This window comes from Kitasatospora xanthocidica (genome assembly GCF_014656195.1).
Lineage (GTDB): Bacteria > Actinomycetota > Actinomycetes > Streptomycetales > Streptomycetaceae > Kitasatospora > Kitasatospora xanthocidica.
The window spans coordinates 1-230,686 of sequence record NZ_BNBY01000001.1; the positions used below are offsets into that span (position 1 = coordinate 1).

Annotated in this window: 186 protein-coding genes, 3 tRNA genes, 1 other RNA gene and 2 pseudogenes (1 of these 192 cut by a window edge); 75 read left to right on the forward strand and 117 right to left on the reverse strand. The window is 73.4% G+C overall.

What is annotated here, in order from left to right; all coding sequences use genetic code 11:
- Nucleotides 1-200 precede the first annotated feature (200 nt).
- Nucleotides 201-1,181 carry a LysR family transcriptional regulator gene (locus tag IE332_RS00005; protein WP_189912945.1) on the reverse strand — a complete coding sequence of 327 codons (981 nt, stop codon included), beginning with the start codon at nt 1,179-1,181 and terminating at the stop codon, nt 201-203.
- Between the two features lie 114 nt (nt 1,182-1,295).
- Between IE332_RS00005 and IE332_RS00010 the strand changes: the two genes are divergently transcribed.
- Both IE332_RS00010 and IE332_RS00015 read left to right on the forward strand, forming a co-directional pair.
- On the forward strand, nt 1,296-2,588 hold the full coding sequence (locus tag IE332_RS00010) for an MFS transporter (protein WP_229928175.1): 1,293 nt from the start codon (nt 1,296-1,298) through the stop codon (nt 2,586-2,588).
- A gap of 9 nt (nt 2,589-2,597) precedes the next feature.
- A complete protein-coding gene (locus IE332_RS00015) occupies nt 2,598-3,077 on the forward strand; it encodes a macro domain-containing protein (protein ID WP_189912946.1) in 480 nt (159 codons plus the stop codon).
- Between the two features lie 87 nt (nt 3,078-3,164).
- On the opposite strand, the gene IE332_RS00020 is transcribed toward IE332_RS00015, so the two are convergent.
- On the reverse strand, nt 3,165-3,737 hold the full coding sequence (locus IE332_RS00020) for a GNAT family N-acetyltransferase (RefSeq protein ID WP_189912947.1): 573 nt from the start codon (nt 3,735-3,737) through the stop codon (nt 3,165-3,167).
- Nucleotides 3,738-3,919: 182 nt separating this feature from the next.
- On the opposite strand from IE332_RS00020, the gene IE332_RS00025 reads away from it, so the two are divergent.
- Nucleotides 3,920-4,720 (forward strand): TetR/AcrR family transcriptional regulator, encoded by an 801-nt coding sequence (locus IE332_RS00025; RefSeq protein ID WP_229928176.1) that lies wholly within the window; start codon nt 3,920-3,922, stop codon nt 4,718-4,720.
- Nucleotides 4,721-4,803: 83 nt separating this feature from the next.
- Here the strand turns inward: IE332_RS00025 and IE332_RS00030 are convergent, their stop codons facing one another.
- The gene (locus tag IE332_RS00030) at nt 4,804-6,084 is read right to left on the reverse strand and encodes a GNAT family N-acetyltransferase (RefSeq protein WP_189912948.1); all 1,281 of its coding nucleotides are present in this window, start codon (nt 6,082-6,084) and stop codon (nt 4,804-4,806) included.
- Between the two features lie 40 nt (nt 6,085-6,124).
- Nucleotides 6,125-6,646 carry a GNAT family N-acetyltransferase gene (locus tag IE332_RS00035; RefSeq protein WP_189912949.1) on the reverse strand — a complete coding sequence of 174 codons (522 nt, stop codon included), beginning with the start codon at nt 6,644-6,646 and terminating at the stop codon, nt 6,125-6,127.
- Nucleotides 6,647-6,841: 195 nt separating this feature from the next.
- Between IE332_RS00035 and IE332_RS00040 the strand changes: the two genes are divergently transcribed.
- The gene (locus IE332_RS00040) at nt 6,842-7,165 is read left to right on the forward strand and encodes a hypothetical protein (protein ID WP_189912950.1); all 324 of its coding nucleotides are present in this window, start codon (nt 6,842-6,844) and stop codon (nt 7,163-7,165) included.
- A 48-nt stretch (nt 7,166-7,213) separates the two neighbouring features.
- Here the strand turns inward: IE332_RS00040 and IE332_RS00045 are convergent, their stop codons facing one another.
- The 6 genes from IE332_RS00045 to IE332_RS00070 all read right to left on the reverse strand — a co-directional run bounded on the left by IE332_RS00045 (nt 7,214) and on the right by IE332_RS00070 (nt 17,315).
- A complete protein-coding gene (locus tag IE332_RS00045) occupies nt 7,214-8,581 on the reverse strand; it encodes a C40 family peptidase (RefSeq protein WP_189912951.1) in 1,368 nt (455 codons plus the stop codon).
- A 240-nt stretch (nt 8,582-8,821) separates the two neighbouring features.
- The gene (locus IE332_RS00050) at nt 8,822-9,904 is read right to left on the reverse strand and encodes a hypothetical protein (RefSeq protein ID WP_189912952.1); all 1,083 of its coding nucleotides are present in this window, start codon (nt 9,902-9,904) and stop codon (nt 8,822-8,824) included.
- A gap of 88 nt (nt 9,905-9,992) precedes the next feature.
- On the reverse strand, nt 9,993-11,816 hold the full coding sequence (locus tag IE332_RS00055) for a threonine/serine exporter family protein (RefSeq protein WP_229928177.1): 1,824 nt from the start codon (nt 11,814-11,816) through the stop codon (nt 9,993-9,995).
- A gap of 206 nt (nt 11,817-12,022) precedes the next feature.
- Complete coding sequence (locus IE332_RS00060; RefSeq protein WP_189912953.1) at nt 12,023-12,676, reverse strand: DedA family protein; 654 nt, start codon at nt 12,674-12,676, stop codon at nt 12,023-12,025.
- 222 nt (nt 12,677-12,898) lie between these two features.
- Entirely contained in the window at nt 12,899-15,259 is a 2,361-nt protein-coding gene (locus IE332_RS00065; protein ID WP_189912954.1) for a tetratricopeptide repeat protein, read from the reverse strand.
- Between the two features lie 151 nt (nt 15,260-15,410).
- Nucleotides 15,411-17,315, reverse strand: a complete 1,905-nt coding sequence (locus IE332_RS00070; RefSeq protein WP_189912955.1) for an ATP-binding protein — start codon at nt 17,313-17,315, stop codon at nt 15,411-15,413.
- Between the two features lie 236 nt (nt 17,316-17,551).
- On the opposite strand from IE332_RS00070, the gene IE332_RS00075 reads away from it, so the two are divergent.
- On the forward strand, nt 17,552-17,875 hold the full coding sequence (locus IE332_RS00075; protein WP_189912956.1) for a hypothetical protein: 324 nt from the start codon (nt 17,552-17,554) through the stop codon (nt 17,873-17,875).
- 84 nt (nt 17,876-17,959) lie between these two features.
- Here IE332_RS00075 and IE332_RS00080 read toward each other — a convergent pair whose 3' ends face one another.
- Entirely contained in the window at nt 17,960-19,147 is a 1,188-nt protein-coding gene (locus IE332_RS00080; RefSeq protein ID WP_189912957.1) for a TetR/AcrR family transcriptional regulator, read from the reverse strand.
- Nucleotides 19,148-19,430: 283 nt separating this feature from the next.
- On the opposite strand from IE332_RS00080, the gene IE332_RS00085 reads away from it, so the two are divergent.
- Nucleotides 19,431-20,588 (forward strand): acyl-CoA dehydrogenase family protein, encoded by a 1,158-nt coding sequence (locus tag IE332_RS00085; RefSeq protein ID WP_189912958.1) that lies wholly within the window; start codon nt 19,431-19,433, stop codon nt 20,586-20,588.
- A 163-nt stretch (nt 20,589-20,751) separates the two neighbouring features.
- Here the strand turns inward: IE332_RS00085 and IE332_RS00090 are convergent, their stop codons facing one another.
- A complete protein-coding gene (locus tag IE332_RS00090) occupies nt 20,752-21,018 on the reverse strand; it encodes a hypothetical protein (RefSeq protein ID WP_189912959.1) in 267 nt (88 codons plus the stop codon).
- 114 nt (nt 21,019-21,132) lie between these two features.
- Between IE332_RS00090 and IE332_RS00095 the strand changes: the two genes are divergently transcribed.
- Nucleotides 21,133-21,450, forward strand: coding sequence for a cupin domain-containing protein (locus IE332_RS00095; protein WP_189912960.1), 318 nt, complete (start codon nt 21,133-21,135; stop codon nt 21,448-21,450).
- Between the two features lie 36 nt (nt 21,451-21,486).
- On the opposite strand, the gene IE332_RS00100 is transcribed toward IE332_RS00095, so the two are convergent.
- Nucleotides 21,487-22,071 (reverse strand): TetR/AcrR family transcriptional regulator, encoded by a 585-nt coding sequence (locus tag IE332_RS00100; protein ID WP_189912961.1) that lies wholly within the window; start codon nt 22,069-22,071, stop codon nt 21,487-21,489.
- Nucleotides 22,072-22,181: 110 nt separating this feature from the next.
- Here IE332_RS00100 and IE332_RS00105 point away from each other — a divergent pair, with 110 nt between their 5' ends.
- From IE332_RS00105 to IE332_RS00125, 5 genes are all read left to right on the forward strand, one after another.
- Nucleotides 22,182-23,738: an MFS transporter gene (locus IE332_RS00105; RefSeq protein ID WP_189912962.1), complete on the forward strand. Its 1,557-nt coding sequence runs from the start codon at nt 22,182-22,184 to the stop codon at nt 23,736-23,738.
- Between the two features lie 219 nt (nt 23,739-23,957).
- The gene (locus tag IE332_RS00110) at nt 23,958-24,221 is read left to right on the forward strand and encodes a class I SAM-dependent methyltransferase (RefSeq protein ID WP_189912963.1); all 264 of its coding nucleotides are present in this window, start codon (nt 23,958-23,960) and stop codon (nt 24,219-24,221) included.
- Between the two features lie 184 nt (nt 24,222-24,405).
- Nucleotides 24,406-24,687 carry a Sec-independent protein translocase subunit TatA gene (gene tatA, locus IE332_RS00115; RefSeq protein WP_189912964.1) on the forward strand — a complete coding sequence of 94 codons (282 nt, stop codon included), beginning with the start codon at nt 24,406-24,408 and terminating at the stop codon, nt 24,685-24,687.
- Nucleotides 24,688-24,833: 146 nt separating this feature from the next.
- A complete protein-coding gene (locus tag IE332_RS00120) occupies nt 24,834-26,213 on the forward strand; it encodes a hypothetical protein (protein WP_229928178.1) in 1,380 nt (459 codons plus the stop codon).
- Between the two features lie 109 nt (nt 26,214-26,322).
- Nucleotides 26,323-26,844, forward strand: a complete 522-nt coding sequence (locus IE332_RS00125) for a potassium channel family protein (RefSeq protein ID WP_189912965.1) — start codon at nt 26,323-26,325, stop codon at nt 26,842-26,844.
- A gap of 115 nt (nt 26,845-26,959) precedes the next feature.
- Here IE332_RS00125 and IE332_RS00130 read toward each other — a convergent pair whose 3' ends face one another.
- From IE332_RS00130 to IE332_RS00140, 3 genes are all read right to left on the reverse strand, one after another.
- Entirely contained in the window at nt 26,960-28,546 is a 1,587-nt protein-coding gene (locus IE332_RS00130) for a protein kinase domain-containing protein (RefSeq protein WP_189912966.1), read from the reverse strand.
- Between the two features lie 430 nt (nt 28,547-28,976).
- Nucleotides 28,977-30,026 carry a TrbL/VirB6 family protein gene (locus tag IE332_RS00135; protein ID WP_189912967.1) on the reverse strand — a complete coding sequence of 350 codons (1,050 nt, stop codon included), beginning with the start codon at nt 30,024-30,026 and terminating at the stop codon, nt 28,977-28,979.
- Nucleotides 30,023-30,910: an RNA polymerase sigma factor gene (locus IE332_RS00140; protein ID WP_373313657.1), complete on the reverse strand. Its 888-nt coding sequence runs from the start codon at nt 30,908-30,910 to the stop codon at nt 30,023-30,025. The genes IE332_RS00135 and IE332_RS00140 overlap by 4 nt, the downstream gene beginning before the upstream one ends.
- A 366-nt stretch (nt 30,911-31,276) precedes the next feature.
- Here IE332_RS00140 and IE332_RS00145 point away from each other — a divergent pair, with 366 nt between their 5' ends.
- The 4 genes from IE332_RS00145 (at nt 31,277) to IE332_RS00160 (ending at nt 34,676) form a co-directional block, all read left to right on the forward strand.
- A complete protein-coding gene (locus IE332_RS00145) occupies nt 31,277-31,969 on the forward strand; it encodes a hypothetical protein (RefSeq protein WP_189912969.1) in 693 nt (230 codons plus the stop codon).
- Nucleotides 31,970-32,127: 158 nt separating this feature from the next.
- Nucleotides 32,128-32,880: a VC0807 family protein gene (locus IE332_RS00150; protein WP_229928179.1), complete on the forward strand. Its 753-nt coding sequence runs from the start codon at nt 32,128-32,130 to the stop codon at nt 32,878-32,880.
- A gap of 193 nt (nt 32,881-33,073) precedes the next feature.
- A complete protein-coding gene (locus tag IE332_RS00155; RefSeq protein ID WP_189912970.1) occupies nt 33,074-33,817 on the forward strand; it encodes a tyrosine-protein phosphatase in 744 nt (247 codons plus the stop codon).
- A gap of 100 nt (nt 33,818-33,917) precedes the next feature.
- A complete protein-coding gene (locus IE332_RS00160) occupies nt 33,918-34,676 on the forward strand; it encodes a Clp protease N-terminal domain-containing protein (protein ID WP_189912971.1) in 759 nt (252 codons plus the stop codon).
- A 79-nt stretch (nt 34,677-34,755) separates the two neighbouring features.
- Here IE332_RS00160 and IE332_RS00165 read toward each other — a convergent pair whose 3' ends face one another.
- Nucleotides 34,756-35,247, reverse strand: a complete 492-nt coding sequence (locus IE332_RS00165; RefSeq protein WP_189912972.1) for an NUDIX domain-containing protein — start codon at nt 35,245-35,247, stop codon at nt 34,756-34,758.
- 98 nt (nt 35,248-35,345) lie between these two features.
- Between IE332_RS00165 and IE332_RS00170 the strand changes: the two genes are divergently transcribed.
- Entirely contained in the window at nt 35,346-35,768 is a 423-nt protein-coding gene (locus tag IE332_RS00170; RefSeq protein WP_189912973.1) for an STAS domain-containing protein, read from the forward strand.
- On the opposite strand, the gene IE332_RS00175 is transcribed toward IE332_RS00170, so the two are convergent.
- The 5 genes from IE332_RS00175 to IE332_RS00195 form a co-directional block, all read right to left on the reverse strand.
- Nucleotides 35,667-36,653 carry a sigma-70 family RNA polymerase sigma factor gene (locus tag IE332_RS00175; RefSeq protein WP_189912974.1) on the reverse strand — a complete coding sequence of 329 codons (987 nt, stop codon included), beginning with the start codon at nt 36,651-36,653 and terminating at the stop codon, nt 35,667-35,669. The genes IE332_RS00170 and IE332_RS00175 overlap by 102 nt on opposite strands.
- Before the next feature lie 137 nt (nt 36,654-36,790).
- Complete coding sequence (locus IE332_RS00180; RefSeq protein ID WP_189912975.1) at nt 36,791-38,029, reverse strand: serine hydrolase domain-containing protein; 1,239 nt, start codon at nt 38,027-38,029, stop codon at nt 36,791-36,793.
- A 206-nt stretch (nt 38,030-38,235) separates the two neighbouring features.
- Complete coding sequence (locus IE332_RS00185; protein ID WP_189912976.1) at nt 38,236-38,505, reverse strand: hypothetical protein; 270 nt, start codon at nt 38,503-38,505, stop codon at nt 38,236-38,238.
- A 184-nt stretch (nt 38,506-38,689) separates the two neighbouring features.
- Nucleotides 38,690-38,956, reverse strand: a complete 267-nt coding sequence (locus IE332_RS00190; protein WP_189912977.1) for a UBP-type zinc finger domain-containing protein — start codon at nt 38,954-38,956, stop codon at nt 38,690-38,692.
- A gap of 116 nt (nt 38,957-39,072) precedes the next feature.
- Nucleotides 39,073-39,978, reverse strand: a complete 906-nt coding sequence (locus tag IE332_RS00195; RefSeq protein ID WP_189912978.1) for a helix-turn-helix transcriptional regulator — start codon at nt 39,976-39,978, stop codon at nt 39,073-39,075.
- Between the two features lie 185 nt (nt 39,979-40,163).
- Here IE332_RS00195 and IE332_RS00200 point away from each other — a divergent pair, with 185 nt between their 5' ends.
- Nucleotides 40,164-40,925: an SDR family oxidoreductase gene (locus IE332_RS00200; RefSeq protein WP_189912979.1), complete on the forward strand. Its 762-nt coding sequence runs from the start codon at nt 40,164-40,166 to the stop codon at nt 40,923-40,925.
- Between the two features lie 67 nt (nt 40,926-40,992).
- Entirely contained in the window at nt 40,993-43,770 is a 2,778-nt protein-coding gene (locus IE332_RS00205) for a lysylphosphatidylglycerol synthase transmembrane domain-containing protein (protein ID WP_189912980.1), read from the forward strand.
- Nucleotides 43,771-43,800: 30 nt separating this feature from the next.
- Here the strand turns inward: IE332_RS00205 and IE332_RS00210 are convergent, their stop codons facing one another.
- Nucleotides 43,801-44,007: a hypothetical protein gene (locus IE332_RS00210; protein ID WP_189912981.1), complete on the reverse strand. Its 207-nt coding sequence runs from the start codon at nt 44,005-44,007 to the stop codon at nt 43,801-43,803.
- Between the two features lie 214 nt (nt 44,008-44,221).
- On the opposite strand from IE332_RS00210, the gene IE332_RS00215 reads away from it, so the two are divergent.
- The 13 genes and pseudogenes from IE332_RS00215 to IE332_RS00275 all read left to right on the forward strand — a co-directional run bounded on the left by IE332_RS00215 (nt 44,222) and on the right by IE332_RS00275 (nt 58,806).
- Nucleotides 44,222-44,692, forward strand: a complete 471-nt coding sequence (locus IE332_RS00215) for a carboxymuconolactone decarboxylase family protein (protein WP_189912982.1) — start codon at nt 44,222-44,224, stop codon at nt 44,690-44,692.
- Between the two features lie 104 nt (nt 44,693-44,796).
- Nucleotides 44,797-45,441: a class I SAM-dependent methyltransferase gene (locus IE332_RS00220; RefSeq protein ID WP_189912983.1), complete on the forward strand. Its 645-nt coding sequence runs from the start codon at nt 44,797-44,799 to the stop codon at nt 45,439-45,441.
- Nucleotides 45,438-46,037 carry a TrmH family RNA methyltransferase gene (locus tag IE332_RS00225; protein WP_189912984.1) on the forward strand — a complete coding sequence of 200 codons (600 nt, stop codon included), beginning with the start codon at nt 45,438-45,440 and terminating at the stop codon, nt 46,035-46,037. The genes IE332_RS00220 and IE332_RS00225 overlap by 4 nt, the downstream gene beginning before the upstream one ends.
- Nucleotides 46,038-46,163: 126 nt before the next feature.
- Nucleotides 46,164-47,060 (forward strand): ABC transporter ATP-binding protein, encoded by an 897-nt coding sequence (locus IE332_RS00230; RefSeq protein WP_373313658.1) that lies wholly within the window; start codon nt 46,164-46,166, stop codon nt 47,058-47,060.
- Nucleotides 47,054-48,739 (forward strand): ABC transporter permease, encoded by a 1,686-nt coding sequence (locus IE332_RS00235; protein WP_189912986.1) that lies wholly within the window; start codon nt 47,054-47,056, stop codon nt 48,737-48,739. Before IE332_RS00230 ends, IE332_RS00235 begins: the two co-directional genes overlap by 7 nt.
- A gap of 511 nt (nt 48,740-49,250) precedes the next feature.
- Complete coding sequence (locus tag IE332_RS00240; protein WP_189912987.1) at nt 49,251-49,901, forward strand: YbaK/EbsC family protein; 651 nt, start codon at nt 49,251-49,253, stop codon at nt 49,899-49,901.
- 158 nt (nt 49,902-50,059) lie between these two features.
- Nucleotides 50,060-50,863 carry an ABC transporter ATP-binding protein gene (locus IE332_RS00245; protein WP_189912988.1) on the forward strand — a complete coding sequence of 268 codons (804 nt, stop codon included), beginning with the start codon at nt 50,060-50,062 and terminating at the stop codon, nt 50,861-50,863.
- Nucleotides 50,860-52,842: an FtsX-like permease family protein gene (locus IE332_RS00250; protein ID WP_189912989.1), complete on the forward strand. Its 1,983-nt coding sequence runs from the start codon at nt 50,860-50,862 to the stop codon at nt 52,840-52,842. The genes IE332_RS00245 and IE332_RS00250 overlap by 4 nt, the downstream gene beginning before the upstream one ends.
- 427 nt (nt 52,843-53,269) lie before the next feature.
- Nucleotides 53,270-53,404: a hypothetical protein gene (locus IE332_RS41705; RefSeq protein WP_268256509.1), complete on the forward strand. Its 135-nt coding sequence runs from the start codon at nt 53,270-53,272 to the stop codon at nt 53,402-53,404.
- Nucleotides 53,405-53,649: 245 nt separating this feature from the next.
- A pseudogene (locus IE332_RS00260) lies at nt 53,650-54,607 on the forward strand (IS5 family transposase).
- A 299-nt stretch (nt 54,608-54,906) separates the two neighbouring features.
- Nucleotides 54,907-55,290 (forward strand): hypothetical protein, encoded by a 384-nt coding sequence (locus IE332_RS00265; protein WP_189912990.1) that lies wholly within the window; start codon nt 54,907-54,909, stop codon nt 55,288-55,290.
- An 88-nt stretch (nt 55,291-55,378) separates the two neighbouring features.
- Entirely contained in the window at nt 55,379-56,836 is a 1,458-nt protein-coding gene (locus IE332_RS00270; RefSeq protein WP_189912991.1) for an ATP-binding protein, read from the forward strand.
- Nucleotides 56,833-58,806: a Druantia anti-phage system protein DruA gene (locus IE332_RS00275; protein WP_189912992.1), complete on the forward strand. Its 1,974-nt coding sequence runs from the start codon at nt 56,833-56,835 to the stop codon at nt 58,804-58,806. The genes IE332_RS00270 and IE332_RS00275 overlap by 4 nt, the downstream gene beginning before the upstream one ends.
- A gap of 143 nt (nt 58,807-58,949) precedes the next feature.
- Here IE332_RS00275 and IE332_RS00280 read toward each other — a convergent pair whose 3' ends face one another.
- From IE332_RS00280 to IE332_RS00300, 5 genes are all read right to left on the reverse strand, one after another.
- On the reverse strand, nt 58,950-60,122 hold the full coding sequence (locus IE332_RS00280) for a hypothetical protein (RefSeq protein ID WP_189912993.1): 1,173 nt from the start codon (nt 60,120-60,122) through the stop codon (nt 58,950-58,952).
- Nucleotides 60,119-60,685 carry a DUF4365 domain-containing protein gene (locus tag IE332_RS00285; RefSeq protein WP_189912994.1) on the reverse strand — a complete coding sequence of 189 codons (567 nt, stop codon included), beginning with the start codon at nt 60,683-60,685 and terminating at the stop codon, nt 60,119-60,121. The genes IE332_RS00280 and IE332_RS00285 overlap by 4 nt, the downstream gene beginning before the upstream one ends.
- Before the next feature lie 133 nt (nt 60,686-60,818).
- Nucleotides 60,819-66,386 carry a DEAD/DEAH box helicase family protein gene (locus IE332_RS00290; protein WP_189912995.1) on the reverse strand — a complete coding sequence of 1,856 codons (5,568 nt, stop codon included), beginning with the start codon at nt 66,384-66,386 and terminating at the stop codon, nt 60,819-60,821.
- Nucleotides 66,383-67,474 (reverse strand): hypothetical protein, encoded by a 1,092-nt coding sequence (locus IE332_RS00295; RefSeq protein ID WP_189912996.1) that lies wholly within the window; start codon nt 67,472-67,474, stop codon nt 66,383-66,385. The genes IE332_RS00290 and IE332_RS00295 overlap by 4 nt, the downstream gene beginning before the upstream one ends.
- The gene (locus IE332_RS00300) at nt 67,471-70,365 is read right to left on the reverse strand and encodes a hypothetical protein (protein ID WP_189912997.1); all 2,895 of its coding nucleotides are present in this window, start codon (nt 70,363-70,365) and stop codon (nt 67,471-67,473) included. Before IE332_RS00300 ends, IE332_RS00295 begins: the two co-directional genes overlap by 4 nt.
- Nucleotides 70,366-70,942: 577 nt before the next feature.
- On the opposite strand from IE332_RS00300, the gene IE332_RS41710 reads away from it, so the two are divergent.
- Together IE332_RS41710 and IE332_RS00310 are read left to right on the forward strand one after the other, a co-directional pair.
- A complete protein-coding gene (locus tag IE332_RS41710; protein ID WP_268256519.1) occupies nt 70,943-71,164 on the forward strand; it encodes a hypothetical protein in 222 nt (73 codons plus the stop codon).
- Complete coding sequence (locus tag IE332_RS00310; protein ID WP_189912999.1) at nt 71,137-71,499, forward strand: transposase; 363 nt, start codon at nt 71,137-71,139, stop codon at nt 71,497-71,499. Before IE332_RS41710 ends, IE332_RS00310 begins: the two co-directional genes overlap by 28 nt.
- A gap of 385 nt (nt 71,500-71,884) precedes the next feature.
- Here IE332_RS00310 and IE332_RS00315 read toward each other — a convergent pair.
- From IE332_RS00315 to bldG, 13 genes are all read right to left on the reverse strand, one after another.
- Nucleotides 71,885-71,961 (reverse strand) — tRNA-Thr (locus IE332_RS00315).
- A gap of 81 nt (nt 71,962-72,042) precedes the next feature.
- Nucleotides 72,043-72,690: a leucine efflux protein LeuE gene (gene leuE / locus IE332_RS00320; RefSeq protein ID WP_189913000.1), complete on the reverse strand. Its 648-nt coding sequence runs from the start codon at nt 72,688-72,690 to the stop codon at nt 72,043-72,045.
- A gap of 113 nt (nt 72,691-72,803) precedes the next feature.
- Nucleotides 72,804-74,480: an alpha/beta hydrolase gene (locus IE332_RS00325; RefSeq protein ID WP_189913001.1), complete on the reverse strand. Its 1,677-nt coding sequence runs from the start codon at nt 74,478-74,480 to the stop codon at nt 72,804-72,806.
- Between the two features lie 131 nt (nt 74,481-74,611).
- Nucleotides 74,612-75,766, reverse strand: coding sequence for a hypothetical protein (locus IE332_RS00330; RefSeq protein ID WP_189913002.1), 1,155 nt, complete (start codon nt 75,764-75,766; stop codon nt 74,612-74,614).
- 331 nt (nt 75,767-76,097) lie between these two features.
- A complete protein-coding gene (locus IE332_RS00335) occupies nt 76,098-77,309 on the reverse strand; it encodes a DNA polymerase III subunit delta' (protein WP_189913513.1) in 1,212 nt (403 codons plus the stop codon).
- A 258-nt stretch (nt 77,310-77,567) separates the two neighbouring features.
- Nucleotides 77,568-81,122: a dTMP kinase gene (tmk, locus tag IE332_RS41715; protein WP_189913003.1), complete on the reverse strand. Its 3,555-nt coding sequence runs from the start codon at nt 81,120-81,122 to the stop codon at nt 77,568-77,570.
- A 206-nt stretch (nt 81,123-81,328) separates the two neighbouring features.
- Nucleotides 81,329-84,187 (reverse strand): type I DNA topoisomerase, encoded by a 2,859-nt coding sequence (gene topA / locus IE332_RS00345; RefSeq protein ID WP_189913004.1) that lies wholly within the window; start codon nt 84,185-84,187, stop codon nt 81,329-81,331.
- Between the two features lie 438 nt (nt 84,188-84,625).
- Nucleotides 84,626-85,102 carry a DUF3592 domain-containing protein gene (locus tag IE332_RS00350; RefSeq protein ID WP_189913005.1) on the reverse strand — a complete coding sequence of 159 codons (477 nt, stop codon included), beginning with the start codon at nt 85,100-85,102 and terminating at the stop codon, nt 84,626-84,628.
- Between the two features lie 211 nt (nt 85,103-85,313).
- The gene (locus IE332_RS00355; protein WP_189913006.1) at nt 85,314-86,846 is read right to left on the reverse strand and encodes a DUF7059 domain-containing protein; all 1,533 of its coding nucleotides are present in this window, start codon (nt 86,844-86,846) and stop codon (nt 85,314-85,316) included.
- Nucleotides 86,847-87,183: 337 nt separating this feature from the next.
- Nucleotides 87,184-87,957 (reverse strand): small secreted protein, encoded by a 774-nt coding sequence (locus IE332_RS00360; protein ID WP_189913007.1) that lies wholly within the window; start codon nt 87,955-87,957, stop codon nt 87,184-87,186.
- 133 nt (nt 87,958-88,090) lie between these two features.
- On the reverse strand, nt 88,091-88,459 hold the full coding sequence (locus IE332_RS00365; protein ID WP_189913008.1) for a cyclophilin-like fold protein: 369 nt from the start codon (nt 88,457-88,459) through the stop codon (nt 88,091-88,093).
- Nucleotides 88,460-88,669: 210 nt separating this feature from the next.
- Nucleotides 88,670-89,089: an ATP-binding protein gene (locus IE332_RS00370; protein WP_189913009.1), complete on the reverse strand. Its 420-nt coding sequence runs from the start codon at nt 89,087-89,089 to the stop codon at nt 88,670-88,672.
- 159 nt (nt 89,090-89,248) lie between these two features.
- Nucleotides 89,249-89,590, reverse strand: coding sequence for an anti-sigma factor antagonist BldG (gene bldG, locus IE332_RS00375; protein ID WP_049659132.1), 342 nt, complete (start codon nt 89,588-89,590; stop codon nt 89,249-89,251).
- Nucleotides 89,591-89,812: 222 nt separating this feature from the next.
- Between bldG and sftH the strand changes: the two genes are divergently transcribed.
- A complete protein-coding gene (gene sftH / locus IE332_RS00380; protein ID WP_189913010.1) occupies nt 89,813-92,281 on the forward strand; it encodes a DEAD/DEAH box helicase in 2,469 nt (822 codons plus the stop codon).
- On the opposite strand, the gene IE332_RS00385 is transcribed toward sftH, so the two are convergent.
- The 8 genes from IE332_RS00385 to ssd form a co-directional block, all read right to left on the reverse strand.
- Nucleotides 92,276-92,812, reverse strand: a complete 537-nt coding sequence (locus tag IE332_RS00385) for an Rv3654c family TadE-like protein (RefSeq protein ID WP_189913011.1) — start codon at nt 92,810-92,812, stop codon at nt 92,276-92,278. The genes sftH and IE332_RS00385 overlap by 6 nt on opposite strands.
- Nucleotides 92,782-93,330: a TadE family type IV pilus minor pilin gene (locus IE332_RS00390; RefSeq protein ID WP_373313659.1), complete on the reverse strand. Its 549-nt coding sequence runs from the start codon at nt 93,328-93,330 to the stop codon at nt 92,782-92,784. Before IE332_RS00390 ends, IE332_RS00385 begins: the two co-directional genes overlap by 31 nt.
- Nucleotides 93,320-93,592 (reverse strand): DUF4244 domain-containing protein, encoded by a 273-nt coding sequence (locus IE332_RS00395; RefSeq protein ID WP_189913012.1) that lies wholly within the window; start codon nt 93,590-93,592, stop codon nt 93,320-93,322. Before IE332_RS00395 ends, IE332_RS00390 begins: the two co-directional genes overlap by 11 nt.
- Before the next feature lie 85 nt (nt 93,593-93,677).
- Entirely contained in the window at nt 93,678-94,451 is a 774-nt protein-coding gene (locus IE332_RS00400) for a type II secretion system F family protein (protein ID WP_189913013.1), read from the reverse strand.
- Entirely contained in the window at nt 94,451-95,503 is a 1,053-nt protein-coding gene (locus tag IE332_RS00405) for a type II secretion system F family protein (RefSeq protein WP_189913014.1), read from the reverse strand. Before IE332_RS00405 ends, IE332_RS00400 begins: the two co-directional genes overlap by 1 nt.
- Nucleotides 95,504-95,528: 25 nt before the next feature.
- A complete protein-coding gene (locus IE332_RS41720) occupies nt 95,529-95,660 on the reverse strand; it encodes a hypothetical protein (RefSeq protein ID WP_268256510.1) in 132 nt (43 codons plus the stop codon).
- Nucleotides 95,657-96,847, reverse strand: coding sequence for a TadA family conjugal transfer-associated ATPase (locus IE332_RS00410; RefSeq protein WP_229928250.1), 1,191 nt, complete (start codon nt 96,845-96,847; stop codon nt 95,657-95,659). The genes IE332_RS41720 and IE332_RS00410 overlap by 4 nt, the downstream gene beginning before the upstream one ends.
- A gap of 167 nt (nt 96,848-97,014) precedes the next feature.
- The gene (gene ssd, locus IE332_RS00415) at nt 97,015-98,139 is read right to left on the reverse strand and encodes a septum site-determining protein Ssd (RefSeq protein WP_189913016.1); all 1,125 of its coding nucleotides are present in this window, start codon (nt 98,137-98,139) and stop codon (nt 97,015-97,017) included.
- Nucleotides 98,140-98,977: 838 nt separating this feature from the next.
- Between ssd and IE332_RS00420 the strand changes: the two genes are divergently transcribed.
- On the forward strand, nt 98,978-99,775 hold the full coding sequence (locus IE332_RS00420; RefSeq protein ID WP_189913514.1) for an HAD family hydrolase: 798 nt from the start codon (nt 98,978-98,980) through the stop codon (nt 99,773-99,775).
- A gap of 436 nt (nt 99,776-100,211) precedes the next feature.
- Here the strand turns inward: IE332_RS00420 and IE332_RS00425 are convergent, their stop codons facing one another.
- The gene (locus IE332_RS00425) at nt 100,212-101,102 is read right to left on the reverse strand and encodes a Fic family protein (protein WP_189913017.1); all 891 of its coding nucleotides are present in this window, start codon (nt 101,100-101,102) and stop codon (nt 100,212-100,214) included.
- A 220-nt stretch (nt 101,103-101,322) separates the two neighbouring features.
- Between IE332_RS00425 and IE332_RS00430 the strand changes: the two genes are divergently transcribed.
- The 3 genes from IE332_RS00430 to acs all read left to right on the forward strand — a co-directional run bounded on the left by IE332_RS00430 (nt 101,323) and on the right by acs (nt 107,341).
- The gene (locus tag IE332_RS00430; protein WP_189913018.1) at nt 101,323-102,330 is read left to right on the forward strand and encodes an ATP-binding protein; all 1,008 of its coding nucleotides are present in this window, start codon (nt 101,323-101,325) and stop codon (nt 102,328-102,330) included.
- A gap of 423 nt (nt 102,331-102,753) precedes the next feature.
- The gene (locus IE332_RS00435) at nt 102,754-105,141 is read left to right on the forward strand and encodes a SulP family inorganic anion transporter (protein WP_189913019.1); all 2,388 of its coding nucleotides are present in this window, start codon (nt 102,754-102,756) and stop codon (nt 105,139-105,141) included.
- A gap of 241 nt (nt 105,142-105,382) precedes the next feature.
- Nucleotides 105,383-107,341 (forward strand): acetate--CoA ligase, encoded by a 1,959-nt coding sequence (gene acs / locus IE332_RS00440; protein ID WP_189913020.1) that lies wholly within the window; start codon nt 105,383-105,385, stop codon nt 107,339-107,341.
- 133 nt (nt 107,342-107,474) lie between these two features.
- Here the strand turns inward: acs and IE332_RS00445 are convergent, their stop codons facing one another.
- Nucleotides 107,475-108,857, reverse strand: a complete 1,383-nt coding sequence (locus IE332_RS00445; protein ID WP_189913021.1) for a serine hydrolase domain-containing protein — start codon at nt 108,855-108,857, stop codon at nt 107,475-107,477.
- Between the two features lie 376 nt (nt 108,858-109,233).
- On the opposite strand from IE332_RS00445, the gene nhaA reads away from it, so the two are divergent.
- The 4 genes from nhaA (at nt 109,234) to IE332_RS00465 (ending at nt 113,209) form a co-directional block, all read left to right on the forward strand.
- The gene (gene nhaA, locus IE332_RS00450) at nt 109,234-110,646 is read left to right on the forward strand and encodes a Na+/H+ antiporter NhaA (protein WP_189913022.1); all 1,413 of its coding nucleotides are present in this window, start codon (nt 109,234-109,236) and stop codon (nt 110,644-110,646) included.
- A 443-nt stretch (nt 110,647-111,089) separates the two neighbouring features.
- The gene (locus IE332_RS00455; RefSeq protein ID WP_189913023.1) at nt 111,090-111,566 is read left to right on the forward strand and encodes a phage holin family protein; all 477 of its coding nucleotides are present in this window, start codon (nt 111,090-111,092) and stop codon (nt 111,564-111,566) included.
- 202 nt (nt 111,567-111,768) lie between these two features.
- A complete protein-coding gene (locus IE332_RS00460; RefSeq protein ID WP_229928181.1) occupies nt 111,769-112,836 on the forward strand; it encodes an alpha/beta fold hydrolase in 1,068 nt (355 codons plus the stop codon).
- 172 nt (nt 112,837-113,008) lie between these two features.
- Nucleotides 113,009-113,209: a hypothetical protein gene (locus IE332_RS00465; RefSeq protein WP_189913024.1), complete on the forward strand. Its 201-nt coding sequence runs from the start codon at nt 113,009-113,011 to the stop codon at nt 113,207-113,209.
- A gap of 103 nt (nt 113,210-113,312) precedes the next feature.
- Here IE332_RS00465 and IE332_RS00470 read toward each other — a convergent pair whose 3' ends face one another.
- From IE332_RS00470 to nth, 4 genes are all read right to left on the reverse strand, one after another.
- Nucleotides 113,313-114,011, reverse strand: coding sequence for a metal-dependent hydrolase (locus tag IE332_RS00470; protein WP_189913025.1), 699 nt, complete (start codon nt 114,009-114,011; stop codon nt 113,313-113,315).
- A gap of 210 nt (nt 114,012-114,221) precedes the next feature.
- Nucleotides 114,222-115,406, reverse strand: coding sequence for a MarP family serine protease (locus tag IE332_RS00475; protein ID WP_189913026.1), 1,185 nt, complete (start codon nt 115,404-115,406; stop codon nt 114,222-114,224).
- Nucleotides 115,407-115,452: 46 nt separating this feature from the next.
- Nucleotides 115,453-116,187, reverse strand: coding sequence for an NUDIX hydrolase (locus tag IE332_RS00480; protein ID WP_189913027.1), 735 nt, complete (start codon nt 116,185-116,187; stop codon nt 115,453-115,455).
- Nucleotides 116,184-117,197, reverse strand: a complete 1,014-nt coding sequence (nth, locus tag IE332_RS00485; RefSeq protein WP_189913028.1) for an endonuclease III — start codon at nt 117,195-117,197, stop codon at nt 116,184-116,186. The genes IE332_RS00480 and nth overlap by 4 nt, the downstream gene beginning before the upstream one ends.
- A 119-nt stretch (nt 117,198-117,316) precedes the next feature.
- Between nth and IE332_RS00490 the strand changes: the two genes are divergently transcribed.
- Nucleotides 117,317-117,943 carry a response regulator transcription factor gene (locus tag IE332_RS00490; protein WP_189913029.1) on the forward strand — a complete coding sequence of 209 codons (627 nt, stop codon included), beginning with the start codon at nt 117,317-117,319 and terminating at the stop codon, nt 117,941-117,943.
- A gap of 25 nt (nt 117,944-117,968) precedes the next feature.
- Here IE332_RS00490 and IE332_RS00495 read toward each other — a convergent pair whose 3' ends face one another.
- The 6 genes from IE332_RS00495 to lanKC all read right to left on the reverse strand — a co-directional run bounded on the left by IE332_RS00495 (nt 117,969) and on the right by lanKC (nt 124,998).
- Complete coding sequence (locus IE332_RS00495; protein WP_189913030.1) at nt 117,969-119,699, reverse strand: ATP-binding cassette domain-containing protein; 1,731 nt, start codon at nt 119,697-119,699, stop codon at nt 117,969-117,971.
- On the reverse strand, nt 119,696-121,576 hold the full coding sequence (locus tag IE332_RS00500; protein WP_189913031.1) for an ABC transporter ATP-binding protein: 1,881 nt from the start codon (nt 121,574-121,576) through the stop codon (nt 119,696-119,698). Before IE332_RS00500 ends, IE332_RS00495 begins: the two co-directional genes overlap by 4 nt.
- A 191-nt stretch (nt 121,577-121,767) precedes the next feature.
- Nucleotides 121,768-121,881: a SapB/AmfS family lanthipeptide gene (locus IE332_RS00505; protein ID WP_189913032.1), complete on the reverse strand. Its 114-nt coding sequence runs from the start codon at nt 121,879-121,881 to the stop codon at nt 121,768-121,770.
- Nucleotides 121,882-121,961: 80 nt separating this feature from the next.
- Nucleotides 121,962-122,078, reverse strand: coding sequence for a SapB/AmfS family lanthipeptide (locus tag IE332_RS00510; RefSeq protein WP_189913033.1), 117 nt, complete (start codon nt 122,076-122,078; stop codon nt 121,962-121,964).
- A 78-nt stretch (nt 122,079-122,156) separates the two neighbouring features.
- Nucleotides 122,157-122,273 carry a SapB/AmfS family lanthipeptide gene (locus tag IE332_RS00515; protein WP_189913034.1) on the reverse strand — a complete coding sequence of 39 codons (117 nt, stop codon included), beginning with the start codon at nt 122,271-122,273 and terminating at the stop codon, nt 122,157-122,159.
- Between the two features lie 139 nt (nt 122,274-122,412).
- Nucleotides 122,413-124,998, reverse strand: a complete 2,586-nt coding sequence (gene lanKC / locus IE332_RS00520) for a class III lanthionine synthetase LanKC (RefSeq protein WP_229928182.1) — start codon at nt 124,996-124,998, stop codon at nt 122,413-122,415.
- A 511-nt stretch (nt 124,999-125,509) separates the two neighbouring features.
- Between lanKC and IE332_RS40500 the strand changes: the two genes are divergently transcribed.
- Both IE332_RS40500 and IE332_RS00530 read left to right on the forward strand, forming a co-directional pair.
- Nucleotides 125,510-126,211 carry an ABC transporter ATP-binding protein gene (locus tag IE332_RS40500; protein WP_229928183.1) on the forward strand — a complete coding sequence of 234 codons (702 nt, stop codon included), beginning with the start codon at nt 125,510-125,512 and terminating at the stop codon, nt 126,209-126,211.
- Between the two features lie 4 nt (nt 126,212-126,215).
- Nucleotides 126,216-128,750, forward strand: coding sequence for an ABC transporter permease (locus IE332_RS00530; RefSeq protein WP_189913036.1), 2,535 nt, complete (start codon nt 126,216-126,218; stop codon nt 128,748-128,750).
- Between the two features lie 30 nt (nt 128,751-128,780).
- Here the strand turns inward: IE332_RS00530 and IE332_RS00535 are convergent, their stop codons facing one another.
- Together IE332_RS00535 and IE332_RS00540 are read right to left on the reverse strand one after the other, a co-directional pair.
- Nucleotides 128,781-129,944: a sensor histidine kinase gene (locus IE332_RS00535; protein WP_189913037.1), complete on the reverse strand. Its 1,164-nt coding sequence runs from the start codon at nt 129,942-129,944 to the stop codon at nt 128,781-128,783.
- A 356-nt stretch (nt 129,945-130,300) separates the two neighbouring features.
- The gene (locus IE332_RS00540) at nt 130,301-131,344 is read right to left on the reverse strand and encodes a S53 family peptidase (RefSeq protein ID WP_229928184.1); all 1,044 of its coding nucleotides are present in this window, start codon (nt 131,342-131,344) and stop codon (nt 130,301-130,303) included.
- 542 nt (nt 131,345-131,886) lie between these two features.
- Between IE332_RS00540 and IE332_RS00545 the strand changes: the two genes are divergently transcribed.
- Both IE332_RS00545 and IE332_RS00550 read left to right on the forward strand, forming a co-directional pair.
- On the forward strand, nt 131,887-132,675 hold the full coding sequence (locus IE332_RS00545; RefSeq protein WP_189913039.1) for an alpha/beta fold hydrolase: 789 nt from the start codon (nt 131,887-131,889) through the stop codon (nt 132,673-132,675).
- Nucleotides 132,676-132,759: 84 nt separating this feature from the next.
- The gene (locus IE332_RS00550; protein ID WP_189913040.1) at nt 132,760-133,377 is read left to right on the forward strand and encodes an RraA family protein; all 618 of its coding nucleotides are present in this window, start codon (nt 132,760-132,762) and stop codon (nt 133,375-133,377) included.
- A gap of 85 nt (nt 133,378-133,462) precedes the next feature.
- Here the strand turns inward: IE332_RS00550 and IE332_RS00555 are convergent, their stop codons facing one another.
- Entirely contained in the window at nt 133,463-134,287 is an 825-nt protein-coding gene (locus tag IE332_RS00555; RefSeq protein WP_189913041.1) for an isocitrate lyase/PEP mutase family protein, read from the reverse strand.
- A 112-nt stretch (nt 134,288-134,399) separates the two neighbouring features.
- On the opposite strand from IE332_RS00555, the gene IE332_RS00560 reads away from it, so the two are divergent.
- On the forward strand, nt 134,400-135,407 hold the full coding sequence (locus IE332_RS00560; protein ID WP_189913042.1) for an ArsR/SmtB family transcription factor: 1,008 nt from the start codon (nt 134,400-134,402) through the stop codon (nt 135,405-135,407).
- Between the two features lie 192 nt (nt 135,408-135,599).
- Nucleotides 135,600-136,274, forward strand: a complete 675-nt coding sequence (locus IE332_RS00565; protein ID WP_030288117.1) for a Crp/Fnr family transcriptional regulator — start codon at nt 135,600-135,602, stop codon at nt 136,272-136,274.
- A gap of 119 nt (nt 136,275-136,393) precedes the next feature.
- On the opposite strand, the gene IE332_RS00570 is transcribed toward IE332_RS00565, so the two are convergent.
- The 5 genes from IE332_RS00570 to sp36 all read right to left on the reverse strand — a co-directional run bounded on the left by IE332_RS00570 (nt 136,394) and on the right by sp36 (nt 139,074).
- Nucleotides 136,394-137,227, reverse strand: coding sequence for an MBL fold metallo-hydrolase (locus IE332_RS00570; RefSeq protein ID WP_189913043.1), 834 nt, complete (start codon nt 137,225-137,227; stop codon nt 136,394-136,396).
- A 43-nt stretch (nt 137,228-137,270) separates the two neighbouring features.
- Complete coding sequence (locus IE332_RS00575; protein ID WP_189913044.1) at nt 137,271-137,444, reverse strand: hypothetical protein; 174 nt, start codon at nt 137,442-137,444, stop codon at nt 137,271-137,273.
- 77 nt (nt 137,445-137,521) lie between these two features.
- A complete protein-coding gene (locus IE332_RS00580; protein ID WP_189913045.1) occupies nt 137,522-138,388 on the reverse strand; it encodes an NUDIX hydrolase in 867 nt (288 codons plus the stop codon).
- 63 nt (nt 138,389-138,451) lie between these two features.
- Nucleotides 138,452-138,919, reverse strand: coding sequence for a RidA family protein (locus tag IE332_RS00585; protein WP_189913046.1), 468 nt, complete (start codon nt 138,917-138,919; stop codon nt 138,452-138,454).
- A complete protein-coding gene (gene sp36, locus IE332_RS00590; RefSeq protein ID WP_094743074.1) occupies nt 138,916-139,074 on the reverse strand; it encodes a Sp36 family protein in 159 nt (52 codons plus the stop codon). The genes IE332_RS00585 and sp36 overlap by 4 nt, the downstream gene beginning before the upstream one ends.
- Nucleotides 139,075-139,286: 212 nt before the next feature.
- Between sp36 and bagA the strand changes: the two genes are divergently transcribed.
- Complete coding sequence (gene bagA / locus IE332_RS00595; protein WP_189913047.1) at nt 139,287-140,360, forward strand: ATPase BagA; 1,074 nt, start codon at nt 139,287-139,289, stop codon at nt 140,358-140,360.
- A complete protein-coding gene (gene bagB, locus IE332_RS00600) occupies nt 140,357-141,544 on the forward strand; it encodes an ATPase BagB (protein WP_189913048.1) in 1,188 nt (395 codons plus the stop codon). Before bagA ends, bagB begins: the two co-directional genes overlap by 4 nt.
- Before the next feature lie 239 nt (nt 141,545-141,783).
- Here bagB and IE332_RS00605 read toward each other — a convergent pair whose 3' ends face one another.
- On the reverse strand, nt 141,784-142,107 hold the full coding sequence (locus tag IE332_RS00605) for a WhiB family transcriptional regulator (protein ID WP_033333275.1): 324 nt from the start codon (nt 142,105-142,107) through the stop codon (nt 141,784-141,786).
- 501 nt (nt 142,108-142,608) lie between these two features.
- Between IE332_RS00605 and IE332_RS00610 the strand changes: the two genes are divergently transcribed.
- A complete protein-coding gene (locus tag IE332_RS00610) occupies nt 142,609-144,885 on the forward strand; it encodes a transglycosylase domain-containing protein (RefSeq protein WP_308437504.1) in 2,277 nt (758 codons plus the stop codon).
- A gap of 196 nt (nt 144,886-145,081) precedes the next feature.
- On the opposite strand, the gene IE332_RS00615 is transcribed toward IE332_RS00610, so the two are convergent.
- On the reverse strand, nt 145,082-145,534 hold the full coding sequence (locus IE332_RS00615) for a GatB/YqeY domain-containing protein (RefSeq protein ID WP_189913050.1): 453 nt from the start codon (nt 145,532-145,534) through the stop codon (nt 145,082-145,084).
- 621 nt (nt 145,535-146,155) lie between these two features.
- Between IE332_RS00615 and IE332_RS00620 the strand changes: the two genes are divergently transcribed.
- The 3 genes from IE332_RS00620 (at nt 146,156) to IE332_RS00630 (ending at nt 149,875) form a co-directional block, all read left to right on the forward strand.
- The gene (locus IE332_RS00620; protein WP_268256521.1) at nt 146,156-147,415 is read left to right on the forward strand and encodes a helix-turn-helix domain-containing protein; all 1,260 of its coding nucleotides are present in this window, start codon (nt 146,156-146,158) and stop codon (nt 147,413-147,415) included.
- Between the two features lie 209 nt (nt 147,416-147,624).
- Nucleotides 147,625-148,794 carry a class I SAM-dependent methyltransferase gene (locus tag IE332_RS00625; protein WP_189913052.1) on the forward strand — a complete coding sequence of 390 codons (1,170 nt, stop codon included), beginning with the start codon at nt 147,625-147,627 and terminating at the stop codon, nt 148,792-148,794.
- Nucleotides 148,795-148,861: 67 nt separating this feature from the next.
- Nucleotides 148,862-149,875, forward strand: coding sequence for a methyltransferase domain-containing protein (locus IE332_RS00630; protein WP_189913053.1), 1,014 nt, complete (start codon nt 148,862-148,864; stop codon nt 149,873-149,875).
- Nucleotides 149,876-149,957: 82 nt separating this feature from the next.
- On the opposite strand, the gene IE332_RS00635 is transcribed toward IE332_RS00630, so the two are convergent.
- Nucleotides 149,958-150,533 carry a hypothetical protein gene (locus IE332_RS00635; protein WP_189913054.1) on the reverse strand — a complete coding sequence of 192 codons (576 nt, stop codon included), beginning with the start codon at nt 150,531-150,533 and terminating at the stop codon, nt 149,958-149,960.
- A gap of 18 nt (nt 150,534-150,551) precedes the next feature.
- Nucleotides 150,552-151,337 carry a thioesterase II family protein gene (locus tag IE332_RS00640; RefSeq protein ID WP_189913055.1) on the reverse strand — a complete coding sequence of 262 codons (786 nt, stop codon included), beginning with the start codon at nt 151,335-151,337 and terminating at the stop codon, nt 150,552-150,554.
- A gap of 159 nt (nt 151,338-151,496) precedes the next feature.
- On the opposite strand from IE332_RS00640, the gene IE332_RS00645 reads away from it, so the two are divergent.
- Nucleotides 151,497-151,832 (forward strand): acyl carrier protein, encoded by a 336-nt coding sequence (locus IE332_RS00645; RefSeq protein WP_189913056.1) that lies wholly within the window; start codon nt 151,497-151,499, stop codon nt 151,830-151,832.
- A 110-nt stretch (nt 151,833-151,942) separates the two neighbouring features.
- Here IE332_RS00645 and IE332_RS00650 read toward each other — a convergent pair whose 3' ends face one another.
- Together IE332_RS00650 and IE332_RS00655 are read right to left on the reverse strand one after the other, a co-directional pair.
- Nucleotides 151,943-153,202: a beta-ketoacyl-[acyl-carrier-protein] synthase family protein gene (locus IE332_RS00650; RefSeq protein ID WP_189913057.1), complete on the reverse strand. Its 1,260-nt coding sequence runs from the start codon at nt 153,200-153,202 to the stop codon at nt 151,943-151,945.
- A 100-nt stretch (nt 153,203-153,302) separates the two neighbouring features.
- Nucleotides 153,303-154,319, reverse strand: a complete 1,017-nt coding sequence (locus IE332_RS00655; RefSeq protein WP_189913058.1) for a ferritin-like domain-containing protein — start codon at nt 154,317-154,319, stop codon at nt 153,303-153,305.
- 203 nt (nt 154,320-154,522) lie between these two features.
- On the opposite strand from IE332_RS00655, the gene IE332_RS00660 reads away from it, so the two are divergent.
- Nucleotides 154,523-156,259 (forward strand): acyl-CoA dehydrogenase family protein, encoded by a 1,737-nt coding sequence (locus IE332_RS00660; RefSeq protein WP_189913059.1) that lies wholly within the window; start codon nt 154,523-154,525, stop codon nt 156,257-156,259.
- 75 nt (nt 156,260-156,334) lie between these two features.
- Here IE332_RS00660 and IE332_RS00665 read toward each other — a convergent pair whose 3' ends face one another.
- The 5 genes from IE332_RS00665 to IE332_RS00685 form a co-directional block, all read right to left on the reverse strand.
- Nucleotides 156,335-157,564 carry a cytochrome P450 gene (locus IE332_RS00665; protein WP_189913060.1) on the reverse strand — a complete coding sequence of 410 codons (1,230 nt, stop codon included), beginning with the start codon at nt 157,562-157,564 and terminating at the stop codon, nt 156,335-156,337.
- 2 nt (nt 157,565-157,566) lie between these two features.
- On the reverse strand, nt 157,567-158,367 hold the full coding sequence (locus IE332_RS00670; RefSeq protein WP_189913061.1) for an SDR family NAD(P)-dependent oxidoreductase: 801 nt from the start codon (nt 158,365-158,367) through the stop codon (nt 157,567-157,569).
- Nucleotides 158,368-158,501: 134 nt separating this feature from the next.
- Nucleotides 158,502-159,560 carry a guanitoxin biosynthesis L-enduracididine beta-hydroxylase GntD gene (gntD, locus tag IE332_RS00675; RefSeq protein WP_189913062.1) on the reverse strand — a complete coding sequence of 353 codons (1,059 nt, stop codon included), beginning with the start codon at nt 159,558-159,560 and terminating at the stop codon, nt 158,502-158,504.
- 148 nt (nt 159,561-159,708) lie between these two features.
- Nucleotides 159,709-166,152: a non-ribosomal peptide synthetase gene (locus tag IE332_RS00680; protein WP_189913063.1), complete on the reverse strand. Its 6,444-nt coding sequence runs from the start codon at nt 166,150-166,152 to the stop codon at nt 159,709-159,711.
- The gene (locus tag IE332_RS00685; protein ID WP_189913064.1) at nt 166,149-172,469 is read right to left on the reverse strand and encodes a non-ribosomal peptide synthetase; all 6,321 of its coding nucleotides are present in this window, start codon (nt 172,467-172,469) and stop codon (nt 166,149-166,151) included. The genes IE332_RS00680 and IE332_RS00685 overlap by 4 nt, the downstream gene beginning before the upstream one ends.
- Before the next feature lie 276 nt (nt 172,470-172,745).
- Here IE332_RS00685 and IE332_RS00690 point away from each other — a divergent pair, with 276 nt between their 5' ends.
- The gene (locus IE332_RS00690; protein WP_189913065.1) at nt 172,746-174,365 is read left to right on the forward strand and encodes an AMP-binding protein; all 1,620 of its coding nucleotides are present in this window, start codon (nt 172,746-172,748) and stop codon (nt 174,363-174,365) included.
- A gap of 31 nt (nt 174,366-174,396) precedes the next feature.
- Here IE332_RS00690 and IE332_RS00695 read toward each other — a convergent pair whose 3' ends face one another.
- Nucleotides 174,397-174,855 (reverse strand): hypothetical protein, encoded by a 459-nt coding sequence (locus IE332_RS00695; RefSeq protein ID WP_189913066.1) that lies wholly within the window; start codon nt 174,853-174,855, stop codon nt 174,397-174,399.
- A gap of 465 nt (nt 174,856-175,320) precedes the next feature.
- Here IE332_RS00695 and IE332_RS00700 point away from each other — a divergent pair, with 465 nt between their 5' ends.
- The 7 genes from IE332_RS00700 (at nt 175,321) to IE332_RS00730 (ending at nt 185,624) form a co-directional block, all read left to right on the forward strand.
- Nucleotides 175,321-181,629: a non-ribosomal peptide synthetase gene (locus IE332_RS00700; RefSeq protein ID WP_189913067.1), complete on the forward strand. Its 6,309-nt coding sequence runs from the start codon at nt 175,321-175,323 to the stop codon at nt 181,627-181,629.
- 66 nt (nt 181,630-181,695) lie between these two features.
- Nucleotides 181,696-181,914: an MbtH family protein gene (locus IE332_RS00705; RefSeq protein ID WP_189913068.1), complete on the forward strand. Its 219-nt coding sequence runs from the start codon at nt 181,696-181,698 to the stop codon at nt 181,912-181,914.
- Nucleotides 181,911-183,170, forward strand: coding sequence for a beta-ketoacyl-[acyl-carrier-protein] synthase family protein (locus IE332_RS00710; RefSeq protein WP_189913069.1), 1,260 nt, complete (start codon nt 181,911-181,913; stop codon nt 183,168-183,170). Before IE332_RS00705 ends, IE332_RS00710 begins: the two co-directional genes overlap by 4 nt.
- A 138-nt stretch (nt 183,171-183,308) precedes the next feature.
- Entirely contained in the window at nt 183,309-183,680 is a 372-nt protein-coding gene (gene panD / locus IE332_RS00715; RefSeq protein ID WP_189913070.1) for an aspartate 1-decarboxylase, read from the forward strand.
- A 121-nt stretch (nt 183,681-183,801) separates the two neighbouring features.
- Nucleotides 183,802-184,506, forward strand: coding sequence for a CGNR zinc finger domain-containing protein (locus tag IE332_RS00720; protein WP_189913071.1), 705 nt, complete (start codon nt 183,802-183,804; stop codon nt 184,504-184,506).
- The gene (locus tag IE332_RS00725) at nt 184,506-185,450 is read left to right on the forward strand and encodes a metallophosphoesterase (RefSeq protein WP_189913072.1); all 945 of its coding nucleotides are present in this window, start codon (nt 184,506-184,508) and stop codon (nt 185,448-185,450) included. The genes IE332_RS00720 and IE332_RS00725 overlap by 1 nt, the downstream gene beginning before the upstream one ends.
- A 100-nt stretch (nt 185,451-185,550) precedes the next feature.
- A tRNA-Pro gene (locus IE332_RS00730) sits at nt 185,551-185,624 on the forward strand.
- Nucleotides 185,625-185,741: 117 nt separating this feature from the next.
- On the opposite strand, the gene IE332_RS00735 is transcribed toward IE332_RS00730, so the two are convergent.
- The 19 genes from IE332_RS00735 to IE332_RS00825 all read right to left on the reverse strand — a co-directional run bounded on the left by IE332_RS00735 (nt 185,742) and on the right by IE332_RS00825 (nt 200,611).
- Nucleotides 185,742-187,265, reverse strand: a complete 1,524-nt coding sequence (locus IE332_RS00735; RefSeq protein WP_189913073.1) for a LacI family DNA-binding transcriptional regulator — start codon at nt 187,263-187,265, stop codon at nt 185,742-185,744.
- Between the two features lie 62 nt (nt 187,266-187,327).
- Nucleotides 187,328-187,666, reverse strand: a complete 339-nt coding sequence (locus IE332_RS00740) for a helix-turn-helix domain-containing protein (RefSeq protein ID WP_189913074.1) — start codon at nt 187,664-187,666, stop codon at nt 187,328-187,330.
- A 137-nt stretch (nt 187,667-187,803) separates the two neighbouring features.
- Nucleotides 187,804-189,069 carry a DUF3631 domain-containing protein gene (locus IE332_RS00745; RefSeq protein WP_189913075.1) on the reverse strand — a complete coding sequence of 422 codons (1,266 nt, stop codon included), beginning with the start codon at nt 189,067-189,069 and terminating at the stop codon, nt 187,804-187,806.
- A gap of 148 nt (nt 189,070-189,217) precedes the next feature.
- The gene (locus IE332_RS00750) at nt 189,218-190,165 is read right to left on the reverse strand and encodes a bifunctional DNA primase/polymerase (protein ID WP_189913076.1); all 948 of its coding nucleotides are present in this window, start codon (nt 190,163-190,165) and stop codon (nt 189,218-189,220) included.
- Between the two features lie 64 nt (nt 190,166-190,229).
- On the reverse strand, nt 190,230-190,499 hold the full coding sequence (locus tag IE332_RS00755) for a hypothetical protein (RefSeq protein ID WP_189913077.1): 270 nt from the start codon (nt 190,497-190,499) through the stop codon (nt 190,230-190,232).
- A gap of 16 nt (nt 190,500-190,515) precedes the next feature.
- Nucleotides 190,516-190,878, reverse strand: coding sequence for a hypothetical protein (locus tag IE332_RS00760; protein ID WP_229928186.1), 363 nt, complete (start codon nt 190,876-190,878; stop codon nt 190,516-190,518).
- A complete protein-coding gene (locus IE332_RS00765; protein WP_189913078.1) occupies nt 190,875-191,465 on the reverse strand; it encodes a hypothetical protein in 591 nt (196 codons plus the stop codon). Before IE332_RS00765 ends, IE332_RS00760 begins: the two co-directional genes overlap by 4 nt.
- Before the next feature lie 130 nt (nt 191,466-191,595).
- Nucleotides 191,596-191,949 (reverse strand): hypothetical protein, encoded by a 354-nt coding sequence (locus IE332_RS00770; protein ID WP_189913079.1) that lies wholly within the window; start codon nt 191,947-191,949, stop codon nt 191,596-191,598.
- Nucleotides 191,950-192,072: 123 nt separating this feature from the next.
- Entirely contained in the window at nt 192,073-192,351 is a 279-nt protein-coding gene (locus IE332_RS00775; protein ID WP_189913080.1) for a hypothetical protein, read from the reverse strand.
- Between the two features lie 76 nt (nt 192,352-192,427).
- Entirely contained in the window at nt 192,428-194,683 is a 2,256-nt protein-coding gene (locus tag IE332_RS00780) for an FtsK/SpoIIIE domain-containing protein (RefSeq protein ID WP_189913081.1), read from the reverse strand.
- Between the two features lie 5 nt (nt 194,684-194,688).
- Nucleotides 194,689-195,063, reverse strand: a complete 375-nt coding sequence (locus tag IE332_RS00785; protein ID WP_189913082.1) for a hypothetical protein — start codon at nt 195,061-195,063, stop codon at nt 194,689-194,691.
- Nucleotide 195,064: 1 nt separating this feature from the next.
- Complete coding sequence (locus IE332_RS00790; protein WP_189913083.1) at nt 195,065-197,149, reverse strand: hypothetical protein; 2,085 nt, start codon at nt 197,147-197,149, stop codon at nt 195,065-195,067.
- A gap of 129 nt (nt 197,150-197,278) precedes the next feature.
- On the reverse strand, nt 197,279-197,836 hold the full coding sequence (locus IE332_RS00795; protein WP_189913084.1) for a hypothetical protein: 558 nt from the start codon (nt 197,834-197,836) through the stop codon (nt 197,279-197,281).
- Between the two features lie 54 nt (nt 197,837-197,890).
- On the reverse strand, nt 197,891-198,127 hold the full coding sequence (locus IE332_RS00800) for a hypothetical protein (RefSeq protein WP_189913085.1): 237 nt from the start codon (nt 198,125-198,127) through the stop codon (nt 197,891-197,893).
- An 11-nt stretch (nt 198,128-198,138) separates the two neighbouring features.
- Nucleotides 198,139-198,513, reverse strand: a complete 375-nt coding sequence (locus tag IE332_RS00805) for an RRQRL motif-containing zinc-binding protein (RefSeq protein WP_189913086.1) — start codon at nt 198,511-198,513, stop codon at nt 198,139-198,141.
- Entirely contained in the window at nt 198,510-198,881 is a 372-nt protein-coding gene (locus tag IE332_RS00810) for a hypothetical protein (protein ID WP_189913087.1), read from the reverse strand. The genes IE332_RS00805 and IE332_RS00810 overlap by 4 nt, the downstream gene beginning before the upstream one ends.
- The gene (locus tag IE332_RS00815; protein WP_229928188.1) at nt 198,878-199,891 is read right to left on the reverse strand and encodes a DUF2637 domain-containing protein; all 1,014 of its coding nucleotides are present in this window, start codon (nt 199,889-199,891) and stop codon (nt 198,878-198,880) included. The genes IE332_RS00810 and IE332_RS00815 overlap by 4 nt, the downstream gene beginning before the upstream one ends.
- 73 nt (nt 199,892-199,964) lie before the next feature.
- On the reverse strand, nt 199,965-200,345 hold the full coding sequence (locus IE332_RS00820; RefSeq protein ID WP_229928189.1) for a WhiB family transcriptional regulator: 381 nt from the start codon (nt 200,343-200,345) through the stop codon (nt 199,965-199,967).
- Nucleotides 200,345-200,611 (reverse strand): hypothetical protein, encoded by a 267-nt coding sequence (locus tag IE332_RS00825; protein ID WP_189913088.1) that lies wholly within the window; start codon nt 200,609-200,611, stop codon nt 200,345-200,347. Before IE332_RS00825 ends, IE332_RS00820 begins: the two co-directional genes overlap by 1 nt.
- 949 nt (nt 200,612-201,560) lie before the next feature.
- Here IE332_RS00825 and IE332_RS00830 point away from each other — a divergent pair.
- A complete protein-coding gene (locus IE332_RS00830; RefSeq protein ID WP_229928190.1) occupies nt 201,561-201,983 on the forward strand; it encodes a winged helix-turn-helix domain-containing protein in 423 nt (140 codons plus the stop codon).
- Nucleotide 201,984: 1 nt separating this feature from the next.
- On the opposite strand, the gene IE332_RS00835 is transcribed toward IE332_RS00830, so the two are convergent.
- Together IE332_RS00835 and IE332_RS00840 are read right to left on the reverse strand one after the other, a co-directional pair.
- Nucleotides 201,985-202,923 carry an NAD-dependent epimerase/dehydratase family protein gene (locus IE332_RS00835; protein WP_189913089.1) on the reverse strand — a complete coding sequence of 313 codons (939 nt, stop codon included), beginning with the start codon at nt 202,921-202,923 and terminating at the stop codon, nt 201,985-201,987.
- Between the two features lie 11 nt (nt 202,924-202,934).
- Nucleotides 202,935-204,536, reverse strand: a complete 1,602-nt coding sequence (locus tag IE332_RS00840; RefSeq protein WP_189913090.1) for a helix-turn-helix domain-containing protein — start codon at nt 204,534-204,536, stop codon at nt 202,935-202,937.
- Between the two features lie 580 nt (nt 204,537-205,116).
- On the opposite strand from IE332_RS00840, the gene IE332_RS00845 reads away from it, so the two are divergent.
- On the forward strand, nt 205,117-205,359 hold the full coding sequence (locus tag IE332_RS00845; RefSeq protein WP_189913091.1) for a DUF2188 domain-containing protein: 243 nt from the start codon (nt 205,117-205,119) through the stop codon (nt 205,357-205,359).
- A gap of 5 nt (nt 205,360-205,364) precedes the next feature.
- Complete coding sequence (locus IE332_RS00850; protein WP_189913092.1) at nt 205,365-205,523, forward strand: hypothetical protein; 159 nt, start codon at nt 205,365-205,367, stop codon at nt 205,521-205,523.
- Between the two features lie 405 nt (nt 205,524-205,928).
- Here IE332_RS00850 and IE332_RS41725 read toward each other — a convergent pair whose 3' ends face one another.
- The gene (locus IE332_RS41725; RefSeq protein ID WP_189913093.1) at nt 205,929-208,700 is read right to left on the reverse strand and encodes an ATP-binding protein; all 2,772 of its coding nucleotides are present in this window, start codon (nt 208,698-208,700) and stop codon (nt 205,929-205,931) included.
- A 214-nt stretch (nt 208,701-208,914) separates the two neighbouring features.
- Here IE332_RS41725 and IE332_RS00860 point away from each other — a divergent pair, with 214 nt between their 5' ends.
- The 4 genes from IE332_RS00860 to IE332_RS00875 all read left to right on the forward strand — a co-directional run bounded on the left by IE332_RS00860 (nt 208,915) and on the right by IE332_RS00875 (nt 213,690).
- The gene (locus IE332_RS00860) at nt 208,915-209,292 is read left to right on the forward strand and encodes a nuclear transport factor 2 family protein (RefSeq protein ID WP_189913094.1); all 378 of its coding nucleotides are present in this window, start codon (nt 208,915-208,917) and stop codon (nt 209,290-209,292) included.
- 122 nt (nt 209,293-209,414) lie between these two features.
- Entirely contained in the window at nt 209,415-210,899 is a 1,485-nt protein-coding gene (locus tag IE332_RS00865) for an MFS transporter (RefSeq protein ID WP_189913095.1), read from the forward strand.
- Between the two features lie 212 nt (nt 210,900-211,111).
- Nucleotides 211,112-213,049 (forward strand): S9 family peptidase, encoded by a 1,938-nt coding sequence (locus IE332_RS00870; RefSeq protein WP_189913096.1) that lies wholly within the window; start codon nt 211,112-211,114, stop codon nt 213,047-213,049.
- Nucleotides 213,046-213,690: a hypothetical protein gene (locus IE332_RS00875; protein ID WP_189913097.1), complete on the forward strand. Its 645-nt coding sequence runs from the start codon at nt 213,046-213,048 to the stop codon at nt 213,688-213,690. The genes IE332_RS00870 and IE332_RS00875 overlap by 4 nt, the downstream gene beginning before the upstream one ends.
- A gap of 31 nt (nt 213,691-213,721) precedes the next feature.
- Here the strand turns inward: IE332_RS00875 and IE332_RS00880 are convergent, their stop codons facing one another.
- The 10 genes from IE332_RS00880 to ffs form a co-directional block, all read right to left on the reverse strand.
- On the reverse strand, nt 213,722-214,522 hold the full coding sequence (locus IE332_RS00880; RefSeq protein WP_189913098.1) for an SURF1 family protein: 801 nt from the start codon (nt 214,520-214,522) through the stop codon (nt 213,722-213,724).
- 103 nt (nt 214,523-214,625) lie between these two features.
- Nucleotides 214,626-215,900 (reverse strand): hypothetical protein, encoded by a 1,275-nt coding sequence (locus tag IE332_RS00885; protein WP_189913099.1) that lies wholly within the window; start codon nt 215,898-215,900, stop codon nt 214,626-214,628.
- The gene (locus IE332_RS00890) at nt 215,893-216,438 is read right to left on the reverse strand and encodes a SigE family RNA polymerase sigma factor (RefSeq protein ID WP_229928191.1); all 546 of its coding nucleotides are present in this window, start codon (nt 216,436-216,438) and stop codon (nt 215,893-215,895) included. The genes IE332_RS00885 and IE332_RS00890 overlap by 8 nt, the downstream gene beginning before the upstream one ends.
- A gap of 350 nt (nt 216,439-216,788) precedes the next feature.
- Nucleotides 216,789-217,844 carry an aspartate-semialdehyde dehydrogenase gene (locus tag IE332_RS00895; RefSeq protein WP_189913101.1) on the reverse strand — a complete coding sequence of 352 codons (1,056 nt, stop codon included), beginning with the start codon at nt 217,842-217,844 and terminating at the stop codon, nt 216,789-216,791.
- 69 nt (nt 217,845-217,913) lie between these two features.
- Nucleotides 217,914-219,194 (reverse strand): aspartate kinase, encoded by a 1,281-nt coding sequence (locus IE332_RS00900; RefSeq protein ID WP_189913102.1) that lies wholly within the window; start codon nt 219,192-219,194, stop codon nt 217,914-217,916.
- A gap of 355 nt (nt 219,195-219,549) precedes the next feature.
- Nucleotides 219,550-220,212, reverse strand: coding sequence for a DUF5063 domain-containing protein (locus IE332_RS00905; protein WP_189913103.1), 663 nt, complete (start codon nt 220,210-220,212; stop codon nt 219,550-219,552).
- The gene (gene recR, locus IE332_RS00910) at nt 220,205-220,804 is read right to left on the reverse strand and encodes a recombination mediator RecR (RefSeq protein ID WP_189913104.1); all 600 of its coding nucleotides are present in this window, start codon (nt 220,802-220,804) and stop codon (nt 220,205-220,207) included. The genes IE332_RS00905 and recR overlap by 8 nt, the downstream gene beginning before the upstream one ends.
- Before the next feature lie 268 nt (nt 220,805-221,072).
- The gene (locus IE332_RS00915; RefSeq protein ID WP_189913105.1) at nt 221,073-221,411 is read right to left on the reverse strand and encodes a YbaB/EbfC family nucleoid-associated protein; all 339 of its coding nucleotides are present in this window, start codon (nt 221,409-221,411) and stop codon (nt 221,073-221,075) included.
- A gap of 73 nt (nt 221,412-221,484) precedes the next feature.
- Nucleotides 221,485-223,692: a DNA polymerase III subunit gamma and tau gene (locus IE332_RS00920; protein ID WP_189913106.1), complete on the reverse strand. Its 2,208-nt coding sequence runs from the start codon at nt 223,690-223,692 to the stop codon at nt 221,485-221,487.
- Between the two features lie 67 nt (nt 223,693-223,759).
- An RNA gene (ffs, locus tag IE332_RS00925) (signal recognition particle sRNA small type) lies at nt 223,760-223,856 on the reverse strand.
- A gap of 107 nt (nt 223,857-223,963) precedes the next feature.
- Between ffs and IE332_RS00930 the strand changes: the two genes are divergently transcribed.
- Nucleotides 223,964-224,048 (forward strand) — tRNA-Ser (locus IE332_RS00930).
- A 150-nt stretch (nt 224,049-224,198) separates the two neighbouring features.
- Nucleotides 224,199-224,378 (forward strand): annotated as a pseudogene (locus IE332_RS40520) (FCD domain-containing protein); the annotation flags it as partial.
- A gap of 77 nt (nt 224,379-224,455) precedes the next feature.
- On the opposite strand, the gene IE332_RS00940 reads toward IE332_RS40520, so the two are convergent.
- The 4 genes in view from IE332_RS00940 to IE332_RS00955 are tightly spaced (each overlapping or abutting the next) and all read right to left on the reverse strand, a layout consistent with a single transcriptional unit that may run on beyond the window.
- Nucleotides 224,456-227,044, reverse strand: coding sequence for a M16 family metallopeptidase (locus IE332_RS00940; RefSeq protein WP_189913107.1), 2,589 nt, complete (start codon nt 227,042-227,044; stop codon nt 224,456-224,458).
- Complete coding sequence (locus IE332_RS40525) at nt 227,041-228,660, reverse strand: flavoprotein (RefSeq protein ID WP_229928192.1); 1,620 nt, start codon at nt 228,658-228,660, stop codon at nt 227,041-227,043. The genes IE332_RS00940 and IE332_RS40525 overlap by 4 nt, the downstream gene beginning before the upstream one ends.
- Nucleotides 228,657-229,619: an LLM class flavin-dependent oxidoreductase gene (locus IE332_RS00950; protein ID WP_189913108.1), complete on the reverse strand. Its 963-nt coding sequence runs from the start codon at nt 229,617-229,619 to the stop codon at nt 228,657-228,659. Before IE332_RS00950 ends, IE332_RS40525 begins: the two co-directional genes overlap by 4 nt.
- On the reverse strand, nt 229,616-230,686 hold the 3' portion of the coding sequence (locus tag IE332_RS00955; protein WP_189913109.1) for an ABC transporter ATP-binding protein. It continues 822 nt past the right edge of the window; 1,071 of the gene's 1,893 nt are visible here — the last part of the coding sequence; its start codon lies off the right edge, out of view; its stop codon occupies nt 229,616-229,618. Before IE332_RS00955 ends, IE332_RS00950 begins: the two co-directional genes overlap by 4 nt.

Genomic DNA, 230,686 nt, shown 5'->3' on the forward strand with positions numbered 1-230,686 from the left:
CCTGGTCCCACCACGCAGACCTCCATGCCGCTTGACCTCAAACGTCATGGGGTGTCTGACCCGGTCACCTCGCGCGGCGGGCCCGAGCCCGCCCCCACGAGCACCGCCCCTGCCCATCCCCCCTGGGCAGGGGCGGCCTCCTTTTCCGGGCGCCCCGGGCCGTCCTTCCTTCACCCGACGCGCCGGCGGTCCGTCCGCCCTCAGCGCGCCGGCAGCAGCGCCGCGTCCGCGTCCGGCAGCCAGCTGCCCGGCGGGCGGCGCAGCCAGCCCCCGGCCGCGCCCAGTGCGCCCGCCGCGTCGGCCAGCGCGCGCAGCCCCGGGTGGTGCTCGCCGGGCCGGTGCACCAGGCTGACCAGGCTCAGCGGCACCGGGTCCACCAGCGGCACGTTCACCGTCCCGGGGATCCTCGGCCCGCCGACCGTGGTCAGCATCGGATCGCCGTGCCGGGCGAGGTAGCGGGCGGTCTCGTCCACGCCCACCGGTGGGACGTACGGGTCTGCCGCCGTCAGGCCGTGCTCGCGCAGCAGCCGGGCGCCGAGGTCGGCCCACTCGGTGGTGGCCGGGTTGCCCGCGCAGATGTCGACGGGGTGTCCGGCCAGCTCGGCGAGGCGCAGCGCCGGGCGGCCCGCCAGCGGGTGGGTGTCCGCCATCATCACCGAGACCCGTTCCAACCGGACCGGCCGCTGGACGAGTCGGCCGCGCACCGGGGCGGGCAGTCCGGCGAACCGGCCGAAGGACGCGTCCAGCCGGTGGGCCAGCAGTTCGGCGGCGGCCGCCGCCAGGCCGCCGTGGAAGCGGGCCAGCAGCTCGCCTTCGGGCCAGGCCGCGCGGGCCCGTTCGAGGACCCGGTCGGCGGTGAGGTCCGGGCCGGTGACGTCGCTGTTGAGGTCCAGCAGCAGCGGACGGGCGGCGGCCCCGGCGCCGGCCTCGGCGAGGATCTCGTCGTGCAGGGCGAGGAGCCGGCGGACCCCGGGCAGCAGCCGCCGTCCGGCCGGGGTGAGCTCGACGCTGCGGGTGGTGCGGGTGAACAGCTCCGTGCCGAGCAGCCCCTCCAGGGTGCGGACGTCCCGGCTGAGCGCCTGCTGGGCGATGTGCAGCCGCTCGGCGGCCCGGCCGAAGTGCAGGGTCTCGGCGGTCGCGACGAAGCCGCGGAGCAAGCGGGGGTGCAGGTCACGGGGCATGGGCGGCAGATTAACAACACCGTGTTGTCAGTGCGGCGGAACAGGTGTTGGACGGCGGCCCGCGAGCGCGGCCAGGCTGTGGGGCATCCCCCTTCGTCCTGTTCAGGAGCCCGCTTGCCCCCGCGCGCCGTCCTCGCCTCCTACCGCCGCCTGTTCGCCGCCCCCGGCGCCGCCGCCTTCACCCTGGCCGGGCTGCTCGGCCGGCTCGCGCTGTCGATGACCGGCGTCTCGCTGGTGGTGCTGCTCTCCGAGCGGCGCGGCTCGTACGGGCTGGCCGGGACGGTCTCGGCGGCCGGCCTGGCCACCGGCGCGATCGGGATGCCGCTGATCGGACGGCTGGTGGACCGGTACGGGCAGTCGCGGGTGACGGTGCCGGCCGCGCTGTACAACGCCGTCCCGCTCACCGGCCTGCTGCTCTGCGTCCGGTTCGGCGCGCCGGACTGGACGCTGTACCTGTGCGCCGCGGCCGGCGCCGCCGCACCCAACCTCGGCGGCATGGCCCGGTCCCGCTGGGCGCACCTCTACCGGGACGACCCGGGCGCCCGCCACCTGGCCAACTCCTTCGAGCAGGCGCTGGACGAACTCTGCTTCATGGCCGGGCCGGTGCTCGCGATGCTGCTCTGCACCACGCTCGCCCCGGAGGCCGGCCTGGCCACCGCCACCGCCGTCGGCACCGCCGGCGCCCTGCTGTTCGCCGCCCAGCGGCGCACCGAACCGCCGCTGCCGCCCGCGCCCCCAGCTGCGGAGCGGCACGGGTCGCCGCTGCGGGTGCCCGGGTTGCGGGTGCTGGTGCTGACCTTCCTGGCGACCGGCGTGGTCTTCGGTACGACCGAGATCACCACCGTGGCGTACGCCGACGCGCTCGGGCACAAGGCGGCGGCCGGGCTGCTGCTGGCCCTGTTCGCGGCCGGATCCTGCGTGGCCGGGCTGCTGTTCGGACTGCTGACGCCGCGCCGGGCACCGGGCACGCGGTTCCTGCTCGGCGCGTCGGCGATGGCCGGGGTGCTGCTGCTGCCGCTCGCCGCCGGACTGGGCGGGGCCGGGCTCGGGGTGCTCGGGGCGCTGCTGTTCGCGGCCGGCACCGCCACCGCGCCGACCATGGTGACCGGCATGACGCTCGTCCAGGAGCTCCTGCCGCGGCGGCAGTTCAACGAGGGGATGGCGATGGCGGTGTCCGGCATCGTGGTCGGCATCTCGGCCGGTGCGGCGCTCGCCGGGACGGTCGCCGAGCGCACCGCGCCCGGCACCGGCTACGCGCTGCCCGCCTCGGCGGCCGCGCTGGCGCTGCTGATCGCGCTGGCCGGACGGCGGCACCTGCGGACGGCCGGGCCGCGCGCCACGGCGGGTGCCGCGGCCGCCTCCGGTGCGGCGGAAAATGCCGAGCGGGTTGTCAGTGCCTCCGTCTAACGTCGAGTCATGGCAGAAATCACCTACGTCCGAGGCGATGCCACCGCGCCCCGCGGCAAGGGCGTGAAGGTGATCGCGCACGTCTGCAACGATCTCGGCGGCTGGGGCAAGGGCTTCGTGCTCGCGCTCTCCAGACGCTGGCCCGAGCCCGAGGCCGCGTACCGACGCTGGCACCGGGAGCGGGCGAAGAACGACTTCGGGCTCGGCGCCCTGCAGCTGGTGCAGGTCGAGCAGTACGTCTGGGTGGCCAACCTGGTCGGCCAGCGCGGCATCCGGACGGGTCGCTCCAGCGGGGTGCCGGTCCGGTACGAGGCGATCGACGCCGGGCTGGCCGCACTGGGCGGCCGGGCGCTCGAACTCGGCGCCTCCGTCCACATGCCGCGGATCGGCTGCGGACTGGCGGGCGGGCGCTGGGAGAGGGTCGAGCCGCTGGTCACCGACCGGCTGACGGCACACGAGGTGCCGGTGACGGTCTACGACGTCGACTGACCCGCCCCGGCTCCCCGGCCACCACCGCGCCCGGAGCCAGCACCACTCGGCCCACCACCACTCGGCCCACCCGTGCCCGGGCCGCCCCTACTCGGACCCGCCCTCCACCGACCCACGACCCGACGACGCCGGCCGGCCCGGCCAGGCGTACACGTACTCGGGCAGCAGGAACCCGCCCGGGAAGACACCCTCCTGCGCCCGGACCCGCACAGCGCCCTCACGCTCGTAGAAGGCGATAGCCCGGGTGTTGTCGCGCAGCACCTCCAGGAAGAGCTCGGCCCCGGAGTGCTGCTCGGCGACATGGGCGCGGGCCGCGGTCAGCAGCGCGCGGCCGATGCCGCCGCCGGTCAGGCCGGGGCGTACGTGCAGGTTGTCGATCAGCACCCGGCCGTCCGGTTGCGGGACGAGGTAGACGAAACCGGCCGTCCGCCCGTCCAGTTCGGCGACCAGCAGCTCGGGCGTGTTCCCCGGCTCGCCGTAGTCCGCGTCCAGGCGCAGCTCCCACAGCTCGCGCCGCTGGGCGGCCATCCCGTCACCGAGCCCCTCCTCCGGGACGATCCCCCGGTAGGTGGTGCGCCAGCTGAGCGCGTGCAGCTCGGCGATGGCCCCGGCATCCCGTACATCGCCGCGCCGGATCGTGACCTGCCCTGAACCGATCATGTGACCAGCCTCCCACAGAGATGGAGTTGAACATGTTCAACCGAAGCGTCTACAGTTCTGCCAGGATTTTGAACGTGTTCGAATCACGGGGGGTGGTGTTCGTGGCACCGGGTGTGGAGGGGGCATCCGGTGCCACGAACACCGACACCGGATGGAACCTCGTCTCCGGCTAGGCTCGTGGCGTGGACGACCTGGCAGCGACGAACCGAACGGACGGCGAGAACGGTACGGCCGAGGACCCGGCCGCACCCGGCACGGAGGGCGGGCCCATGCCCGGCGGCCGGGCGCAGCCGAAGACCGACAAGAGTGAGGCGACCCGGGCCCTGATCCTGGAGACGGCCATGCGGCTGTTCCAGGAACGAGGCTACGAGAAGACCACCATGCGCGCGATCGCCACCGAGGCGGGCGTCTCGGTGGGCAACGCCTACTACTACTTCTCGGCGAAGGAATTCCTGATCCAGGGGTTCTACGACCGGATGACCTACGACCACGCGGCCGACGCCAAACGCCGCATGGCCGGCACCCGGGACTTCTCGGAGCGGCTGCAGATCGCGCTGGAGTCCTGGCTCGACACCGCCGCGCCGTACCACGAGTTCGCCGCGCAGTTCTTCCGGACGGCCGCCGACCCGACCAGCTCGCTGAGCCCGTTCTCCAACGAGTCGCACCCGGCGCGGGCGACCGCCGTGGAGCTGTTCCGCGAGGTCCTGCAGGGCTCGGAGCTGGCGCCCAAGCTGGACGCCGAGCTGGTCGAGCTGCTGCCCGACGTGCTCTGGCTGCACCTGATGGTCGTGGTCCTCTACTGGGTCTTCGACCGGACCGAGGACACCGAGCGGACCCGGGAGTTCGTCCGCCGGTCCACCCCGATGGCGGCCCGGGTGATCAACCTGTCGCGCTACCGGGTGTTCCGGCCGATCGTCCGGGACGCCAAGGGCCTCATCCAGGACTTCATCCTGCCCACCATCGGCAAGACGGCGATCAAGTAGCGCCCGCCGACGACGAATCGGAGACGGGAGGCCGGCCCCTTCGCGGGGCCGGCCTCCCGTCGTGCCGGGCGGATGCGGGCGGCTCAGAACATGTCCGGGTTCCAGGCCTGCAGCGGCGTGCGCAGCAGCAGGTCGACGGCGGCCGCCGCCCCCGGGCGCAGCTCGGTGACCAGTGCGGCCGCGGCCAGCCTCGGGGCCGTCTCCGCGCCGAGGTAGAGCGAGCCCAACTCCGAGGCGCCGAGGGCGAGGTCGGCGTCGTCCGTGGTGCGGGTGCAGCGGCCGGTGCCGTCCGCGGCGACCTCCAGCGCCCAACGCCCGGACGCGAAGCCGAGCTTGTCGTCCACCTCCAGCACCACCCGGCCGGCGGTGCCGTACGTCCGGGCGCCGAACGCGGCCTCGACGTCCAGCACGCGCAGCCACATGAAGTCGGAGCTGTCCTCGTGCGGGGTGGCCGCGCGCCGGTCCTGGAGCAGCAGCGGCAGCGGGTCGTCCGGGGAGGCGTTGTCGATCGCGACCCGGGCCACCCAGTCGACGGACAGCAGGAAGCGCCAGAGCTCGACCGTGGTCGGCAGGTCGAGGGCGGTGAACTCCTCGACGGTGAGCGTGCAGTCGGGGTAGGCGCCGTCCCACTTGTCGTCGATCCGGTAGGCCACCAGACCGGTGACCGTGCCGTCGGCGTCCCGGTGGACGGCTGCGAAGGGCTCCTTGAAGTCGGAGCCCGGCATCCGGACCTCGCCGGTGGCGCGCTGCCACCACAGTTCGTCGCGGTCGATCGCGCCCGGCCGGGTGCGCCGCCAGCGCTCGTGCAGGCCGGGCCCCAGCTCGCGCACCTCGGCCATCGTCACGAAGTCGATCCGGCCGCCGGGCACGCCCGGCAGGCCCTCGCGCAGGCCCCGGGTGCGGCGCAGGTCGACGCGCCAGCCGGCGCCCCGGGTGGCCGGGCCGAAGCCGAACCGGCCGTAGATGTTGTACTCGGCGGCGATCAGGATGGCGACCGCCGTACCGCGCTCGGCGGCGGCCGCGAGGTCCTGGCGCATCATCGTGCTGAGCACGCCCCGGCGGCGGTGGGTGGCGCTGACCGTGACGTTGGTGACGGCGTCGGCCGTGATGACGGCCCCGCCGGGGACGGTCAGTTCGGCGTCGTAGCTGCGGAAGGTGGCGATCTGGCGGCCGCCGTCGAAGCCGGCGAGCATCCGGCCGGACTCCCACTGCCGGCGGCGCACGTCCTCAGCGGAGCCCACGTGCGGGCGCAGGAAGCCGAGGGCCAGGGCGCGGTCCCAGGCCGCCACCTCGTCCTCGGTGACCGCCCGCACCACGAGCCCGTTCACGGTGTCGACGGACGTGTGATCGCTGCTGTTGCCCATGGGGCCACGGTACGGCGGCCCCCCGGCGGCGGCACCTGATTTATTCCGTGCCCGACCCGATGTGCTCGCCCGGCACCACCACCCAGTGGTTGGTGCGCAGGACCCGGTCCGCGAAGTCCACGTCCCGCTCGCCGAGCAGCCGGAAGCCGAGCGCCCGGCAGATCCCGTTGGACGGACCGTTGGTCACACCCGGATTGGCGTGCACCTCGCCCCAGCGGCCGTCGGCGGCGGCGAGGTCCAGCACCCGGCGGACGGCCGCCTTGGCCAGGCCGCGGCCCTGGTACCCGGGCAGCACCATCCAGCCGATCTCGGAGACCCGCTCGCCGTCCTCCTCGTCGGACCAGAGGTTGACCGAGCCCGCGACCGCGCCGTCCTCGGTGCCGTCCGGGACGATCAGCTTGACCCAGAAGCGGTCCTCCGCCACCGCGGCGACGTCCTTGCGCAGCCTGGCCTCCACCAGCTCCCGGGGCAGCGGACCGCCCAGCTCGGTCATCATCACCGGGTCGCAGCGCATCCGGACGTACGCCTCGACATCCCCCACCCGCACATCCCGCAGCAGCACGACGCCTCCTCAGATCCTCGGAACGGTACGCGCGGCCACGCTAGCGCCGACCCCTGACAACCGGCCCCTGACAACCGGCCCCCGACAGTCGACCCCGACCGCCGCCCCCGGCAGCCGACCCCCGGCATCGGCGTGCGGGTGCCCTGCTGGCATCCTCGGTGCCGGTTCAGGTACGGACGATCTCCCGGGGGCACGATGGACGACGAATACCTGCGCAAGCTGAAGGAGTACGAGGGCCGGAGCGGCCTCGTGAAGGCGCTGGGCGCGCTGACCGTGCTCGGCTGGGCCTGGGCGGCCTGGCTGGTCCTCTCCCCGGTCGGCGGGGACTGCGGCTCGCCGGCCTTCTACGAACCGCTCGGCTTCCACCTGCGGGAGCTGTGCGACGCCCAGGTGATCGGCCGGATCGGCGGGGCGGTCGCGGTGGCCCTGCCGACGCTCCCGCTCGGCGCCGCCTGGGTCTGGACCGGCCTGGGCCTGCGCGCCCGCCGGGAGGAACTGGGCACCCTGCTCGGCCGGTAGCCCGGGCGGCGCTGCCACTGGGGCCCGGCCCCGGCGGCCGTCTCCGGGTCAGGGCCGGGCGTAGAAGTCCGGGGTGCCCATGATCCAGAGGCTGGCCTGCTTGATCGGCATGCCCGCGCGCGGGGCCTCGATCATCTGGTCGTCGCCGATGTAGAGCCCCACGTGGAAGATGTCCGCGGCGCGGCCGGTGTCCGTCCAGAACACCAGGTCCCCGGGGCGCAGCTGGCGGTAGCCGATCCGGGTGCTCTGCGCGTACTGGTCGGCGGCGAAGTGGTTGAGCTGCCGGCCGCCCTCGCGCCAGGCCATCATCGTCAGCCCCGAGCAGTCGTAGCCGGCCGGGCCCTCGCCGCCCCAGACGTAGGGCAGGCCGATCTTGGACTTGGCGAAGGCGACCGCGGCGGCCGCGCCCTCGGCGGACCACGGACGCTCGGCGGGTGGCACGGCGGGCGGGGCGGCGGCGGCCTTGGCGGCGGCCGCCGCGGCTTCGGCGGCCTCGGCCTCCCGCGCGGCCTGCTCGGCGGCGGCCCGGGCGGCGGCCTCGGCCTCGCGGGCGGCGATCGCCTCCAGGGCCTCGCGGCGCTCGCGCTCCAGCGCGACGGTGGTGTTCCGGGCCGCGGCCAGCTCGGTGAGCAGCTGCTCGCGGCGCCGGCCGACGGCCGCCAGCTCGCCCTGCTGGGCGGCCAGCCGCTGCTCCGCCCGCGCCCTGGCCGTGCCGACCTCGACGGCGGCCTTCTCGGCGGCCTCGGTGGCGGTCCGGGCGGCGGCGGAGGCGCTCCTGGCGGTGGCGGCCGTGGAGGTGGCGGCGTCCAGGATCTGCCGGGTGCGTTGGCTGACCACGCCGACCACGGCGGCGCGGTCGCCCGCCTCGCGCGGGCCGTGGGCGCCGAGCAGCGCGTTGAAGGCGGACAGTTCGGCGCCCGCGCCCTGCCGGTACGTCTCGGCGGCGAGCCGGGCCGCGTCCTCGGCCGCGGCCGACCGCTCGGCCTCGGCGGCGGCGGCCCGCTGCGCGGCGGCGCTCTCCTCGGCGCGGGCCCGGGTGAGGGCGAGCCGGGCGCCGTTGTAGGCCTCGACGGCCTGCTCGGCGCCGCGCCCGGCCCGGTCCAGCTCGGTCCGGGCGGCGGTGAGGGCGGTTTCCAGGGCGGCGGCCGAGGCGGCCTTGCCCTCGGCCGCGGCCCGGGCGCGGTCGATCTCCTCGGTGCTCGGGTAGGGCTCCTCGCCCCGGGCCGGCCCGACCACCGGGCCGCCGGTGGCCGGATCGCCGACCGTCGGTCCGCCGGACGCCTGATCACCCGCCGCCGGATCGCCGGCCACCGGTTCGCCGGTCGCCGGGGCCAACGGGGCGGCCTGGGCGGCGGGGAGCAGCCCGAGCAGGGCGGTGAGCGTCAACAGGAGGGTCGGCAGGAGCCTGCGCGCCACGCGACATCCCTTCGAACGGGTCCGGAGGGGACGGCGGCGGACGGTGCGCGGCGCACGGGCGGACGGCGGCCGGGCGACAGGGAATCCGACGAATCATCCCATCACGTGACAGAGCGGTCACATGACGCTCATGTTCTCAATTCCGGCGGCCTTCACACCCGGAAAAGCCTCCGCCGATCGAGTGACCATCGGATGATCTGACCAGGGCTCAACTCCAGGCGGACGCCCAGGGTATACGAACTACCGGCGGATCCGGCGGGTGTGCGTCCGCAGCCGGGGGTGTCGCTCGGGCCGGCGCTCCAGCCCGGTCGGGCCGACCGCGTAGGTCCGGCTCCGCCCGGCCCGGACCGCACGGCGACGCTGCTGCGCCCGGTGGGTGCGGACCGGACCCGCCGCACCTGCCCCGTACGCCTGGCCGTCCCCGGCCGGGGCCTTCGCCGTCGCCCCGGCGGCGGCCGCCGAGCGCCGGTCGGTCAGCCGGGCCTGGCGGCGGGCCAGCGCCCGGGCGGCGTGCGCGTCGAGGTGGGCGCTGGCCCGGGCCGCCATCCGCTCGGCCACCCGGTGGGCGGCGGGATGGCTGGCGGGCACCTTGTCGGGAGCGCCGGCGATCAGGTCGAAGAGCCAGGTGCGGGCCCGGTCCGCACGCCGGTGCAGCAGGCGCTCACGCCGCAGCGCACGCGCCCGGCGCCGGGGGCGCGTGGTGTACAGCCAGCGGGCCCAGGGGCTGCTCGGCCGGGCCAGCCGGATCGCGCCGATCCAGGACAGGCCGGGCACCATGATCCCGAGCAGGCCGGTCCACACCTTGCCCTTGAGCAGGGTGATCACCGAGGCCAGCGCGTTCACCGAGATCACCGTGATCACGCCCCACTTGGTGTCCTCCCCGGGCAGCGCGCCGAACGGCACGTACCCGATCAGCAGCAGGGCGGTGAACAGGATCCCGAAGATCACCGCGTCCACCGACTTGCGGCCCTGCTCGCTCCAGTACACGTCGTCCAGGTGCAGGATCAGCGCGAACTCGTCCAGCACCAGGCCGCAGCCGATGCCGAAGGCCAGCCCGAACCAGTCCATCCAGGGCTGCCCGCCGTAGGTGGCGAACACCCCGATGCCGCCGAGCAGCAGGAAGCCCAGACCGAACACCATGTGGTGGATGTGCAGGCCGCCGGGGGTCACGTTGCCGGGCCACCAGCGCACCTTCGCCCGGATCATCCGGACGCTGAACCGGATGAAGACGAAGGACGTGATGAAGCCGACCAGCAGCAGGAACAGCGGTTGCTTGTGCGCGTTGACGATGTGCTCGCGGTAGCCGTCCAGCAGTGTGGTCATGGGTCTTACCTTCGTTCCTGGTCCTGCGTCCTGCCTGCGGTGACATGGCCCGGGGCCCGACGGGGCCCCGACACCGGTCAACGCGCGGTCAGAACCCTCGGGTGCGCTTGGCCGCGCGGCGCGGCACCGCCGGGTAGAGCGACGGGAGCTCGGCGCCGACCGGCAGCTTCAGGAAGAGCCGGGCGATCTCCCCGCCCAGGTTCACCCCGACGGCCAGCGCCATCGCGATCGCCGCCGCCCGGAAGACCGACACCAGACCGGCGCTGGAGTGCCCCTGGGCGAAGGCGAGCATGCCGAGGTACAGCGCCGAACCCGGCATCAGCGGGCCGATCGCGGCGGTCACGTACGGCAGCGCCGAGTCGTTGCGGTAGCGGGCCATCAGCTGCCCGAAGAGGCCGACCAGGCCGGCCGCCACCCCGGTCGCCGCGATCGGGTTGACGCCCGCGTTGTAGACCAGCGCGCCGTAGCTGGCCCAGCCGATGCCGCTGTTGACCGTGACCAGCGCGAGCGTACGGCGGTCGGTCTGCAGCAGCGTCGCGAAGGCCAGGGTCAGCAGCATCGCGGCGACCATCTGGACCGGCGGGTAGTTGATGCCCACCAGGCTCTCGTCCGGCCTCAGCTTCGCCTCGAAGCCGACGCCCAGGTAGAGGATCACCATGACGCCTATCACGATGCCCGCGACCAGGTAGATCACTTCCAGCAGCCGGGCCGCGGCGGTGATGTAGAAGCCGGTCAGGCCGTCCTGCACGGCGGCCACCAGGGCGCGCCCGGGCAGCAGGGCGAACAGGCCACCGGTGATCACGACCGAACCGCGCAGGCCCCAGTCGTTGAAGGACAGGATGATCCCGGAGGCGGCCGCCGGCATCGCCGCCGCCACGAACTGGTAGAACTCCGGCAGCCGGCGCCGGGCCAGCGCGGACGCCAGCCGGTCGCCGAGGACGGCCGCCACGAAGGCGCTGGCGAAGACCAGCCAGGCCTTGTCGTCGATCCGCCCGCCGACCAGGAAGGTCGCCGCGCCGGCCAGCAGACCGGTGGTCAGGGCGAGGAACCAGGCCGGGTACGGGTGCCGGTTGCGGCGGATCAGGGCGAGCCGGCGGTAGGCGTCGTTGACCGTCACCTTCTCCGCGGTGATGTCCGCGACCAGCACGTACACCGCGTTCAGCCGGGTGTAGTCGGAGGTGCGTCGGCGCACCACCCGGTCGGCGGTGACCGGCGGCTCGACCAGCGACGGCTGGTGCGAGATGCCGATCAGGGTGAAGGTCACCTGCGGCTCGCAGCGGTCCAGCCGGTAGGCGTGGGCGATGCCGAGCATCGCCGCCTCGACGTCCTCGGCGGCCTCGCCGCTGGCCAGCAGCAGCTCGCCGATGCGCAGGGTCAGGTCGAGGATGCGGGGGACGTTGCGGGCCGCGGCGGCGGAGGGGTGCATCTCCCGGGCGGTCCGCTCGAAGGCCGGGCGCTCGGACATCGGGGTGCGCAGCAGCGTGCGCATCCGGTCCGGCCACGGCGCCTCGCCCGGGCCGCCGGCGGTCAGCTCGGGGATCGGGATGCCGGTGGGCGGGGTGTAGCCGGCCGCCCGCCACTCCTCGGGGGTGAGGGTGTCCTCGGCGACCGAGCGGCGGCGGGCCGGGCGGGCGTTCCCGGGGTGCGCGCCCTCGGGGCGGGTGTCCCCGGGTCCGGCGTCCTCCGGGCGGGCGTCCCGGGGACGCAGGTCGATGGTGAGCTCGGGGTGCGGCTCGACGGGCGCGACCGGCTCCGGCGCGACCGGCTCCGGCGCGACGGGGTCGGGCTCGGGCGTCAGCAGGCCCCTGGTCTCCGGGACGGCCGGGGCGTACGGGACGACGGTGCTCGGCTCGACGGGCGGGGCGGGGTGACCGAGCAGGCCCTCGGTGGGCGGGGCGTCGGCGGGGTGCACCGGCGTCGGGGGTGTCTGCCGTGTCCCGCGGACCGCCCGGCCTCCCCTCGCCCGCTTGCCCGCACCCGGTCGGCCCCGCTTAGGCACTTCCGCTCCTCGCCGCCCCTGGTGGCCGTCGGCCACCGCTCGATCTCGGGTTACACCATGCCTGATCGAACAGCCGGACGCACATGTACGCGACGTCCCGGGCCGGGGGCGGCGGGCGCCTACCCGGCGCGGTGGCGGTCGGCGGTCGCCGCGCCGGACCGGCGGGCCCGGAGCAGTTCGACCGCCACCGGGACCACCGAGACCAGCACGATGCCGACCAGGATGGCCTCGATGTTGTCCCGGACGAACGGGATCTGCCCCAGGAAGTAGCCGAGCACGGTGACCCCGCCGCCCCACAGGACGCCGCCGACCAGGTTGAACACCACGAAGGAGCGGTAGTTCATCCTGCTCACCCCGGCGACGATCGGGGTGAAGGTGCGCACGATCGGCACGAAGCGGGCGAGCACGATCGCCTTGGGCCCGTGCCGGTCGAAGAAGGCGGCGGCCTTCTCGACGTTCTCCTGCTTGAAGACCCGGGAGTCTGGGCGCCGGAAGAGGCCCGGCCCGACCTTGCGGCCGAAGAGGTAGCCGACCTGGTCCCCCGCCACCGCGGCGGCCACGATCAGCGCGCAGACCAGCCAGAGCGGCTGGTGCAGGTAGGTGCCGCCGGCCACCAGCAGGCCGGTGGTGAACAGCAGCGAGTCGCCGGGCAGGAAGAAGCCGATCAGCAGACCGGACTCGGCGAAGACGATGGCCAGGATGCCGACCAGGCCGAAGGTGGAGATCAGGGTGGTCGGATCGAGCCAGGACGGGCCGAGGGCGAGGCTGGTCACGGTGCGGGCACTCCGGGAGGTCGGGTCTTGGCAATGAAATGGTAAAGCATTGACAAAGACTCGACCTTTCCCCGAATGGTTCCCGGACGGTGACGTGCGCGAACGCGAGCGCACCGGGACTGCGGACGCACCGGAACGGAGCTCACCGGGAACGCGCCCGGCCCCGGCGGGGGCCCGGGAGGGGCCGGCCCGCCGGGGCCGGAAGGGGTGGGAGCGGGAGGGTCAGAGGCCGTAGCGCTCGACGATCTCCTCGTGCCGCGCGAGGTCCGCGCCGGCCGCCTCGGCCAGGGCCGGCCAGGCGAGCGGGTGCGGCCAGTCACCGGTCAGCCGGTGCAGCAGCGCGTCGGCCTCGGCGGCCGAGGCGGTCGGCGGCACCCCGAAGGCCGCGTAGATCCCGGGCAGCGACTCGTCGTCGTCCGCCGGGTCGGTGATCCGGTAGTGGTCCCCGCTGTACGCCCAGACCGCGAACCCGGCCTCCTGCAGCCGCTCGCGCAGGGTGGCCCACGGTTCGTCGCCGGGCCAGCCGCCGTCGATCCAGTAGGTGGTGTACCCCGCCGGGTCGAGCAGGGTGAGCAGCTCGAACACCGGCCGCCAGCGCCGCCGCTCCTCCTCGGGGGCGTCCTCGGCCGGCGGCTGCTCCAGCAGCGCGGGGGCGAAGACCACCACGTCGCCGTGGTTGAGCGTCAGGTCGTCGCCGAGCACCGGCAGGATGCGGGCGGTGGCCGGGCCCGTCCGGACGGCCGGCAGGTCGGCCGTCGCGCCGTTGGTCCGGGTGGCCCGGACGGTGACCAGCTGCCACTCCTCCTCCACCGGACCCTCGGGCTCGTCGAACTCGATGCCGAGCAGGCCGCCGGCGGAGCGGACCGCGGCCCAGTCCCGGTTGGCGCTGGCCGCGGTCATCAGGTGCCAGAGGTCGCCCTCCTGGACCCGCCGGTGGCCCTCCTCCTCCGGGGCGTCGTCGTCGGAGGGCAGGGCGCGCTCCAGCAGCTCCTGGTAGAACCGCTGCGCGGCGGCGTGGTCGCCCAGTTCGGTGGCGGCGCGGGCGGCGAGGCGGCGGGTGTTGAGCACCGCGTCGTCCAGCGCGAGGATCGCCCCGCACTGCTCCAGCACCTCCGTCCAGCGGCTCTCGGCGGCGGCCCAGCGGGCGCGTATCCAGTGGGCGTCGGCCGGGGCCGTGGCGGCGAGGCGGTCGGCGAGGCGGCGGACGCCCTCGGCGTCCCGGGCCTCGATCAGCATCTCGCCGAGCGTGGCGGTCAGCTCCCGGTCGCCCGGGTCGGCCTCCAGCCGCTGCCACAGCAGGTCGGCGCCGGCCCGGGCGTGGCCGAGGCCGCCCAGCACGGTGGCCAGGAGCACCGCCAGACCGGTGGCGCCGGCCGGCTCGCCCCGGTACCGGTCCAGCGCGACGGAGAGCAGGTCCGCGCCGGTCTCGAAGGGCACCTCGGCCTCGGCCAGGTACGCCGTCAGCTCGCCCGGCGGGAAGGGCAGCTCGGGCTGCGGCAGCGCCTCGGCGGCCGCGCGCAGGGCGGCGACCTCCTCCGACACGCCGTCGGTGCGGCGCAGCCTGGTGAGCTTGCGCTCCCCGGTCGCGGCGAGCGTCAGCGCCACGGTGCGGGCGCCGCGGGCGAGGGCGAGCCGGCCCGCCGCCAGCAGCAGGTCCACGCACGGGCGGTGCGCGCCGACGCCGTCCAGGTAGCCGACCCAGCCGGCCAGTACGGCGCCCAGTTCGGCGTCGTTCTCCCAGGCTCCGGCCGCGACCAGCAGCTCGACGGTCTGCGTCCAGGCCGGCCGCAGGTCGGCGTGGGCCTCGGCCTCGGCGCGGTCGGGGAGCAGGGCGAGCGCCTCGTCCGTCCGGCCGAGCGCGGCGAGCGCGCGGGCCCGCAGCAGGGCGCCCCAGCGCTGGTCGCGCTCGTCCAGCTGACGGTCCTGGGCCTGCTCGGCCCGCTCGGCGGTGTCCAGCAGCTCCAGCACCTCCTCGTACCGGCCCAGCAGGTGCAGGGTGCCGGCCCTGGCCTGGTGGAAGCGGAGCGAGACCCGCTGGCCGGCCGCCCGCATCCGGTTGGCGGCGGTGTCCAGGTGGTCGAGCGCCTCGGCCGCGCGGCCGTCGTCCTCCAGGGCGTCGGAGTACTCGCGGGAGAGGCAGTCGTAGCAGGCCCGGCCGGGCTCGATCCGGTCGAGCGTCTCACCGACCACCTCGAGCCGCTCGGCCACGTACCCGGGCCCGTCGACCCGGGCGTGGCAGATGGCGAAGTCCTGCACCACGCAGACGGACTGCGGGCAGCCGGCGGTCTCCTCCCGGTGGGCGAAGTCCAGCAGGTCGATCACCTCGGGCATGACCGTCTCGCCCTGCTGGCGCTTGTTCAGCAGGTTCTGCATCCGCCAGTGGCGCAGGTAGACCTCGACCCAGGGCAGGTCGAGCGCGCGCGCGGCGGCGACCGCCTCGGGGTAGAGGGCGTCCAGCTGGTCGTTGTGGCCCTCGGTGGCGTGCTCGGGCAGCTCGACGATGGCGTCGGCCAGCCGGTGGTGGCCGGCCTCGGCCAACTGCCGGTGGGCGTCGCGCACCCAGGACCAGATGTCGGTGGTCATGCTTCTTCCCCCTGCGTCGTGCTGATGACTGGTCTACCGCGGACCACTGACAAGCGGGTCGCCGACCAGTGGGTTACTGACGAGCAAGTCACTGACAAGCGAGCCACCGGCAAGCGAGTCACCGGCAAGCGAGTCACTGACAATCCGGCGGTCACGCTTCCCCCGACAGGGCGCCCGGGCTGTCCGGGACGTCCGGCAGGCCGGCCGGGACGGCCGCGGTCAGGGCGGAGACCGCGGTGCCGACGCCGGTCAGCGCCGCGGTGAGGTCGCCCTCGGCGGGGCCGGAGGAGGCCGCGGCCATGATCACCTTGAGCGAGCGGAGCAGCCCGGCCGCGGTGGCGCTGCCGGTGTGCCCGGTGCGGTAGGCGGCGAGCAGGTCCTGGACCGCCGGGCAGGCCAGGTTGAGGTAGAGCCGGGCCCTGACCTCGCCGTCGGTGCGGGCGGTGAAGGCCCGGGCCAGCCGCAGCGCGGCGGACGGGATCCGGGCGTCCGCCTGGTCGTCCTCGATCCGGGCCTTGAGCTCGGCCTCGCGGTCCGGCACCAGCACCAGCGGCAGGCCGGGCGGGTCGAAGCGGGCCGGGACGAGCTGCTCGCCGCGGTCGGCGAGGGCGCCGGCCAGCCAGGCCGCCTCGCCGTCGGGCAGCGGCCGCTCCGGGTCCCGGAACAGCTCGCGGTTGCCCTGCTCGCTGCCCAGTTCGACCAGCCGGCAGCCGCGCAGCTGGGCGTAGCGGCGCAGGAAGGGCAGGACGGCGTAGCGGTCGCCGCGCGCGATCGGCACCCGCATGGCCCGGTACAGCATCTCCTCGAAGCCGCCGCCGCTGCCGAGCGCGACGTGCACGGCTCCCCCGCCGGCGGCGCGCAGCGCCCCGGCGGTGAGGTCGCCCTGCGAGGTGGGCACCGGGACGTCGTCGGCGAGCAGGGTGAACAGCCGCTCGTCGCAGAGCGCGGCGCCGAGCAGGTCCTGGCCGTGCCGGGTGAGGATGCGTCGCCAGGCGGCGGGCCGCAGCCGGGCGGTCTCGTACAGGCCGTCCACGATGGCGTCGGTGAGGGCCTTCTGGAGGGCCCGGTAGTGCTCGTCGCGCTGGAGGTCCTCGCGGCTGGCGGTGGGGGTGAGCCGGCTGGACTCGACCACGCCGCCGATGAACCCGGCCCAGCCGGGCAGCAGGTCGCGGGCGTCGTCGGCGAGCAGCATGCCGCGCAGGTAGACGGCGAGGTCGCGGTTGTCGCTGCTGCCGTAGGTGCCGCCGTCCTGGACCCAGAGCAGGCCGATCGCGTCGGTGGCGTCGTCGGCCGGGTGGACCGGGAAGGCGGTGAGCGGCTCGAAGCGGCGGCCGAAGGCGGTGGCGAAGCGCATCCGGGCGGCGTGCTGGTCGCCCTCCACTCGCTGCCGCCAGGGCACCTCGACGGAGTTGACGGGCTGCTCGTCCTCGCCGACGTAGACCGGGATCGGCAGCAGCACGCAGTAGCGGCCGAGGACTTCGCGCAGGGTGTCCTCGTCGGCGAGGTGCGAGTGCTCGGCCTTGACCGCCAGTTCGACCACGGTGCCGGGGCGGGGCCGGGCGGGCACCGGCTCGACCCGGTACTGCTCGCCGCCGCGGCTGCGGTAGCGGTGGCCGAGCCCCGGTTCGCGGTGGGAGGTGGTGGTGACGGTGACCTCGTCGGCGATCGAGAAGGCCGACAGGAAGCCCAGCCCGAAGGCGCCGATCAGCTCCTGGTTCCCGGTGAGTTCGCGCAGCATCCGGGTGTAGCCGGTGCCGACGGTGGCGAGGTAGGAGTGGATCTCGGGTTCGGTGAGTCCGGCCCCGGTGTCCTCGATGGCGACGGTCCGCCGGGCGGCGTCGGCGCGCACCCGGATCAGCGGACGGTGCTCGCCCTCCGGGTCCTCCAGGAGCCGGCGGGTGTGCGAGTCGTGCGCGTTCTGGACGAGTTCGCGCAGGGCGACCAGCGGGGTGGAGTAGAGGTGGGTGGCGAGGACGTTCACCAGGCCGCCGAGGTCGACCTCGGTCGTCCGCAGCTCCTCGGCGGGGGTGGGCTGGGGCGGGGCACCTTCAGACATGGGTCCTCAGTGTGCCAGTGCGACAATCTGCCGACCATTTCTTTCTTCCCGACGGAATGACGGTCTCCGGTCAACCCCGAATTGACCGGGGCGCCACCATCGGAGGAATTGCCACCCATTCGGTGGAGTCCGTCCCCACCGCTGGTGAATGCTGAGCGGGCGACGTCAGGCAACGGCGCTCCGGAGCGGCCACTCCGACCGCGCCACCATTCGCACTTCAGTCCAGGGAGACCAGCGTGTCCCGTATCCGCGCAGCCGCAGCCGTCACCGCCCTCGGGGCGTTCCTCCTCGTCGGCCTCGGCGCCGCCACCGCGCACGCCGACAACGGCGCCGGCGCGATCGACCACTCCAACGGGAGCGTCGTGAGCAACGTCGGCTCCGGCAACATCATCGGCAACGTCCACGGAAACGTGGTCAACACCCAGCAGACGGCCACCGGTTCGGGCGCGAGCAACCAGAACAACGGCCTCGCCGTGACCGGCAACGGCGGGAACGTCGGCGCCCTGCAGGGCAACGGCAACGTCGACGCCCGGGTGTACTACCCGCACGTCCTGTACTAGGTCTCTCGCCGCGGCCACCGGGCCGGGTGCCCGTCCCGTCACCACGGGGCGGGCACCCGGCCCGCGCCGTACGCCCGGCTCCGCTCAGGAGACCCCGAGCACGGCCCGGCCGAGCCGGAGCAGGCAGTCCCCGAGGTCCGGCCGGGCGCTGTGCGGGCGGTTCCGCACCCCGTCGTTGACCAGCGCGAACAGCGCGTGCACCCGGATCCGGGCGGTCGCCGCGTCGTACTCCGGACGCACCTGCCGCAGCAGGACGACCCAGGTGCGCAGGAAGTCCCGCCGGAAGTCCACCGCGGCCCGGCGGTCCGGCGGGGCCAGCCGCTCCGTCTCGCTGAGCATCGCGCCCAGGTAGTCGCCGTTGCGCAGCGCGAAGCCGACGTAGGCGCCCAGCCCGGCCGCCAGCGCCGCCCCGGGCCCGTCGGCGGCCGCGATCGCGCCGTCCACCTCGTGCCACAGCCGCTCGCGGCTGCGCACCAGCGAGGCGGCGAGCAGGTGGGCCTTGCTGTCGAAGTGCCGGTACACGCTGGGGCCGGAGATGCCGACGGCGGCGCCGAGTTGGTCGGTGCTGACGTTGTCGAAGCCGCGCTGGTGGAACAGCCGGACGGCCGCCGCGAGCAGCTCCTCCCGGCGCGCCTGCGGCCGCGCCTCGGTCGGCGGCCCGGCCGGGGGTGCCGCTGCGGGCCCGGCCGGGGGTGCCGCCGCGGGCCCGGCCGCCGCCGCACCGTCCAGCGGGACCGCGAGAACGGCCGCGACCAGCTCGCGCAGCAGCGCCTCGGCCCGACGCGGCTGCGGCGCGGCCGACTGGTAGGACAGCCCCGCGCAGACCGAGAGCGCCGACCAGCAGAGCAACTCGGCGTCGGGGGCGGCCAGTCCGGGACGCTCGGCCCGCAGCACGGCGGTCATCAGGGCGACGTCCGCGCGCAGTTCGCGGCGCAGCGCGGCCCGCCGGGCCGGCGGCAGCAGCCGGGCGTCGCGCTGCACCAGGGTGCCGAGCGGGCGGTGGCCGACCGCGACGGCGGCCAGGGCGGCACCGACCTCCCCGGTGGTGCCGGCCGCGCGCAGGGCGTCGGCGAGGGCGTCCAGGCCCAGGCGGACGGCGCGGTCGAGCAGTTCGGGCTTGCCGCGGAAGTGCCGGTAGAGCGCGGGCGCGGTGATGCCGACCCCGGCGGCGACCTCGGTCATCGAGACCTGGTGGTAGCCGCTGCGGTGGAAGCGGTCGGCGGCCACGGCGAGGATCTGGGCACGCCGCCCGGGCGGCCGTCGGACCACCATGACGCGTCTCCCTCCCGTCCGGCCGGGCACCCGCCCGGTCACGTCCGGTCCTGTCCCGTCCTGTCCCGTCCGGTCCTGTCCTGTCCGGTCCGGTCCCGTCCAGGCCCGTCCGGGCTTCGACCGAAGGCTAGCAAGGATTCACTTGAAGCCCCCGCCGGCCTCGTTCTCCGGGCCGGACGACGCTGGACAGCCGAAGCTACCCGGGATTAACTTGTGAGGCCATCACCTGGTACGTTCCGCCCCGCCGGCAGCTCCGGCCGGCACCGTCGAAGGGAGCGCCGCCGTGCGCCGCACCGTGTTCAACGAGGACCACGAGGCCTTCCGGGAGACCATCCGGGACTTCATCGCCAACGAGGTCGTCCCGGTCTACGAGAGCTGGGAGGCCGAGGGCCACCCGCCGCGCGACTTCTACCGACAGCTGGGCGAACTCGGCGTCTACGGCATCGAGGTGCCCGAGGAGTACGGCGGCGCGGGCGAGAGCGGCTTCAAGTACCAGGCGGTGGTCGCCGAGGAGGTCGCCCGGGCGGGTGTGAGCTTCGGCTCCTCCGGCGTGCACACCGGGCTGGTGCTGCCGTACCTGCTGGAGTACGCGAACGAGGAGCAGAAGCGGCGCTGGCTGCCCGGCTTCGTCTCCGGCGACATCATGACCGCGATCGCGATGACCGAGCCGGGCGCCGGCTCCGACCTGGCGGGCATCACCACCACCGCGCGGCTCTCCGAGGACGGCACCCACTACGTCCTGAACGGCGCCAAGACCTTCATCACCGGCGGTGTCCTGGCCGACCTCGTCCTGGTGGTCTGCCGCACCGCGCCGTACGACCCGGACAACCGCCGGGCCGGCCTCTCCATCCTGTGCGTGGACACCACCTCGCCCGGCTACACCGTCGGCCGCAAGCTGCAGAAGATCGGCCTGCGCACCTCGGACACCGCCGAGCTGGCGTTCAGCGACGTCCGGGTGCCGGTGGAGAACCTGCTCGGCGAGGAGGGCAGGGCCTTCTCCTACCTCACCCACAACCTGGTGCAGGAGCGGCTGGCGATCGCCGTCGGCGCGTACGCGGCGTCCGCGGCGGCGGTGCGGTTCGCGGTGCAGTACGTCAAGGACCGCAAGGTGTTCGGCAAGGCCGTCGCCGAGTTCCAGAACACCAAGTTCACCCTGGCCGACTGCGAGTCCCAGGTGGTGGCGCAGCAGTCCATGGTGGACCGCGCGCTGGAGCTGTACCAGAACGGCGAGCTGACCGTGGCCGACGCGGCCGCGGCGAAGCTGTTCTGCACCGAGTCCGCCTCCACCGTGATCGACAAGTGCCTTCAGCTGCACGGCGGTTACGGCTACATCCTGGAGTACCCGATCGCCCGGCTCTACACCGACAACCGGGTGTTCCGGATCTATGGCGGCACCAGCGAGGTCATGCGCAGCATCGTCGCCAAGTCGCTGGGCCTGTAGGGCCGTTCAGTCCGACGGCGCGTCGGGCCGCACCCCCATGGCGGCCCGCCGCGCCGTTGCCCGACGCGCCGTTGCCCGACGCGCCGTTGCCCGACGCGCCGTTGCCCGGCGCGCCGGTCGCTCGGCGACGCTGCCGCCCAGCGCACCGCGGACCGCCGTGGGTTCAGTTGGGCGAGCTGTGCTCGGAACGCCAGGCCTGCCAGCCGGCCGTGGACGCCACCCGCGCCTCGTGCAGGGCCCGGTGGGCCATCGCGGTCGGCGGGGTCTCCCGGCTGCGCAGCCAGTCGCGGCAGGCCACGGCCAGCGCCGAGCACATCAGGACCGCGCCGGTCGCGCCGAGCACCGCGCCGATGCCGCCGAGCACCGCGCCGCCGACCAGCTGCGCGCGGTTGACCTGGAATCCGTCGAGGGGTCTCTCGTTGATCGCCATGCCTCCACGATGCGGGCAGTCGGCGGGGCCTGCACCTCGGACCGCCCGGCCGCTCCGGGTGCGGGACGCCGGGGCGTCCGCGACCCTGGGCAGACGGAGTGAGGAGGCGGCGCGATGCCCGATCTCGAACAGCTCGCCGTGGAGCACGCCGCTCTGGCGGCCGAGAGCCCGCACGGGCGCAGCGCCCATCTGGTGCTGCACGACGGCCTCCTACGGCAGACCGTGATCGCGCTGACCGCCGGGACGGCGCTGGACGAGCACAACCCGCCCACCGCGGGGAGCGTCCAGGTGCTGCGCGGCCGGGTGTCGCTGACCATCGCCGGCCGGCGGCTGGAACTGCCGGCCGGTCGACTGGAGCCCGTCCCGCAGGAGCGGCACGGGCTGCTGGCGCACGTCGACTCGGTGGTGCTGCTGACTGCCGTCACCACCTGACGCCCGGGCCAGGGCGTCAGGCCGAACCCGGGTCGCTCAGCCGGAGTTCAACACGCTGCCGCTGACCAGCCGCAGTCCGCGCAGGAAGTCCGCCCCGCTGGGGGCGAGTTCGGGTGCGGCCAGCCACTGGGCGGCGTAACCGGCCAGCAGGGTCTGGTAGAAGGCGCCGCGGGCGAGCTCCTCCTCGGTCTCCACCACCTCGGGCAGCCCCTGGAACAGCGCGGCGAGCCCCAGCCGGCCTTCCTTCTGCGCCCCCGCGAAGGCCTGCGCCAGTTCGGGGGCGTGCGCGGCCTGCGCGAGCGCCTCGAACTGGGCCGCCCAGAGTCCGCGGTGCTCGACGAAGACGTCCCGGAGGCCGTCCCAGACGGCGGCGAAGCGCTCCTCCGGATCGTCCGACACCTGGTTGGCGGCGACCACGACCGCGCCCAGGGCCGTCCCCATATCGCCGATCGCCTCGATCATCGCCGCGTTGAGCAGCGCGTCCTTGGAGCCGAAGTGGTAGCCGATCGCGGCCAGGCTGACTCCGGAGGCGGTGGCGATGTCACGGGCGGTGGTGCGCCCGTAGCCCTTCTCGTACAGGCAGCGCTTGGCACCGGCCATCAGGTCTTCGCGGTTTCCCATGCCCTCGATCCTACGGAACGGCTGCACAAATGTCTTGCACGGATGTCTCGCACGACCGATTTAGACATACGTACTAGACAAGCGTCTGACACGTCCGTACTGTCTTCCCCATGACCGCAACCACCGGCCGCGCAGGCCGTCGCGAATGGATCGGCCTGGCCGTCCTCCTCCTCCCGACCCTCGTCCTCTCCATGGACATGGGCGTGCTCTTCTTCGCCGTCCCGTTCATCTCCACCACGCTGGCGCCCAGCGGCACCCAGCAGCTGTGGATCATGGACATGTACTCGTTCCTGCTGGCCGGACTGCTCATCACGATGGGTGCGCTCGGCGACCGGATCGGCCGCCGCCGGCTGCTGACGATCGGCGCCGCAGGCTTCATCGGCGCCTCGCTGCTGGCCGCCTGGTCGCACGACGCGAACCAGCTGATCGCGGCCCGCGCCCTGCTCGGCACCGCCGGGGCCACCGTGATGCCCTCGACCCTCGCACTGATCCGCAACATGTTCCACGACCCCAAGCAGCGGCAGGTCGCCCTCGGCGCCTGGGGCGGCGTGCTCACCGCCGGTGCCACCCTCGGCCCGGTCGCCGGCGGCCTGCTGCTCGACCACTTCTGGTGGGGCTCGGCCTTCCTGCCCGCCGTCCCGGTGATGGCCCTGGTGCTGCTGGCCGCGCCCGCCCTGCTCCCCGAGTACCGCTCCCCCGCCCGCGTCGGCCGCTTCGACCTGCTCGGCGCCGCACTCTCGCTCACCGCGATCCTGCCGCTGGTCTACGGCGTCAAGACCGTCGCCGTCGAGGGCTGGAGCCCGCTGCCCGCGCTCGCCCTCGCGGCCGGTCTGCTGCTCGCCGCCGCCTTCGTGTGGCGCCAGCGCACCGCCGCGAACCCGCTGCTCGACCTCAGCCTGTTCCGGATCCGCACCTTCAGCGGTGCGATCAGCGTCAACACCATCGCGATGTTCGCGATGATGGGCTTCTCCCTCTTCACCTCGCAGTACCTCCAGCTGGTCAAGGGCATGAGCCCGCTGACCGCCTCGCTCTGGTCGCTGGTGCCGAGCGTGGGCGTCGGCGCGGCGGTCGGGATCAGCTCGGCGCTGGCCGGCAAGGTCCGCCCGGCGGTGCTGATGGGCGGCGGCTTCCTGATCGGTGCGGCGGGCTTCGCGATGATGACGCAGGTCGGCGCGCACTCCCCGCTGGCGCTCATCCTCACCGCGGCGGGCGTGCTCGCCGCCGGCACCGTCGGCACCATGACGATGACCGCCGAGATGGTCGTCTCCGCCGCCCCGGTCGAGCAGGCCGGCGCCGCCTCCGCCATCTCCGAGACCGCGGTCGAGCTGGGCAGCTCGCTCGGCATCGCCCTGCTCGGCGCGGCCGGCGCCGCGGTCTACCGCCACCAGCTGGACGGCGCCCTCCCGGCGGGTGTCGGCGGCGAGGCCGCCCGGACCGCCCAGGACACCCTCGGCGGCGCGGCCACCGTCGCCGCCCAGCTGCCCGGCCGGATCGGCGCCGACCTGCTGGAGACCGCCCGGACCGCCTTCACCGACGGCCTGCACGTCGCCGCCGGCGTCGGCGGGGTCCTCGCCCTCGGCGCCGCGCTGCTGGCCTACCGCCTGATGCGCCACCTCCCGGCCGCCGCCCCGGCCGAGGCCACCGAGCCCGAGCCCGCCACCGTCTGACCGACCCCGGCCCGATCCACAGGGCCCGATCCACAGGGCCCGATCCACCCGGCCCGATCCACGCGAGTCATCGAGAGCCCCCGCCCATCCCAGGGCGGGGGCTCTCCGCCGTCTTCAGGCAGCCGTGCGTCGGCCGGACGGCGGCCGGACCGCGGCCGGACCCGGCCTGGCCCCGGAAACCGGCCGCGCCCGGGCGAACCGCCGTGCCAGGGTGGGGTCATGGGTGCTGATCGGACGCGGGTGCGCGGCAGTTACGACACAGTGGCGGAGGAGTACCTGGGGCGGATCGGCGGCGAGCTGGCGCACAAGGCGGTCGACCGGGCCCTGCTGGGGGTGGTCGTGGAGGAGGCCGCCGGCGGGGTGGTGGCCGACCTCGGGTGCGGCCCCGGGCACGTGGCGGGCTGGCTCGCCGGGCACGGGGCCGAGGTGGTGGGGGTGGACCTCTCGCCGCGGATGGTCGAACTGGCCCGGCGCGCGGGCTGACCGTCCACCCGCGCCCAGGGCCCCGCGGCCGCCCCCGATTCTCGCGATCCGCTCGAACGGCACCTGGTTTTTGGCCAGCGTTTCCCAGGCGGTGTATCCGTTCGCCGTGAGGGCCAGGCATACTGGCCAGCACGGGCGATAGCGCTCGCCATGACTCCTGACAAGAAGGGACCGGTGGCCAGGGATGCTGCGGAACGGTCTTGAGCCCTGGCACATCTTCGTGGTGCTGGCGGTCGTAATCCTGCTGTTCGGTTCGAAGAAGCTGCCGGAGATGGCCCGTGGCCTGGGCAAGTCGATGCGCATCCTGAAGGCCGAGACGAAGGCCATGCGCGAGGACGAGACCCCGGCGGACGCCGGCACGGCGCAGAGCACCGCCGCTCCCCAGCAGAGCGCGGACCGTCCGGCCGTCACGCCGACCAACGTGACCAAGGCCACCGAGACGGCGCGGCCCGAGACGACCGCCTGAGTCTCCCCCTTCTCCGGAAAGCCCCTGGTGATCCCACCGGGGGCTTTCCGCTGTTCCGGGGTTCGCTCCACCGGAACCTCCGGCTGGCCGTCCGATCTGATCCGGTATCTCCTGGTACGCACCCACCGGAGGAACGGAGTCGCGGCATGCCGACCGACGAGCCCCGCGACGGACCGAGCGGCGACCGCGCCGTCGGACCGGTCGGCGAACAGGCCGACGGACGTCTCGACGGTCCGGCCGACGAACTGGCCGAGCTGCGGGCCCGGCTGGGTGCCGTCGAGGCCCAGGAGGCGCGGCTCGCCGAACAGTTGGCGGCCGCCCCGCCGGTCCGGCCGCCGCGGCACCGGGTGCGCTCCGCCTTCGCCGTCCTGCTGATCCTGCTGGCCTGCGTGCTGACCCCGCTGAGCGCCCTGGCCCTCTGGGCGAGGTCCGAGATCAGCGACACCGACCGCTACCTCGCCACGATGGCCCCGCTCGCCCGGGACCCGCGGATCAAGGCGGCCGTCAGCGCCCGGGTGACCGACGAGATCATGAAGCGGATCTCCGTCGACTCGCTGCTCGACGGCGTCGCCCCGGACGACCGCCCCAAGCTCGGCGCCCTGCTGAACGGCATCGGCCAGGCCCTGGACAACGGGCTCGCCGGCTTCGTCCGCACCGAGGTCGAGCGGGTGGTGGACAGCGACGCCTTCGTCACCCTCTGGACCGACGTCAACCGGGACGCGCACGCCGCCGTCGAGAAGCTGGTGACCGGGCAGGGAGGCGGCGCGGTCGAGGTCCACGACGACACCGTGGTGCTCGACCTCGCCCCGGTGATCGCCCGGGTGAAATCCTCCCTGGCGGACCGGCTCCCGTTCGTCGAGCACCTCCCGGAGATCCACACCGCGTACCCGCTGGTGCGCTCCGACGCCGTCCCCAAGGTCCGCACCGCACTGCGCGTCCTGGACCTGGCCGGTTTCTGGGTCCCGGTGCTGGCCGGGGCGTGCGCGCTCGGCGGGGTGCTGCTCGCGGTGCGGCGGCGCCGGGCGGTGGTGGCGGCCGCGCTGGGCATGGCGGGCGGGGCGCTGCTGCTGGGCATCGGGCTGAGCGCGTTCCGGGCGCTCTACCTGGACCGGCTCCCCGCCGACCTGGACCAGGCGGCCGCCCAGGCGGTGTACGACACGCTGGTGCGGTACCTGCGCTCGGCCGTCCGGGTCGTGGTCACGCTCGGCCTGCTGGTGGCGCTCGGCGCCTGGATCGGCGGCGGCGGTCGGGGGGCGCGCACCGTCCGGGGCGGCTGGCGCGCCGGGCTGGGCGCGGTCCGGCGGGTGGCCGCCCGGGCCGGGCTGCGGCTCGGGCCGGTCGGCCGGTTCGTCCACCGGTGGAAGGCCGCGCTGGGCTGGACGGCGGTCGCGGGCGCGGCCCTGGCCTTCGTGCTGTGGAGCCACCCGACGGTGCTGGTGACGCTCTGTCTGGCGTTGGCGCTGGTCGGCGTGCTGGCCGTGCTGGAGCTGCTGGACGAGCCCGGGCGGCCGGCCCGGTCCGGCTGAGGGACGGTCCGGCTGAGCGGCGGGGCGGCGGCGCCCGGCTCCGGTCCGGTTCGTCCGGGCGGCGCAGTCCGACGGGCGTCCGGGGCGGGCCCGGCCGAGGCTGGGCGGGATGTCCGAGAATCCGCCGCCGCCCGCCGACCTGAGAGCCTGGTGCTGGCTGCTGGGAGCGTTCGCGCTGCTGATGGTCGCGTACTTCACGCTGCCGCTGGGGTGGTTCGGCGACCGGCGGCCGCTCCTGAGCTGGTCGGCCTTCGTGGGAGCGCTGGTCGCGCTGAGCTGGCTGATGCTGGCCAAGATCGTCGGGGTGCTGCGGGGGACGGCGAAGCGGCCGGTGGTCTGGCTGGTGTTCCTGATCGCCCTGGCGATGACCATCTTCGCCGCGACCTACTACGCGCTGGGCGCCCACAAGCCGGAGTTCGCCGGGCTGGAGACGCGGCTGGACGCGCTGTACTTCACGGTCGTGACGATGGCGACGGTCGGGTACGGGGACATCACCCCGACCGGGCAGGCGGCACGGCTCGTGGTGGTCCTGCAGATCGGGTACAACTTCGTGTTCCTCGCGGCGGCCGCCGGGACGGCCTCCCAGGCGGTCCGCAGCACCGTGGCGCAGCGCGTCCGGCACCGGGACTGAACCCTCGCCCGGCCCCCGGCGTCATCCACAGCCTGTGGACGACGCCGCCGTCAGCCAGCGACGGCGGGTGCCGACGGCGGCCGTCGTGACCCTCGCCGGCGCCTCAGCCGTCGTGTCAGTCGTCCTGGAGGTCGGCGGCGGTGTGCAGGGTGGAGAACAGCGCCGAGAGGCGGGCGTTCCAGTTGGCGTTGGTCAGCGGATCGATGGCGTGCTTCTTCGCCATGTCGCGGACCACCTTCTGGGCCCCCTTGAGGTCCTGCGCGGCGGCGTCCGGATCGCCCCCGTTGAGCTGTGCGGCGGCGGTGTCGAGGATCTTCAGCAGCTCCAGCTGCTTGTCCCGGTCCTTGCCGACCTGGGCCTGGGCCACCGCCTGACGGAAGGACTGGAGCTGCAGCGCGGCCGGCTGGTTGCGCGGGACGGCCTGGGTCGGCGCGGCGGTGGTCGGGGCGGGCGCCGGGGTGGTGGGGGTGGCGGAGGCGGGGGGCCGGGTGGGCGTCGCGGCCGGGGTGGTGGGCGCGGTGGCCGCGGTGGGCTTCGCGGCGGCGTTGCCGGCCGGCTCGTCGAAGGCGGTCAGGGCCAGGGCGGTGACGCCGGCCAGGCCCGCCACGCCCAGCGCGCCGAGCACCAGCGGCTTGCGGCGGCGGCCGGCGCGGGCCGGGGCGGCCGGGGCGGGGCCGGGGGCCGGTGGGCCGACCGGGACCGGCGCCATCACCGAGGTGGCGGCTGCCGGGAGCTGCGGCGGGAGGAGGGTGGTGTGCTGCTGGTTCGGCGGAACGGACACCGGCGGGAGCAGCTGGGTGGCGGCCCCGGTGGGCGCGCCGGTCGCCGCCATCGCGTTGGGAGCGTTGGTCGCGAGCAGCTCGGCGGTCGGATCGCCGACGACCAGGCCCGGCACGGTGGCCAGCAGTTCGGCCCGGGCGGCGGAGGCGTCGGCCGGGCGGCCGGCCGGGTCCTTGGCGAGCAGGCGCAGCACCGCCGCGTCCAGCGCGGGCGGCAGGCCGGGACGCCGCGCGGACGGCGGCAGCGGCTGCTCGCTGACGTGCTTGAAGGCGATCGCCACCGGGGTCTCGGCGGTGAACGGGGTCGCGCCGGTGAGCATCTCGGTCAGCACGCAGCCGACCGCGTACAGGTCGGTCCGGCCGTCCAGCGCGGAGGCGGTGGCCTGCTCGGGCGAGAGGTAGGCGGCCGTGCCGAGCACGCTCGCGGTCTGGGTCAGGTTGCTGGAGGAGCCGGCCCGGGCGATGCCGAAGTCGACGACCTTCACCCCGCCGTCGTCGGTGATCATGATGTTTCCGGGCTTGATGTCCCGGTGCACCAGCCCGGCCGCGTGCGCGACCGCCAGCGCCTCGCAGACCGCCGCCGCGATGCCGACCGCGCGTTCCACCGGCAGGTTCGGCTGCTGGGCCAGCACGGCGGCCAGCGAACGGCCGTTGATCAGCTCCATGACGATGAACGGGGTGCCCTGGTCCACGCCCGAGTCGAAGACCATGGCGATCCTCGGGTGCACCAGCATGGCCGCGTGCTGGGCCTCCCGGCTGAAGCGCTCGGCGAAGCGGGGGTCGTCGGCGAGGCCGCCGTTGAGGACCTTCACCGCCACCTGACGGCCCAGGACCCGGTCCACGCCGCGCCAGACGGTGGCCATGCCGCCGACGCCGAGCATCTCGACGAGTTCGTAACGCCCGTTCAGCGCCCGTCCGATCACCTGGAGCTCCCCTCACGTGCCGTGCCCGGGGTCCCGGGCCGCCTCGTGCACCCGTGCACGATAGCCGTACGGCCGTGCGACCCGGCCGGGGGCGGAGGGTGGCGGTCGGGGGACCGGGCAGCGGTCCCCCGGCCGCCGGCGCGGGGGTGGGGNNNNGCCCTGACTGCGGGAGGGCGGGCCGCACGTTTCCGGGCCGGCCGGGCCGGCGGCGCTTCCGGGGTGGCGCCTGCCGGTCCGGCCGGGGCCGGCCGGGTGGACGGCCGGCACGGGGGAGCCGACCGGCCACCCGGGGTCTTCGGGTGGTACTGCTGCCGCACCTTCCCGCGATACCGCGGGTGGTGCGGGTACTACCGGTGGTGCGGGTGGTGCTGTTCCGGGTGGGCGGTGAGCCCGGGGGGAGTCGCTCGCCGCCCACCCGGAGTCCTGGGGGTCACCTCACGGATGACTGTTCGTTCCCGGAGCGGTCGGGTTTGCTCGGCCGGACCTCCGGCACGGTGGGCGCCGCGGGCAGGGTCGGCACCGTCGTTCCGGTCTTGCCGGGCCGGGTGCCGCTGCCGCCGGTGTCCTCGCCGCCGCCGTTGCCGCCGCCGCTCTTGCCGCCGTCGGTGTTCCCCTTGCCGGACCCGGTGCCGGAAGAGGTGCCGGACGTGGCGCCGGTGTGGGCGGGGTCGCGCGGCTTGGCGGTGGTGCCCTGGTGGTCGTCGTCCGCCTCGCCGATGGCCTCGGCGCAGTAGTCCGCCACCCGGTCCGCGCCCTCGGCCGCCGTCACCAGCGGGCCGTAGAGCGGTTCGGTGACCAGTCGGCCCGGGCGCTCGCCCTTGGCCGTACGGTCGGCGAAGCCGCGGCAGAGGCCGAGCAACGCGGGCGGGACGGTCGAGCGGTCGCCGCGACCCTCGGCCGACGGGGTGCCGGGGGTCGCGGTGCCGGTCGGGGGAGCCGTCCGCGGACCGGTGGAGGCACCGTCGGACGGCCGGGCGGAGCCGGACGCCGGGGCGAACGGGACGCCGGCCGCGGCCGAGCCGTGGCCCGGCGCGCCCGGCGAGGTGCCGATGGCGCCGCCCTGGGCCGCGAGCGGGCGCTCGGGCTCGGAGGGGCCGCCGCCCAGCGACGACAGGTTCCCGGTGCCGGCCGCGACCGCGACCCCGCACAGCGCGGTGGCTCCGAGCACGGCGGCAGCGGCCTTCGTGCTGAAGGCCCTGGCCAGCGCGGCGGTTGCCATCGATCGTCTCCGGATTGGGGTCACTACGGGGTCGGGCGTGAGACTCGCCTCCCGGAACGCGGCCAGGGCGGCCTCCTCCCCGGCCAGTTCGCCGGCCGTCGCGGGAGCGGCGGCCGCGGCGAGCACCCGGGCGAGCTGCCCGGGACCGCCGTCCGGTCCGGTGAGCGAGGCGTCCTGCCCGGCCGACGGGGCGGCCACGGCACCGCCGAGCAGCTGCTCGGCGGCATCACGGTCGATCCGACGGGATCGGTTGGTGCTCATCTCATGTCCTTCAGCGTCGCGGCCCGGTGTTCTGTCACACCCTGCGGAGAACTTTTTTTCGCGGGTTTCCCCGCGGGTTGCCCGGAGGCCTTGCCCGCGCTCCCTCCGGCGGCGGTCGGACCGCTCGCAGCCCCGGCCGGTGCGCTGCCCGGTGCACCGCCCGTCGCGCCGTTCCGGGGTCCGCCCGAAGCGTCGGCCGGACGCGCGGCCGGGATCCCGACGCCCGCGGCGAAGGGCTGCTCCAGCAGCTTGGCCAGCCGCCGCAGCCCCCGGTGGGCGGCCATCCGGACGCTGCCGGCCCGCTTGCCCAGCACCTGGGCGGCGCTCTCCGCGTCCAGCTCCATGACCACCCGCAGCAGCACCGCCTCGGCCTGGTCGCGCGGCAGTCTGGAGATCAGTGCCAGCGCGTCGGCGGTGCCGACCGTGGTCAGCGCGGCGCGGGCGGTGTCGTCCCCGGCCGCCAGTTCGACGAGGTACTCGAAGGGCAGGTCCGCGACCGGACGGCGGCGGCGGGACCGCAGGTGGTCCAGCGCCCGGTGGCGGGCGATGGTGGCGGCCCAGCCGCGGAAGCCGTCCCCGTCGCCGGAGAAGCCGCGCAGGTCGCGGGCGATCTGCAACCAGGTCTCCGAGGCGATGTCCTCGGCGTCCTGCATGTCCTCCGGCCGGCCGCCGACCAGCACCCGCAGGTACCGCAGCAGGCCCGGCTGGACGGTCCGGAACAGCAGCCGGAACGCCTCCTCGTCCCCGCCCTGCGCGGCGAGCACCGCCTCGCTCAGATCGGCGGGAGCGGCGGCCGGCCCCGGTGGTGGGCCGGTGGTCGGTACTGGTCCGGACCGGCCGACGTGGCTGCCGGTGCCCGCTCCGGGGCGCTCTGCACTCTGCACCCGCCACATGATGCGCCATTCGGGGGACCACGTCGGATCCGGCCGAAGGGACCGGCCCACCCGGGGCCAAGGTCCCGCGCGTTGCTGCCGTTCGCCCGCAGCCCCGAGCGGCCTGCCCCGCCTACGTTGTCCGTAGACGAATCAGTCCGGGCCGCCGCCGCGCGCCCGGAGACCGGGGCGGCACCGGCCCGCCCGGCCGCCCGACCGCGCACCTCGCCGTCGGCCCCACGCCCCCGCCGACCCCGCCCGCACCACCGTGCCGACCGTGCCGACGTGCCGGGCTGCGCTGCGGCCACCGGCGGGCCACCGAGAACACGCCCGACCCCACCGGCCGGCACGACCGGCGAGGACCGACGAGGACCAGCGATGACGACCGCCCACGAGCTCCACGCCAGGGGGCTGCGCGAACACCTCGCCCCCGCGCTGCGCGCCCTGGGCCTCACCGGGTGGCGCCGGACCTTCAGCCTGCCGGACGACACCCACTGGGTGCTGGTCGGCCTGGTCGAGCGCCCGGCCGCCGACCGGGTGCCGTTCACCTTCGGCCTCAGCCTGGTCCGCCGCACCGACTGGGCCGTCGCCGGACTGCCCGGCCACCGGCCCGACCCGCGGGTCCGCCACGGCGTCGAGATCTGGCGGGCCCGGATCGGCGAGGTGCTGCCGGTCGGCGAGGACGTCTGGTGGGAGGTGCTGCCCGGGCGGCGCTGGCAGCTCCCGCTGGACGACGCCGTCGCCGCCGTCCGCCACTACGGCCTGCCGGAGCTGCGGCGCCGGGCCGAGTCCGACCGCGCGCCCACCGGCGAGACCTACCTCTCCCCCGCCGAGCTGGCGGACGTCAACGCCGCGCTGCTGACCGCCGCGGTGGCCCGGGTGCAGCGCGCCGAGCTGGCCGACAAGGCGCTGGAGCTGACCGGCGCCTGGACCCGGGGCGACGCCGTCGCCCGGATCGTCCTGGCCGGGGTCGCGGACGGCTTCCTGTCCGCCGGCGACGAGCGCTTCGGCACCGTCCGCTGCCTCGACACCCTGGGACGTGCACTGTGGACCTTCCCCGACGGGGACTAGGGAATTCGCAGGTCGGCGGCGGTGTTACGGTGCGCACCATGACAACTGTCACGCGGATCCCGCAACGGACGGCACTGCTCTGACGGAGGGTCGGACGGAAAGACTGGAGGCACGACGCGGGCAGCAGCCCGCGGCCACCAGCCGGGGAGGAACCCACCGTGAGCCAGACCGTCAGCGCCGCCGCCGTCACCGTCACCGCCACCGTCGCCGCGCCCGCGCCGGCCGCCGCCGACGGCGCCGCCCACGCCGAGGCCCCCAACCCGCTGGTCTCCGGCCTCCGCCCGCTCGCCCTCGACGTGGCCGCCCCGCTGGCCGGCTACTACCTGCTGCACTCGGCCTGCGGTCTGAGCGAGTTCGCCGCACTGGCCTGGTCCAGCGCCTTCCCGGCCGCCCGGACCGTCCTCGGCCTGCTGCGCGAGCGCCGGCTCAACCTGTGGGCCGCGCTGATGCTGACCGTCAACCTGGCAGGCCTGGCGCTGACCTTCGTCACCGGCGACGCCCGGATGATGATCGCCAAGGACGGCGGCCTGAGCGGCACCGTGGCCCTCGCGATCCTGGTCTCCGCGCTGATCGGCCGGCCGGTGATGAGCCCGATGCTGATGCCCTTCCTCACCAAGGGCAAGCGGGACCGCGCCGCCGCCTGGGAGCGGCTGGCCGGGGGCCTGGCGGCCGGGTCGCGCTCCTTCCGCCGCCACGAGCGGGTGTTCTCGGGCATCTGGGGCACCGCGCTGCTGACCGAGTGCGCGGCCCGGGTGGTCGGCGCCTTCACCCTGCCGGTGTCGACCATGGCCTGGCTGTCCACCGTGTTCCTGATCGCCGCGATCGTGGCCGGCTCGGTGCTCGGCCACATCGCCGCCGACCCGATGGAGAAGCTGGTCACCGTCGAGGCCGGGGCCCCGACCGCCGCCTGAGCACCGCCCGGCCGCACCGCCCCGCACCACCCCGCACCACCCGCGCACCGCCCCGCACCACCCCGGATGAGCCCGGACGGCATCTGAACGCCCGGTTCCCGGCACTCGAACGGCCAGGAACCATACGGATCCCCCGGGAGTCCTTACATAACGAGGGGGTAACGGGACCCCCGACGAGGAAACGGGGAGCCCCATGAACGGGACCACGGACGCGCCGACCACCACCGAGGACCGCACCCTCGTCTGGGACGGCTGCCTGAACGTCCGCGACCTGGGCGGGCTGCCCACCGCCTCCGGCCGGCTCACCGCCCGCGGCGCGATAGTCCGGGCGGACAACCTGGACCGCCTCACCGCCGAGGGCTGGGACGCCCTCCTCGACCACGGTGTCCGCACCGTGGTCGACCTGCGCGACGTCGAGGAGTACAAGCCGCTCCTCCCGCTCCCCGACGGCATCGACCTGATCCGGGTCCCGCTGGACGAACTCGCCGGCCCGGCCTGGTGGGAGGCCCACGGCCAACTGGACGGCACCCCGCTCGCGCTCCGCCCGTACCTGGACCACTGCCCGCACGCCGCCGCCGCGCTGATCGCCGCGATCGCCGGCGCCCGCCCCGGCGGCGTGGTCGTGCACTGCGGCGCCGGCCGTGACCGCACCGGCCTCGCCGCCCTGCTGCTGCTCGCCCTGGCCGGGGTCGACCGGGCCGCGATCGCCGAGGACTACCTGCTGAGCGGCCCCAACGTCCGCCCGCTGTACGGAATGCTGGGCCTGCCGGACCCGTACCGCCGGATCGACGCGGTGCTCGCCGAGGCCGGGACCACCGCCGAGGCCGCCCTTGCGACCGCGCTCGACGGGCTCGACCCGGCCGGCTACCTGCTCGCGGCGGGCGTCACCCCCGACCTGATCGCCGCCGTCCGCGGCCGGCTGCTGCCCGCCGGGTAGGGCGGCCCTCCCGGCGGGGACGGAACACCCCCTCCGACTCCCCACGACAATCGTCAACCGATGGTTGACGGCCCTCGGGTCGACAACCTACGGTTGACGCATGGAGAATCCCGTTGTTCCCAACACCACTCCGCTGCGCCTCGACGACCTGATCGCCGCGATCAAGAAGGTCCACCCCGACGCGCTCGACCAGCTCTCCGACGCGGTCATCGCCGCCGACCACCTCGGAGACCTCGCCGACCACCTGATCGGCCACTTCGTCGACCAGGCCCGCCGCTCCGGCGCCTCCTGGACCGACATCGGCCGCAGCATGGGCGTCAGCAAGCAGGCCGCCCAGAAGCGCTTCGTCCCCAAGGACCCGGCCACCCCGAACGACCTCGACCCCAGCCAGGGTTTCAGCCGGTTCACCCCGCGCGCCCGGAAGGTCATGGTGGCCTCCCAGGAGGAGGCCCGGAAGGCCGGCAACGCCGAGATCACCACCGAGCACCTGCTGCTCGGCCTGCTCGCCCAGCCCGAGGGCATCGGGGTGAAGGCACTCGCCGCCCAGGGCGTCGCCCCGGAGGCCCTGCGCGCGGCGGCCACCGCCGTACTACCGGACTCCGTCGACGAGCTGCCCACGCTGATCCCGTACGACGCCCGGTGCAAGAAGGTGGTGGAGCTGACCTTCCGCGAGGCGCTCAAGCTCGGGCACAACTACGTCGGCACCGAGCACATCCTGCTCGCCCTGCTGGAGCAGGAGAACGGCCAGGGCATCCTCACCGGCCTGAAGGTGGACAAGGCCGAGGCGGAGACCTTCGTCTCGGAGGCCATCGCCGCCATCATCGCCGCCCGGAACGCCGAGTCCGAGCAGCAGGGTTGAGGACCCGACGCCGCGCTCCGGGCGGAACCACCGTCCGGGGCGCGGCACTCGTCGCTGAGGCGCGTCTGACAGGCACGCCCTAAAAGCCGGAGATGTGGGTGGTGACGATCCGCACCCGGCCGTCCTCGGCCGCCTCCAGCGCCGCCCGCAGCCGGGCCGAACGGGCCGGGCCGAGGAGTTCGAGCGCCTCCTCGACGGGCACCCAGCGGTGGTCGTCGAGCTCACCGGCCGGGACGGTCACGGGGGTGCCGTCCGGGACGGTGCCGAAGTCGAACATCAGGTGCTCGGCGGGGTGGTCGAGTTCGCCCGAGGGGTGGGTCCAGGAGATGGCCAGCAGCGCACCGGTCTCCCGGACGATGCCGGTCTCCTCCTCCAACTCCCGCTTCGCGCACTCGACCGGGCCCTCACCGAGGTCGATCGTGCCGCCGGGGAACTGCCAGTGCTCGCGGTACCCGGCCTTCACGATCAGGATCCGGCCGGACTCGTCCCGCAGCAGGCCGCCCGCCGCCGCGTAGATCCGGGGCAGCGAGGCCAGCCATTCCTCACGGGGCTTCAAGGGCTCAGCCGTCATGGTGCTCCTCCTGGGTCGGGTGGGTGCGACGGGCCCACTCTGCCACCGCGATCCACGCCGGACCGATGAGTCGGTGCCGCCGCGACGGTCCAACCCGCATGGAGAGCACCGCGAACACCACCGCGAACACCACCGCGAACACCACCAACGGGGCCACCCCGCGAAGCCTTTCGGGCGCGCCCGTCCTGAGCTGCGACCTGGGCGCACTGACCGCGCCCGACCTGACCGTCGTCGACGCGCTCGCCCGGCTGCGGCTCGCCGCCGCCCGGCACGGGGTGGGCGTGGTCCTGCTGAACGCGAGCGGCCCGCTGCGCGAACTGCTCGCGTTCAGCGGGCTCGCGGCACTGCTGCCGGGCCCACCCGAACCGCCCGAACTCCTCGAACTCGCCGAACTCCCCGAACTCGCCGAACCTCCACGCCTAGCCGGGCTGCCCGGCGTCCAGCCGGGGCGGCAGGCCGAACAGCGGGAAGAGCACATCGGTGTCGAGGAAGTTGGTGAACCCGGTGATCCGGCCCGCTGACACCTCCGGCACGATCAGCGCCCACGGCTCGTGCCCGCCCTCCGGGCTCGGCCGGTACTGGGCGAAGGCCGGCCCGCCGTTGGCCGTCACCGGGAGCAGCCGCGAGCCGCGGCAGCCGTGGCCCGGGCCCAGCATCCAGGCCCGGATCTCCTCCTGCCCCTGCAGCCACATCGAGAACGGCGGCATGTTGAGGGTGACGTCCTCGTGCAGCAGCGCGGCGAGGCCGTCCATGTCGTACGCCTCGAAGGCGCGGACGTAGCGGTCCAGCAGCGCGCGGTGGTCCTCGTCCAGGGCGGGGGCCGGCCGGGCGGCCGACGCGTCCGCGGCCAGCACCGCGCGGGCCCGCTGCAGCGCGCTGTTGACCGAGGCCACCGTGACGCCGAGGAGTTCGGCGGCCTCGGCGGCCTTCCAGCCGAGCACCTCGCGCAGGATCAGCACCGCCCGCTGCCGGGGCGCGAGCCGCTGGAGCACGGCGACGAAGGCGAGTTTCACCGACTCGCGCTGGGCAGCCACCTCGGCCGGGTCCCCCGTCTCGGGCAGCACCCGGCCGTCCGGGGCGGGGCCGATCCACGTGACCTCGGGCAACTGGGTGCCGTGCGCCGTGGCCACCGTGACCGGGCCGGCCAGGTCCATCGGACGGGCCCGGCCGTTGCGGCCGTTCAGCGCGTCCAGGCAGACGTTGGTGGCTATCCGGTACAGCCAGGAGCGCAGCGCGGACCGGCCCTCGAACCCCCGGTGCCCGCGCCAGGCGCGGACCATCGTCTCCTGCACCGCGTCCTCGGCCTCGAAGACCGAGCCGAGCATCCGGTAGCAGTAGCCGGTGAGTTCGGTCCGGTACCGCTCCAGCTGGAGCTCGACCGGCTCCTCCGTGATCGCGTCGGTCATGGTGCGCCCCCGTCGTTCCGCCGTGCCCTGTCCTGCGTCGTGCTGTCCTGCGCCGTCCTACGCCGGCCGGCCCGTCCTGCGCTGCCGGACGGGACGAACCTAGCGCAGGGCACCGACAACCGCCCGCCCGCGGGACGTCACCGCTGCCCGTACACCTGACCGGAGCCGAAGCCGGTGGTCACCAGCTTCCACAGGGTGGGGAACTCCTCGCCCGAGATGCCGGTCGGGTTGAGCCCGACGACCACGGTGCGGGAGAGGTCGCGGGTGGCGAACACCCCGCTGCTGTAGCCGGGGCGGGCGCCGTTCTTGCCCCAGACCTCGGTGCCGTTCGGCAGGACGGTGCGCAGCAGGCCGGCGGTGCTGTAGCAGGCGTGGCCGGCGGTCGGGCCGATCTCGCAGTTCTTGTTGTGGCTGTTCGGCAGGTCCGGGACGGTGAACACCTCGGCCTGCTGGGCGGGCGGCAGCAGCCGGCCGCGGTAGAGCGCGTCGAAGAAGCGCTCCAGGTCGGCGGCGGAGGAGATCATGCCGCCCTCGGCCCACGGGTACGGGCTCTGCTCGGTGACGTCCACCCGGTCGGTGCTGCCGTCGGCGGCGCGGACGTCCACGTAGCCGGAGGCGTGCGGGCCGCGGATGGTCAGGTCGTCGGCGTCCGGGACGTAGGTGGTGTGCAGGCCGAGCGGGCCGGTGATGCGCTTGCGCACCTGGTCGGTGAAGGTGTCGCCGCTGACCTTCTCGATCACCATCGCGGCGACGAAGTAGTTGTTGCCGTTGTACTGCTGGGCGGTGCCGGGCGCGAAGTTCATCGGCTGGGTGAGCATGTCGGCGACGACCTGCTCGGGGCTGAAGTACTGCGTCCGGTGCGCGGCGAACCACGCCGTGCTGCCGTCCCCGGCGGTCATCCCGCCGCCCCCGGGCAGACCGCTGGTGTGATTGAGCAACTGGCGTACGGTGACCGGCGGGTAGCCGGCCGGCAGCAGCCCGGGCAGGTAGTGCTGGACGGTGCCGTCCAGGTCGGCCCGGCCCTCGGCGACGAGCTGGAGCATCACCGTCGACGTGAACACCTTGGAGATGCTGCCGATCCGGAACCGGGCGTTCGCCGGGACGTCCTCGCCCGAGGTGCCGCGCCACCGCGCACCCGGGCCGCCGACCCGGACCAGCGCACCGGTGACGTCGGCGGGCAGGGCGTCGAGCGTCTTCGCGAGCGCCTCCCGGTCCAGCGGCCCGGGCCGGACCGCCGCGCCGGCCGGGGAGGCCGACACGGCCGGGGAAGCGTCGGCGGCCAGGGCCGGGGCCGCGGCACCGACCGTGACGGCGGCGAGCAGCGCACCGGCCGCCACGAGGGTGGACCAACGGCTGGTGCGCGCACGGGTGTTCATGCGACTTCTCTCCAACGACGGCTCGGCGACGGCCCGGCGACGGCTCGGATGGGAGAGAGTCTTCGGGAGGACGACCGGCCGCGGCATCCGGGAAGTCCCCCGCGGCGCCCCGGAGAACGCCCCGAGAGCGACCCTGATCATGCGTCAGGGGCGGGCCCCGTCGGTCCGGTGCCCGCCCCCGGCGCGACCGCGCGCAGGACGCGGCTTCAGTGGGCGGAGTGCTTCTCCGCGCCGCGGTGCCGGTGGCCCTTGAGCTCGGCGTGCATCGCCGGAGCGGCGGGCGCGGAGGCGGTCGGCGCGTCGCGTCCGCCGTGCCGGAACGCCTCGCCGCCGTACCCGGCGCCGGAGGAGGACGTCGCGCCGGTGCGCACCTTCGGCGCGATCCGGCTGGGCGGGCTCGCCATGCCGCGGCGTTCCAGCAGTTCCTGGGTGCCCTGACGGAGCTGGGCGGTGCTGCCCGGTGTTCGCTTGGTCATCGTCGGCCTCCCTTCGGCGGTCACCGACCGGACGACTGTCGGCCGGAGGGGCCGCACGAACGTTATGTCCGGATTTTATCCGGGTTGGACTCCCCTGCCACCGGGGAGAGCGGGTGCCGGCGTCCACCTCGGCCCGTACCGCCCGCTTCGGCCCGTGACCGTCCGCCCCGGTCCGTGACCGCCCTCAGCCCATGACCTCGTGGACGAAGCACCAGCGCCAGTCCTCCCCCGGCTCGTACGAGCGGATCACCGGGTGCGAGGAGTTGTGGAAGTGCGCGGTCGCGTGCCGCTGCGGCGAGAAGTCGCAGCATCCGACGTGGCCGCAGTCCAGGCAGATCCGCAGGTGCACCCAGTCCCGACGGCCCTGCGCGAGGCAGTCGGCGCAACCGTCGGCGGGCGGGCGGGGCTCGATGTCCTGAGGGGCCAGAGCGAGGTCTTCGCAGGCACTCATGAGTGCAGGCTATGCCGCCCCGGGCCGTCCCGCCCGCTCACGCCGGGCTGCCCGGAGCCCCTCCGGCGGCTCCCCCGGCGGTTCGTTCCGCAGCCCATCCGCAGCTCGTCCGCGGCTCAGGAGACCCCGGACGCCTCGGACGCCGCCCCCGAGGCCGTCCAACTCGCGAGCAGAGCCAGCTTCTGCGCCGTCGGCGAGCCCACCGGGGCGGTGTAGACGACCAGCAGCTGGTCCGGCGAGCCGTTGACGCCGAGGGTCTCGTAGCCGAAGTCGAGGTCGCCGACCAGCGGGTGCCGGACCAGCTTGACGCCGTGGGTCTTCTCCCGGACGCAGTGGTCCGCCCAGAGCCGGCGGAACTCCTCGCTGCGCACCGACAGTTCGCCCACCAGGGTGCTCAGCGCCGGGTCCTCCGGGTGCAGCCCGGCGTCCCGCCGCAGGTAGGAGACGGTCTCCGCGGCGACGGCGTCCCACTGCCGGTAGTGGTCCCGGGCCGCCGGGTCGAGGAAGGCGTGCCGGGCCTGGTTGGGCGGGCCGTCCGGGCCGCCGGCCCCGCCGCCGGCCGCTGATCCCCCACCCGTACGCGTGGAGAAACCGTTCACCGCGTCGCCCAGCGCGTTCCAGGCCAGGACGTCCATCCGGCGTCCCAGCACGAAGGCCGGCACCCCGGTCATCAGGTCCAGCAGCAGCCGCGTCCCCGGCCGGACCTGCTGCCGTGCCCGGCCCCGGCCGGTGGTCCCGGCGGCCGGGGCCCTGGACGGACGCACCAGCGAGCGCAGGTGCGCCGCCTCCACCGCGTCCAGCCGCAGCACCCGGGCCACCGCGTCCAGCACCGCGTCCGAGGCGCTGCCGCCCCGGCCCTGCTCCAGCCGGACGTAGTAGTCCACGCTGACGCCCGCGAGCTGCGCCACCTCCTCCCGGCGCAGGCCCTGCACCCGGCGGCGGCCGTGCGAGGGCAGGCCCACCTCCTCCGGCAGGATCCGGGCCCGGCGCGAGCGGAGGAAGTCCCCCAGGGTGTTCTCCATGCCCGGCAGGTTAACCGGGGCCGGGCGGACCGAGGGTGGTACTGCCGTTCCCAGGAAAGGCCGTCCCGGGAAAGGCGTTCCCAGGACGGGCGTTCCGGGGAAAAGCACAGCCCTGGGTCGGTCGTCGCGGCCCGCGCAGAGTGGTCGACGTCAGCCCGACCACCCACCGCACCCCGGAGCACCCGATGAGCCTCGCCTCCCTCGCCACCCGCACCGCCGTCGTCACCGGAGCCGCCAGCGGCATGGGCGCCGCCACCGCCCGGGCCCTCGCCGCCCAGGGCACCCGGGTCGCCCTGCTCGCCCGCCGCACCGAGCGGCTGGACGCGCTCGCCGCCGAGATCGCCGCCGCGGGCGGCCGGGCGCTCGCCGTCACCACCGACATCACCGACCAGGCCTCCGTGGACGCCGCCGCCGAGGCCGTCCACGACGCGTACGGGCCGGTCGACCTGGTGGTCAACAACGCCGGGGTGATGTTCCCCAACCCGCTCGCCGACGGCCGGATCGACCAGTGGACCCGCATGGTCGACACCAACCTCACCGGCGCCCTGCGGATCGTCCGCGCCTTCACCGCCGACCTCACCGCGGCCGCCGCCGAGGGCCGCACCGCCGACCTGGTCAACGTCTCCTCGATCGCCTCGCACGTGGTCTTCCCCGACTACGCCGTGTACGGCGCCACCAAGGCCGCGCTCACCCAGCTGTCCGCCGCCCTGCGCAGCGAGCTCGGCCCGCGCGACGTCCGGGTCAGCGCGATCGAGCCCGGCCTGACCGGCACCGAGCTCAGCGGGCACGTCGACAACCCGGTGCTCCGCGAGCAGCTCGGCGACATGTTCGCCGCCATCCCGGCCCTCACCGCCGAGGACGTCGCCGACCTCGTCGCCTACACCGTCAGCCGCCCCCGGCACGTCAACCTGCGCCACCTGGTCATCCTGCCGACCCGGCAGGCGTAGGGCCCGGGGGCGCTGAGGCCCGGCGTCCCGGCTCCGCGTCCGGGGGCGGCATGGGAGCATGCCATCCGTGGCGATCGTGACGGGGAGTACGAACGGCGACACCGTCGGGGGCGACCCGGGCGGTGTGCCCGCGCGACGGAACGGCGGCGCGGGGGCGCCGGACAACGGGGTGGGGATGGCGGACAACGGCCCGGCGGGCAGTAGCGGTACGAACGGCGGCTCTGCGGGCAGCAGGGTGGCGGAGACCGGCAGCAGCACCAGCGGTAGCACCGGCATACCCGGGCAGGCCGGCCTCGGCCGGTTCCGGGCCCGCCCGCTGCCCGCCACCGGGCGGCTCCGGCAGCCCGTCGCACTGATCCGGCTGCTCGGCGGCCTGTTCGCCATCGCGCTCACCCTGCTGCTCGCCGACTACGCCCGCGCCACCACCGGCGGCATCGCCGCCGACGTCGCCGAGGCCGCCGGCCTGGTGCCGCGGCCGCTGGCGAGCCTGGCCGGCGGCCTGACCACCGCCGCGGTCCTGCTGCTGCCGGTGGGCCTCGCCGTCCGCCGCCTGCTCGGCCCCGACCGGCGGCGCGCCCTCCAGCAGGTGTCCGACGGGCTGCTCGCCGCCGTCCTCGCGTACGGCGCCACCCTCGGCGTGGACCTGTGGGGCGACGGCCTCGCCCCGCACTCGCTGATCACCGCGCTCACCCAGCCGCTGCCCGGCGACGTCCTCGGACGCACCGAACCGGTCTACGGCTACCTCGCCCCGGTCCTCGCCTTCATGACCGCCTCCGGCAGCCGCGAACGCCGGCTGCCCTGGACCGTCCTCGCCCTCTCCGGCCTCGCCGGACTCGCCGGCGGCTTCGCCACCCCCACCGCCCTGCTGCTCGGCCTGCTGATCGGCTGGACCGGCGCCCACGGCACCCTGTACGCGGTCGGCACCCCCGACCCCTGCCCGCGCGCCGGCGAGATCCTGCGCGCCCTGCGCGACAGCGGCCTGCGCCCGGTCGACGCCCACCCGGCCGGGCCCGACCGCTACCTGGTCCGGCAGGCCGACGGCCTGCCGGAACTCGACGTCCAGCTCCTCGACCGGCAGGCCGTCACCGCCGCCGCCGTCCAGCGGGCCTGGCGCCGGCTGCGCCTGCGCACCGCCCCCGACCCGCGCGTCCTGCGCTCCCCGCACACCGGGCTGGAGCACGAGGCCCTGGTCACGTACGCGGCCCTGGCCGCCGGTGTCCGCACCCGCGCCATCGCCGCCACCGTCGGCCTCGGCCACGACACCGCGCTCATCGCGTACGAGCGGCTGCCGGGCCGCACCCTGGACCAGCTCGCCGACGAGGAGATCACCGACGAGCTGCTCACCGGCGTCTGGGGCCAGCTCGCGCTCCTCCAGCGCCGCGAGATCGCCCACCGCGCCCTCGTCCCCTCCTCCCTCCTGGTGGATGACTCGGGCGCGGTCCACCTGGTCGACTTCGCCGACGGCGACATCGCCGCCACCGAACTCGTGCTGCGCTGCGACATCGCCCAGCTCCTCACCACCCTCGCGCTGCGCACCGGCGCCGCCCGCTCCGTCCGCACCGCCACGGCCGTCCTCGGCCCCGACCCGGTGGGTGCCGCCCTCCCGCTCCTCCAGCCCATCGCCCTCACCCACACCACCCGTCGCGCCCTCAAGCTCCACGCGAAAACGGCCCCCCGCCCCGCCACGGCCGACCCGGCGGCCGCCACCGTCCCCGCGCCCCGCACCGACACCGTCCCCGCGCCCGGCACCGGCACCAGCACCAGCACCAGCACCAGCACCAGCACCAGCGAACGCCCCCGGTCCGGGAGCACCGCCGAACCCCCCACCGCCCCCGTCGGCCTCCTGGAGGAGATCCGGGCCGAGGTGCTGCGGGCGCGGCCGCAGGTGGTGGGGCGGCCGGTGCGGCTGGAGCGGTTGCGGCCGCGGACGCTGCTGGCCGTCGTGGGCGGGGTGGTGGCCGGGTGGCTGCTGATCCCGCAGCTGTTCGCGGCGGAGGACAACCCGGTCTCCGCCCTGGCGGACGCCGACCCCTGGTGGCTGCTGCTGGCGCTGTTCGCGGCGGCGACGAGCCACGTGACGGCCGCGATGGGGTTCGTCGGCTTCGTGCCGGAGCGGCTGGACTTCCGCAACGCGGTGCTGGCGCAGGTGGCCGGGTCGTTCGTGAAGCTGGTGTCGCCCGGCGGGGTCGGCGGCGTGGCGCTGAACACCCGGCTGTTGCAGCGGGCCGGGATCCCGACGGCGCAGGCGCTGTCCAGCGTGGGCGTGGGGACGCTGATCGGGCTGGTGCTGCACCTGCTGCAGCTGGGGGCGTTCGTCTACCTGCTGGACCTGCAGCCGGGCGGCTCCGAGCTGGACGCGCTGCCCGCGGTGGTGGGCGGGCTGGCGGGGGCGGCGGCGCTGCTGGCGGTGGTCTCGGCGATCCCGGTGGCGCGGCGGTGGCTGGCGGCGCGGCTGCGGCCGTTGACGACCGAGGTGCTGCCGCGGCTGCTGGACCTGCTGCGCAGTCCGACCCGGCTGGCGGTCGGGGTGACCGGGCAGCTGCTGGTGTCGATCTGCCTGATCTCGTGCCTGTACTGCTGTGCCCGGGCGATCGGCCGGGAGCCGTCCTTCGCCTCGGTGGCGGTGGTGTTCCTGGTGGGCAACGCGGCGGGCAGCGCGGCGCCGACCCCGGGCGGGGCCGGCGCGGTGGACGGGGCGCTGATCGCGCTGCTGCAGCAGACCGCGTCGATGGAGAAGGGCGGGGCGCTGGCGGCGGTGGCGCTGTACCGGCTGCTGACGCTGATCCTGCCGGTGCTGCCGGGCTGGGCGGCGATGGCCTGGCTGCAGCGCCGCCGGGCGCTCTAGGAACCGGCCCACGGCACGGCGGGCGGCTGGCTACTCCCGGTACTCGTCCTCGTCCAGCTGGACCACCCGGGCCTGTTCCGCCGCGTCCGCGACGTCGGTGGCCGGGTCGGCGCCGAGGGCCCGGCGTTCGGCGACCTCGTCGTACTCGTCGGACTGGGGCGTCTCCTCGCCCGACTCCCCGGACTCGACGGCTTCGGCGGCCTCGTCGATCAGGTAGTCCTCGTGATCCTGCGGCATGGCATCCGTCCTCACTCTTGTTCGGAGGCTCCCACGGGCCCGGTTGGCGGTACTCGCAGTATCCGCCGCGCGGCGCCCGGACGCGACGTGCCGAGCCCGCCCGGGCGTGTTGCCGGGGGCCCCGCTCCGACCGGCCGAGCCCCTTGATTGACCCACGGAACCCGCTCCCGAATGGCCCCTGAGAGGGGTGCACCGCGCCCCTAGGGTCGAAGTCATGACGACGACGAACGAGATCACCGAAGCCCCCGCCCGTCTCGACTACGCCCGCACCGTCCCGAAGGTGTTCCGCGTGATGATCGCCCTGGACGCGGCCGCCCGCGAGGGCGTGGACCCGTCGCTGGTCGAGCTCGTGCAGATGCGCACCTCCCAGCTGAACGGCTGCGCGTACTGCCTGGACATGCACACCAAGGACGCCCGCAAGGCCGGCGAGACCGACGAGCGGATCTACCTGCTGCCGGTCTGGCAGGAGGCCCCGGCCGGGGTGTACAGCGCGCGGGAGCGGGCCGCCCTGGCGCTCGCGGAGGAGATCGCCCGGATCGGCGGCGGGGTCTCGGACGCCGTGTACGCCCGGGCCGCCGCGCACTTCGAGGAGGCCGAGCTGGCGCAACTGATCTCGGTCTGCTTCACCATCAACGCCTGGAACCGGATCAACGTGGCCACCCGCAAGTCCCCCGGCACCGTCTGACCGGAACGGCGGCCCGGCCACCGGGGGTACGATCGGTGCCGTACGAAAGGGCTAACCCACACCCACCCGGTGGCCCCGAAGCCCGAACGAACGACGGGGAACGCATGTCCGGCTCGCACTACTTCACCGGTGCACCCGAGGTCGCCAGCGACCGCCGGCCGATCACGGTCTCCCTGCCGGACCTCACCCTGGAACTGACCACCGACACCGGGGTGTTCTCCCGGGAGCGGCTCGATCCGGGCACCCGGATCCTGCTGGAGCACGCCCCGCCGCCGCGGGTGCGCGGCCCGATCCTGGACGTCGGCTGCGGCTACGGCCCGATCGCGCTGACCTGGGCGAGCCGGCGCAAGCGGCTCCCGGTCTGGGCGGTGGACGTCAACGAGCGCGCCCTGGAGCTGGTGCGGCTGAACGCCGAGGCGCTGCGGCTGGGCAACGTCCAGGCCGCGCTGCCCGACGACGTCCCGGCGGACCTCCGGTTCGCGACGATCTACTCCAACCCGCCGATCCGGATCGGCAAGGCGGCGCTGCGCCGGCTGCTGACGCACTGGCTCGGCCGGCTGACCCCGGACGGCTCGGCGTTCCTCGTGGTGCAGAAGCACCTGGGCTCGGACTCGCTGCAGAAGTGGCTGAACGACCAGGGCTACCCGACGACCCGGGTCGCCTCGGTCAACGGGTTCCGGATTCTGGAAGCGCGGCCCCGCCCCGAGACGGGCGAGGGCTCGGAGAATGGACGAGGTACGACGTCGTGAAGCAGCTGCGCGGGACCGAACTGAAGCGTCTGCACCGCTCCTGGCGGCGCAGCAACGAGTTCCGGCTCGCGATGATCCTGGAGAACCTGCAGTCGCCGTTCAACGTCGGCTCGGTGGTCCGGACCGGTGCGGCGATGGGCGCCGAGAAGCTGTACCTGGCCGGGGACACCCCGTCGGTGCGCTCCTCGGGCGCGCAGAAGGCCGCGATGGGCACCGACAAGTACCTGAAGGTTGAGCACTTCCCGACCATCGCCGAGGCGGTGGCGGCGGCGAAGGCGGACGGCTTCAAGGTGGTCGGCCTGGAGCTGGCGGACGAGGCGGTGCCGATGTTCGCGGCCGCGCTGACCCCGGCGGTGGCCTTCGTGCTCGGGCACGAGGACCGCGGGATCACGCCGGATGCGCTGGCGCTCTGCGACCAGGTGGTGTTCGTGCCGCAGCTGGGCCGGGTCGGCTCGCTGAACGTGTCGGCGGCCGCGACGGTGGCCTGCTACGAGGCGCGCCGCCAGGGGTACGCGATCAGCGGCACCCCGGACGGCGCCCTGGCCGACGACCTGGCCGGGGATCTCGGCGACGACCTCGGGGGCGACGAGGACTGACGAGGGTCGATCACGGGAGGGGTGTGCCGAAAGGCCCACCCCTCCCGCCGTTTCCGCCCGGAAACCCCGCGCATCTCTGCCGAACGGCAGATGTGCGGACGGCCCCCGCCCGGAAGCATTCCGGTCGTGACCGAACTCCGGATCCTCGACCTGACCAAGGAGTACCGCGGCGGCAAGCGCGCGGTGGACTCCTTCTCGCTGACGCTGCGGCCCGGCGTGCTCGGCCTGCTCGGTGCCAACGGCGCCGGCAAGTCGAGCCTGATGCGCGTCCTGGCCACGGTCACCCGGCCCACCTCCGGCCGGGTGCTGTGGGAGGGCGTCGACACCGCCCGCGACCCCGGGCCGCTGCGCCGTGCCGTCGGCTACCTCCCGCAGGACTTCGGCGTCTACCCGCAGCTCACGGCGCGCGAGTTCCTCGACTACCTGGCCGCCGCCAAGGGGATGCGGCGGCGCTCCGCGAAGGCCCGGATCGACGAACTGCTCGACCTGGTCAACCTGTCGGGCGCGGCCGGGCAGCGGCTCGGGGCGATGTCCGGCGGGATGCGCCAGCGGGTCGGCATCGCCCAGGCGCTGCTCAACGACCCGGCGCTGCTGATCGTCGACGAGCCGACGGTCGGGCTGGACCCGGAGGAGCGGCTGCGCTTCGGCAGCCTGCTGAGCGGGCTCGGCGCCGACCGGATCGTGGTGCTGTCCACCCACATCGTCCCGGACGTGGCCGCCACCGCCGACCGGATCGCCGTCATGGGGCACGGCCGGCTGCTGCACCACGGCACCCCGGAGGAGCTGCTGCGGCACGCCGAGGGCTCGGTCTGGGAGCTGACCGTCGGGGCCGACCGGCTCCCCGCGCTGCGCTCGCGGTTCCTGCTCGGCGGCACCACCCGCACCCCGCAGGGGGTCCGGGCCCGAGTGCTGTCCCGGGCCCGGCCCGCACCGGAGGCCCGGCCCGTCCCGCCCCGGCTGGACGACGCGTACCTGCTGCTCACCGCCGCGCCGGCGGCGGCCGAGGAGGTGGCGGCATGGTGACGCGCATCGGGGCGCTCGCCCTGGCCGACTTCCGGGAGCGCCGGCGGCGGCCCGGCTACCTGGTCGTGCTGCTCGGCACGCTCGCCCTCGGGCTGCTGGCCGCGCCGATCGGCGAATCCCGCTGGCAGGTCTTCCAGGTGACGGACCTGCACGGCCGCTACACCAGCGGCTACGTGGGGACGGTGACGGCGCTCGGCGGCGCGGTCTGGCTCTCGCTGGCCGGCTTCGGCGTCGCGCGCGGGGCGATCCCCCGGGACAAGCGGAGCGGCGTCGGCCAGGTGCTCGCCGCCACCCCGATGAGCCGAATCGCCTACCTGGCGGGCAAGTTCGGCAGCAACCTGCTGCTGTTCGGCTCGATGCTGCTCGCCCTGGCCGGCACGGCGCTCGCGGTGCAGCTGCTCAAGGGCGACTCGGGCCACGTGGACGCGGTGCGGCTGCTGCTGCCGTACGTCCTGATCACCCTGCCGCTGCTGGCGGTGGTGGCCGGGTGCGCGGTGCTCTTCGACACCCTGCCCGGGCTGCGCGGCGGGCTGGGGGCCACCGTCTGGTTCGCGGTCTGGCTGGTCCTCGTCCTGGGGGCGCAGACGAGCGACGGCCTGGACGTGCTGGGCATGCGCCGGATCACCGCGTCGATCCGGGAGGTGCTCGCGGCGGGCGGCCGGCCCACGGACGGCGTGGAGTTCGGGGTCGGGCTGACGGCGGACGACCGGGTGCTCGGCACCTTCGACTGGCCCGGTCTCGGGCCGGGCAAGGCGGGCGGTCCGGCCGCGACGGGGGCGCTGCTGACGGCCGTCGCGGTCGGGCTCGCCCTGCTCGGGTCGCTGTGGTTCCGGCGCTTCGACGGGGCGTCCACGCGCCCGGGTACGACGAGGCTCCGCCCGGGCGGAACGGGGGTACGCCCGGGCGGAACGGGGGTACCCCCAGGCGGAACGGGGGTACGCCCGGGCGGACGGACCGAAGGGGCCGACCGGGAGGTGGCCGGGGCGGGCGCGGCACCGGAGAGCGGCCCCGCCGCCTTCGCCGCGGCCCCGGCCCGGCTGACCTCGGCCCAGGCGACCTCGGCCCGGCTGGCCCCGGCCCACCGGGGCGGCACGGTGCTCGCCGCGCTCGCCGGTGAGCTACGGATCCTGGTCCAGGGGTGGTGGTTGTGGTGGGCCGGGGCCGCGGCGATCTCGGCGGTGGCACTGAGCGTGGCACCGGCCGGGCCGAGCCACGCGGTACTGCCGTTCGCGATGCTCTGGCCGATGCTGCTCTGGTCCCGGATGGGCCACCGGGCGGGCGGCGGCAGCATCGAGGAGCTGCTCGGCGCCTGCCCCTCCCCGCTCCGCCGCGGGCTGGCCGCGCTGCTCGCCGGGATCGTCCCGGCACTGGCGGTGGTGGCCGGGTCCGTGGTCCGGCTGCTCGGCGCCGGGGAGCACCGGGCCGCCGCGGGCGCCCTGGCCGGGGCCCTGCTGATCCCCGCCCTGGCCCTGCTCTGCGGCACCGTCACCCGCGGGCCCCGGCTGTTCCAGACCCTCTACCCGCTGCTCTGGTACGGGATGATCAACCACGTCGGCGGCCTGGACTTCCTCGGTGTCACCGGGCAGCGCGCCCCGGCCCCGGCAGCGGTCGCCGGCCTCGCCGCCGCCCTGGCCCTGGCCTCGCTCGCCCTGGGGGCGATACGCCACGCCACCCGCTGAGCCGGCAGGCCGAGCGGCCGCCGTGGTCGGCGCCGCCCGGCCACCCGGTGCCGACCACCCGTCACCGGCCAGGGCCGGCCTCAGCCCGGCTTCCCGGCCATCGGCAACATCGTCGGCAAGCTCGGCCCCGCCCCCACCGACACCGACGGACCGTCGCGTGCCGGCCGTCCTCGCCCACCTCGGCGAGTAGCCGGCGACGGGCCCCCGAGCCCCCCGCCCCGGAGCACAAAGCTGCCGGTCAACCGGCAGATCGGGCCCGGCCGGAGCCCGGAACCCCGGAGTACGATGGCCCGGTCCCGGAGGCGCCGAAGGTACGAGAGCGCGCGCGGGCCCGACCCTTGCCGAAGCCGAAGCGATCCTCTCGGCGCGAGGGCGGGCAGGGCCGCGCGCACCCCGGGACCGTCAACCGCACCACAGCACCAGGCAAGGCCCAGAACGACGGCCCGTCGTGCTGCGCAGGCAGGGCGGGGGGCCGTTCCACGCCCCGATGCCCGTCTGTGAGGACGCACCCATGACCCCTGCCCTGTCCACCACGAGCCCGGCCACCGGCGGACGCCCGACCGGGATCGCCGACTCCTCCGGCTGCTCTCCTTCCTTCGACTCCTCCAACTCCTCCAACTCCTCCAACTCCTCCGACTCCTCCCGTCCCTCCCGCCCCTCCGACGCCGAATTCACCGAACTCTCCACCTACAGCCGCCTGTTGGACCTGCTGGCGACGACTCCCGCCGCCTACCGGACGATCTGCCACGTGCCGGAGGGGAACACCGCCCTCGCCAGCGAACTGCGCGGCCACCCGCTGGAGCAGGCCGCCAAGTCCATCGTGATCCGGGCCAAACGCACCAAGCAGGACGGCGGCGGCCGGTACGCGCTCGCCGTGGTGCCGGGTGACCGCCGGGTCGACCTCGACGCCGTCGGCCGGGCCCTCGGGTCCAACCGGGTCGGCTTCGCCGACCGCACCACCGCCGAGCGGCTGAGCGGCTGCGTGAGCGGCTCGATCATCCCGTTCTCATTCCACCCCGATCTCGAACTCCTCGTCGACCACGACCTGTTGGCGCATAGCCATCTCTATTTCAACGCGGCGAGACTCGATCGCTCCATCGAGCTGTGCACGGCCGTCTACCGGACGCTGGCACAGCCGCAGGTGCTCGCCATCGCCGCCTAGCCCCTCCCCTCCCTCCCCGCCCCTCCGCCCCCTCCCCTCCACCCCGGCCCGGGAACCGCCCTGGGCCGGGGCACGGTCCAGCCCCGCCGGGTCGTCATTCCGCTGCCGCCGAAACCGGATTCCGCGACCGTGGGCGACCTGGTAGGAAGTGGATCATCATGAACGACAACGATGTAGTAAGACTGGAACAGGTCACCCGCACCTACGGGACCGGCCAGAACACCGTCACCGCCCTCGCCGGAGTCACCCTCGGATTCGCCCGCGGCAGCTTCACCGCCGTCATGGGCCCGTCCGGCTCGGGCAAGAGCACCCTGCTCCAGTGCGCCGCCGGACTCGACCGCCCGGACTCCGGCACCGTCGTCGTCAACGGCGTCGACCTCGGCGGCCTCGACGAGAACGCCCTGACCGAACTGCGCCGCGAACGCCTGGGCTTCGTCTTCCAGGCCTTCAACCTGCTCGGCGCCCTGACCGCCGAGCAGAACGTCGGCCTGCCGCTGCGCCTGGCCGGCCGCAGGCCCGACCCCGCGCGGGTCCGGGAGGCCCTGGCCCAGGTGGGCCTCGGCGAGCGGACCGGCCACCTGCCCTCCCAGCTGTCCGGCGGCCAGCAGCAGCGGGTGGCGATCGCCCGGGCCCTGATCGCCGCCCCCGAGGTGCTCTTCGCCGACGAGCCCACCGGCGCCCTGGACAGTTCCAGCAGCCGCGAGGTGCTCACCCTGCTCCGCTCCCTCGTCGACCGACAGGGTCAGAGCACCATCATGGTCACCCACGACCCGGTCGCCGCCTCCTACGCCGACACCGTGCTCTTCCTCGCCGACGGCCGGGTCGTCGACCGGCTGGCCGACCCGGACCCGCAGACCGTCGCCGCCCGGATGACCGCCCTGGAGTCCGCCCGCGACGAAGCCGCTCGCGAAGAAGCCGCCGGCGAAGAAGGCCCCGACCGGGTCGTGGGTGACCCCAGATGACCGTCTATCGTCTGCTCCTCCCGATCGCCGCCGCCTCGATGCGCCGCCGCTGGCCGGCCTTCGTCGGCTCCTTCGTCGCCCTCGCCCTCGGCGTCGCGGTGATGTCCGCCGCCGGGGTGCTGCTCAACACCACGATGGGCGAGGACTCGCTGCCCGGCGCGCCCTCGCTGCACAAGCTGGTGAGCTTCATGGCCGCCATGGCCGGGTTCGTCTCGGTCTTCGTGGTCTCCTCGACCTTCGCCTTCGCCGTCGCCCAGCGCCGCCAGGAGACGGCGATGCTGCGCGCGGTCGGCGCGACCCCGCGTCAGGTCCGGGCGCTGGTCCTCGGCGAGGCCCTGGTGGTGGCGCTGGTCGCCGCCGTGGCGGGCTGCGTGATCGGCCTGGCCGTCGCCCCGGCGATCGCCGCCTGGCTGGTCGACCGGGGCGCCGCGCCGGCCGGCTTCCACTCCGAGCCTGCCGTGCTGCCGCTGCTGCTCGCCGCCTCGGGCGGCCTCCTCGTCGCCCTGCTCGGCGCCTACGCGGCCTCCCGCCGGGCCGGCCGGGTGCGTCCGGTGGAGGCGCTCGACGAGGTCGCGGTCGACCGGAAGGTGATGCCGGTCTCCCGCTGGGTGGCGGCGGTGCTGTTCCTCGGCGTCTTCGGCTACACCCTGTCGACCTTCATCTCGATGCCCGCCTCGATGATGGCCGACCCGCAGTCCCGCGATCCGGAGACCACCCCGCAGTGGGCCCTGCTCTTCGATGTGATGGCGGTGCTCGCCGGCGGGCTGATCGCCCCGGTGCTGGTGCCCCCGCTGGTGCGCCTGTTCACCTCGGTCGTCCCGCTGCTGCCCGGCGCGGCCGGGCTGATCGCCCGGCAGAACGCCCTCGCCGCGATCCGCCGCACCGTCTCCACCGCGACGCCGGTCTTCCTGGTGATCGGCCTGGCCGGCTCGGTGGTCGGCGGCACGGCGGCCTTCAGCGACGCGATGGCCGCCCAGGGCCGCGCCGCCCTGAAGGCCGGCTACGTGGTCGAACCGTCCGACGGCCGTGCCGTGCCCGCCGACGCCCTCCGGAGCCTCGCCGCCCTGCCGGGCGCCCGGCTGACCACCGCGTCGACCGTACGCTTCGACGGCCTGGCGACCCCCGACCAGCAGCCCGCACCCGGCCGCCCCACCGACCTGCCGATCCCGGAGGACGGCCTCGCCGTCGACGGCGACCTGCGCGACTCCTGGAACCTGACCGCCGAGGCCGGCTCGCTCGCGGACCTGCACGGCAGGACGGTCGCGGTCTCCACCGACCTGGCCCGGGTCTTCGGCTGGCACGTCGGCGACACCCTGACCGCCCGCCTGCCGGACGGCACCCGGGAACCGCTGCGCCTGGTCGCCCAGGTCGGCCACCTGCTGCCGCACCTCCCGGAGATCGTCGTCCCCCGCGAGGCGCTCCCCGGCCCGAGCGCCGTCTCGATCGCCTACCTGTCCACCGACGCGGACCCCGCGCAGGTCACGGCCGCCCTGAACGGCACCACGGCCCGCGCCACCACGGGCACCGCCTGGATCGGCGCGCGCAACGACCGGTCCACCGACAACGGCTGGATCGCGATGCTGGCGATCCTCGGCCCGGCCCTGCTCTACGCGCTGCTCGCGATCGTCAACACGATGATGATGTCCACCGGAGACCGCCTGCGGGACTTCGCCACCCTCCGCCTCACCGGCGGCACCCGCCGCCAGGTCCTCCGCGTGGTCGCCGTCGAAACCCTGCTGGTCGTCGCCACCGCGGCCGCCCTCGGACTGCTCGTCACCCTGGTCACCCAGTACGCGACGGTCCTGCTGATCGAGAACCGCATCCTCGACGCCACCCGCTCGGCGGCCCTCGACCTGCCCTGGACCACCCTCGCCGGCACCACCGCGATCTGCCTGCTCCTCGCCCTCCTCTCCAGCCTCCTCCCCGCCCGCCTCGCCCTCCGCACCCGCCCCCTCGACCTCGCCACCACCCGCCCCTGACCCCACCACCCCACCCGGCCCCGCTCCCCCACCCGGCAGCGGGGCCGGCCTCGTCTCCCCCAGCCCGAAAACACCAAAAAGCCCAGGTCAGAAACGATCTGACCTGGGCTTTCAAACTGAGCCGCCTGCGGGATTCGAACCCGCGACCTACGCATTACGAGACGATAAGCGATCGTGTTGCCTGGTTCTGCCTCGTGCTCCGCAGTGCCGTTTTGCCTGATCAGGGCACGTGCGGCTGTTCAGCCTCGTCCACCTGGTGTTACCTCGTCCAAAGGCGTCCGGCCGCACACCGGCCGCACATGGCTGAACCAGACGCACCAGCCCGGCCGCAACCGGGGCTGTAGGTGCTCCACAACGGACAGCAACGACAGCGTGGCGGTCTCGCATCGGCTGCTTCCCTGCCCAACTCACTGAGTCGGGCGGAGTCGTGCCCCTGCGGCACTACATCGCCTACCGCTGGCTGCAGAACGTGGCCAGCGCGATCTTCCAGCCGCCGGCGTCGCACCAGGCGATCCTGCTGTGCCTGCGACTGGACCCGGACACAATGGAGTTGAAGGGTTGAAGGAAGGCTTCACGCGCGACATGCGCGAGATCGGGCGACCAGGGACCTGGAAGTGGGGATCGCCTCGGCGCCGGACTTGGAGAAGGTGGTGCCGTTGACCAGCGGGCGGTCCAGGCAGCCTGACGAAAGCACTAGGCGCGTATTTGATTGTGATCATTCTGGGAAGTTGACCTCGCGGCGCGGTCTGGTCCGGTAGACCGTGTTCCGTGACGCGAGTGCAACTTTCAGATTCGGAGTGAGAGTTCATCGAGCCGTACCTGCCGATCGGCGAGTACGGCCCGTACCCCGAACAACTGCGCCGGCAGTTCGAAGGGGTGATCTGGCACTTCAAGACCGGCAGTCAGTGACATGAGACGCCCCGGGAGTTCGGTGCCTGGTCGACCGTCCACAACCGGTTCCGGCAGTGGAGGGACGCCGGCGTCTTCGAGGCCCTGCTGGAGGGTACGATCGCGGAAGCCGCCAAGCGCGGAGAGGTGGACCTGTCCCTGGTCAGTGTGGACTCCACCACCGTCCGGGCCCATCACGACGCTGCGGGGATGCACCTGGACGCCGATGCCCTTGCCGCCTTGGAGAAAGCCGCCGAGGAGGCGGACAAGGCCCGGCAAAAGGGGGCGGCCCGCAGGAACAAGACGGACGTCACGACCCGGAACGCGAAGAGCGGCGACGCATCCGACGTCGCCGCAAGCTCCGTCTGAAGGCAGCTCTGCTCGGACGCTCCAGAGGCGGGCAGACCAGCAAGGTCCACATTGCCGGCGAGCGAAAGTGCCGCCCGCTGGCCTTCGTCCTGACCGAGGGCCAGGCCGCCGACAGCCCGCAGTTCATCACCGTGCTGGGGAAGATCCGTGTCCGCGGGCCCGTCGGCCGTCCTCGCACCCGGCCCGACGCGGTCGCCGGAGACAAGGCCTACTCGTCGCGCGGCAACCGCTCCCACCTGCGCAAACGCGGCATCAAGGCCGTCATCCCGGAGAAGGTCGACCAGGCCGCCAACCGCAGGAAGAAGGGCAGCAGGGGCGGCCGACCCGTCAGCCATGACGACGAGCTCTACAAGGACCGGAACACCGTCGAGCGCCTGATCAACAAGATGAAGGCCTGGCGAGGCATAGCCACGCGCTATGACAAGACCCCCCGACGAGCTACCTCGCCGGCCTCCATCTTCGCGGCGCGATGATCTGGATCAAGGACCTCACCAGAGCCGCCACTTGATCACGACCAAATACGCGCCCTAGGCGGCTGGAGCTTCATGCTCTAGCCACCCCCGTGCCTCTGTGGCCCCCGGCGCCGGCTGCCCGTGGTTCTCACCTCACGCCTCCGGCCCGGCGAGGGTGAAAGTCGTCCTGGGTCAGCTCGGCAGCTCCGCGTAGTTCGAGGAGAGTCACACAGCGCGGCGACACGTGTGAGCACCCCTTGATATCCTCGGCACCAACATGCAATATGCCCGAGTTGCCCCACTCTGCCGGATAGGAGTGGCGCACGCCCCCTTCGTCTTCAGTCATGATGCTCACATGGCCACCATCCAATCCGCAGCCGAGATCACGCCTCTTTTGGACCGCATCAAGGGGCAGAAGATCGCCGTGCTCCAGGTGCTCGGCATCAACTCGTTGAAGTCTCTCTCACCATCTCCGGAGGCGCTCGTGGGTGAGGCGGTGACTGCGGCGGACATCGTCGAGCGGATCATCAGCATCAACACCGCCAGCCACATCATCTCGTTCGATCTCCAGCGGACCGGTCGTGTTGTCTTGCTCGAGGCTGCGGAGCCCTATCGGTTGGTTGTCGGGGCCGTCCGCCCTACCGTGCGCCTGCTCATGAGTGATGGATCAGGCCTGGACCTCACCGAACCCGCCAAGACGAAGCGGATCACGGTCACGATCGCAGCCCGGTCTGAATGACCTTGCCGCAACGGAACGATCAACTTCCCAGGCGGCATCGATGCAGCTACTCTCGACGCAGGGACTTGAGCACGTCATCGGGAGAGGCATGGCCCAGCAGAACCACCGCAAGGACGACCTCCTGGTCTCCTACAACTTCATCCGCGCAGTCCGAGAGTCGGGCTACGTCAGCCTCTCGACAGCCCTGGCTGAACTCGTCGACAACTCCCTCCAGGCGGCCGCCACGGAGGTCGCGGTCACAATCGCGCGCCCCGTGGCAGGCGGCCTCCCGGAGATCCGGGTCGAGGACAACGGGGAAGGCATGTCGCGCTCAGAGATCGAGGCGTGCCTCCGTTTCGGCGGTTCATCGCGCTTCGACGAGCGGCAGTCGTTCGGTCGGTTCGGAATGGGCCTGCCGGCTGCATCCCTTAGTCAGGCACGACGGGTCGAGGTGACCTCCTGGCAGAACGGCAAGGCGGCAAACCAGGTCTCCTTGGACGTTGATGCGATCGTCGCAGGAGCTCCGGTTGACCTTCGCGCCCGCCGCCGGACTGGTGGCACCACGGGATCGGGCTGCCTGGTGGTCTGGCAAAACTGTGACCGCATCGAGTATCGGCGCCTCGCTTGGCTCGAACGCGCCTTGCGCCGCGACCTCGGACGTATGTACCGACGGTTCCTGAGCAACGGCGCCCTCACCATGACCATCAACGGGAAGCGAGTCGATCCGGTCGACCCCCTGCTCCTCACGGCCAACGTTGAGGGGCATAGCGCGCGTCTGGCCTTCGAGCCGCTCCGCTACGAACTCGCGTCGTCATCGGGCGAGACCGCCTTCGTGACAGTTCGGTTCGCCATGCTGCCGGTTCACCGCTGGCATCATCTCGACAACGTGACCAAGCGACGCGTCGGCATCGTGGGCGGCGCTGGCGTCTCCATTCTCCGCGCCGGTCGCGAGATCGCAAGCGGCTGGCACCTCATGGGCGGGAAGCGCAAGGAGAATTATGACGACTGGTGGCGCTGCGAGATCGAGTTCGATCCTGTGCTCGATGAGCACTTCGGCATCACTATCAACAAGCAGGGCATCCGGCCTTCCCAGGTTCTCCAGGATGCCCTCGGGCCGGAGTTGGAGTCGATTGCCCGGCTGTTGAACTCTCGCGCACGTCAGGCGTTCGAGGAGGTCAAGTTTCGAGCGGCGACGGAGACGTCGTGCCGGATTGCCGAGGCCGCCGATGTCGACCTGCCCGTGATCCGGAGAGCGGGAAGGGGGTCAGGCGCTTTGTCCTACCGGATCGGGTCACAGCAACTCCCAGTCGGGACTATGTTCACCTCGGCTCTGAAGCGGCGCACGCTCGACCTGACGCTGAACGTTGATCATCCTGCTTTTGCCGCGCTCTACCACCCGCTGCAGACGCTGAGCGACGAGGCGGCCGGAGAACTGCGCGTCGCCCTCGAACTCTTCCTCTTGTCCCTTGCTCGCACCACAACGCTCCTGGGTCGCGATGGCCAGGACTGCGATGCTCTCCTGCAACTTTGGAGCAGGACCTACGGACGGATGCTCCAGAAGTCATGAAAGAAAAGTCCGCGCTCATTCGCCTCCGCCTGCCGGACGACGCCTCTCGCCCGGAACACCAAGGCTTCACCCGCCTCTGTGCCTTGCTGGCGACCGCTGTTACCGACGGCAGGGACGTGGGTGACCATGAACATTGGATCCGAGCCGCCAAGGTCACGAGACTCTATGAGCGGCCTATGCTCGCGGCGGCCGCTCACTGCGTCATCGACCTCGTGGACCAGGGCTGGACGGTCAAGATGGACGGGTCCACAGCGGTCTTCGCGCCCCCGTCTGCACACGGCGACCGCGAGACAGAGAAAGCCCGGATCCGACGCCAGGAACTCCTCCGTCGCGATGAACAACTCTGCAGGAGTAGCGTTCGACGATTCGTCGAGGGTATGGAGCGCACCCACGAGCACGGCGGTCGGCTGGTCTCCGTTTTCGACCTGATGCGAGATGGCCGTGAGTTGGCGACCGCTCTTCAGGGCGCGACCACGGCCGCGGACGCCATCAAACCCTATGTCCAGATCGTCGATTCCTCGACATGCGAAAGGACCGGATTCAAGCTCCACGACATCTGGCGCTACTTCCGCCATACGTGGTCCAACGCCTACGCCACCGTCCCTGGCCGCTCGATGCCAATCTTGATCCGAGATGCCGCAACCGAATTTCATACCGTGATTGGATTGGCCGCGATCTCCAGTCCGATCGTGCAGATCGCCCAACGCGATCACTGGATGGGCTGGGAAACCGATCAGTTCCTTGAGCATCTGCGCGCTGAGCCCACCGACAATGCCGCTTCATGGCTTGCCCAGCGGATCGAGGCTCAGCGGAGCGAGATCTACGTCGATGACCTCCTGCGTGACGACGTTCTCCAACCCACCGATCTGACAATGCCCACCCCAGAGACTATCGCTGCGCTGCGACAAGATGCCGACCGACATCACAAGAGGCATCACCAGACCAGCACGATCCGTGAGATTCGCAGCATCGGGCGCGACGCGTGGGTGGAGCGCGCCAAGACCGACCTGTTTCGCAGCAAGCGCTCAGCAGCACTCGCTGACGCGCTGGAAATCGGAACTTTGCTCGGGTCTTACCTGTCTCCGCCCACGGCTGAGGGGCTCGCTAAGGCTTTCTCAGATCCCAAGGCCCGTACACAAATGCGTCGTGTGGTCCGTCGCGCGCGAGGAGAGCGAGTCGGCACCGTCATCGCCGACCTCACTGTCTGCGGCGCCGTGGCGCCCTACAGTGCCCTGGCCGCGGGCAAACTCGTGGGCGCTTTGGCTGTCTCCCCTCCCGTGCTCGCGGCATACCGCGAGAAGTACGCGCGACCGAGTGAGATCGCATCCGCGATGGCCGGCCGTCCGATTATGCGCGAGGCCCGACTCTCCTTTGTCGGAACCACCTCCCTGTACGGCACTGGGTCAAGCCAGTACAACCGGCTGTTCTGGCCGGCCGAGGTCATGGGGGGCGACAGCGCCACCCGGATGGGCTTCCACGAACTTGGCCGTTCACGCTCGTTCGGAACCTCCCACTTTTCCGAGGAGACAGTCGACGCCCTCACCCGGCTGCCGGCACTGCGTGGCTCGCTCGTCCGCGTGAACAGCCTCTTCGGAGAAGGTGTCAGCCCTCGGCTGCGCAAGGTCCGGCTGGGGCTCGCGGCGCTCGAATGGCCTGCCAATGAACTCCTCCGGCACGGCCGGGAACGCATCCTCTACGGTGTTCCGCTGGTAAAGAACCTCCGTGACTACTCACTAGGTGTCGACCGAGAACCGCAGTACCTGTTGGATCCAGAACTGCCAGAGGCTGACGCCAAGGTCGCCGAATGGTGGCTCGAGCGCTGGTGCCGGCCGCGGGCAAGGCGCAACGAAGTCCTGGAGTCCATGCGTGCGCACCGGCTGGTCCGCCCGATTGAGCACGGTGCCCGCGTGCCGCTGCCTTCCAGAGAGGTAGAACTGCCTGTCGGCGAGGGGATGCTCCCGCTCGCCTAGCACGCGCCCAAGCGCCAGTGCAGATAGCCCACGTCGCTGGCTGCTGCACCCAGAGATCTAAGGGTGCGGCAACCAGCGGCAATGGCGCACTGGCACGGTGAATGCGTCTATCTGGCATCCTAGGGACAAAGCACGCGCCAGACTTATGCTCCGCCGAGATCCGGAGCCGAATAGCCTGAAATGTGACGCAGGAAACTCGAATCAACCACGATGTCGCCCTTCAGGCGCCATGCACGGCGCTCGTAAATCAGGTCCCCGGTCACCATGAAGGGGATTTTGCGCTCGTATGACATGATGGCCCAGCCGTGATTCTCTCCGGTCAGAGGAACCTGAACTCGCAGGGACTTTCCATCCACCTCCGCCACAACGGTAACGACCGCAGCCTCGTCACCACTGGGCATGGAGTCGTCTCGCGATAGCGATTTAACGAGTCCAACGAGTGTTTCTCGCCGGGCGGGCTCATCTCTCTGAATGAGCCTCTCTCGGATATGAGGAAATTCGCCAATCAAGTCCCGGCCGAACATAATAGTCGCCAGCCCGACATCCGGCTTTCGTTCTGCCGCAGCCCACTCGAATGACAAATCCAGTGAATTGAGATGGTCCGGCGCCGACAAGTCTTCGAGCGACTCAACCAGGTCCACACTAAGCCCCGAATCGCCCGCAGAGGCAAGCGATTGATGCCTCCCGGCTTGCGCCAACAGTCTCGTAGTTTCCAGGCCTCTCGCCAGAGTCTCCATTACTCGTCGGGGGAACGTAATCGTCGATTCCTCGGCGTCACCCAGGCGCGTCACCACGGTGAACACAAAACTGCCCTGCTTGGTGTGGCCGAGCCGTACAGCCCGATCTAGGAATTCCCCTACCGCTGGCGGCCGGCGCCCCTTGTGCGGGTGATTGGGGTCCGCTGCTGTCGTAGCCGACGCCTTCATCATCTTGTGGATCCCGTGCAGTGTCCTTTCGGCCTGCCTGAAGGGGATCGTGCCGTCGGTCATGTGCTGGTCGAGGCGAACGAAGAACAGATCTGCACGGGTTGCCAGGACATGCTCGAGAAGTTGACCTGCGTCCCAGTCATGAATGTGCGCCAGCGATTCCAGTGCATCGATGAACCGTGGTGTGAAGTCAACGTATTCCGTGGCCAGGGGGATCATAACCCGCGGTGCCCTCAGAAGTGGACCATCCGACCGATAGCGCCAGACTTCACGGACTTTAGCCTGACGCAGTTCCAATTCCCAGTCTCGAGAAGCGAGAAACTGAGACACTGCCGCCGGAGTCAGCGCGGACGCGACCTCGCGATACGTGTCAAATTCCGTCCGGCTCACCTCTGCCCCTCCTCTGCATCGCCAATGGACTTCATAATGCCCCGAAGCTGATCAACAGTGAACAGGTTCCGACGCGGCAGATGGACCGTGTGGTAGTCCTTGATTGGTCCGTCATGTCTCAGATTTTCGGCCGATTCCCAGAACATGCGGCTACGCGTGAACAGTCCCCAGTCGTCTACGTTAAGCCACGGCTCTGGCTCACGGGGAATCAGGAGCACGCCAAGGTATGCCGGAATAAATCGCTTGCCGCGCGTTAGCTTCCGGAATGGCTTCGCCTTCATCCGCCAAGTCATGCTGTCGTCTTTGAGAAGACTTTCTTGATGGGTGCACTTCAGCTGAAGCTCGAATTGAGGACCGTAGTACCCATGGTATTCGCACGAAGAGACGATTGTAATGTCGACGCCTTCGTAATCAGTCTCGTGAGGTTTGATGGAACATCCGGCCGCATAGGCGATCATTCGCGTGAACGAAACGCTAAAGTGTTCCTGTAGTGCGGTTATGGGCACCTGGCCTTCCGCAAGGTCGTCTTCACCCATCTGGTCTCCGCTGGCGTCTGTTGACATATACCCCCTCCTGGCTTCTCGTGGCGGCCGACGCTGTCGCTCTGATTGCCACTCTTCGACGCGTACCGTGCTGTAGCCGCAGAAGGCCCGCCGCCGGAGTGCGGTGGGGCGGCGGGCCGTTGTCCGCTCTCGCCTAGGTCAAGGTCTGAAGCACCTGATTGCTGGCGAACGGGAGGTTGCGGGAGATGACCGTATCGTCGATCAGATAGACTGGCACGCTACCTGCCTCCTTCGCGCGACGCAGCTCGTCGGTGGGTGCCACGTCAGGGCATAGCGGGTCATGCACGCCGAAGATCCACTGCTGGTTGCCGCGCTGCACCAGGATGGGCGCGGTGATTGCTCCGACGCCCTCGATTTCGAGCTTGGCGCCACGCGTGAAGTGCGCGTCGCACCCTCGACTACTAAGGTCCTCGTAGAGGGTGTCGGCCGATCGCTCGAGCCGTTCGTCGTTCAGGGTGGGTGCTGTCCCGTGGATCAGGTACCGCAGAAGGCTGGCGCCGACATGACGGTCGAGGAGGCTGTGCTCAAAGCGATTCCGGAAGCTGCGCAGACACCTGTAGCAGGACTGGTCGCAGTTCTCCGGGCAGTCCTCAAGAAGTTTCAGCGTCTCCTCGAGGATCTCCACGCCGTAGTCGCTGACCCTTCGAGCGAAGCCAGCTCCGCCCGCAAGCGTGTCGTAGAGGTAAATCTCGGCTTCCAGCCCTTCGTTACCTAGGGCAGTCAGCGCCGGCCGGTACTCCGCCTGCAACTCCGTGGCTTCAATGCCGAGCTTTAGGGTCGCCGCGATCGTGAGCGCTTCAGCAACTGAGCGCAGTGCGATGTGCGTCGAGAGATTCGCTGGCCTCAGCGTGATCGGCGAGTCGACCCTCAAGCGCACCAAGAGCACGTCGGAAATGAAGTCGGTGCCCAACACCATCCCGCGGGTTGAGCCGGTGCCGGGGCATTCTGGTGCCTTCAGGTCGGGGAAGGGCTTCTTGTGGGTAGCGAGCAGCCTTCCCGTGGCCATAGCGGTCGGTTCGATGAGGCCGCAGCGGGTGCAGTACGTGTATCCCTCGTTGCGGGGGCCGGTGTTGGTGACCAGCAGAGTTTCTCTGCGGTACGTCTGTGCCACGCGTTCAGTGACTCGCTTCCAGGCGGTCTCCTCCGTCGGCCCAGGTGCCATGAGCTTGGCGCGCGTCGCGTAGCTGCGCGCCGGGGCGTCGTCCGGGCTCGTTCCCGGATCCTGGTCTGCCGGGTGCGCGAACCCGGGCGGTCGCATCCAGGTCTTGGCCTTGCCGAACTTACCCTCTGCGCCGCAGGCCGGACAGTGGCGCTCCTTTCCGCGCTCTGCCTCATCGAATGGGAAGTGCTTGGCGTAGTGACAGTCCTGGCATTCGAAGTAGAGCAGCCGTTCCTGCCATGCCTGATAGCGCTCCTTCTGGACCGGTGAGTAGATGGCCCCAGAGGTCCATTCCTTGTTGTCGATCCACACCACCTTGCCCGGCGCATACTGGCTGAGCGCCACCGTGAGACCCTGACTGGCAGCATATTGGAACTGGGTGTTGAACCGCATGGACGAGTTGACATCGAAGACGTGGAAGGCGACCACATCGGTCGGAAACGCGTAGCGCGGCAGGACGCCCTTGTACAGGAGACGGTCGAGCAGGTTCTTCTGGCTCCGTCGGGCGTTCGGCTCCTCCGAGTCGAGCTCTACCGGGGGTTCAACCTCCTCCTCAGAGTTCAGCAGCGGGTCTTCGACCGTATTCGCCTCCACGGGCGACCCGTCAAGGTCAAGCTCGAGAGCTCTGTCGATCTCGAAAAGCGTTCGCGTCACGATGGCTTGTAGGACTTCTGTACGGGCGTCTGCGCTCAGTTCGTCGGGAAGCCAGGCCGCGACCTCTTCGCGAAGCACGTTCTCCTTGCTCTTCAGCCACTCTTCCAGGTCCGTTCGGTTGAGCGGGGATGTCGTCCCTGTGAATGAGGTGACCCGCCCCAGAACTTCGAAGAGCTGAGGCTGGTCCTCGGGCTGGATTGCTGGCAGTCGATCTTGGTGGTAACGCTGCAGCAGATAGGCGATGACATGGCGCCGCACGATTTCTTCGTTGTCCATGGTCAACACCGGATCATCGACCTTGCCGCGGATCATCAGGTCTGGCTGGCGGAAGTAATGGTCGTCGTGCGTGTCAGCGCTGCCAAAGGCAAGCACTGTGGCGACAGCATTGCCACGGCGGCCGGCCCGGCCCGCTCGTTGCTGGTAGTTGGCACGAGACGGCGGCATGTTGCGCAAGGCCACACCGGTCAGGTTGCCGATGTCGATGCCAACCTCCATGGTGGTCGTGCAGGAAAGCACGTCAATGGCGGCGCGCGACTGCTCTCCCTGCGAGGATCGGCCGAGATCAACGTCCTGGAAGAGCAACTCGTGCTCCTCGGCCTTAGAGAAGACGGCGTCCGACTGCGCGGCGTTGAGCTGCGCCGTGTGCTCGGCGGCGATGATACTCATGGGCAGCTCAGGCGGGCTGCTGAGAGCCCGGACGGCACTGGCTCGATAGTAGCCCTTCCGGGCCTGGAAGACCGGATCGGTATCGGGGTCCAGGGTGCGGACTCGATCGGCGCCACAACTACCGCACTTGCAACTGCCAGGAAGTGGCCGCTGCGTGAAGCGACACCGCTCGCAGTAGCCCCACTGCCCACCGAGTTCCAAAGCCAAATTCGAGGCCAGCATGCGGTAGTTACCGCTACCTACCGATTCGCAGAAGGCTGTGAGCAGTGTGGGCAGCCAACCCTCCCTGAACGTCTTCCTTGCGGCGTTCGATTCGAGCAAGCGGTCGACGGACTTGAACCTTCCCGCGTGTGGCTGGACGCCGCCCTTCTGCTTCCACCAATCCCCGTCAGTCATCGACGTGAACCAGATGCCAGGGCCGCTCCAAGCAGCCAGCCACAACCGGACAAAAGCCAGCTTGGCTTCGGCACCCTCTGCGACGCCGCCGATATCCGGCAACTTCGCGAGCAACTCGTCCGTGAGGTTCGCCCGCTCACGGATCGAGGCCAACCCAAGCGATGACAACCCGTAGTACTTGTCCGTGAGCGTTGCATACATAGCGCGCAACAGCGACTGCGGCGGCTGGGCGGTGGTGAAGAGCGCACCCATTTCAGCGAGGTTGCCTGTGAGCGCGCCCTTGTCGATTGCCCGTGCGACCGTGCCCATCACCTGGAGCGACTCTGTCGGGCGCAGTTCTGGACGCAGCCGCACTGACAGCACATGTGATCCGGCCATAACCGCCACATACAGCCTGTCCAGAGCGAGAATCGGCCCCAGAACTTGGTGATTAGCGAGCTCCCGCCACCCCCGCAGGATCACCGGCCGCATGACATCGCGCAGCGAGTAGGTCTGTAGGTTGGGCGCAAGTCGCGCGGCAACCTGCCGGGAGTCGGAGAATGCGAGCACCTTGCGCCCGCGCAACGGGGCGAAGTCGCTGTACGGTTGCGCGCCAGGCGGTTGTACCTCGACTTGACGAGTCACCAACGCCTGGAAGGGCTGATCACCCTTCGTCTGGTGATCCTGTACCGATGATCGACCGAAGCCAGCGAGTCGCCCGCACACGCCGCAGGGCTTGAACTCGCCGTTCGCCTCACCCTCTTCGCCATCATCATCACTTCCGACGGACTCTCCCCCACGGAGCCGAGGGATGAAGATGCTGCGCGTGCGTGGCCCGAGCTTCCCTGGTGGATTGAGTCGACCGGTGATGAGATCAAGGTCCGCGGGCTCCACGTTAGCCGCGTCATGCGACGGGGCCTCCAGCAGTAGATCGAGCGCTTGGAGTTCGGGGATGGAACCAGTGGAGGAATAGAAATCCGCACCTGGCTCGTGCCAGAGATGGGATGGTTCAAGTACATCGTCCGTATAGGCTCGCGCATAAGCGGAGCCGCAGTGCCGGCAGGTATACAACTCGAAGACACGGGCTCCGCATCCGCATGTGGCCTGCGGCTGGGCGTAGAGCCTGCCGACCGGACCAGGCTCCGAGCTCGCCTCCCGGTCGACCTCTGAACATTCGGGGTCAAGACAGGCCCACAATCCTGCCAGCCCTCGGAAGAACGCGTGCACTCGGCACGGCAGCAGCCCGGCGTCATCCGTTGACCGGCGGGCGGCGCTTCCGAGCGCTACCAGCGTTGAGGCCGCTCTATCGGCAAGCTCCTTCTCCGCAGCGGGAAAGATGCTGGCACCCAGTTCATCGAGCGGATGAGCCCTTTGCATCGTCTGGTTGACGAGCAGATTCATCGGCGCGAAGTCGACTAGGGCCTCGTGGAGCAGTTGACCCGCGCTGACTCCGGGCGCCTTCTCAGTGACCTCCCGGTAGTCCAGCAACCCGCGGACCGCGTCAATGCGGCCAGCGTCTGACTCCGCCTCGTAGAACGTGTGCATCGGTACGGCAGCAAGGACCTCTGCGTCCTGGATGGTCCCGGTGGTGGCGGGTTCCCGCAGGGCAAGCCGTCCTTCCACCGTCTTGAAGTCGTCTGGAGACTTGCCACTCAACTGCGCAGCAAACAGGCGCGCGTACTCCGCGCTGGCAAAGCTCGCGCTTGTGCAGATCACCTGCAGCCGATCGGGCGTGATCCCAAGCCTTGCACGGAGTCGCCGGAGCAGGAGCGCTACCTCGGCGCCAGCCGCTCCGCGGTAGAGGTGGGCCTCGTCTACGACCAGGAGGAACCTCTCGTCCGGGTTGTTCTCCAACCATGCCCGGGTCGCATCGAAGACCGGCCGCTCGAGCGGACGCATGAGCATGTACTCAAGCATCGAGTAGTTCGTGATGAGCACGTCTGGCGGCGTGTCCAGCACTTCATGGCGCGTCAGGAGCTCGGGGTCCTCAGGCCGGAGGACCGCACGAATGAACTCGCCCTTCCTGTTCTTCCAGCGGGAGCCGCGCTCTCCGTACCAGGCTTTCAGGTCCGGTTTGGCCGGCCACTTTCCACGCGACTGCAGTTTCTCAATGAGAGCGGTGGCTTCGCTATGTCCTTGCGCCGCGGGGTTGGACGCCCGGTCGATGAGGTCGATGTAGAAGTCCTCAATCGACCGCAGCCGCTCTTGATCCTTCTCGACTCGCCGAACACCGGGATACAGGGTGCGGCTCGTGTAGCGGGCGAAGCGTGCTGGACGTCCGGCCCATGCGGTGAACTGCGCAGTGACTCGCGGGTCGCCGAGCAGCAGCCGAAGACGTCCCAGTTGGTCGTTCACCAGCGCGTTCATCGGATAGAGAATCAGGGCCCGTACGGAGGGTGCTGCGAATGACTCAGGCTTGTGTGCAGCCTCCGTTGCGAGCTTCGCCAGCATCGGTTCGAGGAACGTCTCCGTCTTTCCGGAACCTGTGCCGGTCGTCACAGCCAGACTGAAGCCATCTCGAGTCGTCCACTCCAGGGCCTCCGCCTGGTGGGTGTACGGCGGGTCGTAGAGGAGTGGCTGGTGAGCACCGACACGTGCACTCAGGGCACCAAGGAGCGTCTTGGCTGCTGCATCGAGTTCGAGATCACCGAAGCCTCGGCCAGTCTGGTAGCGGGGAGTGCTCTCGATGAACGGCGCGCGGAAGAGCACGCCCTCCCGCTTCAGCAACTCGCGACGCTGCTCGATCACGGTGGGGTGTCCCACGTGGTACGTGGCCTCGATGTAGTCCCGAAGAGCCGCCTGAATGCTGGCGATAGTCTCTGCGATCGTGGGTGCTTCCGTGGTCACGCCACTCCTCCCTCATCGTTGACGTGCATCCACAGCATGTCAGTGAAGAACTCCGTTAGTTCGCCGATCGCCCAGAGCGGAACGCGATAGGTGATCAGCGCATCCCTGGCTCGGGGGACAGGCACGGCCACGAGTTCCAGGTACCGCTGCGCCCACCCAGGCACGGGGCCGAACAGATCGAGAGGGTGACTCCCTGGAACTCCGCCGGCAGGCCGGATGCGCACAAGTTGCGGCTCTCCCCGGGCGGCGTCGATCGCTGCCTGAAGCCGCCACGCCTCGTCGCACGCTGAGCCAGCAGGATCGTCAGTCGGCAGATCGATGAGGGCTAGGGGCCGGCCATTATCCATGCGAACGAAAGACCACAAGTCAGCGCCATATGCTTGCGGGCGACGAGCAACGTAGTCTCCGGAGTCACCGTCGGAGGGAAGCCGCCAGCGGGCCCGATAGTGGAGGACTGACGACTCAGGGTCGAGGAGCTTCAGATCGCTCACAAGACCTGATTGTGCTGCCCTGTCCAGGCGCTGACGCATCCCGCCGACGACACTGGTAGCGCTGGCCACACTCGGTTGCCTGCACCAGTCGTGAATGCTGATCTCATGGAGTCCGGCCGCATGTAACCAGGCCGGCCCCATCGTGGCATCGAGTTCGATGGACCGCACATGGCCCTCGTGGCTCACGCACGCGCCGACAGACTCGTCCAGGAGCGGAAGGCCGTCGGGCCGCACACCCAGCAAGAGGTAGCGCCCGGGTGCCTGCGTCACATACGAAGGCGGAGCGAGATAGAGCTTCCTACTTCCACGGTCCATCCGGTTCGGGAGTTCGACTAGGTCGCCGATTGCCACCAGCAGATCCAACTGGGTCGCTAGCTGGCCACGAGTGGCCGAGGAGGAGACGTCGAGCGGACCCAGCACCTCCATCACCGCGTCGACGAGTTCACGCGGTGTCGCCGGGCACAGGAACGAAGCCGCTCGGCGCAATGACGAGCAGATCGCTTCGGGTGCACTCAGATCGATCACCGTCTCGTCCAAGCCGAGCGTGTGGACGGTACGGCTGGCGACCTCATGGCGGCTGAGCGCGTTAACACTCATCGGCGGTCCCCGGAAGCCGGCTGGTCCGATGCATCCCGGAGGGCTTCAGTCCCCAACACCGCGAACCTTCCTGCCCGGATGAGGGCGGGGGAAATAAGCACACACCTCAGGAGCCGGTCCCTTTCGGGCTCTGCCCAAGTCGCGACCGCCCCCGGCTTGCTCGCGAGCGCCAGAAGGAAGTCCGCTACAGCATGAGGATCACCCATGCCGCTGAACGTCACGAGGACTTCAATGGCGTCAGCCAATCCGTCACTCAGGGCATCCGGTGAATCCACCCACTGCCAAAGATGACGAGCGATCCGCTTGGCTGCGGCACGTTGTTTGAAGCTCTCCCCTACGAGATTCTCCATTTCATCGAGCAACTCGATCTGCCGGTGCGCACCTGCTTTCTTGCGCTTGCGCTCGAGGTTCGCCCACCGGTGCCCGGCGATGACGGACACAAGCGCCATAGTGACCGCCTCGAGGACTTGCGCCTGCTGGTGACGAGCGAACAGGTCAGCCGGGAGATCGGCATCGAGCCACCGGCGGTGCCCTTCGATGAGCCGCTGGACCTCATGGAGCGTGTCACCCGAAGATCGCGGCATGGCTGGGTCGGTGTGGCGCAGTAGGTTTGGCTCGGGTGGCAGGATGATCGCTGCTGCCAGTTTGCCGGAGGTCGCTTGGAGGAGTCCGCCTGTAGCTGGCACAGCGATGGGCCCACGAGGATCCCACTCCTTGCCGACCAGCGGGTCCTCCACCGAGAACATATGCACCTGAGTGTCGTCGCTCCCTGTCCGGTCTACCAGCCGAGCATCGTGTTGCCCGCTGTGCCGCTTGGCGAGCACCCAGCGGAGCGGGTCGAAGCCGCGTTCGCATACCAGGGATGCGAATCCAACTCCGTTCCGAAATACCGACACCTCACATGACTCGGCCTCTTCGAACGCGCTGAGCATCTTCTTCTTGCGCAAGACCTGCTCCGTCAGCCTCTCCCATGCTCCATCACTGAAGGGCACCGAGATGCCGTAGAGCTGCCTTTCCAGATCCGAACCATCACCGCCGCGAAGAGTGATCGATAGTTCGGCCCTTGTCTCCAGCGGACCGTCAATCGAGAGACTCGCCCTGCCATCCCACAGTTCAGCCATCTTTGGGCGCGCCGGTGTGGTGAACAGCCGGATCGCAGTACCTTCCGTCGCGGCTTCGCGGCTGCTGTGCGGGTCACGGATCGTAATCGCCAGGGAGCCGCTGAAGCGGGGCCGATCCGTCTCTGGAGTGAGCAGCGCAACGTTCACATCGTGCGTGCCCACTGTGAGGTTCTCCAGAGCAAAGAACAGCTCCGGTTCGCCTTCCGGGAACTCCAGCACGAAGGGGAGGCCGCGGTCTACGGTCACGGCACACTTGTCCGCGGCGTGCGCAGACTTGACGGCCAGCATGGCCGGCTCCCCGGCAAGCCACTCGACGGCACCGTCTCCGTCCCAGGATCCTGGCACCAGTCCGACCGGTCGAATCGAGACGTCGGACGTCACTGTTAGCCCGACAACTTTAAGTTGCTCGACTTCCGCCGCGCCGATGATCTCCGGGACCTTGCACTCGAAGACATGGACGCCTTCCATCGGGGTCATGGTCGGCACGATCCAGGGCAACGACGGCGGGCTACTGCCGGCTCGTCCAACCAGGCAGTACTCCTTGCCGGGTCGGACGAACTTGCCCTTTACCTCGATGGCTTCCCTGGCTGATCGTCTCGCGAACAGCCACCACGGCCCCGGATCGATGGAGCAGTGCTCGGCGATCAGCTCATTGACGGCATCCGATCCGCGCTCCAGTGCGATGGCTGGAGCGCCGGGTCGGGGCCAGGTTGGCAGCAGCACTTTGCCGGGCCACAGCAGCCGCCCGCGCGCAAGCGGGCGAGGAATGCCTTCGACCCGTGGACGCAGACTCCGAAGCTCCTGATCGACTTGTGGGTTGCTTGCTTGCAGCGGCGTGAGGTCGGGCAGTTCGAGATACGGCCGCCAGCCACCATTTTGGTTGCGCAGGAACAGCCTTGGGTTGCTTACAGCCGGGACGCGGCGCCTTCGCTGGAGAGCCGCGGAACCGGCTCCTGTCGGAAGGAAGCCGCTCGAGCGGATCACATTGGCGGAGTGCCTGGCGCGCGACAGCCAACTACGGGATACCTGTTCATCACTCAGGCCGGCGACCAGGCGAACGAGTGTCGACCGTACCAGGTATGGAGACTCGTCCTCGTCGCCCGAGAGCAGTGCAACTGCGACCTGGCCCAGGAGGCTCTGATTGCCGCAGAGGATGCGGAAGCGCTCGCTGTATCCGCCCGTGCGCGACGCCAGACATGCACCCAGCGCGTCAGGATCAGCCAGCAACTCAGCAGTCAGTACTCCTCGCGAATCGAACAGGAGCTGGGCCATCTGTCGTTGAAGGTCCGCAGGCATCACGGCATGTGTGATCGGCCACGCAATGATGGTGAAGTTCGAGGCGAAGCCGCCTGTCGGCTCCGCCCCTCCGTAGGCGTCTGCAAACCGTCTGAACCACTGCCTAATGCGTTTCCGGTTGGCTGGGACGTTCCAATCGGGCCCGCCCTCCCACCCCGGCGCCCGCTGTGCCCAGAGGGGCCAGAACTCGCCCCCGACGTAGTCGTAGCCGATCTCGGCGGCAAACACCACGAAGGGCAACCACCATGTGCGATAGCGCGCGTCGAGTCCGTCAGCGACGGCCCCCCGCACTGCGGCCAGGAGCAGTTCGAGTTCCTCACCGACGAGGTCGTGCTCCAACGCGTAGACGGGAGCTGGCGGCCGCAGGGCCTGGCGACGCTCGTGGAGCATCCGAAAGTGGTGATCGAGTTGCAGGTGTAGGTGTTTGAGCACCTCCACCGACCCGCCGCGTGCTATCCCCTCCACGCTCGACACCACCTCCTCCCCTGTCACGTCTAGTGAGGTGTCGTTAGACAAGGATAGTGACGCTCGGAGGATAGATCGCCACTTACCGTAGATCGCGACGTCGTAGTCCGTTGAGTACGTGGCCGCTGGTCGCACCGCTCCGTACTGATCGCCAGGCCCCCCTGGACCTCGCGCAGGTTGGGAGACACCTTCTTCCAGTCCAGGTGGGCGACGTATCCCTCCGGCCGGTCGTCGCGGCCGACGCGCGCCAGCGACTGAGGAACGTAGGTGTTGGTGCGGCGTAGTGCCGGCAGGACTGCGAAGCTGCGACCTCATCGTCGACTGGTAGTACTGCCGAGCCGCGCTGGCGTGCTCCTGGATCACCTCCAGAAACGCTTCGACGGTCGCAGCCGCGCCGGGCGCCACGGGGACGAAGAAATCGAGCTGATCAGCGAGTGCTCGTGCCGATTCGGTGTCGCGCACATCGATAACGTCCCGTGGCGTGGTGCGGGCGATCACAGCTAGGGCATAAGCCGGGGACGTGTGCCCAGTCCGGCTTGTGATCGGCGACCACCACGCAGGGCTGGTCAAGGCCGTCCGGAGGGTCATGCTCGGGGCCGTTCACGAGCGCCGCGGGGTTCACTTCCTGCGCAACATCTTCAGCGTGATGAGCAAGGAAGCCGGACAGATGGTCGCGGCGACGATCCCCACGATCTGTGCCCAGCTCACCGCGGACGCTATCCGAGCCCAGTCGATACGGTCGCCGGCATGCTCGGCACACAGTTCCCGAAAGTCTAGGCGATGCTGCTGGCAGCAAAGGACGACCTGAGGGCCTTCACAGCCTTCCTGGAGCGACACTGGAAGAAGATCCAGTCAACCAACCCGCTGGAGCGGATCAACCGCGAGGTCAAGCGCCGCGCCGACGTCGTCCAAGTCCTCTGGAACGACGAAGCGCTCCCGCGGCTGGTCGCCGCCGTGCTCTTCGAACTGCACGACGAGTGGCGTTCCCCTGTCGCTACCTACCCGAGGGAACCATGGACCAGTTCTTCCCCCGCCGAGTTCCCCGAAAGCGCTCCCCGCGCTACCCCCACACGACGCCGGGTTGATCGGCCACACCACTTCCCTGGACGCAACCGTGCCTCCCGACTGACAGCGACGCCTTAAAACGTTGGCTCGGCAGCGACCAACCTCCAACCATGCCCATCCCGGGCCGCATGCAGCCCTGCGCATCAAGGCAACCGCTTGTCGGATGCCAACAACAGCGACAGTCAACGACGCCTCACTAAAACGCTGTCCGCGCCTCGTATCAGCACCCACACTGCACAGATGGCCGCACCTTGGCCTCACCTAATCCCTGATGGCGTGTCGGATCCGACGCGCAATTTTGCAAAACTGCAGGTCAGAGCCCGAGTGCAGCCCAAGACTACTGAGAGTCGGCAAGCCGCGACCGACGCACTGCATGCGTAGCCTCACAGCGTCCAACTCGAGGCATTCCATGGTCCACGCAGACGAAAAACCCCAGGTCAGAGGCCTGACCTGGGGTTTACCTTGGAGCCGCCTGCGGGATTCGAACCCGCGACCTACGCATTACGAGTGCGTTGCTCTGGCCAACTGAGCTAAGGCGGCACCGTTGTCACCTGTGGTGGCAACGCGGGTTAGTTTACACAGGTTCGACGGTGATCCGTACTCGGATACCCGGTGGGTGGGTCAGGCGGAGGAGACGGCGAGCTTGGCGGCGAAGCCGGCGAAGAGGAGGGCTACGCCGCTGGTGAGGGTGGCGGAGAGGCGCTTGCGGCGGCGGAAGGCGGTGGCGAGGGTGGTGCCCGCGAAGATCAGCAGGGAGAGGTAGAGCAGGCTGAAGGTCTGCAGGATGCCGCCGAGGAGGGCGAAGGACAGGGCGGGCTGCCCGTAGGAGGGGTCGACGAACTGGGTGAAGAAGGAGAGCAGGAAGAGGATGGCCTTGGGGTTGAGGAGGCTGATCACCAGGGCGCGGCGGAAGGGGTTCTCGGCGGACTCGGGGGCCTCGTCGGTGGCGGGGGCCGCGGCCCGGCGTTCGAGCCAGAGCTGGCGGGCGGCGCGGAGCATGCCGTAGCCGATCCAGAGCAGGTAGGCGGCGCCGCCGAACTTGACCACGGCGAAGACTGCGGGGTTGGCCTTCAGCAGGGAGGCGGCGCCGAGCGAGGTGAGGCTGATCAGGGTGAAGTCCCCGACGAAGACGCCGGCGGCGGCCCGGTAGCCGGTCCGGATGCCCTTGCGGGCCGCGACGGAGAGTACGTACAGGGAGTTGGGGCCGGGCAGCAGGACGATGACGAGGGCGCCGAGGACGTAGGTCGCCAGGTCGTTGACTCCGAGCACGATGCGCTCCGGTGCGGGGAAGGGGGCAGGGGGGCGCTCATCGTAACGTCGTACAGACGGTCGATTGAAGCGAGAACTACCGGCCGAAGGCCCCCGCCCGCCCGGCCCCCGCGCTACCGGTCGCAGCGCTTGCCCTGCTCCGGGGCCTCCCCCGTCAGCAGGTAGTGGTTCACCGCGCCGTCCACGCAGGCGCTGTGCCGGCCGTACGCGGTGTGGCCGTCCCCGTCGAAGGTGAGCAGCCGGCCGGACTCCAGCTGTCCGGCCAGGGACCGGGCCCAGGCGTACGGGGTGGCCGGGTCGCGGGTGGTGCCGACCACGACGATCGGGGCGGCGCCGGCCGCCCGGACGGTGTGTGCCGCCCCGGTGGCCCGCACCGGCCAGTAGGCGCAGGTCAGCGCCATCCAGGCCATGTCGCGCCCGAAGTGCGGCGAGACCCGCTCGAAGTCCGGCACCGCCCGCTGGACGTCCTCCGGCCCGTGGAAGGGGGCGGGCAGGTCGAGGCAGTTCACCGCCGTGTTGGCGAACATCAGGTTGGGGTACGTGCCGTCCGCCTCGCGCCCGTAGTAGGCGTCGGAGAGCTTCAGCAGTCCGGTGCCGTCGCCGGCCTTGGCGTCGGAGAGCGCGGTGCGCAGCTTGGGCCAGAGGAAGTCGGCGTACATGGCCTCGATGACGCCGGTGGTCGCCTGGGACTCGGTGAGCCGGCGCCCGTTGTCGCCGGTGGGCAGCGAGGCGGTCTGGACGGCCGCGAACAGGGCGGTGAGCTGCTCGCCGACCTGCTGCTCGGTCCGGCCGAGCGGGCAGTCCTCGCGCTTGGCGCAGTCCTTGGCGAAGGCGGCCCAGGCGGTCTCGAAGCCGCCGGCCTGGGTGCGGTTGCCGGTGACCGAGTCGAGCGCCGGGTCCATCGCGCCGTCCAGCACCAGTCGGCCGACCCGGTTCGGGAAGAGCCCGGCGTAGGTGGCGCCGAGGAAGGTGCCGTAGGACTTGCCGACGAAGTTCAGCCGCTCGTCGCCCAGCAGGGCGCGCAGCACGTCCATGTCGCGGGCGGCCTCGACGGTGCTGAGGTGGCCGAGCGCGGCCCCGGCCTGCTTCCGGCAGCCCTCGGCGAACTCCTTGTCGGCGGCGATCAGCGCGTCGATCCCGCGCTGGTCGCCGGGGGTCAGGTCGACGGCGGTGTAGGCGTCCATCCGGTCTCCGCTCAGGCAGGTGACCGGGTTGCTGCGGCCGACCCCGCGCGGGTCCAGGCCGACCAGGTCGTACTGGGCGCGCACCCCGCGGTCGTACGTCCGGGCGGCGGACTCCAGGTACTCGATCGCCGAGCCGCCGGGACCGCCCGGGTTGAGCAGCAGCGAGCCGAGCCGCGGCTCGTGGGAGCCGGCACCGGCACCGGCGCTGGCCACATCGGTCGCGGCGGATTCGGCGGAACCGGCGGGCTCCGCAGCCGCGCGGGCGGCCGCCAGCGTGACGTCGCCGTCGCCCGGGTGGTCGTAGTCCAGCGGCACCCGGAACGTCGTGCACTCGAACCCCCCGTCGCACGGCTGCCAGGCCGGCCGCTGCGCGTAGTACGGCGCGAGCGCGGCCGGGACGGCAGCGGGCAGCGGCTCCAGCGGGGTGACCCCCGGTGCGGCGGCCGCGGCCACGGGCGCGGCGGTGCCGGCCGAATCGGACGAGGCCGCCCCCGGCTCGCCGGACGGGCCCGCACCGCACCCGCCCGCCAGCAGCCCGACGACCAGTGCCGCGGCGGACACCCGCACCGCGGCGGCCGGCACCCGCACCCGTCCGAAGGTCCTCATCCGGTTGCTCTCCTCGAAGGTCGGAAGGAACGAAGACAGGAAGACAGAAGGAAGAGGAAGCGGCGGGAACGCCGCTGCCCGGTACCCGCACCTCGGGGCACCGGGCAGCGTAGCGCCCGCTCGGCCGGCGCTCAGGACGCCTTGGCCAGCGCCTCGGCCAGGAACTGCGCCGCCTGCCGGACCAGCCGCAGCCGCTCCCGGTCGGGGGTGAAGTCCTGCACGTTGTCCGAGATCCGCACCTCGGCCTTGGCCGCCGGGCCCGGGCCCGCCTTCAACGAGGCCTGGAGCTTGCGGGCCGCGTCCAGCCCGGCGGCGTCGGCCTTGGCGGCGGCCAGCAGCAGCTTGGCCGCGCTCCCGGTCGGGGCCTCGGCGCCGGTCTGGGTGAGCGCGGCGGCGTCGTACCGGCCGGAGACCGCCGCGGCCGCGCCGTACAGGTCGGGGCGGGCCAGCCCGGCGGCGGCCGCGCACGGCGCGCCGCCGTCGACGCCGAGGGTGCCCCAGGAGGCCGGGCCCGGCGGCAGGGTGCGGAAGGAGGCCGCGATGGTGGTGCGCAGCGTCGCGTCGTCGGCGACGGCGGCCGGGGCGGCGGCGACCAGCTCGCAGGGGTGCGCGGTGCCGTTCGGCGCCTCGGGGGCGACCAGGATGAACGGACGGGTCTTGCCGCTCTGCAGCGCCGAGCCGATGCCCTCGAAGACGTCCGGGACCTCGGCGTCGGCGGTCTTGCTCGGCGCGGCCGCGTGCATCACCACGACCGGGAAGCGCGTGTTGGGCTCCTTGGCGTACTGCGGGGGGAGCCAGACCCTGACGTTGCGCGGGCGCCCGTCGGGGCCCAGCACGGCGGACTGCAGCAGCTCGCCGCCGCCCGGACGGCCGACGCTGTCGAAGCGGCTCACCACGGCGGGGGGCGTGGTGGCGGCAGCGGCGGCCGGCTCGGCGGCCACCGGCGGCGCCGCCTGCTGACGGGCCGCCGCGCCGGCCGCAGGCCCCCCGGCCGCCCCTCCGCCCGGACCCGCCGCGTCCACGGCCGGCTCCGCCCGCTCCGGCCGCTGGTCGCCGTGGCCGAGACCGCCGAAGGCCCCGAGGGCGGTGAGCAGCGTCAACCCGCTGACGCACACCCCGCAGACCATCGCCCCGGCCGCCCGCAGCAGCATCGGCCACCGGTCCCCGGCCAGCTCGTAGGTCTCGGCGGCACGCAGGTCGCGCCAGCGCTGGAGGGCACCGCGGGCCAGCCAGATCCCGCCGAGGGCGGCGGCCAGTAGGGGGATGACGAGGAGCGAACGAACCATGCGACGCACCGCCTCGGAGAGAGGGCCGGCGCCGGACCGGACCCGGCGCGTACGGGAGGCGACCGGCCCGGCACCGGGCGCAGTCGGCCCCCAGCGTGCACAACCGGCGGACCGTCACACGCGGGTGTGCCCGGCGCGTATCGCTCGTTCACTCGAAGGTGGGACAGCGCACCGGCTCCGGGAGGCGTACGGCCGTCGGCCGGTGGAGCGCGTCCGGCGCCGGGGGAGGTGACGGACGAGTGACGGACGAGGTGACGGACGAGGTGGGGTCGTCAGATCACCCGAAGGCCCGCCGCGCGCCTCGACGCGGCACCCGCCCCCGGAGGCCTGCTCAGCCCGCGCGCAGCGCCACCGTCATCGCCTCGACCGCGAGCAGCGGGTCCACGTTGCGGTCCAGCGCCCGGCGGCAGGCCAGCACCGCCTCGATCCGGCGCAGCGTGCCCTCCGCGGGACCGGCCTGGGCGACCCGGTTCAGTGCCTGCCGCTGGTCCTCGTTGGCGAGCGCGCCGGTGGAGCCGAGCTGGATCGCGAGCACGTCCCGGTAGAAGCCGAGCAGGTCGAGCAGGGCGACGCCGAGGGTCTCCCGGCGGGTGCGGGTGGCGCGGCTCTTCTGCCGCTTCTCCAGCTCCTTGACCGCCCCGGCCATGCCGCGCGGCGCCTTGCTGCCCTCGGCGGCGCCGTAGGCGGCCTTGAGGTCGTCGGTCTCCTTGGCGTCCTGGGTCTCGGCGAGCGCCTCGGCATCGGCCTTGGCGGTGTCGACCAGGCGCTGGGCGGCGGCCAGGCAGCCGCCGATGTCGCCGACCTCCAGCGGGATCCGCAGCACCTCCGTCCGGCGGGTGCGGGCCTGCTCGTCGACGGCGAGGCGGCGCGAGCGTTCGATGTCGCCCTGTCCGGCGAGCGCGGCGAGCCGGGCCGTCTCCGGGTCGACGCCGTCGCGGCGGACCAGGGTGTCGGCGACCGCCTCGGCGGCGGGGGTGCGCAGCACCAGCAGCCGGCAGCGGGAGCGGATGGTCGGCAGCACGTCCTGGACGGAGGGGGCACAGAGCAGCCAGACGGTGCGCGGAGAAGGCTCCTCCACGCCCTTGAGCAGCGCGTTCGCGGCGGCCTCGGTGAGCCGGTGGGCGGCGTCCACCAGGATCACCGACCAGCGGCCGCCGGTCGGGTAGCTGGAGGCGCGCAGCACCAGTTCGCGCATGTCGCCGACGCCGATGGACAGGCCGTCCGTACGGACGTACTTCACGTCGGCGTGGCTGCCCGCCAGCACGGTGTGGCAGCCGTCGCAGAACCCGCAGCCGGGCGTGCCGCCGAGCGCGAGATCGGGGCTGGTGCACTGGAGGGCGGCGGCGAAGGAACGCGCGGCGGTGACCTGACCGGCACCGGGCGGGCCGGTGAACAGCCAGGCGTGTGTCATCAGGGAGGCGTTCGTGCCCTCGGCCGGCGCGGCCCCGCGACCGGCCTCGACCGCCGCCCCGGCCGCCCGGGCCGCGGCGGTCAGCTGCTCGACCACCCGCTCCTGGCCCACCAGGTCGTCCCAGACGGCCACTGCTGCTCCCAAGCTCCGTACGGCAGCGCCCGAGGCGCCTCTTCCCCGCCGTCGAGCATACGTCTCCGCCACGACACCCACTGCTCCGTCCGGGCCACGGCGGACGGGGAGCGGGAACGGCGGGGCGGGGCGTACGGCGGGGCGGCGGGACGTACGGCAGGAGGTGGACGGCGGGTGGGCAGCGGAGTCGTGGAGCCCCCGGGAACGCGGCGGCGCCGCCGGGGACCCGCCCCGACGGCGCCGCGAGACCGTGTCAGGTCAGCTCCGGCGGCCCCAGCGACGGCCCTTGCCCTTGCCGTCGTCCTTGCCGTCGTCCCTGCCGCCGCCCTCGCCCTGAGCGGCGTCGCCGCCGTGGCGCGGGTCGGTGCCGCTCCGCGGGCCGCCGTGCTCCCAGCGCGACCACTCGTCGTGCGACCCGAGCAGGGTGTCGGTGAGGCTCGGCAGATCGTCCATCGGCGTCTCCTCGGCCCACTCCGGCCGGGGCCGCTCGGCGCCCGACGGCTGCTGGGCCGCCGGCTGCGCCGCCGGGGCCTGCGGCGGCATCGGCGCCTGCGGCCGGCCCTGGCCCTGGCCCTGCGGCCGGGGCTGCGCGGCCGGCGCCCCACCGACCACCGGCAGCTCCCGCGTGCTGTCCACCGGGCGACCCGGCTCGACCCGCGGCAGCACCTCGGTCCGGTCGGCCTCCGCCGGGACCTTCGGCAGCACGGCCGTCGCGTCCACCGCCGAGGCGGGGACCACCGGCAGCTTGGCGGTCGCGTCGACCGCCCCGGCGGCTCCGGCCGCCTTGCGGGCCTCCGCGGCCTCCGCCGCCCGGACCGCGGCCTGCCGGTCCCGCAGCGACAGCTCGCGCGTCCGCTCGTCCCCGACCCCGTCCTCGAACCCGCCCGCGGAACCCCGCGGCGCGTCCTGGACGACCGAGTCCCGCGGCGCGTCCTGGACCGGCGCGTCCTGAACCGACGGGCTCTGCCCCGGGGCACCCTTCGGCGTCTCCCGGACCACCCGAAGTTCCGTGGTCACGTCCCCGGCCACCGGACCCGCCGGCGGACCAGCCGGCGGACCAGCCGCCGACCCGGCCACCGGACCGGCAGGCCGCCCGGCCGCCCGGTCCTCCGCCGTCTCGGCGGCCGCGGCCGCGGCGGCGAGCGCGGCGGCCTGCGTCAGCCGGGCCTCCTCGGCCCGCTGGAGCGCCTCCTCCGCCCGGCGGCGCTGCTCCTCGCGGGCGAGCTCCCGCTGCCGCTGCAGCTCCGCCTGGGCGGCCGCCTCGTCGGCGATCCGCTGGCGTTCGGCGGCCTCGGCGGCCAGCCGTGCCTCCTCGGCGGCGCGCAGCTTGGCCTCCTCCTCGGCGCGGCGCGCGGCCGCTTCCTCGGCCCGGCGGCGGGCTTCCTCCTCGGCCTTGCGGCGGGCCTCGGCGGCGGCCCGCTCGGCCTCCTCCTTGGCCAGCCGCTCCTTCTCCGCCTGCTCGGCGCGCAGCTGGGCCAGCACTTCCTGCCGCTTGCGCTCGGCGGCCTCCTCCTCGGCCTTCTTGCGGGCCTCCTCGGCGGCGCGGCGCTCGGCCTCCTCGCGGGCGAGGCGCTCCTGCTCGGCGCGGGCGGCCTTCTCCTGCTCGGAGAGCGGCAGCTCGCGGTCGAGCCGGTGCCGGATGGCGGTGGTGACGAAGCCGGGGGCCTGGCTGCCGTCGACGACCAGGTAGCGCGCCGGGTCTGCGGCCGCGAGGGCGAGGAAGCCGGCCCGGACCCGCTGGTGGAACTCGGTCGGCTCGGACTCCAGCCGGTCCAGCGCCTCGGTGAAGCGCTCCCGGGCCCGGGTCGGGTCGACGTCCAGGACGACGGTCAGGTCGGGCAGCAGCCCGCCGGTGGCCCAGCGGGAGATCCGGGCGACCTCGGTCGCGGCCAGGTCGCGCCCGGCGCCCTGGTAGGCGATGGAGGAGTCCATGTACCGGTCGGTGATCACCACGGCGCCACGGGCGAGGGCCGGCCGGATGACGTTCTCGACGTGCTCGGCCCGGTCGGCGGCGTAGATCAGCGCTTCGGCGCGGTGCGACAGGCCGGTGTTGCCGACGTCCAGGACGAGGCCGCGCAGCCGCTGGCCGACCGGGCTGCCGCCGGGCTCGCGGGTGAGCACGACCTCGTGCCCCTTGCCGCGGATCCACTCGGCGAGCGCCTGGGCCTGGGTGGACTTGCCGGCGCCGTCGCCGCCCTCCAGGGCGATGAAGAAGCCGGTGCCCGCGCCCCGGTGCGGGACGGGGCCGGCGGCGCCGCGCACCGCGTCCACCAGGTCCCGGCCGAACGGCACGGTGCCGCGCCGGTCGTCGGTGCGCAGCAGCACGACGGCGGCCAGCACCAGCGTGAGCAGCCCAGCGGTGGCGACGGCCAGGGCGGCGCCGCCGTGGATGAAGGTGAAGGAGCCGGGCTCGACGGTGCCGTAGTCGACGTCCCCGTAGGCGGCGGCGATCAGCGGGACGGCGATCAGCGCGGCGGCGACCACGGTCCGCAGCACCGCGTACAGGTGCTCGGTGACCTTCGGCAGCCGGGCCTCCTCGACCTCCTGGGCGAGCAGGGTGCGGCCGGCCGAGACGACGATCCCGGCGGCCAGGGCGGCCAGCACGGTGAGCAGCAGGACGAGCACGAAGTCCAGCACCAGCCCGGCCAGGATCAGCGCGACGCCCTGGGTGAGCAGGGCCAGCGCGAGCAGCCGGCGGCGGGAGAGCGAGGGCAGGACGGCCCGGGTGAGCCGGGCGCCGAGGGCGGGCGCGCCGGCGGCGGCGAGCACCACCAGGCCGTAGCCGATCGGTCCGGCCCGGTGCTCTGCCGCGGTCAGCAGTGCGAGCGCGGCGACGCCCGCCATCGAGGCGAAGCCGGCCGCGACGGCGAAGGTGAAGTACGGGGCGCCGCCGGTGCGGCCCTTGCTCAGCGCGGGACCGGGGACGGCGTCGGTCGGGGCCCGCAGGCCCCGCAGCGGGGAGACCGGGGCGACGGAGACCGGGCCGCCGGGCAGCTGCTGGAGGTAGCCGCGGGTCGCGGCGGCGGCGAACAGCCCGGCCGCACCGAGGGCGGCGAAGGTCAGCTGGTGGGCCCGGAGCCAGTCCGAGCCGGCCGCCGCGCCGATGTTGTTGAGCAGGGTGAAGCCGACCAGACCGACGGCCGCCAGCGGCACGGTGACCCACTCGGCGAAGCGGTCGATGACCCGGACGGTCTCCAGGTTGGCGGCGGCGGGCCGCTGCTCGGCGGCCGGCGCGTACGGGTCGGCCGGCGGCAGCAGGCCGGGTACGGCGGCGGCCTTGGCGGTCTCCCGGACCCGCTCGGCGGCACCGGCGACGAACACGGTGGCGAGCAGGACGTAGGTGGCGGCCCCGGAGGGCTTGGAGCCGGAGCCCAGCCAGACGCTCCACCAGGGGGCGAGGCCGATCAGCAGGACGCGCAGCGCGTCCGCGCCGACCAGTGTCCAGCGCCGGTCGAGCGTGCCCGCGACCAGCCGGTGCACCGGACCGAGCAGCGCCACGCCGACCAGGCCGGTGGCGGCCACCCGGACGGCGAGGACCGCGGCGAGGGCGAAGGCGAGGCTGCGCGGCAGGTCACCGAACTGGTGGCCCTGGGCGGCGGCGATCACGGTGAGCGCGAGCAGCACCAGCAGGCCGAGCCGGTCGGCGGTGCCGCCGATCAGCTGGGTGGTCCACAGACGCCGGTAGGCCCGGGTCCGCAGCAGCGCCCGGGCCCGCTCCACCGGAGTCCCGGCGGGCGCGACCTCGGGCAGGTCTGGCGTTGCGGCCCTGGCGGCCGGGGCGGCACTGGGGGTGGGCTGCTCCTCGCTCGTCATACGGTCAGCGTAGCGGTCGGGGCTTGGCCGGATTGTGGCGAACGGGCTTCCGGATCCCGCTCATCACCGGGTTGTGACGTTCCCCGCACACATCCCCACGCGAAGCCCGGCCCGCATCCCCGCGCCGAGCCGGCCACCCTCACCCGGACGCACCGCGGGCCCGCGCCCCCGGGTGGGGGTGCGGGCCCGCTGCCGCCGTCGGAGGATCAGCCCTCGTCGGTGGCCGTGGTCTTGCTCGCGGCGGTCTTCTTGGCCGCCGTCTTCTTCGCCGCCGCCGTCTTGGTGGTGGTGGTCTTCTTGGCGGCGGTCTTCTTCGCGGCCGCCGTCTTCGTGGTGGTGGTGGTGGTCTTCTTGGCCGCCGTCTTCTTCGCCGGGGCCTTCTTCGCCACCTTCTTCACCGGCCCGCGGGCCCGCTTCTCGGCGAGCAGCTCGTAGCCGCGCTCCGGCGTGATGGTCTCGACCTCGTCGTCCTTGCGGAGCGTGGCGTTGGTCTCGCCGTCGGTCACGTACGGGCCGAAGCGGCCGTCCTTGACCACCACCGGGCGCTCGCTGACCGGGTCGTTGCCCAGCTCCTTGAGCGGCGGGGCGGCGGCGGCCCGGCCGCGCTGCTTGGGCTGGGCGTAGATCGCCAGCGCCTCGTCGAGGGTGATCGTGAAGAGCTGGTCCTCGCTGGTGAGCGAGCGGGAGTCGGTGCCGCGCTTGAGGTACGGGCCGTAGCGGCCGTTCTGCGCGGTGATCTCGGCGCCCTCGGCGTCGGTGCCGACCACGCGCGGCAGCGAGAGCAGCCGCAGCGCGTCCTCCAGGGTGACGGTGTCCAGCGACATCGTCTTGAACAGCGAGGCGGTGCGCGGCTTGACCGCGTTCTTGCCGGTCTTGGGCGTGCCCTCGGGCAGGATCTCGGTCACGTACGGGCCGTAGCGGCCGTCCTTGGCGACCAGCATGTTGCCGCTGACCGGGTCCGGGCCGAGCTCGAAGTCGCCGCTGGGCTTGGCCAGCAGCTCCTCGGCCAGCTCGATGGTGAGCTCGTCCGGCGGCAGCTCGTCCGGGATGTCGGCGCGCTGGCCGGGCTCGCCCTCGACGGTGGAGGCGCGCTCGACGTACGGACCGTAGCGGCCGACCCGCAGGGTGAGGTCGTCGCTGATCCGGAACGAGCTGATCTCCCGGGCGTCGATCGCGCCGAGGTCGGTGACCAGTTCCTTCAGGCCGCCCAGGTGGTCGCCGTCGCCGTTGCCGGCCTCGGCGGCCGCGCCGGCCGGGCCCTCGCCCTCGCCGAAGTAGAAGCGCTTGAGCCACGGCACGGACTGCGCCTCACCGGCGGCGATCCGGTCGAGGTCGTCCTCCATCCGCGCGGTGAAGTCGTAGTCGACCAGTCGGCCGAAGTGCTTCTCCAGCAGGTTGACCACGGCGAAGGAGAGGAAGGACGGGACGAGCGCCGTCCCCTTCTTGAACACGTACCGGCGCTGGATGATCGTGTCGATGATCGACGCGTAGGTGGAGGGGCGGCCGATCTCCCGGTCCTCCAGCTCCTTGACCAGCGAGGCCTCGGTGTAGCGGGCCGGCGGCTTGGTCGCGTGGCCCTCCGGGGTGATCCGCTCGGCGCCCAGCGGGTCGCCCTGGGCGACCTGCGGCAGCCGGCGCTCGCGGTCGTCGAGCTCGGCGTTCGGGTCGTCGGCGCCCTCGACGTAGGCCTTGAGGAAGCCGTGGAAGGTGATGATCTTGCCGGAGGCGGAGAACTCGACGTCCCGGCCGTCGGCGGAGGTGCCGGCCACCCGGACGGTGACGGACTGGCCGACCGCGTCCTTCATCTGGGAGGCGACGGTGCGCATCCAGATCAGCTCGTACAGCCGGAAGTCGTCACCGGTCAGGCCGGTCTCGGCGGGGGTGCGGAAGCGGTCGCCGGAGGGGCGGACGGCCTCGTGCGCCTCCTGCGCGTTCTTGACCTTGCTGGCGTAGGTGCGCGGGGCGTCCGGCAGGTAGTCGGCACCGTACAGCTGGGTGACCTGGGCGCGGGCGGCGGAGACCGCGGTGTCCGACAGCGTGGTGGAGTCGGTACGCATATAGGTGATGAAGCCGTTCTCGTACAGCTTCTGGGCCACCTGCATGGTCCGCTTGGCGCCGAAGCCCAGCTTGCGGCTGGCCTCCTGCTGGAGCGTGGTGGTGCGGAACGGCGCGTACGGCGAGCGGCGGTAGGGCTTGGACTCGACGCTGCGGACGCTGAACGCGGTCTGCTCCAGGGCGGCGGCCAGTTGCCGGGCGGCCTGCTCGTCCAGGTGCAGGGTGTTGGCGCTGCCGGCCTTCAGCCGCCCGTCGGAGCCGAAGTCACGGCCGCTGGCGATCCGCTTGCCGTCGACGGCGGCGAGCCGGGCGCCGAAGGTCTCCGGGTTGGCGGCGTCGGCCGCGGTGCGACCGGTGCCGAAGGTGCCGACCAGGTCCCAGTACGAGGCGGTGCGGAAGGCGATCCGCTCGCGCTCGCGCTCGACCACCAGCCGGGTGGCGACGGACTGCACGCGGCCCGCCGACAGCTTCGGCATGACCTTCTTCCACAGCACCGGCGAGACCTCGAAGCCGTAGAGGCGGTCGAGGATGCGGCGGGTCTCCTGGGCGTCGACCAGGCGCTGGTTGAGCTCGCGCGGGTTGGCCACGGCCTCCTGGATCGCCGACTTGGTGATCTCGTGGAACACCATCCGGTGCACCGGCACCTTGGGCTTGAGCACCTGCTGCAGGTGCCACGCGATGGCCTCGCCCTCGCGGTCCTCATCGGTGGCGAGGAAGAGCTCGTCGGACTCCGCGAGCAGCGACTTCAACTTGCTGACCTGGGACTTCTTGTCCGCGTTGACCACGTAGATGGGCGCGAAGTCGTGATCGACGTCCACTCCGAGGCGGCGCACCTCGCCGGTGTACTTGTCCGGCACCTCGGCCGCGGTGCTCGGGAGGTCGCGGATGTGCCCGACGCTCGCCTCGACGATGTAGCCGGGGCCCAGGTAGCCCTTGATCGTCTTCGCCTTGGCCGGCGACTCGACAATGACGAGTCGCTGTCCGTGCGCGGTCTCGCTGCTCGGGGACACCTTCGCTCTTCTCTCCCGGTCCTTATGTGGCTGGTCGGCGCTGGCAGCACGGGCTGCGCTCCGCCCGACCCCTCCACCGTCCCGGGGTCGCCGCTGCACGACACCCCACCAGCGGAGTGTGACCGTACCCCGGCCACCCTTGTCAAACGGAAGGATCCCGCTTTTTCACTTGCCGGGCTCACCGACGCCACTCGAACGGTAACCCGATGACGGAGGTTCGCGCCCCGTGGAGGGGGGCCTTGAGCGGCCTTCGGCAGGTTCCGGAGGATGGAATGACGGATTTCAAGATCTGTCAACGGAAAATCGCCGGACGGACGGGATCCCGCCGAATCGCGACCCGAACCCAGCCGGATCCCGTTCGGTTCCCAGTCGGACCACGGCCCGACCACGGCCGGAGCACGGCCCGGCCCGGGACGGGCTGCCCGACGGGCGGACCGCTCAGCCGCCGACCGCGGCCAGGAGCCCGGCGCCCGCCGCCAGACAGGCCACCCCGAGGGCGCTCCACAGCAGGTCGGCGACGGCCACCCGGCTGATCTCGCCCGGCGCCAGCACCACCCGGCCGGGGTCCCGCGGGTCGTAACAGATCCGTACGGACGCCCCGGGGGCGAAGCGGTCCGGACGGCGCAGCGGGGTGTGGCCGCGCGGACGGGCCAGCACCAGCCCGGCGATCCCGCACCCACCCGGGCCACCGGGTCCGCCGGGTCCTCCGACCGAGGGCGGTACCGAGAAGGAGAGCAGCGGCGCGCTGTCCAGCTGACCGTGCACGTTCTCCTCGGCGAGCACGGTGGCCACCGCCGGCACCCCCCGGCGGCGCACCCGGAGGCGAAGGCGCACTTCGGCGGCGCACCAGAGCAGCAGCACGCCACCGAAGAGGGCGAGCACCAGCCCGCCGACCGTCGCGGTCGTCGTGTCCACCCCTGCCCCCGGCTCCCCAGCTCTGTCCACAGCCTGTGGACAGAGCCTCACAGCGGAGGGCCAACGGGGGGCAGCCGTTCGGCGGCCACCGGACGAACCAGGGGATACGGGCGGGTGAACCGGCACCGGTACGGCACCGGCACCGGCACGGCACGGCGGCCGGAACGGCGGTCGGCGCGGGGCGGTCCGGCAGGGTTCGGGGACCCGCGCGTCAGCGGACCGGGTCGATGAACCCCTGCTCGGTCAGCAGCCGCAACGACTCCGGCACCCGGTCCCGCAGGACCACCCGGTCCTCGCCGAGCAGCTGCGCGATGGCGTCCACGATCTCGCCCGCCGACAGCGTCCCGTCGCAGACGCCGACGAAGCCGGCGCCCACCGTGTCCACCTTGGTGGCCCGCCGCATGCCGCGGTTGTGACGAAGGATCACGTGCTCCGGATCCTCCGCGCCGGGCGCGCCCACCTGCTCCTGGACCACCTCGTCGGCCAGCACGTACCGGGCCGCGAGCAGGCCAGCGTCGTCGTGCGAGCGGAGGAAGTCCTGCCGGCCGAACCAGGCCTCGATGTGCGGGCCGAGCGGCTGCTCCACCGGGTGCGGCCACTCCTCGACCCGGACGGTCGGACGCGCGGCGCCGCTCGCCCGCAGGGTGATCCACCCCATGCCGATGCCCTCGACCCGGCCCGCCTCGAAGGCGTCCAGCCACTCGCCGTAACGGGCCTGGTAGTCGCCGCCGGGGCCGCGGTGGTCGCCGCCGTCGCGCAGCCACAACTCGGCGTACTGGGCCACGTCCTGGACCTCGCGCTGGACGACCCAGGCGTCCAGGCCGGTGCCCGCGACCCAGCCGGCCAGCCGCTCGTGCCAGTCCTCGCCCTTGACGTGCTGCCAGTTGGCGAGCAACTGGCAGTAGCCGCCGGGCTCCAGGTGGTCGGCGGCCGAGCGGACCAGGCTGCGGCACAGGTCGTCACCGGCCATGCCGCCGTCGCGGTAGGTGAACCGGCCGGCCGGTGAGATCACGAACGGCGGGTTGGAGACGATCAGGTCGAACTTCCGCTCCCCGACCGGCTCGAAGAGGCTGCCGGAGAGCACCTCGGTCCGGTCGAAACCGGACAGCGCCAGGGTCAGCTCGGTGAAGCGCAGCGCCCGCGGGTTGAGGTCGGTGGCGGTGACGGTGCCGGCGTGCCGGGCCGCGTGCAGCGCCTGCACGCCGGAGCCCGCGCCGAGGTCCAGCGCGGCCCGGACCGGGCGGCGCACGGTGATGTTGGCCAGCGTGGTGGAGGCGCCGCCGACGCCCAGCACCAGGTCCTTGCGGCTCACCCCCTGCGCCGTCTCGCCGGAGCCGATGCCGCCCGCGCCGCCCACCGCACAGCCCAGGTCGGAGACCACCCAGGCGTCCGAACTGGGCATCCCGGCCACCTCGTTGGCGTACGGCCGGACGTCGACCGTGGCGCGCACCAGGTCCCCGTCGGGGCGCAGCCAGCCGTCCGCCAGGCAGTCCTCCACCGGCAGTGCGGCCGCGGCCGCCTGGTACGGCACCGGCTGCTGCAGCAGGAACAGCCGCACGAGCGTCTCCAGCGGGCTGCCGCCGCGGGTCGCGCGCAGGGCCGGCACCGCCTCGCTGCGGGCCAGCGCCGAATAGCCGGAGGGCCCGAGCAGGTCCAGGCACCCGTCGGCGGTGAACGAGGCGGCGAACAGCGCCTCGCGCAGCTTGGCGAGGCGGGTCGGGTCGAGAACGGGGCTACTGATCACCCCGCCATTGTCCCCCGCCGCACCCCCGCCGCCCGTCTCCGGGCCGGGCGGCCCCGCGCCTCACCGCGGTCACCGGCCGGGTTCGCCGACCGGGCGGCTCCCGGCGGGAGCCCGTTCCGGCCCGCGCGCCCCCACCAGGCCTCCGCACGCCCGGTCGCACGCCCGGCGACCTGACCGACGACCTGACCGCGCCGGCAGACGGCGGACGGCGGAGGCTGGACGGCTGGACGGCTGGAAACCGACGCACGGCAGCCGGTGCCGCCGCTGCGGGCGACACCGGCTGCTCCTGTACTCCGCCCCCGCGCCGTGCGGGGGCTCCGTTCCGCGTCCCGCCCGGTCAGCTCGCGGTGGGAGCCGGGGTGGTGGCCGGAGTGCCGGCCGGGGCGGCCGGGGTGGTGGCGCCGGCGGCGGGGCTCGCGCTGTCGGTCGCGCCGGGCGCGGGGGCCGAGCCCGGGGCGGCCGGAGTGGTGGCACCGGCTGCCGGAGTGCCACTCGCACCCGGGGCCGGGGCACCGCTCGCGCCGGCGGGTGCCGGAGTGCCGCTCGCGCCCCCGCTCGGGGCGGTGGTCGCCGACGGCTTGCAGCCCTCCTGCTTGGCCATCGCGGCGCCGAGTTCGCCACGCTGCAGCTTGCTCTGCGCCTGGGTGGAGAGCGAGGCCAGCTGCTGCACCTGGTCGGCGACGCTGCGCAGCCCGTCGGCGAACTTCGCCTGGTCGTTGTTGGGCAGCGCGTCCAGCTTCTTCTGGACCTCCAGGTAGCCGTCGGCCGCCTTCTTCAGCTCGTCGACGGTGTCCTTCTGCAGCGTCGCGCCGTCCTTCACCTTGGGCGCTCCGGCCCCGTCGACGGCGGCCGCGATGTCCTGGTTGGTCTTGGCCAGCCGTCCGATGTCGGTGGAGAGCCGCTTCTGCAGGTCGGCCGGGGCCTCGCCGGTCTTCACCTGGCCGGTGTCGGCGAGCGCGGTCTGGGCCTGGGCGATCGGGTCCTTGGCGGCGCCGCAGACGCTCGAGGCCCAGGATTCCAGCTGCTTGCTGTTGTCGTCGCCGCCGCAGCCGACGGCGCCGAACGCCAGCAGCACACCGAGGGCGGGTACGGCCAGCAGTCGCTTGTTCACCGGGAGGAGCCTTTCGGTTTCGGTCGTCATCGGTCGTCGAACCTACACGGCCGGTATCGGCGCCCCGGTTCCCGGTTCCCGCCTCCGACGCTCCCGCCCCCGGTCCGCCGTCCGCACCCGCCCCGGTCGCGGCTCAGGCCCGCTCGACCCGGATCGGATCGCCCGGCCGGACGGTGCGCAGCACCACCGCGTCCCCGTCCAGCGTGCCCAGGACGTTGCAGGGCGAGGCCAGCCTGCACTCGCCGTCACGCGAGATCGGCGTCGGTCCGTACGGCAGCGCGAGGCTGTCGCCGTCGGTCCAGAAGGCGACCGAGCCGGGCTCCACGACCTGACGGGCGTCGTCCTCGCGCGGCACGCTGACGGGCGTGCCGAAGTAGACCTCCTCGCCCCAGGTGCTCGCCGACGAAGCGATCGGCAGCTCGGCCCAGAGCGCCTCGGCGGTGGGTGTGGCCGTGAGCGTGGCGGTGACCTGACCGGCCGGCCACAGGATGCGGATCCGCATGGACTTCCTCTTCCGCGACGAGGTCCGATCAGCGATCGGACCCGGTCGTGCCGGAAGCAGCGAACCGCCATCCTCAACAGTTTGTCAATGCATGACCGTGCACCGGACGGTCCGAGCGCGCGGCAGGGCAACCTCGGCCGCGGCGCGGACCGGGCGTCGCGATCCAGATGGGCCCGCGACTCAGACCCGGGGCGCGGCTCAGACCCTGACTCAGACCGCGACGGAGGGGACCGAAACCGGCCAGCTCATCCGGATCAGGCCACCGTCCGTGCCGTTGGTGACCTCTAGGTCCTCGACCAGACCGGTGATCACGGCGAGGCCGAGGGTGTCCTCGTCGGGCTCGCCGCTCTCGGCGGCGCCGGAGGCCGGGACGGCGGCGGGGCCGGCCTCGTCCTCGACCTCGATGAGGAAACGCTTCTCCTGGTCGGTCAACGCGACCCGGACCGTGCCGCCGATGCCGCCCCGCTGGTGCAGGCCGACCGCGCGGGAACACGCCTCACCGACCGCGAGCCGTACCTCGTCGAGCACCGACTCGTCGACCCCGGCCCGTCTCGCGACGGCCGCGGCGACCAACCGGGCCGTCCGCACGTGCTCGGGAAGCGCACTGAATCGAAGTTCGACGGTTGCCATCTCTCCCCCTCGGGGTGCTCCGACCGGGGCCGGACGTACGGCCCCTACGGGCCGGCGGAACCGGCCCAGAGGCGACCGGGAAGCACCGGGCCCACACGGGCCCGGGCACCCGGACGCGAAGAACGGGCGGGGCCGGCCACGAGGGCCGGCCCGGCCGCGTCAGTCGGTCGCGTTGACCGCGTCGTCCACCGAGGTGTGGATCGGGAAGACCTTGGTCAGGCCGGTGATGCGGAAGATCTTCAGGATGCGCTCCTGGTTGCAGACGAGGCGCAGCGAGCCCTCGTGGGCGCGCACCCGCTTCAGACCGCCCACCAGCACACCCAGGCCGGTCGAGTCGAGGAAGTCGACGCCTTCCATGTCCACGACGAGGTGGTACTTGCCGTCGTTGACGAGCTCGACCAGCTGCTCCCGCAGCTTCGGGGCGGTGTACACATCGATCTCGCCGCCAACCTCGACGACCGTGCGATCGCCGACTGAACGGGTCGACAGGGACAGGTCCACGGAACCTCCAGCACCTTGCCTTGCTACGTCATGTGCGATCCTCGGCCGGACGGCCGCCACCGCATGGTCGCGAGCCCGGGCGCGCCCAGCCAACGCGTGGCAAGCCTCAGCGCTGCGACCCACGGCCGTACGGCCGTCACGGCCACATTCAACCACCTGTGACCATGCCCGCACGATGGCTTACGACGATTCTCCGTCACGCCGGTGACACACTGGGTCCTCATGCCGCCCCGACACAGCCCGCCCGAGGCACTGCTCGCGACCCTGACCGACGGCCGGGGGCGGTCCGACCGGCTCACCCATACGGAGCACCTTCCCGCCCGACCTGCACGTTATTCACCGTGGCCGGAGTCGATCCGTCCGGAGATCGTGGCCGCGGCGCTCGCGGTCGGGGTGGAACAGCCCTGGGCGCACCAGGCAGAAGCGATGAACCTGGCGAAAAGCGGTCAGACTGTGGTGATCGCCACAGGCACCGCCTCGGGCAAGTCGCTGGGCTACCTGGCGCCGGTGCTCAGCGACCTGCTGGACGGCACGGAGGCCCGCAACGGCCGCGGCGCCACCGCGCTCTACCTGGCCCCGACCAAGGCCCTCGCGGCCGACCAGCGCCGCCGGGCCGCCGAACTCGCCCCGCCGAGGGTCCGCGCCGCCCTGTACGACGGCGACACCCCGCCCGAGGAGCGCGAGTGGGTCCGCCAGTACGCCTCCTACGTGCTCACCAACCCGGACATGCTGCACCGGGGCATCCTGCCCGGCCACGCCCGCTGGTCCTCCTTCCTCAAGGCGCTGCGCTACGTGGTCGTCGACGAGTGCCACAGCTACCGGGGCGTGTTCGGCTCGCACGTCGCCCAGGTACTGCGCCGGCTGCGCCGGATCTGCGCCCGGTACGGCTCCTCACCCGCCTTCCTGCTCGCCTCCGCCACCACCGCCGACCCGGCCGCGACCGCCGAGCGACTGACCGGCCTGCCCTCGGTGGCCGTCACCGAGGACGCCTCGCCCCGCGGGCCGATGGTCTTCGGCCTCTGGGAACCGCCGCTGACCGAGAACGTCGGCGAGCACGGCGCGCCCGTCCGCCGCACCGCCACCGCCGAGGCGGCGCACCTGCTCACCGACCTGGTCGAGCGGGAGGTCCGGACCGTCGTCTTCGTCCGCTCCCGCCGTGCGGCCGAACTCGTCGCCCTCCAGACCCAGGACCAGCTCGGCCGGCCGCTCGCCGAGCGGGTGGCCGCCTACCGCGGCGGCTACCTGGCCGACGAGCGCCGGGCCCTGGAGCGCGCCCTGCACAGCGGCCGGCTGCTCGGCCTCGCCTCCACCTCCGCCCTCGAACTCGGCATCGACGTCTCGGGCCTCGACGCCGTCCTGATGGCCGGTTATCCGGGCACCCGGGCCTCGCTCTGGCAGCAGGCGGGCCGGGCCGGCCGCGAGGCCCAGGGCGCGCTGGCCGTCCTGATCGCCCGGGACGACCCGCTGGACACCTACCTGGTGCACCACCCGGAGGCGCTGTTCGCGGCGCCCGTCGAGGCCACCGTACTCGACCCCGACAACCCCCACGTACTCGCCCCTCACCTGTGCGCGGCCGCCGCCGAACTGCCGCTCACCGACGCCGACCTGGAGCTGTTCGGACCCTCCACCGCACCGCTGCTGCCGGTCCTGGAGCGACGCGGCCTGCTGCGCCGGCGCGGCGACGCCTGGTACTGGACCCGCCGCGAGCGCGCGGCCGACGCCGTGGACCTGCGCGGCAGCGGCGGCAACCCGGTCCAGATCGTCGAGGCCGACACCGGCCGGCTGCTCGGGACGGTGGACGCCGCGGCCGCGCACACCACCGTCCACACCGGTGCCGTCCACCTCCACCAGGGCCGCACCTACCTGGTCCGGGACTTCGACCTGGAGAACGCGGTCGCCCTGGTCGAACCGGCCGAGCCGCCGTACACCACGGCCGCCCGTGACATCACCTCCGTCTCCGTCCTGGGCACCGACACCATCGTCGACTGGGGCGAGGGCCGGCTCAGTTTCGGCTCGGTGGAGGTGGTCAACCAGGTGGTCGGCTACCTCCGGAAGCGAATCTCCACCGGGGAGATCATGGGCGAGACCAAGCTCGACCTGCCGCCCCGCACCCTGCGCACCCGAGCGGTCTGGTGGACCGTCACCGAGGATCAGCTGCTGGATGCGGACATCCCGCCCGACCAGCTGCCCGGCGCCGCCCACGCCGCCGAGCACGCCTCGATCGGCCTGCTGCCGCTGTTCGCCACCTGCGACCGGTGGGACATCGGCGGCGTCTCCGTCCCGCTGCACCCGGACACCGGGCTGCCGACCGTGTTCGTCTACGACGGCCACCCGGGCGGGGCCGGCTTCGCCGAACGCGGCTTCCGCCGGGCGGTCGAGTGGCTGACGGCCACCCGCGCGGCGATCGCCTCCTGCGAGTGCGAGCGCGGCTGCCCGTCCTGCGTCCAGTCGCCCAAGTGCGGCAACGGGAACGACCCGCTGGACAAGGCGGCTGCCGTCCGGCTCCTGGACGTCCTGCTTGCCGGAGCGCCGGGGGGCGGCGGCGCGGCCGGGCCTGAGGCCGGGGCCGACGCCGAGCTTGAGGCCGGCACCGACGCCGCGGCCGGTCCCGAGGAGACCGGGGTGGCGGAGACCGGGGCGAGCCCGGGCGGTGTGGCGGGCCCCGACGGTGAGGCGTCGGCCGGGTCATGAGGCCGCCGCCCCGCCGCCCGGGATGCCGCCGAGGCCGTCCTCGGCAGCGGTGACCGGGGCCCGTACCGGCCCGGCCCGGGACCTCGCCCGGGCCGGGCCGACCGGCAGCCGCAGCGGGAGCCCGCTGACGCCGACCTCGGCCACCACCTCGACCTCGTCCGCCGACCGGTCCACCGTGCAGGACACCAGGCCGGCGCCCTGTGCCGCGGCGATCCCCGCAGCCCGGGCGCAGCCGCCGTCCGGGTCCAGCAGCAGCCGGTCCGCCGCCGCGAGGGCCGCGAGGTCGGCGGCCGACTCGGCCCGGTGACGGGCGGCGACCACCGAACCGACCGCGAGCGTCGCGGCGAACACCGCGGTGCCCAGCATCGCCAGGGCGAGCAGCCAGACCGTCGCCGAGCCGGCGTCCGACCCCCGTCCGCCCGCCGAGGCCGCCCGTCCCGTACGGACCCGGGCCACCCGCCGCACGGCCGCCCACGGCCCTGCCCGGCCGGACGGGGTGATCAGGACCGCCCGGACGCCTCGACCGGCCATGGACCCCCACCTCCTTCCGCGACGCCCGCCAGAACGTCCTCCCGAGCCGCCACGGCCGCCGCGCCGACCCGTACCGCGACGAGGCCGCCGAGCCCGCCCGGCGCCGCACACGGTGCGTCCACGTCCACCCGCACCGTGTCGGCCGCCAGTGCCACCCGGACCCGAGCGCCTGGCGGGGCCGCGGCACGGGCGAGGTCGACGGCGTCCGCCTCCCCACGCGCGGCCGCCCTGGCGCCGACCCGGGCGGCGTCCACGCAGCGGATCTGCGCCGCCGCCGCGAGCACGCCCCAGATCAGTACCGCCGCGAGCAGGACGAGCGCCGGCAGGACCACGGCCGTCTCCGCCGTGACGAAGCCGCCGTCACCGCGCCGCCCCGACCACCAGGGCCGCCAGGGCCAGGGGTGCCGGACCCGCGCCCGGCAGGGGCCCGTCCCCGGACCCCTGCCGTCCGCCCGCCGGACGGTCCGGGGGAACCGCGCCCCGCGGGCGGGGGTTCGAGGACGGGCGCTACGTCGCATGGAGCGCCCGTTGGAGCATGTCGGTCAGCGCGCCGGTGATGGCCTCGCTGGTCACCACCTTGTACAGCGCGCCGGCGAGGGCGCACGCGCCCAAGGTCCCGACCGCGTACTCGGCCGTCGTCATCCCGGCGTCCGACCGGCCCCGGTGACGGGCCGCCCCGCGCACCCGGCGGGCCGCCCAGCGGCTCCGCCGTCGCCAGGCCCCGAGCAGCCGCCGGAGCGGGCGTCCGTGGTCGGGCCTGATCGCGATCACTGCGGTCATGGTTCTCTCCCTGCCTCTCGATGTCTGCTTGTCGCTCGATGTGTCTCTCGATGTGTCGCTCGATGTCCGCCTGTCCGCCTCCCGGTCACATCGCCCGGGCGAAGCCGCTGGTGAGCCCGATGACCACCGGCACCACGCCGATCAGGACGAAGGCCGGGAGGAAGCAGAGGCCCAGCGGCGCGGTGGCGAGCACCGCGGCCCGGCGGACCCTGACGTGGGCCGCGCGGGCGGCCGCCGTCCGCTGCCCCTGGGCCAGCTCGGTCAGCGGCCCGGCGACCGGGGCCCCGCCGAGGCTCGCGCGCGCCATGCAGCGCGCCAGCGGTGCCAGTGCCGGGTGCCGCTCGCCCAGTCGGCTCCAGCACAGCTCCGGCGGTGCACCGAGGGCCAGTTCGGCCCCGAGCGCCGCCAGCCTGGGGCCCATCGGCGCGTCCACGCTCCGGCCGACCGCGACCACCGCCTCAGAAGGCAGCGCCGCCGCGCCGAGGCAGGCCGCCAACAGCTCGGCGCTCAGGGGGAGTTGCCTGGTCAGCAGCTCCTCCGCCCAGGCCGCCCGGCGATCCGCCGGCGATCGGGCCTCGGCCGACCAGCGGTGGACGCCCACCGCCACCAGCGCCCCGACGACCAGCCCGGTACCCCCGCCGAGCAGCAGGGCCACCGCGAGCCCGGCGACGACCGCCGTGGCCAGCTGCCGCCGATGCCCGCTGCCGGGGCCCGCCCGCCCCGCCCGCCGTCGGCCGTCCGCCCGGGCCCCGGCGACGGCCCACCGGCGCCTCGCCCGGCCGCGGAGCACCACCCGTAGCCGCAGCGCGGCGACCGCCAAGGCCGGGAGGCCGACCACCGCCCACACGACGCTCCGCATCACCCGGCCCCCGCTCCGGCGCCGAGGGCCCGGCCCCGCGCTCGCACCCGCGACGGCCCGCGGCTCCCTCCGCCCGCCCGGAGAGCGGACGGGGTGCCGCCGGCCGCTCGACGGGGCTCGCCACGCCGTCGAGGGGCCTCCAGGGCACCCCGGGCCGCCGACCGGACGATGCGCGCCGTCCAGAACACCCCCAGGCCTTCCAGGGCCACCCCCGCCGCGAGGCAACCCAGCCCGGCGGGCGTATGCAGCAGGACGGCCAGCGGACGGGCGCCGAGCGCGGCACCGAGGAGCAGCCCGGCGCCCGGCAGCGCGGCCAGGACGACGATCGTCGTCCGCGGCCCGGCCAGCTCCCCGGCGATCTCCTCCGCCAGTGCCCGCTCTCCGCGCAGCGCCTCCGCGACCCGGTCCAGCGCGGCGGCCAGCCCCGCCCCACTGTCGGCGGCGACCCGCCAGCAGGCCGCGATGGCCGCGGCCCCGCTCCCGCCCGGCAGTTCGGCCAGCAGGTGGAACGCGGCGGGCACGTCCCCGCCGTAGCGGCCGGCCGCGAGCCGCGCCACCGGCTCCTCGCCGAGCCGGCGCAGCCCGTCCGGGTCGGCGGCGAGCCGCGTCGTCACCAGGTGCAGCGCCTGCTCCGGCAGCGCCCCACCGCGCAACTCCCCGGCCAGCCCGGCGCAGAGCTCGATCACCGCGGCGGAGCGCCGCCCGGCCTCCGCGGCCAGACGCCGCCGCAACCGGCATCGGCGCAGCGGCAGGACGGCCAGGGCCGCCGCGAACACCGGCACCGGGGAGGCGGTGGCCTGCCCGGCGGCCAACCCCACCGGCAGGGCCAGCAGTTCGGGCGACAGCGCCGACCGCAGCCGGCCCCTGACCGGCCGGGCCCGCTCCGGGCCCAGCCCTCGCACCGCAGGCCCCCGCACGGAAGGGCCGCCGCCCGCGAGCACCAGCCGGGAGCGACGCCCGCCCGGCAGCTGCTCCTGCAGCGCACGCCACCCGGCGACGGCCACCAGGCACAGCAGCATCGCCCAGCAGAGTGTGAACTGACTCTGCGTCATGTCGTCGACCTCCATTCCCATTCCGTCACCGCCCCTTCCTGCCCCACGTCCCGAGCAGTGCGAGCGCACCCGTGGCGCAGCCACCGAGCAGCAGCACGAAGGCGAGCTCCACGGCCCGCGCCGTCGCCCCCGCCGACAGGGCCGCCACCGCCGTCACGACGGCCCCGCGGGACCGGGCGCGAGCCCCGCGCCGAGCACCACGCCACGTGCCGCCAGCAGCCCCACCAGCCGCTCCCAGCCCGCTCCGTGAACGACGCCGCCACTCGCCGGGAAGGCCACCGCGGGGGTGGTCACGGCCAGCCCGTCGCCGTCCCCGGACAGCGTGTGGATCTCCGCCACCCGGCGGCGGCCCGAGCCCGGATCCCGGACCAGGTGCACCACCACCTCGAGCGCGGCCCTCAGTTGGCTGTGCAGTGCCGGCCGGTCGAGCCCGGCGAGCGAGCCCAGGGCCTCCAGCCGGACCGGCACGTCGGCCGCCGTGTTGGCGTGGACCGTGCCGCAGCCGCCCTCGTGCCCGGTGTTCAGCGCGGCCAGCAGGTCCGACACCTCGGCCCCGCGCACCTCGCCGATCACCAGCCGGTCCGGGCGCATCCGCAGCGCCTGCCGGACGAGGTCCCGGAGGGTGAACTCGCCCAGCCCCTCCTGATTGGGCGGGCGGCTCTGCAGCCGCACCACGTGCGGATGGGCGGGCCGCAGCTCGGCGGAGTCCTCGGCGACCACGATCCGCTCCGCCGACCCGGCCAGCCCGAGCAGCGCCGCGAGCAGCGTGGTCTTGCCCGAGCCCGTCCCGCCGGAGACGAGCAGCGAGAGCCTGGCCCGGACGATGCCGGCCAGCAGGTCGGCGCCCTCCGGCGGCAGCGCCCCGCCCGCCACCAGCTCGTCGAGCGTGAACGGCCGGGGCCGGCAGACCCGCAGGGAGATGTGCGTGCAGCCGGCCGCGATCGGCGGCAGCACGGCGTGCAGCCTGGTGCCGTCCGGCAGCCGGGCGTCCACCCAGGGGCGGGCGTCGTCCAGCCGTCGCCCGGCGGCGGTGGCCAGCCGGTGGGCCAGCCTCCGCACCGCCTCGGCATCGGCGAAGCGGACCCCGGTGGCCCGGTGCAGGCCGCCACCACGGTCGACCCACACCTCCTCCGGACCGTTCACCAGGACGTCCGTGACGTCGGGCGCCGCCAGCAGCCGGTCCAGCGGGCCCGCACCCACCAGTTCGGCGCGCAGCGAGCGCACGGTGTCCAGGACCTCGTCCCCGCCGAGCGGCGGGCGGGTGGCCCGCAGCGCGGCCGCGACCGAACCCGCCGTCGGATCCGCCCCCGACTCGGCCAGCCGCAGCCGGACCGCGTCCACCAGGGCCGCCGCCCGCTGCTCGCGGGCCGTCCGGCCGTACGGGCAGGGCCCGTGCCCGGCCTCCGGCGACCCGCCCGGCGGCGGCACGCTCCGGAGCGGCCGGTGCTCCCGCGCACCGGCGCCCGGGTTGGGCACCCCTCCGCGAGGGATCGTTCTGCGCAGACGGACCATCAGTACACACCTCCTCCGACCGCCGACACCGGCGGCAGCACTTCGTTCAGGAAGGTCGCGCTGAAGCGCGCCAAAGGGCCGCTCTCCCGGCTCCCGGGCGGGACGCCCTTCTCGACGTCCTGGGCCAGGCCCGGCTCCGGCTCCAGCTCCCCCGCGAGCGGCAACCGCAGCCCGCGGGCGATCCGGTGGGCCGGGAGCCCGCCGGCCCGTACCGGCCGCACCACGGCCCGGACGTCGTCGAGCCGCATCCGGGCCGCCGCCGCGACCCGGTCGGCGGCGGCCACCGCGCGCAGCTCGGCCGGCACCACCAGCAGCGCCAGGTCGGACTGTTCCAGCGCCTGCCCGGCGGCCGCGTCGAGGTGGCGGGGCACGTCGACCACCACCAGCCCGCCGCGCCGCCGCGAGGCGGCCAGCACGCTGCGCATGGCCTCCGGCGGCACCGTCAGGGTGTCGCCGCGGTCCCAGGACAGACAGGCCAGCGCGGAGAGCCCCTTGAGCGCCGGCAGCGCCCGGGCCAGCTCGGCGCCGCTGACCCGCCCGCGCGAACCGGCCAGATCGGGCCAGCGCAGCCCGCGGACCGTCTCGCCGCCGAGCAGGACGTCGAGGCCGCCGCCCAGCGGATCGCCGTCGATGAGCATGGTCCGGCGGCCGGACCGGGCGGAGCTGACCGCGAGGGCGCAGGCCAGCGTCGAGGCACCGGCCCCGCCCCGGCCGCCGAGCACCGCGACGGTGACCGCCGGGGGCCCGCCGCCCTCGGCCGCGTCGGCGATCCGGTCGAGCAGCCAGGCCTCGGCGTCGGGCAGGAAGAGCACGTGCTCGGCCCCGAGCCGGACGGCTCTGACCCACACGCCGGGGTCGTCCAGGTCCAGCCCGAGCAGCAGCACCCCGCCGCGCCGGCCCAACTCGGAGCAGCGGGCGGCCTGGTCGTCCCCGACCAGGACCAGCGGGGCCTCGCTCCACAGCTCCCGCGTCGGCGGCGCGCCCCGGACCAGCCGCGGCTCGGTGCCCGCCGCCGCGCAGAGCCGCAGCAGGTGCTCGGCCAGGCCCTCGTCCTCGGTGACGACGAGCGGCCCGAGGGCCCCGGGGCCCTCGGCGGTGACGTGGTCGGCGATCGGCGTCGACATGGTGGTCTCCCCTCCGCGCCGCGGGCCACCGGCGGTGGCCGACGGCGCACGTCGGACGGTTGCGGCGGACGGCCGCCGGACCGACCTCGGGAGAGGAAGGGATGAGGCCCTGCCCGGCGACCGCCGCCGACCATCACGGTGGGGGGAGATCAGGATTCCGTCATCCAGGTTGCGATTGCCTGTGGATAACTCGTGGGCTGTGGATGAAAACGTTCACCCGGGCGGGGGGCTAATCGACGAAGAATTGACGAAAGGCGTCACAGAGATGAACCCGCATCCCGCCGTAGCGTGATCGGCCGATCTCCCGACGGCCCCCCGATCGTCTTCCGGCGCCTTCTCCGGCCCTCTTCGGAGCGGCCTCGCGCCGTCGATCAGAACCAGCCGTTCACTCCTCGCCGACTTCGAGCGAACAGCGACACAGAGTGACGAAAGGTGGTCGATGGACCGAGGTGTCGACACCCCCCGTAGACCGCCGGGACGACACGCGCCCATTGCGCGGCAGCGGCCTTCAAGCCCTGAAAATGGCCCCGGACGTGCGACGACCCCCGCCGGGGGGGAGAGCGGGGGTCGTCTATCCACAGCCCGACTCGGGGGGGAGGAGCCGGACCGGGTTAGCACGGTCGCGAACGATCCGTGACTTCCATGGTGTACCCGAGCGGCCAGAAACACAAACCCGCACGCCCACGAGTACGCCGAATGGCGGGGTGTTTTGTGGTTCCCTCTATCCTCGGTTCCCGTGGACACCACCGAGAACGCCGACGACCGCGCCGACGAGTCCCAGGGCGACACCAACGGGCCCGAAGAGCTCGGCCCGGCCGCCCGCCCCCGGTCGGTCGGGCTGCGCACGGCGGCCTTCTTCGACCTCGACAAGACCATCATCGCCAAATCGAGCGCGCTGGCCTTCAGTCGCCCCTTCTACCAGGGCGGCCTGATCAACCGTCGGGCCGTACTGCGCAGTGCGTACGCCCAGTTCGTCTTCCTGGTCGGCGGCGCGGACCACGACCAGATGGAGAAGATGCGCGAGTACCTCTCCGCGCTGACCCGGGGCTGGAACGTCCAGCAGGTCCGCGAGATCGTCGCCGAGACCCTGCACAACCTGATCGACCCGATCATCTACGACGAGGCCGCCTCGCTGATCGAGCAGCACCACGCGGCCGGCCGGGACGTGGTGATCGTCAGCAGCTCCGGCTCCGAGGTGGTCGAGCCGATCGGCGCCCTGCTGGGCGCGGACCATGTGATCGCCACCCGGCTGAAGGTCGAGGACGGCTGCTACACGGGCGAGATCGAGTACTACGCCTACGCCGAGAACAAGGCCGCCGCCATCCGGGAGTTGGCCGCGACCGAGGGCTACGACCTGGCCGCCTCCTACGCCTACAGCGACTCCTCGACCGACCTGCCGCTGCTGGAGGCGGTCGGCCACCCGTCGGCCGTCAACCCCGACCGCGCGCTGCGGAAGGAGGCGCAGGCCCGGGAGTGGCCGGTGCTGGTCTTCGACAAGCCGGTGGAACTGCGGCGGCGACTGCCGGAGTTCTCCGCCCCGAGTGGCTCGGTGCTGACGGCGGTGGCGGTCGGGACGGCCCTGGTGACCGCCGGGGTGATCTGGTACCTGGCCCGCCGGCGGCGGCCGCTCGCCTGAGGTCCCGCGTCGATCCCGCTCCGGACAAGCCGAGCCTGCTCCGGACGAGCCGAGCCGGTCCCGGACGAGCCGAGCCCGTTCTGGATAAAAGGGGCAATCGGCACAGACTTCTCGTTTCGGGTTCCCCTTTCGCCCGAAACGCGATACAAATGAAGCACGGCCCGCGAGACCCGGTCAGGACCGAAGAGGTCAAACCGACAACGCAGTTCAGGCCCCACGGACCGCGTGTACAGATAGCCGAGCACCCACATGCAGCCGACCCGCTGTCGGGCCGCCGGACCAGACGAACGGGCAGGATCCCCGTCTGATCGGCACTTCCGGTGCATGCATGGTCACCCGGTATCTGCACCAGCGGCGGCACCCAGCAGGATCAGGTGCCGCCGCATCTTCGTGTCCACGGTCCCTCCGCGAAGCCCCCCGCGCGAGGCCCCGCCGGTCAGGCCATCCCGCGCTGCATCGCCTCGCAGACCGCCGTGCTCTCCCGTACGCCGAGCCGCAGCGCGGCGCCGCAGTGCGCGATCCAGGCCCCCATCCCCTCGGGCGTGCCCGCCAGGTAGCCCGCGAGCGCCCGGCGGTAGGTGCCGGTGCCGAGCTCCGCGAAGCCGACCTCGGCCGGGCAGATCGCCTTCGGGTCGAGGCCCTCGGCGATCAGCACGATCCGCTGGGCGGCCCGCGCGATCACCCCGTTGTACGCGCCGAAGGGCCGCAGCGCGAGCAGTTCACCGTGCACCACCGATGCCACCACGAGGGCCGGCGTGCCCACGCCCTGCCCCTCCGCGCGCGCCACCAGCAGCCGGGAGAGCTGGTCGAGCCGGGCCGCGACCTCCTCCGCGCCCGGGGCGGGCGGCGGCTCGGGCAGCGGCCCGTCCACGGCCTCGACCCGGACGCTCTCCACCGGCTCCAGCTCCAGCGGGAACAGCGCCTCGGCGCCCTCCCCCGCCCGGCGCGGGCGCCCGGCGGCCGGGTCGCCGTCGCCGACCGCGAGCAGGTGCAGCCGGGCCAGCACCTGGAGCGGCGAGTGCCGCCAGATGCTGAGCAGCTGGCCGGCCTCGGCGGCGATCCGCAGGGCCGCGCCGACCGTGCGGGCCTCGGCGTCCGCGCTGAAGTCGGTGCGGCGGCGGACCTCCTCCAGCGGCCAGTCGGCCCCGGCCAGAGCGGCCGAGGCGCGGGCGCCGCGCAGGGCGGACTCGGAGGTGACCTCGGCCGCGCGGCGGCGCATCACCCGGTGGCCGTAGAGCCGGTCGACGGCCTTGCGCACCTCGGCCACCGCGTCGGGCACCCCGGGGAGCTGGGCCAGCGGGGCGAGGGGATCTGTTCCAGTGCTCACCTACCCGAGAGTAATGAACCGGCCGCCTCTCCCGGAACAGCAACCCCGCATCACCCGTTAGAGGCAATCCTCACTTCCCTCCCCCGGCGAGGCCCGAACCGCGGCTAGCATGGCCACTATCGGAGACGATAACTATTTCCAACTAGGGGCGCCCCCACCGCGCGGCCCCTGGGCAGGCGGCCCCGGAGCGAGGGGCCCGAGCGAGAGCCGGAGTCCCCAGATGAAGATCGCCTTCGTCGGCAAGGGCGGCAGCGGGAAGACCACGCTGTCCGCACTGTTCATCCGCCACCTGGCCGCCACCGGCCGGCCGGTCATCGCCGTGGACGCCGACATCAACCAACACCTGGGCCCGGCCCTCGGCCTGACGGACACCCAGGCGGCCGACCTGCCCTCGCTCGGCGCGCACCTGCCGGAGATCAAGGAGTACCTGCGCGGCGGCAACCCGCTGATCCGCTCGGCCGAGGAGATGATCAAAACCACGCCGCCCGGCCGCGGCTCCCGGCTGCTGCGGATCGTCGAGGAGAACCCGGTCTACGCCTCCTGTGCCCGTCCGATCGCGCTGGACGAGGGCTCGGTTCGGCTGCTGGCGACCGGCGCGTTCACCGAGGAGGACCTCGGGGTGGCCTGCTACCACTCCAAGGTCGGCGCGGTGGAGCTGCTGCTCAACCACCTGCTGGACGGCCGCGACGAGTACCTGGTCACCGACATGACGGCCGGCTCGGACTCCTTCGCCTCCGGCCTGTTCACCCGCTTCGACCTGACCTTCCTGGTGGCCGAGCCGACCCGCAAGGGCGTCTCCGTCTACCGCCAGTACCGGGACTACGCCCGCGACTTCGGCGTGCAGCTGCGGGTGGTCGGCAACAAGGTGCAGGGGCCGGACGACCTGGCGTTCCTGCGCCGCGAGGTCGGCGACGACCTGCTCACCACCTTCGGACACTCGGACTGGGTGCGCCGCCTGGAGCAGGGCGCCGAACCGCCGCTGAAGGCCCTGGAGCCGGCCAACCGGGCCGTGCTGGAACAGCTGCGGGCCGAGGCCGACGCGGCCTACGGGCGGCGCGACGCGCACCGCTACACCGAGCAGGCCGTGCTCTTCCACCGCCGCAACGCGGAGAGTTGGGCGAACGCCAAGGTCGGCATCGACCTGGCCACCCAGGTGGACGAGGGCTTCGTCCTGGGCGAGTTCGCCGACGGCGGCGAGCGGCCGGCCCCGGCGGGCGCCCACGCCTGACCCGCCCGCCACCGCGCCCGAACGGGCCGCGGCCTCCCGTCACCCCGGGGAGGCCGCGGCCCGTTCGCCGTGTCCGGCGCCGCCGGCAGCAGGTCCGCTTCGGTTCGAACACCACCCATTGGGGTGAATCAGGGGGTTTTCCGCTTCCCTCCCGCAACAACGCTGTGCAAAGCTTTCATTACCCTCGGTTTACCGAGTCTTGATGGTCCGTCCCGGACGGCCCTCGGCGAGACGTCCCGCACCTCGCCCGGGCCGCCGGCGGGCCCGATGGTCCACGCCGGCCGGTGACACCCGCACTCCCCGCCGTGCCCACGCCATCCCGCCACACCGTCGCGACCCACGACAGCCGATCCGCCCGGAGCCCCACCCCGGACCCACCGCCGGACCTGACTGCGTTCGTTCCCCCGGACAGACGGGAAGACCATGACCCTCGACATCTCCAGTGCCCCCATCGCCTCCGACACCACCGACCACGCACCGCCGGGCCCCGGCGCCCGGATCCGCTGGGCGCAGGACCTCTCCGCCTCGCTGGTGGTCTTCCTGATCGCCGTGCCGTTCTCACTCGGCATCGCGCTGGCCACCGGCGCCCCGCTCACCGCCGGCCTGGCCGCCGCGGCCGTGGGCGGCATCGTGGTCGGGCTGTTCGGCGGCACCTCGCTCATGGTCAGCGGCCCCTCGGCGGCGCTGACCGTGATCACCGCCGGACTGATCACCCAGTACGGCTGGCAGGCCACCTGCACCATCACCCTCGCCGCCGGACTGCTGCAACTCCTGCTCGGCGTACGCCGGGTGGCCCGGACGGCGCTCGCCGTCTCGCCCGCGATCGTGCACGGCATGCTGGCCGGGGTCGGCCTCACCATCGCCATCGCGCAGCTGCACGTCGTACTCGGCGGGTCGCCGCAGAGCTCCGCGGTCGCCAACCTCCTCGCGCTGCCAGGGCAGTTGGCCGGTCCACACCCACCCGCGCTGCTGGCCGGCGCGGTGACCGTCGCCGTCCTGCTCGGCTGGCCCCGGCTCGGCCGACTCCCTGGCCGCGCGGGCCGGCTGGGGGCCCGGCTGGCCAAGGTGCCGGGCCCGCTGGCCGCCATCGCCCTGGCCACCGCCCTGGCGCTCGCCCTCGGCCTGCGGCTCGCCCACATCGAACTGCCCGCCTGGCAGCCGCACGCCTTCGCGCCGGCCCTGCCGCACGGTCCGGTGCCCGGGCTGATCTCCGCCGTCCTCACCGTCACCGCCGTGGCCGGCGTGGAGTCGCTGCTGTCCGCCGTGGCGATCGACCGGATGTCCCGCCGCACCGGGGACCTGGACCGCGAGCTGCGCGGCCAGGGACTCGCCAACCTGCTGAGCGGCCTGGTCGGCGGACTGCCGATCGCCGGCGGCGCGGTGCGCAGCACCGCCAACGTGCAGGCCGGCGCGCGGACCAGGTGGGCCTCGGTGCTGCACGGCGTCTGGGTGCTGGCCGCCGCGCTGGCGCTGACCGGCGGACTGCGCCGGATCCCGCTGGCCGCGCTCGCCGCGCTGGTCCTGGTGGTCGGGCTGCAGATGGTGAGCTTCGCGCACATCCGCAACGTGCACCGGCACCGCGAGTTCCCGGTCTACCTCACCACCGTGATCGCCGTGGTGGCCGCCGGGGTGCTGTGGGGCGTCGCGATCGGGGCCGCCACCGCCGTCCTGCTCGCGCTCTACCGGCTGACCCGCGCCCACATGGACGTCGAGACCGGGCCCGACGGCTCGGTCACCGTCCAGACGCACGGCCCGCTCACCTTCACCGCCGTCCCCCGGCTCAGCCGGGCGTTGGCGGGCATCCCGGCCGGGGCGGAGGTCACCGTGGTCCACGACGGCTCCTTCCTGGACCACGCCGCGTACGAGACGCTGCACAGCTGGCGCGCCGGGCACCAGGACGCGGGCGGCCGGGTCTCGATGGTGACGCGACGGCAGGACGACGAGGTGCTCGACCCCGACGGCACGGTGCGCGCGGGCAGTTCACCGGGGCCGCACCGCTGCCGGGCCTGGACGCCGTGGGTCGGCCACCACTGCATCGAGCAGCAGGAGGACCCGCACGGCCGGCTGCTGGACGGGGTCCGGGTGTTCCAGCTGCACACCGCGCCGCTGATCAGGCCCGAACTCGCCCGGCTGGCCCGGGAGGGGCAGACGCCCTCGCAGCTCTTCCTGACCTGCGCGGACTCGCGGATGGTCACCAGCATGATCACCAACAGCGGGCCGGGCGACCTGTTCACCGTCCGCAACGTGGGCAACCTGGTGCCGGCCCCCTTCGAGCCCGGCGCGGCCGACGACTCGGTGGCCGCCGCGGTGCAGTACGCGGTCGAGGTGCTGGAGGTGCGCTCGATCACGGTCTGCGGCCACTCCGGCTGCGGGGCGATGAAGGCCCTGCTGGACGGCGTGCACGAGCTCCCCGGTCCGCCCACGCCGCTGGCCCGCTGGCTGCGCAACGGGCGCGGTTCGCTGGACCGGCTCCGCCGGGTGCCCGCCGAGTTCGCCACCCGGCCGGTGGTGGACGCGGTGGAGCAGCTCTGCATCACCAACGTCGTTCAGCAGTTGGACCAGCTGATGGCGAATCCGGCGGTGGAGCGCCGGGTCGAGGAAGGCACCCTGCGGCTGGTCGGGATGTACTTCGACTTCGCGACCGCGCAGGCCTACGTGCTGGACCGCGCCGCGGGGACCTTCAGCCCGGTGGAAGCCCGCACCGGCGCCCACGCCGAGGTCCGCACCGCCGGGGTACCGGCCGAACGGGTGAATGAGGACGGCCGGGTTCCCCCCGGCGGCGGTGAGGAGGACCCCCGACTGGCCGCCTGAGAGCCGGGTCCGTGTCCCCGCCGGGCGGGCCGGGGCACGGGCCCACCAGCCCACGTACGGTTTTCCGCTCCCCTCCGGCGGAACGTACGGGTCGCCGTCCGATTGTCGATCAAAGGTCTACACCAATTCTCGGGAGCCTCTTGTCAACTGGCCCGTTCGCCTGGTGAGCTGTGCGCTGGGACACACGGGACTATCCCCACGCACGGGATCGTCCCCGATCATGACTCGATGAGGAGTGCGTGTGAGCAACGAGAGCCTGGCCAACCTGCTCAAGGAGGAGCGACGATTCGCCCCGCCGGCAGAGCTCGCCGCAGCCGCCAACGTCACGGCGGCCGCGTACGCGCAGGCCTCCGAGGACCGCCTGGGCTTCTGGGCCGAGCAGGCCCGTCGCCTCGACTGGGCCGTCGAGCCGACCGAGACGCTCGACTGGTCCAACCCGCCCTTCGCCAAGTGGTTCGCCGACGGCAAGCTCAACGTGGCGTACAACTGCGTCGACCGCCACGTCGAGAACGGCCTCGGCGACCGCGTCGCCATCCACTTCGAGGGCGAGCCCGGCGACAGCCGCTCGATCACCTACGCCCAGCTCAAGGACGAGGTCTCGCAGGCCGCCAACGCGCTGCTGGAGCTCGGCGTCCGCAAGGGCGACCGCGTGGCGGTGTACCTGCCGATGATCGCCGAGGCGGTCGTCGCGATCCTCGCCTGCGCCCGGATCGGCGCCACCCACTCGGTGGTCTTCGGCGGCTTCTCCGCCGACGCCGTCGCCTCCCGCATCCAGGACGCGCAGGCCAAGCTGGTCATCACGGCCGACGGCGGCTACCGCCGCGGCAAGCCGTCCGCGCTCAAGCCGGCCATCGACGAGGCGCTCACCAAGGTCGAGGGCGTCGAGCACGTCCTGGTCATCCGCCGCACCGGGCAGGAGGTCTCCTGGACCGAGGGCCGCGACGTCTGGTGGCACGACATCACCGCCCGTCAGTCCACCGAGCACGCCCCCGAGGCGCACGAGGCCGAGCACCCGCTGTTCATCCTCTACACCTCGGGCACCACCGGTAAGCCCAAGGGCATCCTGCACACCTCGGGCGGCTACCTCACCCAGGCCAGCTACACCCACCACGCGGTCTTCGACCTCAAGCCGGAGACCGACGTCTACTGGTGCACCGCCGACATCGGCTGGGTCACCGGCCACTCGTACATCGTCTACGGGCCGCTCGCCAACGGCGCCACCCAGGTCATCTACGAGGGCACCCCGGACACCCCGCACCAGGGCCGGTTCTGGGAGATCGTGCAGAAGTACGGCGTGACCATCCTCTACACCGCGCCGACCGCGATCCGCACCTTCATGAAGTGGGGCGACGACATCCCCGCGAAGTTCGACCTGTCCTCGCTGCGGGTGCTGGGCAGCGTCGGCGAGCCGATCAACCCCGAGGCGTGGATCTGGTACCGCGAGCACATCGGCGCCGGCAAGGCCCCGATCGTGGACACCTGGTGGCAGACCGAGACCGGCGCCATGATGATCAGCCCGCTGCCGGGCGTCACCGAGACCAAGCCGGGTTCGGCCCAGCGCGCCCTGCCGGGCATCTCGGCCACCGTGGTGGACGACGAGGCCAACGAGGTGCCCAACGGCTCCGGCGGCTACCTGGTGCTCACCGAGCCGTGGCCGTCCATGCTCCGCACCATCTGGGGCGACGACCAGCGCTACATCGACACCTACTGGTCGCGCTTCGAGGGCCGCTACTTCGCCGGTGACGGCGCCAAGAAGGACGAGGACGGCGACATCTGGCTGCTCGGCCGGGTGGACGACGTCATGCTCGTCTCCGGCCACAACATCTCCACCACCGAGGTCGAGTCGGCTCTGGTCGGCCACCCGTCCGTGGCCGAGTCCGCGGTGGTCGGTGCCACCGACGCCACCACCGGGCAGGCCATCGTCGCCTTCGTGATCCTGCGCGGCGGCGCCACCGAGAGCCCGGAGCTGGTCGAGGAGCTGCGGGCGCACGTCGGCCGCACGCTCGGCCCGATCGCCAAGCCGAAGCAGATCAAGGTGGTCGGCGAACTGCCGAAGACCCGCTCCGGAAAGATCATGCGCCGGCTGCTGCGCGACATCGCCGAGGGCCGTGAGGTCGGTGACACCACCACCCTCGCCGACAGCTCGGTGATGAGCCAGATCCAGACCCAGCTGACGGCCGCGGACAACGGCAACGGCTGAGCGGACTGAGCCCGCAGCCGTGCCCCGGACGGTGGTCACCGTCCGGGGCACGGCTGTCAGGTCGTCACGAGGTGGCCACGGGGCCGGTGTCACGCCCTCGCGGCGTCATGCTCGGTGTCACGCCCTCGCGGCGTCACGCCCTCGCGGCGTCACGCCCCCTCGGTGCCGACGACGGCGCCCTGGTGGCGCCGGGCACCCGGCACTGAGCGACCAGAGCGCGCAGGGTCCCGTAGGCGTTCTGGACGAAGCCCCGGCTGCGCAGCGACCGCGCTCCGGCCATCACCGCCAGCCCCACCTGGGCCTGCGGGCTGAACCCGACGAAGGTGCCGAACCCCCGGGTGGACCCGGTGTGGAACATGACCTCCTCGTCCTCGCCGAAGGCGCCGCCGAGGCCGTCCCCGCACGCGCGCCCGGGCCCGTGCCCGTCCCCGCTTCCGACCCCGGCCCCGACCCCGGGCCCGATCCCGTTCGCGCCCTCCGCCGCACCCAGCAGGCGCTGGTTCCAGCCCAGGCAGAGTCGGGTGCCGCCGCCCCGGCGCCGCCCGATCAGCGGGCGGCGGACGTCGCCGAGCGCCGTCCGCAGCGCCGTCGCGTCGGCCCGCTCGGGGAGCGGGACGGCGTCCAGCGACAGGTGTGCCTGCAGGTAGCGGAGCATGTCGTCGGCGGTGGAGCGCAGGGCGGCCGCGCCCGGCAGCGCGGGCAGCCCGCAGGACGGCACCCGGCGGCCGCGCCGGTACCCGCCGGCGTCCTCCCGGCCGGGGCCGCAGGAGGTGTCCACCAGGCCGAGCGGGCCGCAGACCCGGGCGGCCAGCAGGTCGTCGTAGCGCTGCCCGGCCGCGTTGGCCAGCAGCAGTCCGAGCAGTCCGCAGCCGAGGTTGGAGTAGCGCACCTGGGTGCCCGGGGTGCCCCGCACCGGGGTCCGCGGCAGCGCCCTGAGCAGGTGCGCCGGACCGAAGGTGGCGTACGGGCGGGTGAACCACCGGGGGGCCGCCGCCGGGAGCAGCCCGACCGGCAGCCGGGGCAGGCCCGAGGTGTGGGTGGCCAGGTGGAGCAGGGTGATCGGCCGCTCGTGCGGGTAGCCGGGCCGGGCGTTCGCCGGGAGGTAACGGTCGATCGGGTCGTCGTAGCGGACGTCGCCGCGGGCGGCCATCTCGGCGAGCAGCAGTCCGGTGAAGGTCTTGGTGACGGAACCGAGTTCGAACCGGGTGTCGGCCCGGACCGGCTGTTCGCTGGAGCGGTCGGTGGTGCCCCGGCAGGCCACCGCCCGTTCCTCGCCCCGGATCACCGCGACGGCGACGCCACCGCCCGGGCCCGCCGCGCGGAACAGCGGCCGGAGCAGGCGGTTCAGGTCGGCGGGGATGCGGTCGGGGCCGTCGGTGGTGTCGCCGGTGGCGTCGTCGGCGGGGTCGTCGTCGGCGGATTCACCGGCGGGATCGGACGATGGCCGGTCGACGGGGTCGGCGGATAACAGGGGCGGGCCGGGAATGATCGCGTCGACGGGAACGGTCGTGGGCATGGGGGTGCCTCCAGCGGGCGGGTCGTGAGAAGGGGAAACCGGGGAACCGGGGAACCGGGAAGCCACCGGGGTGCGCGCCGGATCCGGATCGGTCGGCGCCTGGGACCGACGATAGGAACGCGTTCACCCGAGTGCATGCGGCTGAGGCCATTCGGGTGCCGGGTCGGTGCTCCTCCGGGGTGCAGAACCCTCCCAGAGGGCTTAAGTCCTTTAACAGGACAATCCGGATGTCACCCAATCGTCCCGCTAGACTGTTAACGACGCATCAAGGTCCCCTGCCGGGGATCCGGGCGTCACAGGGCGCGCCGGGAAGTCTGGTCGGCAACTGCACCACCCGTGCATCCGTTGCCGCTCCCAGCCCCTCAGGAGGTCCCCCGTGACCGACCAGCCGCCCGTCCACGAGCCGACGACCCGCCGCCGGCAGTTCCTCGGCCGGCTGTCACTGCCCGAGCGCACCTTCATCACCGACGCCCTGCGTACCGAGACGGTCGGCGGCGTGCTGCTGCTGGGCGCCGCCGTCATCGCACTGATCTGGGCCAACGCCTGGCCGCACGCGTACGAGAGCATGCTCGACTACACCGTCGGGCCCTCCGCCCCACTGCACCTCGACCTCTCCCTGGCCACCTGGGCCAAGGACGGGCTGCTGACGATCTTCTTCTTCGTCGCCGGGATCGAGCTCAAGCGCGAGTTCGTGGCGGGCGAGCTGCGCACCCCGAGCGCGGCGGTACTGCCCGTCATCGCCGCCGTCTGCGGGGTGGCGCTGCCCGCGATCCTGTACGCCGTGGTCAACTCCGGCAGCGGCGGGCACCCCGGCGGCTGGGCCATCCCGACCGCCACCGACATCGCCTTCGCCCTGGGCGTGCTGGCCGTGGTCGGCAGCCACCTGCCCTCGGCGCTGCGCGCCTTCCTGCTCACCCTGGCCGTCGTCGACGACCTGATAGCGATCCTGATCATCGCGGTCTTCTACAGCTCCGGCATCAAGTTCTGGGCGCTCGGGCTGGCCTTCGCCGGGCTGGTGCTGTTCTGGTTCCTGCACCGGCGCGGAGTGCACGGCTGGTACCTGTTCGTGCCGCTGGCCCTGGTGACCTGGGCGCTGATGCACGAGAGCGGCGTCCACGCCACGGTCGCGGGCGTCGCCATGGGCCTGATGCTGCGCTGCCACCGGGAAGGCGACGAGCAGCACTCCCCCGGCGAGCACATCGAGCACCTGGTCCGCCCGCTGTCGGCCGGTCTGGCCGTCCCGGTGTTCGCGCTGTTCTCGGCCGGGGTGACGATCTCCGGCCCGGCGCTGCGCGAGGTGTTCACCCAGGCCGCGCCGATCGGCATCGTGGTCGGCCTGCTGGTCGGCAAGTCGGTGGGCATCTTCGGCGGCACCTGGCTGATGGCCCGGTTCACCCGGGCCGAGCTGAACCCGCGGCTCAAGTGGGCCGACATGGTCGCCGTCTCGGTGCTCGCGGGCATCGGCTTCACCGTCTCGCTGCTCATCAGCGAGCTCGCCTTCCCGGACGACCCGACGCTCGCCGCCCGCGCCAAGACGGCCGTCCTGGTCGGCTCGCTGCTCTGCGCGACGGTCGCCACCCTGCTGCTGAAGCTGCGCAACCGGCACTACCGGGCGCTGTGCGAGGAGGAGGACCGGGATCTGGACGGGGACGGCGTCCCGGACGTCTACCAGCAGGACGACCCGGCCTGGCGGGCCCGGGTCGGTGAGCCGGCCCGGTCGCTGTCCGAGGAGGCCCCCGGCGGCTCCGGCGCTTCGGGGACCCCCGGGGACTCCGCGCCGGGCCGCTGACGGGCCATCCGGACGGACGGACGGACCGTCGGCCGGACGGACGGACGGACGGACCGTCGGCCGGACGGACGGACGGAGGCCGCCCCCTGGGGACCGGGAACCTCGCGGGCCCGCTGCCGGCCCGGCCCTCGGCCAAGCGCCGTCCAGGGGCCCGTCGATGGGCCTGTCGAGGGACCTCCCCCGGAGCCCGTCCAGGGGCCCCTCCAGGAGCCCGTCCAGGCGCCCCTGGAGGGGCCTGACCGGGGACCCGCTCGGGGGCGCGGAAGCCGCGAGGCGCCGGGACACGTCCCTCCGGCGGGGCCCCGGAGTGGTGTGCGACTGACCGGTAGGGGCATGATTCTGAGCTGTCGACAACCCACTGACGCCTCCGGAACCCCCACCGGCTCCCGGAACCGCGGAACCGCGGTGGCGTCACGCCGCACAGCCGCAGAGGAGAACAGCTGATGCCCGCAGGAGCCGCAGACCCGTCCAGCAACGGCCGGGCGCCCTACGAGGGCGAGCGTTCGGTGGGGCAGCTGTTCGCGGCGGCCACCGCCGACCTGTCCGCGCTGGTCCACGACGAGATCGCGCTCGCCAAGGCCGAGATCCGGGCGGACGTCAAGCGCGGTGTCTCCGGCGGCGTCTCGCTGCTGGTCGCCGGCGTGGTGGCGCTGTTCTCGATCCCGATGCTGAGCGCCGCCGCGGCCTTCGGCATCCACGCGCTGGGCCTGTCGCTGGGCTGGTCCTTCCTCATCGTGGCCGGCGCCTATCTGGTGCTCGCGGTGCTGCTCGGGGTGCTGGCGTACCGCTCGTTCAAGAAGATCGAGCCGCCGCACCGCACCATCGAGGGCGCCCAGAAGACCGCCGACGTGCTGAAGAACGCCCGGCCGCGCCCGGCCACCAAGGAGGAGATCGACCGGGCTCTGGGCCGCATCCAGTAGGTCTGCCGGCGGACTCGTCAACGGACCTCGTCGACGGACTCCTCGGCGGCCCCGTCAACGGAGGCGTCAACGGCCCGCGCGCGGCCCCGTCAACGGACCGTGAGCGGAGGCCTCCCGTCCGGGCGGCCGCTTCCCGTCCGTGGACCCGCCGACAGTGAGTGCCGGGCACGTGTCCCGTGCGCGGATGTGACACGCTCTCGGTATGCCGCTTGACCAGAAGCCCGTGCCCGCGCAGCCGTCCGCCGCCTCCGACCCCGACTCCGACCCCGACACCGGCACCGGCGTCCGTCCCGAGGGCCTCGGCCCTGCCCCCGAGCGGGAGCCCGCCGAGGCGGCCTCCGGCGCCGCTCCGGCGGCGGCCGGGGCCGAGGCGTGGGACATCCGGCAGAGCGGCCCGTGGACGCACCGCGACCTCGCGGCCAACGGCGCCCGCTTCCACATCGCCGAGCTGGGCTCGGGCCCGCTGGTGCTGCTGGTGCACGGCTGGCCCGAGTACTGGTGGGCCTGGCGGCACCAGCTGACCGCGCTCGCCGAGGCCGGCTACCGGGCGGTGGCGCTGGACCTGCGGGGCGTCGGCGGCAGCGACCGCACCCCGCGCGGGTACGACCCGGGCAACCTCGCCCTGGACATCACCGGGGTGATCCGCTCGCTCGGCGAGCGCCGGGCGCACCTGGTCGGGCACGCCTCCGGCGGCACCCTGGCCTGGGTCGCGGCGGTGATGCGCCCCTCCGTCATCCAGAGCCTGACCGTGGTGTCGGCCGCGCACCCGCGGGACCTGCGCCGGGCGCTGCTCACCGACCGCCGGCAGTTCGCCGCCTTCGAGCACGTGCTGGGCTTCCAGCGGCCGTGGATACCGGAACGCCAGCTGGTGGCCGACGACGCCGCGCTGGTCGGCCGCTACCTGACCTCCTGGACCGGCCCGAACGGCCTGGACGAGGCCGCGGTGCACGCGTACCGGCAGGCGATCCGGATCCCCAGCACCGCGCACTGCTCGATCGAGCCGTACCGCTGGCTGATGCGGTCGATGGCCCGGCCGGACGGCATCCAGTTCGCCCGGCGCATGAAGAAGCCGATCACCGCGCCGACCCTGCACGTCCAGGGCGCGGCGGACCCGGTGCTGCTGTCGCACACCGCGCTCGGCGGTGGCGAGTACGTGGCGGCGCCGTACCGCTGGCGGCTGCTGCCGGGGGTGGGCCACTTCCCGCACGAGGAGGCCCCGGAGGAGTTCACCGCGGAGCTGCTGGACTGGGTGGGGCACCACAAGGAGTGAGGCCGGGGGCCCGGCGAAGGAGCCGGCGGAGGGGCCATCGCGAATTCCGGAAGGGCCTTCGGTCCCAACTCCCTTGATGTTGCGCTCATATGACAAACGCATAGGCCAATTTCGGCACACCCGGGGTGGTTACCCCCACCGGCCCAGGGGCATCCATTTCGGTATGAGTTGGATGCCCGATCGCGGCGCCGCCCCGCGCGGCCGACGCCAGAACAGTCCCCAGCGCTCCGCCCACCGCCCCGACCGGGCGGACGACCTCGGCTTCGACGGCCTCGACCGCCGCCAGCCCGTGGAGCGGCGGCAGCTCGGCATCCCGCGCATCCTCGGCCGGCGCGCCCGCTGGGTGGGCGCACGACTGCGGCGCGAGACCTGAGGCCCCGCGCCGCGTAGTCCGGCGGTCCCGCGTAGTCCGGCGGTCCGGCGCGGTCCGTACGGGCCACCGCCCGTACGAGCCGCCGCCCGCAGCGCCGCACCGCTCAGTTGGTGATCGGCGCCAGCGCGGTGAACCAGAGCAGGACGAAGGTCGCCACCGACATGATCGGCACCAGCACCTTGGTCTCGACGCTGTTGCCGCTGCGCTTGATCAGCACGACCTCGTAGCGCTCCTTGTGCGGCCAGAGCAGCGGCGCGCCCTTCTTGGTCAGGCAGTCGCCCAGCAGGTGCGCCAGCGTGCCCAGCCCCACCGCGTACGGCAGCCAGCCGGGCGAGTTGGGCATCCAGGTGTTCATCCCGAAGGTGCCGAGCGCGGACAGCCCGATGACGGTGATCCAGGTCTGCGGGCCGTCGCCCGGCGGGCAGAGCCGCAGCGCCCGGATCGCCAGCGCCAGCAGGAAGAAGGTCAGCGCCAGCGTGAAGTTGCGCCCCAGGTAGGTGACGCCGGCCCAGGTGCCGCCGCCCATGAGCGCGACGAACAGCAGCGAGTGGGTGGCGTGCCGGTGGCCGCCGGAGGCCCAGGCCACCACCCGGCAGAGCGCCTTGGAGACCGGGCCCAGGAAGTTGGCGATCGAGCCGTCGTGGTGGTCGAGGTCCGGCAGCAGGGCCGCGCCCGCGCACAGCACCGTGCCCATCAGTATGTCCGCCGGATGCAGCGTGGTGTGCAGCAGCAGCGGGGGCAGGAAGGGGGCCGACGCCGCGTACAGCATCGCCCCGCTCACCGCGTGCGAATGACCCATCATCGGACTGCCACGACCTCCCGTCGGGCCCACTCCGGGACGGCGCCCGCTTGAGCCGAACGGGTGAGCGCGGCCGAGGCTACCAGCGCGGGATGACGGGGCGGCGGATATCGGACGGCCCGGCCCGGCGCGCCCCGCTCGGGGCCCGCCGGGCCGGGCCGAGACCGGAGCCGGGGCCGCGGCGGGCCGAGACCGGCCCCGGCCCCGCCAGGGTCAGAGCGCGCAGCCCTGGGTGTCCACCCGGGCGGTCGCGGCGCCGCCCTGCTGGGCGTCCTCGCGCACCTCCGCTGCGGTCAGCACGTAACCGGTGTCGGCGCTGTCCAGCGACTTGGCGAACACCACGCCGTACACCTGGCCGTCCGGGGTGAGCAGCGGGCCGCCGCTGTTGCCCTGCCGGACCACCGAGCGCACCGAGTAGACGTCGCGCACCACCTGGCCGCGGTGGTAGATGTCCGGACCGTTGGCCTGGATCCGGCCGCGGATGCGGGCCGGCTGGACGTTGAAGGCGCCGTTCTCCGGGAAGCCGGCCACGATCGCGCTGTCGTTGGTCTTCGCCTCGCCCGCGAAGGTCAGCGCGGGGGCGTTCAGCTTGGGCACGTCCAGGACCGCGATGTCGCGCTGCCAGTCGTAGCGGACAACCGTCGCGTCGTACAGCTGGCCGACGCCGCCGATCTGCACGGTGGGCTCGTTGACCCCGCCGACCACGTGGGCGTTGGTCATCACCCGGTGCGGGGCGAAGACGAAGCCGCTGCCCTCCAGGGTCTTGCCGCAGGAGGTCGCGGTGCCGACCACCTTGACCAGGCTCTGCTTGGCCCGGGCCACCGCCGGACTGGCGGCCAGCGCCGGGTCGGGGGTGTCCACCTGGGTGATCGGCTCGTGCTCGAAGGGGTTGAAGACCTGCGGGAAGCCGTTGCGGGCGAGCACCTTGGAGAAGTCCGAGAACCAGTTCGGCGCGTCCGAGGGCAGCGCGTTCTGCACCCCGCCGAGGATCGCCGAGGAACGGACCTGCTTGGAGACCGTCGGCAGCGAGGCCCCGGCCAGTGCCGAGCCGATCAGCCAGGCCACCAGCAGCATCGAGACCACGTTCACCACCGCGCCGCCGGCCGCGTCCAGCACCCGGGCCGGGCGGCGGTCGATGTGGCCGCGCAGCTTCCAGCCGAAGTGCGCGGTGATCGCCTGGCCGATCGCGGCGAAGACGATCACCACCACCACGGCCACCACCGAGGCCGTGGTGCCGGGGCTCAGGTGGTCGAGCAGCAGCGGCAGCAGCTCGACGGCCAGCAGACCGCCGCCGAGGAAGCCGACCAGCGACAGCACCCCGACCACGAAGCCCTGCCGGTAGCCCGACACGGCGAATCCCACGGCAGCGGCGATCAGCAGCACATCCAGGACATTCACTCCGACACCCTCCCACGCCCCGGCGACCGGGCGGGCCGACGGCCGGTCACGAGGCTCCGGCGTCGCCGCCCGGCAGGGCGCGGGAGTGTTCGAGGTCGCCCTGGACCAGCGCCAGCGCGTCGTCCGAGAGGTCGACGATCCGGGACGGGTCCCAGGGCAGCTCCAGCCCGCTGTGGTGCAGCACCCGGTCGATCACCCCGGCGGTGAAGCCCCAGACCAGCCGCCCGGCGACCGCGAAGGCCGGACCGACGTGCCCGGACGGGTGGCGCAGCCGCACCCGGTTCGCCGGGTCGGCCAGGTCGGAGATCGGCACCCGGAACACCGCGCCGGTCTCGCCCCGGTCCACCGGGCGCACCGGCGACTCCTCGCGCCACCAGCCGAGCACCGGGGTCACCACGAAGCGGCTCACCGGGATGTACAGCCGCGGCAGCTCGGCGAACACCTGCACCCCGGCCGGGTCCAGACCGGTCTCCTCCCAGGCCTCGCGCAGCGCCGCCGCGATCGGGCCCGGGCCGTCCGGGTCGCCGTCCTCCGGGTCCAGCGCGCCGCCCGGGAAGGACGGCTGGCCGGCGTGCGAGCGCAGCGACCGGGCCCGCTCGATCAGCAGCAGGTCGGGCCCCTCCGGGCCCTCGCCGAACAGCATCAGCACGGCCGCCGCCCGGCCGCCGTCGCCCGGCGGCAGGAACCGGCTCAGCTGCTCCGGCAGCACCCGCTCGGCCGCCTCCCGGACCGGCTCCAGCCAGCCGGGCAGGTCGTCCCGCTCGATCCCGCGCACGGTCATTCCGCCACCGCCGAGTCCGCCACCGCCAGGTCCGACACCGCCGGGTCCGCCACCGCGAGGTCCGCGACCTGCCCGTGGTGGGCCACGGCGTCCGCGCGGGCCGCCGCCTCGCCGGGGAAGTCCGCCGGGGGCCGCAGCCGCTGACCGGGCTGGCCGCCCATCTCGTACTTGAGCAGCTTGCGCGCCTTCTCCGGGTCGGTCACGCCCTCGCCGTACGCGGGGCAGAGCGGCGCGATCGGGCAGGCGCCGCAGGCGGGCTTCTGGGAGTGGCAGATCCGGCGGCCGTGGAAGACCACGCGGTGCGAGAGCATCGTCCACTCCGACTTCGGGAAGATCTCGGCGACGGCCGCCTCGACCTTCACCGGGTCCTCCTCGGCGGTCCAGCCGAACCGCCGGGCCAGGCGGCCGAAGTGGGTGTCGACGGTGATCCCCGGCACCCCGAAGGCGTTGCCCAGCACGACGTTGGCGGTCTTGCGGCCGACGCCCGGCAGGGTCACCAGGTCGGCCAGGCGGCCGGGGACCTCGCCGCCGAACTCGTCGCGCAGCGCGATCGAGAGGCCGATCAGGGACTTCGCCTTGTTCCGGAAGAACCCGGTCGGGCGGATGATCTCCTCCAGCTCCTCCGGGTTCGCCGCCGCCATGTCCTCCGGCGTCGGGTACGCCGCGAACAGCGCGGGGGTGGTCTGGTTCACCCGCAGGTCGGTGGTCTGCGCCGACAGCACGGTGGCCACCAGCAGTTGGAAGGGGTTCTCGAAGTCCAGCTCCGGATGCGCGTACGGGTACAGCTCCGCCAGCTCGCGGTTGATCCTCCGGGCCCGCCGCACCATCGCCAGGTGCGACTCGGGCTTCCTCGGCTTCACCGCGGGCTTCGCGGCGGACTTCACGGCGGACTTCACGGCGGACTTCACGGCGGGCTTCACCGCCGACTTCCCCGCGGGCTCCACCGCCGCCTTCTTCACCACCGGTTCGGCCTTCGGCGCCGCCGCTTTCCGGACCTTGCTCTCTGCCATGCACGAAGGCTACGCCGACCGGCCCACCGCTCGGGCGTGATCAAGCGGAAGCGGGCTTGGCCAGGGCGTGTTGTCTAATGAAGTCTTCGCGTGGCAGTTGCCTGACAGGGGGAGTGCTGATGATCAGGGTCCTGTTGGCCGAGGACATGAGCATGGTGCGCAGCGCGCTGATGGCGCTCCTCGCGTACGAGGACGACCTGGAGGTCGTCGCCGACGTGGACCGCGGGGACCTGGTGGTGCCGACCGCGCTGGAGGTGCGGCCGGACGTCGCGGTGCTGGACATCGACATGCCCGGGCTGGACGGGCTGCAGGCGGCGGCCGAACTGCACGAGAAGCTCCCGGAGTGCGGGACGCTGGTGCTCACCGGGCTGGCCAGGCCCGCGTACCTGCGCAGTGCGCTCTCCGCCCACGTGCTGGGCTTCCTCGGGAAGGACGCACCGGCCGAGGAACTGGCCGCGGCGATCAGGAAGGTGGCCGCCGGGGAGCGCGCCGTCGACCCGGAACTGGCCCTGGCCGCGCTGGGCGCGCGCGAGAACCCGCTGACGCCCAGGGAACTGGACACCCTGCGGCTCGCGGCGGAGGGCGACTCCGTCAGCGAGATCGCCGCCCGGCTCTTCATCTCGGCGGGCACCGCCCGCAACCACCTGGCCGCCGCGGTGTCCAAGACCGGGGGGCGCAGCCGGGTGGACGCGATCCGGATCGCCGAGGAGATGGGCTGGCTGTCGACCGGGCCCCGGCTCGGCTGACGCCGGGCGGCGGCGCGTCCGCCGTTCAGCGGGCTCCGGCGGGACGCCGCCAGTGGCCGGTGAGGTCGCGGTAGAGGCCGGAGCGCGCCAGCAGTTCCTCGTGGCTGCCCGCGACGGCGTCGGTGCCGTCCATCACCAGGACCCGGTCGGCCCGCAGCGCCGAGCTCATCCGGTGGGCGACGACCAGCAGGGACCCGGGGCGGCGGAGGAACGCCTCCTCGGCCCGGGCCTCGGCGGCCGGGTCCAGGTGGCAGGTCGCCTCGTCCAGGACGACCAGGCCGGCCGGGGACAGGTAGGCGCGGGCCAGCGCGATCTGCTGGCGTTCACCGGCCGAGAGCGCGTCCGGCGCGATCCGCGCCCGGTAGCCGCCGAGTCGTTCGACCAGCCGTTCCAGGCCGATCGCGGCCACCGCCCGGTCCACCTCCTCGGGCCCGGCGTCGGGGGCGAGGTAGCGCAGGTTCTCGTCCAGGGTGCCGGTGAAGACGTAGGCCTCCTGGGGGATCAGGACGCGGTGACGGGCGAGTTCGACCGGGTCGGCCGGCAGCGGGCGCCCGCCGAGGCGCACCTCGCCGCCGGTCGGGCGGAGCAGTCCGGCGATCAGACCGGCCAGGGTCGACTTCCCGATCCCGCTGGGACCGACCACCACCAGGTGCTCCCCCGGGCCGATCGTCAGGTCGAGGTCACGGACCACCGGCTCGGCGCCGGGGCCGTAGGCGAAGCTGACCCCGCTCAGCTCGACCCCGTACGGGCCGGGCGCGCGCGGCGCGGGTCCGGCCGCCCGGGCGGCGGGCTCGGGCGGGGTGGACTCCATGATCCGCCGCAGGGTGACGGCCAGCCGTACGCCGCTGCCGCCCAGGCCCTGGACCAGGGTCTGCAGAGCGGGCTGGAGCCCCTGCATGACGTAGGTGACGGAGCCGAGCAGCGCGCCGGCCGTCACACCATGGCCGGTCAGCCAGGAGGCCGTGGACAGCAGCAGGACCAGGGGGAGCCAGCCGCCGACGGCCAGCACCAGGGTCCGGTTGGCGGTCAGCCGGGCGACCCGGCGCGCCGCCAGGGCCTGCCGCTCGACCGCCGCCGCGAGCCGGTCACCGGTCCACCGCTCGGCTCCGGCGGCGGTCACGTCGCGCAGGCCGCCGATGACGGCGCCCGCCTCGGCGGCGAGCCGCTCGTCGGCGAGCAGCAGCTCCCGCTGGGCGCCGGTCGTACCGCGGAGCATCAGTGCCAGCAGGCCCGCGGCGGCCAGCAGCGGCGGCAGGACCACGACCAGGACCAGCGGCTCCAGGAAGCACATGCCCAGCAGGGCGCCTCCGACGCTGAAGACGAACCGGCGGACGACCATGGTCATCCCGGCGTACGCCTCGCGGACGATCTCCACCTGCTGGGTCAGCCGGGCCACGCCCGCGGTGTCGGGCCGGCCGGGGGCCGTCCGCGCCGAGCGCAGTCCGCCGGTGACGACCCGGCGGACCAGGTCGTCCCGCAGCGGCTCCACCAGGGCCGCCAGCCGCGGGTAGACCTGGCGGGTCGCCCAGGCGCCGACGAAGACGGCGACGCCGAGCAGGGCCAGGTGGACCATGCCGACCCCCGGACGGCCGGCCCCGAAGCCGGCGTCCACCGAGCCGGCCACCAGACGGCCGGCGGCGAATCCGGGCAGCGCCTCGACCGCCGACCACAGCGCCAACTGGGCGACCACGCGCGGGCGTCGGCGCAGCGGGGCGAGGAGTTCGGTCCGGAGGGAGACCCCGGGTGTCCGGTTCACGCGCCCACCTCGGCGGGGCTGGTGCGGGCGGCGGCTCCGCGCTCGTCGGCGGGTCCGTCCCCGGTGGCGGGCCCGTCGTCGCCGGCTGGGCGGTCCTCGTCGGCGGACCTGTCCTCGTCGGCGGGCTGGTCGGGGCGGAAGACGGCCCGGTACTCGGGCAGGGCCCAGAGCTCCTCGTGCGGGCCTACCCGGCGGATGCCGCCACCGTCCAGCCAGGCCACCAGGTCGCACCGGGCCGCGGTGGAGGCCCGGTGGGCGACGATCAGCCGGGTGCGGTCGGCCAGTTCGGTGGTGAGCGCGGTGCTCACCTTGAACTCGGTCACGGTGTCCAGGCTGGAGGTCGCGTCGTCGAGCACGAGGACCCGGCCCCGGTGCGCGAACGCCCTTGCCAGCCCGAGCCGTTGGGCCTCGCCCCCGGACATCGGCACCTCTCGCGGGTCGGTGCGGTAGCCCTCCGGCAGACGCTCCACGAAGGCGTCGATGCAGGCCGCCGCCGCGGCCCGGGAGAGCCTGGGCCGGTCCGCCTCCGCCACGTCGTCGAGGGCGATGGCCTCGCCGAGCGTGCGGCCCAGCAGGGCCGGGCGTTCGAAGGCGTACCCGACCGCGCCGCGCAGCTCCTCGTGCGACAGCTCGGGCAGCGGCACCCCGTCGAGCAGGACGGTTCCGCCGTGCGGGTCCGTCAGTCTGCCCGCCACCGCGGCGAGCAGGGACTTGCCGGTTCCGGAGCGGCCCACGATCGCGAGCGAGGTCCCGCCCGGCACGGTGAGGTCGAGGCCGTCCAGCAGGGTCTGTCCGCCCACCCGGACGGTCACCCCGCGCAGTTCGAGCCGGCCGGGGCCGGCCGGGAGCGCCCCGGTGCCGTACGCCGCGGCGGGCTCCGCGAGCACCTCCCGGATGCGTCCGCCGCCGGCCCTGGCGCGGGCGAGCCGGCCGAGGTACATCGCGGTCATGCCGAGGCCGGCGCCCAGGCCCGCGTACCGGGAGGCCGCCAGCATCTCGCCCGGGGTGACCCGGCCGGCGGCCAGCCCGAAGCCGGCCACCGACAGCACGGCGACCTCCAACAGCGGTACCAGCAGCGCGTTCTGGGCCGCGACCTTGGTCTGCGCCCGCCAGAAGCCGTGGCCCAGACCGCTCAGTTCGGGGAGCGGGCGCAGCACGCGCTCCGCCTCCCGGTCGGTGGTGCCCGCCGCCGCGATGGTCCGCATGCCGCCCAGGGCCTCGACGAAGCCGGCCGCGACGGCGCCCTGGACCTTCTGGTAGCGGGCGATCAGGGCGGACATGTCCTGGGCGTACGAGCGCAGGAAGAAGACCAGGGCGGGCATGCCGACCAGGAAGGTCAGGGCCAGCCAGGGGTCGATCAGCCAGAGCGCGACCACGCTGGTGAGGGTCGGCAGGACGGAGAGCGCCGCCCAGACGGCGGCCTCCGCGGCGGCGCCCGCGTCGGCGGCGCCGCCGATCAGCCGGGCGGTGAGGTCGCCGGGGTCGAAGCGGGCGGTGGCCCGGCCGCCGAGGGTGAGCAGGTGGGCCAGCTGGGCCCGGCGCAGCCAGGCCGTGCCGGCGGCGGAGCTCCGGCCCGCGGCGAGGTCGGACAGCACCTCGCAGACGATGAACACGACGATCACCGCCGTGCAGGTGGTGATCCGGCCGTCGTCCGTCCGGCCGGCCATCGCGCTGTCCACGGCGGAGCCGACCACCGCGGGCAGCAGCACCTGGGCCAGCACGCTGCCGAGGGCCGCGAGCACCAGGACGAGGGCCCAGCCGCCGGTGCGGCGTACCACGCTCAGCAACAGCCGGTCGGCGGCGCGGCCGATCACGGGCTCGGCGTGGCCGGCCGGCGGCGCGGCACGGCCGGCCGCCGCCGGGGAGTCGGTCGTCACTCTGCCCCTCCGGATCGTCGCGATGGACTGTGGGTGCCGCGGTCGCGGCGGTCGTACGGTCGCAGCGGTCGCAGCGGTCGTGCGGGTGGAGCCGTCGTACGGGTGGAGCAGTGAAGCGCGCCGGCCTCCCGGTCCTGGGCGGGATCCCGCCCAGGACCGGGAGGCCTAACCGACTAGTGGTTCAGTCGGCGTCAGTTGCACCACAGCCAGCTGGAGTTCGAGCAGTCGGTGCTCTTGCCGCTGTCCATCGGGGCCATCTCCTCGGCCTCGGGAAGCTCCATCACCTGAAGGTCAAGCAGCGCCATGGTCCTGTCCTCTCTCTCGTGTGTCGTGCGGTGTCAGTGAAGCCGTGCGGGGGTGTGCCGACCCGACCCGGAGGTCAGGGTCAGTTGCACCACAGCCAGCTGGAGTTCGAGCAGTCGGTGCTCTGACCGCTACCCATCGGGGCCAGCTCCTCGGCCTCGGCCGGAAGCTCCATCGTCTGCAGGTCGAGCAGCGCCATGGTCCTGTCCTCTCTGGTGTGTCGTGCGGTGTCAGTGAAGCCGTGCGGGGGTGTGCCGACCCGGCCCGGAGGCCAGGGTCAGTTGCACCACAGCCAGCTGGAGTTCGAGCAGTCGGTGCTCTGACCGCTACCCATCGGGGCCAGGTCCTCGGCCTCGGCGGGCAGCTCCATCGTCTGCAGGTCGAGCAGCGCCATGGTTCTCTTCCTTTCGCTGGATATCGGTTTCGCCCTGGCGGGCACCCTTCCGGGACCGGAAGGGCAGTCTGTGGGGGCGCACGGGCGGGTACCGGTTCGGGCGGCGCGCGCCCGTGCGCCGGTCTGGGTGGCCGGTGGCTCAGGAGGTCCGGGCCGGCCCGAGGAACGGCAGGTGGACCGGGGTGTCGCCGAGCGCCGAGCCGAGGGCGAGCAGCACGCCCGCGGAGCCGGTGGCGAGGTCCATCGACAGCCGGAGCAACTGCTCGCCGGGGTAGGCGAGTTGTCCCTGGTAGGCGAGCGCGTGCAGGGACAGCGCCCTGATCTGCGCCGCCACGTCCGGGTCCTCGGACGGCCGCGGGAGCCGGGACGTCTCGACGAGGTGCTGCAGGATGCCGGCCCGGCCGTTGAACAGGCCGGACAGGACGTAGTGCTCGGACTGCGAGGAGATCCGCACGCCGTCGGCGGCGACGCGGAGCCGCTCGTCCTCGCGGTGCGCGAGGTAACGCTCCAGGACGATCCCCAGGCCCGCGCTGCCGGTCGCGAGGTACGGCATCGAGCGCCAGCCCTCGTTGACGTGGACCGCGCCGTCGGCCCGGGTCAGGCAGCGGCGCACGTCCTGGTGCAGGGCGGTGGCGGCCAGGTCCAGGTAGGCCTGGTCGCGGGTCTGTTCGTACAGCCGGACGAACATCAGGGCGGGGCCGGCGGAGCCGCGCATCAGCCCGGCGTGCGGATGGCGTCCGCCGCTGGTCTCGGGCACGGACTCGGCGCCGCCGAGCTGCCCGGCCACCAGGTCGGCGGCCCGGAGGGCGGCCTCCCGCAGCGTGGACTCGCCGGTGGCGTCGGCGAAGTGCGCGAAGTTGAGGGCGAGACCGGACAGTCCGCTCTGCAGGTCGGTGCCCAGGCGCTCCCAGCCCTCGGCGAGGCAGAGCTCCAGGACCTTCAGCGCGTCGGCGCGGTGGCCGAGCCGGTCGAGCGTGTGGGCGACGCCGTGCAGGCCGTCGTAGAAGCCCAGCCGGGCCCGCGCGTCCTTGCGCAGGGCGCGGTCCAGCAGCCACTGCTCGTGCTCCGGGAAGCGGCCGACGCCGGTGGCGTCCAGCGCGTACAGCACCCCGGCGGCGCCGTGGGCGAGGTTGAGCCCGCCGGTGCTGAACTGCTCGACGTCGCCGGGGAACAGCCGGTCGTCGCGGTCCGGGGTGGCGCTCGCCAGGATGGCGCCGGCCAGCGAGTCGCGGGTGGCGGTCCAGGCGGACCGGTCCGGCGTCGGCAGGGGCAGGACGGCCGGGTCGAAGACCGTCGCCGGGGTGCCGGTGGACGGCCGTGCGGGCCGGCCGGATCCGTCGGCCGGGCCGAGGATGTCGCGCACCGCGGCGTCGAGGAACTCGCGCGGCACCGGGAACCGCTGGGCGATCTCGTCCGCCAGGTGCCGGGCCTTGCCCAGGCTCTGCCGGAGCATCGCGGTCAGCGGCATGAACATCGCGAGCCTGATGCAGCCCAGGGCGTAGTGGTCGACGGCGAAGCCGGTCCGGTCGCGCGGCGCCGCGTAGGCGGGATTGCCGAGCGCGGGCTTGGTCTCCGCCTCCACCGGGGCCGCGACCTCGTAGTCGATCAGCGCGACGCCGCCGTCCGGACGGACCATGACGTTGAAGGGGTGCAGGTCGCCGAAGACGACGCCGCGCCCGTGCACCGCGTCGACCGCCTCCTCGACGGCCCGGCAGATCCCGAGCGCCCAGTCGGTGTACTCGGCGATCTCGGCCGGGTCCGTCCGGGAGCCGTTGTACGGGTAGCGGCGGCCGAAGAACTTGTTCAACGGCTGGCCGTCCAGGAACTCCTCGACCAGGAAGTGGTGGTCGCCGACCACGAAGTAGTCGATCACCTTGGGCACGACGCTCAGCCCGGCGAGCCGTTCGAGGATGTCCCGCTCGTGCCGGAGCCGCTCGACCGCGTCCTTCCCGTCGTTGGTCAGGCCCGCGTAGGCCCGCGCCTCCTTGAGCACGATCTGCGCGCCGGTGCGGGTGTCCGTGCCGGTGTAGAGGCCACCGCCGTTGGAGAAGTGCAGCGCCTTCTCGATCCGGTACGGCAGGTCCTCGACGGTCTCCCGCTTCCGGGCCGCCAGCTGGGGGGCCAGGAAGTCCGGCAGCTCCACCCACTCGGGGACGTGGAAGACCGGCTCGCGCAGGTCCGGCACCAGGGTGCCGTCGGGCGCCTCGACGGCCTGGACGAGCGCGCCCTGCTCGGAGAGCGTGTGCCGCTCGGCGAAGCCGCCGTACCGCACGTAGAGCGGGCCGTCGTTCCAGCGCAGGTCGCTCAGGATGTACGGGCCGGCCTCACCGCCGATGCGCCCGTCCAGCGCGTCCAGCACGGACTTCAGCTGCGCCTCGTCGCGAGGGTAGACGGTGACGAGCTTTCCGCTGGCGCCCCGGTGCGCGTACTTCATGTTCCGGGTCTGCAGGATGTGCCGGCCGGCGAGGTGCTTGAAGGGGATGCGCTCGGCGTAGCAGTGTTCCGCCACCGCGTCGAGGATCCGGTCGGCGTTCTGCTGCCGGCCGGAGGTGTGGATCTTCCAGCCCTGCTTCGGCAGCGGCTCGCCGCCCTCGGGGCGGAAGACCACCCAGTCGCCGTGCGGGATCCTGCTCCAGCCCTCGGGCACCGGCCGGCCGGTGAGGGCGAAGTCGAGGCCCTCCTCCTTCAGCCCGGTGGGCGAGTCGAAGAAAGTCGGATCGGCCATACAGTACACGTCGTAATGCTTGGACATTCGCCACCCCCGTGACTTCTCCGAAAAACGTCGAATGGATCCGAATGACTCGGAAGGAATCGGCGGAAAACATCGGCCGGGAAAATCGGCCGCGCCGACGGAACCACGGACGGCGGCACGGGGAGAGTCGGTCGACCCGTTTCCCGCCGGCCCGTGTTTGATTACTTCGAACAAGGTCGATCCTTGCACCCGAACGGGACTTTGGCCACGCCGTACTCCATGGAACGGCCCATGCGATTCGCATGGACTGCTCCATGGATTGCCCATCCCGGGCCGCTCCGGGCCCTTCCCCGGCGGCCGGACGGCCCGGCCGGACGGGTCCGGCCGTTACGCCGGTGAGCGGATTTGGCTAGGCTGGCCGCCGATAAGGGGCAGGGCGGCGCACGAGGAGGGGATTCCCGTTTTCTCGCGGACTGCGGATTCCAGCGATCCGGAACAGACCCATTCCGTTTCCGACCCGGACCCCGCGGTCCGGCTCGACGGGGTGACCAAGGTGTACGGGCAGGGGGCGGGGGCCGTGCACGCCCTGCGCGGGGTGTCGATGGAGTTCCGGCGCGGCGGGTTCACCGCGGTGATGGGACCGTCCGGGTCCGGGAAGAGCACCTTCCTGCACTGCGCCGCCGGGCTCGACCGACCGACCACCGGACAGGTCCGGCTGGCCGGCCAGGACCTGGCGGCGCTGACCCCGAACGAGCTGACGGTCCTGCGGCGCCAACGGATCGGCTTCGTCTTCCAGGCCTTCAACCTGCTGCCGTCGCTGACGGTCGAACAGAACATCACCCTGCCGCTGCGGCTGGCCGGGCGCCGGGCGGACAAGGCCTGGCTGGCGGAGATCGTCGAACGGACCGGTCTGGGCGAGCGGGTGCGGCACCTGCCCACCCAGCTGTCCGGCGGCCAGCAGCAGCGGGTGGCGATCGCCCGGGCCCTGGTGACCCGGCCCGAGGTGGTCTTCGCCGACGAACCCACCGGCGCGCTGGACAGCACCACCGGGACGGAGGTCCTGCGGCTGCTGCGGCACGTGGTGGACGGGATGGGCCAGACCGTGATCATGGTGACCCACGACCCGGTCGCCGCCTCCTACGCGGACCAGGTCTACTTCCTCGCCGACGGCGCCTTCGCCGAGGTCCTGGACGGGCCCACGCCCGAACGGGTCGCCGAACGGATGACCCTCCTCGGAAGGCGCTGACGACATGCTCCTGCTGGCCTGGCAGACGGTGCGCGCCCGGAAGGCGGGCTTCGCCGGCGCCTTCACCGCGCTCGCCTTCGCCCTCGTCCTGACCGCCGCCTGCGGTGTCCTGCTGGAGTCGGCCCTGCGCACGGACCAGCCCACCGAGCGCTACGCCGCGGCCCCGGTCGTGGTCGGCGACTCGACCAGGATCCCCGACGCCGGACCGCTGGTCGCCAAGCTGGCCGAGCTCCCCGGCGTCACGGCCGCCGTCCCGGAGGTCTCCTTCCCGGCGGCCGTGATCACCCCGGACGGGAAGGTGCTGTCCGGCCCACAGGGCGGCCCCTCGCTCGGGCACTCCTGGACGAGCGCCGTCCTGGCCCCGTTCCGGCTGACCTCCGGCCGCGCTCCGGCCGGGCCCGACGAGGTGGTCCTGGACGCCGCCACGGCCGCCCGCGCCGGAGTCCCGGCCGGCGGCACCGTACGGCTGGCCACCACCTCGGCGCCCCGCAGCTACACCGTGGCCGGACTGGCCTCGCCGCCGCGGGAGCTGTCCCGCCAGAGCGCGCTCTTCTTCAGCCCCGAGCAGGCCGCCCGGCTCGCCGGGACGACGACCGGCGCGAACGCGATCGGCATCACCGCCGCGGAGGGGACCGACCCCCGGGCGCTGGCCCAGCAGGCCGGTCAGGCGGTGGCCGAGGCCCGGCCGCAGAACGACGACGACTCGTCCGGGCCCCGGGCGCGCACCGGCGACGAGCGCGGCGAGCTGGAGTTCTACGCCGCTCCCGGGCCCGGGGACGGCCTGTCCTCGCTCGCCGGGACGATGGGCGTGCTGTCGCTGTTCGTCTCGGTCTTCGTGGTGGCCGGGGCGCTCGCGCTCTCCGTCCAGCAGCGGATGCGCGAGATGGCGCTGCTGCGGGCGGTCGGCGCCACCACCGGCCAAGTGCGCCGGATGATCGCGCTCGAGACGCTGGTGCTGACCCTCGCGGCCGCGGTCGTCGGCGTCCCGCTCGGGATCGGCCTGGCCGCGCTGCTGCGGGGCGAACTGGTCGACCGCGGGGTGGTCAGCTCGGACGTGCCGCTGCACGTCGGGCCGACCGCCCCGCTGATCGTCCTCGGCGGCGTCCTCGTCACCGCGCAGCTGGCCGTCTGGGCCGCCGCGCGCCGGGCCTCCCGGGTCGAACCCACCCAGGCACTGCGCGACTCCTCGGCGCCGCCGCCCGGCATCGGCCGGCTGCGCACCGGGCTCGGGCTCGCGACGCTCGCCGTGTGCGGCGCGGTGCTGGCCGGCTCGACGGACGACCGCGGCGGCGCCGGCACCGCCGAGGGCATGGTGCTGGTGCTGCTGCTCGGGGTCGCGCTGATCGGTCCGCTGATCGGCCGGGTCGCCAGCGCGACAATCGGCGGGCCGGTGGGCCGGCTCTTCCCGGTCGCCGGGTTCCTCGCCTCCGCCGCCCTGCGGGCCCAGCCGCGCCGCTTCGCCGCCGCCGTCACCCCGCTGGTGCTGGCGGTGGCCTTCACCGGCACCGTGCTGTTCGTCCCGGTCGTCAAGGCGCAGGCCAACGTGGCCGAGGACGGCCGACGGCTGCTGGCCGACCATGTGGTCCAGGCGGGCGGCATCGGCCTGCCGGTGGAATTCACCGACGCCGTACGGAAGTTGCCCGGCGTCGGGGCGGCCGGCAGCCTGGTGTCCGGCTTCGTCATGGTGTCCGGCGGCTCCGCGGACACCGCCGGCAGCCACGGGGTGGACGCCCGGATCGTGGACCCTCAGGGGCTGGAGCAGTTGGTCGACCCCGGGGTGACGGCCGGCTCGCTGGACCGGCTGCGCGGCGAGACCATCGCACTGGGGCAGCAGACCGCCTCCCGCCTCAAGGCCGGCGTCGGCGCCACGGTCCGGATCCGGTGGGAGGACGGCAGCGACAGCACCGCCTCGGTCGTCGCCGTCTACGACCGGGACGCGCGGTTCGCCGGCGCGCTGCTGCCCGCCGGCTTCGCCGCCGCCCACACGCCGGACCCGCTCGCCCCGACCGTGCTGGTCCGCACCGCCCCCGGAGCCGACCCCCGGCAGGTGGGCCGGGAGCTCCAGGGCCTCACATCGGCCTACCCGATGGCCAGGATCAGCGACCGGGCCGACTACGACGCGGCGCGCCGGCACCAGCAGGAGGCGGCCTCCGCGGTCGGCCGGCTGCTGCTCGGCATGATCAGCCTGTTCACCGCGATCGCCGTCGTCAACACCCTGGTGATGGCCACCACCGAGCGGCTGCGCGAGTTCGCCCTGCTGCGGCTGGTGGGCACCACACCCGCCCAGGTGCTGCGGATGATGGCCTGGGAGGGCGGGATCACCGTCGCCGTGGCGCTCGCCCTCGGCGCGGCGGTCACCGCGGCCGTCCTGGTGCCGGTCAGCCTCGCGCTCACCGGGACGGCCTGGCCGTCGCTGCCGGGGAGTTGGGAGGCCGCGGTGCTGGGCGGGGCGGCGCTGCTGGGGGTGGGCACCGTCCTGCTGACCACCCGGCTGGCGCTGCGGCGGGAACCGGTCGAGGCGATGGGAACGCGCGAGTAGGCCGTACGCCCCCGGGGCGTCGGGGCGTCGTCAGGCCGCGCTGGAGGCCCTCGCGGCTCCGGCCTCCCGGGCCGCGCGGATCGTCGTCCTCGGCGCGGACGAGGCCTCGACGACCGCCGAGAGGTGGAACCAGCCGGCGTCGTCCCGCTCGGCGGTCAGCCGGCCGCCGACGGCCAGCAGCCGCTCGGTGAGGTTGTCGAGGCCTCGTCCGCCGCTCGGCTCCCCCGGCTCGGCCGGTCCGCCGTCCGCCGGGACGCCGTCGTTGGAGACCGTCAGCCGTACGGTGCCGAGCCCGTCCCGGCCGGCCCGGATCTCGCAGCGCCCGGGCACGCTGTGCCGCAGCATGTTGGTGACCGCCTCCCGCACCACGGTGGCCAGCACCGCGTCCAGCTCCGGCCGCAGCACGCCGCAGTCCAGGTCGGCGTCGGCCCTGATCCCGGCCGCCCGCAGCGCCGAGACGGCCGAACGGGACTCCCGCGCCAGGGACATCTGGAGGTCGCCGCTGGAGATCCAGCGGGTGTCCGACATCGCCTGACGCACCATCGCCAGTACTTCGGACATCTCGGAGCGGGCCCGCTCCGGGTCCTCCAGGGCCAGCCGCTGGGCGAGTTGGCACTTCAGCGCGGCCACCGAGAGGCTGTAGCCGAGGAGGTCGTGCAGGTCGCGGGCGAAGCGCAGCCGCTCCTGGTCCACCGCGCGCTCCGCCAGCTCCGTCCGGGCGGCCCTCAACTCGGCCGTCAGATCGGCGAGTCGGGCCACGCCGTAGACGACGATGCCGCCCACGGCGGTGGAGACGACGGCGTTCACGCACTGGCCGAAGTTCCCGTCCAGCGCGGCGCAGAGCGGGTACTGGCCCGCCACCAGGGCGCCGAAGAGGATCCAGGAGCGGGGCGATTCGACGGTCAGCAGTACCGATCCGGCGAAGGAGCCGGGAATGCCGACCCACGAGCCGTCGAACACCAGGAACGGCAGGTAGGTCAGCACCCCGTGGGCCAACAGGCTCCACGGCCACCAGAGCCGCTCCAGCCGCCACGGGCCGGCGTGCATGATCTGGAAGCCGAGCAGCAGCAACAGGACGACCACGGCCGACAGTTGGTGCACGAGGCCGTCGTGGTTGCGGACGGTGGCCACCACCGAGGCGACGAAGAAGCCGACCGCCACCATGACGACGATGCCCTGGGTGAGCCTCGACAAGGGGTCGCCGGCCCTCCGGGGCGTTCGACGCCCGGTCGGCCACCGCGAGTGACGATCACCGTCGATTCGGTACGCACTGTGACCCAACGTCAGCTCCCGGTAGACGATTCGACCCGTCATCGGCATGCGGGGCCGCTTCGCACCACGAAGCGGCCCCCGTACGCCTCACCCCGAGCATAGTTCCCGTCGGCAATATCCCGTTAACATAGAGTCACTGACCGGAAATGATGGATTTTCGTCGCCGGTCGATCGCCACCGGACCGGCCGCAAATCGCGGCACATTCTCCGAACTCGTGGAATTGAACCGGCCGGTGCAGCGACCCGGGCAATCCGGCGGAGCGGCCGCGACCTGCGGCTCAGCGATCGGATTCGGCCAGTTCGCGGACGAAGACGGGAACATCCACCGTGCCCCAACCACTCGCGGTGTCGAAGCCCGGGCCGGCGGTGAAGCCGGGAACTCCGCCGTAGTCATTGCGGCCTTCGGTGACATCGGTGATTCCGGCCGCCGCACCGCGCCGGCCGAGCCGGTACAGCAGGGGGTTGACGTCGCCCAGCCGGCCGCCGTGCTCTTGGACCGCGAGGGCCACCACGCCCGCGAACAGGGCCGCGGACTGCGAGCTGCCGCGGGAGCCCTGCATGGTGACGTCGGGGATCGAACGGCCGCCCGCTCCGCCGGCGACCGCCGTTCCGCCGTCCGCCGTTTCGCCCGCCAACGCTCCGCCGTCCGCCACGGACCGCTGCCACCACGGCCGGGCGAACGTCGACGAACGGCCGGCGCCCGACTGCGGCCAGAGCGTGTCGGGCGCCGTCCGGTTGCCGTCGCGGTCGACGTGCAGCCGCACCGCGCCCACCGCCGTCACACGCGGGTCGGAGGCCGGCCAGGCCACCACCCTCCGGTCGTACGTACGGTCGGGCCGGTCGCGGAGCGGCCCGGTCGGCCCGTGGTCCCCGGCGGACGCCACCAGCGTCACCCCGGCCCGGCCGGCGCGGGAGAAGGCCCGCCCGAGGCGGTGGATCGACCGGGGGTCGGTGAAGTTCTGCTCGGGCGTCCCGAAGCTCATCGAGACCACGTCGGCGATGCCGTGCTCGGTCAGGTGGTCGAGGGCCCGCATCATCTCCGGCATCCCGGTCTCGCCCTGGGTCTCGTCGACCGGGATCGCGGTCACCGCGATGCGGGCCCCCGGTGCCAGCGAATGGATCATCGCCACGTCCATCCTGGTCTCCTGTTGCCAGGCGCGGCAGTTCGCGGTGTTCACGCCGGGGTCGGTGCAGGACGGCGCCTTTCCCAGCGGTTCGAGGTTCAGGATGTCCGCGGGCGGCAATCCGTAGGCCTCGTCGTACTTCGCGATGAATTCGGCCAGCTGGGGATCTCCGTAGGAGACCAGGACACCGACCGTCACGCCTTTTCCGGTGATTCCCCGCTGCCACAGTTCGGCGGCTCTGTACGGCACCGCGATGGACGGCTCTTTCGCCGGTTCCGCGGCACCGGCCCGGGCCGCGGCCGGTGCCGCCTGGGCCGGGGCGGCCAGAATTCCGCACAGCAAGGGAAATACGACGGCGGCGCGGCGCCGGAATTCGACGCGCCGGCGCTTCGAGTCCGTTCCCATGTCCACGCTCTCCCTTTTCGTCGAGGGCTCTCCGCGCCTCATGATCCGGTTCGAGCGGCCGGAGGTCAGGGCCCCTCGGCGAGAACGTGGATTTTCCACGGACGGGACCGTGCGCCACGCCCGTGGCCGTCGGCCCGGGGCGCGGCCCATGGTTCCCTCGGGGCCGTCGGGCAGACCCGTCGAGAGCCCCGGCGAGGTGGTCCTGCCCGTCCGGAGTGAGGCCGGCGGCAGGAGGATCACGGGCGCCCCGGAAAATTCCTCGGCGGGAGCGATGAGTTCCGCGACGGACGGCGGTCTACCCCTGCGACCGGATCGTCCGACCGAAGGAACACCCCATGAGCACCGTGGTCTCCACCGACGGCACCACCCTCGCCTGCACCGTCACCGGCTCCGGCCCGGCCGTCGTCCTGGTGGACGGGGCGACCACCCATCGCGCCTTCGACCCGGGCGTCGCGACCGCCGAGCAGCTCTCGGCCCACCACACCGTGTGGGCCTACGACCGGCGCGGCCGCGGCGCCAGCGGCGACACCGCCCCCTTCGCCGTGGAGCGCGAGATCGAGGACCTGGCCGCCGTGGTCGCGGCGGCCGGCGGATCGGCCGCCGTCTACGGCATTTCCTCGGGCGCCGCGCTCGCGCTGCGAGCGGCCGCCGCGGGCGTCGCCATGACCCGACTGGCCGTCTACGAGCCGCCGTTCAGCACCGAGGCGGCCCAGAGCGCCCGCTTCGTCGGGTACGTCACCGAGCTGGAGACGGCGCTCGCCGAGGGGCGGCGCGGGGACGCCGTCGCGGCCTTCATGACCTTCGTCGGGTTGCCCGCCGAGATGCTGGCCGGGATGCGCGCCGCCCCGATGTGGCCGCTGCTGGAGGCGATCGCGCCGACCCTGGCCTACGACGCGGCGGCGCTCGGCGCGCGGACCGGCGGGACCGTCCCGGTCGACGTCCTGGCCCGGATCACCGTGCCGACCCTGGTGCTGGACGGCGGCGCCAGCCCGGAGCTGCTGCGGGCACCGGCCGCCGCGGTGGCCGCGGCCGTGCCGGGCGCCGAGTACCGGACGCTGGCCGGCCAGACCCACGACGTGGCGGCCGGGGTCCTCGTGCCGGAGCTGGTGAAGTTCTTCGCCTGACCTCGGGTCCGGAGGCGCGGGCGACGGGTTCTACGCTTCCGACGGACCGTCTCCCGACGGGCCGATAACGGAGGACGAGGAAGCATGGACGCCGACTTCAAGGACATTCCCACCACCACCCTGGCCGACATCCTGGGCCGGTCCCGGGTCATGGACATCGGCCTGCGCCCGCTCTGGGCCGGGATGCCCCGGGTGGCCGGCCCGGCGTTCACCGTGCAGTGCCCGCCCGGCGACAACCTGATGCTGCACGCCGCGATCCACCGGGCCGAGCCCGGCTCGGTGATCGTGGTGGAGTCCGGCGACCTGGACTACGCGCTGGCCGGCGGCAACGTGTGCGCCGTGGCGCAGCGCCGGGGCGTGGTGGCCTTCGTCGCCGACGGGCTGATCCGGGACCTCGGCGAGGTCCGGGAGGCGGGCTTCCCGGTCTTCGCCCGCGGGGTGATCCCGATCCCCGGGACGAAGAAGGCGCTGGGCACCCACGGCGCCCCGGTGCGCTGCGGCGGGGTGCTGGTGGCGGCCGGCGACATCGTGGTGGCCGACGAGGAGGGCGTCGTGGTGGTGCCCGCCGCCGAGCGCGGGCCGGTGCTGGACGCGGCCCGCGCGAAGCTGGCCAAGGAGGCCGCCGAGACCCTGGACGAGTGGGCGGCGGAGCACCGCGACCGGATCGAGCGGACCCTCGCCGAGCTGGGCTTCCAGGGCTGACGGCTGCGGGCCGGGGCCGGCGGGGCGGGGGCCGGGGCCGGCGGGGCGGGGGCCGGGGCCGGCGGCGCCGGCGGGCCAGTGGCCGTCAGCCCCGGTACAGCCCGTTCAGCTCGCCGAAGCCGAGCGCGCCGTCGAGCTCCGTCAGCGTCCCGGCGCCGAGCAGTTCGGCGGCGGCGCGGTGGGCCGCCGTGTACGCGGCCTGGGCGAGGCCGGTGCCGAGGCTGATCCGCCGCACCCCCGTGGCGGCGAGTTCGGCGACGGTCGGCCCGCCCGGGACGGCCATCGCGTTCACCGGCAGCGCCGAGCGCTTGCACAGCTCGGCGAGGGCGTCGAGGTCCAGCAGCCCGGGGACGAACAGGCCGTCGGCGCCGGCCTCGGCGTAGGCCTCGGCCCGGGCCAGCACGTCGTCCAGCCCGCCCAGCCCGAACAGGAAGACGTCGGTGCGGGCGTTGACCACCAGCTCGGGCAGTCCGGCCGCGGCCGCCGCCGTACGGGCCGCGCGCAGCCGCTCGGCCTGCTCGGCCACCGGGAACAGCGGGCCGCCGACGGCCGTCGAGTCCTCCAGGTTGACGCCGACGGCGCCCACCCCGACCAGGGCGGTCACGGTCTCGGCGACGTCGACGGGCAGCGGCCCGTACCCGCCCTCGGCGTCGACGGTGACCGGCAGGTCCACCGCCGCGACGATCCGGCGGGCCGCCTCGACCGCCGCCGCCCGGTCGAGCCGCTGGCCGTCGCCGTGCCCGAGCGACCAGGAGACGCCACCGCTGGTGGTGGCGACGGCGCGGGCGCCGGCCGAGGCGATCACGGCGGCGCTGCCCGCGTCCCAGGCGTTGGGCAGCAGGAGCACGCCGTCCGCGACCAGTTCGCGCAGCCGCAGCGCCCGCTCGCGGGACTCGGGGGTGGTGGACATGGGTGGCACCGGCTTTCGTACGGATCGGTGGGGACGGAGGCATCCTGCGCCCGGCCGCCCCACCGGTACCAGTGATTAAGCTGAGCCTGAATCTTCCGCGGAGGGGGCCCGGATGCGCACCGAACTGCATTTCTCCACACAGGACTTGGCGCTGACCCGGTTCGCCGTCTCGCCGATGCAGGAGGTGGTGACCAGCCTGCGCGCCCTCGCCGGCTCCGCCGTCCCGGCGCTGCACCGGCGCTGGGCCGGGCAGGTCCGCGAGCGGCTGGCCGCCGCCGGGCCGGCCCTGGACCGGCTGACCGCGCTGGTGCCGCCCACCGGGCACCTGCCGGACTTCCTCAACCCCGCCCCGGCCGGCTTCTCCCCCGGGCTCGCCGAGGAACTGGCCGCGATCACCGCCACCGGCGCCGGGCAGGTCCGGGCCGACCTCGACATCATGGCCGCCGAGGCCGGCGGCCGGCTGCCCGCCGTCCTGGCGCCGCTGTACCGCGACCCGGCCGCGCAGCTGCCCCGGCTGGCCGCCGACGTCGAGGCGTACTGGGAGCTGGCGCTGGCCCCGTACTGGGCCCGGATCCGCGCGCTGCTGGCGGCGGACGTCTTCCACCGCTCCCGGCAGGCCGCCGAGCACGGCACCGCGCGGATGCTGGGCGAGCTGCACGACACCGTCCGCTGGGACGGCGCCGCGCTGCGGCTGGAGCGGCGGCACTGCGCCGTCACCCGGCTGACCGCCGGGGCCGGGCTGCTGCTCCTGCCCTCGGCCTTCGCCTGGCCGCGGGTGCTCACCCGGGTGCTGCCGCCCGATCCGCCGCAGCTGGTCTACCCGGCGCGCGGCACGGCCACCCTCTGGGAGCGCCCGCCGGGCGCGGCGGCCCGGACCGACGCGCTGGCCGGCGTCCTCGGCCGCTCCCGCGCCCGGCTGCTGGCCGAGCTGGACTCCCCGGCCTCGACCACCGAGCTGGCCCTGCGCGCCGGACTGTCCCCCGCCGGCGCCTCCCAGCACCTCACCGCCCTGCGTACGGCGGGCCTGACCAGCGCCCACCGCGCGGGCCACGCCGTCCTCCACGCCCGTACGGCGGTCGCCGATTCACTGTTCGATTCAGACGGACAGGAGTTCGACTAGGGCCCGTCTTCGAGCCCGCGTCGTCCGCGTCGTCCGATGACCCGCCGGTACGAATGGCCCCGCACGGCGCACCTCGACACACCCCCTCCTCATATGATCGGAGCGACATGCGCCATGCTTGGTGATGCAGAACACTGAACGGAACTTGCGCCGGACGGCCCACCCGCCGGACGGCCGAGAAGGAGGAAGCACGTGGACGACGTTCTGCGGCGCGCCGCACTCTTTGCGGCACTCGACGACGAACAGGCCGGCGAGCTGCGCGCTTCCATGACCGAGGTCACCCTCGCCCGTGGGGAGTCGCTGTTCCACGAGGGCGACCCGGGCGACCGGCTGTACGTCGTGGCGGAGGGCAAGGTCAAGCTGCACCGCGCCTCCCCGGACGGCCGCGAGAACATGCTGGCCGTCCTCGGCCCCAGCGAGATGATCGGCGAGCTGTCGCTGTTCGACCCGGGCCCGCGCACCGCGACCGCCAGCGCGCTCACCGAGGTCAAGCTGCTGGGCCTGGGCCACGGCGACCTGCAGCCCTGGCTGCACGCCCGTCCCGAGGTCTCCATCGCGCTGCTGCGGGCCATCGCCCGCCGACTGCGCCGGACCAACGACGTGATGTCCGACCTGGTCTTCTCCGACGTGCCCGGCCGCGTCGCCAAGGCTCTGCTGGACCTCTCCCGCCGCTTCGGCGTGCAGTCCGAGGAGGGCATCCACGTCGCCCACGACCTCACCCAGGAGGAGCTGGCCCAGCTGGTCGGCGCCTCCCGCGAGACCGTCAACAAGGCGCTCGCCGACTTCGCCGGCCGCGGCTGGCTGAAGCTGGAGGCGCGCGCGGTGGTCCTGCTGGACGTCGAGCGGCTGTCCCGCCGCTCGCGCTGAGGCGCCGGGCGACGACACGCCGAGCGCCGACACGCCGGGCGACGACACGCCGAGCAGCGGCGCTTCGAGCACCGCGAAGGGCCCGTCCGAACGGACGGGCCCTTCGGCGTTCACCCGGGTCAGTCCGCGCCCGGGATCAGCCCGTGGTCCACCAGGTAGTCCAGCTGGGCCCGCACCGAGAGTTCGGCGGCCGGCCAGAGCGCCCGGTCCACGTCGGCGTAGACCCGCGCCACCACCTCGGGCGCGGTCCGGCAGCCCGACTCGACCGCGGTCTCCACCTGGGCGAGCCGGGCGGCCCGGTGGGCCAGGTAGTAGTCGACGGCGCCGAGCGCGTCCGCGAGCACCGGGCCGTGCCCGGGCAGCACCGTCCGCACGCCGTGCTCGGCGGCCATGGTGTGCAGCCGGCGCAGCGAGTCCAGGTAGTCGCCGAGCCGCCCGTCGGGGTGGGCGACCATCGTGGTGCCACGGCCGAGCACGGTGTCGCCGGTGAGGATCGCACCGTCCTCCGGCAGGTGGAAGGTCAGCGAGTCCGAGGTGTGGCCGGGGGTGGCCACCACCCGCAGGTCCAGACCGCCGACGTCCAGCCGCTGGCCGCCCACCAGGCCCTCGGAGCCCAGCCGGTGCGCCGGGTCCAGCGCCCGCACCTCGGTGCCGGTCAGCTCGGCGAAGCGGGCCGCGCCCTCGGAGTGGTCGGCGTGGCCGTGGGTGAGCAGGGTCAGCGCGATCCGCTTGCCGCGCTCCTCCGCGAGGCCGATCACCCGGCGCAGGTGGTCCTCGTGCAGCGGGCCGGGGTCGATCACCACGGCCAGGTCGGAGCCGGGTTCGGAGAGCAGCCAGGTGTTGGTGCCGTCCAGCGTCATCGGCGACGGGTTCGGCGCCAGCACGCACAGCGCCCTGGGGGTGGCCTCGCCGCCGACGACGGCGGCGGGGTCACCCGGCAGGAGCCCGCTCATGCGGACACCTCGCCGAACTCGGTGATTCGCTTGCTCAGCTGGCTCACCGGCCTCCCCGTCCATCGCGATGGAGGGCCCGCAGCGGCAGCGCCCGGACGATGGCGCGCTGCGCCACCTCGACGAACGGGACCGGGTGGTCGCAGGCAGGGGTACGGGGGATCACGCGGCGGGCGGGCATCTCGGGTGCCGTCCGGCGAGCCACGTCGTTGTGGGTCATCGGGCGTCGGTCCTCTCTCTGCGGTGGTGCGGGGCGGGTGTTCTTCACGGTGTCGCGGGTGGTCTTCCGCGGGTGGGTCAGGGGTTCTCGGGGAACTCCCCGTCGATGGTCAGTTCGTCGTACCCGGGCCAGCGGACCGTCATGCGGTCCCCGCGGACCTCGGCCCGGCCCAGGACCGGTGCCAGCCGGCGGCCGGCGGCCGCGGCCAGCGCCTCGGCGGCGCTGCCGACCGACGACAGCTCGCGGAGCACCGTCACGGTGGGCGGCAGCATGCCGAACCGGCCCTCCTGGTAGCCCCGGACCGCCTCGGCCGGGCTCAGCCAGGCGACCCGGTCGGCCTCGCCGACCTCCAGGGCCGCGCGCTGCCCGGACGGCAGGGCCGCCACGAAGAACCAGGTGTCGTACCGGCGCTCCTCGAACTCCGGGGTGACCCAGCGGGCCCAGCCGCCCAGCAGGTCGCTGCGCAGCACCAGGCCGTGGTCGCGCAGGAACTCGGCGAAGGACAGCTCGTGCGCCTCCAGCGCGGCCCGCTCGGCGGACCAGTCGCGCGGCGCGGCGACGCTCTCCGCGTCCGGGCCGGCCAGCAGCACGCCGGCCTCCTCGAAGGTCTCGCGGACCGCCGCGCAGACCACCGCCCGGGCCGTCCGGGCGTCCACGCCGAGCCGGCGCGCCCACTCCTCGGGCGCGGGCCCGGCCCAGCCGGTCTCGACCTCGGCGTCGCGCGGGTCCACCCCGCCGCCCGGGTAGGCGTACATCCCGGCCGCGAAGGCCATCGAGGTGCGCCGGCGCAGCAGGTAGGCCTCCGGCCCGTCGGCGGCGTCGCGCAGCAGCACCACGGTGGCGGCGGGCCGGGGCACCGGCGGGGTCAGCACGCCGGACTCGACCGCCCGGATCCGGGCGGGCCAGCCGGGCGGCATCGGGAGCGTCGTTGCTCGATGGTCCATGCCCGGATGCTAAGCGCACGGAGGCGGGGTAGACCAGGGCCTACCCCGCCTCCGCGATCACGTTCAGGCCTGCTTGACGCGCACCTGGAGCTCGATCTCGACCGGGGCGTCCAGCGGCAGCACCGCGACGCCGACCGCGCTGCGGGCGTGCACGCCCGCGGCGCCCAGCACCTTGCCGAGCAGCTCGCTGCAGCCGTTGATCACGCCCGGCTGGCCGGTGAAGTCGGGGGCGGAGGCGACGAAGCCGACGACCTTGACGACCCGCTCGATCCGGTCGAGGTCGCCGATCACCGACTTCACGGCGGCCAGGGCGTTCAGCGCGCAGGTCTGCGCGAGCTCCTTGGCCTCCTCCGGGGACACCTCGGCGCCGACCTTGCCGGTGCTCACCAGCTTGCCGCCGACCACCGGGAGCTGGCCGGAGGTGAACACGAACTCACCGGACTGCAGGGCCGGCACGTACGCGGCGACCGGGGCGGCCACCGGCGGCAGGGTCAGGCCCAGCTCCGCGAGCTTCGACTCGACGAGGCTCATGCGTTCTTCTCCCGCTTGAAGTAGGCCACCAGCTGCTCCGGGTTCGGGCCGGGCACGACCTGGACGAGCTCCCAGCCGTCCTCGCCGAAGTTGTCCAGGATCTGCTTGGTGGCGTGCACGAGCAGGGGCGCCGTCATGTATTCCCACTTGGTCATGGCCAGACTCTAGACGAGCCGCCCGGGCGATCGGCGCCGCACGGGAGGCGGCGTGTGAGGTGGGGCACAAAGAGGGCATGATCGGTCTGGTAACCCCAGGCGCTCCGGGCATCCGGGGCGGTCCCTGGTTACCCTCGCGGGAGGGCACCCTGGTGAGGGACACCCTCGTCAGGAGGGGACGCCCGTAGGACGGAGACGGACGGAGACGGAGCGTGGCACGCACCCCCGGCCAGGCGGACCGGCGCGATCCCGACTGGGAGGGCGTCCGGCTGCACGTGGTCAGCGGCAAGGGCGGCACCGGGAAGACCACGCTGGCCGCCGCGCTGGCCCTGGCGCTCGCCGCCGAGGGCGGACGCGTGCTGCTGATCGAGGTCGAGGGCCGGCAGGGCATCGCCGAGCTGTTCGGCATCGCCGCGCTGCCGTACGAGGAGCGCCGGATCGCCTCGGTCTCCCGCCGGCAGCTGGGGCTCCCGGCCGGTGAGGGCGGCCCGGGCGAGGTCTTCGCGCTGGCGATCGACACCGAGCAGGCGCTGCTCGAGTACCTGGAGATGTTCTACAAGCTCGGCCGGGCCGGCAAGGCGCTGCAGAAGGTCGGCTTCGTCGACTTCGCCACCACCGTCGCGCCCGGGGTCCGGGACGTCCTGCTGACCGGCAAGGCCTGCGAGGCGACCCGGCGCAAGGACCCGGACGGCCGGCGGCGCTACGACGCGGTGGTGATGGACGCCCCGCCGACCGGGCGGCTGACCCGCTTCCTGAACGTCAACGCCGAGGTCGCCGGGCTGGCCCGGATCGGCCCGATACACACCCAGGCGCAGGCCGTGATGCGGGTGCTGAGGTCGCCGGAGACCGCGGTGCACCTGGTCACCCTGCTGGAGGAGATGCCGGTGCAGGAGACGGTCGACGGCATCGCCGAGCTGCGCGAGGCGAAGCTCCCGGTGGGCGGGGTGATGGTCAACATGGTCCGGCCGCCGGTGCTGGACGCGGCGGCCGTGGCCGCGGTGCACGGCGACCACCGGGAGGAGGTCGCCCTGGCGCTCGGGGAGGCCGGGCTCGGGGGCCGCTCGCGCAAGCCGGAGACGGTCCGGGCGGCGGTCGAGCCGCTGATCGACCCGCTGCTGGAGCAGGCCAGGGAGCACGCCGAGCGGGTCGAGCTGGAGCGCGCGCAACGCGCCGACCTGCAGCAGCTGCGGCTGCCGACGTACGAACTGCCGCTGCTGGGCGAGGGCGTGGACCTCGGCGGGCTGTACCGGCTGGCGGGCGAGCTGAAGCGGCAGGGGGCGGCATGACGGGCAACGGCACGAGCACCGGCGGCGGGGTGCGGAGCACCGGGAAGCGGCTCGCCGTGGACGAGCTGATCGACGACCCGGGGACCAGGATCGTCGTCTGCTGCGGCTCCGGCGGCGTGGGCAAGACCACCACCGCCGCCGCGATCGGCCTGCGGGCCGCCGAACGCGGCCGCAAGGTCGTGGTGCTGACCATCGACCCGGCCCGCCGGCTCGCCCAGTCGATGGGCCTGACCGAGCTCGACAACACCCCCCGGGTGGTCAAGGGGGTGACCGGCGCCGGGGAGCTCCAGGCCATGATGCTGGACATGAAGCGGACCTTCGACGAGGTCGTGCTGGCCCACGCGGAGCCCGAACGGGCCCGGATGATCATGGAGAACCCGTTCTACCAGTCCCTGTCGGCCGGCTTCGCGGGCACGCAGGAGTACATGGCGATGGAGAAGCTCGGGCAGCTGCGCGCCGCCGAGGAGTGGGACCTGATCGTCGTGGACACCCCGCCGTCCCGCTCGGCGCTGGACTTCCTGGACGCGCCCAACCGGCTCGGCTCCTTCCTGGACGGCCGGGTGATCCGGATCCTGACCGCCCCGGCCAAGGTCGGCGGGCGCAGCGCGATGCGCTTCCTGAACGCAGGGATGGGCCTGCTCACCGGCACCCTGGGCAAGATCTTCGGCGCCCAGCTGCTCACCGACGTGCAGACCTTCGTCAGCGCGATGGACTCGATGTTCGGCGGCTTCCGCGAGCGCGCCGACCGCACGTACCAGCTGCTCAAGGCGCCGGGCACGGCGTTCCTGGTGGTGGCCGCGCCGGAGCGGGACGCGCTGCGCGAGGCGGCGTACTTCGTGGACCGGCTCGCCGCGGACCGGATGCCGCTGGCCGGGCTGGTGCTCAACCGGGTGCACGGCACGGGCGCCCCGCAGCTCACCGCGGAGCGGGCGCTGGCGGCGGCCGAGGCGCTGGAGGAGAACGGCTCGGAGCACTCCTCGCCGGAGGCGGAGCTGCTCGCGGCCGGGCTGCTGCGGCTGCACGCCGAGCGGATGCAGATCCTGGGGCGGGAGCGCCGTACCCGGGACCGCTTCGTCTCGGTCTACCCGGACGTGCCGATCGTGGAGGTGCCGGCGCTGCCGGGCGACGTGCACGACCTGGAGGGGCTGCGGGCCATCGGGGACCGGCTCAGCGGCACGGCCTAGGAAGGCACGGCGCAGGAAAGCACGGCGTAGGAAGGCACGGCCTGGGAAAACCCGGCGTAGGAAGGCACGGCCTGGGAAAACCCGGCGCAGGAAGGCACGGCCTGGGAAAACCCGGCGCAGGGCGCCGGGGAACGACGAGGGGCGCCACGGGCGGTGCGGCAGGGCACCCGCCCGGGGCCGATCCGGCCCGGACCCCCCGGTACGGCCGTTTCGGCCTGGTCGGCCCGTTCGTCCCGGACTCAGCCCGCCTGGGCGTAGTCCGTCAGTATCACTCCGGTCGCGAGGGACTCCTCGTACTCGGTGCGGGCCGTCTCCAGCAGCCTCCGCCACGACATGACCGTCGGGCGGCGGCGCAGCAGCGCCCGGCGCTCGCGCTCCGTCATCCCGCCCCAGACCCCGAACTCCACCCGGTTGTCCAGGGCGTCCGCGAGGCACTCCGTCCGCACGGGGCAGCCGCTGCACACCGCCTTCGCGCGGTTCTGTGCCGCCCCCTGGACGAACAGTTCGTCCGGATCACTCGTGCGGCAGGCGGCCTGCGCACTCCAGTCGTCAACCCAGCCCATCCCGGCGCCGTCCTCTCCCGTATCGAGGCTCCCCCACGGCGGCAACGGCATATTCACCGTTGCCAGTTGAGGACGTTACGGAAGAACGACAGCTTGCAACAGCCCCTTCGGGCTCAATCTCGAATGACCCGATTGGACTATGGGTATCGGTCAGCTCACTCGTTGGAGTGATCGCAGGTCGCGCGGCTTGCCAAGGGCGGAGTCCGTACTCTCGCCACAGGCGTCATCACGCAGCGCAACCGTTCACACGGGCACAGCAGCCCCCAGCTGCCTCAAAACCCGGACATCCCCCTGCAATTCGGGCAACTCTCCCCACCCACAAGAGTGAGTGATGTTGACGCACCGAAGCTGTACCAAGCTTGTGACAAGCCTAGGCGAACACCTGCCGCCGTGTACGGGAATCGGCGACGTAGGGTTCTCCCCATGGCACCGAAGCGCCCACAGGCACCCCAGCCCCCAGGCAACACCGGAGCTCCGCGCGGGAGGACCGGCGGATCACCGTTGGAGCACGTCGGCAACGGCGTGAAGTTCCTGGGCGTCAGCGTGCTCTCCGGAGTCCTGCTGGCAGGCCTCGCCCTGCCCGCCGTCGGCGCCATCGGGCTGACCGCCAAGGACACGGCGGAGAGCTTCGACAACATCTCCGACGACTTCAAGACCCCGCCGCTCACCCAGGCGACCCAGATCTTCGACGCCAAGGGCGGCCTGATCGCCAAGGTCTACGAGCGCGACCGCACCGTCCTCACCGCCGACCAGATGTCGCCCTTCATGCGGCACGCCCAGGTGGACATCGAGGACGCCCGCTTCTACGAGCACGGCGCCGTCGACCTCAAGGGCATCCTCCGCGCGGTCAGCAAGAACGCCGAGAGCGGCACCACCTCCCAGGGCGCCTCGACGCTGACCCAGCAGTACGTGAAGAACGTCAACGTGGAGAAGGCCGGCGACGACCAGGCGGCCGTCCTGGAGGCCCAGCGCAAGACCCTGGGCCGCAAGATCCAGGAGCTCAAGGTCGCGATCAAGCTGGAGGAGGACCTGAGCAAGGATCAGATCCTCACCAACTACCTCAACATCACCTTCTACGGCCACCAGGCCTACGGGGTGGAAGCGGCCTCCCAGCGCTACTTCAGCAAGAGCAACAAGGACCTGACCGTCGCCGAGGCCGCCACGCTGGCCGGCATGGTGCAGAACCCGTCGTCCTACGACCCGGTGCGCTACCCCGAGAACACGGTCAAGCGCCGCAACGTCGTGATCGACAAGCTGCTGGAGAACAAGCACATCACCCCGGAGCAGGCCAAGGAGGCGAAGGCCGCCCCGCTGGGCCTCGCCTACAAGGACCCGCAGAACGGCTGCATCACCGCCAAGGCCGGCATGGGCTTCTTCTGCGACTACGTCCGCCACGTGGTGAAGCAGGACCCGTCCTTCGGCAAGAGCGCCGAGGAGCGCAAGAAGCTCTGGGACACCGGCGGCCTGAACATCTACACCACGCTGGACCCGGACAAGCAGGCCGCGGCCCAGAACGCCGTCACCAAGAAGGTCAACGTGACCGACCAGGTGTCGGCGGCCGCGACCATGATGGAGCCGGGCAGCGGCAAGATCGTGGCGATGGCCCAGACCCGCCCGTACGGCCTGGACCCGAACAAGAACCAGACCGTCGTCAACCTCAACGTGGACGCCGCGATGGGCGGCGGCAACGGCTTCCAGACCGGCTCGACGTTCAAGCCGATCCTGGCCGCGGCGGCGCTGGAGTCGGGCATGGCGCCCACCCAGCCGTTCCCGTCCGAGAACAAGATCGAGTACCCGCAGATGTCCACCTGCTCGGGCACCTGGAAGAACGTCCCGACGCCCGGCGAGGGCAAGGCCACGGTGAAGAACGAGTCCGAGAAGGAAGTCGGGCCGTACCAGCTCAAGCAGGCCATGGCGCTGTCGGTCAACACCTACTTCGTGCAGATGGAGCAGCAGGTCGGCCTCTGCGCGATGAAGCAGATGGCGAACAAGCTGGGCATCACCCAGTCCGCGAAGGGCGACGCCTTCAAGGAGGTGCCCTCGATGGTCCTGGGCACCCTGGAGCTCTCCCCGCTGACCATGGCGAACGTCTACGCGACCTTCGCCGCGCGTGGCAAGTACTGCACCCCGGTCGCGATCAACAAGATCAGCACGGTGGACGGCAAGGAGCTGCCGGTCCCGCAGACCCAGTGCAGCCAGGCCTTCTCCGAGGACACCGCGGACAAGCTCAACACCGTCCTGCTGAACGTGACCGAGAAGGGCACCGCGGCCGCGCTCGGCCTGGACGGCGGCCGCAAGATCGCCGGCAAGACCGGTACCACCGACGAGAAGAAGGCCGCCTGGTTCAGCGGCTACACCCCGTCGCTGGCCACCTCCGTCTGGCTCGGCGGTCCGGCCGGCGGCGTGAAGATGAAGAACATCAACATCGGCGGCAAGCACTTCGACGAGGTCTTCGGCGCCGACGGCCCCGGCCCGATCTGGCAGCTGGCGATGAACGAGGCCCTCAAGGGCACGCCGATGGAGCCGATCCAGACCGTCGACATCCCGGACCCGCAGCCGGCCACCCCGCCCGCGGGCGCCACCCCGCCGGCCGACCCGAACACCCCGCCCGGCGGCAACCCCCCGCCGCCGCAGCAGGGCGGCGGCAACCCCGGCGGAGGCGGCAACCCCGGAGGCGGCGGCAACCCCGGCGGGATGATCGGCGGCGGGTTCACCTTCCCGCCGGGCATGATCGGCGGCGGCGGCAACGGCGGAAAGCACGGCGGCGGCAACGGCTGACCGAACCGCCGGGGCCGGACCCGCGGAACAGTAGGGGAACAGTAGTGAAGGGGCGTCCTCCGATTCGGAGGACGCCCCTTCACCGTTTTGCCGGGGTGACGGACGCTCAGAACCCGGCGCGCCATTCACCGTTGGCTGGAGCGCCGCTCGATTCCGGCCAGAGCCGGATCACGCCGACGCACCCGCGCACCGTCGCTCAGGACAGCGCGGCCTTGACGGCGGCGGCGACCCGGCCGCCCTCGGCCAGACCCTCCACCTGCGGCTTCACCAGCTTCATCACGGCACCCATGCCCTGCGGGCCGGTCGCCCCGCTCTCGGCCACGGCGGCCGCGACGATCGCGGCCAGCTCCTCGTCCGAGAGCTGCTTGGGGAGGTAGGTCGCGAGCAGCTCGCCCTCGGCCCGCTCCCGGGCGGCCTGCTCGGTGCGGCCGGCCGTGTCGAAGGCCTCGGCGGCCTCCCGGCGCTTCTTCGCCTCGCGGCCGATCACCTTCAGCACCTCGGCGTCGGACAGCTCGCGCTTCTGCTTGCCCGCCACCTCCTCGCTGGTGACGGCGGCCAGCGTGAGCCGGATGGTGGACGCGCGCAGCTCGTCCCGGACCCTGATCGCAGCCGTGAGGTCCTCGTGCAGTTGCTCCTTGAGCGTTGTCATTTCCTCTTCTTATCCTTCGGCCATGGATGGACTCAACCAGGTTTCCACCGGGTATCCGCTGCGGTTAGCGCAGGTGAACGAGTATGCCGTGTCAAGAGCGCCGGACCGCCGAACGGCCACGCGTCAGCCCGGTGGGCGATCACGGCCGGGAAGGGGCCGTAGGATCCGGCCAACATGGCCGAGAATGCCCGCATACTCTCGGCAGAACAGCCGGATATTGCCGGAAGCACCGTGGAGTTGCCGGTGCCAAAAGGGGCAAATCGAACAGAGCGGCAGGTTCGCAGAAATAGTCCGCGTAGTACACTCGTTCGCATGTAGCTTGAGTAGCCTTACGGGCTGTGGTCACCTCACCGACAAAGACCGCTCCCGAGCAGCAGCGACATACCACCACCACGTCCCCAACTCATTTTTCCACGGTTCTGACACATCGCGGACCGCGCCGGCACGAGCACTCTCCCGGAGGCTCCGGACAAGACCGCGCGGACAGTAATGATCTTTCTGGAGTGATTGGCGCCGCGCGTCGGCGTGTTAAGTTCTGACTTGGATTCTGCTCACAACAGCAGGAAGCGCGGGGGAATGGACAACAATCAGCTTCGCTCCATGTTAGTAACCCAACGGAAGATGGTCGGCTGGAGTCAGGAACAGTTAGCCGAGCATTCCAATGTCAGTGTTCGGACCATTAGGAATCTGGAAACCGGCGCGATCAAGAATCCGCGGCGCAGCTCCGTGGAACTCCTGGTCGGCGCCCTGCTCTCCGCGGCGACCAGCCAGGACACCCTGATATCCCACGTCGCCAATGCGGGAACCCCGACCGGGATGCTGTCCTCCCGGCTGGAACCCGGTCTGCTGACCAACGTCGTCGAGGTTCCGGACAACGCCCGCTGGCAGGGGCTGCGCCCCAAGACGGACATCACCGTCGGGCGCCAGGCCGACCTGCTGCACGTGGTGACCACCCTCCGGCCCGGGCGGCCGCTGGTGCTCACCGGGCCCGCCGGCGTCGGCAAGACCCGGCTGGCCCTCGACTCGGCCGCCCACCTGCTGGACCGCTTCCGCGACGGCGTGGTGGTCCTGGAGCTCGGCTCGGTCACTCCCGAGAGCGTCGACGCGGCCGCGGCCTCGGCGGAGGTGCAGCGCTCGCTCGACACCCTGCTGCACGGCTACGACCGGGACCCGAGGACCAATCCCGAGCTGCAGATGATGGTCGTCATCGACAACGCCGAGCACGTCATCGGCGCGGTGACCAGGCAGGTCAGGATGTTGCTCGACCGCCATCCGGCGCTGCACATCCTGATCACCTCGCTGCGGGCGCCGGCCTCCATCCCGGCGGACCTGTGGGAGGTGTCGCCGCTGTCGGTCGACTACCCGGAGGGGAGCTACGGCTGCCCGCCCGCCGCCGAGCTGTTCTGCCGCCGGGTGCACTCCGTCGTACCGACGCTGGACCTCGGCGACCAGATGCCGCAGGTGGTCGAACTCTGCCGGCGGCTGGGCGGCCTCGCGCTGGCCATCGAGAACGCGGCCTTCCGGATGCGCTCGGTGCCGCTGCACGTCCTGGTGGACGAGTGCCAGGTGCTGCCCATCCTGGGCCAGGACGAGGTGGGCGGGCTGTCCCACCACCGCTCGCTGCACCGCAGCCTCGCCTGGGCCTACGGACTCCTCGACGACCGGCAGCGCCGAGCCCTCAGACAGCTCTCCCGCTTTCCCGATGAATTCTCCATCGACGATGTCCGGCAGGAACCGGTCGACGGCCGGGAGCCCTCCCGCAATATCGATGTGCTGGCCGATCTCGTCGATTTCTCGGTCGTCCAGGTGAAACGTGGCCACCAGTACGCGTACCGGGTCCCCCGGATGATGCGCGAGTACGTCAACGCCATTCCGGCCTGAGGCCGGCACACACTCACACCGTCCGCTCGTCGGGGCGTTTTCCGTCCACGCCGGCCGCTCTGCCGTGCCCGGATACGGTTCCGGGCACGGCCCGGCCGTGGGGCTGCCGTCCGATCGAAATCGGCCGTTCACGCCCAGGCCATTCGGGAAACACCCTGCGGAAAATTCAGCACCGCCCGGCGAAATGCCTTGAGCGCAAATGGGGATCGATGACCACGATAGACTCCTCCGCCCACGACACCAGAACCGATGAAACGTCGGACGAATTCACTCCGCAGCCGGACACCGGCGTGGCGCCGCTGGTCGACGGCTCGAAACTGATCGGCGATCCCCGGGACAGCGCGGTCGTCCGGGCGTCACACCGCGTCTACGAACACTTGATCGCGATGTTCGCACCCGGAATGATCGAGGCCGCGTTCGACCTCGGCGTCTTCGTCGCCCTGGCCGACGGCCCGGCCACCCCCACCGACCTCGCCGCCCGGCTGGACGCCGACGCGCACGGCCTGCGGGTGCTGCTCGACGGCCTGTACTGCTACGAGATCGTCCAGCGGGTCCGCGCCGAGGACGGCGAGGACCTCTACCGGCTGGTGGACGGCATGGCCGAGTGCCTGCTGCCCGGCGGCCTGTACAGCCTGGCCGGCCGGATCGGCTACGACCGGGCGATCGGCTGGGACGTCTGGCGCAACCTCGCCGACCACGTCAAGCGGCCCGCCCGCGGCGCGGACGGCGGCTACCAGGCCAACCAGCTGTCCGCCGAGGACTACGAGCAGGTGGCCCGCGGCATCAACTTCTGGGCGCCGCCGATCGTCGAGTCGCTGGCCAACCTCCTGGCGGAGGAGGAGGGCTGGAAGGGCGAGGCCGACCGGTCCATGCTGGACGTCGGCTGCGGCACCGGCATCTACAGCCAGCTGCTCCTGCAGCGCTTCCGGGGACTGCGGGCGACCGGCCTGGACCACCCGCGGATCGTTCCCATCGCCCGCGGGCAGGCGGAGCGGCTGGGCGTGCGGGAGCGGTTCGAACCGGTGGAGCGCGACTTCTTCACCGAGGAGTGGAACACCGGCCAGGACCTCGTCCTGCTGGTGAACATCTTCCACCTGCAGACCGCGGAGGGCTCCGAGGAGCTCATGCGACGGGCGGCGCAGGCGGTGCGCCAGGGAGGCGTGGTCGCGATCGTCGACCACATCGTCGACGACGAGACCGACGACCAGTCGATCCAGAACCGCTTCTTCCGGCTGTTCGCCGCGTCGATGCTCGTCACCGGCGGCGGGGACTCCTTCTCCCTGGCGGACTACGACCAATGGCTCGACCGGGCCGGCCTGGTGCGGACCGCACTGGTCGACACCCCGATGCACCGGATCCTGCTCGCCCGGCGCCCGTGATCATCACCAGCCCGGCCGGACCTCCCGTCCGGCCTGCCGGATTCCATTCCTTAGAGGGGACAAGGAAATGACCGACAACCTCGTGCTCGGAGCGGCGAGAATGACCGCCGCCGACATCTTCAACGCTACCGTCGCCTCCTCGGCGATCGGCGCCGCCTGGGAGGTCGGAGCCCTCGACGAGCTGGCGGAGCAGGACAAGCTGGACGTCGCCGAGTTCTCGGAACGCAACGACCTCGACCAGTTCGCGGTCGAGGGGATGTTCCAGGCCCTGGCCAGCGTCCGTATCGTCCAGCGGCAGGGCGCCCTGATCGTCACCGACGTCAACTTCGCCGAGGTGTACCGCGCCAAGGCGTTCTACCACTGGCTGTCCCGCGGCTGCGCGGCGCTCTTCGCCGACATGCCGGCCGTGCTGAAGAACGAGAACCGCGTCGGCAGCTTCTACCGCCGCGACTCGGCCGCGATCGCGATCGCCTGCCGCGACATCAACGCCAACTTCTTCGACCCGGTGTTCAAGAAGGCCCTCGGCTCGGTCGGCGAGTTCAGCAAGATCGCCGACCTCGGCTGCGGCAGCGGCGAGCGCATCATCAGCGTGCTGCGGGAGAACCCGAACGCGACCGGCCTCGGCATCGACATCGCCGAGGGCGCGCTGGGCGTGGCCCGGGCCTCGACCAAGGAGGCCGGCTTCGAGGGCAAGGTGTCCTTCGTCAAGGACGACGCCACCAACCCGCAGCCGCACCCGGAGTTCGCCGACGTCGACCTCCTGACCTCCTTCCTGATGGGCCACGACTTCTGGCCGCGGGAGAACTGCATCGCCTCCCTGCGCGGGCTGCGCAAGGCGTTCCCGAACGTCAAGCGCTTCCTGCTCGGCGACACCGCGATGACCACGGACATCCCGGACTCCGAGATCCCGGTCTTCACCCTGGGCTTCGAGGTCGCGCACCGCATGATGGGTGCCTACCTGCCGACCCTGGAGGAGTGGAACGGGGTGTTCGAGGAGGGCGGCTGGCGCCTGGTCGAGGCGCACCGCGTGGTGACCCCGGCGGACAGCGTGATCTTCGAGCTCGAGCCGCTCGCCGACTGATGACACCGAAGTGCTCCGGGACTGATCACCCCGGAGCACTTCTTCGTCTTCTCAATGGAATTGACTGGCCGTCACTTGGTGCCTACTTGGCTCCCGACTCGCTCTCCGCGACCGCGGGCATGGTGTGGCCCGGGCCGGTGGGCCGCACCTCGGTGATGCCGGGGGCGCGCCGCATCATCACGCCCTGCTGGACGGCCAGCGTGACGCCGACCCCCAGCCAGACCCCGTTGCCGTTGAACTGGCCGTGGAAGAAGACCACTTCGACGCCGCCGACGACCAGCCGCTCGGCCAGGTTCGCCACCCACAGCTTGGCGGTGGTCCGGCCGCCCTTGCGCAGCAGCCGGCCGGTCTGGTCCCGCCACATCGGCATCGTCAGACCACGGTAGTAGCCGAAGACCAGGGAGAACGCCAGCCCGATGACCAGGAAGACGACGCTCGTCGTCTTCGCCTCGGCGGGGCCGGGCGGCAGGAACCCACGCAGCACGAGCATCGCGACCCACAGGAAGGTCTGGGCTCTGACGTCGCGGACACTGAACTGGGAGACGAGGACGATCGCCGTGATGAGGACGATGAACGCCACGTTGAGAACGGCGAAGACCGTGTCGTCCGAAGGCGAGTGCTGAGCGGCCAGGGATCCCCAGGATGCCAACAGCGTCATTGAGCCACCTCGGTGGTGTTAAGGGTGATGGTCGGGCCAAGTGCCTTGTGGCAGAACGCCTCTGAGCGCTGCCAGCACGGCGGCCGGGGTGGTGCGCGGGAAGTCGTGGCCGCCCTCCAGGACGGCCAGGGAGTACTCCCCCGCCGCACATGCGGACCAGTGGTGCAGGTGTTCGGCGGGCGCCACGGAGTCCTCGGAACCGCCGAGGACGTGCAACGGGGTGCGCACCGGGGAGGGGGCCGGCAGGACGTGGCCGTCGGCCAGCGTGAAGTCCTTCCTGATCCCGGCCAGGACGGTGCGCAGGAAGTCCGGGTACCTGAAGAGCTCGCGCGGGACAGCGTCCTGCGCGACCAGCCAGCGCAGCAGCTCGACGTCGCGCAGCTCGGACAGCTTCGCCTCCGGCGGCCGGTGCGGGGCGCGCGCGGCCGCCACGACGGTCGCCAGCGGCGCCGGGCCGCCGTGCCGCTCCAGGAGCAGCGTGACCTGATGGGCGAGCAGTCCGCCCAGGCTGTGGCCGAAGAGCACGAACGGGGTGTCGAACTCCCCGGCGAGGGCGGCGAACAGCTGCTCCGCCGTCTCCGCCAGCGAGTCGGGCAGCCGCTCCTCGGCGCGGGTTCCGCGGCCGGGCAGCTCCACCGGTGCCAGCTCGACCCCGGCCGGCAGATGGGCGCGCCAGCCGGCGAAGGCGCCCGCGCCGGCCCCGGCCTGCGGCAGGCAGATCACCCGAAGCCGCCGCTCCGAGGTCTCAACGCGGCCGACGATCCAGGGAGTTGACGATGACTTCGCCGGCACATCGGTGTCCATGACACCGAGCATAGGGGGCGGACCGGAACATTCTCCAGGCAAACCGACGGCAATCCGTCACCCCCGGAGGCGGTCCGGTCACCGAACGTTCGATCTTGCCGAGTCGTTGCCGGAGGCGATGCCTGGAAGGCCGGGCCCCGGCGCGGCGACGATCCATGTATGACCGACATCGCCTCCGCCCAGATCCCTGATGTGATCAGCCAGCTGGTCAACCTCATCGCCCCGACCAAGAAGGACCGGATCGGTCCGGACACCAAGCTCGTCAGCGAGCTGGGCTACCACTCGCTCGCGATGGTCCAGATGGGTCTCACCCTTGAGGACGTCTTCGAGTTCGACGGCCTCCCCCAGGAGCGCGCCTCCGCGCTGGAGACCGTCCAGGAGATCACCGAGCTCGTCCAGGAGCTCCTGGACGAGGGCGAGGGCGTCCTGCCGACCGTCGACCACCTGCAGTCCATCGTCGTCCCGCTCGGCGGCGACTGGCCGCCGGCGTCCTGACCTCGCGCCACCGCCCCGCCCTCCTCACGCCGCTACGCCACCGCCCCCGGGCCAGGAACCGACCTGGCGCGGGGGCGGACCCGTGAGCACGGGCAGGAGGAGGAGCGGGCTCACGCCCCGGCGCGGAAGGCCAGCACGGTGTTGTGCCCGCCGAAGCCCGCGCTCTGGGTGAGCGCCGCCAGCGGCCCGGCGGGCAGCGGCCGGGGCGCGAGCCGGACCACGTCCAGGTCGATCGCGTCGTCCAGGTCGTCCACGTTGATGGTGGGCGGAGCGGTGCGGTGGTGCAGGGCCAGGACGGTCATCGCCGCGGCCAGCGAACCGGAGGCGCCGATCAGGTGCCCGGCGGAGGACTTCACGGCCGACACGGCCGGCCGGACGCCGCCGAGCGCGGCCCGGATCGCCAGCGCCTCGGCCGCGTCGCCCACCGAGGTGGAGGAGGCGTGCGCGCTGACGTGGCCGACCTCCGCCGGCTCGACCCCGCCGTCCGTGAGCGCCCGCCGGATGGCCCGCGCCATCCCCTCGCCGTCCGGGTGCGGGCGGGTGATGTGGTGGGCGTCGACGCTCGCCCCGGCCCCGGCCAGCTCGGCGTAGATCCGGGCGCCGCGCCGACGGGCGTGCGCGCCGGACTCCAGGACCAGCACCGCCGCGCCCTCGCCCAGGACGAAGCCGTCCCGCTTCTTGTCGAAGGGCCGGGAGGCGCAGGCCGGGGCGTCGTTGTTGCGGGACAGCGCCTTCATCGCCGCGAAGGCGGTGATCGCCATCGGGTTGATGACCGCCTCCGTGCCGCCGGCCACCACCACGTCGGCCCGGCCCAGCCGGATCAGGTCCAGTGCGGCCGCGATGGCGTCGGCGCCCGCCGCGCAGGCCGTCGAGGGCGCGTGGGCCACCGCCGTGGCGTTCAGCTCCAGCGCGCACAGCGCCGCCGCGGCGTTGTTCATCAGCATCGGCAGGGTGAACGGCGAGACCCGGCGGGTGTCCCCGGCCCGGATCAGGTCGTGGGCCGGCAGCAGGGTGCTCAGGCCGCCGATGCCGCTGCCGATGACCACCGCGAGGCGCTCGGACTCCGGGTGTCCCGGCGCGCCCGCGGCCGCGCCGAAGCCCGCGTCCAGCCAGGCCTCGCGCTGGGCCAGCAGGGCGAACTGGGCGGAACGGTCGGTGCGCCGGGCCTGGACCCGGTCGATCAGCGGGGCCGGCTCCACGGCGGCCGGGGCCGCGATCCGCACCGGCAGGTCCGCGGCCCAGGGGTCGGCGATCGCGACCGCCGCCGAGACCCCGTCGAGCAGTGCCTTCCAGGTGGACCCGGCGTCGCCGCCCAACGGCGTGGTGGCGCCGAGCCCGGTGATGACGACGTCGTCGCGCTGCGCAGGCACGCGGCTCCTCCGATTCGTTCTCGTCGTTCTCGTCGTTCTGTCGTTCGCTTCGTTCTGTCGTTCGCTTCGTTCGAGTGACGGGGGTGCGGTCGCCCGGCGGTCAGTTGACGCCGACGAAGGCCTCCGGCTTGGCCAGGTGCTCGCTGAGGAAGAGGTCGCGCAGCTTCGGGCTGAGCAGGCCGACCTGCCGCAGGATGTGGATCACCTGCTGGAACAGCAGCTGGCGGTAGCCGAACATCATCGGGTCGTTCATCGCGAAGGTGATGCCGCGCTCGACGTCCAGCTCCATGCGCTCCCACACCTCGCGCAGCAGGAAGCGGCGGGACATCAGGAAGATCGACTCCAGCAGGAACTCCTCGCGCTCGGCGCGCTCCTTGCTGTTCATCTGCTCGTACATGCCGGTGAGCGAGACCACGCCGAAGCCGATGTGCCGGGCCTCGTCGCGGGCGATCATCCGGGTGATCTGGGTGATGATCGGCTCGCCGAAGCCGGTGCCCGCCAGCCGGGTCGCCGCCAGCGCGAGGCCCTCGACGATGACCTGCATGCCGAGGTAGACGATGTCCCAGTCGGACTCCGAGAGCAGGTCGCGCAGCAGCGACTTGAGGCCCGGGTTGATCGGGTAGGAGTTGCCCAGCTTCTCGTCGATGTACTTGGCGTACGCCTCGACGTGCCGCGCCTCGTCGGCGACCTGGGCGGCCGCGTAGATCTTGGCCTCCATGTCGGGCACGGTCTCCACCAGTCGGGCGGTGGTCACCAGCGCGCCCTGTTCACCGTGCAGGAACTGACTGATCATCCAGGAGAGGTACTCCCAGCGGAACTGGTTGATCAGTTCCTCGGGAACCGGGCTGCCCGCACCGCGGAAGTTCTGCAGACCGGTGCTCTGCCCCTCGTCCAACTGCGCGCCGAACCGGACCTCGTGGTTCCAGTCGATATCGGTCGCGGCGTTCCACTGCGCGATCTTGCTCTTCTCGTAGAGCGCCCAGAGCCGATTGTTGCGCTCGCCGTAGTTCCAGTTGAGATTTGCCTTGAACCCGGCGTCGACCTCCATCAGACTCTCCCTGGTCTTGTCCAGGGTGAACAGCACGGTTTCCCGTTCGCCGTGGATTTCGGTATTCATCGCCGCCGGGCCCCTTTGGATTGACGTACTGCCACACGGATACTCTCGGACGGAACGCCCGCGAATAACGAGGCACTCACTGGGCAACTTGCAGGCATGATGAGTTGCCTGCGCCCCTGCCTGGGACGACGGAAGGCCACCTGGCGACACTGCACCGGAACACCGTCGGGCGTTCCGTATTCCCGTGCACAGGAGCCAGCCGTATGGAGCCGAATTCCGTTCCCCGTCCGACCCGGAGCCTGACCGCCGAGCTGGAGGGCCTGCTGGGCGATCCGCTGGCGCCGTCCGGACCGTTCTCCTTCGCCGAGGTCGTGCGGCACGAGGAACTCGACGAGGTCCCGCCGGGCGCGGAGCGGCTGCTCCTGGACTGGGGACTGCCCGAGCGGCTCGTCCCGGCGGTGGCCGGCGGGCGGATGCTCAACCTGGAGTCCGTGCTGGCGGTGACCCGCTCGCTGGCACGCCGCAACCTGACCATGGCGGTGATGTTCGGCTCCAGCATGCTCGGCTGCCAGCCGGTGTGGCTCTGGGGGACGCCCGATCAGCGCAAGCGGATCGCCGAGGCGGTGACCTCCGGGGACAAGCTGTGCTTCGGCATCTCCGAGGCGGAGGTCGGCAGCGACCTGACCACCACCGCCACCACCGCCGTCCTCGACGGCGGGCACTACGTCCTGGACGGCGAGAAGTGGCCGGTCGGCAACGGCAACCGGGCCCGCTTCTACACCGTGCTGGCCCAGGGCCCGCGCGGCCCGATGCTGCTGCTGGTCGACAAGCGGGAGCTGGACCCGGAGAGCGTCGAGCCCAAGCCGATCGTCCGGGCCCTCGGCCTGCGCGGCCACGACGTCAGCGGCGTCCGCTTCACCGGCTCCCGGGTGCCCGCCGACGGCGCGGTCATCGGACGGCCCGGCCGCGCGATGATCGACACCGTCCGCACCCTGCAGATCACCCGCACCGCGATCGGCGGCATGTCCCTCGGCAGCATGGACGCGGCGCTGCGGATCGGGCTGGACTACGCGCACGAGCGCCGGCTGTACGGCGCCGAGATCTACCGCCTCCCGGTGGTCCGCCAGCACCTCGTCGACGCGCACCTGGACCTGCTGATCTCCGACTGCGTGGCGATCCCGGTGGCCCGGGCGCTGACCGTCGCCCCGGCCCGGCTGGCGCTCTGGTCCTCGGTGGTCAAGTACCTGGTGCCGGTGATCGGCGAGGAGACCCTGGAGCAGATGTCCAAGGTGCTCGCGGCGCGCAGCTACCTGCGCGAGCTGGTCGCCTCCGGCGCCTTCCAGAAGATCCGCCGGGACCACTGCATCACCTCGATCTTCGAGGGCACCACCCACGTCAACCTGTTCAACATCGCGACCCAGCTGGCCGCGCTCGCCCCGCTCGCCGACCGGGCCGCCGAGGGCTCCGAGGAGCTGCTGGCCCGGCTGTTCGACCTCTCCGCCGAGGCCCCGGTCTGGGAGCCCGACGGCAACGAACTGGCGCTGTCGACCAACGGGCAGGACGAGATCACCCGGGGCTGGCGCACCGCGGTGGAGCGGCTGGCCGAGGTCGCCGCGGCCGAGTGCCCGCCCGGACAGGACCGCGACCTGGCCGAGGTGGTGGCCGAACTGGACCGCCGCCGGACCGCGCTGTACGGGCGGATCGCGGAGCACGGCATCGAGGCAGCCTCGGTGGCCGGCTCGCGCACCGCGGAGGACCACTGCGTCTTCCACGCCGCCGCCTCCTGCGTGCGCGTCTGGCTGCACAACCGGGGCACCGCGCCGGACGCGGGCTGGCTCGTCCTGGTGCTCCGGCGCCTGCTGCAGCGCCTGGACCGGGACGTCGTGCTGGACGAGCGGGAGGCCTACCTGCCGGGGCTGGAGGCCGTCATGGAGGACTGCCGGGTCAGCCGCCGGTACTTCGGCCTGGAGGCGGTGCTGGAGAGCGGCGCGCAGGGCTGACCCCCGGAAGGCGAGGGAGGCGGCTCCGACCTCGGGTCGGAGCCGCCTCCCTCGCCTTCTTCCGTACCGGGAGGGCTAGTTGGGCACCAGGGTGACCGGCATGGTGGCGTAGCCGCTGAGGAAGTTGGAGTAGACCCGGGTCGGCTCCCCGGCCGGGCGGATCTCGGAGACGTGCTCCTTCAGCCCCTCCAGCATCCCGGCCAGCTCGGCCTTCGCCAGGTAGGCGCCCATGCAGTAGTGCGGGCCGTGGGCGAAGGTCAGGTGCTTGCCGGCGTTGGGGCGGTCCAGCCGGAACTCGTCCGGGGCGTCGAAGACCCGGTCGTCCCGGTTGGCGGAGCCGTTCCACATCGTCACGATGTCGCCGGCCTCGATGAACTCGCCGTGCAGCAGCATGTCGGCGGTGGCCCGGCGGCCGCTGTGCAGGGTGGGCGTGGTCCAGCGCAGGATCTCCTCGACGGCGGCGTCGACGGACACCGCGCCGCTGCGCAGCGCCTCCCACTGCTCGGGGTGGTGCGCCAGCGCGTGCGCGCCGCCGACCATGGCGAGCCGGGTGGTCTCCAGGCCGCCGATGATGATGCTGTAGCAGTTGAAGATCACCTCCTCGCGGGTGAGCCTGCGGTCGCCGACGCTCTGCTCCACCAGCACGCTGACCACGTCCTCGCCCGGCTCGCGGGTGCGCAGCCGGGCCAGTTCGGAGATGTACAGCAGCAGGTCGTTGCGGGCCGCCCAGGTGCCCTCGGCGGAGGGTGAGCCGTCGGTGGCGGCGAGCGCGCCGGAGGTCATCGGGATCAGCTTGGGGCGGTCCTCCTGGGGCACGCCGAGCAGGTCGCAGATGGCCGCGAGCGGGATGTCCGCGGCCACGTCCTGGCCGAAGTCGCACCGCTCGGCCTTGGTGGCTTCGAGGATCAGCTGCCGGACGCCGTTGCGGGCGGCCTCCACGGTGGCGGTGAGCGCGCGCGGGGTGAACGGCCGGGTGAGGATGCCGCGCAGCGCGGTGTGGTCCGGGCCGTCGGTGACGGTCAGCATCTGGCCGACCGCCGAGTCGCTGTCCGCCTGCAGCGTCTCCAGCATGTTGCCGTGCGCCGAGGTGAACGAGGTGTTGTCCTTGTAGAGGGTCTCCATGTCCTCCCTGCGGGTGACGACCCAGAAGCCCTCGCCGCGCTCGGTGTCGCGGTGCCGGTACAGCGGGGCGTTGTCGCGCAGGTGGCGCCAGACCTCGGTGAGGTCGCGGGTGGCGTGCAGGACGGGATCGGCGAGGTCGATCCGGTCCAGCTCGTCGGGGTCCTGGACGGGACGGGTGTCCATGGTCACTTGCCGCCTTCGGGAGCGTCCTGGTCGGGCCGCGGCCGCGGCGCGAGGGGGCCGGGGAAGAACGCGGTGGTGGCGCCGGCCGTCTCGCCGCCGTCCACCACGAACTCCTGGCCGGTGACGAACCTCGCCTGGTCGGAGGCGAGGAAGTGGAAGACCCCGGCGATCTCCTCCGGGGAGGCGTGCCGGCGCGCCGGGATGCGCTCGTTGACCTCGTCGAGCATCGCGTCGGTGTACTCGGCGCGCTGCATCGGGGTCAGCACCGCGCCGGGGGTGACGCACGCGGTGCGCACCAGCGGGCTGAGCTCCATGGCGAAGGTCTGGCAGAGCGAGGCGACACCGGCCTTGGTGGCGTTGTACGGCGCGTAGAGCGGGTAGCCGCGGCTGCCGTTGACCGAGGCGGTGGCGAGCAGCACGCCGTGGCCCCGCTCGATCATGTACGGGGCCGAGTGCCGCCACAGGGCGAGCACGCCGACCAGGTTGACGTCGATGGCGCGGCGCACGTCGGCCTCGGTCAGTTCGAGCACCCCGCCGCGGATGCTGATGCCCGCGTTGGCGATCACCACGTCGAGGGCGCCGCGGGCGGCGTGCACGGCGTCGACGGCCTCCTTGACCGCCTGCCAGTCGGCGACGTCGACCTCCAGGAAGCTCACCGAGCCGGGGCCGCCGTCCAGGCCCGCCGCCGGGGCCTCGGGCTTGGTGACGTCGAGGTTCACCACGTGGTCGCCGGAGGCGGCGAACCGCTCGGCGGTGGCCTTCCCGATGCCGCTGGAGGCGCCGGAGACGATGACTGTGCGCATGGGCGAGGGCCTTTCGAAAGACGCCGGGCCCGGCCGCCGGAGCGGCCGGGTCCCGGCTGGGTGTGCGGGTGCTGGGGTCGGGCCGGGATCAGGCCTGGATCGGGCCGGGGAGGGCCGGGGAGGGCCCGCCGGGATCAGACGATGACCCGGTGCCGGTCGGGGGCGTAACCGGCCAGGTTGCGGCGGAGGTTGCGGCTGACGGTGATCTTCTTCAGCCAGCGGTCGGTGCCGTCGTACCGGGCCTTGAAGGAGCGCCGGCCGTGCGCGGCCTGGTAGTTGTCGACGACCAGCAGGGTGCCGGGGCCGACCACGACCTCCTGCTGGACCCGGGTCAGCTCCGACATCAGCCGGTCCAGGGCCTCGACGGCCTCCCGGTCGTCCCCGACGCAGCGCATGAACGGCAGGTCGATGCGCAGGTACGGGGAGAGGCTGTCGCCGAAGAGCGCGCTGGTGGGCGCGGGGTCGTCGGCCATCCGGCGGAGCTTGGCGAGCGCCGGGTGGTCCGGGTCCGAGGTCTCCAGCTGCCGGATGTGCTCGGTGTCCGGGAGGATGTGGTACCGGTCCTGGGAGAGCACTTCCCGGGTGCGGTCGTCGAGTCGGACGTCCCGGACGGAGGCGACGATGGTCGGCACCGCGTCGGCGTTGCGCAGGCCAAGCAGGATCAGGTAGTCGCAGCGGTTGGGGTGGAAGCCGTCCTCGGTGTGGAACTCCAGCAGGGCCTCGCTGCCGTAGCCGCTCTGCCGGTCCTCGTCGCCGCGGATCGGCAGGATGTTCTGGATGATGCTGCCCTCCTGGAGGGTGGCCCAGCCGAAGGGCTCGCCCAGCGCGATGCCGACCAGCGCCAGCATGGCCTCCTGGGTGCGGGCGGACTCCAGCGCTATCGCGTCGCGCCAGTGCGCCGGGGTCGGGCCGAGCTCGGTGTCGTCCACCGGCAGGCCGTGCACCAGGCAGGCGGCGGCGGGCTCGCGGCGGCGGAAGTCGGCCAGGAAGGACTGCAGGCCGACCGGCAGCATCCGGTCGAACTGCCAGGCCCGGTCGTAGAACTCCTCGTCCAGCGGACTGCCGCAGTCGTCGGCGATCTTGTGGGCGGCCTGGGCCAGTTCGGCGGCCTCGTCCGCGCTCAGGGTGTACTCCGCCAGCCGGCCCTCGTACGGGGTCGGAGCGGTGGCAGTGGACGGTTCGTGACGGTTCATCAGGCGTTCCCTTGCGTGTTCTCCGACCGGTTTCGGCCGGCTGGGGCGGGCGGGTGGTCCTGTGCCGCCTGCCCGGGGGCAGGCGGCGGGGCGGTGTCACGGGCGGAGGGCCGAGCAGGGTCCCGGCTGGCTCCGCCGCCCGGGTCGGTCAGTCCTCGGCGGCGAACTTGGCGATGAACTCGTCGAGTTCGTCCTGGTCGAGGTCGATGAGCGGCTCCTCGGCCTCCTCGTCGGCGTCCGGCGCCGACTCGGTGACCACGGCGGCCAGTTCGGCGACGGACTTGTGGGTGAAGACGTCCCGCGGGGAGATCTCCAGCCCGGCCTCGCGCGCGGCGGTGACCAGCTTGATCGACATGATCGAGTCGCCGCCGAGCGCGAAGAAGCTGTCGTCGATGCCGATCCGGTCGACCTGGAGCACCTCGACGAACAGCCGCCGCAGCAGCTCCTCGCGCGGGGTGCGGGGCGCCCGGCTGCCCTCGGCGGCGGCGAAGCGGGGGGCGGGCAGCGCGGCCCGGTCCAGCTTGCCGTGCGGTGTGGTGGGCAGTTCGGAGATCTCGACCACGGCGGCCGGCACCATGTACTCCGGCAGGTGGGCGGCGACCCGCTCGCGCAGCGCGGCGGGGTCGGTGCCCTCCGGTCCGGCCGGGACGACGTACGCGACCAGCTGCCGCGCCCCCGGGGTGGACTCGCGCAGCTGCACGGTGGCGTGCCGCACGCTCGGGTCGGCGGCCAGCACGGCCTCGATCTCGCCGGGCTCGATCCGGAAGCCGCGCAGCTTCACCTGGTCGTCGGCCCGGCGCACGTAGTCCAGCCGGCCGTCCGGCAGCCAGCGGGCGATGTCGCCGGTGCGGTACATCCGGGTGCCCGGCCCGCCGAACGGGTCGGCGACGTAGCGGCTCGCGGTGAGCTCCGGCCGGTGCAGGTAGCCCCGGGCCAGGCCGGCGCCGGAGATGTACACCTCGCCGGGCACGCCGGCGGGCAGCGGGCGCAGGCAGTGGTCGAGGACCCGGATCCGGGCGCCGACCACCGGGACGCCGATCGACACGGCGACGCCGGGCTCCAGCGGCCCGCCGACGGTCGCGATGATCGTGGTCTCGGTCGGGCCGTAGATGTTCAGCATCCGCCGACCGGGGGCCCAGCGGGCCACCAGCTCGGGCGGCAGCACCTCGCCGCCGGTGACCAGGGTGATCCCCTCCGGCAGGCTGCCGTCGGCCATCGCGGCCAGCGAGGACGGCGGGATGGTGAGGGTCCGCACCCCGGTCCTGGCCACCCAGTCGGCCAGCGGCCGGCCGGGCAGCATCTCCTCGTAGCTGCCGACGACCACGCAGGAGCCGCTCAGCAGCGCGGTGTTGAGCTCGCCCATGGCGCCGTCGAAGCTGGGCGAGGCGAACCACAGCACCTTGCGGCCGGGGCCGAGGTCCAGGTGGCGCCGCTGCGTCGCCAGGAAGCTGGCCAGGCCCGCGTGGGTGACCAGGACGCCCTTGGGGCGGCCGGTGGAGCCCGAGGTGAAGATGATGTACGCGCCGCAGGCGGGCAGCAGCGGGCGGCCGCGCTCGGCGTCGGTCACCTCCCCGGACGGGGTGTCCGCCGGGGCGGTGAGCCGGTCGGTGGTGACCACCCGGTCGCGCAGCCCGTCCGGGATCTTCCCGACCGCGTCGGGCGCGGCCAGGATGAGGTCCGGCCGGGCGTCGGTGAGCATGAACTCGATCCGGTCGGCCGGGTAGTCGGTGTCCACCGGCATGTGGACGGAGCCGCTCTTCCAGATCGCCAGGATGGTGGTGACCAGCTCCGCCGTGCGGGGCAGCAGGACCGCGACGACGCGCTCCGGGCCGGCCCCGTGCGCGAGCAGGACGCGCGCCAGGCGGTTGGCCCGCTCGTCGAGTTCGGCGTAGCTGAGCTCCTCGGTGCCGGTCAGCACGGCCGGCGCGTCGGGGTGCTCGGCGACCCGCTCGGCGAACAGCGCCGGGATGGTGGCCGCGGGGGCGGCGGGGGCGGTCGCGGCCCACCGCTCCAGGACGGTCTCCCTGGTCGCCGCGGACAGCAGGTCCAGCCCGGCGAGCGGCGTGGCGGGCGCCTCGGCGAAGGTCTCCAGCACCCGCAGCACCGAGGCCAGCAGGTCGCCCGCCTCGGCCTCGCCGTACAGGTCGGTGCGGTAGTGGAGCTTGACGTCCAGGCGCTCGCCCGGGCGCACCAGCAGCCGCAGCGGGTAGTGGGCGGAGCCGGGCACGGACGGCTCGCGCAGCCCGATGCCCAGGCCCGGTACGGGCTGGCGCACCTCGGCGTGGTCGATGCCGGCGTTCTCGAAGCCGACGATGGTGTCGAAGAGTTCGCCGAGGCCGACGGCCCGCTGGATCTCGGGCAGCCCGAGGTGGTGGTGGGCGATCAGCTCGGACTGCTCGGTCTGCAGCCGGACCAGGGCCGCGGACAGCGGCTCCGCCGGGTCCAGCACGGCCCGGAACGGCACGGTGTTCATGACCAGGCCGATCGCGTCCTCGACGCCGGGCAGCTCGGGCGCGCGCCCGGACACCGAGGCGCCGAAGACGACGTCGGCGCGGCCGGTCAGCCGCTCCAGGGCGATCGCCCAGGCGCCGTTGAGCAGGGTGTTCACGGTGATCCCGGCGGCGCGGGCGGCGGCGGTGATCCGGGCCGAGGCCTCGGCGTCCAGGACCTCGTGGGCGGTGCCCTGCGCGGCCAGCACCGACAGGTCGGCGTTCGGGGCGACCAGCGTCGGCTCGTCCAGGCCGGCCAGCGCCCCCGCCCAGGCCCGCTCGGCGGCGGCGCCGTCCCGGCCGGTCAGCCAGGCGAGCACCCGGCGGAACGGCACCGGCTCCGGCAGCCCCTCGGCGGAGCCGCCGGCGGCGTACGCGGCGAACACCTCGCGGTAGAACAGCGGCACCGACCAGCCGTCCAGCAGGATGTGGTGGTCCGTCACGACCAGCACGTGGCGGTCGTCGGCGAGCCGGACCAGCAGCGCCCGCAGCAGCGGCGAGGAGCCCAGCGGGAACGGCCGGTCGTGCTCCTCGGCCACCAGCTCCTCGACCCGGCGGCCCTGCTCCCCGGGGGCGAGGGCGCCGAGGTCGACCTCCCGCCAGGGCAGCTCGACCCGCTCGGGGACGACCTGCACGGCCCGGCCGGAGCGCAGCCGTACGAAGCGGGCCCGCAGGTTGGCGTGCCGGGCGAGCACCGTGCCGAAGGCGGCGCGCAGGACGGCGGGCGCCACCTCCCCGTCCAGGTCGAAGACCTGCTGGGTGATGTACGGGTCGACCCGGTCGGGCGCGAGCAGGGCGTGGAAGCTCATGCCCTGCTGGAGCGAGGTCAGCGGCCACACCTCGACGGCGTCGGGGTGGGCGGCCTCGACCTCGGCGCGCTCCTCGGCGGTCAGTTCGAGCAGCGGCCCCTCGGGCAGCGGCTCGGCGGCGGCCTCCGCGGCGTCGGCGTCCCGGGCGGCGGCGGCCAGCGCGGCCACCGTGCGGTGCAGGAAGACGTCCCGGGGGCTGAGCGCGAGCCCGGCCCGGCGGGCCAGTGCGGAGAGCCGCATGGACAGCAGCGAGTCGCCGCCCAGGTTGAAGAAGTTGTCGTGGATCCCGACCTTCTCGACCGGCAGCACCTCGGCGAACAGCCCGCAGAGCAGTTCCTCCTGCTCGTCGCGCGGCTCGCCGCCCTCGCCGCCGCCGTCGAAGCGGACCGCGGGCAGCGCCGCCTTGTCCACCTTGCCGTTGACGGTGATCGGCAGCTCGTCGAGGACCAGGACGGCGGTCGGCACCATGTAGCCGGGCAGCACCTCGGCGGCCCGGGCGCGCAGCGCCGCGCCGTCGACGGTGGCGCCGGGCGCGGCGACCACGTAGCCGACCAGCATCGGCGAGCCGGGGTGGTCCTCGCGGGCCACCACGACGGCGTGCCGCACGCCCGGGTCGGCGGCCAGCACGGCCTCGATCTCGCCCGGTTCGACCCGGAAGCCGCGGATCTTGATCTGGTCGTCGGTGCGGCCGAGGAACACCAGGGTGCCGTCGTCGTCCCGCTGGGCGCGGTCGCCGGTGCGGTACATCCGGGCGCCGGGACCGCCGAACGGGTCGGCGACGAAGCGCTCGGCGGTGAGCACCCGCTGCCCGAGGTAGCCGCGGGCGAGACCGGCGCCGGCCAGGTACAGCTCGCCGGTCACGCCGGGCGGGACGGGCCGCAGCGCGTCGTCCAGCAGGTGGGCCCGCAGGTTGTCGGCGGGGCCGCCGATCACCGGGTGCTCGTGCGCCGCGAAGCGGGCGTACATCGGGTCGACGGTGCACTCGGCCGGCCCGTACAGGTTGTACGCGGACAGGCCGTCGGTGGCGCGCAGCCGCTGCCACAGCGGCTCGTCGACGGCCTCGCCGCCGAGCGCGAGGACGCGCACCGTACGGCCCTCGTCGAGCAGGCCCTCGGCGATCAGCTGGCGGGCGAAGCTCGGGGTGGTGTCCAGCACCTCGATGCCGTGGCGGGTGACGTGGTCGAGCAGGGCCCGCGGGTCGGCCCGCAGCTCCTCCTCGATCATGTGCAGCTCGTGGCCGCCGACCATCCACAGCAGCTGGCTCCACGAGGCGTCGAACACCAGGGAGTTGGTGAGCGCGGCGCGCAGCGGGCGGCCGGCCGCGGCCTGCTCCGGCTGGAACAGGTGGTTGCGGTGGCTGTGGAACATGTTGGCCAGCGACCGGTGCTCGATCGCGACGCCCTTGGGGCGGCCGGTGGAGCCGGAGGTGTAGACGGTGTACGCCAGGTTCTCCGGGCGCAGCGGGGCGATCCGGTCGGCGTCGGTGAGGTCCGCGCCGGTGGGGTCGGCGCCGTCCGGCTCCGGCGGCAGCTCGTCCAGCAGCACCCGCTCGGTGCCCTCCGGCAGCCGGGCGGCGGCCGCGCCGGTGGTGACCACCAGGTGCGGGCGCAGCTCGGAGAAGACCGCGGCGATCCGCTCGGCGGGCTGCTCCAGGTCCACCGGCACGTACACCGCACCGGACTTGAGGATCGCCAGCAGGGTGACGACGGCCCCCGCGGTGCGCGGCAGGGCCATCACCACGGGCCGCTCGGGGGCGGCGCCGCGGGCGACCAGCTGCCGGGCCAGCCGGTTGGCGGCGGTGTTGAGCCCGGCGAAGGTGAGCTTCTCGGCGCCGCAGCTGACCGCGGGCGCGTCCGGGGTGCGGGCGGCCTGCTCCTCGAAGAGCCGCACCAGGGTGCCGGGCGGCGTGGCGACCGGGGCCGGGGCGGCGGCGCGGTCGACGCGCAGCCGCTCCTCCCCGGTGAGCAGCGGCAGCCGGCCGACCGGGGTGTCCGGGCGCTCGACGGCGTGGCCGACCAGCAGGCTCAGGCGCTCCAGCAGCGCCTCGGCCCGCTCCTTCGGGTAGAGGTCGGCGCGGTAGTTGAGCTCGAACACGGTGGTCGGGCCGGGGAAGACGGCCAGGCTGAGCGGGTAGTGGGTGCCCTCGGGCACCTCGTCGACGGCCTCGCCGGCAAGGGCCAGGCGCAGACCGGCAACTTCGACGCCGCGGGCGGAGGCCGGCAGCGGGAAGTTCTCGAAGGCGATGGTGGTGTCGAAGAGGCCGTCGTGGCCGCTGATCCGGTGGATGTCGGCGAGGCCGAGCCAGGAGTGCTCGGCGAGCGCGGCCTGCTCGTCCTGGACGCGGTCGAGCAGCGCGCCGTACGGCTCGGTGTGGTCGATCCGCACCCGGGCCGGGACGGTGTTGATCAGCAGGCCGACGACCCGGTCCACGCCGGGGATCGCGGCCGGGCGGTCGGCCACGGTGCAGCCGAAGACCACGTCGTCGCTGCCGGTCATCAGCGCGAGCAGCAGCGACCAGGCGCCCTGGATCACGGTGTTGACGGTGAGGTTGCGGCCGCGGGCGGCCTCGGCCAGCGCGCGGGAGCGCTCCTCGTCCAGCTCCAGCCGGATCCGGTGCTGGGAGACGTCGCCGCCGGCCAGTTCGGCGCCGCGGCCGAGCAGGGTCGGGCCCTCCAGGCCGGCCAGCGCCTTGCCCCAGGCGGCCTCGGTGGCGGCGCGGTTGCGGGCGCTCAGCCAGCCGAGGTAGTCGCCGACGGAGACGGCCGGGTCCAGGGCGGCGGCGTCACCGCCGTGGTGGAGGATCCGGAAGAGGTCCTCGACGACCACCGGCATCGACCAGCCGTCCATCAGGATGTGGTGGTTGGTCAGCACGAAGACGTGCCGGTCGGCGGCCAGCGCGACCAGGGTGAACCGCAGCAGCGGGGGCTGGGTCATCTCGAAGCGGCGGTGGCGCTCCTCGGTGAGCACCTCCCGCAGCCGCCGCTGCTGCTCGGCGGGGTCGAGGCCGGTGAGGGAGACCTCGGCCCACGGCAGCTCCACCTGGGAGGCCACGGCCTGGAACGGCTCGCCGGAGCGGCGCTGCAGGAACCCGACCCGCAGCGCGGGGTGCCGGGCCACGACCAGTTCGCAGGCGCGCCGCAGCGCGGCCGGGTCCAGCGGTCCGGTCAGCTCGATCGGGAGCTGCATGTTGTAGTGGTCGACGCCCTCCTGCCCGCCGTCGTACAGGGCGTGGAAGAGCATGCCCTCCTGCAGCGGCGTCAACGGCCAGATCGCGTCGAACGAGGTCGGCTTCATTTCCCACTTCTCCAGTGCGCTTCGAGTTCGGCGAGCTCGTCGGCGTCGAGTTCGAGCCGGGGTGCCGCCGGCGGGGCGACGGCGGCCTCGGGCTCGGTCTCGGTGGCGACATCCGCCAGAGCCGCCACGGTGCGGTGACGGAACACGTCCCGTGGGGTGAGGGACAGGCCTGCGATCCGGGCCCGGCCGGCCAGCCGGGTGGAGGCGATGGAGTCGCCGCCCAGGTCGAAGAAGTTGTCGTCGATGCCCACCTGCTGTCCGTCGAGCACCTCGCTGAAGAGGCGGCAGAGCAGGTGCTCGCGGTCGGTGCGCGGCTCGCGCCGCTCCCGCCGGCCGGCCTGCGGAGCGGGCAGGGCGGACCGGTCGAGCTTGCCGTTGGGGGTGAGCGGCAGGGCGGTCAGCGACACGATCGCGGACGGGACCATGTACTCGGGCAGCTGCTCGGCGACCTGCTTGCGGGCGGTGTCCAGGTCGGGCAGGGCGCCGGGCTCGGGCACCGCGTAGGAGACGATCCGCGGGCTGCCCGGGACGTCCTCGCGGACGACGGTGGCGACCTGCCGGATGCCGTCCACCGCGGACAGCGCCGAGTCGATCTCGCCGAGCTCGATCCGGTGGCCGCGGATCTTCACCTGGTGGTCGGCGCGGTCGAGGTAGCGCACCGCTCCGTCGGGGCGGCGCACGCCGAGGTCGCCGGTGCGGTACATCCGGGTGCCGGCCGGGCCGAAGGGGTCGGGGACGAACCGTTCGGCGGTGAGCAGCGGGCGCCGGGTGTAGCCGTCGGTCACGCCGGTGCCGGCGATGTAGATCTCGCCGGGCATGCCGGCCGGGACGGGGCGCAGCGCGCCGTCCAGCAGGTACACCCGCAGGTTGTCGGCCGGGCCTCCGACCGGGACGTCGGCGGTGCCGGTCTCGGACCTGGCCTGCCAGGTGGTGGTGTAGATGGAGACCTCGGTCGGCCCGTACAGGTTGTGCAGGCCGGCCTCGCTGACCTTGCGGAAACGTTCCACCAGGCCGGCGGTCATCTTCTCGCCGCCGCAGAACACCTGGCGCAGGCTGTCGCAGCCGGCCGCGCCGGGCTCCAGCAGGAACAGCTCCAGGGTGGACGGGACGAACTGCGCGGTGTGGACGCGCTCGGTGCGGATCAGCTCCGGCAGGTAGCCGGGGTGCTGGTCGGCCTCCGGCAGCGCGACCACCATCGTCGCGCCGACGTGCAGGGTCCAGAAGATCTCCCACACCGACGGGTCGAAGCTGATCGAGGTGCGCTGCAGCACCCGGTCGCCGGGCGCCAGCGGGAAGCAGCGCTGCATCCAGCGCAGGTAGTTCACGATGCCGCGGTGGGCGACCACGATGCCCTTGGGACGGCCGGTGGAGCCCGAGGTGAAGATCACGTACGAGGTGTGCACCGGGTCGACCGCGCGGTCCGGCGCCGGGCCCGCGGTCTCCCGCGCCGACAGCTCGGCGAAGGTCCGCTCGTCCAGGGTGAGCGCCGGACGGGCGTCCTCGGTCATCGCCCGCACCCGCTCCGGCGGGTACTCCGGGTCCAGCGGGAGGTAGGCGGCGCCGGTGCGCAGGACCGCGAGCAGCGCGACCACCAGGTCCACGCCGCGCGGCAGCGCCACCGCGACCACGTCGCCGGGGCCGATCCCCTCCGCCGCCAGGGTCGCCGCCAACCCGCCGGAGAGCGCGTCGAGTTCGGCGTAGCTGACCCGGCGCTCGCCGTACACCACGGCCTCGGCGTCCGGCGTCCGGCGGGCCTGCGCGGTGAACAGCCCGTGCAGGGTGCCCTCCTGGTGCGCCACGGCGGTCTCGTTGCACGCCTCGACCAGCGCGCGGCGCTCCTCGGCGTCGACCAACTCGACGCGCCCGAGCGGGATTTCCGGCTCGGCGACGAAGGCCCGCAGGTACCGCTCCAGCCGCTCCAGCAGCAGCTCGGCCTGCTCGGCGGCGAACAGGTCCTCGCGGTAGGTGAGTTCGAGCCGCAGCCGCGGGCCGGGGTGGACGATCAGACTGAGCGGGTAGTGGGTGACACCCGTACGGTCGGACTCCGCGACCGCGATCTCCAGCCCCGGCAGGGTCCGGCGGATCGCCTCGCGGTCGGCCGGCGCGTTCTCGAACACCATGGTGGTGTCGAAGAGTTCACCCAGCCCCAGGCCCCGCTGGATGTCGGCCAGGCCCAGGTGGTGGTGCGCGCCGAGCGCGGCCTGCTCGGCCTGCACCTCGGTGTGCAGCTCGGTCAGCGTCCGCTCGGCGGAGAGCCGCACCCGCACCGGGACGGTGTTCATCACCAGGCCGACCAGGTCCTGCATCCCGGCCAGCTGCGGCGGGCGGGCGGAGACCGAGGTGCCGAAGACCACGTCGTCCCGGCCGGTCAGCTGCCCCAGCAGCGCCGCCCAGGCGCCCTGGAAGACGGTGTTCACGGTCAGGCCGGCCCGGCGGGCGGTGCCGCCGAGGTCCGCGGAGAGCTTCTCGGACAGCGACCGGCGGATCAGCGCGGGCATCTCGGTGGTCAGCGCCGCCCCGGGCGCGACCAGACAGGGCTGCTCGATCCCGGCCAGCGCCCGCTTCCAGGCGTCCGCCGCGGTCTCCCGCGGCTGGAGGTCCTGCCAGCGCAGGTAGGCCGCGAAGGAGACCGGCTCGGAGGGCTCGGCCGTCCCGGAGTACGCCGCGAACAGGTCCTTCAGCATGATCCCGACGGACCAGCCGTCGAAGAGCACGTGGTGGCTGGTGAAGACGAGCAGGTGCCGGTCGTCGGCGGTGGTGATCACGGCGAACCGCAGCAGCGGCGGCCGCGCCAGGTCGAAGCGGGTCGCCTTGTCGGCGGCCAGCAGCTCGGCGGTGCGCGCCCGCTGCTCCTCGGCGTCGAGCCCGCGCAGGTCGTGCACGGCCCAGGGAACGGCCAGCTCGGCCGGGATGGTCTGCCGGGCCTCGCCCAGCCCGTCCAGGTCGAAGCCGGCGCGCAGCGCGTCGTGCCGGGCGACCAGGGCGTCGCAGGCGGCCCGCAGCCGGTCCGTGGCGACCTCGCCGGTCAGGTCGAAGACCATCTGGCCGATGTACGGGTCGGCGCCGGAGTCGTCCGCGTACAGCGAGTGGAACAGCATGCCCTGCTGCAGCGGGGTCAGCGGCAGGCCCTCGGACGGGCCGCCGGCGTCGGTCAGCAGCGACCGGTCGAGGTCCGCGGCCCGGCCGCCGTCGGCGACCGCGGCCATGGTGGCGGCGGTGCGGTAGGTCAGGACGTCCTGCGGGGTGAGCGCCAGGCCGGAGTTGACCGCCCGGGCGGCGAGCTGGACGGCGGTGATGGAGTCGCCGCCCAGGTCGAAGAAGCTGTCGTCGATGCCGATCGCGTCCGCGCCGAGCACCTCGTGCAGCAGCTCGCAGAGCACCGTCTCGGTGCGGGTGCGCGGCGGCCGGCGGGTGGCGCCGCCGCGGATGTCGGGCTCGGGCAGCGCGTCCCGGTCGATCTTGTTGTTCGAGGTGAGCGGGAAGGCGTCCAGCACGACGACCGCGGCCGGCACCATGTGCTCCGGCAGGGTCCGGCCGACCCAGGCGCGCAGCTCGGCCGGCTCGACCTCGGCCTCGGGCGCGGCCACCACGTAGGCGACCAGCCGGCGCGCACTGCCCTGCCCGGCGCGGGCCACCACCGCGGCCCGGGCGACCGAGGGGTGCGCGGTGAGTCTGGACTCGACCTCCCCGAGCTCGACCCGGAAGCCGCGGATCTTCACCTGGTGGTCGCTGCGGCCGACGAAGTGCAGCTTGCCGTCCGGCCCCCAGGAGCCGTTGTCGCCGGTGCGGTACATCCGGCTGCCGGGCGGGCCCCACGGGTCCGCGACGAAGCGCTGCGCGGTGAGGTCGGGACGGCGGTGGTAGCCGACCGAGACGCCGGGGCCGGCCAGGTAGATCTCGCCGGTGACGCCGGGCGGCACCGGGCGCAGCAGCGTGTCCAGCACCAGGACCCGGGCGTTGTGCAGCGGCGAGCCGATCGACGGCGTGCCGGGGCCGGTCAGCGGCCCGGTCATGGTGGTGAACACGGTGCTCTCGGTGGCGCCGTACACGTTGTGCAGCCGGTGCGCCCCGCCCCAGCGGCGGACCAGCTCGGCGGGCAGCGCCTCGGCGCCGACCGCGATGATCAGGTCGTCCGGCAGCGAGCCGGGCGGGAAGGCGGCCAGCACGGACGGCACGGTGCCCACGCAGCTGACCCGGTGCTCGGCGATGAACTCGGCCAGCTGCGGGCCGGGCATCAGCTTCGGCGGGGCGATCACCGCGCAGCCGCCGCTCATCAGCCAGACCGACAGCTCCCACATCGACGGGTCGAAGCTGGGCGAGCTGATCATCAGCACCCGCTCGCCCTCGCGCAGCGCCAGCACGCCGGGCTGGGACTCGGCGAAGTCGGCCAGGCCGGTGTGCGGCACCAGCACGCCCTTGGGACGGCCGGTGGAGCCCGAGGTGTAGATCATGTACGCGATGTCGGCCGCGGTCGGCGCGGTCGGGGGCGCCGGGAGGGCCGGGTCGGCGGCGTCCAGCGCGGCCGCCACCTCGGCGTCGTCGAGGTGCACCACGGCCAGGCCGTCGCGGGCCGGCAGCCCGTCGGCGCGGCGGGTGAGCATCAGGTCCGGCCGCGCGTCGGCGAGCATCCCGTCCACCCGGTCCGCCGGGTAGCCCGGGTCCACCGGGAAGTAGACGGCGCCGGCCTTCATCACCGCGAGCAGCGCCACCAGGTTGTCCAGGCCGCGCGGCAGGGCGACGGCGACGAAGCCGCCGTGGCGCACTCCGCGCTCGACCAGCATCCGCGCCAGGTGGTTCACCCGGGCGTCGAGCAGGCGGTAGCTGAAGGTCCGCCCCTCGGACTCCACCGCGTCGGCGTCGGGGGTGCGGGCGGCCTGCCGCTCGAACAGCTCCGGCAGGGTGGCGCGTTCGGTCGGCCACTCGGTGTCGTTGAACTCGTCCAGCACCCGGGCCTGTTCGACCTCCGTGGCGAGCTGCAGCCGGGCCAGCGGGGTGTCCGGGTCGGCCTCGGCCAGGCGGTGCAGGAAGGCCAGCAGCCGGACGGTGTGGGCGTCCAGGTCCGCCTGGTCGTAGCGGGCCTCGTTGCCCTCCAGGCGGACGTGCTGCCCGCCGGCCGGGTCCGGGAACAGGGTGAGGACCAGGTCCGGGACCTGGCCCGCGTTGAGGCCGGTCACGGTGGCCGGGAAGCCGGCCAGCTCGGTGCGGTCGCCGGTGGGCACCAGGTTGAGCGCGGTGTGGAACAGCCGGTCGCCCGCGTCGCGCATGCCGAGCTCGCGGCGGATGTGCTCGTGCGGGAAGCGCTGGTGGGTGAGCAGTTCGCCGAGCCGCGCGGAGGTGTGGTCGATCAGCTCGCCGACCGTCATCCCCGGGTGCAGCTGGACGCGCAGCGGCAGCTCGTTGGCGAGCATGCCCGGGGTGGCGCGGGCCGCGTCGGTGCGCCGCACGGTGGCGGTCAGCCCGAGGACCAGGTCCTGATGGCCGCTCAGGCCGCTGAGGTAGGCGGCGACCCCGGCCGCGACCACCGCCGTCCAGTCGGTGCGCCGGCGCCGGCCGAGCTTGCGCAGCGCCGTCGCGTAGGTCGAGTGCAGCAGGGTCTGGGCGCGCAGCACGTCGCCCACCCAGTCGGCGGCCCGGGGGGCCACGGTGACCGGCTCGGGCCGGTCGGTCAGCCGCTCCAGCCAGTACCTGCGGTCCGCCTCGTACTGCTCCGACTCCAGGTAGGCGGCCTCCTCCAGGGGCAGCACCAGGGAGGACGGCAGCGGGCGCCCGCCCGGCTCGGTGCCGGCGGCCATCGCCTTGTAGAGCCCGTTGATCCGCTCGGTGAGGATGGCCAGGCCCTGGATGTCGGTCAGCACATGGTGGTAGCTGCTGTACCAGAACCAGTGGCCCGCACCGAGCCTGAGCAGCACGTCCTCGCCCACCGGCCCGCGCCGCAGGTCGTAGGTGGTGCTCATCCGCTCGGCGATCCACCGGTGGGCGGCCAGCTCGGGGTCGGCCCGGTCGGAGAGGTCGACGACGTCCCAGCCGGCGTTGGAGCGGCCCAGGTACTCCTGGTACGGGCCGTCCGCGTCCTCGCCGAGGCGCACCTCGAAGACCTGGGACTCGGCGTGCGCCTGCCGGATCGCCCGGTGCCACAGCCCGGGGTCGAGCGGGCCGCGGATCTCGAAGCGGCGCACCAGGTTGAACCTCGGCGAGTCCGGCGCGAACTGCTGGGCGAGCCAGAGCGCCCGGCTCGCGGCGGTCAGCGGCGTACGGTCCCCGGCTTCGCGGATCGGCGAGTGCGGACCGGATCCTTCTCGATCGCTTGCCCGGTTCACACCTGGCTCCTCTCCGCGGCGGTCGGCCGGCGGCGCGGGCGGCCCCCTGGCCGCTGGCCGGTGACCGCACTTACAGTTCTCGCCGCCGATGCTTGCGCGCGTGGAGTGAACCGACCAGGAAACTGACCGGCAATCGACCTTGCTGGTCCCGCCCGTGCGGTGGACCGGAGTTGCCCGCTCGATTCCTGGCTTCCTGCCCGTACGAACCGGAGGATGCGGCCTTGGGCGGCAGCGACGTTGCTCCGAAGAACGCAAGGATCCGGGAGGAAACGGTCAATGAGCATCCCCGACAGGGCCCTGTTGGACTGGGTCGAGGAAGCCTCGGAGGAGCGCGGCCTGCACTTCGCCGGTCCGGGAGACTCCTGGGACTTCCACAGCTACGCCGAACTGGCCGACAAGGTGCTGCGCACGGCCGAGGCGCTGCGCGCCGCCGGCGCCCAGGAGGGCGACGTGGTGGCGGTCGTCCAGCGCTGCAGCCCCGGTTTCGTCGCGACCTTCTTCGGCGCCATCGCCGCGGGCTGCACCCCGTGCTCCATCGCGCCGCCGTTCGCCTTCCAGCGCGGCGGCGAGTACGCCGAGCACGCGCGGGCCCTCTTCGACACCGCGCAGCCCCGGGTGATCGTCTGCGACGAGGAGTCGGAGGACTCCGTGCGCACCGTCACCGAGGGCCTCGACCTGCCCGAGCCGGTGGTCTTCGACGCGTTCATCGCCGAGGTAGAGCCCGCCCAGAAGCCGTACCCCCCGGCCGAGTTCGCGCTGCTGCAGTTCACCTCCGGCTCCAGCGGCCGCTCCCGCGGCGTGCTGGTCGGCCACGAGGCGCTGACCAACGACGTGAACGCGATGCACCGCTGGCTGGAGTGGTTCCCGGAGTACTCGGGCGCCTCCTGGCTGCCGGTCCACCACGACATGGGCCTGATCGGCTGCATGGTCAACTTCGTGACGATGAGCTGCGACGGCTGGATGATGCAGCCGGAGGACTTCATCCGCTCCCCGCTGCGCTACCTGCGCTGCATCAGCGACAACAAGGTCGGCCTGACCGCCATGCCCAACTTCGGCCTGGCGTACATCCTGCACCGGGTGAAGCCGGCCCAGCTGGAGGGCCTGGACTTCTCCTCCTTCCGCTCGCTGATCCTCGGCGCGGAGCGGATCGACCCGCAGGTGCTGGAGGGCTTCGAGGCGCTGCTCGGCCCGCACGGCTTCGACCGGCGCGCGCTGCTGCCCGCGTACGGCGGCGCCGAGGCCACCCTGGCGGTCACCGGCCTGCCGATCGGCGAGGGCTGGAGCGAGGTCACCCTGGAGGGCGACCAGGCCGGGCGGTTCGTCGGCTGCGGCCGTCCGCTGCGCGGCGTCCAGGTCACCGTCGTCGACGACGAGGGCGTCGAGGTGGCGGACCGCGTGGTCGGCGAGGTGCTGGTCAGCGGGAACACCCTGGGCACCCGCTACCAGGGCGTCGCCGGCACGGCCTCCGGCACGGTGCTGGACGGCGGCGTGCTGCACACCGGCGACGCCGGCTTCCTGCACGAGGGCCAGCTGTACGTGGTCGGCCGGCTCGGCGACGGCGTCAAGGTCCGCGGCAAGATGGTCTTCGCCGAGAGCCTGGAGGCCAAGCTGCACGAACTCGGCATCCCCCAGCGGCGGGTGGCGGTCCTGCTGGGCCACCGCGAGGACCGCGCCACCGGCGTGGTCGTCCTGGAGAAGCCCGACCCGCAGTGGCAGGCCGCCGCGCACGCGGTGCTCGCCGAGGCCCTCGGCACCGAGGCCGACCTGCTCGCCGTCGAGGTGCCGCGCGGCGGTCTCGCCGTCACCTCCAGCGGCAAGCCGCGCCGTCGGGTGATGTGGGCGGCACTGGCCGCCGGCGAACTGGGCGGCGCCATCCGGAGCCTGACACCGGCCTGACCGGCCGGCCCGGAAGCGCCGCCCTGCCGGGTCAGGCCGCCGAGCCGGCGGGAAGGCGCTTCCGGGACCTGATGGTCACCACCAGCATGCGGGCCAGCAGCATCGCGCCGAAGGAGATGGCGAGGAAGCCGAACCCGGTGTCGATGTCCTGGTTCTGGCCGACCTTGAAGAAGGCCGTCCGGGAGACCAGCAGGCCCGCCCAGACCGGCAGGGCGTACAGGCCGCCCTTGAACACGGTGTGCCCGGCCGCGTCCCGGCTCACCGGCAGCAGCGCGCCGTACGCCACGCCGAGCACCAGACCGATACCGGTGATCCCGGCGCCGAGGCCGATCGAGGCGCCGCTCCTGTCGTGGTCGATCAGGTCGTCCTGGAGGGCTCCGACCACGATCGGAATCAGCGGGAGCAGCCACGGGACAAGAGTTAACCTCTGGTCCCTGAACTCGCGGATAAGTCCGAGCACCAGAACGGCTGCGGTCAGAATCTCGACCATGTTGTCTTTCACGGGGAAATCCCATCGTGTGTGAGGCGCCCGCGTCGGCACCGGTGCCGTGAGCACGGGCGCGGCCTCGTCAGAACGGCTGTCGGAACGGTCGTCAGAACGGCGGTGAGAACGGCGGTCAGAACGGCGCAGACGCACCCTACTGCAGCCCACGCCGGTGGAATAGTGACCTCTCTCCGACGCCTCCGCAGAACCGAATTCCCCTGGTGGAGACCGTTACACCCGATCGGCAGCTGGAATGCAATTTCGATTGCCGGGCACTTGCCTGGCAGGCCCGCGCGGCAGCCGGAAGCATGGCCGAAGCGGGCCGGCCGGACGGCCCCGGACGGCCCTCGGGCGAGTGAGACCGCCACACAACACGCCCTCGTTCCCGCCCCCCGGCGATACCGGCCGTTCGGTGCCGGACGTCGCCCGCGGACCGTGCGACCGCGACCCGCCCCGGTTGGAGATCACCCAGTGCCTGCCCACGACTCACCGCTGGAAGCGGTCCTTCCGCTCGCGCCCCTGCAGGAGGGGCTGTTCTTCCACTCCCTGCTCGGCCAGGGCGGCGTCGACGAGTACGTCAGCCAGGCCGCCCTGCGGCTGGACGGCCCGCTCGACCGGGACCGGCTGCGCGCCGCCTGCCGGGCCGTGGTCGGCCGCCACACCGCGCTGCGCACCTCCTTCCAGCAGCGGAAGAACGGGCAGGCCGTCCAGCTGGTGCACCGCAAGGTCACTGTCCCGGTCACCGAACTCGACCTGGCCGGGCCCGACTCGGGCGACCGCACGGACGCCGGGGGCACGGACGCCGGGGGCACGGACGCCGGGGGCACGGACGCCGCGCTGCTGCGCCACCTCACCGAGGAGCGGCTGCACGGCTTCGACCTGGGCGCCCCGCCGCTGATCCGCTTCTCGATCGTCCGGACCGCCCCCGAGTCGCACGTCCTCGTTCTGACGCACCATCACATCCTGCTGGACGGCTGGTCGTTGTCGACCGTGCTGCGCGACCTGGTGACGATCTACGCGGCCGGCGGCGAGGATACCGCGCTGCCGAAGGCCGTCCCGGCCACCGGCTACCTGGCCTGGCTGGCCAAACGCGACGCCGAGGCCTCCCGGCAGGCGTGGCGGCAGGCCTTCGCCGGCCTCGACGCGCCCACCGTGACCGGCCCCGAGCACACCGGCGCCGCCGAGGAGCTCCCCGACCTGGTCACCGCCGAGCTGTCCGCCGAGCTCACCGCGGCCGTCCGGGACGCCGCCCGCGGTCGCGGCCTGACCCTCAACACCGTCGCGCAGACCGCCTGGGCGCTCGCCCTCGCCTCGCTGACCGGGAAGACGGACGTCGTCTTCGGGCAGACCGTCTCGGTGCGCTCCGCCGCCGCCCCGCGGGTCGAGGAGATGGTCGGACTGCTCATCAACTCGGTGCCGGTGCGCGTGCGCCTGGACCCGGCCGAGCCGCTGCACACCCTCCTCGACCGGGTCCAGCGCGAGCAGTCGGCGCTCACCGAGCACCACCACCTCCCGCTGCCCGAGATCCAGCGCGGCGCCGGCCACGGCACCCTCTTCGACACCTTCCTCGCCCTCGCCGACCCGGGCAGCGGCGACGACGGGGCCGCCCGGCCGCTGGCCGGCCTGCGGATCTCCCCGCTCGCCGACGACCTGGTCGCCGCCGACCCCGACGGCGCCCGCGGCTCCACCCACTACCCGCTCAGCCTGGTGGTCGTCCCCGGCGACCGGCTGATCCTCGAACTCACCCACCGCCGCGAGGTGTTCGACGCCGAGACGGCCCGCGGCGTGCTGCGCCGGCTGGAGGCCGCGCTCACCGCCCTCGCCGCCGCCCCCGACACCCCCACGGCCGCCCTCGACCTGCTCGACGACGCCACCCGGGCCGCCCTGCCCGCCCCCGGCGTCCCGGCCCGCGGCCCCGCGCCCGAGACCACCGTGCCCGCGCTGTTCGAGGCCCAGGCCGACCGGGTACCGGACGCCGTCGCCCTCTCCGACCGGCACCGCACGCTCAGCTACCGGGACACCAACGCGGCCGCCAACCGGATCGCCCGCGCCCTGATCGCCCGCGGCATCGGCCCCGAGTCGATCGTCGCCGTCCTGCTGCCGCACGACGCCGAGCTGGTCGTCGCCCTGCTCGGCGTGCTGAAGTCCGGCGCCGCCTACCTGCCGATCGACCCGGCGCTGCCGGCCGAGCGGATCGCCTTCATGCTCCAGGACGCCCGGCCCGCCGCCGTGCTCACCGACCGGGCCGCCCTGCTCGCCGATCCGGCCAGCGGCGAACTCCCGGCCCCCGAGGCGCTGCTGCCCGCCGACCTCCTGGCCGAACCGCACCCGGACGGCAATGTCACCGACGCCGAGCGGGTCCGCCCGCTGCGCCCCGGCAACGGCGCCTACCTGATCTACACCTCCGGCTCCACCGGCCGCCCCAAGGGCGTCCAGGTCGAGCACCGCTCCGTCGGCGTCTACCTGGAGTTCGCCCGGCACACCTACCCTGGGCTGGCCGAGACCGCGATCGTGCAGTCGCCGATCTCCTTCGACTTCACCGTCACCGGCGTCTGGGGCGGGCTCACCGCCGGCGGCCGGGTGCACATGGCCGAGCTCACCGAGGCCGCCCCGACCGACCTCGGCCCGGCCGCCTTCGCCAAGGTGACGCCCAGCCAGATGCCGCTGCTCGCCGACACCCACACCTGGCTCTCCCCCACCCGTGACCTGGTGGTCGGCGGCGAGCAGCTGTCCGGCGCGATGCTGCGCGCCTGGCGGGCCGGCAACCCGACCGCCACCGCCGTCAACGAGTACGGCCCCACCGAGGCCACCGTCGGCTGCATGGAGTTCCGCAGCGGCCCCGAGGACGAGATCGCCCTCGGCGCCGTCCCGATCGGCAGGGCGATCCCGGGCGCCGCGATGCACGTCCTCGACACCTGGCTGCGCCCCGTCCCGGCCGGCGTGCCCGGCGAGGTCTACATCGCCGGCCCGAGCCTGGCCCGCGGCTACGTCCGCCGCCCCGGCGTGACCGCCGAGCGCTTCGTCGCCAACCCCTTCGGCGCGCCCGGCGAGCGGATGTACCGCACCGGCGACGTCGCCCAGTGGGGCGCCGACGGCGAACTCGTCTACCTCGGCCGCGCCGACGACCAGGTGAAGATCCGCGGCCAGCGGGTGGAGCCCGCCGAGATCGAGGCCGTGCTCTGCGAGCACCCGGCGGTGCGGCACTGCGTGGTCGTCGTCCGGAGCGGCCCGCAGGCCGACCGGCTGGTCGCCTACCTCGTCCCCGACGGCACGCCCGGGCCCGGGGAACTGCGCGAGCACGTCGCCGCCCGGCTGCCCTCCGCCATGGTGCCGGACGCCTTCGTCCCCGTACCGGAGATCCCGCTCACGCCCAACGGCAAGCTGGACCGCGCCGCGCTGCCGCCCGTCCCCGAGCTCGCCGGGGACCGCTCGACCGGCCGGCCGCCGCGCAACCCGGCCGAGGAACTGCTGGTCAAGCTGTTCGGCGAGGTGCTGAACCGGGACGTGCGCTCCGTCCACGACGGCTTCTTCGAACTCGGCGGCGACTCCATCACCTCCCTGCAGCTGGTCGCCAAGGCGCGCGGCGCGGGCCTGGAGCTGACCGCCCAGCAGGTCTTCGAGCACCGTACGGCCGCCGCGCTCGCCGCCCTGGCCGGCCCGGCGGCCGGCACCGCCGCCCCGGTCGCCCACGACGACGGGCTGGGCGACTTCCCGGCCCCGCCCATCGTCCACCGGCTGCGCGAACTCGGCGGCCCGATCGACTCGTTCAACCAGTCCACGCTGCTCGCCGTGCCCGCCGGGCTCGGCCTGGAGCAGCTGACCGGCGCGGTGCGGGCGCTGCTCGACCGGCACGGCGCGCTGCGCATGCGGCTCACCGAGGACTGGACGCTGTCCGTCCCCGCCGCCGACCCGGACACCGCCGGGTCACGCCCCTCCTCCGACCAGGTCCGCCGGGTCGACGTCACCGACCAGGTCCGCCGGGTCGACGTCGCCGGGCTCGGCCCCGACGCCCTCGCCGCGGCCGTCACCGAGCACGCCGAGGAGGCCGCCCGCCGGCTGGACCCGCGCGCCGGCAACCTGCTCCAGGCGGTCTGGTTCGACGCCGGCACCGCCACCGGCCGACTCCTCGTCCTCGTCCACCACCTGGCCGTGGACGCCGTCTCCTGGCGCGTCCTGCTGCCCGACCTGCACGCCGCCTGGCAGGCCGCCGGCGCCGGCCGGGCCGCCGCGCTCGACCCGGTGCCGACCTCGCTGCGGCGCTGGTACGACACCCTCGCCGAGGCCGCCGGCCGCCCGCACTTCGCCGCCCAGCTCGAACACTGGCGCCGCACCCTCGCCGAGGCCGGCCCGCAGCTCACCGACCGCGCCGCCGACCCGGCCCGCGACGTGCACGGCACCGCCCGGAGCCTGACCGTCGAACTCACCCCCGCCGAGACCGAGGCCCTGCTCACCACCCTGCCCGCGGCCTTCCGGGCCGGCCCCGACGAGGTGCTGCTCACCGCCCTCGCCCTGGCCGCCACCCGGGCCCGCGCCACCGGCGGCCTGCTGGTCGACGTGGAGGGCCACGGCCGCCGCGACCTCGACGGCCTGGACCTCACCCGTACGGTCGGCTGGCTCACCACCCTGCACCCCGTCCTGCTCGCCCCCGGCACCGCCCGCCTCGACGACGCCGACCTGGCCCGTGCGCTCAAGACGGTCAAGGAGCAGCTGCGCGGCGCCCCCGACCACGGCCTCGGCTACGGACTGCTGCGCTACCTGGACGACCGGGGCCGCGCCGCCCTCGGCGGCCTCCCTCACCCGCAGCTCGCCTTCAACTACCTCGGCCGGTTCACCGCCGGAGCCCCCGAGGCGGACTGGCGCCCGGCCGGCGAGACCGCCGCCCCGCCCGTCCACCCCGACCAGCCGATGGCCCACCCGCTGGAGGTCAACGCGGTCGCCGAGGACGACGGCGCCGGCCCGCGGCTCACCGCCACCTGGTCCTGGGCCCCCGGCCTGCTCGCCGAGCCCGAGGTCCGGGCCCTGGCCGAGGAGTGGACGGCCGCGCTGCGCGCCCTCGCCGCCTTCGCCGGCCGGCCCGCGGCGCACGGGATCACCCCCTCGGACGTCCCGCTGGTCCGGATCACCCAGGACGAGCTGGACGCCCTCGCCGAGCACGGCCCGGTCGCGGACGTGCTCCCGCTCACCCCCGCCCAGCAGGGCCTGCTGTTCCACGCCCGCTACGAGCACGGCGGCACCGACCTGCACACCGTCCAGACCGTGCTGGAACTCGACGGCGACCTCGACCCGGCCCGGATGCGCACCGCCTTCCGGACCCTGGTGCGACGCCACGAGGCACTGCGCGCCCGCTTCGCGCTGCTGCCCTCCGGCGAGCCGGTGCAGGTCCTGGACGAACGGGCCGAGGCGCCCTGGCGCGAACTCGACCTGCGCCGCGCCGACGAGGAGCGGCAGCGGGAGGCGCTCGCCGCGGAACGGCGCGAGCCCTTCGACCCGGCCCGCTCCCCGCTGGTCCGCGGCCTGCTGGCGCGGGTCGGCCGCCGCCGCCACCTGCTGGTGCTGACCCTGCACCACATCCTGGTCGACGGCCGGTCCAGCGCGATCCTGCTGCGCGACCTGGCCCACCTCTACCGCCACCGCGGGGACGAGTCCGGCCTGCCCGACCCCGTCCCGTACCGCCGGCACTTCGGCTGGCTGGAACGGCAGGACGGCGAGGCCTCGCGCGCCGCCTGGCAGAAGGCCCTGTCCGGCGCCGAACCGACCCTGCTGGCACCGGACGGCGACCCCGCCCGGGTGCACGCCCAGCCGGTGCGGCGCACCGCGGAACTCCCCGAGGAGACCACCGAGGCGCTCCGCCGGGCCGCCCGCGACCACGGCGTCACCCTCAACACGGTCGTCCAGGCCGCCTGGGCGCTCACCCTGCGGCGGCTCACCGGCGTCCGCGAACCGGTCTTCGGCGCCACCGGGTCGATCCGCACCCCGGAACTGCCCGGCCACGAGGACCTGGTCGGGCTCCTGATCAACACCACGCCGGTCCGGGTACGGCTGGACCCGGACGCCGGACTCGGCACCCTGCTGCGGGACCTCCACCGGGAGCAGACCGAACTCGCCCCGCACCGGTACCTGGCGCCCGGCGCCGTCCTGCGCGCCGCCGGACGCGCCGGGCAGCGCGAACTCTTCGACAGCTGCCTGGTGTTCGAGAACTACGCGGCCGCCGAGGCGGTCGGGTCGACCGCCGACGCGGGCTCGGCCGGGTCCTCCGGCGATCTGAGGATCACCGACACCTACGGCCAGGACCCGTACCACTACCCCGTCCGGCTGACCGTCACCCCCGAGCAGCGGCTGCACCTCGCCCTCAGCCACCGGCCGGAACTGATCCCGGCCGCGCTCGCCGAACGGGCCGGCGGCCTCCTGGTCACCCTGCTGCACGCGATCGCCGAGCGGCCCTCGGCAAAGCCCGGCGAGCTGCTGCCGGACGCCGACGCCCTGCGGGCCGCCCAGGACACCCTGGCGGTCCTGGCGGCCGAGGCGATCGAGGCCGCGTCCGGTGCCGCCGGCGCGCTCGACCCCCTCGGCCCGGACGACGACTTCTTCGCCCGCGGCGGCGACTCGCTGGCCGCGCTGCGGCTGTCCGGCCGGATCGAGGCCGCGTTCGGCCGTCCGGTCGACGTCCGCGCGGTCTTCCAGCAGCGCACCCCGCGCCGCCTGGCCGCGCTGTGCGTCCCGGTCACCGCTTCCTCCTCCCCCTCCTCCTCCCCCGGCTTCGCGGACCCCGACGTCCGCTGAGCCCGCCCGAACCACCACGACCCACCACGACCCGTAGAGCCACCCGCGACGAAAGGCACGAGTCCGATGCAGAACCCCTTCGACAACCCGGACGGCACGTTCCTGGTGCTGCGCAACGAGGAAGGGCAGCACTCCCTCTGGCCTTCGTTCGCCGAGGTCCCGGCCGGCTGGACGGTGGCCCACGAGAAGTCCGGCCGTCAGGAGGCCCTGGACTACATCGAGAACAACTGGACCGACATCCGGCCGCAGAGCCTGGTCGCCGCCATGGAGTCCGAGCCGGCATGACGTACGACCGCAGCGGTGAAGCCGTGGTGGTGACCGGACTCGGCGCGGTCACCCCCCTCGGAGCGACGGCCAAGGACACCTGGTCGGCGCTGCTCGCCGGGCGCGGAGCCGTTGCGGCCCTGGACGACCCCTGGGCCGCCGAGCTCCCGGTCCGGATCGCGGCCCGGGCCGCGGCCGAACCCGGTGAGCTCCTGGACCGGGTGCTCGCCCGCCGGGTGGACCGGGTCGGCGCCTTCGGCCTGGCCGCCGTCCGCGAGGCCTGGGCGGACGCGGGCTACACCGGACCGGCCGGCACCCCCGACACCCCGGACCCGGAGCGGGTCGCGGTGGTGCTGGGCACCGGCATCGGCGGCGTGCACACCGTCGTGAACAACCACGAGGAGCTGCGCACCCGCGGGGCCCGCCGGGTCTCCCCGCACGCCGTGGCGATGCTGATGGGCAATCACACCGCCGCACTCGCCGCCCTCGACGTCAACGCCCAGGCGCAGGCCTCGGCCCCGTCCGCCGCCTGCGCGGCCGGCGCCGACGCCATTGCCACCGCGCTGGACCTGATCCGGCTCGGCCGCGCCGACGTCGTGGTGGCGGGCGGCGCGGACGCGGGCGTCCACCCGCTGGTCGCCGCCGCGTTCGCCTCCATGCGCGCGCTCTCCGGCCGCAACGACGAGCCGCACCGCGCCTCCCGGCCGTTCGACCGGGACCGCGACGGCTTCGTCCTCGGCGAGGGCGCCGGGGTGCTGGTGCTGGAGAGCGAGCGCCACGCCCGGGCCCGCGGAGCGCACCGGTACGCCGTCCTCACGGGCGCCGGCCAGGCCTCCGAGGCGCACCACCCCACCGGCCCGCGCCCGGACGGCCGCGGCCTGGCCGCCGCGCTGCGCCGGGCCCTGGCCGACGCCCGGCTGGACCCGGCCGACGTCCGGCACGTCCAGGCGCACGCCACGTCCACCCCGGCCGGCGACGCGGCCGAGGCCGCGGCGCTGCGCACGGTGTTCGGGCCGGGGGCCGTGCCGGTCTCGGCGATCAAGTCGATGACCGGCCACCTGCTGGGCGCCGCCGGCGGGCTCGCGGCGGTCGCGGCCGTCCTGTCCCTGTCCGACGGCGTCGTCCCGCCGACCGTCAACCTGGAGAACCCGGAGGAGGGCCTCGGACTGGACGTCGTCCGGGACACCCCGCGCGAACTGCCCTCCGGCCCCGCGGCCGTCCTCTGCAACGCCTCCGGCTTCGGCGGGCACAACGTGTCGCTCGCCTTCGCCCGCTGAACCGTTTCCCCCGCGGTACCGCCCGTCCGCCGTACCGCTTGTCCGCTGTACCCGTCCGTCCGCCGTACCGCTCGTCCGCCGTACCCGCTCGTCAGCCGTACCGCCCTGTCGAAATTCCACACCTGTGAGGTTGAGAACGTGCGACGCACCATGCTGAAGTCGAAGATCCACCGCGCCACCGTCACCCAGGCCGAGCTGCACTACGTCGGCTCGCTGACCCTGGACCCGGTCCTGATGGAGAACGCCGACCTGCTGCCCGGCGAGCTGGTCCACGTCGTCGACGTCGACAACGGCGCCCGCCTGGAGACCTACGTCATCGAGGGCGAGCGCGGCTCGGGCGTGGTCTGCATCAACGGCGCCGCGGCCCGTCTGGTCCACCCGGGCGACACCGTGATCATCATCGCCTACGCCTCGGTCGAGAACGACGAGGCCGCGGACCTCAAGCCGGCCGTCGTCTTCGTGGACAAGGCCAACGCGGTGGTGAAGGTCGGCGTCGACCCGGCCTCCTGATCCGCCGCCCCACCCCGCAGGTGCCCGCCGCGCACGAGCCGGCGGGCACCTCGCCTTTCCCGGCGCCCCGCTCCCCGCCCGACCCGTAACCCGTTGACCCGGTTACACCTATCCTGGCCCCATGAGCGACGGAGACGACCGGAACACCACCCCGCCCGGGCTGGTCCTCACCACCCCCACGGGCAGCCGCTTCCACTTCGACCCCGGCGCCCTCTGCCTCGAACTGCTCACCACCGGCGGCCCCGGCCCGTACGCCCGCTACGAGGTGCTGCACCGGCCCGCCGACCTCTCCGCCTGGCTCCCCCGGTCCCGGCTGCGCCTGCCCGCCGACGCCGTCCGGGTCTCCGGCCCCGAGCTCGCCGCCGCCCGCACCCTGCGCGACGCCCTCTGGCGCCTCGCCGCCGCCCGCGCCCACGGCGGCCCCGGCCCCGCCGAGGACTACGAGGTCCTCAACCGGGCCGCCGAGCACCCCCCGCTCGTCCCCCGGATCGCCCCCGACGGCACCCCGGCCGCCCCGCCGCCCGCCGACGGCTCCCAGCTGGTCTCCACCCTCGCCCGGGACGCCATCGCCCTGCTCACCGGCCCGCACGCGGACCGGGTCCGCGAATGCGGCGCGGACAACTGCCAACTGATCTTCGTCGACACCTCCCGGCCCGGCCGGCGCCGCTGGTGCTCGATGGAACGCTGCGGCAACCGCCACAAGGTCCGCGCCCTGCGCGCCCGCCGCGAGGGCGAGGCCGCTCCGCCCCCGGCGCCCGGCACCCCTGGTGGCGGTGCGCCCGGCGGCGGTGCGCCGGCTGATCAACCGTCTGAGAGCATGGGCTGATGCGACCGCTGTACTCCGTTCCCCTCGGCATCGCCGCCGCCGGCGCCGCCTGCCTCGCCTACTCCGCCGGGTACGAGGTCCGGGCCTTCCGCCTCCGCCGGGTCGAGGTCCCCGTCCTCCCCCGCGGCGCCCGGCCGCTCCGGATCCTCCAGGTGTCCGACATCCACATGGTGAGCGGCCAGGGCAAGAAGCAGCGCTGGCTGCAGAGCCTGGCCGGCCTGCGCCCCGACCTCGTGGTCAACACCGGCGACAACCTCTCCGACCCGCTCGGCGTCCCGGCCACCCTCGACGCGCTCGGGCCGCTCATGGAGTTCCCGGGCGTCTACGTCTTCGGCTCCAACGACTACTACGGCCCGGCCCGCAAGAACCCGGCCCGCTACCTCCAGGCGATGCGCAGCGGCGTCCACGGCATGAACAACCCCGACGGCTCCGCCGGCCGCGGCATCTCCGGCGCCGTCCACAACCCCTGGGAGAAGCTCCGCGACGGCTTCGACGCGGCCGGCTGGCTCGACCTCACCAACACCCGCGGCCGCCTCACCCTGAACGGCCTCGACCTCGAGTTCACCGGCCTCGACGACCCCCACATCCGCCGCGACCGCTACAGCGCGGTCACCGGCGGCCCCTCCGCCGACGCCGACCTCTCCCTCGCCGTCGTCCACGCGCCCTACCTGCGCGTCCTCGACGCCTTCACCGCCGACCGCTACCCGCTGATCCTGGCCGGACACACCCACGGCGGCCAGCTCTGCATCCCCTTCTACGGCGCCCTCGTCACCAACTGCGACATCGACACCCGCCGAGTGAAGGGCCTCTCCACCCACACCGCCGGCGGCCACCGCTCCTACCTCCACGTCTCCGCCGGCTGCGGCACCAACCGCTACACCCCCGTCCGCTTCGCCTGCCCCCCCGAAGCCACCCTCCTCACCCTCACCCCGGCCCCCCGCTGACCCCCACCGGACGCCCGCCCGAAACCGGATTTCGTGTCTCGGCGAGCGTCCGGTAGAGTTCTACTCGTCGCGAAGGAGACGGAGCGACAAACCGCAAGACCGGGGTGTGGCGCAGCTTGGTAGCGCGCTTCGTTCGGGACGAAGAGGCCGTGGGTTCAAATCCCGCCACCCCGACCCAGTAAGACCAGCTCAGGGCCGGTCTCCCGCAAGGGAGACCGGCCCTGACTGGCTTTCCGGGCCCTCTCGGGAGAATCCTGGGAGAAATCCTCCGGAAAACCGATCTCCCGAGGGCTACCGCTGAGGCTTCCTCAGCAGGGCGTCGAGAACCGCCACGGGCGAGCCGGGCGACATCCGGCGACGGGCTTCGAGTGCCGCGAGCCACATCCGGGTCAGCCCCTCCATGAGGTCCCGGCGCATCTCCGCCGTGATGTGGGAGTAGCGGGCCTGGACCGAGCCGTCCTCGTGCCCCATCCGCTCGTCCTTGAGCTTCGGCGGCGTCCGCAGCCCGTCCATCATCGTCTTGTGCGCGTGCCGCAGCCCGTGCGGGGTGAGGCCGCGGGCGATCGGCAGCCAGCAGGCCTGCGCCCGGCCAGCGGCTCCCCGCCCGCGGGCCGGAATGCCGGGCCACGGCTCGGCCAGCACCGGCACCGGGCGGGCCTCCTCCGGGGCCTTCTTCGGGTACCAGCCGGTGGCCGCCGGATGGAACAGCCAGGTGGCGAACCCATTCCTCCGCCAGTGCGCCGCGTTCTCGCCGGACGCCTGCCACCGGACGTAGCCGAGGTCAGCCATGGCCTTCTCCACCCGCACCCGGGTGCCCTCAGCCACCGCCGCCGGGCGGTTCAGCACGTTGGACACGGTCCCGGTGGAGACGCCGGCCGCCCGCGCGACATCGACCAGCTTCGCGCCGGGGCGGTGGGCCGCGCCGTTGGCGGCGCCGTGCCCGCTGAACAGGTACCGCAGGCCGTGGCACTCGCAGGGCGTCTGGCTCGCCCTCGCAACCTGCCCGGCGAGCAGGGCGGAGAGGAACTCCGGCGTGTCGATCGTGCGGTAGGAGTCGTCCTTGGGCGGGCAGCGGTGGAACTCGCCGGAGTCCAGCTCGTACAGCTGGTGCTCGACCCGGACGGCGGCCGGGCGGACGAACTCGCTCTCCAGGCCGACGATTTCGCCCCACCGCATGCCGGTGAAGCCCTTGAGCACGATGGCGACGAACTCGTCGTCGCGGCCAGAGAGCAGAGCGGCCCGCTCGGCGATCAACAGGATGCCGAGGGCATCGGTCACGACCTTCTCGGGGCCGCGGTTGCGCGAGCGGCCGGCGCGCTTGCCCCGGCCGCGGCGGCGGGTCGCCGGGTTGGAGTCCCGCAGCCCCTCGTCCACGGCGTCCGCGAGGATCAGGTGTAGCGTGCCGCGCCACGTCTTGATGCTGCTGGCCGCGTAGCCGCGCTCGCGCTCCTTGCGCTCCCAGGCGTCGATGTCACCCTTGGTGATCTCTCCGATCAGGGCGTTCTCGAACTCGGGGAGCAGGTGCTCCTCGATGTGGCGGCGGTAGTTCTGCATGGTGGAGACGGCAAGGTCCTGGTCCTCGTACCAGCCGCTCGCGTACTCGCCGAACGTCATCCGCTCGGGCTCCGGGGTGGCGGGCAACTGAGTGGCCTGCTGGGCCACCTCCTCCTCGGCGACCGCGGCGGCCTTCTCGGCCGCGCGCTTGGTCTTGAAGCGGACCGCCTTCCCGTTGTCGTCGAGGACGGTCCCGTACTTGCCGGGCGCGATCTTGTACCGGGCGCGCCAGTAGTCGCCCCGGTTCTCGCCGTATCCCAATGTGTTCTCTCTGCGGCAGGGCCCCGCCCGGCGGTGGCGCCGGGCGGGGCATGTGGGTGTGATCAGGCAGCGTCCGGCTGGTGGAGCGCCGCCCTGCGCGGCACCCGCGCTTGGAGCCGGACGCCCGACCTCGTCGGCTGCGGGTCACGTACCGGCTTCTTCAGGACCGCGACGGCGGCGACCCGGGTCTGCGGTCCGGCCACGGCAACCGGCCGCACCTCGTACATGCGGACGATCTCGGCGAACTGCTCCGCAGTGAAGCGGTATGCGCGCCCAGGCTTGGTGAAGGGGATGCGCCCACGACGGGCCTGCTCCTTCACCCACCACTCGGACATGCCGATGGCCTTGGCGATGTCGGCCGGGCGGTGGAGCGGCGGCAGTGCGCCCTGGTCCTTGGGCATGCGAAACCTCCGAATCGACCTTGGCGGGGCTTGGCCCCTTCCTTCTCTGAGGTCCGCTACCGCCGCTACTCCGCTACCGCGCTGGTCAGAGGGGGTGCGGTGGTAGCGGATGTGGTAGCGGTAGCGGATAGGTCGGGTCAGCCGACGGTGGTGAGGTCGGTAGGCGTTTCGGTGGCGGGGGCCGGGTCGGTAGCCGCTACCGCTACCTCTCCCGCTACCGGAAAGAGGGTCCTGACCTGCGCGGTAGCGGAGGTAGCGGCGGTAGCGGATTCCTCGGGAACGGGCGGGCAGTAGCGCAGCCACGCGTCGGCGAGGTCCTCGGCGTAGTAGCCCTTGAGGACGACCCGGGGACCGGTCTTGATGTTGCGGGGGCGGATCGGCTTGCCGGCGGCGGTGACGTACCCGCCGAGCATCTGAGACAGGGTCCGGGTGGTGAACGCGCGGCCGTCGAGGTCGGCCCACGGCGCGTCGTCGAGGTCGTTGAGCCTCTCCACGAGGGTGCTGCTGAGCATGCGCTCGGCGCCGTCGAAGATGGTCCGCAGGTCGGTCAGCAGCCGGATGCCAAGCGACCCGCTGTCGTCGGCCCTGGCGGTCTTGACCAGGTGGAGGCAAGCGGCGCGGGCCCGCTTGGGCCAGTGCCCGCCGGCGGCGTCGGCGACGGCGAGCAGGGGTTCCCAGACGTCGGCGGGCCGGTCGCAGACGCCCTCGGGCATCTCGGGCCAGGCGCCCTCGACCTTCTCGCGCACGGTGTCGGCCCAGGCGGCGAGCCGGTCGCGCAGCACGTGGCCCTCGGGCTCGTGGATCCGCTGGCGGAAGGACTCGGCCGCCTCGTTGGGGGCACGGCGGCGCATGCGGATGACGACGGAACGGCCCATGATCGTGTCGGGCAGGTCGCCGAGGCCGGCGAGGGCGAGGGCGGCGTAGACGGGGAACTTGACCACCTTGTGGTTGTCGCCCTCGCGGACGCTGCGGGTGACGCCGCCGGTGCGACGGTAGCCCGAGTTGATGAGACCGCGCAGGTCCTCGGCCCCCGCCGCCTTGGGCCCGAAGACCGTGTCGACCTCGTCCCACAGGATCGTCGGCAGGCCGTCGTCGCCACCGGAGATGGAGCGGAACAGGGCACTGGCGCTGATGTCGTTGGTGACCAGCGGGTTGGGCGTGAGGGTCTGGACGATCTCCAGGGCGCGGGTCTTGCCGCTCTCGGGTTCCGGGGACAGGAACGCGAGGCGGGGGGTGGTCTCGAAGCAGTCCATGAGGTGGGTGTGGGCGTCCCACAGCGTGACGGCGACGTAGGCGTGTTCGCTGGGGAAGATGTTGAAACGGCGGTGGTGCCGCTCGATCTCGTCGAGCAGGGCGGCGCCGTCCTCGGCCGTGGTGGTGACGGGCGGGGTGGGATCGGTCATGCTTGAGTCTCCGGTCTGTTGGGCTGGATGAAGCGGCCGCCGGCTTTGGCGAGAGGGCGGCCGCTTCGGTGTGTTCGGACAGGTCAGGTGGATCGCCGCCCCCGCTCGGAGAAGCGCTTTTCCTGGCGGGACGAGGGGCGACGGTTGCTCATGCGGCCCGCCCGACGCCGCCGGCGCCCCGGGCCAGGCCCTTGGCGATGGTGCGGCGGCACTCCGCCTCACCCAGCCCGGCCTTGCTCCCGGCCGCGAGCAGGGCGTCCGTGGCGTCGTGCTCGGGCAGGGTGCCGGCGGCGACCAGGCGGCCGAGCGCGGCGGCGGAGGCGAACAGGGTGTGGTTCCTGACGCCCTCTCCGGCGGACGAGACCTTCTCGGTCTCGCCGCGGACGGCGGCCTGCACGTAGGCCTGGAGTCGTCCGATCCTCGCCCGCACCGCGGCGGTGTCCAGCTTGGCGGCGGGCGGGGCCTTGGGGGTGAGGAGGGTGGCGAGCCAGGCGGGCAGCGGCATCGGCGGCACGTCGAGGACGACCGTGTACGGGCGTCCGGCGACGGTGCTTCCCGCGGCGACGACGTATCCGCCGTGGGCGCGGGTGTCGACCTTCCAGCCGAGCCCCTGCCCCTTGTCCCCGGTCGTGTTGCGCAGGACGAGCCCGAGCGGGGCGGTGAAGTACAGGTGGGTGCCGCCGCGGCCGGTGCGCACGGTGAACGTGTCGTAGTAGGCGGGCTGTCCGTGCTCCTCGCAGAGCGCGGCGAACACGTCGTGCCCGTCGGTGATGCCGCGGTCGGCCCACCGTGCGGGCGGGAGGTCGCCGGGGTGCTTGGGGGTATCGATGTCGACCGCGACCAGGCCGGAGGGGCCGCAGGCCAGGCCGATGTTGTAGGGGCCGTGGGACCAGGCCCGGCGGATGACGTTCGGGTCGGTGGTGGCCCGGCGCTCCCACCCGAGGTGCCCGGAGACACAGGGGCCGGTGCGCGGGCACCGCTCCTCGCTGTGCAGGGCGGGGTACTTGTGGTTCGGGGCGAGCGGGAAGACGTACCAGTCGCGGGCGGCGGCGGTCAGGGCGGCGTTGAGCGGGTCCGGGGACGGCCGATCGGTCATGCGGGAGTCCTCTCGGGTGCGGCGGGCCGGGGCCCGTGAGTGCGGGCCCCGGCCCGCGGAGGGGTCAGAGGTCGAGGGCGATCTGGCCGTCGCAGACGGCGGCCGGGGCGGGCGGCATCAGGGCGTCGAGGGCGGCCTGGTGGTCCGGGTCGGCGAGCAGGCAGATGACGCGGCCGTCGGTGGTGACCAGCCACTCGGGGTCGTCGTGGAGCACCTCGACGGCGGCCTCGTGGGTGGTGGCGTGGACGGCGCACTCGTCGTCGTGGTCGGAGCCGTACGCGGTGCCGCAGACGTCGCACACGGCGACGTGGCAGGTCACGGTCTTGATGGGCACGGGCACTCCCACTCGGTCAGAGGTCGAAGAGGGCGTCGGGCCCGGTGGCCGCGGCGCTGGCCTGGCGGGCCTTGCCGGCGGCGCGACGGGTGGCGTCGTGGCAGTCCGGGCACCACGCCGCAAGCTCGGCCTTGGGCAGGGCGGCGGCCTGGTGCGGCGGGAGGAGGAGGCTGTCCGGGGCGGCCGCGGCGGCGAGCAGGTGGACCGGGCCGTTGCCGTGGCGGCGGCCGTAGCCGCCGTGGACGGTGGGGCAGCGTCCGCCGTCCTTGTCGTGGTTCTTGCCGCAGGTGCCGCGGCACTGGCAGCGGCCCGCGGCGGCCGCGAGGACGGCCTGCCACAGGCCGCGCTGGTCGCCGAGCGGCGGGGTGCGGCCGGTCACGACGCGTCCCCGAGCAGGTCGTTGACGAGCGGGGTGAGGTGGCGGTTGGCGTGCTCGGCGAGGGCGGCGACGACGGTCCTGGCCTCCTCGGTGAGCGTGCGGCCGGGCCGGGCCGTGGTGGGCGCGAGGAGGATGCCGTCCGGGATCGGGAGGAGCACGGTGGCGGTCACCAGGACGGCGGGGCGGTCGGTGCGGTCCGGGCTGACCAGCACGGGCCACTGCTCGCTCGGGTGGAACCACGGGTCGCGTTCCCAGTCCAGGGGGCGGCCGCCCGGGCGGCGGGTGAGCGCGGCGTGGCGCAGGCCGACCTTGGCGCAGAACTGGGCGCCGCCGTGGTGGTCGCGGTACACGTCGAGCGGCTGGATGTCGCGGCGAACCGTCACGTAGCCGGGCGCCATGACGGGGGCAGTGGCCGTGCGCCACGCGGCGATGGCGAAGTCCACCGGACGGAGCGGCGCGCCGTCCTCGTGGAAGTCGTCAACGTGCCGGGCGATGTAGGCGTCGTAGCGGGAGTGGCCATCGCTGGCGTTCCCCCGGTCGGCGGTGTCGTCCACGATCGCGAGCGTGAGGCGGTTGAAGTCGGGCATGCTGGTCCCATCTCGTTGAGGGATGCACGGCCCCGCGGCGACCGACTCTTTGCCAAGATCAGGCGGTCGTCGCGGGGCTTCGTGCTGTCCGGTGGTGGGTCGGCCGGGCGCCGGTCGGGCGCCGGCGCGGTCAGTCCTCGGTGCGGTGGTTGCCGGCGAGCAGGTCGTTCAGGGGGCGGGTGGTGCCGTCGGTGTGGCGCCAGATCTCCCCGCCCGGGGCCGAGGTGGTGCGGGAGTAGAAGCGCCATCCCTCCAGGACGAGGAGGGTGAGGCGCTGGGCGTGGTCGAGGCGGGTGCCGAGGTACGCGAGGGCGGGCTCCAGCACGCCCGGGGCGGACGGCCAGGGGTACAGGCGCCAGGACAACCGGCCGAGCCGGCCCTTGTCGTCGGCCCGGCCGGGGTGCTTGATCAGGAGGTAGCTGGCTCCGTCGTACGTGACCTCGTACGTCGTGGGGCCGGTGCGCTTCAGCGTGAGCTCGGGCAAGTGGCCCTCCGGGGCGATCGGTGGGATCGGGCTGTCCGTCCCCCGCACCACCCGGGGCCCGCCGCTGGCTGCGACGGTGGTCCGGGCGGCACGGTCGGTCGGGCAGAGCAGATCGGAGACCGGCTAGAACGGCGGCTCCGTGGAGTACCACGTGGCCTGGTCGGAGCGGTCGAGGCGGCGGGCGATCCAGTTCGGGACGGGCAGCAGGCGGTGGGTGCGGTCGGGGTTCCAGCAGTCGCAGTAGATGTCCTCGGTGCCGGCGTACTCGCCGGTGTCGTAGTCGCCGTAGTCCTCGGTCCAGCCGCCGGCGCCCTTGCACTCGGTGCAGGCCGGGTTGGGGGTGTCGGTGAGGTGGATCGCGGGGCGGGGCCAGGTGGCGTACCTCAGGCGCAGGCGGGCCATGCGGTTCCTTCGGGTCGATGGTTGCCGTGGGCGGCGCGGATCCGCCCACGGCGCGTCAGGTCGGTTGCTGTGCTGCCTACTCGGGGAGGGGGAGGCCGTACTCACCGGAGGAGTCCGGGTTGCGGACGACGGCACCCTTCTTGGTGAGGCGGCTGAGGGTGTTCTCGACGGTCTTGCGGGTGACGGCGGTCATGTCGGTGATCTGGTCGAGGTGCAGGTAGCCGACCTCGATGTTCATGGGGTCGCGGCGCTCGTCCAGGACGGCGAGGATCTTCTCCTCGGCGGTCAGCTCCTTGACCGGGGCCGGGGAGGCGGACGCGGGCGTCCAAGCCGCGGCACCGTCGGCGTCCTCGGCGGCGGGGCCGACCGGGGTCGAGGCGATCGCGTCGCGCTCGCCCCATCCGGGGAAGTCCCCCGGAATGGCGACCTTGGCCGGGTCCCAGTGGCCGGCGGCGGATTCGAGGATCCAGGCGCGCATCATCTCGGCGCGCTCGTCGGGGCCGACGACGTAGCCGACGCCGAAGGTGCGGCGAGGGTCGTCCTCGGGGACGTTCGGGTCGTAGATGAGGTTTTCCTCGTCGCCCTTCCAGTAGGCGGGGATCTGGGAGGGGTCGATGCCGTCGAACGCCCGCGGCAGGTCGACGCGGCCGGCCTGCGCGCTGTCGGAGCGCAGGAGGATCAACGCGCCGCCGTAGAACACGTTGTCGCGGATGGCGGTGTTGGAGCCCATCTGGTCGAGGTTCATGATCTGCCCGCACAGCACCAGCGGCATGCCCATGGAGCGGCCGAGGGTGGCGAGGGCCAGGACGATGAACGCGGCCTCCGCGCGGTGCGGGCTCTTGTCGCCGAGGAGCTGGGCCATCTCGTCCAGGATGGTGACGACGTAGGGCCGCTCGGGGGTGGGGGTGAAGTTCTTGGCCCGCAGCTCCCGGGACTCCTCGATCCGGTGGAGCAGGATGCTGTAGGCCACGCGCAGGGCGCCCATCGCCCCGTCCAGGCCGCAGCCGGCGTAGGCGGCCATGTCCTCGACGTCGGGGTTGGAGCTGCCCTTGGGGTCGGCGTAGATGATCGCGGCCCCGTTGACGTGGTAGCTCAAGGCCAGGAGCTGCAGCACGCCGCCCTTGCCGGAACCGGTGACACCCACGATGACGACGTGGCGGGCGCCGCCCTCGGGGTCGAAGACCTGGACGCGGGAGGGCTTGCCGCTCACCCCGGTGCCGAGCTGGACGAACCCGCTGGCGTTGGCGAGCAGGGTGTCCGCCCCCGGCAGGGGCCGGCCTTCCTCCAGCGGGGAGCGGTCCATCATGCGGAAGATGGCCTTGCGGGGGTTGCCGGTGCGCTCGACCGAGACCAGCAGCGGCGTCGTGCGCAGGGCCCCGGCGATCGTGTACAGGTCGGGCACGGCGAGGGCGTCGGTGTCCTCGTCCGCCATGACCCACGCCGCCACGCCGCCGGTCGCCGGATCCGGGGTGACGCCTTCGAGGTGGGTGCCGGGCATGCACCCGCCGCGGCGGGCGACGCGCTGCAGCCACAGCGCTTCCAGGGCGGAGTACTGCGGGCCGTCCTGCTCGGCGGGGGCGGTCAGGCGTACGTGGATGCGGCGGGAGCTGTCGTGGGGGCCTTCGGTGATGTCGACCCACGCGGCGGGGATGCGGTAGACGCCGGAGACGGTCGCCGCGGTGACGGTCACCGGCCGACCGGGCGCGGCTTCGATCACGCCCTCCCACGCCACCAGGCTGTGGCCGGTGAGGATGAGGTGCTGGCCGGGGCAGGCCCCGTACTCGCCGGAGATGTGCGCGTCCCACAGCTGCAGCACCTTGTCGACGGGGCTCTCGGGAGCGGGCCCGGCCGGTGCCGCCGGGGCCGTGGCCTTGCCAGGCTTGGCCGAGCTGAGGACCCGGCGCAGGGAGAAGGCGACTAGGCCGGTGGTGCCCCACCACGCGGTGGAGACCAGTCCGGCGAGGGAGGGCATGGTCATCCATCCGGCGAGCAGGGCGTCGATCCCGGGCATGCCGTTGAGCGTGGCGGTGGCGGCGGCGGTGGCCGTCGCCACCGTGGACATCAGGAAGGGGCGGCGGTGGGCGCGCAGGACGTCGCCGCCGGGCAGGTCGTCCAGGAGCCGGTCGGAGAGCATCCCGGCGGCGTTGGCGCCGGCGACCAGGACCGGGGCGGCGAGGAAGGTGGCGAGGGTGCCGGCGGCCTGCGAGTCGAGGAACGGCGTCACACCGGCGGCGACCAGCGGGGCGGCGATCTCGGCGACGGCGAACCGCCGTTCGGTGGCGGGGTTCGCGGCGGCGGGCGTGGCGGTGTGGGCGGTCTGCGGGGTGGTCATCGCGTCTACTCCTGGGTGTACCACGTGCGGTCGGCCATGGGGACGGACGAGGAGTCGACGGCCTGCTGGATGCCGTCGTGGTCGGTGTGCGCCTGGCTCTCGGTGTCGGCGGCGGTGCGGCCGGTCTCCTCCGCCGCGCTCGCGTAGGCGATCGCGGCATCCGACAGGCCCTTCATGACCTTGGCGACCTCGTGGGTCTCGGCCACGGTCGCGGCGTCGACCTTGAGCGCGGCGATCTGCTCGGCGATCCGGCCGGTGTCCTCGGCCTCCGCCTTCTGGGCCTGGGCGAGCGTGCGGTAGGCGGCGGTGTCACGCCGCACCTCCCGGGCCAACTGCCGCACCTGGCGGACGAGTTCGCGGTAGGACAGATCGGATGCCATGTCAGCCTCCCTGCTGGTCGCGGTAGAACTGCCGCTCGGCCGGGGTGGTGAGCGGGCTGTCCTGGACGGCCCGGTAGATCCCGCCGTGGCGCGTCCGGGCGTTGGAGGCCAAGGCCTTGACGGCCTCCGCGCCGCGCTTGGCGTGACGCTCGGCCAGCTCCGCGTCGACGCGAAGCTTCTGGGCCTGCTCGGCCAGGCGCCGCAGCTTGTTGACCAGGGCGACACCGCCCCGCACGGTCTTCGCCTCCTCGGCGAGGCGCTGGGCGCGCAGCGCGTGGGCGACGGCGTGCTCACGGGCGGTCTTGCTGTCCTCCGCGACCCGGGCGAGCACCGAGACCTTGGCTTCCATGCGCTTCTCGAACTGGAACAACGTGCGTACCTCACCCCGGGAAAGGCGAATGCCGTTGAAGTCGACCGCGTGCGGAGTGACCTCCCGGACCGTCACCGGCTCCGCCGACGGCCGCCCGCCGGGCGCGGTTTGAGGCGGCACGTTCGAGCGGGCAGGCGCCGGGGCCGGGGCCCCGCCGGGCGGGTTCTTGGCCAGGTCCGCGGTCGACTTGCGGACCGGCCGCATCGTCGGGGCGGGAATCCTGGGTCGGCGCGGCCGGCGGGGCGGCGTGAGGGCATGCCCCAGGGCGGTGGCCGCGGCGGCGGCCTCCGTCGGCGACACGGGGGGCTTCGCCGGCGGGTTCGCGGTGGATCCGCCGGCCGGGACCATTCCTCCGGCGGCGGTGTTCGGTTCGTTCATCGTCGTCCTTCCGTCCCGCGTGGCGGGACCGTTCACAGAGACGGGGTCCGCCTTCGCCGCGGCGCTCGCCTGCACGCCCGCACCTGCGGGCGCGGGCGGCACCGCGGGCGGGGTCTTCGAACCGCCCTTGGCCCCGGGCGGCCGGTCCGGCGGCGGGGGCGGAGTCTTGGCCGGCTCACGGCGGGACCCGTCCGCACCGGCGGGGCGGGTCCTGCCGAACTTGCTGTCCAGGCCGCCCTTGTCCTTCATGCCGCCCGCACCCAGGAACGGCTTCGGGGCACCCTTCGGAGCGTCCGCGGGCTTCGGCCCGGGCTTCCTGTCGCCCGCGCCGTCCCGGGCGGGGTCCTTGCGGTTCGCCTTGGGCTTGCCGCGCTCGGCCTTGCCTTCCGGGCCGGCGGGCGCGGTCTTGCCGGGCGGGTTGTCCGGGCGGGGGGCCTTCGGGGTCTTCGTCCCGCCGGCGGGCGGGGTGTCGGGCTTGGGGTTGCTGCCCCCGGTCTTGGCGGGGGTGTCCTTCGAGACGGAGGCCTTGGAGGACTTGGTGTCGCGGTGGTCCTTGTCGTCGCTGCCAGTCCGGGCCGACTTGTCGTCCTTGGCGGCCTTGGTGTCGGAGGTCTTGCGGTCCGCGCTGTCGCGGCTGTCCTTGCCCGTCCGCGACGCCGAGGAGGTGTCGGCTTTGCTGGTCTTCGTGTCCGCGGACTTGGCGTCGGTGTCGGCCTTGCTGCGGTGGTCGCGGTTGGCGTGGTTCTTCGCGTCCGTGGCGTCGTTCTTCTTGACGTCGCGCTGGTCACGGCCCTGGTGCTGGTGCTGGCTGGTCTTGTTGTTCAGGTCCGCGGTCTTGGCGTCGCGCTGGGAGTGGTGCTGGGCGGAGTGCTCGTGCTTGGCCTGGCGGTCGGCCTTGTTGGTGTTCGTGGTGGTGGTCGAGTTCCCGGAGACCCGGTTCTCGGTGATGCTGTGCTGGCGCTTGATGTTGGTGGTGGTGCCGGTGCGCTTCAGCCGCTCCGCGAGTGCCCGCACCAGGGCCGCGATGGCCCCGTCCCGCTCGCCGCCCTGTGCGGCATTCTGAGCGGCGCCGTCACGGCCCGCGGTGGTGTCGGGCCCGCCCTTGCGGTCGGGGCGGTCGGGGGTCTGGGCGAGGGTGGTCGTGGTGCCCAGCGGTTCGTCGGGGCGGGCCGGCGCGACCGGGGCGAGGATCTGAGCGAGCGCCCCGGGCGGGGCGGGGGCGACGGTGCCCGGCCCCTTCGTGGCCCCCTCCGGAGAAGCCGGGGCGGGTTCCACGGTCGGCGGGGCGGGCGGGTGCGGCGGGGGGAGCGGGACGCCGGAAGCGGCGGTGGCGGTCATCGCGATTCCTCACTCTCTGCGACCTCCCACCCACCCCCCACCCGACGCGAAACACACCTCCCACCCACCTATGCGGGCGGGAAGAGCGCTTCTCCGGATGGGGGGTGGGTGGGGGGAGGTCACAATCGGTTACGGACGGGAGAACTTCCGCTTCACCCAGCCGACGGCCACCGCCGACCCGGCGACGCCGAGCACGACCAGGCCGACGCCCGCGTTCGGGCCGTCGCCGCCGTCGTCGGAGGCGACGTTGCGGGAGGTGTTGACCATCCCCGGCGCGTCCCCCGCCGGGAAGGCCTTGCCGCAGTCCGCGATGGCGCCGTAGCCGCCACCGACCTTGGCCACGCACGCCTGGACCGCCTCCCGGCGGGCCTTCTGCGCCGGGGTCTCCTGCTCGCCGGTCTTCGCCAGGTCGGCGGCCTGCTTCTGCTTCTCCAGCTCCAGGCGGGAGTTGTCGAGGGCGATCTGGGCCTTGCGGACGTCCGCCTCGGCCGAGGCGGAGGCGTAGTTGGAGTAGGCCACCATCCCGGCCGCGGCCAGGACCACCGCGCCGGCGCCGATACCGGCCAGGACGCGAGGGGGCAGCTTCGCGTTCGGGGCGTAGGCGCCGTGTAGCGGCGGCGTCTTCCACGACGGGACGGAGGTGATGTCGTAGGCGGGGTCGTTGTAGACCGAGTCACGGTCGGCCATGGTGACGTGCTCCTCTTCTTGGACCAGGCGGGGAAGGGGTGGAGTTCGTGCGGGTCAGAGCCGGTAGGGCTCCAGCGAGAAGAACAGGACGTTGCCGCGGCCCAGCTCCGGCCGCTGCTCGGTCAGCCAGTCCCGGATGTCCAGGTAGGCGCGCTCGCGGTTGCCGCCGGGGGCGGCGGTGATGCTGCCGTTGTGGGTGACGACGGCGTAGCCGTTGTGCACCGGGTACTGCAGGGTGATCAGCCAGGTGTGGGTGGGCTCGGTGGCCGGGGCGGTGGTGGTGTCGGACACGGTTCCTCCGGTCAGGCGGCGGCCGACGTGTAGTCGGCGCAGGTCAGGCAGGTGTCGAGGTGCGCGGGGAGCGCGTAGCCGACGTCCTGCCCGCAGGCGGGGCAGGTGCGGCGGGCGGCGTTGGCCTTGGCGAGGGCAGCGGCCTTCGCGGGGGTCATCGGCCGTACGGGCCGGGCCAGCGCGAGGCGGTAGAGGTAGGCGGGGCGGGTGCCGCCGTAGCGGGAGCGCCACATGATCTGAGCCACCGGGTCCTGGCCGCCGGGGCGCAGGCCCTTGGCGCGGAGCTGGCGGCGGGTGAAGAGGCCACGCGGCGCCATGCGCCACGGGAAAGTGGGCGTTCCGCCGTGACGGACGCCGGTGGGGTCCCAGTGGCGGGGGCGGCTCACCGCTCCGCGTCCGTGGCGGACTTGGGCAGGTCGAAGTAGCCGACCAGCGTGAGCGGCGTGCCGACGTAGGTGGTGGTGACGCTGAGCCAGGCGAAGGCGCCAGTGGTGGAGAGGTCGACGTCGGCCGTGTCGAGGTCGAGGGCCTGGCGCCACTGCTCGAAGTCGGCGAGGGCGGCGTCGCGGTGGAAGCCGAGGGTCAGTCCCCAGGTGAGAACCAGCGTGCCCGAGGCGTCGCGCTCGTCGGTGACGACGCGCTCGCTGATGATCCTCGGCGCGGGCAGGTCACGGTGGGCGGTGAAGAGCGCAAGCAGGGCGCCGGCCGCGTTGATCTGGGCGCCGGCCGTGGTGGTGTCGGTGGTGGTGGTCATGATGCCTGCTCCTCGACGCGGGGGGCGGTGGTCTCTTCGGTGGTGGCCGGGACGGCGTGCAAGGCGGGACGCTCGGTGGCGCGCAGTTCCTGGTAGCGGGCGGCGACCCATCCGGCGGACCAGCCGGTCAGCTCGACCGCCCGGCGCTGCGGGACGCCGGCCACCACGCAGGTCTGGATCTTCAGGCGGGCCTCGTCCTCGGGCAGGCGCTCGTCCACGGCCGGGGCGGACAGGAGGTCCTGCCGCAGCCTCTCGATCTCGCGCTCGGCGTTCTGCTCACGGTCACGCTCACGGCGCTCACGCTCGCTCGCCTCGCGCTCACGGCGCTCATGCTCACGACGTTCGGCGTCCGCGCGAAGCCGGTGTTCCTCGCGCTGGGCGTCCTCGCGGCGGGCCCGCTCCGTGCGCTCCTCGCGGGCCATGCGCTCCTCGTGCTCACGCTGCTCGCGGGTCATCCGCTCGTCGTGCTCACGGCGCTCACGCTCGGCGCGGTCAGCCCGGTCGTACTCGGCCATCCGGTCCTCGCGGTCCTGCCGGCGGCGCGCCTCGGCGCGGCGTTCCCGCTCGGCCCGCTCATCGCGCTCACGGGCCTCACGGGCGGCCAGCGCTGCGGCGATTGCCTTCCGGTAGGCGAGTGAGGTCTCCGCCGTGACGATCAGCAACAGCGGCGCCACCGCGTGGACCGCCACCCCGACCTTGTCGCGGTCCAGGGCGGACTGACCCACGTTGAGCAGCACCGTCATGAGGCCGGTCATCCAGCGCAGCACGACGGGCCAGCGGCCGCCGTCGCCGCCGAGGCGGGTGAGCGTGCTGTCCATGCGGACCACGATCACCACCGCCGCGTCCACGACCAGCGGCAGGATCGGGGCCGTCCACCCCCAGCCATCCGGGGTGTGTCGGGACATGAGCGGGGTGACCGTGAGCATGCTGTAGAGGACGGCGCCGAGCGTGATCGTCCACGTTCCCACGGCCAACGCCCGCTCCGCCGAACGGATCTGTTCCTGGCTCATCGGCGCCTTCACCGCGACCACCGTCGGGTGCGCGGTGAGCGCGTCGTGAGCGTGGTGAGCGTCGGGGCGTTCATCACTGAGCACCGCCGGCGGCGTGGCGCTCACGGGCGGCGGCCCGGCGGCGACGCTGGTCCAGCGCGGCGCGCTCGGCGGCGGTCAGCCCACCGAAGATGCCGTGCTTCTCGTGCCGCTCCAGGGCCAGTTCCAGGCACATCGTACGGACCGGGCACCCGGCGCAGACCATCTTGGAGCGGCGCTCCGCCCACTCGGCGGCCGCGGCCCCGATCTCCTCGGGGTCCGGGTAGAACAGCTCGGTGTCGACGTCGGCGCAGGCCGCGCCACGCAGGTCGCCGTCCCCGTCCGGGCGGTACTCGGCAAGCACGGTGACCGCCGGGCGGGCCATCAGGTGCGGGGTGCGGGTCGCACCGGCGAGGAGGAAGTGGAGCTCGGTCATCACGCGGCCGCCTTCCAGGTCAGCACCCGGCGGCGCTCGGCGGTGCGCATCAGGGCGGACGCGAACCGGGCGGCCGGCCCGTCCAGGTCCCGCAGGACCGCCCGGGCGACGTCGAGCCGGACGATCCGGTCCTCGTCGGAGATGTCGGCGCTGCCGTCGAACAGCTCGGTGTCGATGCCGAAGCCGAAGTCGGCGCCGGTCCCGAAGGCCAGTTCCGCGAACTCCTCGGGAGTGGCGGCCTCCTGGCCTGCAACAATCAGTTTCATGGGTTCACCTCGTCCAATCGGGGGGTGAGCCCGCAGGGCCGCCGCGCGATCCTTGGCCGGGAGCGCGGCGGCCCGACTCATGCGGGCTGAGCTTCTCGTCGTTCACGAGCAGCCGCGGAACCCGACGCAGGCCCGCCGCAACTGGGCGGCCGGCGCGCGCCGGGGACCGTGATCGCTGGTAAGGCGACCGGAAGCGGTGAGCCCCGCCCGCTGATCAGCGGCGGGGCTGGATACAGATCCGGGGCATGCCCATGGCGGGCTCCTCAGGTCGAAGCCCCGGTGGGGCCGCGGGTCGTGGGGTTGCCCGTCCTACGGGCGTCAGGTCTCTCGGGCCTGGTCCGGTGCTTCATCTCTGCTCAGCACAAGCAGGGCGGCGCACCCAGAACGGGGTGCTGCGTGGCTCGCTGCCGCCGACGACATCACCCGGTCGCCTCGGGGGCGGTCTGTCTCATCCCGCCACGTGCGTTGGGACTCCGCTGTACTCCCGGTGTTGCCATCCAGCCGTACGAATCGGCCTGGTCAGCGTCCCGTTCGGCCCCACACCCCCGAAGGGGTGGCATGCCACTGCCTAGGGGGAGGGCATCGCTGCCCTCGCGTCGGTCCCGCACGATCACTGTTCAGTTCTCAAGGGGCTGCGCTTCCCTGGCCGACCCTGACGAGCCGACTTCCGGGCGCAATTGCCCAGCTCAGAGCAGCCCAAAGAAGGGCCTCAAGAGCTGGTGGTAGTTGCAGCGGGCCCGCTGGTTCGTAGGCCCGTTCTGCTGCGACAAGCCTGCTCCGACGCACAGCGCCAGACCAATGACGGCCTGTCATATGAGGCTTTCCGCCGAGGCGTTGCCCTCACAATCAACATGGTGCACCTAGTGCGCCAAGTTGGCAAGCGCTTCGCCGCTGCGTCGCTGCGGCACACTGGTGCACTAAGTGCGATACGTCGACTGGAGGATCACTGGTGACCGAGTTCCAAGGCGCGCCGGCCTATCTCCAGCTAGCCGATGACCTGCGGGAACAGATCCGCAGCGGCAAGCTGGCCGCAGGCACCGCACTGTCGTCAACGCAGAAGCTCATGGACAGCCACGGCGTGTCGAGCACCGTCGTGAAGAACGCCGTGTCCCTGCTTCGCACAGAGGGCTACGTGATCGGACACCAGGGCAAGGGCGTGTTCGTCCAGTTCCCGCCGCGGTTGGCCGGGCATTCCCGGGGGGCCGCTGACTGGGCTGTTCCGGTGCTGCAAGCCAGCCAGGCAATCGAACACGCTCTCCGCGAGTTGGCTCACGGCGAGGGGGAGGGTGCAGATGCCGAAGCGGCTCTCCAGCGCTGGCGGGACGCGTTCGATTCGCTTCCTGACAGCGTGAAGAGCCGCTTGGCGGAGTAGGTCAGAGGCCGTCGTGGCTGGTCGCCGCCCACCCGTCTCGGATCAGGTCGTGGAGTCCGGACCGTTCAGGCTTCCACCCGAACTCCGTCGTGATCCGGGTGAGGTCGGCGACCAGTCGGGGCGGTTCCGGCTGCGGAGGGCGGTGAACGACCGGCACCGGTCGCCCAGTCACCTGCTCCACGGCATCGACGATCTCGCGCATGCTCGCCGGAGTTGCGCCCACGTTGTAGGCCCGGTGCGCGAACTCCCCTGCGTGCAATGCCAAAACGTACGCGCGGGCCAGGTCATCCACGTGGACGAAGTCCCGGACGGCGCTGCCGTCGCCGTTCATCTCCAGGTGCGGGTGGCGGCCGGCTGCCACGGCGAGCGCCTTCGGGATGATCCGGGATTCGTCGGAGTCCCCCACCCCGCCGACCGAGCCTGCGATGTTGAAGCACCGCAGGCTCACCGCCCGAACGGTGCCGCGCTCGCCTTCGCGCTTGAGCAGTTCGTCCGCGGCAAGCTTCGAGACACCGTACGGGTTGCTCGGGGCGGGAACGACGTCCTCGCCGATCGGTTGCTGCTCCGGGGCACCGTAGATCGCGGCCGTCGAGCCGAGGACAACCACAGGACGCTCCGTGGCAGCCCGACCGGGCAGCGCGGCCAGCAGGGCTGCGGTTCCGTTGACGTTGACGTCGTGGTACTCGTCGGGCATCTCGAAGGACTCGCGCACCCTCGTGAGCGCAGCCAGGTGGCAGACGGCGTGCACACCGCGCACGGCCGATGCAACGGCTTGCTCGTCGCGGATGTCGCCGTGGACCACGTCGACGACCGGCAGCTCAGGGAGCGGGGCACCCGGGGGTCGATGGGTCAGGGCAACCACCTCGTGGCCCGCCTCGGCAAGTCGCCGGACAACCGCGTTGCCGACGTAGCCGAAAGCACCCGTCACGAGTACGCGCACGGAGTTCCTCCTCAGTTCAGGATCAGTCCGCGATGCTGCCACGCCAGGTCGAGGCACGCGGCGGCGGCAGACGCGAGCGGTTCATTCTCCAGCAGGTGGCGAATGTTGGCCTCAGTGAAGTCGATCCCGCCGGCCTTGCCCGTGCCGGTGATGACGTTGCCCTCCGTGTTGCGGGAGACCATGCCGGAGAAGACTGAGTCGTAGACATCGGCCTCGATCACCACGGCGCTGAGGATCTCGCCCGCCAGCGTGAGCGGGTCCAAGCCGATCCCGAAGCAGTACGGCCGAATCTTGCCCGCGCGCCGGGCCTCGTTGAGCGTGCGGAACGGCTCGACCCCGTCGTAGTCGATGGGCTCGCCGCTGCTGCCGTCGGCCTCCGGGTCGCCCAGGAACTCCTCCGCGTACTCGCGGAGCACGTTGCGCCAGAGGTCGAAGTCGTTCGACTGGTCCCACGGCATCACCGAGGACGGCTGGAACACGCCCGCGGGCATGATGTGGTACGTCCCGCCGGCCAGCGCCACGTTGCTCGCCGCACGGTGGTGCAGTGGGAACGACGCCGTCCCGTCCGGAGCGAGCCGGATGGTCAGGGTGTCGATGGACGGCAGCAGCGGACGCCGACCGAGGTCGAACGGGTCGCCGACCAGCGCGCGAAACGGGAGCGCATCCCAGTTCGGCTCCCCGATCCATGCGGGGTCGCTGCCGGTCGCCAGCCACGCTCCCGCCAGCTCGTGGGCCACCCCCTCGCAGACGTCTGCCATGTCGAAGTAGGTCGTGTAGCCGAACGACAGCTTGGGTCGGCCGTCAATCTGGGTGACGTCGAGCAGCCGGAAGCTCGGCCGGTTCACGAACAGCGACGGCCGGTCGACCATGCGGATGGCCTGCGAGTACCGGGCGAATCGCCCGCCGGTCGCGGCCAAGGGCCGGACGCCCTCGGACTCCGGCTCGGCGCCCACGATCTCCGGCGGAACCGTCTGCGGCAACCACGTGAGGTTGATGTCGCCGAAGTCCAAGGGTTCCGGCCACATCCAACCGGCCGTCGTGAGCACCGGGCTGTTCCCCGCGCGGCCCACGTCCGGGTACAGCCGGGCGGCGGCGCTGGTGAGTTCGCTCCGGTGCCGGTTCAGGTCCCGGCGGGTCATCCGCCAACGACGCTGTTCCTCGGCGGCATCCTGCGGATCCGCCTCGCCGCTGGAGGCCGAGACGACGGTCGGCTCGACGGTCGGCAACAGGCCCAACTCATCCTCCGGTAGCCCCAGTACCTGGGCCAGGCGCCGAAGCTCGTCCATGTCCTTGATCACGCGCTTCCCGCGCTCCAACAGCGAGACGTACGACTGGTCGTAGCCCAGCAGGTCGGCGAGATCCTGCTGCTTCAGCTTGTGGAGCGCGCGGTAGGCCTTCAGGACGTCTCCGAGGTTGGACCCGTCCGGCGGCGCGGTGCGCTCCGCCGGGGCGGGGAGCCAGCTGACCGGCTTGGCCGCCGGGGTGGCCTGCGCAACTGCGGCGGCTGGCCCGATCGCGCGACGGCACGGGCTGCACACGGTGTCGGTGTTGCCGCGGCTCAGCTTGGCTCCGCACCGAGCGCAGACGGCAGGCGTCTTGGCCGTGGTGGTCATGAGGCATCTGTCCCTTCAGGGGTTCGACCCACGCCAGAAGCATTCAACTTCATCGATGTCCCGTGGGTGAGGCGTTCGATCAAGAGACCCCTTCCGGCCCATGCCGTCCATCAGCGATCGCCCTGCGACAGCAAGACCGCACACGGACTGAGCTCAAGGGGTCGGCCTGGCTGGCCCTACGGGGAGTGACGCTTCCCCTCCACAGCGCGGCCGCCTACTCGACCCAGCGGGCCATCGGTGACACTCCGTGCCCACAGGCTCTGTGGACAGAGCATGTGGATATCGAGCAGACAGCTGTGGATAGCGCAGGTCAGCCCTTGTGGACGCAACATCTAGTGGCCCTGTGGACAAGTAGGCCCAACATCTGGTGCCGGTATGTCGTTGCAGAGTGTCAGTTGAGGGTGCTTCACTTAAGTTGCTCAAAGTGAGCAGGCCCCAACCTCGGGGTCGACAGAAAGTCGTGCCCACCGAGATGTTGGGGCCCAATGCGTTGGTCGCGCCGTTGGACCCTACCCCGCCGTAGCCCTGCTACCAAGGGGGCATCCGCCGTACGTGGTGCACGCGTCAGAAGGGATAGCCCATGGCCGGCAGGCCCAAAACCGCGCACGTGACGCAGCGTCCGGACGGCACGTGGCAGGCGAAGTACGAGGGCGCCGCGCGCGCGATCGCCGTCACCTCTACCCAGGCGGAGGCCGATCAGCGAGCCGCCGCCGCCGTTCGCAACGCCGGCGGAGGCGAGGTTGTCCGCCACCGCCGGGACGGCACGATCGGCGACAAGCGCACGATCAAGCCCGGCAACGACCCGTTCCCCCCGAAGGGCTGATCGCCATGGCCAAGTACAAGATCAACCCCGGGTACGACGACGTCCGGACCGTGGAGGCGCAGACCTACCAGGTGGTGGACGACTTCATCCACTTCCTGGACCACCGCGGAGACCTGGTGCTTACCGTCCGCGCCGCGCACGTCTTCGTGATCGAGCGGGAGTGACGCGGTCCGTGGTTGGCGCCTCCCGGGAGAATCTCGGGAGAAGATCTTGAGGCCGATGCACCTCCGACCCGATCGAGACCTCCGTAAGCCGCCCCTCTGACCTGCGCGAATAGCAGCTTCTGCAGGTCAGTAGGCGGCCCGGACCTCATTCGGGACGAAGAGGCCGTGGGTTCAAATCCCGCCACCCCGACCCAGTGCAGAGGGCCTGCCGGAGAAATCCGGCAGGCCCTCTGTCGTTGTGTATGCCCGGCTGAGTGACTGAGCCTCAGCGGAGCCCCCGCCGACGACCCCTCCGCGGCTGTGACGCGGCACGCTCGGCCCACTCGGCACCCGATCGGACCACTGCTCCCGTCGCGATCGCCCGCACCGCCGACACCGGGCTGAACCCCGGCGGGCGAGCCGGGCTCAGAGGGTGGTGGGGAGTTCGGTGCGGGAGGTGATGTCGAGCTTCGGGTAGGCCTTGTAGAGGTGGTGGGCGACGGTGCGGGGGCTGAGGAAGAGCTGGGCGGCGATGTCGCGGTTGGTGAGGCCCCGGGCGGCGAGGCGGGCGATCTGGAGTTCCTGGGGGGTGAGGGAGGAGTGGGGGGAGGGGGCGGTGCCGGAGGGGGTGGGGGCGGGGGTGCCGGTGGCGGAGAGTTCGGTGCGGGCGCGGGCGGCCCAGGGGTGGGCGGCGAGGCGGTCGAAGGTTTCCAGGGCGGCGCGCAGGTGGGGGCGGGCGTCGGTGCGGCGGCGGGTGCGGCGCAGCCATTCGCCGTAGAGGAGGGCGGTGCGGGCCTGTTCGAAGGGGCGGTGGCCGGGTTCGTGCAGGTCGAGGGCGGCACGGTAGGCGGCTTCGGCGAGTTCGTCGGGGCCGAGCAGGGCTTGGCAGCGCAGGCGGAGGGCTTCGGCCCAGGGGCGGTCGGCGGCGGCGGCCCAGCGGGCGAAGCGCTCGTAGGGTTCGGCGGCGCGGTCGGGGGTGCCGAGGCGGACGGCGGCTTCGACGAGGTCGGGGACGGCGCGGGTGGCGCTGACGTGGTGCCGGTGCGGGCCGGTGGTGAGGGTGTGCAGGCGGTCGGCGGCGTCGCCGGCGCGGCCCTGGCCGAGGTCGAGCAGGGCGAGTGCCCAGTGCGCCCAGGGGAGGCCGGCGGCGGTGGCGGCGGTCTGCGGGCCGGTGGTGGCGAGGGCGGTGGCGGCGAGTTCGGCGCACCGGTCGGTGCGGCCGTCGAGTGCGGCCACGTAGGCGAGCAGCGCGGTGAGTTGGCTGACCCACTGGTGCTGGCCGGTGTCGCGGGCCAGTGCGAGGGCCTCGGTGGCGGTGAGTTCGGCGTCGCGGTGGCGGCCGTGGAAGAGCTCGGCTTCGGCGAGGAAGAACTGCAGGGTGGGCATCACGCCGACGGTGCCCTTGGCGCGGGCTTCGGCGACGAGTTCGCCGCCGAGTTCGGCGGTTTCCTCGTCGCGGCCGAGGATGAGGGTGGCACCGCACAGCTGGACCAGGTCGCCCGGGCTCTCGGCACCGGCCCGGCGGGCGGCGTCGGCGGTCTCCCGGACGGGCGGCAGCGGTGCGGCGGGCCGGCCGAGGGCGGGGAGGACGGCGGCGGGCAGGTGGCGGGCGAGCGGGGCGAGGGGGTCGCCGTCGGCCAGCGGGAGGGCGGCGAGGCGGTCGAGGACGGCGATCACCGGTTCCTCGCCCGCGTACCAGGCGGTGTGGAAGGCCTGGAACAGCATCCGGGCGGCGTACGAGGGGTCGATGCCGGTGCCGGCGGCGTCGAGCAGCAGCCGGTAGGCGGTCGGGTAGGAGCCGCGCCAGAAGTGCGCGGTGGCCCGGACCTGGTCGAGCAGGGCGTGCGCCAGGGCGTCGTCGGTACGGGCCGCGGCCTCGTCGGCGAGCGTCTCGGCGCGGACCAACTCGCCTTCCTCGGTGGCGGCTTCGGCGGCCAGGACGAGCCGGCGGGTGGCGGCGTCGCGGTCGGGGGTGAGCCGGGCGGCGCGCTCGTACGCGGCGGCGCCGCCGTGGCCGCCGTGGCGTTCGGCGCGGACGGCGGCGCGTTCGAGCGCGTCGGCGAGGTCGGTGTCGGGGGCGGTGGCGGCGAGGGCGAGGTGCCAGGTGCGGCGGTCGCCGTCGGGCAGCACCGCGGCCACGGCCCGGTGGACGGCCAGCTTCTGGTGGTGCGGTGCCCGTTGCAGGATGGCGGAGCGCAGCAACGGGTGCCGGAAGGTGATCCGGCGGTCGACGGTGACGGTCACCAGGCCCGATTCCTCGGCGGGGGCGAGGTGTTCGGCGGTGACGCCGAGCGTGGCCGCCGCGGGCAGGACGACGTCGAGTTCGCCGCGCTCCTCGGCGGCGGCGACCAGGAGCAGCGTCTGGGTGGCCGCGGGCAGGCCGGTGACCTGGCCGTGGAAGGCGATCAGCAGTCTGCTGGTGAGCGGCAGGCCGCCGGGGGCGTGTGCCTGCGGCCCGGCGGCGACGGGGAGTTCGGTGAGCGCGAGCGGGTTGCCGGCGGCTTCGGCGAGCAGCCGGTCGCGGACGGCGGCGGGCAGCTCGGGGCCGGTCCGCCGGGCCAGCAGCCGGGTGGCGTCGGCCTCGGCGAGGGCGGTCACCTCCAGCTCGGGGAGGCCGAGTCCGCGCTCGGGCGACGCACCCGCTGACGCGCCCACACCGGGGCCACCGCCGGGGCCGCCGCCGGTACGGGAGGCGAGCAGCAGGGCCACCCCTTCGGCCTGGAGGCGCCGGGCGGCCAGCAGCAGCGCGTCCAGCGAGGCCCGGTCCAGCCACTGCACGTCGTCCAGGACGCACAACAGCGGCTGATCGGCGGCGAGTTCGGCGAGCAGGGCGAGCGTGGCGAGCCCGACCAGCAGCCGGTCACCACTGCCCCCCTCGCCGCCGGACGGGCCGCCGTCGGCCAGCCCGAACGCCGCCTCCAGGGCGCGTCGCTGCGGCCCCGGCAGGGCGTCCAGCCGGTCCAGGCCGGGCGCGAGCAGCAGGCTCAGCCCGGCGTACGGCAGCTCGGCCTCGTACTCGACGCCCGCCGCCCGGATCACCCGGAACGTCTCCCCCGCCCGCGCGACGGCGTCGTCCAGCAGGGCGGTCTTGCCGATGCCGGCCTCGCCCCGGAGCAGCAGGACGCCGCTGCGGCCGGCCCGCGCCGCGTCCAACAGCCTGTCCACGGCGGCCTGTTCGTTGTCCCTCCCGTACAGCATGCCCCGACCCTACCCACCCGGCCCCCGCCCACCCCAGCGGGAAACCCCGACCGTACGGGTGGCGGCGCCTCGGCCACCCGGGTGGCGGCGCCCCGCCCGTACCTACGTACCCCCATGCCTATACGTGACGGATTCGCCGCCGCCCGCCCGTCCCTACCGTGGTGAGCACCGGGAACGACCGGGACAACAACCCACTGGAACACGGGAGATGACGATGACCGAGATCACCACCGCCGCCCTGCAGCAGCTCGCCGAGCGCTACATCGCGGTGTGGAACGAGACCGACCCGGCGGCCCGCCGGAAGCTGATCGACGAGGCGTGGGCCGAGGACGGCCGCTACACCGACCCGCTGGCCTCCGTGGTCGGCCGGGACGCGATCGACGCGCTGATCGGCGCGGCCCAGGCCCAGTTCCCGGGGCTGGAGTTCACCCTCGGCCCGGTGGACGCGCACCACGACATCGCCCGCTTCACCTGGAACCTCGGCCCGGCCGGCGCGGAGCCGGTGGTGATCGGCTTCGACGTGCTGACGGCCACGCCGGAGGGGCGGATCGGCGCGGTGTACGGCTTCCTGGACCTCGTGCCGGGCGCCTGAGCCCTGCGCCGCCGACCAGGCACCCGGGGGCGGGCCGCTTCCCGGCCCGCCCCACTCCCGCCCGTCCCCTCCCCACCCCCGCCCGTCGCCCGGGCACCCGACCGCCCTGAGGAGAGCCCGAGATGAGCACCGCCCTGAACGCCCGGCGGCCGACACCAACGCCGGCCCCGGCCCCATCCGCCGCTTCCGGAAGGACGGCGCCTGCCCCCAGGGGCCTGCTGCCGGTCGTCCTGACCGCCACCTTCATGACCGCCCTCGACGTCTTCGTCGTCAACGTCGCCCTCCCCTCCCTCCAGGGCGACCTCGGCGCCGGCCCGGCCGCCGTCCAGTGGGTGATGGCCGGCTTCAGCCTGGCCCTCGCGGCCGGCCTGGTCACCGCCGGCCGCCTGGGTGACCGCTACGGCCGCCGCCGGGTGTTCGGCCTCGGCCTGGCCCTGTTCACCCTCGCCTCCGCCGGGTGCGGCCTGGCTCCCACCGCCGCCACGCTGGTCGGCGCCCGGGTGGTGCAGGGGCTGGCGGCGGCGCTGATGGGCCCGCAGGTGCTGGCGATCCTGCGGACGGCGTTCGGCGGCACGGAGCAGGCGCGGGCCTTCGCCCGGTACGGGCTGACGATGGGCGTGGGCGCGGTGTTCGGCCAGCTGATCGGCGGACTGCTGATCCGGGCGGACCTGTTCGGCCTCGGCTGGCGCAGCTGCTTCCTGATCAACCTGCCGATCGGCCTGGCCGCCCTCGCGATGGTCCGCCGCTGCCTGCCGGAGTCCCGCGCCCCGCGGCGGCCCGGTCTGGACCCGGTCGGCGTGCTGCTGGTCACGACCGGGCTGACCGCCCTGGTGCTGCCGCTGATCCAGGGCCCCCAACTGGGCTGGCCGCTGTGGACGGTGTGCTGCCTCGGCGCCGCGGCCGTCCTGCTCGCCGCCTTCGCCGTACACCAGCACCGTGCCACCCACGCCACGCTCGACACCACCGCCAGCACCGCCAGCACCGCCACCGCCACCGCCACCCCGCTGATCGACACCCGCCTCTTCCGCGACCGCGCCTTCAGCGCCGGTGTGCTCGCCCAACTCGCCTTCTGGCTCGGCCAGGGCTCCTTCTTCCTGGTGCTCGCCCTGCACCTGCAGTTCGGCCGCGGCCTGGACGCGCTGGGCGCCGGGCTGGTCTTCACCGCGATCGGCCTCGGCTACCTGATCACCTCCAACACCACCCACCGGGTCACCGCCCGGCTCGGCGGTCGTCGCACGATCACGGCCGGCGGGCTGCTGATGGCCGCCGGACTGGTCCTGCTCGCCGTCGCCGCGTTCGACGCCGCGGACGGCAGCGTCTGGTGGCTGGCCCCCGGGCTGTTCGTCGACGGCCTCGGCATGGGCCTGGTGATCGCCCCGGTCACCTCGGTCGTCCTGGCGGGCGTCGAGCCGCGGCTGGCCGGCTCCGCCGCCGGGGTGGTGTCCACCGTGCAGCAGGTCGGCGGGGCGCTCGGGATCGCGCTGATCGGCCTGGTGTACTACGGCGCCGACGGCCCGACCGCCGCCTTCGGCCACAGCGTCCTGGTACTGGCGGCCCTGGAGCTGGTGCTCGTGGCCCTGGTCCGGTTGCTGCCCCGCACCGGCTGACCCTCCCAACAGGGGCCGACCCTCCGAGCAGGGGCCGACCTCCCAACAGGGGCCGACCCTCCGGGCAAGGTCCGATCGAACACGAACCGACCCACCACGGACCGGCTCGCCCCCTCTGCGCACACCCCCGAACACCCCCGAACCACCGGGCGGGTGGCCTCAGGCCCACCCGCCCGTTCCCTTCCCTCCCCCCGATCGGGTTGGATGGCCGGATGAGCGAGGAGAAGAGCGCCGTACCGGCGTGGGAGCAGCGGTTCAGGGCGGCCAGGGTGTGGCTGCCCGACTGGGCCGAGGACGCCCCCGACCGGGCGCTGTACGTGTCCAACGCGACCGGCACCTACGAGGTCTACGCCTGGGACCGCGCCACCGGCGCCCACCGCCAGGTCACCGACCGTCCGAACGGCACGACCGACGCCGAGCTGTCCCCTGACGGCGCCTGGATCTGGTGGTTCGACGACCACGACGGCGACGAGTTCGGTGTCTGGCGCCGTCAGCCGTTCGCGGGCGGCCCGGACGAGGAGGCCGTGCCCGGCCTCGCCCCCTCCTACTCGGCCGGTCTGGCCCTGGGCCGCGACGGCACCGTGGTCGTCGGCCGCTCGACCGACGAGGACGGCACCACCCTGCACCTGCGCCGCCCCGGCGACGCCGAGCCGGTCGAGATCTACCGGCACGCGGAGTACGGCGGCGTCGGCGACCTCAGCCACGACGGCACCCTGCTCGCCGTCGACCACACCGAGCACGGCGACGCGATGCACTCCGCGATCCGGATCGTGCGCATCCCGGCCGCCGGGACCGCCCACAGCGGCACCGCCGCGATCGGCACGCCCGGCACCGTCACCGTCGAGACCGTCGCCGAGCTGGACGAGGTCACCGGCCGGGACGAGCCGCGCGGCGTCGCCTGCCTCGGCTTCGCCCCGGTCGAGGGCGACACCCGGCTGCTGGTCGCCCACCAGCGCACCGGCCGCTGGGAGCCGATGATCTGGGACGTCGTCACCGGCGCCGAGACCGCGCTGACGCTGCGCGACGAGCAGGGCCGCGAGCTGCCCGGCGACGTCTCCGCGCAGTGGCGCCCGGGCGCCGAGGCCCTGCTGGTCGAGCACGAGTACGAGGCGCGCAGCGAGCTGTTCTCGTACTCCCTGGCCGACGGCCGGCTGACCCGCCTGGAGACCCCGCGCGGCACGGTCAGCGGCGCCACCGCCCGTCCGGACGGCACCGTCGAGTACCTGTGGTCCTCCGCCGCCGAGCCGGCCGCGGTCCGCTCCACCGCCGGGACGGTCGTGCTGCGGGCGCCCGGCCCGGTGCCGCCGGGTTCGGTGCCCGTCGAGGACGTCTGGGTGGACGGGCCCGGCGGGCGGGTGCACGCCCTCGTGCAGCGGCCGCCGGGGAGCTCCCCCGAGGACGGCCCGTTCCCGACCCTGTTCGAGGTCCACGGCGGCCCGACCCACCACGACAGCGACTCCTTCGCCGCCGGCCCGGCCGCCTGGCTGGACCACGGCTTCGCGGTGGTCCGGGTCAACTACCGCGGCTCGACCGGCTACGGCCAGGCCTGGACCGACGCCCTGCACGAGCGGGTCGGCCTGATCGAGCTGGAGGACATCGCGGCGGTGCGGGAGTGGGCGGTCGCCAGCGGCCTCGCCGACCCGCGCCGGCTGGTGCTCACCGGCGGCAGCTGGGGCGGCTACCTGACCCTGCTCGGCCTCGGCGTGCAGCCAGACGCCTGGGCGCTCGGCGTCGCCGCCGTACCGGTCGCGGACTACCACACCGCGTACGCCGACGAGATGGAGGCGCTCAAGTCGCTGGACCGCACGCTCTTCGGCGGCACCCCGGAGGAGGTCCCGGACCGTTTCACCGCCTCCTCGCCGCTGACCTACGTCGACCGCGTGCGGGTGCCGGTGTACATCAGCGCCGGGGTCAACGACCCGCGCTGCCCGATCCGGCAGATCGAGAACTACGTCGAGCGGCTGGAGCAGCTCGGCAAGCCGCACGAGGTGTACCGGTACGACGCCGGGCACGGGTCGCTGGTCGTGGAGGAGCGGATCAAGCAGCTGCGGCTGGAGCTCGACTTCGTCCGGCGGCACCTGGACGGGGCCTCCGACGGGACCGCGGCCGGCACCGTCGGCGACGGGAACGGGAACGGGGAGTCCGAGTGAGACGGGTGCTGATGCTCGCGGGCGCGGTGGTGGCCGGGGCCCTGGTGCTCACCGGCTGCTCCGGCTCGCACGGCGACAACGCCTCCTGCCCGCCCCCGGCGGGCCCGCCGGCACCGACCCCGACGGCCGCCAAGCCGGCCGTACCGGGCGCGCCCACCAGCGCCCCGGCGGTCCCCGCGGTCCCGCTCGCCACAGCCACCCGGGCGAGCGCGGTCCAGCCGGGCGCCGACAGGCAGGCCGGCGCCTCGGTCGTGCCGGCGGCGTACGAGCCGACGGACGGGGACGGCACCGTCCAGCTCGCCAAGGGCTCGAAGGGGTCGAGCGGTTCGAAGGGCTCGTCGGGATCATCCGGTTCATCGGGCTCGTCCGGCTCGAAGGGCTCCGGGTCCAAGGGCTCGAAGACCGGCCGCACCGTGCACCACCACATCGACCACTACGACTCGGACGACCGCAACGGCAGCGGCAGTCACAGCCACTGTTCCGGCGACCCGACACCGGCGCCCGCCGGTTCGACGCCGCCGGCCCAGCCGCCGGTCCCGACCTCGACGCTGCCGGTCCCGACGCCGACGCCGCCGGCCCAGCCGCCGGTCAAGCCGACCGCCGGGGCGCCGGTTCCGGGCCCGGTGCCGACCAAGCGCTGAGACGACCCAAGCCCCGTCGATCGCCCGTCGGTCAGTCCAGGACCGGGTCCAGTCCCAGGGCCCGGTCCTGCTCCGCCTCCGCCTCGCGGCGCACCAGGCGGAACCACATGAAGACGACGAAGCCCCCGAAGACGAACCACTCCAGGGTGTAGCCCAGGTTCTGGAAGGCGCGCAGGGTCAGCCCGTCCCCGCCCTGCGGCTGCACGGTCGGTACGGAGGTCAGCCCGGCGGGCGCGTCGTCGGCGGCGACCCAGCCGTCGTACCAGCCGTCGTACTCCAGCACGTTCAGCAGCGAGGCCCGGTTGATCATGCCGAGCTGCCCGGCCGGCAGCCCGCCGGCCACCGCGCCGTTGGTGCCCACGGCCTCGTTGGCCTGCAGCCGCCCGGTGACCGTCACCTGCCCCTCCGGCACGAGCCCGCCGGGCACCGGACCGGCGGCCGTCCCCGCGGGCGCCCCGGGCACCCAGCCGCGTACGACGGCGACGGCGTGCCCGTCGGCGGTGCGCAGCGGGGTGAGCACGTAGTAGCCCTGCTTGCCGTCCACGATCCGGTTGGGCACCAGGAGCTGGTGCTCGGTGTCGTAGCTGCCGGTCACCGTGACGGGCTTGCCGACCGTCTCGGTGGTCACCTGCGGGGTCGCCGGGCCGAGCAGCGCGTCGATCGGCTGGAGGTCACCCGAAGCGGTGATCGCCTTCTGGGTCTCCTGGTGCGTGGACACCCGGTCCTCGAACCGGCCGAGCTGCCAGGAGCCCAGCCACATGCACACCGCCACGGCCGCCACGGCCACAGCGGTGCCGCTCAGCCAGCGCGGAGTCAGGAGGAACCGGTACACACCCCCCACGGTAACCATTCCTCACACCCGCCCGATCCCCAGGGGCCGGTACCGGGCCCTGAGCGCGCCGAGGACGGCCCCCCTCACCGAATCGGGTTCGCCCTCACCCCGCCGAGGGTGAACCCGACGGCTGCGGCGCCGAACCGCCGCCCACCGCCTGCACCCCGCCCCGGTACAGCGTCCCGCTGCACGTCACCGGCAGGGTCGCGGTGGCCGCCGTGGGGCTGCCGGGGGCGGGGGTGTGGGCGATGGTGGCGGTGGGTGGCGGGGTGGTGGGGCTGGCGGTCGGGGTGGCGGTGGGACTGGGGGCCGAGGTGGGGCCCGCCGAGGGCGACGAGGTGGCCTGGGCGTTGGCGCTGGGGGCTCCGGCGGCGCCGGAGGCCGGGACGCCCGAGGCCGCGGGGGCCTGGGAGGTCAGGGAGACCTGGTTGGGGCCGGTCGGCGCGCTGGTGGGGCCGCCGGTGCCGGTGCAGCTCTGGTCGGGGACCCAGGCGAACGACACCCGGTACCCGGCCAGTGGTGCGAGTACCGGCGGCTCCGCGTCCATCGCGGTCAGGCCGCCGGCCGGGTCGCCCGGGGCGTGGTCGGCGGTGCGGACCCGGTTGCGGTCGCCGCCGCTGACCCCGGTGACGGCCACCGCGCCCGGGCCGCCGACGCGGCAGCTGTGCCCGGAGAGGTTGTAGACGGTGAACGAGCCGTAGATGCGTCCGGTCGCGTCGGCCGTGCCGACCTTGGCGATGCCGTCGCCGAGGTCGGTCCGGGTGCAGAGCGGGATGATGCCGCCGTCGCCGGTTCCGGAGGTCCCGGTGGGTGCGACGGTGCCGTCGGCGCGGGTGGTCCCGCCGCCGGGGGTGTGCGGGGTGGTGGACGGACCGGCGGTCGGCGAGGTCTCCGCGGTGCCGCTCTGGCCCACGGGCGGGGCGCTGCCGGGGCCGCTGGTGCCGATGGCGGTGCCGCTGGGGGCCGTGGCGGCGGGGCTCTTGGCGGCGGCCGAGCCGGGGCCGCCGGAGAGTCCGAGGTGCTCCCCCTCGTGCAGCACCGGGAGGACGACGGCGACGGCCAGCGCGAGTGCGGCGGCGCCGGTCCAGGCTCCGCGCCGGGCGGCGCGCCGGCGGGGTACGGCCCGCCGGATCCGGGGCAGTCCGCCGGGTGTGGGCTGGATCCCGGCGACGGCGTGGTGCATGAGCTCCCGGACGACCCGTTCGTCGGTCGTCAGCGTGGAGAGCCCGGAGAGCTCCGAGGCATCCGAAGCGTCCGGGGCGGCCGAGGTCTCGGAGACGTCCGGTGCTCCCGGCCGCGGGGGGCCGCCGCCCGGAGCACCGCCCGGAACGCCGTCCGGGCCCCGCCGTCCGAAGGCGTCAGCCTCAGCCTCAGCCATGACCGGCCTCCATCTGGGTGCGGAGGGCGGCGAGTCCGCGCGATCCGTAGGCCTTCACCGAGCCGAGCGAGATGCCGAGGGTCTCGGCGACCTGCGCCTCCGTCATGTCCACGAAGTAACGCAGCACCAGAACCTCCCGCTGACGGCGTTGCAGACCACGCAGCGCGGCCTTCAACTGGTCGCGCTCCAGGGCATCGTAGGCACCTTCTTCTGCACTGGCCATGTCAGGCATGGGCTTCTGCAGCAGTCTGAGCCCGAGGATCCGTCGGCGCAGCGTGGAGCGGGACAGGTTGACGACCGTCTGCCGCAGGTAGGCCAGGGTCTTCTCGGGCTCGCGCACCCGGCGCCGGGCGGCGTGCACCCGGATGAACGCCTCCTGCACGACGTCCTCGCAGGTCGACAGGTCGTCCAGGAGCAGCGCGGCGAGCCGCAGCAGCGAGCGGTAGTGCGCCTGGTAGGTCTCGGTGAGCAGGTCCTCGCTGGTACCCGCGTCGGTACCGGCGCCGGAGTCCGCCGTACCGGGTGCGGCCGCCGTCATCTGGTCGTCTTCCGGCCTACTCGCAGGCCACGGGGCGCGCGAGGGGAACGACACCGCGGCTCTCGCCGGGATGCCCGCCCTTGCCCCCACCATCACGTTCGCCACGCCCGTTGGACACTCGATCCCCTGTCATGGTTGCCCAGCCCGGGGACCATTCTTCCGTATGGGCGGAAGAGGCCTCCAGGGGATTCCCCCGGGATTCCGGACAGATTGTGTCGAGGAGCGGACACAGGTATGGACACAGGTGCGGACACAACCGGGCAGATCGGAACGGAAGCCGGGGCCGCGGGCGCCGCCGAACCGTCATCAGCACCGCCATCAGCACCGTCTTACCACGGACATCGCCGGCCCTACCGGACCGTCAGCTCACCCGCCACCAGCTCCGCGATCTGCAGCAGGTTGAGCGCCGCCCCCTTGCGCAGGTTGTCCCCGCACAGGAACAGGTCCAGCGCCTCCGGTTCGTCCAGGGCCCGGCGCACCCGCCCGACCCAGACCGGGTCGGTGCCGACCACGTCGTTCGGGGTCGGGAACTCGCCCGCCGCCGGATCGTCGTAGAGGACCACGCCGGGCGCGTCCCGCAGGATGTCCTGCGCGTGCTCCTGGGTGACCTCGCGCTCGAAGCGCGCGTGCACGGCCAGCGCGTGGGTGCGGACGACCGGGATGTGGACGCAGGTCGCGGAGACCTTCAGGGCGGGCAGGCCCAGGATCTTGCGGGACTCGTCCCGGATGCCCAGCTCCTCGGCGGCCCAGCCGCCCTCGCGCAGCCCGCCGGTCCAGGGCACGGCGTTGAACGCGAGCGGGGCCGCGAACGGACCGTGGTCGGCGATCACCGCGCGCAGGTCGCCGGTCTGCCGGCCGACCTCGGTGCCGGCCACCAGCGCGGTCTGCTCCCGCAGCGCCGCCTCACCGTCGCGGCCCTCGCCGCCGGCGGCCTGGTAGGAGGCGACCACGAGCTGGGCCAGCCCGTACTCGGCGTGCAGCGCGCCGAGTGCCGCGATCATCGCGAGGGTGGTGCTGGCCGGGCTGGCGACGATGCCGCGCGGGCGGATCCGCAGCGCGGCCGCGTTGACCTCGGGGACGACCAGCGGCACGTCCTCGGTGGTGCGGAAGGCGGCCGAGTCGTCGACCACCACGACGCCCTTGGCCGCCGCGATCGGCGCCCACTGGGCGGAGACCTCGTCGGGGACGGCGAACACGGCGACGTCGATCCCCGTGAACGCCTCCTCGGAGAGCGGGAGGACTTCGACGGCCTCGCCGCGCACGACCGGCTTGCGGCCGGCCGAGCGCGGGGAGGCGACGAGCCGGACCTCGCCCCAGACGTCCTGACGGAGCGAGAGCAGGCCGAGCAGCACCTCGCCGACCGCGCCGGTGGCGCCGACGACGGCGAGGTTCGGGCGCCGGGTCACCGCCCGGTCTCCCGGGTCATCCGCCCCGTCTCCCGGCTCATCGCCCGGTGCTCCCGCTCCGCTCCCGGGTCATCGCCCGGTGCCGCCGTAGACGACCGCCTCGTCCGTCTCGCTGTCCAGGCCGAAGGCGCTGTGCACGGCGCGGACGGCCTCCGGCACGTCCTCGGCGCGGGTGACGACCGAGATGCGGATCTCCGAGGTGGAGATCAGCTCGATGTTGACGCCCGCGGCGGACAGCGCCTCGAAGAAGGTCGCGGTGACGCCCGGGTTGGAGCGCATGCCGGCGCCGACCAGCGAGATCTTGCCGATCGCGTCGTCGTAGCGCAGCGACTCGTAGCCGATGCCGTCCTTGACCCGGCCGAGCGCGTCGATGGCCTTCTGGCCCTCGGTCTTGGGCAGGGTGAAGGAGATGTCGGTCAGACCGGTCGACGCGGCGGAGACGTTCTGCACCACCATGTCGATGTTGACCTCGGCGTCGGCGATGGCGCGGAAGATGCGCGCCGCCTCGCCGGGCTTGTCGGGCACGCCGACGACGGTCACCTTCGCCTCGGAGGTGTCGTGGGCGACTCCGGAGATGATGGCCTGCTCCATCTCGCCCCCTTCGGGCTGGTACGGGTTGTCGTTGCTGACGATCGTCCCGGGAAGACCCGAGAAGGACGAGCGTACGTGAATCGGGATGTTGTAGCGCCGGGCGTACTCGACACAGCGGTCGAGCAGCACCTTGGAACCGGAGGACGCCAGCTCCAGCATGTCCTCGTAGGCGATCCAGTCGATCTTGCGGGCCTTCTTCACCACGCGCGGGTCGGCGGTGAACACGCCGTCCACGTCGGTGTAGATCTCGCAGACCTCGGCCTTGAGGGCGGCGGCGAGGGCGACGGCGGTGGTGTCCGAGCCGCCCCGGCCCAGCGTGGTGATGTCCTTGCTGGTCTGGGAGACGCCCTGGAAGCCGGCCACGATCGCGATGTTGCCCTCGTCCAGGGCGGTGCGGATGCGGCCCGGCGTCACGTCGATGATGCGCGCCTTGTTGTGGACGGAGTCGGTGATGACGCCGGCCTGGCTGCCCGTGAAGGACTGGGCCTCGTGACCCAGGGATTTGATCGCCATGGCCAGCAGCGCCATGGAGATGCGCTCTCCAGCGGTCAGCAGCATGTCGAACTCACGGCCGGCAGGGATCGGTGACACCTGCTCCGCGAGTTCGATGAGCTCGTCCGTCGTGTCGCCCATCGCGGACACCACGACGACGACCTCATGGCCGGCCTTCTTGGCGTCAACGATTCGACGGGCCACGCGCTTGATGCCCTCGGCATCCGCAACGGATGAGCCGCCGTACTTCTGCACGACAAGGCCCACGTGCGCTCCTCGACTTGTGTCGTTTTCCGGGGGCGCCTGGCCCCCGTACCCCCGGGGGAGGGGGGTGTGCGGTCCGCGCCAGTCTACCGAGCAGGGGTGCCCCGACCGGCGCTTTCCATATGATGAGACGTCCGTTTCAGCAGGTGACCGGCGGGACGGGCGGCCCCACCGGCAGGTCTGCGGGCGATTCGGTACGGCCCCGAAGAATCGGCGGACCGACCGACCGCGATCCGGCCGGATTTCTTTTCCGGACGGCGCGCTGAGGCATTCGTCACAATCGGCGCCGCGGTCGCGGTCCGGCGCTTTTCCGAGGGCGCGGCATCCGTGCTCCGGCGCTTTCCGCGATCGCGGCCGTTCAGTGCTTGAGCCCCAGCTCGGCCGCCATCAGGTCGCCGGCCTGCTGCTCCAGCTGCTCGTCGGTGAGCCCGTCGTCGTCGGTGTCCGCGCCGTCCGGCACCGCGCCGATCGGGCTGTCCAGCCGGACGTGCGCGATCAGCGACTGCAGCGCCCGCAGCACCGCGGTGCAGGTCGTGCCCCAGTTGGAGAGGTAGGAGAACTGCCACCACCACAGCGCCTCACTGACCCGGCCCTCGCGGTAGTGCGTCAGCCCGTGCTGGAGCTCGCTGACCACTCCGGCCAGGTCGTCCGAGATCCGGAAGGCGTTGGGCTTCTCCGGCGGGCCGTACGGGTCGAAGACCTCGTGGTAGACGTCGATCGGCGCGAGCAGCTCGGCCAGCCGCTCGCGCAGCTGCTCGCCGTCCGGCTCGGGACCGGCGTCGGGCTCGAAGCGGTCCTCCGGGACGACGTCCTCGATGGCACCCAGCCGGCCGCCGGCCAGCAGCAGCTGCGAGACCTCCAGGAGCAGCAGCGAGACCGCGCTGCCCGGCTCGTCGCCCTTGGCGACCTCGGTGACGGCGAGCACGAAGCTCTCCACCGAGTCGGCGATCTGCACGGCGAAGTCGTCGGGCTCCGAGCCGTGCGCGTGGGTGTGCTGCTGGTTGATCGTCCGGTCAGACATCGAGCAGTCGTCTCCCTTCGAAGGCGCGGCCGAGGGTGACCTCGTCCGCGTACTCCAGATCCCCGCCGACGGGCAGGCCGCTCGCCAGACGGGTCACCTTCAGGCCCATCGGCTTGCAGAGCCGGGCCAGGTAGGTGGCGGTCGCCTCCCCCTCCAGATTGGGGTCGGTGGCCAGGATCAGCTCGGTGACCGTGCCGTCCGCGAGGCGCGCCAGCAGCTCGCGGATGCGGAGGTCGTCCGGGCCGACGCCCTCGATGGGGCTGATCGCGCCGCCCAGCACGTGGTAGCGGCCGCGGAACTCACGGGTGCGCTCGATGGCGACGACGTCCTTGGGCTCCTCGACCACGCAGATGACGCCGAGGTCGCGGCGGGGGTCCAGACAGACCCGGCACTGCTCGGCCTCGGCGACGTTGCCGCAGACCGCGCAGAAACGGACCTTGTCCTTGACCTCCAGCAGCGCGTGCGCGAGCCGACGCACGTCGATCGGGTCGGACTGCAGCACGTGGAAGGCGATCCGCTGGGCGCTCTTGGGACCGACACCGGGCAGCCTGCCCAGCTCGTCGATCAGGTCCTGAACCACGCCCTCGTACAACGTCGCGCCTTCCTTCGGGATGGTCGGTGGTGCTCCGGTGCCATCATCCAACGAATCGGGCGTCGGACACAGCGCCCGACGCCCGACTCCCACATAAATCACATGGGTCCATCGCCTGAACTCCGGGCCCGTTCGACCGTACGGGCCCGTTCGACCGGACGGATCCGCTCAGTCGTACGGATCCACTCGGCCGTACGGGCCCTCTCGGCCGTACGGATCCGCTCGGCCGTACGGATCCGCTCAGCCGTACGGGCCCGGCGCTCCGGACTCAGAACGGCAGGCCGGGAATGCCGCCGCCGAGGCCCTGGGTCAGCGGGCCCATGCGCTCGGCCTGCATCTTCTGCGCGGTCTGGTTCGCGTCCCGGACCGCCGCCAGGACCAGGTCGGCCAGGGTCTCGGTGTCCTCCGGGTCGACCGCGGCCGGGGCAATGGCCAGCGCCACCAGCTCACCGGCACCGGTCACCGTCGCCTCGACCAGGCCGCCGCCCGCCGAACCGGTCACCTTCGTCTCGGCCAGCTCCTGCTGGGCCTTCGCGAGATCCTGCTGCATCTTCTGCGCCTGCTTCAGCAGCTGCTGCATGTTGGGCTGGCCACCACCGGGGAACACGGCTCTCTCCTTGCTGTCACGGCTGTCTGCGGTGCGTCGTCCGTCACCGCCGAGCCTACGTGCTGCGTCCTGCTCAGGAACCCCGGTGGTGGATCTCCTCCAGCACCGTCGCCCCCAGTTCGCGGATGATCAGCTCCTGACCGGAGAACGCCTCCTCGTTGAGGTCGGGGTCGTCCTCCTCCGGGATGTCGTCCTCCGGGGCCACCGACCGCACCGGGGGCGCGGGCGGCGCCGCCACCGGCGGCGGGGCCTGGACCGGAGCGGGCCGCGCGGGCGGCGCCTGCACCGACGCGGGCGCCATCGCGGGCGCCGGTGCCGGAACGGACGCGGGCACGGGCGCCGGAGCGGCCGGACGGGCGGGGGCTCCCCAGCCCCCGCCGCCCTGGGCACCGCCCTGAGCACCGCCGGGGGCGGCACCGGACGGAGCCGCGCCGGACCCGCCGGACGGGTCGACGATGCACTCGATCCGCCAGTCCACGCCGAGCGCGTCGGTCAGCGCGCCACGCAGCACGTCGTCGCTGTTGCTGCCGACGAAGCTGTCGCGGGCGCCGGCGTTGATGAACGACACCTGGAGCACGCTGCCGTCGAACCCGGCCACCTGGCCGTTCTGGCTGAGCAGGATCCAGGTGAAACGGCGGCGGTTCTTCACCGCCTCCAGGATCTGCGGCCACAGCTGCCGGACCTGCGCGGCGCCCTGCTGCGCGGAGGCCGACGGCTGAGCGCCGGGGGCCGCCGGAGCGGGCGCGGGCACCGGAGCCGGCGCCTGGACGGCCTGCGGCTGCGGTGCGACGGGCGCCGCGGGGGCCGGGGACGGGGCAGCGGCGGGGGCGCCGCCACCGGCCGGCGGGAAACTGCGCGGGATCGGCCAGGCACCCGGCGCGGGCGCGGCGGGCCCGGCGGGCGCGGCGGGCGCGGCTGCCGCCGGCGGGGCCTGCACGGGCGCCGGCTGCACCGGAGCCGCCATGGGCGCGGCCTGCACCGGAGCCTCGACCGGAACCTCCACCGCGGGCGCGGCGACGGACGCCGCCACGGGCGCGGCCGCCGGCAACCCCACCGGCGGGGTTCCCGGTACCGCCCCCGGCACCGCCATCGGGGCGGCCATCGGCGCGGCGAACCCGCCTGCCGCCGCCCGTCGCTCCAGCTTGTCCAGGCGCGCCTGCAGCGACAGCTCGTCGCTGTACGCGCCGGGCAGCATCACCCGGGCGCAGATCAGCTCCAGCTGCAGCCGGGGCGCCGCGTTGCCGCGCATCTCGGTCAGTCCGGTGTTGACGAGGTCCGCGGCCCGGCTCAGCTCGGCCGCGCCGAACGAGTCCGCCTGCGCCTGCATCACCGCGACCCGGTCCGCCGGGGCGTCGATCAGCCCCTTCTCCCCGGCGTCCGGCACGGTGGCCAGGATCACCAGGTCGCGCAGCCGCTCCAGCAGGTCGGTGACGAAGCGGCGCGGGTCGTGCCCGCCCTCGACCACCCGGTCGATCACCTGGAACACCGTCGCCCCGTCGTGCGCTGCGAAGGCGTCCACCACCTCGTCCAGCAGCGCGGAGTCGGTGTACCCGAGCAGCGAGGTCGCCATCGGGTAGGTGACGCCGCCCTCGGCGGCACCGGCCAGCAGCTGGTCCATGACCGACATCGAGTCACGCACCGAGCCCGCCCCGGCCCGGACCACCAGCGGGAACACCGAGTCCTCGACCTGGATGCCCTCGCGGCCGCAGACCTCCGCCAGGTAGTCGCGCAGCGTGCCGGGCGGGACCAGCCGGAACGGGTAGTGGTGCGTCCGGGACCGGATCGTCCCGATGACCTTCTCCGGCTCGGTGGTCGCGAAGATGAACTTGAGGTGCTCCGGCGGCTCCTCGACCACCTTGAGCAGCGCGTTGAAGCCGGCCGAGGTCACCATGTGCGCCTCGTCCAGGATGAAGATCTTGTACCGGCTGTGCACCGGCGCGAAGAACGCCCGCTCGCGCAGCTCGCGCGCGTCGTCCACACCACCGTGCGAGGCGGCGTCGATCTCGATCACGTCGATCGAGCCGGGCCCGCCGGTCGCCAGGTCCCGGCAGGACTGGCACTCCCCGCAGGGCGTCGGCGTCGGCCCCTGTTCACAGTTGAGGCAGCGGGCCAGGATGCGCGCGCTCGTCGTCTTGCCACAGCCGCGCGGCCCGCTGAACAGGTACGCGTGGTTGACCCTGTTGTTGCGCAGGGCCTGCTGGAGCGGAGCGGTCACGTGCTCCTGCCCGATGACCTCCGCGAAGGTCTCGGGGCGGTAGCGGCGGTACAGGGCTAGGGACACACCACCGACGATATCGGGACGGGCGGACAAACGCGTCGCCCCTCACTCCCCCACGCCCCTCCGGGAACGCAAAGACCCCCCGTGCACCCGCCAGAGCCCTCCTACCCTTGCTGCCTTCCGGCCCTGGGGGGGTTCAGAGAGATAACGCCACACGAGGGGCTGACACCCACAGTACCGGATCCCGGCCCCGACGATCCACAGGCCACCCCCACCCCCGACCTGCGAGACAGGTGGTCGCGAGCACCCCGAAACATGTACTAAGCTCTCCCACGGAGGATTCGCCTAGAGGCCTAGGGCGCACGCTTGGAAAGCGTGTTGGGGGCAACCCCTCACGAGTTCGAATCTCGTATCCTCCGCCGGCAGAAGGCCCGGACCGTTCCGACGGTCCGGGCCTTCGTCGTTTCCTGATGGCAAGCCGACGCCATCGCGGGGAAGGCCCCTCGCCGAGGAGCGGCGCGGGCCTCCCGCTCCGTGCTGCCGGTCAGGCGGGGGTTCCACCGGACCCCAATCCCGTCCTCCTGGAGACCTTCGACCGGATGTGGACCGCGAGCGAGCTCGCCCGCCGCTGGTCGGCGCACCACGCCCCCGACCGCGACGCCGTCCGGGAGCATCGCCTGCTGGAGGAGGCGGCACTGGCCCGCGACGCCGACGCAGCGGCCGAGGCACTGGTCCGGCACCTCGCCCTGCCGCAGCCGGTCTGGCCGACCGCACGTCCCACGGACTCGCGAAGGAGACCTGCGGCGCACCGCCCATGGTGGCGGGGTCAGGTGCGGGTCCAGTGGTCGGTCAGGGCGGTGACCGGGCCGGGGCTGCCGAGGGCGACCAGGGTCATGGTGTCGGCCGGGTAGAGCGAGGCGCACGCGGCGGCGACCTCGGGGGCCGTGGTGCGGCGGAGGGCGTCCGGGAGGTGTTCCGCCCAGTCGAGGGGGCGGCCGGCCGACACGCCGTCGCGCAGCAGGTCCGCCTTGGTGGCGGGGGTGTCGAAGGCTCCGAGCAGTTGGGCGGCGCAGAAGGAGCGGATCGGGTCGAGTTCGGCGGCGGTGACGGGCTCGGCTCGCAGGCTGCGCAGGGATGTCCGGATGGTGTCGAGTGCGCGCGCGGCGTCCTGCGGGGGGAGGACGGCCCGGACGTAGGCCCGGGGCTCGTCGAGGAGCAGGTCACGCCCCGAGTGGAGCGGGTGGTGGAGGCCCGCGTCGAGCGCCCGGACCGCCAGCCGGGACAGCGGGTGGACGCCGGTGACGGCCGTGGCCAGGAAGCGTGCGGCCGCCCCGCTGTCGCCCGGGGGTTCGGGGGCGCTCAGGGTCAGGTGCACCAGGTCCAGGGCTTCGTGGGGCAGGGCCAGTGCGCCGCCGGTCGGGGGCGCGGATTCGCCGGACGGAGGCGAGGGCCGGTCGGACGGGGACGCGGGCCAGCCGGACAGGGCCTGTTCGGCCTCCGCCGCGAACTGCTCGGCGTCGAGGTCGCCCACGGCGACCAGCCAGCCGCCGCCCCTGCCCAGGACCGCCCGATGGACCTCGGCGAGGTCCGTCAGGCCGTCCTCCTCTGGCCGGTCGGCGGGGCCGCCGAGCCGGTGGCGGCGGAGCGCGGTGTCCATCAGCGCCTCCGGGGAGCGGGGGCGCCGCGGTACCCGCAGTGGCGTCACCTCGCCGAGAGGGAGCAGGAGTTCGCGCAGCAGTCCCAGCCAGTGCCCCGCGCGGGCCGGTGTGGTGCATCCGGTGACGTCGAACCACTGGCCGTCGGTGGCCAGGTGGAGGAGGCCGCCGGCGGCCTCCGCGCGGGCCGCCGCGTCGGTGCGTTCGGCGAGCAGCCGGACCAGGGCGTCCAGGTGCTGCGGGTTCCGCCACCCCGTCTCCAGCAAGGGCAGCCGGAACCGCAGCTCCACCAGCGGGCTGCGGGTGTCCCGGACGGCCACCACACGGGTACCGCCGGCCGACCGGGTCTCGCGGCGCGGCCCGTGCCGGGGCGCCGGCTGGACGGCGGGTGGCGGAACGGGCCTGGCCGGCGCCGGGCCGAGGGCGCCGGGAGAGGAGGGAACGGCGGGAGCGACGCCGGTGGACGTGGGCCGCCCCGGATCAGGTGCGGCGCCGTGGTCCGGCGCGGGGCGGGTCCGGGCCGGGCCCGGGTTCATCACGAGGACCCCCTTGGCGGCCGTCCCCAGCCGGCGGGCCGCGGCGGCGACCAGGGCGGGGTCGACCTCACCGAGCAGGGCCGGGTACTCGTCGAGGAGTTCGGCCCTCCCGAACAGCAGCTCCAGGCAGCCCAGGGCCCGGCTGCGCGCATAGGCGTCGGCGTACTGCCGGTGGTGCTTGAGGAGCAGGCGCCGGACGGCCTGGGCCCGCCGCTGCCCGAACCGGGGGTCGTCGGCCCACCCGGCCCACCGGCCGGTGACGGTCTCGACCGTCCGCCGCGCCGACTCCCCGGGCGGCACCAGGGCGGTGAGGACCAGGAGGTCCGGGTCCCGCGCGTCGAGCGGGCCGAAGACGCCGCAGCCGGCCGACACGGCCCGGAGTCCGTCCAGCCCGTGGTGGTTGATCATCTCGGCCAGTACGACGTGCGCGAGGTATCCCGTGAGGTCCCCGACCGGGTCGGGCAGCCGGTAGCCGACGGCGACGGCCGGGGCGGTGACCGACGGCTCGGTGCAGGTCTGCCACCGGTCCTCGGCGAGGGCCGGTTCGCGCAGGTCGGGGGCCGGCCCGGCCGGGCGCGACGGGATGTCCGCGAAGTGCCGTTCCACCAGGGCCAGCAGCTGCTGGGGCTCGTGGTCGCCGACCACGGTGAGGACGGCGTTCCCGGGCGCGTAGTGCGCCCGGAAGAACTCCTGGCACGCCTCGACGGTGGCGGTGCGCAGCTGGTCCACCCGCCCGTAGCCGTCGTGCGCGTTGGCGAAGCTGCGGAAGGCCACGCCGGGCAGCAGCGGCCACGGCAGGCCTCCGTACGGCCGGGCCGTCACCGCCTGGTGGATCTCCTCCTCGACGCCGGCCAGTTGCTCGGCCAGCGTGTGCTCGGTGAAGACCGGGGCGCGCATCCGGTCGGCCTCGGCGAACAGCGCCCGTTCGACCACCGCGGCGGGAACGAGCTGGTGGTAGTCGGTGTAGTCCTGGTGCGTGGTCCCGTTGGCCTGGCCGCCGAGGGGGTGGATGTGGTCGTAGAAGCTTCCGGGGGGCAGGCTCGCGCTGCCGCGGAACATCAGGTGCTCGAAGAGGTGGGCGAAGCCCTCCTGGCCGGGTCGCTCGGAGCGGTAGCCGACGCCGTAGTGGACGCAGACCGCGGTGCGCGGGGAGCCCGGCTGCCGTTCGAGGACCACCCGCAGGCCGTTGCCGAGGGTCGCGCGGTGGAGTTCGCGCCCGCTCATGAGGCCTCCTTGCCGTCCAGGTCGACCAGGAAGCGCAGGAACCCGGCGTAGTGGTCGAAGCCGTGGTCGAAGCCGTCCAGGTAGGCGGCGATGTCGTGGACGTGGAGCAGGATCCGCAGCGCGGCGATCCGGTGCCACTCCGGGCCGAGGTCGCGGCCGTACCCTTCGAAGAGCGCGTCGGTGAGGGCCTGCCACTGGGCCTTGTCCCCGCCCAACTGCCACTGGAGTTCCACCAGTTCACCGACCACCCAGCCCAGGTCGAGGTACCAGGGCAGGGCGCAGACGTCCTCGCCGACGAGCAGGTCCACACCGCCCGAGGCGTGGTCGACGACGAGCGATCCGAGTCCGGGCGCGCCGTGCGCGAGCGTGGTGTCGGGGTCGCCCGCCGTGCGGCGGTACCAGGCGAGCAGCCGGGACCAGCGCTCCTCCCCGAGCTCGCGGCGAAGCCCGGCCTGGGCGCAGGCCGCGCGGGGGCTCGCGGCGCGGCCGCCCAGCCAGTCGCCGAGCCGCGCGAGGGCGCGCGAGGGCGTGGCCGGGCGGCCCGTCGGCGGCTCCAGCCGGTGCAGGGCGCGCAGCAGCCGGCCCAGGTCGCGGAGCGGCCCGGCGAGGTGGGGGCCGAGGCCGCCGTTCAGCAGCAGGTGCGCGACGGAGACCTCGCCGCGCACCTCGTAGCGCCGTGCGGGTCCGTCGGCCGTGCCGGGCACCAGCCGGGCGCCGCCGTTGCCGGAGTCGGAACCGGAACCCGAGTCGGGACCGGGACCGGAACCGGAGCCCGAGTCGGGACCGGAGCCCGAGTCGGGGCCGGAGCCGGCCCGCGCCAGCAGGCGGTCGAGCTCCTCGTCGACGGGCTGGAAGGGCGTGGGCGCCAGCGGCCCCGGGGTGCGGCGCCAGCGCCAGCCGCCGCCCGGAAGCTCCCGGACCGAGGTCCGCAGCAGCCCGGTGCCGAACTCGCCGTCCGACGTCGGGTCCCCGGAGGACTCCCCGGAGGACGAGGCGTCGGGCTCCGGCCGGCTCTCGACGAGCAGCCGCAGCGCGTGCGGCAGGCCCGGCGGCACCCAGGCGTCGTCCTGGCCCGTGGTCAGGCTGCGTCCGGGGACGGGCGGGACGAGCACCACGTTCGGCCGGGCCGCCAGCGTGGCCCAGTGGCCCCGGAAGGCGTCCCCGTCGAGGGCGCCCGGGGGCAGCGCGGGGGCGACGACGACCGGCGCCCGGGTGGACTGCGCGGCCAGCAGGGCCGGGCTGTCCGCCAGGCCCAGCGCCAGCCGGGCCAGGAAGTGCACGGTCGCGGGGTAGACCACGATCGCCTGCGCCCACCGCGCCCACTCGACGTGGCGCGCGGTGGCCTCGTCCTCGGGCCAGCTGTCGCTCCACACCGTCCCGCCCGTCCGGGCGGCGATCACCTGCCTGGTCACGAAGCGTTCCGCGCTGCGGGTGAGCACCACCCGGACCTCCACGCCGGGGTGGTTCAGGCGCAGCCAGTCCAGCCAGTACGGGAGGGACCAGGCGTAGGCGGAGCCGGTGACGACGATGAGAAGTCGCTCCAGCCCCAGGTCGGGGATCCCGTCGGAATTGCCGACCTGCGGCCCGCCGGTCACCGGGTGCGGCTCGCCGATCACCGGGCGACCGCTTCCAGCAGGGTCTCCAGCTCGGCCAGGGAGGCGCGTTCGCCGTACCGGGCGTGGACGCCAGTGACGTTGAGCACGATCTCGTCCACGCCGGCGTCCGCGAACTCCCGCAACCGGTCCGCAAGTTCGGCTCGGTCCCCGTACAGGAAGGCGCCGCCGTCCAGCAGTGCCTGGGCGTTGGCCGCCGGGTCCTCGGTGGAGGTCTCGATGCCGGAGCGGCGCAGCATGTCGGCGTAGTGCGGGAGCATCGTGTGCGCGGTGTTGCTGATCGCGGCGAGTTCGGCAGGGTTCCGGCCCTCCGCCGCCAGCGCCAGCGGGACGGTCGCCACGACCCTGGGCACCGGCCGGCCGGCCGCCGCGGCCCCTTCCCGCAGCGCCGGTATGACGGTGTCGCGCACGTACGGGGCGGGGGTCAGCCAGGTGATCGCGACGTCGGCGATCTCGCCGGCCAGTCTGGCCATCCTGGGCCGCAGCACGCCCAGGCCGATCTCCACCGGCGGCCGGGGCACCAGGGCGAACGGCGAGCGGCAGGTGAAGTACTCGCCGACGTGGTCGGCCTCGCCCTTCTCCAGCAGGTCCCGCATGATCGTGACGTACTCGCGCACGGCGCCGAGCTGGCTGCGGTACGGCGCGCCCATCATGCTGTACTGGAACGCGGCCGAGCCCGGCCCGAACCCGGCCACCACCGGGTGCCCGCTGGCCACCGCCAGCCCGTGGGCCTGGATGGCGGCCTGGTAGGGGTGGCGCAGCGGCATCAGGGTCACGCCGGTGCCGGTCGGCACCCGGAAGCCGCAGGCGGAGACGTGGGTGAGGTCCTGGAAAGGGTCGTTGATCACGGCCTGGCCCTGCCACATCCGGTGTGCCGCGCTCCACTGCGCGAGGGCGGCGTACGGCAGCAGCTGCTCCGGGCGGAGGGGGGCGATCGGGGCCAGGAACGAGTAGGTGGTCATCGGTTGCGGCCTCCGGCCAGGGCTTCGGACGGTTCTTCTGACTGCTCTTCGGGCGATGCTTCGGACGGTTCTCCGGACGGCGCTCCGGACGGTTCTCCGGACGGCTCTCCGGAGCGGGGCTTCTCCTCCAGCAGCCCCAGCTGCTGGCCCCGGACCAGTTCCGCGTACATCGGGCTGGTCAGCATCAGGTCCTCGTGCCGGCCCTCGGCCTTGACCTCGCCGCCGTCCATGACGATCACGTGGTCGGCGTGCCGCACGGTGGAGATGCGATGGGCGACGACGAGGACGGCGCGGTCGCGGCTGATCCCGTCGACGAGGTTGCGCAGCCGCAGCTCGTTGACGCTGTCCAGCTGCGAGGACGGTTCGTCGAGCAGGACGAGCGGGGCGTCCGAGAGGCTCGCCCGGGCCAGGGCCAGGCGCTGGCGCTGGCCGCCCGAGAGGTCGTGGGCGCCGCCGAGGACGGTGTCCAGGCCGGACGGGAGCCGGGTGACGTCCTCCTCCAGCCCGACCGCCCGCAGCGCGCGGAGCAGCGTCTCGTCGTCCAGCGGCCGTTCCTGGCCGAGCGTCAGGTTGTTGCGCACGGAGTCCCGCAGCAGGGTGTTGCCCTGGTCGACGTAGGCGAGCCGGCCGCGCAGCTCGGCCAGCGACCAGGCGTCCGCCTCCCGGCCGAACAGCTCGATCCGGCCGTCCTGCGGCTCCACGAACCGCTCGACCAGGCCGAGCACGGTGGACTTGCCGGAGCCGGAGAGCCCGACCATCGCGGTCAGTCCGGTGGCGGGGACGGTCAGGTCGACCTTCCGCAGCACGGGCTCCTGCCCGTACGAGAACTCGACCTGCTCGAACCGTACGGCGGGGGCGTCCGGCACCGGCGCGGGCGCGGGCCCGTCCGTCGCGCGCGCGTCGAGGTCCTCGGACGGCAGGGCGAACAGGTCGTCGAAGCGCTGCCGGGAGGCCAGGCCCGCCTGGATGGTGCTCATCCCGGACATCGCCATGATGAGCGGCGCGGTGAGCTGGAAGAGGTAGAGCAGGAACGACACGAAGGTGCCGAGGTCGAGGTCGCCACCGGT

Coding starts and splice junctions, on each gene's coding strand:
- IE332_RS00390 (WP_373313659.1), bottom strand. CDS start 93,330: ATGCGACGTAGCGCCCGTCCTCGAACCCCCGCCCGCGGGGCGCGGTTC.
- IE332_RS00670 (WP_189913061.1), bottom strand. CDS start 158,367: ATGCGCACAGTCATCGTCTCCGGCGCCTCCAGCGGCATCGGGAAGGCC.
- IE332_RS00210 (WP_189912981.1), bottom strand. CDS start 44,007: ATGCCGCAGGATCACGAGGACTACCTGATCGACGAGGCCGCCGAAGCC.
- IE332_RS00870 (WP_189913096.1), top strand. CDS start 211,112: ATGAGCGAGGAGAAGAGCGCCGTACCGGCGTGGGAGCAGCGGTTCAGG.
- IE332_RS00570 (WP_189913043.1), bottom strand. CDS start 137,227: ATGAGCGGGCTCCTGCCGGGTGACCCCGCCGCCGTCGTCGGCGGCGAG.
- IE332_RS00555 (WP_189913041.1), bottom strand. CDS start 134,287: ATGTCCACCACCCCCGAGTCCCGCGAGCGGGCGCTGCGGCTGCGCGAA.
- IE332_RS00145 (WP_189912969.1), top strand. CDS start 31,277: ATGACGACCGCCCACGAGCTCCACGCCAGGGGGCTGCGCGAACACCTC.
- IE332_RS00820 (WP_229928189.1), bottom strand. CDS start 200,345: ATGACCGAGCTCCACTTCCTCCTCGCCGGTGCGACCCGCACCCCGCAC.
- IE332_RS00195 (WP_189912978.1), bottom strand. CDS start 39,978: ATGGAGAACACCCTGGGGGACTTCCTCCGCTCGCGCCGGGCCCGGATC.
- IE332_RS00325 (WP_189913001.1), bottom strand. CDS start 74,480: ATGAGGACCTTCGGACGGGTGCGGGTGCCGGCCGCCGCGGTGCGGGTG.
- IE332_RS00575 (WP_189913044.1), bottom strand. CDS start 137,444: ATGACCCACAACGACGTGGCTCGCCGGACGGCACCCGAGATGCCCGCC.
- IE332_RS00405 (WP_189913014.1), bottom strand. CDS start 95,503: ATGACGCAGAGTCAGTTCACACTCTGCTGGGCGATGCTGCTGTGCCTG.
- IE332_RS00030 (WP_189912948.1), bottom strand. CDS start 6,084: ATGGGCAACAGCAGCGATCACACGTCCGTCGACACCGTGAACGGGCTC.
- IE332_RS00200 (WP_189912979.1), top strand. CDS start 40,164: ATGAGCCTCGCCTCCCTCGCCACCCGCACCGCCGTCGTCACCGGAGCC.
- IE332_RS00630 (WP_189913053.1), top strand. CDS start 148,862: ATGACCGACAACCTCGTGCTCGGAGCGGCGAGAATGACCGCCGCCGAC.
- IE332_RS00435 (WP_189913019.1), top strand. CDS start 102,754: ATGACCCTCGACATCTCCAGTGCCCCCATCGCCTCCGACACCACCGAC.
- IE332_RS00625 (WP_189913052.1), top strand. CDS start 147,625: ATGACCACGATAGACTCCTCCGCCCACGACACCAGAACCGATGAAACG.
- IE332_RS00720 (WP_189913071.1), top strand. CDS start 183,802: ATGAGCGACGGAGACGACCGGAACACCACCCCGCCCGGGCTGGTCCTC.
- IE332_RS00710 (WP_189913069.1), top strand. CDS start 181,911: ATGACGTACGACCGCAGCGGTGAAGCCGTGGTGGTGACCGGACTCGGC.
- IE332_RS00185 (WP_189912976.1), bottom strand. CDS start 38,505: ATGACCAAGCGAACACCGGGCAGCACCGCCCAGCTCCGTCAGGGCACC.
- IE332_RS00810 (WP_189913087.1), bottom strand. CDS start 198,881: ATGACCACCACCACCGACACCACCACGGCCGGCGCCCAGATCAACGCG.
- IE332_RS00615 (WP_189913050.1), bottom strand. CDS start 145,534: ATGACAACGCTCAAGGAGCAACTGCACGAGGACCTCACGGCTGCGATC.
- IE332_RS00865 (WP_189913095.1), top strand. CDS start 209,415: ATGAGCACCGCCCTGAACGCCCGGCGGCCGACACCAACGCCGGCCCCG.
- IE332_RS00400 (WP_189913013.1), bottom strand. CDS start 94,451: ATGCGGAGCGTCGTGTGGGCGGTGGTCGGCCTCCCGGCCTTGGCGGTC.
- IE332_RS00905 (WP_189913103.1), bottom strand. CDS start 220,212: ATGTCTGACCGGACGATCAACCAGCAGCACACCCACGCGCACGGCTCG.
- sftH (WP_189913010.1), top strand. CDS start 89,813: ATGCCGCCCCGACACAGCCCGCCCGAGGCACTGCTCGCGACCCTGACC.
- IE332_RS00365 (WP_189913008.1), bottom strand. CDS start 88,459: ATGCGGATCCGCATCCTGTGGCCGGCCGGTCAGGTCACCGCCACGCTC.
- IE332_RS00245 (WP_189912988.1), top strand. CDS start 50,060: ATGAACGACAACGATGTAGTAAGACTGGAACAGGTCACCCGCACCTAC.
- IE332_RS00640 (WP_189913055.1), bottom strand. CDS start 151,337: ATGGACACCGATGTGCCGGCGAAGTCATCGTCAACTCCCTGGATCGTC.
- IE332_RS00505 (WP_189913032.1), bottom strand. CDS start 121,881: ATGGCGCTGCTTGACCTTCAGGTGATGGAGCTTCCCGAGGCCGAGGAG.
- IE332_RS41725 (WP_189913093.1), bottom strand. CDS start 208,700: ATGCTGTACGGGAGGGACAACGAACAGGCCGCCGTGGACAGGCTGTTG.
- IE332_RS00330 (WP_189913002.1), bottom strand. CDS start 75,766: ATGGTTCGTTCGCTCCTCGTCATCCCCCTACTGGCCGCCGCCCTCGGC.
- IE332_RS00585 (WP_189913046.1), bottom strand. CDS start 138,919: ATGAGCCTCGTCGAGTCGAAGCTCGCGGAGCTGGGCCTGACCCTGCCG.
- IE332_RS00515 (WP_189913034.1), bottom strand. CDS start 122,273: ATGGCGCTGCTCGACCTGCAGACGATGGAGCTGCCCGCCGAGGCCGAG.
- IE332_RS00645 (WP_189913056.1), top strand. CDS start 151,497: ATGACCGACATCGCCTCCGCCCAGATCCCTGATGTGATCAGCCAGCTG.
- IE332_RS00250 (WP_189912989.1), top strand. CDS start 50,860: ATGACCGTCTATCGTCTGCTCCTCCCGATCGCCGCCGCCTCGATGCGC.
- IE332_RS00050 (WP_189912952.1), bottom strand. CDS start 9,904: ATGACCACACTGCTGGACGGCTACCGCGAGCACATCGTCAACGCGCAC.
- IE332_RS00080 (WP_189912957.1), bottom strand. CDS start 19,147: ATGGTGGTCCGACGGCCGCCCGGGCGGCGTGCCCAGATCCTCGCCGTG.
- IE332_RS00275 (WP_189912992.1), top strand. CDS start 56,833: ATGAAAGAAAAGTCCGCGCTCATTCGCCTCCGCCTGCCGGACGACGCC.
- IE332_RS00690 (WP_189913065.1), top strand. CDS start 172,746: ATGAGCATCCCCGACAGGGCCCTGTTGGACTGGGTCGAGGAAGCCTCG.
- lanKC (WP_229928182.1), bottom strand. CDS start 124,998: ATGGCCGATCCGACTTTCTTCGACTCGCCCACCGGGCTGAAGGAGGAG.
- IE332_RS00005 (WP_189912945.1), bottom strand. CDS start 1,181: ATGCCCCGTGACCTGCACCCCCGCTTGCTCCGCGGCTTCGTCGCGACC.
- IE332_RS00530 (WP_189913036.1), top strand. CDS start 126,216: ATGCTCCTGCTGGCCTGGCAGACGGTGCGCGCCCGGAAGGCGGGCTTC.
- IE332_RS00480 (WP_189913027.1), bottom strand. CDS start 116,187: ATGACCGTGCGCGGGATCGAGCGGGACGACCTGCCCGGCTGGCTGGAG.
- IE332_RS00020 (WP_189912947.1), bottom strand. CDS start 3,737: ATGATCGGTTCAGGGCAGGTCACGATCCGGCGCGGCGATGTACGGGAT.
- IE332_RS41710 (WP_268256519.1), top strand. CDS start 70,943: ATGCTCGGGGCCGTTCACGAGCGCCGCGGGGTTCACTTCCTGCGCAAC.
- IE332_RS00040 (WP_189912950.1), top strand. CDS start 6,842: ATGGACGACGAATACCTGCGCAAGCTGAAGGAGTACGAGGGCCGGAGC.
- IE332_RS00455 (WP_189913023.1), top strand. CDS start 111,090: ATGCCCGCAGGAGCCGCAGACCCGTCCAGCAACGGCCGGGCGCCCTAC.
- IE332_RS00165 (WP_189912972.1), bottom strand. CDS start 35,247: ATGACGGCTGAGCCCTTGAAGCCCCGTGAGGAATGGCTGGCCTCGCTG.
- IE332_RS00120 (WP_229928178.1), top strand. CDS start 24,834: ATGCCGACCGACGAGCCCCGCGACGGACCGAGCGGCGACCGCGCCGTC.
- IE332_RS00785 (WP_189913082.1), bottom strand. CDS start 195,063: ATGGCATCCGATCTGTCCTACCGCGAACTCGTCCGCCAGGTGCGGCAG.
- IE332_RS00220 (WP_189912983.1), top strand. CDS start 44,797: ATGTCCGGCTCGCACTACTTCACCGGTGCACCCGAGGTCGCCAGCGAC.
- IE332_RS00190 (WP_189912977.1), bottom strand. CDS start 38,956: ATGAGTGCCTGCGAAGACCTCGCTCTGGCCCCTCAGGACATCGAGCCC.
- IE332_RS00885 (WP_189913099.1), bottom strand. CDS start 215,900: ATGGCTGAGGCTGAGGCTGACGCCTTCGGACGGCGGGGCCCGGACGGC.
- IE332_RS00765 (WP_189913078.1), bottom strand. CDS start 191,465: ATGCCCGACTTCAACCGCCTCACGCTCGCGATCGTGGACGACACCGCC.
- ssd (WP_189913016.1), bottom strand. CDS start 98,139: ATGTCGACGCCGATCGCCGACCACGTCACCGCCGAGGGCCCCGGGGCC.
- IE332_RS00695 (WP_189913066.1), bottom strand. CDS start 174,855: ATGGTCGAGATTCTGACCGCAGCCGTTCTGGTGCTCGGACTTATCCGC.
- bagB (WP_189913048.1), top strand. CDS start 140,357: ATGACGGGCAACGGCACGAGCACCGGCGGCGGGGTGCGGAGCACCGGG.
- IE332_RS00845 (WP_189913091.1), top strand. CDS start 205,117: ATGGCCGGCAGGCCCAAAACCGCGCACGTGACGCAGCGTCCGGACGGC.
- IE332_RS00285 (WP_189912994.1), bottom strand. CDS start 60,685: ATGTCAACAGACGCCAGCGGAGACCAGATGGGTGAAGACGACCTTGCG.
- IE332_RS00560 (WP_189913042.1), top strand. CDS start 134,400: ATGCGCACCGAACTGCATTTCTCCACACAGGACTTGGCGCTGACCCGG.
- IE332_RS00890 (WP_229928191.1), bottom strand. CDS start 216,438: ATGACGGCGGCCGCACCCGGTACGGCGGACTCCGGCGCCGGTACCGAC.
- IE332_RS00665 (WP_189913060.1), bottom strand. CDS start 157,564: ATGGACACCCGTCCCGTCCAGGACCCCGACGAGCTGGACCGGATCGAC.
- tatA (WP_189912964.1), top strand. CDS start 24,406: ATGCTGCGGAACGGTCTTGAGCCCTGGCACATCTTCGTGGTGCTGGCG.
- IE332_RS00745 (WP_189913075.1), bottom strand. CDS start 189,069: ATGACCGATCCCACCCCGCCCGTCACCACCACGGCCGAGGACGGCGCC.
- IE332_RS00370 (WP_189913009.1), bottom strand. CDS start 89,089: ATGGCAACCGTCGAACTTCGATTCAGTGCGCTTCCCGAGCACGTGCGG.
- IE332_RS00790 (WP_189913083.1), bottom strand. CDS start 197,149: ATGACCGCCACCGCCGCTTCCGGCGTCCCGCTCCCCCCGCCGCACCCG.
- IE332_RS00110 (WP_189912963.1), top strand. CDS start 23,958: ATGGGTGCTGATCGGACGCGGGTGCGCGGCAGTTACGACACAGTGGCG.
- IE332_RS00850 (WP_189913092.1), top strand. CDS start 205,365: ATGGCCAAGTACAAGATCAACCCCGGGTACGACGACGTCCGGACCGTG.
- IE332_RS00680 (WP_189913063.1), bottom strand. CDS start 166,152: ATGAAGCCGACCTCGTTCGACGCGATCTGGCCGTTGACGCCGCTGCAG.
- IE332_RS00465 (WP_189913024.1), top strand. CDS start 113,009: ATGCCCGATCGCGGCGCCGCCCCGCGCGGCCGACGCCAGAACAGTCCC.
- IE332_RS00385 (WP_189913011.1), bottom strand. CDS start 92,812: ATGGCCGGTCGAGGCGTCCGGGCGGTCCTGATCACCCCGTCCGGCCGG.
- IE332_RS00725 (WP_189913072.1), top strand. CDS start 184,506: ATGCGACCGCTGTACTCCGTTCCCCTCGGCATCGCCGCCGCCGGCGCC.
- IE332_RS00170 (WP_189912973.1), top strand. CDS start 35,346: ATGGAGAGCACCGCGAACACCACCGCGAACACCACCGCGAACACCACC.
- IE332_RS00795 (WP_189913084.1), bottom strand. CDS start 197,836: ATGGCCGACCGTGACTCGGTCTACAACGACCCCGCCTACGACATCACC.
- IE332_RS00095 (WP_189912960.1), top strand. CDS start 21,133: ATGCCCGATCTCGAACAGCTCGCCGTGGAGCACGCCGCTCTGGCGGCC.
- IE332_RS00065 (WP_189912954.1), bottom strand. CDS start 15,259: ATGACCACCGACATCTGGTCCTGGGTGCGCGACGCCCACCGGCAGTTG.
- IE332_RS00655 (WP_189913058.1), bottom strand. CDS start 154,319: ATGAATACCGAAATCCACGGCGAACGGGAAACCGTGCTGTTCACCCTG.
- IE332_RS00445 (WP_189913021.1), bottom strand. CDS start 108,857: ATGCCCACGACCGTTCCCGTCGACGCGATCATTCCCGGCCCGCCCCTG.
- IE332_RS00240 (WP_189912987.1), top strand. CDS start 49,251: ATGACCCCTGCCCTGTCCACCACGAGCCCGGCCACCGGCGGACGCCCG.
- IE332_RS00490 (WP_189913029.1), top strand. CDS start 117,317: ATGATCAGGGTCCTGTTGGCCGAGGACATGAGCATGGTGCGCAGCGCG.
- nth (WP_189913028.1), bottom strand. CDS start 117,197: ATGGCAGAGAGCAAGGTCCGGAAAGCGGCGGCGCCGAAGGCCGAACCG.
- IE332_RS00180 (WP_189912975.1), bottom strand. CDS start 38,029: ATGAACACCCGTGCGCGCACCAGCCGTTGGTCCACCCTCGTGGCGGCC.
- IE332_RS00815 (WP_229928188.1), bottom strand. CDS start 199,891: ATGAGCCAGGAACAGATCCGTTCGGCGGAGCGGGCGTTGGCCGTGGGA.
- IE332_RS00310 (WP_189912999.1), top strand. CDS start 71,137: ATGCTGCTGGCAGCAAAGGACGACCTGAGGGCCTTCACAGCCTTCCTG.
- IE332_RS00825 (WP_189913088.1), bottom strand. CDS start 200,611: ATGAAACTGATTGTTGCAGGCCAGGAGGCCGCCACTCCCGAGGAGTTC.
- IE332_RS00780 (WP_189913081.1), bottom strand. CDS start 194,683: ATGACCACCCCGCAGACCGCCCACACCGCCACGCCCGCCGCCGCGAAC.
- IE332_RS00550 (WP_189913040.1), top strand. CDS start 132,760: ATGGACGCCGACTTCAAGGACATTCCCACCACCACCCTGGCCGACATC.
- IE332_RS00470 (WP_189913025.1), bottom strand. CDS start 114,011: ATGATGGGTCATTCGCACGCGGTGAGCGGGGCGATGCTGTACGCGGCG.
- IE332_RS00860 (WP_189913094.1), top strand. CDS start 208,915: ATGACCGAGATCACCACCGCCGCCCTGCAGCAGCTCGCCGAGCGCTAC.
- IE332_RS00605 (WP_033333275.1), bottom strand. CDS start 142,107: ATGGGCTGGGTTGACGACTGGAGTGCGCAGGCCGCCTGCCGCACGAGT.
- IE332_RS00160 (WP_189912971.1), top strand. CDS start 33,918: ATGGAGAATCCCGTTGTTCCCAACACCACTCCGCTGCGCCTCGACGAC.
- IE332_RS00705 (WP_189913068.1), top strand. CDS start 181,696: ATGCAGAACCCCTTCGACAACCCGGACGGCACGTTCCTGGTGCTGCGC.
- IE332_RS00265 (WP_189912990.1), top strand. CDS start 54,907: ATGGCCACCATCCAATCCGCAGCCGAGATCACGCCTCTTTTGGACCGC.
- IE332_RS00135 (WP_189912967.1), bottom strand. CDS start 30,026: ATGAGCACCAACCGATCCCGTCGGATCGACCGTGATGCCGCCGAGCAG.
- IE332_RS00775 (WP_189913080.1), bottom strand. CDS start 192,351: ATGGCCCGCCTGCGCCTGAGGTACGCCACCTGGCCCCGCCCCGCGATC.
- IE332_RS00950 (WP_189913108.1), bottom strand. CDS start 229,619: ATGACCACCTACTCGTTCCTGGCCCCGATCGCCCCCCTCCGCCCGGAG.
- IE332_RS00940 (WP_189913107.1), bottom strand. CDS start 227,044: ATGAGCGGGCGCGAACTCCACCGCGCGACCCTCGGCAACGGCCTGCGG.
- IE332_RS00840 (WP_189913090.1), bottom strand. CDS start 204,536: ATGACCACCACGGCCAAGACGCCTGCCGTCTGCGCTCGGTGCGGAGCC.
- IE332_RS00155 (WP_189912970.1), top strand. CDS start 33,074: ATGAACGGGACCACGGACGCGCCGACCACCACCGAGGACCGCACCCTC.
- IE332_RS00620 (WP_268256521.1), top strand. CDS start 146,156: ATGGTCGGCTGGAGTCAGGAACAGTTAGCCGAGCATTCCAATGTCAGT.
- IE332_RS00215 (WP_189912982.1), top strand. CDS start 44,222: ATGACGACGACGAACGAGATCACCGAAGCCCCCGCCCGTCTCGACTAC.
- IE332_RS00100 (WP_189912961.1), bottom strand. CDS start 22,071: ATGGGAAACCGCGAAGACCTGATGGCCGGTGCCAAGCGCTGCCTGTAC.
- IE332_RS00460 (WP_229928181.1), top strand. CDS start 111,769: ATGCCGCTTGACCAGAAGCCCGTGCCCGCGCAGCCGTCCGCCGCCTCC.
- IE332_RS00545 (WP_189913039.1), top strand. CDS start 131,887: ATGAGCACCGTGGTCTCCACCGACGGCACCACCCTCGCCTGCACCGTC.
- IE332_RS00635 (WP_189913054.1), bottom strand. CDS start 150,533: ATGACGCTGTTGGCATCCTGGGGATCCCTGGCCGCTCAGCACTCGCCT.
- tmk (WP_189913003.1), bottom strand. CDS start 81,122: ATGACGAGCGAGGAGCAGCCCACCCCCAGTGCCGCCCCGGCCGCCAGG.
- IE332_RS00430 (WP_189913018.1), top strand. CDS start 101,323: ATGAAGATCGCCTTCGTCGGCAAGGGCGGCAGCGGGAAGACCACGCTG.
- IE332_RS00750 (WP_189913076.1), bottom strand. CDS start 190,165: ATGACCGATCGGCCGTCCCCGGACCCGCTCAACGCCGCCCTGACCGCC.
- gntD (WP_189913062.1), bottom strand. CDS start 159,560: ATGAACCGTCACGAACCGTCCACTGCCACCGCTCCGACCCCGTACGAG.
- IE332_RS00740 (WP_189913074.1), bottom strand. CDS start 187,666: ATGCCCAAGGACCAGGGCGCACTGCCGCCGCTCCACCGCCCGGCCGAC.
- IE332_RS00510 (WP_189913033.1), bottom strand. CDS start 122,078: ATGGCGCTGCTCGACCTGCAGACGATGGAGCTTCCGGCCGAGGCCGAG.
- IE332_RS00580 (WP_189913045.1), bottom strand. CDS start 138,388: ATGGACCATCGAGCAACGACGCTCCCGATGCCGCCCGGCTGGCCCGCC.
- IE332_RS00660 (WP_189913059.1), top strand. CDS start 154,523: ATGGAGCCGAATTCCGTTCCCCGTCCGACCCGGAGCCTGACCGCCGAG.
- sp36 (WP_094743074.1), bottom strand. CDS start 139,074: ATGACCAAGTGGGAATACATGACGGCGCCCCTGCTCGTGCACGCCACC.
- IE332_RS00090 (WP_189912959.1), bottom strand. CDS start 21,018: ATGGCGATCAACGAGAGACCCCTCGACGGATTCCAGGTCAACCGCGCG.
- IE332_RS00105 (WP_189912962.1), top strand. CDS start 22,182: ATGACCGCAACCACCGGCCGCGCAGGCCGTCGCGAATGGATCGGCCTG.
- IE332_RS00395 (WP_189913012.1), bottom strand. CDS start 93,592: ATGACCGCAGTGATCGCGATCAGGCCCGACCACGGACGCCCGCTCCGG.
- IE332_RS00175 (WP_189912974.1), bottom strand. CDS start 36,653: ATGACCGACGCGATCACGGAGGAGCCGGTCGAGCTCCAGCTGGAGCGG.
- IE332_RS00070 (WP_189912955.1), bottom strand. CDS start 17,315: ATGTCTGAAGGTGCCCCGCCCCAGCCCACCCCCGCCGAGGAGCTGCGG.
- IE332_RS00015 (WP_189912946.1), top strand. CDS start 2,598: ATGGCAGAAATCACCTACGTCCGAGGCGATGCCACCGCGCCCCGCGGC.
- IE332_RS00270 (WP_189912991.1), top strand. CDS start 55,379: ATGGCCCAGCAGAACCACCGCAAGGACGACCTCCTGGTCTCCTACAAC.
- IE332_RS00235 (WP_189912986.1), top strand. CDS start 47,054: ATGGTGACGCGCATCGGGGCGCTCGCCCTGGCCGACTTCCGGGAGCGC.
- IE332_RS00295 (WP_189912996.1), bottom strand. CDS start 67,474: ATGAGTGTTAACGCGCTCAGCCGCCATGAGGTCGCCAGCCGTACCGTC.
- IE332_RS00125 (WP_189912965.1), top strand. CDS start 26,323: ATGTCCGAGAATCCGCCGCCGCCCGCCGACCTGAGAGCCTGGTGCTGG.